Raw genomic sequence first — 230,686 nt, 5'->3', positions numbered from 1 at the left:
CAATGAATATTTTTTCTCGAACTAGTTTTTTTTCAGCTTCGGTTAGTTTTGTCTTACTCAGAAAATGCTCTTTTATGTTTCTTTCTATTCTAGCAGATAAATATCTTGTCCTAGGCTGAATTTCGTTCCCTAACGTGAAAATAATTAAGCGTACATCTTGTTTTAGACGATCTCCAATCTGTTGCCACCATTTTTTATCTGTTTCTCCTATAGAGGAACCAAAAATACAGATAAGATGGGCAGATTTTATTTTCGTTACAAATTGACGGTCTATATTATTTCGATTAGCCTCGTTACATTGACTCTTTACTAACGACTCTAATATATCTACATTTTCGCAAAAAGATTTATTTCCAATCTGTGATATGTCATTAACGCCCATTACCATGTCCTTGTCCAAGAATCCGTGTATATGTTTGATTTGGGTTAGTTTGATTGCTACCTTATTTCCGTGGTAGCCAAGAACTACATTCCTTTGAGTGTCGCCAAGTATTTTTTCTATGACAGTAGTGTAGTTAAATGTAAATATATTTGTTTCCCATTGATGATTGGGCCATTTGTTTTTATACGATATAATTTTCTCTTTGTCAGAGGGGAGAAAAAGTTTTTCAGGGAAACATAGGTAATCAAAGAATTTTTCTTTGTTTACTTTTTCGATGTCTAATTTATTTTCGGCGGCAGCCAAGAATTTTGCTAACCTTTCTCCTATATCGTTCATGATATCGTCAAATTCATCGATAGAAGTTAATTCATTCGTATATTGACCTAGTTCAATTTCTAAATCAGACCAGTTTTCTAGTCGATTTGAAATGTCTTTTTTTAATTTATTTATGTTTTTGTTATTAGATTTTACAGATTCATAATATTTGTAAAAACTAGCATAACTGGTATCTAGATTTAGATTTAAATCGAATCCATTTCCTAAAATAAATAAAATCTGCATAATATTATTTTTACCTGTTCAGATTAAACTGGTAGAGGGGAGAGTCATCAGTGTCGTTTACTTCTTAAGAAAAGTATAAAGTTGATGTAGCTATCAGTTTCAGATGACTAAGTAACTAAATAACACTATTAAGAGTCAAGTGTTATGCGAATGGTCTTTATAAGTAATCGTTTAAAAGCTAATTTGTTCGTCGTAAGGGTGTTAATAACTAATTTTAAGCGTTTTTTAAAGACAATTATTTAACATATTTAGTTTAAAGCCAAAAATCCCACAACTTTATGACTTGATCCCTGAAAACTATTTGTTTTAAAGTCAAAAACAAATTTCAAAAACCAAAAAACCCTCGAAAATCCGAAGATTAACAAGGGTTTAAAGTACTCGAGACGGGACTTGAACCCGTACGGACTAATGTCCATTGGATTTTAAGTCCAACGTGTCTACCAATTCCACCACTCGAGCCGCTATTGGTAAAGTCTTTAACAAAAAAACGCTGTCATGCAGCGTTCAATTCGTTGAGCGGTATTTTGCTCTTAGAGCGAAAAACGGGATTCGAACCCGCGACCTCCACCTTGGCAAGGTGGCGCTCTACCAGCTGAGCTATTTTCGCGTTTTGTATTAAGGTAAAGAACGTGACATCTTTCACAGATGCGGATGCAAATTTAATACAATTCTCTAAAACGCAAAGAAATTTTTTATGAAATCTGAAAAATAAAAAAACAACGGTTTTTTGGACTAAAAAATCAAGAGGTGGCCTTCTTGTTTTTGGTGAGCAACCGCTTAATTTCATTCAATTTCATAAGGGCTTCAACGGGTGTTAAGGTGTTGATATCTAGATAGGTGATTTCTTCCTTTATTTGTTCCAGTAGGGGGTCGTCCAAATTAAAGAAACTCAATTGCATTTCATCTTGGGCACTTTGTAATTTGTCCGTTAGCTCTTCACTGGAGTGCGATTTCTCCAATTTTTTGAGAATTTTGTTCGCTTTGTGAATGACTTGGGAGGGCATTCCCGCCATTTTTGCCACGTGAATACCAAAACTATGCTCGCTTCCACCTTCGGTTAATTTACGCAAGAAAAGAACATTGTCTTTTAGCTCTTTTACGGATACGTTAAAGTTTTTGATGCGTTCAAAAGTGTTACACATTTCATTAAGCTCATGATAATGTGTGGCAAAAAGTGTTTTTGCCCTTGCCGGGTGTTCGTGCAGATACTCGCTAATAGCCCATGCAATGGAAATACCGTCATAAGTACTGGTTCCACGGCCTATCTCATCTAAAAGAACCAAGCTGCGTTCTGAGAGGTTGTTTAGGATGGAGGCTGTTTCGTTCATTTCTACCATAAAAGTAGATTCACCCATAGAAATATTATCGCTCGCACCAACTCGTGTAAAAATTTTATCTACATAACCAATTTCGGCAGCTTCCGCAGGTACAAAGGAGCCCATTTGTGCAAGAAGTACGATTAGCGCCGTTTGTCTTAAAATGGCGGATTTACCACTCATGTTAGGACCGGTAATCATGATAATTTGCTGCTCGTCCCGGTTTAAAATTACATCATTGGCAATATACGTCTCGCCCAAGGGCAATTGCTTTTCTATGACCGGGTGTCTTCCGTTTTTAATATTGATTTCGGTAGAGTCGTTAATTACCGGTTTGGCGTAGTTGTTCTCTTTGGCCAGTTGTGCAAAGCCGCAAAGACAATCCAATTGCGCAATTTGCTGTGCATTGTTCTGTACAGGTGCAATATATTCCTGTGCCCAAACTACCAATTGGGAAAACAGTTGTTGTTCCAAGTTGAGAATACGTTCTTCCGCACCCAGGATTTTTGCTTCGTATTCTTTGAGCTCTTCCGTAATGTAGCGTTCGGCATTTACCAAGGTCTGTTTGCGTATCCATTCTTCCGGTACCTTGTCTTTATGCGTATTTCGGACTTCAATGTAATAACCAAAAACGTTATTGGAAGCTATTTTAAGAGATGTAATGCCAGTGCGCTCGGTTTCCCTAGCCAACATTTTGTCCAAATAATCCTTGCCCGAAAAAGCCAGTCCGCGCAATTCGTCCAGCTCGTCCGAGTATCCATCGGCAATGGTTTTACCTTTTGGAATATGAACAGGAGCTTCTTCATTGATCATTTCTTTGATCTTGCTACGAAGCATATCGCAAGCATGTAGCTGGTCTGATATAAGCTGAAGCGACTCGTCTTTACTCTGTGCCGTAAGCTGTTTTATGGGAATAATGGCTTCAAGTGAATTCTTGAGCTGTACGATTTCCTTTGGATTTACCTTTCCCGTAGCTACTTTGGAAATAAGGCGTTCCAAATCGCCCATTTGCTTAATGCGCTGCTGTATTTTTAATAAAGTATCATCGTTGCCGTGCAAATGGGAAACCACTTGATGCCTTCGGCTAATTTTCTCCGTATTTTTTAAAGGTAAGGCCAACCACCGCTTCAACATTCGCCCTCCCATAGGTGATAAGGTCTTGTCTATAATACTTAGAAGGGTTACCGCATTTTGATTATAGGAATGGTAAAGTTCCAAGTTTTTGATTGTAAAGCGGTCCATCCAAATATGTTCCTCTTCCGCAATACGTTTTAAACTGTTTATGTGTTGCAGTTGGCGGTGTTGCGTTTCGGATAAATAATGCAATACCACCCCGGAAGCAATAATACCGTGTGCCAGATGGTCTACGCCAAACCCTTTAAGGGTGCTGGTCTTAAAATGATTGGTTAGGGTTTCTTGCGCATAATCGTTCTGAAAGACCCAATCTTCCATATAGAAGGTGTGAAACTGCTTCCCAAAAACATCTAGAAATTCTTTTTTGTGCTTTTTGGAAACCAAAACCTCATTAGGAGCAAAGTTTTGCAGGAGTTTGTCTATTTGTTCTTCGGTGCCCTCCGAAGTTAAAAATTCGCCTGTAGAAATATCAACAAAGGATACACCCAATAATTTTCTACCAAAATGAACGGCACAAAGAAAGTTGTTGGTCTTTGCGCTTAAAATATCGTCGTTCATGGCAACGCCGGGAGTAACCAATTCCGTAACGCCCCGTTTTACAATGGTCTTGGTCATTTTGGGATCTTCCAACTGATCACAAATGGCCACCCGTTCACCGGCCTTTACCAATTTGGGTAAATAGGTGTTGAGGGAGTGGTGCGGAAAACCGGCCAATTCGGTGCGGTCACCACCATTATTACGGTGGGTGAGTATAATGCCCAGAATTTTGGATGCTTTTACGGCGTCCTCACCAAAAGTTTCGTAGAAATCGCCTACACGGAACAATAACAGGGCATCAGGATACTTGGTCTTGATGGTGTTGTATTGCTTCATTAAAGGCGTTACCTTTTTTGTTTTTTGCGATTTTCCCAAAGCGATAAGAATAGTTTAATTTTACGGCGAAAGTCAGTAAAACGAAAGTACTATTTTTTATAGGGATGATAAACCATTGTTGATATTTCAGGATAAGTTTATCTTCAGCGTTTTACCTTATATGTAACCATAAAAATAACCCGTTTAGGGAAATCTTAGCATGCGCAAACTTAAGAATGAAGAATTGAACCGATTGGATGTAGAAGCTTTTAAAAAGGCCGAAAAATCGCCTATTGTTATTGTTTTGGATAACATACGAAGTTTGAATAACGTAGGTTCGGTCTTTAGGACGGCGGATGCATTTCTAATAGAAAAAATATACCTCTGTGGCATTACAGCGCAGCCTCCGCACAAAGACATAAGAAAAACGGCTTTGGGCGCTACCGAGAGTGTGGACTGGGAATATCGTGAAAACACGGTTGATTTGGTAAACTCCTTGACATCTGACGGTTACACGGTTTTGGCCATTGAGCAGGCGGAAAATGCGGTCATGCTTAATGAACTTACCATAGATGCGGATAAAAAGTATGCGCTAGTATTCGGTAATGAGGTAAAAGGGGTTTCGCAGGAAGTGGTGAACGCCAGCCAAAGGGTAGTGGAAATTCCGCAATACGGCACCAAACATTCATTGAATATTTCGGTGAGTGCAGGTGTGGTTGTTTGGGACCTCTGGTCTAAATGGAATGCCTTAAAATCTTAGTTGGGCAACCGAACGGCAAATTTGGTGATCTTATCAATAATGGTATTGTAGTCGTCTTTGTTTTCTACAAAATCCATATCTCCCAATTCAATGATCAAGTTGTTCTGTTCCGGATATCCTTTTATGAACTCAAAATATCCCTTGTTAATCTTTTTAAGATAGTCAGGGGCTATTTTTTGTTCGTAATCCCTGCCTCTTTGCTTAATGTTGTCCAACAAACGTTCCGTAGTTTGGTAGAGGTAGACATATACTTTAGGTTTTTTTACCTCTTTGTACATCAAATGAAAAAGCTTTCGGTACAGTTCAAATTCTTCCGTCTGCAACGTAATTCGGGCAAAAATAAGGGACTTGTAAATGTCGTAATCGCTCACCATGAACTTTTTGAAAAGGTCATATTGCGAGGTGTCATCTGTAAACTGTTGGTATCTATCCGCTAGGAATGACATCTCCAAAGGAAAGGCATAACGGCTTTGGTCCTCATAAAATTTGGGTAGGAAGGCGTTATCCGCAAAACGCTCCAATACCAGTTTTCCGTTAAAATCTTCCGATATTTTGTTGGCCAAGGTAGTTTTACCTGCTCCAATGTTACCTTCAATAGCAATGAAGTTTAAATGGGCAAATAGGTCGGCTCTGTTGCGATGCAGCTTAAAGGCCGTACGTTCTAATTTACCTTTGTCCCTACATTCTTGAATAAGGTTTCGTGTATCCTTGTTCACGATTGGGTGATAAAATTGCGGTGCAATATCGGACAAGGGTTTGAGCACGAATTTCCTATACGTCAGTTCCGGATGGGGGATAACCAAGTTTTCGGAAATTAGAACCTCCCTTTCGTAATAAAGAATGTCAATATCAATAGGCCTGGGTTGGTAGCCTTCTTCCGTAAATCGTCTTCTTCCTAATTGCGTTTCTATTTTTAAAAGGGTACGCAATAGCTCTTGCGGAGCCATGGTGGTTTTTAACGACAGGCAAATATTCATGAAGTCGCTAGATTCAAAACCCCAAGAGCTTGTCTGATACACATGAGATATCTTCTGGACTTCTCCGGCGGTGCTGTTTATAGCGAATACTGCGTCTTGCAGGTTATTTAAAGTGTCACCAAGATTACTTCCTAGTGATAGGTAAACTGTTTTGGGGTTGCTCATAATATATAGCAAAGTAACAAAAAGTAGAGGTGAGTTCATTATCTTTGGGTAAAAATACTAACCCAATTTTCATGAAATTTTTAAGAAATCTTCTGGCGGCCATAATTGGCTGCTTGATTGCTTTTGGAGTTATTTTCATAATGACCATTATTTTTATTGGCATTGCAGGTAGTTCCGAAGAAACCGTCTCCATAAAAAAGAACTCCATTTTGGAGCTACAATTAAAGTTGCCTATTAGTGATTATGTAGGTAACAATGATATGGATCCCTTTACCGGGGCATTTATGGAACAATCCCAAGGTTTGGATGAAATTCTACATGCCATTACCGTAGCAAAAGATGATGATGATATTAAGGGTATAAGCATCAACAATAACTTTATGATGGCCGGTCTGGCGCAGACACAGGCGGTAAGAAAGGCATTGGAAGATTTTAAGGCTTCGGGTAAATTTATTTATACTTATGGCGATTTTTACATGCAAAAAGATTACTACTTGGCCAGTGTAGCGGATTCTATTTTTTTGAATCCGGTAGGTGGATTGGATTTTCGTGGATTGTCTACCGAAGTTCTATTTTTTAAGGATTTACAAGAGAAGACCGGTGTAAAGATGGAGGTTATTCGCCATGGAAAATATAAGAGTGCCGTAGAGCCTTTTATCTCTAATGAAATGAGTGAGGCCAATAGAACCCAGATTGAAGAATTAATGGGTTCGCTTTGGAATTCAATAATTGAGGACATCTCTAAAGGAAGAGGTATTTCGCATGCCGATCTTAACATTATTGCAGATACTTTAGGAGGAAGAACCCCGGAATATGCTAAAGCAAACGGCCTCTTAGATGATGTTATTTTCTTTGACCAATATGAAGAAAAACTAAGAAATGCCATTAATCTAAAAAAAGAGGACGATTTAAATATTGTAGCCTTAGAGGACTATGTAATTCGTTCCAACAAGAAAGTGCTTAAGAAAGGTAAGGATAAGATTGCCGTTGTTTTTGCGCAAGGCGAAATACTTTATGGCGAAGGTGGCCCTGATGTAATTGGTCAAGGTATTATAAACGAAGCCATTATTAAAGCGAAGGAAGACGAAGACGTAAAAGCAATAGTTCTTAGGGTGAATTCTCCCGGTGGAAGTGCGCTGACTTCAGATATCATTTGGCGAGAAATAGAATTGGCCAAAGAGGTGAAGCCTGTTATAGTCTCTATGGGTAACGTTGCCGCATCCGGTGGGTATTATATTGCAGTTGGTGCGAACAAGATTTTTGCGGAACCTACAACGGTTACCGGGTCTATAGGAGTTTTTGGAACCGTGCCCAATATGACCGAGTTGGCCGCGGATATAGGTGTAAATGCAGAACAGGTGGGGACAAACAAAAATTCTCTGGAATATTCATTTTTTGAGCCTATGACCAGTGAGTTTAGAGGATATGTTCAGGAAAGTATTGAGCATACATATGATACCTTCTTGCAAAGGGTCTCTCAGGGGAGGAATATTAGTATGGCAGAAGCGGATAGCTTGGCACAGGGTAGAGTATGGAGTGGGGTAGATGCAAAGCGTATAGGCCTCATAGATGAACTTGGTAATTTAGAGGATGCTATTGCCGAAGCCGCCCGTATGGCAGAATTGAGTGATTACGGAATAAAAAAGTTTCCGAAATATAAAACCGGTCTGGAACGTATCTTAGAAGATTTAGGAGGTGCCAGCGCAAAGGTGAAACAAGAGTTTATAGAAGAGGAAATAGGTATGGAAGCATATTCTATACTAAAGCAAGTAAAGTCCGCTATGAATCAAGAAGGCGTTCAGGCGCGCATGCCTTTTGTGTTGGACATAAAATAACAAAGATCAGTTGTTTAAAATAGAAAGAGCCAGCTATACGCTGGCTCTTTTGGTATATAATTGATTTTGATGTTCTATTTTACAAGGTTGATTTCTACTCTTCTGTTTTGAGCACGACCATCTTTGTACATGTTAGAGGCAATAGGTTTGCTTTCGCCATAACCAACAGCGGTTAATCGGGAGCTGTCTATACCTTTTTCTACCAAGAAATCTTTTACGGACGTAGCTCTGGACTCTGATAACCTTTGGTTGGTGGCTTCGCTTCCTACACTATCCGTATGACCTTCTACGGTAAATTTGGCATCCGGGTATTCTTTTAGAATAGTAATGATGTCTACCATAACACTCGTAGACTCTGCTTTAATACTCGCTTTTCCAGAATTAAAAAGAATAGTTTTGGCGTAATCGTTCAATTGCTTCTGTACTTCTTCGGTAACTTCCGGTGCTTCTGGGCAACCGTTGTTGGAAACCGTTCCCGCTTCATTAGGGCAGTCATCATTTTTATCCAGTACACCGTCGCCATCAGTGTCAGGCCATGGGCATCCTTCATTTTCGGCAGCACCCGCTTCATTTGGGCACTTATCATCTTCGTCCATAACATCATCACCGTCCGAATCTACCAAGGGGCAGCCATCGTTTAAAACTTCACCTGCTTCTTCAGGGCACTTATCGTCTTTGTCAACTACGGTATCACCATCAGTATCAGGCCATGGGCAACCATTGTTTTCCGCTGGTCCAAATTCATCGGGGCAATCGTCTTTTCTGTTTACTATTCCATCACCATCTCGATCTTTAGGTTTTCCTTGGTATACCGGTATTTTTAATCCTGCATATACATCTGCAGCTTTGGAATTGTCACTTAACAATAAGGTCATAACAGACCCGGAACCAATATACAAAGGTCCTGCTCTAAAACCGGCACCCCATTGCGCTCCGGAACCTTGGGTAAGGCTTACGGGCATATAAAAACTGAACCATTTACTTTCAAAACGAGGTGTTAAGGAAACCATAGTAGGTATTCTGTTCGCGTTTACCTTGCTGTTGGAGCGTAATGAGAAATCCGTGTTTAAGTTCAGGTAAAACCTTTGGTTCAAACTATAGTCCACATTAAAATGAAGAGCTGTAGGTAAAGCGAATTTTTCAGAAGACCCTGTTCCTGTCTGGGTGTATAAATTATCTAGGATATCCTCTAGATTGTCTTCGTTTTCAAAATCGTCTTCATTTACCGTTCCCGTAATATCATAATTGTTCTGTGTACCATTTTTATAGTTAATGGAACCTATATCACTAATGGCAAGGGCAAATTTCAGTTTATATTTATTCTGATGTTTAAAAGTGTTAGAACCGTCTTTTGAAGAATAGGAAGCGTAATCCGGTCTCCATTCGTATACGGCTCCTAAGTCTACGCCAAAACCTGTGGCGCCATCAACGATTTCAACATCAAAATCTTCAAAGTTGTCATCAATATTATCACTATGTCCATAGTTTACTTCACCAACGGACTCAATACTTCCTGTAGTTCGTCCTCCGGGAAGGGGAGTGCCATCGGCATCATAATCTATGGTAATGTTTTTACCGCTGGCGTAGGCATTGCCCATACCTTGTAGGTATTTTAATGAGATACCTCCTTTTAAGAAATGCTGGTCTTTGTTCATGAGAACCTGCGCATAGGTAACCCCAACTTCTGCCCATGCATTTGCAGTTAGGTACACATCGTCTTCATCAATCAAAAGATCATCGTTCTCATCAAAATCGTTGGAGATGCTTTCAAAGGTATTTCCGTTTATTTTATTTACGTTGTAACCTACTCTTCCCCGGGTAAAAATGGCCAATGAGCTTTTTGGGGTAAGGTTGAACATAAAGGAGGGGCCTAGCACATCTGCGTTTCCAAAAAAGTTGTTGCTGTCTTTTGGATATTTTGTGCCGTCCGTATCAAAGTCAAAATCGGATGTAACTACATCTCCCAATTTCAATCCGTAGTAATCATTACTGAAGAAAGTACTTGCGCCTACAATGTTTATATCGGTTTTAAATCTGGAATCAGTAATGTTTGCAGGGTTGGCAATTAGGCTGTGTACACCGCTGTAGTTGTCTGTCAAGAAACCGACATACGATTGTGCTTTGGCACTTAATCCGCCTAAAACAAGTAATGATGTAAGTATCGTTTTTTTCATGCTTGGTATTTTTTAAGCTATTTTTGGTTTTTAGGTAGTGATGCAATAACGAACGACCATCGGCGAAATTGTACCGTTCACCGATGTTTTTAATAAGAAATTACATATGAATGTGAGAGATAGCCGTTTGGCATATCAGATATACCTGTATTTGGGAGCCCTTTTTATTACCTCATTGGTGGTTTCCAATCTTATTTTTCAGAAGTTTTTCTATTGGAACCCGTTTGGTGATTTTACTATTTTTGGCGTATCCTTGTTTGAGGTATCCGTTGGAATCCTACCTTACCCTATTACTTTTTTGATCACGGACTTGATTTCTGAAATCTACGGAAGAAAAAAGGCTAACCAGATAGTTACGGCCGGCATTTTTGCAAGTTTGTTCTCTATGGGGATAATTCTTGTGGCAGAGGTGGCCCCTGCCATACCATCTTCTCCGGTAGATGATAGTACGTTTACCAATGTTTTTGCACTTTCTCCCATAGCGGTTTTAGCATCCATGATCGCTTATCTTTTCGCTCAATACATAGATATTGCTATTTACCACTTTTGGAAAAAGCTTACTAAAGGCAAATATCTTTGGGTGCGTAATAATTTTTCTACTTTTCTTTCTCAGTTTGTAGATACCTTCACCGTGGTAGGGCTACTTTGTGTTTTTGGAATTCTGCCATGGCACCTATTTTTTGGCTTAGTGGTAAGTGGATTCATTTTTAAGATTTTTATAGCATTTCTAGACACTCCTTTTTTGTATTTGCTCGTATATATCATGAGAAAACGGTTCAAATTGGCCGTAGGCGAAGAAATAGCCTTAGAGGTATAATATTCAATGCTTTTTTGAGTTGTATCCGATAGGGTTAAGAATCTTGATTTAAGAGCTAAAAAGACCGCTTCACTTTTGTTAGGTTGAGGTTTGTTTAATGGCGATTTTAAGGTTTGGATGAACGCATGCCTATTTTGTTCCGTTAAATTTTATTTGAATCAGTATTTGAATTAGAAATATGAAAAAGAAAATAATCAGAATTATAGGGGTAATAGTACTACTTATAGTGGGTGTATTGATTGCCGCTCCTTTCTTTCTAGAATCCAAAATTGGAGATATTATTAAGAATAACGTAAACAATAATGTGAACGCTACGCTTGATTTTTCGGAAGCCGATTTAAGCCTTTTTAGTAGTTTTCCCAATGCAGAAGTAAGTCTGGAAGATGTAGTTCTGTTGAACAAAGCGCCATTTGAAGGCGATACGCTTTTTGCTTCTAAAAAAGTAGCGCTTTCCATGGGTATTGGAGAGTTGTTTAAAGGGCAGGATGAGCCTATAGGGGTTAAAAGTCTAACCGTAGATGGTGCCCTCGTTAACGTTACTATTGATAAGGAAGAAAATGCCAGTTTTGACATAGCCATACCTTCTGATGAGCCCAATGCACCTGCCGAAACAGAAAGCACGGATGGTTTTAACCTTGACCTGCAATCGTATGCCATTACGGACACCAAAATTGTATATGATGACCGATCTACCGGAATGCGTTTGGAGATTTCGGAGATGCAACACAATGGTAAAGGCGACCTTTCTTTGGAGAAATCAGAGTTGGACACGTTTACGGAAGCTTTGGTTTCTTTTGAAATGGACAGTACCAATTACTTGAACAAGAATAAAATTCAGTTAGATGCCCTTATTGGTGTTGACTTAAAGGAAAGTAAATACACTTTCTTGAAAAATGAGGCCCTAATCAATCAGTTGGCCTTAGTGTTTGATGGTTTTATTAAAGTGAATGAAGATAACCAAGAGATTGATATTTCGTTCAAGACCCCGTCTTCCGACTTTAAAAACTTTTTGGCGGTTATTCCAGAGGAGTATTCAAAAAATATAGAGAACGTTAAAACTACCGGAAACTTTATGTTAGAAGGTAAGTTTAACGGTATTGTAGATGAGGAGCATATTCCTAAGTTCAATATTAAGATCAATTCAGAAAATGCATCTTTTAAATATCCCGATTTACCAAAATCCGTTAGAAACGTCTTTATAGATACGGAGATTAACAATACCACTGGTATTGCCGAGGATACGTATGTAGATATAGATAAGCTTTCCTTTATGATCGATGAGGATAAGTTTAATATGACCGCTAATATTAAGGAGTTAATGGGTAATACCAAGGTAAAGGCCCATATAGATGGTAAAATGAATTTGGCCAATCTTAAGAAGGCATATCCTGTTCCTGCTGATTTAGATTTAAAGGGACTTCTAGTGGCAGATGTTAGTACGGCATTTGATATGGCTTCCATAGAGAAGGAACAATATGAGAAGACCACTACAAACGGAAAAGTTAGTATTAGCGATTTTGAATACAAGTCCGCTGAAATACCAAACCCCGTAAAACTAAAGACTACAAGTTTAACCTTTAACCCTTCTACGGTTACCCTTAATGAATTGAGCGGTACTACCGGAAAGACTGATTTTAGTGCCAAAGGAACTATTAAGAACCTTTTGGGCTTTATGTTCAATGACGAAAAGGTAGAGGGAGATTTTGACCTTTCTTCAAACACTTTTGCATTAAGCGATTTTATGGTTGAGGAGACGGAACCCGAAGCATCCGGAAAAAAAACTGAAGAAAGCAAAACAGCAGGTACTACCGAGGAGAAAATTAAGATTCCATCTTTCTTGGATGCTAATATAAATGCATCGGCAAATACGGTTCTGTATGACAATCTTACGTTAAAAGATGTAAAAGGTAATTTGAAGATTAAGGATGAAAAGGCTACGCTTTCTAATATGACCTCTTCTATTTTTAATGGTAAAATGGCCTTTAATGGCGAGGTTTCAACAAAAGAGGAGACCCCAAGATTTGCCATGAATTTAGATATGAAGCAGTTGGGGATAAGTGAAACTTTTAAGTCTCTTGAGCTTTTTAAGGCAGTTGCGCCAATTGCTCAGATTTTAAAGGGAACGCTAGATTCGGATATTAAACTTTCCGGTAGTCTAACAGATGATTTGGTGCCCGACCTGTTGACTTTGACCGGTGATATCTTTGCGGATATCATGACAAAGGAAATTGATTCGGAAAGTGCTCCGTTGCTTACTGCTCTAGATAGTAAGTTAAATTTTATTGACCTAAAGCAGCTTAATCTAGACGACCTGAAAACTAAACTTACTTTTGAAAATGGTCTGGTAAACGTGAAGCCTTTTACCGTAAAATATAAGGATATAGCCATCAATGTTGGGGGTAGCCACACTTTTGATAAAAAAATGGATTACAAGGCTACTATGGAGGTGCCTGCTAAATATTTAGGTAGTGATATAGGTAAGTTGATCGCTCAGATAGGTGAGGATGACCTTAAAGATTTGAAGATTCCCGTGGTTGCCAATATTGGGGGTAATTATGAAAACCCAAGTGTAAGTACGGATTTGACCTCTGGAGTAAAGACCTTAACCAATCAATTGGTTGAGATTCAAAAACAAAAATTGGTCAATAAAGGTAAGGATAAGGCAAAAGATTTAATCGGTAATGTTTTAGGTGGAAATTCATCTAAAACCGATTCTACCAAAACATCTACTAAAGATGATGTAAAAGAAGTTTTAGGTGGCCTTTTAGGAGGTAGTAAAAAAGATACGACCACGGTTAAAACGGACACTGCAACACCAAAGAAGAAGGAAGAAGATGTGGTTAAAGAGAAAGCCAAAAATATTTTAGGAGGTCTGTTGGGCAAGAAAAAGGAGAAGTAGAGCCAATTCAGGCATTTTGCTTGTGTTTTTTATCGTACCAAACGTAGCCTAAAAATATAGCTAGGCTAATTAGAGAACCCCACAGTAGACCGGTTTTCATGCTATTGGTGCTTTTACCAAGAATGGCAATAAAAAGAGTAAGTGGGGCAATTCCGATAAGGGTTGCCCCTATAAATTTCCAGTAGCCCATTCGTAGAATGCCGCCAACAAAGCTTATGGCGTCATTGGATAAAAATGGATTTAAGCGGGTTACTATTACTGCCCAAAACCCATAATCCTCTAAAAACCCGGATACCTTTTCCTCTGTTTTCTTGCCTATGATACGTTCTACTTGGTCTTTGCCTAAAAGTTTGCCAATGGCGTAGCCCACGGAGGAAGCCAAGAACACTGCTCCAAAGATGATAATACTGCCCCAAATTGGTCCGTAAGCAAGAACCGAGGCTACCATAAGTACTATAGATGGTACTACTATCATGAACATTTGTGCTACCATTGCTGCAATTAAAACAATGGGTCCCCATGCTCCAAACTGTGACACCCAGTTTTCAACCTCTTTTCTATTGCCGCTAGTTAATACTTGCCAAGCCTCGTTAAAAAAAGATTCAAGAGAGGGTACTGTAAAATAACCGGCAACAAGAATACCTGCCAAGGTGAGGGATAAGTATACGGGCCATTTGCTTTTGCTTTTTGAATCTTCTAGCGTCATAAAGGTCTATTTTCTTCTGGCTACAAGATACCTGTGCTGGAGGAGGAGGAATAGTCCTAAACGTACAATTTTTGGTTCAAAAGTATTAGCTAGAGGTTTATGGGGTTTATGTGATTAGCTAATTTGAAGCGATACATAGTAGCCTTCGTTGCTACGAACGTTAAAAACGGTATTGTCCTCAAAAATAAAATATTGGCCTTTAATCCCTTTTAAAATCCCTTTGTAATTTGGGGTTTTGGTCAAATTGAGGCTTTTTACTTTTTCCGGGTATTCAAGGACGGGAAACTCAAGATTGGTTTCGGCATTATCGGCAATATAGTATTCTTGGGCTTCATCCGGAATGTATTGTTTTAGCTTATTTCGCCATTCAACCAGATTTTCGTCCTCAACGTTATTGGTCAGCATTTTTCGCCAGTTGGTTTTGTCGCCTACGTGGTCTTTTAGGGCAACTTCGGTTATTCCCGCTAAATATCTATTGGGAACTTCTACGATTTCAATAGCTTCGTGCGCCCCTTGGTCTATCCATCGTGTAGGTACTTGGGCTTTACGTGTAACCCCTACTTTAATATTGCTTGAATTGGCCAAATAAACAATATGAGGTTGTAATTGTGCTTTTTTCTCATATTCAAGATCACGGTCTTCTTTGTCCAAGTGGGCAGTGCTCAATTCGGGTCGCATAATCCAATCACCTGCAGAAGGGGTTTCGTAAAAGCAGGTCTTACAGAAACCTTGACGAAAAATGGGACGGTCCCTACCACAATTTAAACATTGGAATTTTATAAAATTGATTTCAAGCGCTTTGTCCAAGATTTGATTTACATTTAAAAAATCATTTTCAAAAACCATGTAGTATTGAATGGGATTTCCTATTTCGGTCTGCATTTTTCTTAGAACGCCTTCGTACTGCATAAAAAAGTATGATTTAAAATGTATTTGAAAATGATAAGTATTAAAGCTAAATTTAGCGAATTCAAAGATACCCAAAAATGCCGATTACCTTATTCAATTCTATTGCTTCTTGGTTGCTGAAAAAGCGATATCACCAGATAGAACTTTTTTTGAAATACCCGGAAGAGGTTCAGGAAGAAGTGCTTCATCAACTTATTGAAATTGCCGAAGACACAGAAATTGGTAGAAAGTATGACTTTGAGTCCATCAATAGCTATGAAACTTTTAGGGAGCGGGTTCCTGTTTCTTCTTATGAAGAGATTGAACCGATTATAGAACGTACACGCCGCGGTGAACAGAATATATTTTGGCCAACATCTATTAAATGGTTCGCCAAGAGTAGTGGTACCACTAATGCCAAGAGCAAGTTTATTCCTGTAAGTGAGGAAGCGCTTGAAGATTGTCATTATAAATCGGGGAAAGATTTACTTTGTCTCTATTTGAACAATAATGAAAACTCTCAATTATTTACAGGAAAGAGTCTCAGGTTAGGGGGGAGTAAGGAGTTGTACGAGGACAACGGTTCCTATTTTGGGGATTTGTCCGCAATACTTATTGATAATATGCCGTTGTGGGCAGAATTCAGCAGTACGCCAAGTAGTAAGGTGTCTTTAATGAGCGAGTGGGAGAGCAAGTTAAAGGCCATTATAAAAGAAAGTACCCAAGAAAATGTAACCAGTTTGGCAGGAGTGCCTTCTTGGATGTTGGTGCTTCTTAATAAGGTGTTGCAAGAAACGGGTAAGGACAATTTGTTCCAGGTGTGGGAAAACCTTGAGGTCTATTTTCATGGTGGAGTAAGTTTTAACCCTTATGAGGAACAGTATAAGAAACTGCTGCCGCGAAAAAGCTTTAAGTACTATGAAATTTATAATGCCTCCGAAGGTTTTTTTGCCATTCAGGACCGTAATAATGCAGATGATTTATTGCTAATGCTGGATTATGGAATATTTTATGAGTTTATTCCAATGAGTGAGTATGGCACGGAAGGGCAAATGGCCATTCCGTTGTGGGAGGTGAAAAAGAATACCAATTATGCGATTATAATTACCACGAATTCCGGTTTGTGGCGCTATAAGATTGGCGACACTATTAAATTTACATCTACCAGTCCCTATAGAATCAAAGTTACCGGCCGCACAAAACACCATATCAATGTCTTTGGAGAGGAGTTGATTATTGAAAATGCCGAAGAAGCGCTTAAGAATATTTGCCTTAAGACCGGTGCTGAAATTAAGGATTATACCGCTGGCCCAATTTTTATGGTAGAGAAAGAAAAAGGGGCGCATGAGTGGGTTATTGAGTTTAGGAACCCGCCAGATGATATAAACGTATTTACGGAATATCTGGACAATGCTTTAAAGGCTTTAAACTCAGATTATGAGGCCAAACGCTATAATAATATTACGTTGAATATGCCTACCATTCATATTGCCCGAGAAAACCTTTTTTATGATTGGTTAAAGCTAAAAGGGAAGTTGGGCGGACAGCATAAGATACCTAGGTTATCCAATAAAAGGGACTATATCGAAGAATTGCTTCAAATGAACAATTAAAAGTGGTATTTGCCCGTTTAATATTGAAATTGATTCCCAAAACTAACCTAAAGGCAAATTAAATTTAATATTATGGCAGAAAGACTTGTAATCATATCCGACATGTGGGGAGCTAAAAAGGGGCTCTGGATTACTTCATACCTAGGATATCTTCAGCAGCATTTTAATATTACTTTTTATGATTGCCAGCAATTGGGAAATATAGATGTTAAAGTAAACTCAGAGGAGAATATTCATCAAGCTTTCGTTAATGGAGGTATAGAAACGGCAGTAGCACATCTTCTAAAAAAAGAAAAAGAACCGGCACACTACCTTTGTTTTAGTATTGGAGGAGCTATAGCTTGGAAAGCTGCGCTTTCCGGTTTGGCTATGAAATCATTATACGCGGTCTCTTCTACCAGGGTACGCTCGGAAGTAGAAAAACCAGAAGTACCAATGAGACTTTTATTTGGCGATGCCGATGTGTATAGGCCCAAAGCTTCTTGGTACAAAGAAGTTGGAGTAGAAGGAGAGCTTGTAAAAGGGTTTAGCCATAATATGTACACTGATGAAAAGATAATCAAAAAGGTTTGTCTTGACTTGCTGAATACGGCTACGCAGGTTTCAGGAAAAACGAATAAGCAAAAAGTGATATAAAGAGTAAAGAGGTTTTAAACTAACACTCAAGAAAATAAAAAAAAGCGGAATCAAAAATATTTTGATTCCGCTTTTTGTTGCTTTATAACCAGAGGTTTAAGAAACTGCTTTCAGTTTTTTAATGGTCTCGTAAGATAATTTATTTTCGGCGTAAGGCTTAGTAACTTTAAATTCCGTTTCATCGTTACTAGGCATTTCAAACATAGCATCGGTAAAAATAGCCTCGCACAACGATCTAAGACCCCTCGCGCCCAATTTGTACTCAATAGCTTTTTGAACAATGTAATCCAAGGCTTGGTCCGTAATGGAAAAAGTAATATCATCCATAGCGAACAGCTTTTCATACTGTTTGATTATCGCATTTTTAGGTTCTGTAAGAATAGCTCTTAAGGTCTTCTCATCCAACGGATTCATATGTGTAAGTACCGGAAGTCTTCCTATAATCTCAGGAATTAGGCCAAACTCTTTTAAATCTTTTGGAATTATATATTGAAGAATGTTCTCCAAATCCAAGGCGTCATCACTTTTAGCTGCGCTATATCCTATGGCCTGCATGTTCAGCCTTTTGGTAATGGCGCGTTCAATTCCGTCAAAAGCACCACCTGCTATAAAGAGAATGTTTTCGGTATTTACCTCAATAAACTTTTGGTCCGGATGTTTTCTTCCTCCTTTTGGCGGAACATTTACAACCGTACCTTCAAGTAATTTAAGTAAGCCTTGCTGAACCCCTTCTCCGGATACATCTCGGGTAATGGACGGGTTATCACTTTTACGCGCTATTTTATCAATTTCATCAATAAAAACAATACCGCGCTCCGCTTTTTCCAAATTGTAATCTGCGGCCTGTAATAATCGGGTAAGGATACTTTCTACATCTTCTCCAACATAACCAGCCTCCGTCAAAACGGTAGCATCTACAATGGCCAAAGGAACATTTAGCATCTTTGCAATGGTCTTTGCGATAAGGGTTTTTCCCGTACCTGTTTGACCCACCATTATAATGTTACTTTTCTGAATCTCTATGTCGTCTTCCTTTGACTTGGGCTGCAAAAGCCTTTTGTAGTGATTGTAAACGGCAACGGACATTACTTTTTTGGTACGCTCTTGACCAATAACGTAAGTGTCTAAAAATGATTTAATATCAATAGGTTTCTTCAGGGTAAGTTCTGAAGAAAGGTCATTAGTTTTGGTCTGTCTTGATTCTTCGGTAACAATACCATGGGCTTGCTCTATACATCGATCGCATATGTGTGCATCAAGACCTGCAATCAAAAGATTGGTCTCAGGCTTTTTTCTGCCACAAAAGGAACATTCTAAATTTTCTTTAGCCATATTAAAGTGTACTTTCTTTGAAAAATAAACGCAAATAAATGCGTTTTGGTTCATCGTTTTACTCGAAAAACCAATTAGTTATGAGCATTTGGTCGAAATTATTCTTTCCCCCTTACCAAAATTTCATCAATCATACCATAGGACTTAGCTTCCTCGGCTTTCATCCAATAATCACGGTCACTATCTTCGTTGACCTTGTCTATGGTCTGGCCTGAATGCTTGGCTATGATTTCGTATAATTCTGATTTTAGCTTCAAGATTTCACGTGCGGTAATTTCAATATCGCTTGCTTGGCCCTGAGCACCGCCCATAGGTTGGTGAATCATTACTCTAGAGTGGGTTAAACCACTTCGTTTGCCTTTTTCACCTGCACAAAGAAGCACCGCGCCCATTGAGGCGGCCATTCCGGTACAAATGGTGGCAACGTCCGGAGCAATGAACTGCATAGTGTCATAGATTCCTAGGCCGGCATACACGCTTCCACCTGGTGAGTTAATGTAAATCTGAATATCTTTTTGTGCATCCGTACTGGCCAAAAACAATAATTGTGCCTGTACAATGTTTGCTACCTGATCATTAATACCGGTTCCCAAGAAGATGATACGGTCCATCATTAATCTTGAAAATACGTCCATGGCAACGGCGTTCATTTGACGTTCTTCAATAATGTTGGGGGTAAGACCAACGGGATACATGCTCGTTAAGATCGAATCGTAATAGGTACTGCTAATACCTTGGTGATTTATAGCGTAGTTCTTGAATTCTTTTCCGTAATCCATATTTTTCTGTTCGATGTTTAAGTACCCTGGGGCATGAAATAAAAAAAGGTGCCGAAAATCACATTTTCGGCACCGTAAAGATACTTATAATTTTTTGGAAATATTACCCGTATACTTCCTTCACAAAGTTTTCGTAAGTAACCTCTTTGGTCTTAAGGTTTACTTTCTCTTTGTAAAGGGTAAGTAATTTTTGGCTCATTAGTTGTTCGGACAGACGCTTAACTTCGTCTTGGTTGCCCAATACACGAGCAGCTATATTATCCAATTCTTCTTCTTGAGGGTTTAATTGGCCAAATTGTGCCATTTGAGATTTAATGAAACCTTTGGCAAATTCTTTCAACTCGTCAAACTGAAGTTCAATATTGTTATCTTTAATGACCTTACCTTCAATTAGCTGGTAACGAAGTCCTTTTTCGGATTTTTCATATTCCTCATTGGCTTCTTCTTCCGTTAACGGGTTTTCACCGGTCATCTGAATCCACTTGGTCAAGAACTCTGTTGGAAGTTCAAATTTGGTGTTTTCTATAAAATATTCAGTAATGTCATTCAGTAACTTCTGATCGGACTGTTGCTCAAATTGTTTTTCTGAATCGTCCTTGATACGTTGTTTCAAGTCTTTTTCAGATTTAACTTCGCCTTCACCAAAAAGTTTATCAAAAAGCTCCTGGTCCAAAGCAGCAGGCTCTCTTTCATTAATTTCCTCAATGGTAAAAGTAGCTTCAACATCTAAGTCTGCAGCTTTATCTTGAGAAACACCAAAAACACTGGAAAGCAAGTAGTCTTCTTTAAAAAGACCTTTAGATTTTAGTGTAACCACATCGCCTACTTTTTTGCCTTTTAAAGCGTCCAAAGCTTTTTTGCTCTTGATTTTGTCAAGTTCTAAAGTGGCTTTATTGTCAATTTCCGCTTCCTCGTTTTTGAAAGTACCGGTTACTTCGTTGTTTTTTTCAACGGCATCTTTGCTGATAAGTTTTCCGTATTGTTTTTGAATACGTTCTACTTGCTCGTTTACCATTTTATCATCGGCAACGATTTTATAGTGGGTGATAGGTTTCTTTGTTTTTAAAGGAACCTCAAACTCAGGAGCTAGACCTAACTCAAATTCAAAAGCCAATTCTTCATTGTCCCAGTCAAAATTATCTTGTTGCTTAGGAAGTGGGTTGCCAAGAACATCTAATTTTTCTTCGGTAAGATATTTGTTAAGGTTATCTTGAAGAAGTTTGTTTACTTCGTCTACCAAAACGGCCTTTCCGTATTGCTTTTTTATTAGCCCCATTGGTACGTGGCCTTTTCTAAAACCAGGTACATTGGCCTGCTTTCTATAGTCACTTAGAATACTGTCTACCTTTTCTTGGTAATCTTCTTTGGTGATGGCCACTTTAACGACGGCATTTAGATCGTCGATCTGCTCTTTTGTAATATTCATCTAAATCTTCTTTTTTGTTTCCATAAAATGGGATGCAAAAGTACTACAATTAATGTACCCTAGCAAGTTTTTAAATCGTTGAGATTCAAACAATCGTTACGATTTTTTATCCTCTTTCAAAAGAGAAAACAATATAGATTGAAGAAAGGATAATAATAGGCTGAAAATTATGGCCCATAAAATACCGTCTACGTTAAAGCCATCTATGAGATTGTCTGCTAGAAAAATAATTATTGCATTGATTATGAGTAGGAACAGACCTAGCGTTAGTACAGTAACCGGCAGTGTAAGTATCACTAAAATAGGTTTTACTATAAAATTTAAAAGGCTGAGTACGATGGCTACTATAACCGCTGTCATATAACTGTCTACGGAGACGTGTGGTAATATTTTTGAAAGTATAACTACAGCAAGAGCACTTAGGAGAACACGTAAAATGAGTTTCATAATTGAAAGGTGTTTTTTAGTTAGGGGCAAATAATTATGCCACCCTTAAAGATAAAGAAAAGATTTTGTTGTTTTTAGTATTGCGTACGGTCCTCTCTAGACGTCTTTGTTAAGAAAAATAGTTTTAAGGCGTGGTTATGACTTTAAGAACCGAATAGATTTTTCAAAAAACTGTTTTGGGTTTTCCGCATGTAGCCAATGGCCCGCGTTATCTATGGTTTGTAATTCAGAATTTGAAAAATGTGTTTCAATAACTTCAAGATCGCTTTGCATTATATATTCCGACCGGTCTCCGCGAAGAAAAAGGGTTGGGCCGTCATAAGAGTCGGTAGTGCCTATGTTCTCACCAATTTCGTTCATTTTCTCACTTAGGACCTTCAGGTTGAATCTAAAACCTAATTGTCCTTTTTCCACCCAGTAAAGGTTCTTGAGCAAGAATTGTCTTGTTCCAAAATCCGTAATGTATTTCCCGAGTTCGGAATCGGCCTCGTTTCTTGATGAAATGGTGCTTAGGTCTATAGCGTTCAATCCATCAATAATGGGTTGATGGTGCGGCGGGTAGAATTTAGGCCCAATATCTGCAACAATCATTTTGCTTACGAGATTAGGGTAGTTGCAAGCAAATTGCATAGCGGTCTTACCACCCATGGAATGGCCAATGATCATGGCATTTTCCAATTGATTGGTTTCCATATAGGTTTTGAGGTCTTCGCTAAGAAGGTCGTAGTCAAAATCATTGGACCAAAAACTTTTGCCATGGTTCCGCTGATCAATGAGGTGTACCTCAAAACCTTCTTTAGCATACTGGTTGCCTAGTGTTTTCCAGTTATCGGACATTCCTAGGAACCCATGCAGAATCAATAGGGGAGTGCCGGTTCCTAATATTTTGGAGTGTAGGGTTTCGGTCATTTTAATTTGTTCAGGTACATATTTACAACGTTCTCCAAGCCAAGGTAAAGCGACTCGCAGATTAGGGCATGCCCTATAGAGACTTCCAATAAATGCGGTACATTTTCCTTAAAGTACTTTATATTGTCCAAGCTTAGGTCGTGTCCGGCATTGATGCCTAAGTTACATTGCTGTGCAACTTTGGCAGCTTCGGTAAACGGACTCACCCCTTGGCTATGATTTCCTTTGGCGTACTGTTCCGCGTAACTTTCTGTATACAGCTCAATACGGTCCGTACCGGTTTTGGCAGCTGCTTCAACCATTTTGGCATCGGCATCAACAAAAATAGAGGTTCTGATTCCTGCATCCTTAAAAGTTTGGATAACGTCTATTAAAAAAGCTTGGTGTTTAACAGTGTCCCATCCTGCATTAGAGGTAATGGCGTCTACGGCGTCCGGTACAAGTGTAACTTGTGTAGGGCGTACTTCCAAAACTAGGTCTACGAATTGTCCAATAGGATTTCCTTCTATGTTATATTCCGTGGTGACCAAGTTTTTTAGGTCTCGGGCATCTTGGTAACGAATGTGTCTTTCGTCAGGCCTAGGGTGTATGGTAATACCCTCGGCGCCAAAAGACTCTATATCCGCTGCGGTTTTTAATAAATCCGGCATATTGCCACCCCTGGCGTTTCTTAGAGTTGCAATCTTGTTTATGTTTACGCTTAGTTTTGTCATTTGCCGATAGAATTAACCATTTGGTACAAAAATACAAATTAGGCATACCTTTTGATATTTTTAATTAGTATTTTGCGTTTAGTAGAAAGAGTTATGCATATTCAAGACCACATAGTAACGAACATTCCGTCCTATAAAATAGGGGATTCACTATTAGAGATAATCACCTTTTTTAAGGATACCACGTACTCGCACGTTGCAGTTACCGAGAACGGGGCTTATCTTGGTGTGTTAAGTGAAAATGACCTAGAAAATTTTGATACCAACAAAAAGGTAGAGCAATATCGTTATGATTTGGAGACCTTTTTTGTTCGGAAAGAAACCAGTTGGTTAGATGTTTTGGAGGTTTTTGCTAGAAATGAGGCCAATCTTGTACCTATAATTGATGAAAAAGGTAGAATTGATGGTTATTATGACCTTACGGATATAGTAAGCGTTTTTATAGACACCCCGTTTTTTACGGAACCAGGTGGTATTATAGTTGTGGCCAAGGGTATTAAGGATTACTCGTTTAGTGAAATTGCACAAATTGTTGAAAGTAATAACACCAAGTTGATAGGCGGCTTTATTACCGATTCTAAGAATGATGTTGTGCAGATAACTATTAAAATTGCCTCTTCAAATTTAAACGACATTCTGCAGACATTCCGCCGTTATAACTACAATGTGTTGTTCGGGAATACAGATGACCAGTTCTTGGAAGATTTAAAGGAACGGTCCGATTATCTGGATAAATATCTCAACGTATAGAATTTCTTGCGATTATCTTTGAAAAGGGTAATTAGTCAAGGGTACAATCCTTATTTTTGTCGCATAAGGTCAAAAAGGCCTTGGTAATAAAGATAAAAATTAAGGGATGAAAGTTGCTATTTACAGTCAAATGTATCAAGAGGACACCTTGCAATATGTAATGGAGTTGCTTGATGAGTTTGAAAAAGCGCGTGCCGTAATAGCCATTGAAAAGGAATTTCACGATTTTCTCTCCGAAAAACATGCATCAGATGGGTATCAGGTATTCACGGATACTGAAGGGTTAGACGGTTCTTTTGATATGTTCGTTAGTTTTGGTGGTGACGGTACTATTTTAAGGGCAACTACATTTGTAAGGGATTTGGGAATACCCATTGTTGGGGTAAACACGGGCCGTCTCGGTTTTCTTTCTACGTTTAGCAAGGAGGAAGTGCGTAAAGTAGTGCAAGAATTTAACAAGGGTGCTTATACTGTTGTAGAACGTAGTTTGGTTGAAGTTGATAATGGGGATGAGATTTCGGAATTGAACGAACTGTATTTTGCTTTGAACGAGATTACGGTAAGTAGAAAGGATACTACTTCTATGATTACGGTTGAAACCTATTTGAACAATGAATACCTTACGTCTTATTGGGCAGATGGGCTTATTATTTCTACGCCCACGGGTTCTACAGGGTATTCTTTAAGTTGTGGCGGGCCGGTCATTGAACCTACAGCAAAATCTTTGGTACTTACCCCAATTGCACCGCATAACCTAAATGCTAGGCCGTTGGTTATTTCAGATGATACACAAATAAGGTTAAAGGTTTCGGGAAGGGAAGATAACCATCTTATTTCGCTGGATTCTAGAATAGCATCTGTGGAGAATGGAAAGGAAATTCGTATAAAAAAAGCCGGCTTCACAATTAAAATGATAGAATATACATCGGAGAGCTTTTTAAAAACACTTCGGAATAAACTATTGTGGGGGGAAGATCGGCGTAATTGAATCTTGAGCGGGCAATAAAAAACCGCAAATCCTGTTTATCATGTGAGAACATTAATATAATAGTTGGGTGCAATTGTTATATTCGCAAACTAATACTATTTATGAAGCAATTCATTATCATAGTCTTGCTGTGCACTTTTGGAAGTGTAGGGGCTCAAACCTATGAAGCCGGTATTTTTGCCGGAGGCGCCAATGCCATTGGAGATGTAGGCCGGACTAATTATATTTTACCTTCGGATATTGCCCTTGGGGGTATTTTTAAATGGAATATAGCTAAGCGGTATGCATGGCGTGCCAGTGTAATCTACGGTAAATTTACGGCAGATGATACTAAGTCTAACGATCCTTCTAGACAGCAGAGAGGATACGTTATGGATAATTCTTTATTAGAAGCTTCTGCCGGTCTGGAATTTAACTTTGTAGAGTATAACTTGCATAGGTTAGGGCCTGCATTTACACCATATTTATATACCGGCCTTACCTATTTTAGATATGACTATAACTATTTTGATGCCGGTCAGTTTTTAGATGTCTCTCAAAGAGATGGTTCCTTTGCTATTCCAATGACCGTTGGGGCAAAGATTCGTTTAAACCAGTTCCTTATTTTAGGTGCGGAAATAGGTGCCCGTTATACTTTTACGGATAATCTAGATGGTAGTAATCCAGAAAAACTTAATGTTAGCCGTCAATTGAACGACCTTAGGTTCGGGAACGTTTTTAGTGATGACTGGTACGTGTTCTCTGGTTTTACCTTAACCTATACCTTTGGTAGAAAGCCATGTATGGAGTGTTTTGAATAGTTTAAACTCAGGTAACACGGCATTTTTCCTTTCTTCATTAGGTCTTTACTATGTATAATTCAAATTTATAGGCTATTTTTGCCGTGCGCTCAAAAAAAACATCATTTTGTGAACTGGAAAATGAAATTTACTCCGGATAAATGAATGTGTATTAGAGTGGTATGATCAATTCCTTATGGTTAATCTAGAAGAATTAGACGAAAATAAAATGCCCAGCCACCTCGCCATAATTATGGACGGAAATGGTAGGTGGGCTAAAAAGCAGGGTAAACTTCGTGTGTTTGGGCATGAAAATGGAGTTAAGACGGTGCGAGCCACAGTTGAGAACTGCGTTAAGCTCAAGCTTAAGTATCTAACCTTGTATACCTTTTCTACTGAGAATTGGAAAAGACCCAAGATTGAAATTGATACTTTAATGAAGCTTTTAGTGTCTTCGCTAAAGAGAGAGCTAAAGACTTTTTCTGAGAACAACATTAGATTAAATGCTATTGGGGATATTGAGTCTTTACCTAAAAAAGCCAATAAGGAGCTAAAAGAGGTCATGGAAAAAACGAGGGAAAATACAGGAATGACCCTTACTTTGGCTTTAAGTTATGGTGCACGGGAAGAGCTGAAAAGTGCAGTAAAACAAATAAGTGCCAAAGTTAAAAATAATATAATTTCAATTGAAAACATTGACGAAACCATTATTAATAACCATCTTTACACGCATGATTTGCCAGATGTAGATTTGCTTATCCGTACTAGTGGTGAGCATCGTATCAGCAATTTTTTGTTGTGGCAAATCGCCTATGCGGAATTATATTTCGTAGATGTATTTTGGCCCGATTTTAGTAGTCAACATTTGGCAGAAGCCATAAAAAGTTATCAGAACAGAGAACGAAGATTTGGAAAAACCAGCGAACAACTCAATTAGCGATATGAAAAGGTTCATATCCTTCGAACCTTTTATTACACTCCTATTAATTTTTGCAACCACATTTTGCGCCGCACAAGAGCTTTCTTTTGAGGACGGTAAAAAATACATTTTAGGTGGGTTAGAGGTTACTGGGCTGCAAAGTTATAACGAGCAGACCGTAAAAACGTACACCGGCTTACGTGTGGGGCAACCTATTACGCTCCCAGGAGAGGAAATTAGCGGAATTATCAATAAACTCTGGGGCCTTGAGCTTTTTAAAAATATCGATTTCTATATAACTAATATAGAAGGGGATAAGGTTTTTCTTGAATTGAATATTATTGAGAGACCAACTCTTTCAGGGGTTACTATAAATGGAGTTAAACCTAGAAAGGTTGATGATCTTCTTAAGGATACCGATCTAAAAAAGGGTAAGAAAATTACCGAGAGTTTAATTGCCAATACCAAGAATTACCTTGACAATAAGTATAAAAAACAAGGTTTTCTGAATGCCAAAACTTCCATTATTGTTGCAAAGGATACTTCTGAGACCAATGCCCAGAAAATGGTCATTAATATCAATAAGGGAGATAAGGTAAAAATCAAAAAGATGATTTTTGAGGGTAACGAGCAGTTGTCCGATAAAAAACTTAAAGGTGCTTTTAAGAAAACAAAAGAAAAACGTTTCTGGCGTTTCTGGAAGAAATCCAAGTTTATAGAAGAGGATTATGAGAATGATTTGGAACTGTTGTCCGATAAGTACGCAGAGAACGGTTATCGTGATGCCCGTATCATTTCCGACTCTTTAATCAAGGTAGATGAAAACAATATCATCTTAAAGTATCAAATAGAAGAGGGTAATAAATATTACTTTGGAGATATTGATTTTGTGGGTAACAGTGTGTATACAGACCGTCAATTGGCCGCGGTTTTAGGTATCAAAAAAGGAGATACCTACAATGGGGTTTTATTAAGGGAACGTATTGCAGATGATTCTAAACCGGAGCCTAATGATGTTACCAGTTTGTACCAGAATAACGGGTATTTATTTTCAAGTATTAATCCGGTGGAGGTTTCTGCAGAGAATGATACCATTAATTTTGAAATACGTGTTATAGAAGGTAAAGAGACCTTTCTTAACCATATAGATGTGGTTGGTAACGATCGTACAAACGATCACGTAATCTATCGTGAATTAAGAACGCGTCCAGGCCAGAAATACAATAAAAGTGATATTATCCGTACCATTCGCGAACTTCAGCAGCTAGGATATTTTGATGCGGAACAAATTAAGCCGGACATTCTTAACCCTAATCCAAACGAGGGTACGGTAGATATTAAGTACAACTTGGTAGAATCCGGTTCCAGTCAGATAGAATTACAAGGTGGTTACGGCGGCGGTGGCTTTATAGGTACATTGGGGCTTTCCTTTAATAACTTTTCTATAAAAAATATATTTAAGGGGGAGGAGTATAAACCGGTTCCTATGGGAGACGGACAGACTTTTGCCATGCGGGTACAGGCCAGTAGAACCTTTAGGGTGTACAGTCTAAACTTTGCGGAGCCTTGGTTAGGAGGTAGAAAACCCGTTCAATTTAGTTTAAACCTTTCTAGAACGCAGCAATTTGGGGTAGATTACAATAATTCCTCCAGAAGTAGAATAGAGGTTGATAAAAATCGTGGTTTTGCTATAACGGGTATATCTGCAGGTTTGGCTAAGCGTGTGCAATGGCCTGATGATTATTTTACTATATCTCACTCGTTAAGTTACCAATTGTATGAATTCAATAACTATGATATAGGATTGTTCAATTTTGGAAACGGAAAATCTAATTCTTTTGCCTATACTTTGGGAATTTCAAGAAATGCCACCGCTGGTGGGCGTATTTTCCCGAGAGGAGGTTCTAATTTTGAAGTTACGGCCAAATTTACGCCTCCTTACTCCCTCTTTAGCAATAAAGACTTTGAGTCCTTACGTGATCGTAGTGAAGAGTTGTCCCAATTAGAAGCTGATCGTAGACTTCTGGGCCAAACCTTAACAGCTTCGGAAAATGCAGAGTTAGAGGATATCGATCAACAACGCTTTAGATGGTTGGAGTACTATAAAGTAAAGTTTAAAGGAGACTGGTATACTACTTTGGTAGGTGATTTGGTTATGCGTACCAATGCAGAGTTCGGTTTCTTGGGCAACTATAACAATGATGTAGGAGATGTTCCTTTTGAGCGTTTCTTTGTAGGTGGTGATGGCCTTGGTAACTTTACTTTAGATGGAAGAGATGTAGTACAGTTAAGAGGGTATGAGAACCAATCCTTAACGCCTATTGACCCTCTTACAGGCCAGCAAGAAGGTGGTTTGGTTTACAATAAATTCTCTCTAGAACTACGTTATCCGTTAACTTTAAAACCTTCAGCTTCCATTTATATGCTTGCATTTATGGAAGGAGGTAACGCCTTCAACAATTTTCAGGAATTTAATCCGTTTCAAATAAAACGATCGGCCGGAGTGGGGCTGCGCATTTTCATGCCGGCATTCGGGTTGTTAGGTATTGATTTTGGTTACGGGTTTGATGAAGACCTTAGACCACAGTCTATCGGAAACGGACCTAGTGGACTTCAAACACACTTCATTATCGGCCAGCAGTTTTAATTTAAAGAATCGGTCACTATGCTAAATCACTCATTTTAAAAGTTTTAGTAATTTTGGCACGATATTTTCTATTGGATAAAACGATAAAGAAATGAAAACAAAATCAAACGTTCTTTTTGTATTGGTACTTACCTTGTGTTCTGCCTATACTTTTGCTCAGCGTGGTGTACGTATTGCTTACGTAGATATGGAATATATCTTGGAGAACGTAGAGGAGTACAGAGATGCCAATAAGCAATTAGCGGATAAGGTCCAGAAATGGAAGATAGATATAGAGCAAAAGCAAAGTCAGCTAGAGGCGGTAAAAAAAGACCTAATGGCGGAAAGGGTGCTCTTAACAGATGAGTTAATTGCAGAACGTGAAGAAGATATCCAGATTCTTGAAAAAGAGATGGTAGAGTATCAGCAAGACCGTTTTGGCCCTCAGGGCGACTTGGTTTTGCAAAAAAAACGCTTAATCCAGCCTATACAAGATCAGGTTTTTAATGAAGTACAGAAAATAGGTGCCAACAAGAAGTATGATTTTATTTTTGATAAATCTGCCGATGTGGTTATGTTGTACTCAGAAAATAGGCATGATATTAGTGATTTGGTGCTAAGAGGCATTTCTAGAACACGTAAGATAAGTAAGCCTAAAAAGGATAGTAGAAGTAAGTTTGATGACGAAGAGGCCGAAGAAGAGATGAGCGATGCGCTTAAAGAACGAAAAGAAAATGCCGAAAAGGCGCAACAAGAAAGAGAGAAAACAGCAGAAGAGAAACGTGCAGAGCAGTTAAAGCTAAGAGAAGAGCGTAAAAAAGCGTATGAAGCACGCAGAAAAAAGTTGTTGGAAGAACGGGAAGCAAAGAGAAAAGAAAAGTTAGAAGAACGCCAAGGAAGCGGGCAAGATGACGAAGAAACTGAAGAGTAAGACGGTTTACTGAACAAAGTCTCGCAATCATCTGCTAAATAGACATAATTTTAATACATTGCGGCGATTTGCTTAGCAAATGTGAAACGAGAAATATACATTAACCAGAAATTAACACTCAATTATTTTAACTAGAATTATCATGAAACACTTAAAGAAAATAGCAGTAGCCTTAGTATTGTTTGTAGCCACTACAAGTTTTGTTAACGCACAGAGCAAAGTAGCACATATTGATGTTACCCAATTATTAAGTGCAATGCCGGAGATGAAAAGTGCAGAAGCAGAGCTTAAAAAATTGTCTGAGACTTATAATGCGGATATAGAAAGTTCAATGACCGAGTTTCAGAACAAAGCTACTTTGTACCAAAATGAGGCGCCTTCTAAATCAAAAGAAGAGAACGAAAAAAGAGCAATAGAGCTTCAAGGAGTTCAAAAGAATATTGGTGAAGCGCAACAAGCTGCACAGAGAGAACTTCAAAAGAAGCAAGGAGAACTTTTTGCTCCTATCTCCGATAAGGCTAAAGCTGCAATTGAAAAAGTAGCTGCAGCTCAAGGTTTTGATTACGTAATTGATGCACAAGCCGGTGGAGGTTTGATCGTAGCTAAGGGTAAAGACCTTTTGGCAGACGTAAAGAAAGAGTTGGGTATATAATATATTCAAACGCTCAAACAAAAAATGCCCGCTGTTACAGCGGGCATTTTTTGTTTAATACTTGTTCTTTTTGTGTTAGAAGAGTTTTCTTTTGATATTTCGCCAGCGTAACCTTCTAATGAATTCGCCCTCGGTTTTAGAGACAAGAAACTGTTTCTTTTCTTTTTGAGCTTCAAAAAATCCATACATGTTGTCTGCAAAGGCTTTTGGCTTTCTTTGCTTTACAGCCATTTTTAATGAGGCGATTATGGTAATGACCAAACCATATCTCATGGTGTACATGGCTTTTCCTTGTAGAAGTTTGGCCTTGGGGTTATAGGCATTCCCGGTAGGTCTTAGATGTTTTACCTTTAAGCCGTCATCCGTGTAGATTTCATGTCCATGATATTGGGCAAGCAATTCATCAATAGTATCCCATCCCATAGCGTTCCTTAAACCCCCAATGGCTTTAAAGCATTTTTTAGTATAGGCTTTAAATGCTCCCCTTACGTGGTTTTTATCCATGGGGTGGTTTAGCTTCCATTGCCCATTTTCAGCCTGTTCGTAAATGAAACCTCCGGCAATGCCCACTTTAGGTTGCCCTCTAAAGATATAGACTATTTTTTCAAAATAGTTATCGGGTAGGATGATATCGGCATCTAGTTTTGCGATAAAGTCATAATCGTTATCAAGTATTTCTAAACCTTTATTGAACGCATTTACAACTTTGCTGCCTGGCATATGTTCCGTAGAGGATACGGTGTTTAATTTTGTAAAAATAGGACTCAGGCTCAAGAACTGGTCAATAATGGCCTCTGTATTGTCTGTAGAATTATCGTTCACTACAACGACTCTTTTGGGCTGCAGCGACTGTCTTAGGATGGAATTCAAGGTGTCCGCTAAGAAGCTTTCTTCATTATGTGCGGGAACAATTACATAGTAGTGCATGGCCATAAAACATTAATGGGTCAGAAGCTATGAATTTGAATTGAGATTAGAAGCCTAATTTATCTGTTTTTTTTCCGCGTAAACGATATAATAGCGCGGTGTAAAACTACGTAGTAAGGGGCGTAGACCTATTTTTTTAACAGGGTTGGTCCATTTTGCCCTATCTTTTATTTCCCAGCCGGCCTTTTCTAAAAGCCAGTCAAATTGCCAATCTTCAAATTCATGATAATGTCTGTCCCAAGGGTCTGTTTTACTGCGGTAAGCAGGAGAAAACCATAGTTTTAGGGGAATACTGGCCACCAATTTGTTTGCCTTAATTTCCCTAAGCGGATTAAAAGGTGCTAATAAATGCTCAAAAATTTCAAAGGCCGTAACCACGTCTGCATTTGAACTGACCAAGGAGGAGTAGTCAATATCCAAGTCTTCACCTTTGGTATTTTCAACAGAGTAGCCTTCCTCTATCATGATTTTTGAAAACGGATTGGCCACGCCAAGATCCAAAACAGTTTCGTCTGGAGTTACATGTTTCTTTAGGAAATCTAGGGTATGCTGAAAACGTTTACTCGGATAGGTCTTCTCGTACATTTGAACAGGTTGCAAGTTTCATGGTTTGCGTTTCTACCGGTTCAATCATATCCGGTAGACTACGGCATTGATATTCATGCCTGCGCCAACACTGGCAAAGATAACAACATCTCCCTTTTGAACCTCTTGATTTTGTATTTTTCCGTTGCGTACCAAATCATACAGGGTAGGCACTGTTGCTACGGAACTGTTGCCTAGTTTTCCTATACTCATAGGCATAATATTTTCGGGCACCTCGCGGTTGTAAAGTCCGTAGAACCGCTTTATAATAGCTTCGTCCATTTTTTCATTGGCCTGATGTATGAATATTTTATTAAGGTCGTCTATGGCAACACCACTTTCGTCCAAACAGTCTTTCATGGCTTGGGGTACATGGGTTACGGCAAATTCGTAAATTTTACGGCCAAACATTTTTATGTACTTGGTATCGTCCTTTAATTTGTTGTACGACTCTCCAAAGAATAAAAAATAAGCTTCCTCTTGGGTGTATGATGCACTGGCATGTGCCAGTATTCCTCCGGATTCCTCTGTTTTTTCTATAATAGTAGCTCCCGCTCCATCGGAATAAATCATAGAGTCCCTGTCATGTGGGTCTATTATACGAGATAGGGTTTCAGCACCAATAACCAAACATTTTTTGGCAATACCACTTTTAATGAAGGCATTGGCCTGAATAACACCCTGTATCCATCCTGGGCAACCAAAAATAAGATCATAAGCAACACAAGAAGGGTTTTTAATACGTAAATGTTGTTTTACCCGTGTTGCTAAACTGGGCAACATATCACTTTGTACGTTGTTGGGTGAGACGTCTCCAAAATTATGGGCAAAGATGATATAGTCTAATGTTTCTTTGTCTATGCCTGAATTTGTAATTGCCTTTTCAGCAGCAAGAAAACCAATGTCTGAGGCATTTAGATTGTTTTCGGCATAGCGTCTTTCCTTTATTCCGGTTATGCCTTTAAATTTTTGAATAATAACGGCATTGTCATGCGCAAAAGGGGAGCCGTCCGAGTTTAAAAAATTATGACCTTCAAAGTTATCGTTAGGTACTACCAACGAGGGTATATAACTTCCTGTTCCTGTAATCTCAATCGCCATAATGCAAATTATTTTATCACCTAACAAGGTACGTAAGAACGGCTTCATTATTATGCATGCATAATAATTATTACGATGTTCAAGACGTTTTTAAGAATGTACGTAGAAAAGGAAAAGCCTTTTCAATCATTTGAAAAGGCTTGTATTCGTTGGGTTTATGCCATTTTATTCTGCTTCTGCATATGCTTCTATGGGTGCGCAGGTGCATATTAAATTACGGTCTCCATAGGCATCGTCCACACGTCTAACCGAAGGCCAAAATTTGTTTTCTTGAATATAGGAAAGTGGAAATGCCGCTTTTTGTCTGCTGTACGGAAAGTTCCATTCGTCTCCGGTCAACATTTCAAGTGTATGCGGCGCATTTTTAAGAACGTTGTTATGGTCATCTGCCGATGCCTCTCTAATTTCATTTCGAATAGACAGCATGGCTTCACAAAAACGGTCTAGTTCGGCCAAGCTTTCGCTTTCTGTGGGCTCGATCATTATGGTTCCCGCAACAGGGAATGAGACGGTTGGTGCGTGAAAACCATAGTCCATTAGTCTTTTAGCAATGTCAGTAACCTCAATGCCATTCTTTTTAAACGGTCTACAATCTATAATCATTTCATGGGCTGCGCGTCCTTTTTCCCCGGTATAGAGAACATCGTATGCTCCACTTAATTTGTGTTTGATGTAATTGGCGTTCAATATGGCAATTTCGGTAGAATGCCTTAATCCTTGTTCACCAAGCATTTTAATATAACCATAGGAAATTAAGCACACCAAAGAACTACCCCAAGGCGCCGCGGATATTGCAGTTATGGCATTATCTCCACCAGTTTCTATCACGGGGTTACCGGGAAGAAAAGGAACCAATTGTTCCGCAACACAAATTGGGCCAACACCCGGACCTCCGCCTCCATGAGGTATGGCAAAGGTTTTGTGAAGGTTTAAATGGCAAACATCCGCACCAATAATTGCGGGATTAGTAAGGCCGACTTGAGCGTTCATATTGGCGCCATCCATATATACTTGCCCGCCATTATCATGTATTAGTTGGGTAATGTGCTTAATAGAAGACTCAAAAACACCGTGCGTAGAAGGGTAGGTAACCATTAAGGCTGCAAGGTTTTCCGAATGTTTAGAAACTTTGTCCTCTAGGTCGGATACGTCTATGTTTCCTTTTTCATCTGTTTTTGTAACCACTACTTTCATGCCTGCCATTACCGCGGAAGCAGGATTAGTGCCGTGTGCCGAGGCAGGTATGATACAAACATCCCTATGTCCTTCGTTTCTGGACTCATGGTATGCTCTAATGACCATAAGGCCTGCGTATTCGCCTTGAGCCCCGGAATTGGGTTGAAGCGATGTAGCGGCAAAACCGGTTATAGTGGATAAATCTTTTGCCAGTTCCTTTAATATAAACTGATAACCTTTGGCTTGTTCAATTGGTACGAACGGATGAACATTTGCCCAACGGGCCATGCTCAACGGTAACATTTCTGAAGCTGCGTTTAACTTCATGGTGCAGGAACCAAGAGAAATCATAGAATGGTTTAGAGAAAGGTCTTTGCGCTCTAGCTTTTTGATATAGCGCATGAGTTCTGTTTCGGAATGGTACCTATTGAAAACTTCGTTCTGTAAAAAAGCAGACTGGCGCTGTACGGTTGAACTGATAGCGGATTTGTCTAAAAGAGTATTCGTTTCCTGCCCATTTTTTCCAAGGGCTTGGGCGAAAATTGAAATAATTTGGTTAAGATCTTGTAATGATGTAGCCTCGTTTACCGCTATGGAAATAGTTTCATCATCAATATAAAGGAAGTTAACCGCATTTTCTTCAGCTACTTTTCTCACCTTCTTGGCATCGGCCTTAATGGTAATTGTGTCAAAATAGGACGAATTGGTTTGGTATAATCCTAATTTTTCTAGGGCATCCGCTAAGGTTACTGCCGTGCGATGTACCTTGTTCGCAATATATTTTAAGCCTTCCGGACCATGGTATACAGCATACATTCCTGCCATAACAGCCAATAAAACTTGAGCGGTACATATATTTGAAGTAGCCTTGTCTCTTTTAATGTGTTGTTCTCTGGTCTGTAGAGCCATTCTAAGGGCCGTTTTACCGTCAGTATCTTTAGTAACTCCAATAATCCGTCCGGGAATATTTCTTTTATAAGCCTCTTTTGTGGCAAAGAATGCGGCATGTGGCCCACCGTAGCCTAACGGAATACCAAATCTTTGCGTGGTTCCTACAACAACGTCTACCCCAAATTCACCAGGAGGGGTAAGAAGGGTTAAACTAAGGATATCTGCGGCAACAGCCACTTTCATATCATTTTCCTTGGCTTTGGTTACAAAATCGGAATAGTCATTTACCTGTCCGTATTTGCCTGGGTATTGTAATAGAGCACCGTAAAAATCCTGGTCAAAAGTAAATTCCTCGTGATTGCCAATAACTAGTTCAATACCCAAAGGGGTAGAGCGGGTTTTTAAAAGCGATAAGGTTTGTGGTAGTATTTCTTCTGAAACGAAAAATTTTAACACGCCGTTTTTCTTTTGGTCACGGCTACGAACATCGAATAACATGGTCATTGCCTCTGCAGCTGCAGTACTTTCGTCCAATAGGGATGCATTTGCCAGTTCCATTCCCGTGAGGTCCGTTACCACCGTTTGGAAATTTAACAGGGCTTCCAATCTGCCTTGGGCGATTTCAGCCTGATAAGGAGTATAGGCCGTGTACCAACCTGGGTTTTCAAGAATATTTCTCTTGATTACCGAAGGGGTTAAACTTTCGTGATATCCTAAGCCAATGTATGTGCGAAAAACTTCATTTTGCTCCGATAATTCTTGAATATGGGCCAGAAATTTATGCTCGCTCATGGCGGCACTAAGTTCTAACGGTTTTTTTAATCGGATATCATCAGGAATGGTCTCATATATGAGCTGATCTAAGGTTTCTGTACCTACAGTTTTGAGCATGTGCTCTTGATTTTCTTCCTTAATGCCTATATGGCGTAAAGCAAATACATCTGTTTTCATAGCTTAAAATAAAAGTGGCGTAAAATTAGGCATTTAATCCCTTAAAAAAATCACATAATAGTTTATCAAGGTGAAAGTTTTTAACTAAAAAGGAGGGTTATGAACAGTTTGGTTAGTTTTGTAATATGAAGGTCTTGAACCGTATATTCGACTTTTACCTAGACGCTAGTATTCATGTGGCGCTTGGTGTTTTTGCGTTGGTACATGTCACGGATATTACATTAGGTTATGGAGTAGACCAGCATCTGGCGTGGTTTCTATTTTTTGGTTCCGTTGCTTGCTACAATTTTGTGAAATATGGGGTAGAAGCCAAAAAATATATTTTGGTGGCCAGTAGGTATCATAAGAACATCCAATTTGCCAGTTTTATAGCGTTGGCCATTGCCTTATATCATGGTTGGTTCCTTAAATTGGAAGTTTGGATTGGAGTAGTGGGGCTAGTGGCACTTACGGGACTATATGCCTTACCTCTATTGCCGCATACTAGGAATTTAAGGAGTTGGGGCGGACTTAAAATTTTTATTGTGGCATTGGTTTGGGCGGGAGCAACGGTTGTTCTTCCTGTACTATCGGAAGGGGGGACTTTTGAAAAGGATGTGTGGATAGAGGTTGTACAGCGCTTTTTATTCGTTCTTATTTTGTTGATTCCCTTTGAAATCCGTGATTTAGCGTATGACAGTCCGGAATTAAAAACATTGCCACAACGTTATGGAGTGGCCAACACCAAGATTTTTGGGGCATTTGGTACGCTACCTTTTTTCTTTTTGATTCTTTTAAAAAATAACGCAAGCCTTGAGGAGGCAATAGCTGGTGGTGTCCTATTTATAATGTTAGGAAGTTTGATGTTCATTACAAAACGAAATCAACATAAATATTTTTCCTCTTTTTGGGTAGAAGGAATATCTATTTTGTGGTGGGGACTGTTAGTGGCAATTTCAGCTATTTTTTAGTCTCCCTTCTCTAAAATTTGCTTCATTTTTAGCTTTTCCTGCTCGGTTAAGCTATGAAGATCGGCCTTTTGGCATAAGGTTGTTAATTGCGTATTCTGCTTGGTTGCTTTAGAACAGGCTTTACACATTAACAGGTGGTAACGCAATTTTAATTTTTCCATAAAAGTTGCTTCCCTGTATTGGGTTTTATTGCAAATTATGGCGGCTTTTTCGCAAGAAATCATAAGTTAAAACCAATTTTGATTAAGGCAACCCATAAGAGCTGTTCTAGCTCTATGGATCATTACCCACAGGTTAGACGGATTAATGTCAAGCTCATTACAAATATCTTCTGTACTAATTCCTTGAATGGTCTTCATGGTAAATACCAAAGCTTGTTTTTTTGGTAATTTTGAAATGCATGACTGTATAGCAAGTCCTAATTCCTCGTTCTCTATGTCACTGTTTTCAAAGGAACTAAACGGGTCTGCAACTTGTTCTTCTAGCCAATCGCCCTCGGCATCGGTTTGAGAACTGTAGTTCATTCTTACTTCCGCTTTTCCCTTTTTTGAATTGATTTTTCTGTAATGATCAATTACTTTTCGTTTTAAAATAGCAATGAGCCAAGTGCGTTCGGCGGCATCTCCCTTGTAATTTTTAGCGGATTTTAAACCCGCCATAAAGGTTTCTTGAACAAGGTCTTTTGCTACCTCGGCATCGCTAATACGGCCTATTGCGTAGTTAAAAAGATAATCAGCATATAAGTCTACCCATGTCTCTGGGTTTAGTTGATGTTCTGCCATACGTATCGTGTCATTATCAAAAGTAATAGAATTAGATGTAATGACCTTCAATTTTTTTTCATTCCTTCCAATATAATTTAATGCCGCCATAATTCGTATTTTTGATTAAACTTAAAAAACATGAAATTCCACTATTTGCTTCTAATGTTGAGCGTTATCTGTGTGGGTTGTGCTCAAAGTAAAGGAAAACGTATCACAGAATTTTCACAGAATGATATAGATTCCGGTATTTTAGTAGATGTACGTACTCCTGAGGAATATTCAAGCGGCCATTTGGATAATGCGGTGAACATTAATTGGTTTGATACCGACTTTGTAAAAAAAGTAGATACTATACAGAGGAACAAACCTATATATGTATACTGTAAAAAAGGAGGTCGTAGTGCAAAAGCGGCCCATGTTCTGGATTCACTGGGCTTTAAGAAAGTTATTGACCTAGAAGGGGGCTATGATGCCTATATGGCCAATAAGAAAGATTAAAGCAGTTTTTCCGCCACTTCTAGCCAGTTGTTTACACGTTCAAAACCAGTAGTATTTACGTTATGCGGTGATGTAAATAAAAGTGATCTACCTTCAAAAGTTTCTAGGTTGTAACTGCGGTCGTCAATGAGAACGTCACCACGTAAAATGTGTTTGTGCCCGCAAAGTATACGGTTCTGCCATGGTATGAACGAGAAATGCTCATCTAACCACTCTGATTTTTCTTCAAGCGAATTTGGAAACTGCATTGCAGCAGATGCAATGTACACTTCGTGCTTCTCGTTTAATTTTTTTAGAACGCTCTGGCCATTGGCTATAGGCTTCAGATTACGAAAAAAGCCGCGGTTTCTGGCATGGTCACGTACGCTTTGTTGTCTGTCTACAGGAACTTTATGCCAAGCTTCACTGCCATGAAACAAGTCTAATGTTAGATTTTCATTAAAATCTTTATTGTAAACTTCTATGTGCGCTCCGTAGGTGTCTGCTATCACCTCGTCCATATCAACAAATATAACCATGTGTATTTTTTTTGCGAAGTTCTAAAAACCGTTGGAAATGATGGACCGAATTGAAAAAAAATAGTAATTATTTAACCTAAAAGATGTTTTGGTTTTTGGGCATAAAAAAAGAGGGCGTCCCCACACCCTCTTTTAAAACCGTTAAAAAAATTACTTTAGATATAACCTTTTCAACCTACTTATGTTTAGTAAATATATAAGAAAAAACTTACAAAACATAATCTCGGTATATTTTTTTACTTTTTTTTTAGTTCAGTAGCCCGGCTCTTTCCAATAGGGCCTCTACTTTGGGTTCTGCTCCCCTGAAGCGTTTGTACAGCGTCATTGGGTTTTCCGTACCTCCTTTGGATAGTACATTATCCTTGAATTTAGTAGCAACTTCTTTGTTAAAGATACCCTTTTCTTTAAAATAAGCAAAAGCATCGGCATCTAAAACTTCCGCCCATTTGTAGCTGTAATACCCAGAAGAGTATCCTCCTTGAAAAATATGGGAAAAGGCTGTACTCATACAAGTTTCATCAGTTTCTGGATATAGGTTTGTACCTTTAAAAGCTTCGCTTTCGTGCTGTTTTACACTGGTGATGCCCGTTGGGTCCACTCCATGCCATGACATATCCAACAGTCCAAAACTAAGTTGGCGTAAGGTCTGCATACCTTCCTGAAAAGTAGCGGATTCTTTAATTTTCTGGACCAGTTCCATAGGGATTACTTCACCTGTTTCGTAGTGCGTGGCAAAAAGTTCAAGAGCCTCTTGTTCATAACACCAGTTCTCCATGACTTGGCTGGGAAGCTCTACAAAATCCCAAAAAACGGATGTTCCCGAAAGGCTAGGGTAGGTAGTGTTAGCCAACATACCATGCAATCCGTGGCCAAACTCATGAAATAGGGTAGTTACCTCATTAAACGTTAAAAGAGATGGCTTGCTTGGTGTGGAACGTGTAAAATTACAAACATTGGATACGTGTGGACGCACATTGTCTCCGTTACGTCTGTATTGTGGTTTGTAGGAAGTCATCCAAGCACCACCACGCTTTCCTTTTCTAGGGTGAAAATCTGCGTAGAATACGGAGATGAAGTTATTGGAAGTATCGTAAACCTTATAGGTCTTTACTTCTTCGTGATATTTATCAATATCCGTTACTTCTTCAAACTTAAGGTCAAATAACTTTTCGGCCACCTTAAAAACTCCGGAGATTACATTCTCGAGTTTAAAATATGGTTTTAGTTTCTCGTCATCTAAATTGAACAACTTTTGTTTTAGCTTTTCAGAATAGTAACTACCGTCCCATTTTTCCAATTGGTCTATGCTATCAAGTTCTTTTGCAAAATCTTCCAGTTGGTCAAATTCTTTTTGGGCAGCTGGTTTTGCCTTTACCAGTAATTCATTTAGAAACTCATATACTTTTTCCGGAGTTTCTGCCATTCGCTCTTCTAAAACAAAATGAGCATGGGTTTTATAGCCTAAAAGATTTGCCCTTTCGTAACGCAAATTGGCTATGGAAAGTACGTTTTCCTGATTGTCAAGCTCATCACCATGAAAAGCCTTACTACCAAATGCGAGCGCCAACTTTTTTCTAAGTTCGCGGTTTTTGGCATATTTCATAAAAGGAATATAGCTTGGGTAGTCTAAAGTCACTAACCAACCTTCCTTGTCCTTGGCTTTTGCCATTTGGGCGGCAGCTTCTTTTTCGCCTTCGGGCAGACCGTCCAAATCGTTTTCATTGGTAAGGTGCATTTCGTACTTGTTGGTTTCGGCCAGTACGTTTTCACCAAACTTTAATTTTAGTTTTGATAGTTGGGCATCAATTTCACGAAGACGCTTCTTTTTATCTTCGTCCAGATTAGCGCCATTTCTACTGAAACTTTTATATTTTTTATCAAGTAATGTTTGCTGTTCTACCGATAGATTTAGGGAATCTTTTTGGTCATAAACATTTTTTATACGCTTGAACAAGGCCTCGTTTAATGTAATATCATTACTGAATTCCGACAATAACGGAGAAACTTCCTGGGCTATTTTTTGAATTTCCTCATTGGTTTCGGCGGAGTTTAAATTGAAAAACACACTGGAAATACGGTCTAATTGCTGCCCGGAAAACTCCAAAGCCTCTATGGTGTTTTCAAAAGAAGGAACTTCTTCATTAGCTGTAATTTGGTCTATTTCGGCTCTAGCCTCTTCCATGGCCTGTAGAAAAGCAGGTTTAAAGTGCGAATTTTCAATTTTTGAAAAGGGCGCAGTGTCAAATGGGGTCAATAAAGGGTTCATATAGCGCAAGATTTTTGTTAGTTTAAGATTTTATGGGGTTGTTCTTTAGTTGCATCCAGGTATTTACAAAATCCAATATCAGTGCAAGACCTGCCAATAAAAAGGATAGTGCGGCTCCAGTTACAAATGCAAAATTACGGTCTGCTCCGGTCATTACCTTGTCCCTAACAAATCTATAATGATCTGTATATTCCGTAAGACTTATACTGCCATCTCCATTAAGGTCAAAAGAGTCCAGTTGCATTTCATAATATTTCCACCTTATGAAAACAAGTGTCAAAATTAAAATATACATAGAAAAGAAGAACAAAGAGCATCTCCAAAGGCTTTTGATATAGGGGTTTTTAACTTTTTTCTCTACGAAAGCCAGAACAATAATAGCCAGTACACCAAGAATAAAACCAACAAGTGATGGGTAATTCATGAATTGTATTTTTTTTGATGTTTTAGGGGTTGTTACTTGGTGCTAACGGATTTTGCACCATCTATAACCTTTTGCTTTAAGCCTTCTTTGTAAACGATGATTTTGTCCAGAACGCATTTGTCCGAACTTCCTATAATCTGAGCTGCTAAAATTCCAGCATTTTTTGCTCCGTTCAAAGCAACGGTTGCCACGGGAACACCACCCGGCATTTGAAGAATGGAAAGTACGGAATCCCAACCATCTATAGAATTACTGCTCTTTACGGGAACGCCAATTACGGGTAGAGGAGACATAGATGCCACCATTCCTGGTAAATGAGCTGCACCACCGGCACCCGCAATTATTACGTTGTAGCCATTGGTGTGCGCATTTTTACTAAAATCAAAAAGTTTTTCTGGGGTTCTGTGGGCAGAAACGATATCTACATCTACCTCAATGTCAAATCCCTTTAAAATATCTATGGCGTCTTGCATTACGGGCAGGTCACTAGTGCTGCCCATTACTACGGCTACTTTACTCATATGGCTATTTGCTTATAACTTTAATGGTTTCCTTTACTTGCTGCGCAATTTTACGCGCCTCGGAAATTGATTCGTTTACTATGGTTACATGTCCCATTTTTCTAAAGGGGCGGGTTTGTTTCTTGCCGTAAATATGAGGAGTTACTCCCTCCATTCCTAGAATTTCGGACATATTTTTGTACACCACCTCACCAGTGTAGCCTTCGGCGCCCACTAAATTCACCATTATACCGGCCACTTTACTTTTGGTATCACCTAAGGGCAAATCCAAAATGGCCCGTATATGCTGCTCAAACTGGTTAGTGTAGCTGGCTTCAATGCTGTAATGACCACTATTGTGGGGTCTGGGAGCAACTTCATTGACTATGACTTCATCATCTTTGGTCTGAAATAGTTCAACGGCCAAAAGACCTACATGCTGTATTTTTTCAGAAACCTTTAATGCGATTTCTTGCGCTTTGTTAGCTACCGTTTCACTTATTCGGGCGGGACAGATAACATATTCTACCTGGTTGGCTTCCGGATGAAATTCCATTTCTACCACTGGGTAGGTTTTTACTTCGCCACTTGCGCTTCGGCTTACAATAACGGCAAGTTCGTTTTTAAAGTTGATCATCTTTTCGGCAATACATTCGCCGGTCGGTAACCCCTTTAAATCTTCAATCTTGCGAACTACCTTTACACCTTGCCCATCATACCCAAATTGGGCCGCTTTCCAGATAAAAGGAAAGTTTAGACCGCCATTGATGACACTATCTTCAATCTCACTTTTATAGGCGAATCTTTGAAAATCAGCTGTGGGTATGTTGTTATCCACATAAAAAAGCTTCTGTTTCGCTTTATTTTGAATAATCCTAAGGGCTTTGGTTGGAGGAAAAACCTTTAACCCTTCTTTCTCCAATTTTTCAAGTGCAGAAACATTTACGTTTTCAATTTCAATGGTGAGTACATCTACCTGTTTCCCAAGATTGTAGACGGCATCAAAATCCATAAGGTCTCCCAGAATAAATTCGTTGCACGCTATTTTTGAGGGTGCTTCCTCCGAAGCGTCCATAACTACGGTATGGATGTCAAATTTTCGGGTTTCGTAAAGTAGCATTTTTCCAAGTTGGCCACCGCCTAGGATTCCCAGTTTAAAAGGTGATGAAAAGTACTCCGATGAATTTTCTGTAGACATGCAATTGATTTATAACTGATGCAAAAATACATCGAATTCTTAAAACGCAAGGTGTGTACTTAAAAAAGCAAAATCAAAGTGTTATATTAGCCGTTCTTTAAAAATGCGATGTGATAAAGCTACACGATAAACATTTTAAACCGTTCTTGAGCGAAGTGCAAATAAAGGCTGCCGTTAAAAAAGTGGCCGATGAAGTTGCAGCCGATTATAAGGACGAGACGCCCATTTTTGTGGGGGTACTTAATGGGGCATTCATGTTTATTTCGGATTTTTTAAAGGAATACCAACATCCTTGCGAAGTTTCTTTTGTAAAACTTAGCTCTTATCAGGGCTTGACCTCTACAGGTATTGTGGAAACACTTTTGGATGTCTCCGAAAATATTGAGGGACGCAGCGTTATTATTCTGGAAGATATTATAGATACTGGGCGCACCCTTAAAAAATTAGTACATCTTTTTTCAAAGGCAAACGTAAAGGAATTTAGGATTGTCAGTCTTTTTTATAAATCTGAAGTATACAATGGTGAATACACCATTGATTATGTGGGTATAGATATACCCGATAAATTTATTGTGGGTTACGGTCTGGATTACAATGAACTTGGACGTAACCTTAGGGAAGTTTACCAATTAAACCAAAAACATATGATCAATCTCGTGCTGTTCGGGAAACCGGGTGCCGGAAAAGGAACCCAAGCGGAATTTTTAAAAGAAAAGTACAACCTGAAACATATTTCTACAGGAGACCTTTTCCGTTATAACATGAAAAATGATACCGAGTTGGGCAAACTGGCAAAATCATACATTGATCGTGGTGATTTAGTACCGGATGAGGTAACTATAAAAATGTTACAGGATGCAGTAGAGAAAAACCCAGAAGCAAGCGGTTTCATTTTTGATGGTTTTCCGCGAACAACTGCCCAAGCCGAAGCTTTGGATACCTTTTTGGCAACAAAAGACATGAAAATAGATGCAACCATTGCTCTAGAAGCTAATGACGAAGTATTGATTCAACGTTTGTTGGAACGCGGTAAGGTAAGTGGCCGTAGTGATGACCAAGACGAGTCCAAAATACGTAACCGTTTTGATGAGTATAATGAGAAAACCGCACCTCTTAAAGATTTTTATGAGGAGCAGAATAAATTCCATAGTGTAAACGGTATTGGTGCTATAGACGAGATAACCCATCGTTTGGGTAAGGTTATAGAAGAGCTTTAACAGCTCAATAACCAGCATTAAATTAGGAGAGTTGAAAAGGAGATAAACTTCGGTTTTTGTCCGTTTCAACTCTCTTTTAGTTTTATGAGGCTAACTTCTAAATGCATAGCATAGCAATGCTTCATGCGAAATGCGTATTTTTGCAGAAATATTGGCTATCGTCCAATATGTAAATCAGAATATTTTTATGACCGAGGGCAATTTTGTAGACTACGTTAAGATTTATGCGGAATCTGGTAAAGGAGGAAAAGGCTCCGTGCATTTGCACAGGGAGAAATACATTACCAAAGGGGGTCCTGATGGAGGTGATGGTGGCCGTGGAGGGCATGTAATCTTACGTGGCAATCAAAATCTATGGACGCTTGTTACCTTCAAGTTCAAAAAACATTTTAAATCCGGTCATGGGGCGCACGGTAGTAAGTCCCGTAGTACCGGTGCTGATGGAGAAGACGTGTATTTAGATGTACCTCTTGGAACAGTGGTGAAAGACCCTGAAACGGCTGAAGTATTGTTTGAGATAACCGAGCATGGAGAGGAAAGAATATTAGCGGAAGGCGGAATGGGCGGTAGAGGTAATTGGCATTTTAAGACCAGTACCAATCAGACTCCTAGATATGCCCAACCTGGTGTTCCCGGACAAGAAGTAGAAGTAATTCTTGAATTAAAGGTATTGGCAGATGTTGGTCTTGTAGGCTTTCCTAACGCCGGTAAATCTACACTGCTATCCGTAATTACATCAGCGAAGCCTAAGATTGCCGATTATGAATTTACGACCCTTAAACCCAATTTAGGTATTGTTGAATATCGCGATTTTCAGAGTTTTGTTATGGCGGATATTCCCGGGATTATAGAAGGGGCTGCCGAAGGAAAAGGTTTAGGGCACTATTTTTTAAGACATATTGAGCGTAACGCTACACTATTATTTTTGATTCCTGCCGATAGTAAAGATATTGGAAAGGAATACAGAATTCTTCTTGATGAACTAAGAAGGTATAATCCGGAATTGTTAGATAAGGAGCGTTTGGTGGCCATTTCTAAAAGCGATATGCTAGATCAAGAGCTTATGGCAGAAATGAGTGTGGAATTGGACAAAGATTTGGAGCAGGTGCCGTATATGTTCATTTCTTCCGTTGCACAGCAGGGTATTACGGAATTGAAAGATAAACTTTGGACTATGTTGAATAGTTAAACAGTAGCGTAAGAGCAGCAGGTTTTTATCCGATTTATATTCTTTATATTTACTAGAGTACAGATTTGATTACGCTAAAGGTCGTTTCCTTTAATATGAGACTATGAGAAGTATCCTTACTATACTAGTTATTTTGTTTCTAGCCTCGTGCAATACCATTCGTGTGAACTACGATTATGACAAAAACACGGACTTTACCAATTACAGCACGTACAACTATTATCCTGATATGGATACGGGGCTAAGTGCGCTTGATGCTAAACGCTTGTTGGATGCCGTAAATGAAGAAATGCAGTTAAAAGGAATCCGCTTTTCAGAAGACCCTGATTTTTTTATCAACATAGAAAGTAACTCTTTTCAAGCACCTAGAAACAACACGGTTGGTGTTGGTTTGGGGGGTACAGGGCGCAGCGTTGGCGGTGGTGTTTCCGTGGGTATTCCTGTAGGGCAACCCAAAATGGAACGAGAAATTCGTTTTGACTTTGTTGATGCCAAGAAGGACGAACTCTTTTGGCAAGGCCAAGGCTTGAGCAACTTTAAGGAAAATGTGTCTCCGGAGGTACGTGAAGAAAAATTACATGCTTTAGCGGCAAAGGTTTTCTCTAAGTATCCGCCCAAATAGTTCAATATAGGACTATTTATCTTCATCTCTTATGAAAAGAGGCGCCTAAATGGTTGCGTTTGTAGTGTTAAAAACTTTCCTGTGTAGGTAATTTATTATTCCATATTTTCGAATAACCTTTTGCATTTAATCATTCCAAATTGTCTAAATAAGGTGATGAAAAATGCTTAAGGCAATTTATCTCTTCAATAAACTTAATAGTCTTTTCTAATGCCCAAGAGTGCACTGTATTATATTGATAATCATAAAATAGAAGTGGTCAATACATTCTTTGGAAAAGAAAAAGTGCTTTTGAACGATAGAACTGTTTCCAAAAAAATAACCAAACTACGTGCGGAACACACCTTTAATATCGGGGAAAACAGATATTGGATTGCACGTCGTGATTCCTCTCATGGTGAAAAAATTAACAAGTTTGAGGTTCGTAAAAACGGTTCGCCCATTTCTTTGGTAAATATATTATCTCAAAAATCTTCCAATCAGATGTTCGCTGTTGTTATTCTCTGTGGTTTGGGCTCTGGTTTTATTTTGGGAGTTATTATCTATAAACTTCTTTGGCCTACCGTAAGCTTCTAGGTTGTTATTCTACGCGGTTTTAATCCCCAACCTCCACACGAACACCTTCTGAATGACTGGAAAACTCCGGGGCATACATGCTTTGGATAGTGGTTATACCATTACTGAAGTCACCGGCATTATTCACACGAACGTCATATTCAAAAACATATACCCCTTTTGGCAAATGGTCAAAAAAGAAATTAGTGCTGGCATCTTTTGTGCTTTCGTAATAGCCTAGACCATCTTGCCATTTGTAGCTGGAAATTACGTTTACTGGCTCAAAACCGGCAGCTCGCATATCTTTCATGTGAATGAATTCCATATCGCGATCAGAACGCAGTTCTATTCGTACACGGACTAAATCGCCCACTTTTAAGTTTGTGGTTTCAGTAATTTCGGAAATTTTTTCACCGGTGTCCGTATTCTTTTTTAAGAACAGTTTTTTCTTAAGTTGCAAGGGTGTTTTTGCAGATGTAATTTTATCCAAATCCTCAAAATACTGCCAATACAAAGCACCCCACGCGATACCATTTCCTTTTTTCTCTAGACGTACCTCTGCCATTTTGGGTTGTATTTCATTAGTGTTCCATGAGGTTTTGAAATAACCTGTTCCAGCTTCAACTTGGGTATTTTCTAATTTTTCCGAAGCAATGGATTGGCCTCCTAGGGTAACGTTAACAGCATCGGAAACGGAAAGCCAATCGCTACCTTGCAATAATAGGGCATAAACTGCTTCGGCAGTAGACTTGGTAGTGGACCATTGGTTGGTTTGTTTGTGCTTTAGGAGCCAAACTTTTAGGTTGTCTATAGTCTCTGTATCATTCTCTATTTCACCAAAAGCTTCAATTAAAAGCGCCTGTGTTTCGATTGGGGCTTGATACCAATACCATGATGCGGTATTTTCTTTCCAGTACATGCCCAACTCTTCTGAAACAATGCTATTCTCTCGTAAGGACTTTAAAATCTTTTTAGAAGTGGCTACTTCGTTAGTTCTATTTAAGATTAAGGCCAACATGCCTTTTGCGTACAAACCTTTATTGGTCCAGTATTTTTTTGCTTGGCCTAAGTAGTATTCGGTAATTTCATCAATTTTGTTTGAAGTTTTCAAATCCTTAAAGAAGCTTCTCATATACAGGTAATGAATTTGCATTTGGCTCAGGTGGTCATTGTTCAAGTTAGAACTGAACTTTTTCATTTGTTCGTATTCTTCAATAAACTCGGCATCTAAATAAGCAATTGCCTTTTCTGTTACGGCTTTTAAGGAAGATTGATTTTCAGACGAAGCTGGTAACGCGTTCAACTGTTTTAAATGACCTATGCCCGTTACAATATGTTGGGTAATGTATCGGTTGTCCGGTCCACCATTGAACCAAGCCCAGGCTCCAGAGTATTTCTGATTATTCTTTAACTTATCAAGAGCACGGATTTCCCCGTTCTTCATTTTATTAAGGTCGAACAACAACGCAATTCGCTTTTTCTGTTCCGTTTCGGATTGAGCATCGCGTAACCAAGGGGTTTCTTGAATTAAAAGTGATTTTAGTTCTTGGTTCTTTTCAAGGTTGCTCAGCAAAGCATCGGAACTCGCCCATTGGTCAAACACCGCTCGTATTCTTTCGTTGGAATTGGCTATATGGCTCGCCAAACGGTTCGCGTAATAACGGGAAAAGGTTTGTTCGTTACAATCGTAAGGGTACTCCATAAGATAGGGTAGTGCTTGTACGGCATACCACGCAGGATTAGAAGTAATCTCTAAAGTAAGTTTGTGATTTTTTAATGTAGTTGAGGTGTTGTCCTTCAATTTATCTAAGACAAAAGTTTTGTTCTGGTTGCTCCGTACCCATAACGGTAGGGTTTCGGTAACCAACTTGCGGTTGGTCAATACGGGCAGTACACTTTGTTCGCCATCACTGAAACCTTCTGCTTTGGCCAATACGGTGTATTGAACGGCCTGTAAATTTTCGGGTATTTGTAATCGCCAAGAAACTTGGGTGTTCCCTAGAGCATCTACGGTGAACGTATTTTGCCCCTTGCCAATAAATAACTGTTCGGAAATATCCTTTCCGGATAGGGCATCCACAAGAACTAGTTTAGCTTCGCCCGATAATTTTTTATCGGTTAGATTGGCAATTTTGGTGCTAATATTGATTTCATCGCCCTCTCTTAAAAATCGTGGTGCATTGGGTATGACCATCAATTCTTTTTGGGTAACGGTTTGAAGGGTTTTTACGGCACTCTGTAAAGATTTGGTATGTGCCAACAGCTGTAGTTTCCATTTGGTGAGGGCTTCAGGTGTAGTAAAGCTAAAAGAAACCGTGCCGTCTTTATCTGTCTTCAATTCAGGAAAGAAAAAAGCAGTTTCTTGCAGGTTTTTCCGGATTTGTACCGTTTCTGAATCCTTCTCGCTGGGGTTTGCTTGTTCGGGACTTGGGTTGCTCATACCCATTTCACTTTCCTCAGGAGCTTCGGAGGAGGTAATAACGACTTCTTCCAGTGCAGCTCCGTCATCGGCCATCATCCCTAAAGGTGCGGCCTCGCTACGTGACATTTTTCGCGTTAAACTACTGCGGTAGTGGTTTGCATAGCCAAAGTGCAACCCAAACCAATTAAAAGAGTCATAGCCTTGTGGTGTATAGTTGTAGTCCTTGTTCTCCAAATATGTTCTAAAGGAATTTGTTCCATAACTGGTATGTGCGTTAGCGTAAATTGTAGAATAATAAGAGCCTTTTGCAAAGGGGTTAAAACTCCAGTTATGCGGCCTAAAGGTGTCCAATGAGGCATCATACATACTTGCCAATAGTTCTGCCGATGTTTTTTCACCTTCGGGTCCTTTTATTTTGAAGGACCAAGTTTCGTCCGTGCCCGGTTGCAGCTTGTCCCTAAATGTAGAAGTTTCAATTTCAAGATTCGTATTAGGGTAGGGCACAGAAATGGACATGGTGCCGGATTGAAATGAGTTGTAGGCTGAAAACGTGTAATTGATGGCAAAACCACCTAAATCTTCTTCTGTTATTGGAACGGAAAAGGATTTTGAGTTTCTACTCAGGTGAACTTTACGGATGTCAATTATTTTTTGCTCTTTTTCAACAAATACGGTCACCACAAGGTCTTCTGAATTGGAGTAAACGGTAACTTCCACTTTATCTCCAATGCTATATTCTGCTTTGTCCGTTTTAATATCGAACAAACGGTTGTCCGGTAATTGCTTGTCGTTTTCACTCGTAAGTTCGGTTATAGCTTTTTCTTTGACGAGTTGACCAAATTTATCCTTGGTTTCCAGTTCAACTATATATTTGCCCGATGCCCATTTTTTAAGGTTTTTAATGCTGAATTCTTTCGATTTTTCGGTGTCGAAATTTACCTGCCAAACCAGTTTGCCTTTTTTCCAGTTTATTGTCTTGTCCTCTTTGTCATAAGCTTCATGCGGAAACAGATTGTTGTATTCTTCTTGGCTCCAGTATTTATAATCCGGCGCAGGCCATGCACGGGTTCTGAGTACGTGTTTAGGCGCCTGTAATTTGTACATTTTTAATGTTCCCTTAGCTGGTATGGGCTGTCCGTTAAGGTTAGAGGTAGAAATATGTATTTTATCCTCATTTTTATCTTTATCCCATTGCTCAGGTACGGATACATTTGCGATAACGGAATGATAGCCTACGGATACAAAAGTAGTAGTGCTATGGGTTTCTCCGTTAATGTCCGTTACGTCTGCCGTAATTTCATAACTGAAAGTGGGCAGATTTTCTTTTGACACACCGCTGTCCGGAATGGCTTTAAAAGTAATGTTGTAATTGCCCGAAGCATCCGTTGTGGTTTCTCCGTGTGCTATTTCTTGTGGCGAATTGTTGTAATAAGGCATGCGCCAGTAGTACCAACGGGGAAAATAAACCGCCCTTTTTACACGGTAACTTACCTTGGCATCAGTAATATTACTTCCGGCGTAAGCCGTAGCAACACCTGTTACCTTAATACTATCATTTACTTTATACGTTTCGGTTACAGGTTTAAAGGAGGTTTCAAATTTTGGGCGTTTATACTCCTCTACGGAAAAATATTGAGTGGTATTTGCGTTTACCGATAGCGCATCTGCTTCAATAGAAAACTCACCTGTTAAACCGGAATTAGGCAATATAAATTCTCCGTTAAAAGAACCGTATTCATTGGTCGTGAATTCAAGTTCGGTTATTTCTTGGCCGTTTACGTCATACAGGGTTACGGATACACTTTCCTCTGGCTGTACTTCAGATTTTCCATCTATAGTCTCCATAAGAATACCTTTAAAGTAAACCGGTTGCCCCGGCCTGTAGATGCTTCGGTCCGTAAATAGAAAAACACGGTTAGAAACAGTGTTGCGGTCTGTTTGATTTCGCTTTTCGTTTACATAGTAGTTTCCAAAAAAGGCTTTCTCACCTTTATGGTCAACTTCAATAGTTACATCGTTCCAATTTTCATCGGTTAGGGGAATAGTAACGAACCCTGTTCTATCCGTTGTTTCGGTTCGTTTTAGGTATGACTCGTTGTAATTCTTGGTATAGGAAAAAGTTAAATGGGCACTGGTTATAGGCTCTCCGGAGTTTCTGTCTATTATTTGATAACGCTGTTCCAGATTACCCTTGGTTTCTACCAAGGCCATGTTCGTTACCTGAATTTCACTAAAAGCAAAATCGCTTTTGTTTTTGGTTTCTGGGGAAGCTAGAATAATGTACTGCCCGTTTTCCAAAGGAGGAAGGAATACCTCCATACCATGTTGCTGGTAGTCTTTTTCATTTTTAACAGGGGCATTCCAACTTTTTACTTCCTTTAATTTTTTTATAAAAGCAAGTTGTTTTTTCTGCGGATAAAGACGGTTCAGTTCCTTTGCTTGCCCCTCGTTGACCCTGTAGGCAGTTAGTTGCAAAGAGGTCAAGTTCTTATAATTTACCAGTAATTTTGAAGGTTTGTTTACTGGAATTTGTCGTTCGGTAATAATAGATATGCTTGGGGCAACTATCTGCGAACGTAATGACTTGCATTTTTCCGCTCCCATACTGTCCGGGAACCGAGCAATAACCGCATCACATAGGGACAAAGCTTCTTTGAGTTTCCAACGGGTTTCTCCGGCAGCTTCAGGACTGAATGTTTGTCCCAAGTTTTGATAGAGCTTGGCAAGCTCGTAATTGTAAAGTGAGGAAAGCTCGCTATGCTTTAGGCTTTCTGCTGAATTCTTTAAAGTTTCTTCGTAATAGGTTTCTTTATTTGTAAAAGTGGCGTTCTGGTATACAAAGTTTAAACGCTCAATATCTGCCATGACCAAGGGTTCTAGCTCTGGTTCATCAAAATGAAACGTAATCAATTTTTGATATACATTTAGCGCTTTGGCCTGCAACGAAGTATCATCGTCCGTAGTTAGGTCATGATGAATAAATTGATACGCCTCACATAGGGTTTCCGGGTCGTTTATCTCATATTTATCCGCAGGGCGCGTAATGGAGTTTTCATTGGTTTTATAGAATTGAAGCGCCGTATGTGCGAGCAGGTCGTATAGAGTAGGGCGAAATTTCTCCGAGTCTTTTTGTTGGTTTAATAATTCGTCAACTGTCTTTACGTTGGTTTTTTGAAGCTCTTTTTCATTTTCTAAAGATGCTTTAAAATGAATATCTATTTCGTGAAACAAAGTGGTAAGGTCCCATGTCCTGAAATCTAGACTGTCTACCTTGGTTTCGGTTTCAGTCCTGTTATAAAATTGATAGCGGTTTTGCTGAAAATACTGCCAGTAAAGGTTGGCCAAATAGCTTTCCAGAACGTTTTTTGTTGGGGTCTCCGCTTTGTCTATTTCTTCTTTAAATCGATTAATAATATGCAATTGCGCATCTTCTTCCAAGGTCATTGCATATTTGGATACGAATAACAATGATTTTACAATCTGCGCTGAATTTTTTTCTTTCTCAGCTTTTACCGATATGGTTTCAACCAACTTTAAAGCAGATTTGGTCAATGCTTCGCGCTCTAGTTTTTGGACTTGTTCCCAAAGTGATGTATAGGAGTCTCCGTTATTTTGAGCTGTTAGCATTTGCGAAAAAAGGATTACGGTGAATATGAGGGAGAATCTTTTCATAGTATAAAATTACGAACAAAACTGTGCAAAATCGGTGCCAATAAAAACTATAAATGAGTGAACGCTACCATCCGGTTAGGGAATAGGTTTTTAAGTTTGTGGGAAATAGCCTGCAAGAGGAGCTTTTAAGGTGCGTATGAGATAAATAATATGTTTTTAGGGCTCACCCTGCCTATGTCATCAAGCTATTTTTGAATGAACTAAAACCTATATGATGGATAATAATTTTATTGATAGTTGGGCTTCATCCCTCAAATCTACATTTGTACTATTCCTTGTTCTAATTGTTTTATTGATAATAGCCTCATAAATCATCCGGTTACAGACTCTTTAAAAGTCCCCCGTCTATTGGTATTTGAGTGCCTGTAATGTAAGCCGCGTGGTCAGACGCCAAAAAGGTTGCCAGATACCCATATTCTTTTGGGTCTCCAATGCGTTTTACGGGAACTCTTGATTCCATGTCGGCAAGTACTTCACCTTCAGAAATACCTAATTGTTCTGCTTTCTTGGCGTTTAATTGTTCTATACGCTCCGTGTCAAAATAGCCCGTAAGAATGCTGTTTACGGTAATATGATATTGCCCAACGTCATTGGCCAGAGATTTGGCCCAAGTTACAACAGCTGCCCTGATTGTATTTGACAGTGCCAAATAGGACAAAGGTTCTTTTACGGAAACCGAAGCTACATTGATAATTCTTCCCCACTTATTGGTTTTCATGTGTTCCAGGGCCAATTCTGTGGTGTACGAAACGGTCTTAAACAACAAATCAAAAGCTTCTTGATAATCGGAAGTCTGTTTTTCTAGGGCACTACCGGCCGAAGGACCTTGCGTATTGTTGACTAGAATATCTACACTGTTCGTTTGAAAGTAATTGTAAATCGTTTCACGATAGCTATGAAAATCTGAAAAGTCCACAATCAGATAATTATGAGCTTGGTCTTGATCTGTAGGTAGGTTACTCACGATTTTCTGCAACTTTTCTTCACTACGGGACATGAGAGTTACACTTGCCCCACTTTCGGCCAATTGCAGAGCAATTGCTTTTCCTATTCCGCCTGAGCTGCCGCCAACCAATGCTTTTTTACCTTTTAAAGTGATGTTCATAAGATACGATTTATGGGTGTTTGTACTTTGATTCTCTATTTGTATTCTTCTCTTGCCGGACTAAATACATCAATAAGTTTGCACGGTGTAAGTGCCTTGCCACTATGCGGACTATGGGGAGGTATGATTACAATGTCATTGGCTTCATAGATTTTTGTATTGCCATTAAGCGTAAACTCAAAACGGCCTTCTTGAACATGCATAATTTGCTCGTTCATGTGGGAATGTTCGGGTACTACGGCACCTTCTTCAACGGTCCAAAAAGCAATGGACATATTCTCGGAATGTACCAGTTTACCGTGGTAACCCGGCATAATTTCTTTTGATGGGATAGTAGATAGATTCATAAATCTAAAATTTCTTTAACGAAGATAAAAAGAATAGCAACAGAAATGAAAAGCCCCGAACCCTATTTAGGCATTCGGGGCAAAGTTTAGGATGGGTAATTATCGTTTAAGTGAATTCTATTTTTTTGTCTGTTCAGTGTATGACAGCTATTCCCATTTTACAACTACCAATTCGCATCTCCTGTTCCACTCATGGTCCTCTTCGGAGCAGCTTTCTTCGGTCTCACACTTTACGATGGGTTGAGATTCTCCGTAGCCTTTAGCGATAATGCGGTTTTCTTCAATACCGTTTTTCACCATGAACTCTTTGGCGGAGTCGGCGCGTTTTTGTGATAGGTCTCGGTTATATTCGGAGTTACCTCTAATATCCGTATGGGTGCCAATTTCAATCACCATTCCAGGGTTGTTTTTCATTATGGCAACTACTTTTGCCAAACGTTCCCTGGCTTCACGTCTTACGTACCAAAGACTATAATCAAAGTGAATTTCTTCGGTTTTGATAATGATGCGCTCATTTTCTTTAACAATGGCATCCTCTTTAGCTATCGCAGTTTCAATTTTCTTTAAACGCTCTCTTTCTTCTTTCTCTTGTGTAGCCTTTTCTTGCAGGGCCACTTCTTTTTCTTTTTGAATGCGCTCAATTTCGGCAGCCTTTTCCCGCTCTTTTCTTTTGGTTTCCTGGGCTAAGGCCAATTTTTCAGCTTCTTCTTTTTTAGCTAAAAGTTCTTTTGCCTTTTGGGCTTCTCTTTCCGCTACCGAGAACAAGGTTAGGGAACCGTCTTTTATGGCATTTCTTTCCGTATCTGAAATAATGGATTTGGAATTATCCTCATAGCCTTCTTTTCTAGCTTTTATAAGATATTCTTGGCTACATTCAATTTGAAATTTAAAGGAAGCATCGGTTGAGGTGGTTATCATTTCAAGGCGGTTGCCGTTAGCGTCCAAAAGTTCTATTGTTGCGTTAGGCAATGGAATTCGGGTGGTTTTGTCCGTTAGGATTCCGGCAAGAAACTGCTTGCAATCTTCTATAAGTAGGGGCTTGGTTTCAGCAAAGGAATAGATGTCATCACTACCTTTTCCGCCAGGACGATTAGATGAAAAATATCCCGTATTGCCGTTAGAGTCCAGTGATAATGAAAAATCATCATAACCGCTGTTTATCGGCAGACCAAGGTTGTCCGGTTTTTCAAATTCTCCGTTGTTTCCATTTGAAATAAAAACATCTAAGAGTCCAAAACCGGGATGGCCGTTTGAGGCAAAATAAAGATTGCCTTGGTTGTCCAGAAAAGGAAATTGTTCTTTTTTATCCGTGTTGATGGTCTTTCCCAAGTTTACCGGAGTACCAAAGAATCCGTCTTTTTGAATGGTTACCGAATAGAGGTCAAAAGACCCGAAACCGCCTTCACGGTCAGATGAAAAATAAAGCTTGGTTTCATCCGGACTTAATGCGGGGTGTTCCGTTGAAAAATCATCACTGTTAAAAGGAAGTGTGATGATGTTTTTCCATTCGCCATTTACAAATTCCGCACGATAGATTTTTAGGTTACTGATTTTATCTTCTTCCGTTTTCTTTTTACTGTTTCGGGTAAAATAAATGGTTTTTCGGTCTTTGGTAATGGCAAAAGTACCCTCGTGCATCTTGGAGTTGATAACAGTGCTTAGTGGAGTACTTAAGCTATCTCCCGCGATAATCTCTGTAATCGGGTGGGTGTAAAGGTCCAGATAATTTTCATTGTTCCATCGGTACAATTTGGGTAATCCGGAAGACCGCTTTCTGGAAGCGCTGTACACTAAATTAGAATCTATGCGGGCCGCGCCAAATTCTGATGTGGTGGTGTTAATATTGAGGTTTTCAATATTAAAACGTTCCCCTATGGCAGCTACGTTTTCAATATAGGTGTAGTTGTTTTCAATTTGGATGGTCTTATCTTTTTGTGCTTGCTCGGTATAAAAATCAACGAGGACATTTTTAGCTTTTCCGTATTCACCAATCGCCTTTAAAGACTGATTTAATTTAAAATGATAGCTCTCGTCTACATTGCTACCGTAGTTGGAAATAAGGTATCCGTACCAACGGGCGGCAGCTTTCATGTCAAAAGTGTGGTAATAACTGTCGGCTAGGTTTTTTATAAGTTTTGAGCTTTTGTTTCTGGGTAATAACTGCTCGTATAACGGAATAGCATCACTGTAATATGCTCGCTCAAAGTAAGTATCTGCGCGCTTTAGTTCCTGTTGGCCATAGGTCGGTAATGTTAGACCTACAATAAACCATATGAAGAGTATCTTTTTCATGTTTAGTAGAATCTAGGGGATTTGTCGTATCCTTTGCCGAGGCCCAGTAAATCGAGATTAAAGAGAACAAAAATTTCATGTGAACCGGAACTGTAGGTACTTAGGTTGGATAATGTATAATCATAAGCATAACCTATGCGCAACGCCGGTGTTGCCGCTATATTGAACATGGCGCTAACTGAATCTTCTAGACGATAGGATAGTCCGCCTTCAAACCGATTTAAGAAAAGGGCATTTAGCGAGACATCCAAGGTTAAAGGTGCACCCTGTACCATTTTGGCAAGTGCCGAAGGTTTCAATTTTATATCTGGACTCAATTCATACACATAACCAGATGTCAGAAAAAGGTGGATTTTCTCCGAACCAATACGGTTAATGCCATCTTTATTTTCTAGGTGTTTTGTGGTTAAAAGGTTTGGTGCGGAAACACCTGCATAAAAATTTTGCCTATGGTAAAAGGCACCCACACCAATATTGGGAAAAGTACTGTTCAGGTTTTCGTTAAAAGCAGGGTCGTCTTGAAATTCAGGAAGTCTAAAACCGTTAAAGTTGGTCTCAAAAGTGGTAAAGCCTCCTTTAAGGCCTAATGAAATATTGCTCTTGTCATCTAACTTCAGAATATAGGCAAAGTCCGCATAGATATTGTTTTCCTTTAAAGCACCATCACCAATATTATCGGTAATAAAAGAGATTCCCATTTCAATTTTATCGCTCATAGGGGCATGTGCAAAAAAAGTGAGTGTTGTAGGGCTTCCAACCACATTTTTCCATTGGGAACGATATAATGCCCCAAAATCGAGCATACCTGGCTCATTGGTCGTGTAGGCCGGATTAACGACGCTCATATTGTACATGTACTGTGTGTACTGAGGGTCTTGTTGTCCATGGGCCGCAGCACATACCAACATCAGGAAAATAAAATAGCGTTTTATTTCTTTCATGGTCTAGCGGTTGAGGTACAATCTGCCTTGTACTGGGTTATGACCTTCTTTATTAAAGTCTATAATATAGAAGTACACACCGTTGGGCGCGGTACTGCTTCCATTATTTCCGTACCAAGCGGGATTATCACGGTCACCTTTGAACAGGCTGGTTCCATATCTATTTAGGATTTCCAAGGTGAAATCTGGAAAGATAACCTCTATATTGGGAACAAAGAAGGAATCGTTTCTACCATCTCCGTTGGGTGAGAATCCGTCAGGAATGAAAAAATCATAGGCTTCGGGTTCGCAATGCGTAAGGTCAATAGTAATGGCCATCCGGTTCGGATTCATACAGCCCGTGTCCGGGTTGAAGCTTTCTGCGTAATACGTGGTTCCGGAAACCAATAAAACATCTTCCTCTAATGGAATTCCGTTTTCTGGAGTATCGTACCAAAGTACAACGTAGGAGGAACTGCTCTCGGCATCTCGTAGATTTTCGATTGTGGGATTGTCCAATCCACAAAGGGCCAATGTAGAAAATGCCAATGTGACGGGCTCAAGTTCGTAAATTGTAGGTATTACTTCTGTACGGACAGAGCTTTGGCATTTACCGTTCACTTCGGTAGCGGCGTAATAGCTTTTCCCGTTTATAAGGGCGGTAGTGTTGTCCAGAACCGTTCCTCCAGTTTCGGTTTCATACCAAACAATGGAATTGCTACTGGCAACGCTCATATTCAAATTATCCACTGTTGGGTTTTCTGACCCGCAAAAAGTAGGGTTTCCAACAAACAGCATCGGCATTTCGGGGTCGGAAAGAATAACCGTTACCTGAACCCTGTCCGAACCTTCGCAATTGTTGTTGGGGTCTATATTGGAGATAAAATAATCTTCGCCATCTACAAGTTCGGTTTCTAACGGGAGAATATCCATATCGGTAGCGGTATCGTAAAACATAATCTGGCCGTTCGCAGTTACCTCAATATCCTGTAATGTAGGGGAGGAGGATGGGAAAGCGGCAAGACAAATTGTTTGTACGGCTTCAGCTTCTGGTAAAGCAGGTACTCCTTCAACAGCAAAATTTTCATTCACCTCAAAATCGAATATGGTTCTACAAGGTGTAGTGTCGTTTTGAGTGCTTTTTACGGTAATCGTATAATTTCCTTGTGAAAGTGTAGCCACATCAATTTGATAATCTGCCGTACCTCCCGTAAAATTGATGGTATTATCAATTAAAACGGCGTTAGTTTCCTGAGAAACCACTTCATAAGTAACCACGTAGGTGCCATCATCCAGTATTGGCGCACTGACCATGACATCTATACTGGTAGCGTTACAAGAATTGTCTACCACAAGGTCCAAGTCAATAGCTTCTGGAATGGCCGTAACTGTTGCTGTGTCCGTTATTTCACAATCTAAAGGAAAACCATTGTCTACTTCAAAACTAAAACTATGTTCGCCGGTTTCTATAATTTGTGCGGCAGGTATCACCAAGTTGGCATTGCCTGAACTAAAAGTTACGTCACTTGCGGTATGTATGGTTTCGGCTCCACTGGGTGCGGTAATCGTATAACTAACATCGTAAGTTCCGTTGGCAGGGGAGAACGAAGGGTCAAAAATCGTACTTAAGGAAACCGATAGGTCTTCATCTTCACAGCTATCCGTTACAGATACATTGGGGTCGCTGATTACAAGGGAAATAGGGGCGACCTCAATAGTAGGGCAAACACTTTCTCCTAATGAGGTGATACTTAAAGTCGTATTCTCATTTAAAGTGATGAGGTCTGCATCAATCTCAAAAAAACCGGTTCTATCGGGGTTAAGTACCAGTTGGTCCCCACCTGTTTCTGTTCCGCTGGCAGAAGTCAGCAAATAGGAAATGTTATAAGTGCCATCGGCGATTAAAATATCATTATAATCTGTGATGTCTATTCTATATTTTAGAGCGCCCGAGCAGTAATTTGGCGATTCCATAGTGCCTTGTAAAACGGGAAGGATTATTATCTCTACATCTGTAGTATGGATGTCACAAACGGCATGAGAAGGATAAACCGTATAGCGAAATGTAAATGAGCCATACATATGCCGATCACGGATGGCCTGTATGTCTATAAACCGATCGGTAAGATCCTCTAGTTGATTGGTATTGGCACCTTCGGACCAGGTTCCGTTTATGTCTTCGTCTTCCAATAGACTGTTAAGATCAAAATTGGTATAAGTAGATAAGTCATCTGTAGTACATACTACTAAATTGGAACCTATTCCGGAATTGGCAGGTCTCTGTACTTCAAGCAGTAAGGTTACTTCTCTACTGGGGCAAGAACCTACAGCAGGCACGGTGTGTGTAAATTCATAAATTCCCGTTCCAGCGGATTCCGCATCAAAAAAGTTTGTTGATAAATGTGGTGCGGCAGCCGGTGTAACCGCATCCCAAGTACCATTAAAATCTTGAAATTTGCCTTCTGTTTCGTCTCCTATAAAACTATGGAGGTTAACTCTTGGGTCATCACCACAGGCATCTGCGGAACCATCTATATTGTCTTCGCCGGGATATCCTCCCAGAATTATGGTTATTATTGCGGTCTCGGTAGTGCCGCTACAGTCATTGGTGTAGGTAAATTCATGAAACCCTGAGTTTTTTACTTCCCAAAGATTAACAACGCCCGTGTTCCGATCAAGGGCGTAATAGTTGGCCGGGTCATTGGTAGACCACGCGCCTCCAAGAGTTGGGGCTCCACCTAGTTCTGCAAATAGGTCAAACGTCTTATTGGCCTCATCGGCATCTTTTGTACATACGGTTACGGTATTGTCTGTACCTGCACATTGTGCCGTTGCATTTACGGAAAAGAGAAACAAGCAAAAGGACAGAGCCAATTGCAGAATGGTTCTCATGTAAGTCTGGTTGGTCATTTTGTATTGTTAGGGGGCAGAATACATATTGCTCCAAAACAAATGTAGTTTGACGATGAGCCCTTTGGGAATAAATGTTGTCAAAGCTCTTATTTGAAGGGTGAATCTTACTAAATACGTAGAAAGGATTAGTGAAAAGTGTGCATTTTGTCGGTGTTTTTGAATCTTCATCGGATTTTTTAATCTATTAATTGTAGCAGGTTTAGATGTTTTTTTTCGGCAAATCAATGCCTATATTTGCCATAAATACAGCGTTTATGCAGATTCATTTTATTGCAATTGGTGGTAGTGCCATGCACAATTTAGCTTTGGCCTTAGCACACAAAGGAGATGTCGTAACAGGAAGTGACGATGTAATTTTTGAACCTTCCAAATCTCGATTGGAGGCACAAGGACTCCTTCCTGAAAGTTTTGGCTGGTATCCTGAAAAAATAATTGAAAACTTAGATGCTGTAATTCTTGGAATGCACGCAAAGGAAGATAATCCTGAATTGTTAAAGGCTCAAGAGTTGGGTTTGAAAATATATTCGTACCCAGAGTTTCTGTATGAACATGCCAAAGATAAAACGCGAGTAGTAATTGGTGGAAGCCACGGAAAAACTACGATAACTTCCATGATTCTTCACGTGCTGAACTATCACGATAGGGAGGTGGATTTTATGGTGGGTGCACAGTTGGAAGGTTTTGAGCGCATGGTGCATTTAACGGATGATAACGATTTCATGATTTTGGAAGGAGACGAATATCTTTCTTCGCCTATAGATAGAAGACCAAAATTTCACCTGTATAAACCTAATATTGCCTTATTGAGTGGGATAGCTTGGGATCATATTAATGTTTTTCCAACGTTTGATAATTATGTGGAGCAGTTCCAGATTTTTGTGGACAGCATAGTTAAAGGAGGTAGTATTACTTATAATGAAGAGGATATAGAAGTTAAAAAGGTGGTTGAAGCATCGGAAAATGCCATTAGAAAATTACCGTACACCACCCCGGAGTATAGCATTGAAGATGGTACCACTCTTTTGGAAACCCCAGAAGGACCCATGCCTATTGAAGTTTTTGGGAAGCATAATCTGAGCAATTTGGCCGGTGCTAAGTGGATATGCCAAAACATGGGAGTAGATGAAGACGATTTCTATGAAGCTATTGCAACGTTCTCCGGAGCATCCAAACGTTTGGAAAAAATTGCAGAAGGAAAAACTTCCGTAGCCTATAAAGATTTTGCGCATTCGCCCAGTAAAGTGGCTGCAACTACCAAAGCCGTAAAAGAACAGTACGCTAACCGCAAATTAATTGCTTGTTTGGAATTGCATACGTACAGCAGTTTTAATCCTGAATTTTTGAAAGAGTACAAAGGAGCATTGGATGCCGCAGATGAAGCGGTCATTTTCTACTTGCCGGAGTCCGTGGCAATCAAAAAATTAAAAGAGGTTACGCCCGAACAAATTTCAGAAGCATTTGAACGTAAGGATCTTAATATTTTTACCAATGCGGAAAGTTTTAAGGACTTTGTTTTCAACCAGAATTATGACAACTCTGTTTTACTATTAATGAGCTCGGGAAATTACGGAGGACTAGATCTTGTTAAATTAAAAGAAAAGTTCCCCGCATAGTATTTGGGGTCAATGGGTAAGGTTTGGAAGCAAAGTGCTCTTGGCGAGTGGTTTGTTTATTTCATCGGTGATTGAACTCTTTAAAATTAAGAGTTTGCTATATTTATATCATGCATGAAAAACCAGCCTCGTTTTCGATTAAAAATTGGTCGGACGATGATAAACCACGAGAGAAATTAGTCCATAAAGGAAGGTCGGTATTATCCGATGCCGAATTAATCGCAATTCTCATTGGCTCGGGAAGCAGAAACGAAAGTGCAGTTGAACTAGCAAAAAGGATTCTTGCTTCCGTAAACAATAACCTTAACGAATTAGGTAAACTTTCCATCAAACAACTCATGGCCTTTAAGGGCATTGGAGAGGCTAAGGCAGTAAGCATAGCGGCTGCTTTGGAAGTAGGGAGGAGAAGACGTGGTGAGGAAGCGCAGAAAATCAGTAAGATTAATAGCAGCAAGGATGTTTTTGATTTGTTGCAACCACAGATTGGAGAGCTACAACATGAAGAATTTTGGATTCTTTACCTAAGTAATGCCAATAAGGTATTGCACCGTGCCCAATTGAGTAAAGGTGGGTTAACGGGAACTTTAGTTGACGTGCGGATTGTAATGCGTCAGGCACTGGAGCAAGGAGCTGTTGGCTTAATCTTGTCGCACAATCATCCTTCTGGAACGCTAAAGCCAAGTGAGGAGGACCGTAAGGTAACGCAGAAACTAAAAAGGGCCGCTGCGGCATTGGATATAAAAGTTTTGGATCATTTGATAATTACCCAAAAGGATTATTATAGTTTTGCTGATGAAGGTATTCTGTAAATTTGTAGTCTAATGTATAGCAGACACCCAAAAGTACATGCCACATTAGCGAACAAAAATTGAATCATTAGCAGGTTATGTTACTTATTTATACCCATAAGATTACGTCGCGTTTCAGGTACACCATGAAACAGGTCTTTACGCGCATATTGGGTATTGAGGTTTCATTTACCACTAAAGTAGAGGATTTTATAAAACACTCTGGAGCAAAGATCACGTATACCAAGCAGCCTCTGCAGAACGAGTTTTTCGTTAGGAGTAATGACCTTCTTTTTGAGCAAGGTATAAACAATCTTCAGATATCCGTTAGCGATTGGGATGGAGTTCCGTGTTTTTTTAAAGCAGGGGAACGTAGTAATCTGCCTTTTGATATATTTTCTGCCAGTTTTTATTTGTTGAGTAGGTATGAAGAGTATTTACCTCATGTAAAGGATATACACGAGAGGTTTCCCGTTAAGGATAGCTTGGCCTACAAACACAAATTTTTAAGGTCTCCCGTAGTTGATATTTGGGCGTACCGATTGCTAGAAGAACTGAAGCTTAAGTTTCCCGATTTAGAATACAAGCCCAAGAAATATCGTTACGTTTCGGCCATAGATGTTACAACGTCACATTGCTTTGCTTATAGGGGTGTGGTGCGGAGTATTGCCGGTTTTTTCTATGATTTAGGTTCTTTAAAATTCAAAAGAGTAGCGCAGCGTGTAAGAGTGTGGTTCAATGCCCATGAGGACCCCTATGATAATTTTTCGTTTTTGGTAGGCCTTCATAAAAAATATGGGGTAAAGGATATATTCTTTTTTCAGTTTGCAGATTATTCTACTTTTGATAAAAACGTTTCCCCGGATAATAATAAATTTCGATTTCTTATAAAATCCATCGCAGATTATAGTAAGGTAGCTCTGGCCGCGTCTTACAGCTCGTTCAATGAGATAGACCTTTTAAAAAAGGAAAAGAAAAAATTAACGGGTGTAATCAACAAGCCTATAAATGCTTCACGTTTGCGGTACAATAGGGTAGACCTTCCACATACCTATAGGAATTTGGTAGAAGCAGAGTTCGTAGATGATTACACCATGGGCTACACACATGAAATTGGTTTTCGAGCCAGTACGTGTACCCCTTTTTACTTTTATGATATTAACCTAGAGGTGCAACAGCCTATTAGAATTCATTCGTTCGCCTTTCATGATTATGCCTTTTCTAATTATACAAGTGATGACGGTATTCTGAATCAAGTACGTATTATTTGTGATGAAGTAAGGGCCGTTAACGGAGAGTTTGTCTCGGTTTTTTCCAATGAACTTTTAGGTGGTGAAGAAAAAATGGATTGGAAGAAATTTTACGAAACCGTATTACAACAGTGCCATGTTTAAGGATATAATTACAGATGTTTTTTTTGATTTAGACCACACCCTCTGGGATTTTGAAAAAAACTCCGCTCTTACCTTTGATAAAATTTTTAAGGAAAATCATATAGAAGTTGCTCTGCCCGATTTTTTAGAAGTATACATTCCGGCTAATTTTGCTTTTTGGAAACTGTATAGGGAAGGGAGAATAACTAAGGAAGCGCTAAGGTATCAACGTTTAAAATCGGTTTTTGATGATTTAAAGTATGGGGTTTCCGATGAAACCATCAATAGATTATCGGAAGAGTATATTGCCCATTTATCGTCCTTTAATCACTTGTTTCCCAATACCATTTCCATTCTGGATTATTTAAAACCCAAATATAAACTTCATATCATCACCAATGGGTTTCAGGAAGTTCAAGGAAGAAAACTAAGAAACTCTAACATTCATGCATATTTTGACCAGATTATTGATTCTGAAATGGCAGGTGTTAAGAAACCGGACCCGATTATTTTTAATCTGGCTCTAGAAAGAGCAAAAACAAGGCCCGAGACTTCCCTAATGATCGGAGATAATCTAGAAGCAGATATTTTGGGAGCACAGGCAGCAGGCTACCATGCCCTGCACTTTAATGCACATCAAGAACCAAAACACGATTTTTGTGAAATCATTGAGGATTTACACGAAATAAAAATCTATTTATAGAGTTATATAGGTAACGCCATAATTGCGCCAACTAAGGCCTGTATTAGGTATTACCATGATAAAATTACTTAAATCCATTTTACTTTGTACGGTTTGTTCCCTCACACTGTTTTCGTGTATAGAGGAGCAAGATTTTAACCAGTATGATGAGGTTGGGGTTACACCTACCTTAGAGGCGAGCATTCTTTATGTAGAAGCCCCTGAAGATTTGGTTAATGCAGTAAGTGGAGGGAATGTTTTTTCTCGGAATTTTAATTTTGATGCCTTTAGTTCGGACGTTTTTTCAAAACGGGTACTGGATGGAACCATAACCTATATTGTTGAAAATACGACGAGTAAGGAGCTAGAGGTTACTATAGAATTGCTTGATGCGGATGGGAACGTTCTGGATACTGAAATAATTCCTGTAGACCCAACGCCATCTTCTTTGCAGCGCGATGTAGCTTACGGAACCGCAGGACGTAGTATAGATATTATAAAGAACACCTCAAGCATTCGCGTAACGGCCAATAATTTGGGCGATACTACCAGTACTTCAAGTGAACCCGATCCCAAGGTTATTCTTAAATCTAGTGGAAAATTCAGAGTAGAAATAGAATGAGAGCCCCTAAACTACTTTTTATAGTCCTTTTTTGGGCATGCTTTACTATGTTCGGGCAGAACAAACAGCTGTTGTACGATTTTGTAGAGATTCCGCAATCTGCTATGGTCAATCCAGGTGTGGACACGGATTTTCAGTGGTATGCTGGAGTACCGTTGTTGTCAGGATTATCTCTCCAGGCGGGTTCTAGCGGTATTTCGGTAAACGATATTTTTGCCGATGACGGACGAAGAATAAATGACAAAATAAGGGAGCGTGCCATTTTTGGAATGAATGCCCGAGATGAGCTAAGTGGTACTTTTCAAATTGAATTTTTAAACTTTGGTTTTAGAGGTAAAAATCCTGATAATTTCTATACAGCAGGAATGTATATTGAAGGTGATGCCATAGGGTATTGGTTTCAAGATTATGCCATACTGGCTTTTGAAGGAAATGCGGACAGACTCAACCAACCTTTTGATCTTGGGCATCTGAAGACAAGAGGAGAGCTAATGAATGTGTTTCATATTGGCTTGAACAAAAAAATAGATAATGAACTTACCATTGGGGTCAGGGGTAAACTTTACTCAAGTATTTTCGATTTCAATTCTACTAAAAACAAAGGTACTTTTATAACCAAAGAGGGCGTAAACAATATCTACAGTAGTACTGTAGAGGCGGATATGCAATTACGTACTTCAGGGCTTAACGGGTTAAAAGATGCTGTAGATGATGGAACTGTTGGAAGTACCATTACAAAACGGGCATTTCTGGGAGGTAATCTTGGGGTTGGTGTAGATTTGGGCTTCACTTACCAACTTAATGACCAAACTGTCCTTACGGGAAGTCTTTTGGATCTAGGTTTTATATATCATTCCAAAGATATCCGAAGTTATACGTTAAACGGAAGAGCAACTATAGAGGGCATTGAGATAATTTTGCCGGAAGCAGCGGCAGACCCAAATGCCGATTTTTGGCAAAACCTTGTTGATGATGTAGAGGATTTTGTCCCTTTTGAAGACAATACAGACAGTTACATAGCTTTTAGGCCAACAAAGCTATACGGTTCTTTGCGCTATAACTTTGGAGAGCATGTAGACAACCGGGCAAATTGTGCCTGTGGTGTAAATGCCTCTAGTAACCGTGCACGGGCCAAAAATGTTAATAGTGTTGGTGGACAATTGTATGTCATAAGTAGGCCAAGAGGCCCACAGATGGCGCTAACCGGATTTTACCAAAGAAGGTTTGGTAACTTTATGAGTGTAAAGACCACTTATACCGTAGATAAATTTTCATATTCCAACATAGGTCTAGGCCTTTCCGTACAAGCGGGGCCGGTAAATATTTATGCCATGGCAGATAATTTGTTATCGTATCGCAATTTGGCAGATAGTAATTATGCTTCTTTTCAGTTAGGATTAAATATTATATCTTGGGGCAAGAAATGATATTGTAGTGCCAATTATGATCAACTTCAAGGTTTGGCACGCTTTTTTCATCTTCCTATTTACAAATATTAAATATAAAGATTGTGAAGCATATATTCCTGACCTGTTTTTTCATGGTAAGTCTCATAGGTATGGCCCAAGAACAACTTAATGACTATAAGTACATAATTGTTCCAAAGAAGTTTGATGGTTTTAAAAAAGTAAATCAGTATCAAACCAGTACTTTGGTGAAATTTTTATTTACCGAAGAAGGGTTCCAAACTGTCTATGAAGACGAGCTGCCCAATGAACTGAACAACAATAGGTGCCTAGGGCTAACCGCAAACCTTATTGATGATTCATCTATGTTTACAACCAAGGCCGGTGTGGTCTTGGAAAATTGCAACGGACAAGAAGTTTTTGCGACTCCTGTAGGTAAAAGTAAGGAGAAGGACTATAAATTGGCTTATGGGGAGGCCTTAAGGAATGCTTTTAAGGCGTTCAACACTATTAGCTACAAGTATAACGGTAAAGCGGATAAGACCGAACCTGTAACCGTGAGCATGAAAAATGATGTAAAGCAAATAGAGGAAAAAACGAGCTATGAGCCAAAAAATAAGCAACCAATGGTTCAGCAGGTGGCAACTCGTGAAAACCAAAGTTATAAAGATAATAGGCCGCAGCAATCCCATGTAAAAAAATCGGTTCAAGTGCCTAGTGTTGCTATAAAGGCTGAAGCGTCCGCAATGGGTACGTTATATGCCCAAGAAATTGCTAACGGATTCCAGTTGGTGGACAGTACTCCTAAAATTCAATTGAAAATTTTTAAAAGTTCATTGCCCGATTATTTCTTAGCTGAAGGCGAAGGAAAAAATGGAGTTGTTTTTCAACAAAACGGAAAATGGTATTTTGAGCAATATGTAGATGGAGCGCTTAAAACGGAAGAATTGACCATTAAATTTTAATGTTCATACTTACCCTTCCACCTGTTTTTTAAAAAATCTTTAATTGCATTTTCTCGGGAATTGTCTCCAGGCTGATAGAATGAGGTTCCTGATAACTCCTCTGGAAGGAACTCTACATTTACAAAGTTATTTTCATAATCATGCGCGTATTGGTATTCGGCACCGTATCCTAAATCTTTCATTAACTTGGTAGGAGCGTTGCGTAAGGGTAGGGGAACGGACAGATCTCCGGTTTCCCTGACTTTTTGCTGAGCTTTTTTAATCGCCATGTAGCTAGCATTGCTTTTTGGGGAAGTAGCCAAGTATACTGCGCATTGGCTAAGGATAATACTAGCTTCCGGATATCCTATTGTATTAACGGCCTGAAAAGCATTGTTTGCTATGACCAATGCGGTAGGATTGGCAAGACCAATATCTTCTGAAGCGGAAATAAGAAGTCTCCTGGCAATGAATTTTATATCCTCACCACCCTCAATCATTCTTGCGAGCCAATAGACCGCACCGTTGGGATCGCTTCCGCGGATGGATTTTATAAATGCCGAAACAATATCATAGTGTTGCTCCCCAGTTTTGTCATATAATACCGTATTTTTTTGAACTTTGCTCATAACGAGCGTATCCGTAACTTCTATAGTATCCCCAGGCTCGGAGTTTACAACTAGTTCAAAAATATTCAGTAATTTTCTTCCGTCACCACCGGACAATCGTATGAGGGCTTCGGTCTCCTTTAAATTTATTTTTTTTGACTTCAGGTATTTGTCCTCTTTAATGGCTCTTTTAAGAAGATTGTTTAGGTCTTCTTTTCCAAAAGCATTCAATATATAAACCTGACAACGAGATAGTAATGCGGGAATTACTTCAAAACTAGGGTTTTCTGTAGTGGCGCCAATTAGGGTGACCCAACCTTTTTCAACCGCTGCCAAGAGCGAATCTTGTTGCGATTTACTGAAACGATGAATCTCGTCTATAAATAAAATAGGATTTTTTGCAGTGAACAGCCCTCCACTTTTTTTTGCCTTTTCTATGACCTCGCGTATATCCTTAACCCCACTGTTAATGGCACTAAGGACGTAGAAAGGACGCTCGCTTTCCGTTGCTATGATATTGGCCAGGGTTGTTTTTCCTGTACCGGGAGGTCCCCACAGGATAAGGGAAGGTATAATGCCTCTCTTGATTTGGTTGGTTAAGGAGCCTTCTTTACCTACCAAATGGTTCTGGCTAATATAATCTTCTAAGCTTTTGGGGCGAATGCGTTCCGCTAAAGGTTCGTTCATAATACAAAAGTATAATAAAGATGTTAGAAGATGGTTTCTATAAAAAGGCAAACGAACTTTTTTAAGCACAGAAAGATTGTCATTCGTAAATGACGATTTAGCAGTCCATAAGCAGTTGGCCAACTTATTGCTAAATTTATACTATATGTCCGATAACACTTATTTTAAATTCACTAACAGTGTAATAATTGCCCCATTATTGGCGGTGATTTCTATTTGGACGGTGTTTTGGGTGGAATTACGCTTTAAAATCAACCTAAATGATTATGGTATATACCCGCAACGAGTTTCGGGCTTAAAAGGCATCTTATTTAGCCCTTTTATTCATGGCTCGTTGGAGCACCTTTATAATAATACTATTCCCTTAGTGGTCTTAAGCGCTTCACTATTTTATTTTTATAGACGTATAGCATTACGGGTACTGTTTTTCGGAATCTTAATTTCGGGACTATTCACGTGGGGGATAGGAAGACCGTCATATCATATTGGGGCCAGTGGTGTTATATACCTTTTGGCAAGTTTTATTTTTTTTAAAGGGATATTTACCAAACATTATCGTCTAGTTGCCTTATCCCTAATTGTGGTTTTTATATACGGGAGTATGCTTTGGTATATTTTTCCTGTGGAAGACGGAATATCTTGGGAAGGACATTTGGGTGGATTTCTTGGGGGATTACTACTGGCATTTGTACTAAAGACAGAAACCCCACCGGTAAAAAAATATGCTTGGGAAGAGGATGATTATGATGAAGAAGCCGATGCATTTTTACGGCAATTTGATGAAAACGGTAATTTTATAGAGAGTCCACCTGAAGAAATCAAACCGGAAGAAACCGTACAAATTACCTATCACTATAAAGAAAACAAAGAAACCGACTTTTTGGAATAAATTTGTAAAAATTGAACCTAGGTCTTACTTGGCTCCTATGATTTGGAGGAAGTTCTTTGTCTAACCGTTTCGTATAAAAATACGGCACAAGCAACGGATACATTTAGAGACTCAATTTCTCCTAACAAAGGTAGTTTGGCCAAATGATTAGCAGCTTTTAAAGTGGACGGAGAAATACCTCTGTCTTCAGACCCCATAATTATAGCCGATGGTCCGGTAAAGTTAATATCGTAAATGGAGGTATCTGTTTTTTCGGTAGCACCTACCACACTAATGCCACTTGCTTGAAGATAATAAACAGCATCCTTAATATGGTCTACTTTAGCTATAGGCACGTTAAAAGCGGCACCGGCAGAAGTCTTTATCGTATCTGCAGTTACAGGAGCGGCTCCTTTTTTCTGAATAATGATGCCATCTACACCGGTACATTCCGCAGTTCTGATTATTGCTCCAAAATTACGTACATCAGAAAGTTGGTCAAGTAGCAGAAATAAAGGGGCTTTTTTATCCGCAATGACAGACTCAACAAGTTCCTCTAGCTCATAGAAGGTAATTGGGGAGATATTGGCGACAACACCTTGGTGGTTGTTTTGTGTTAACCGGTTGAGCTTTTCAATAGGAACATAAGAAGTGTTGATACCATTTTTTCGAATCAAACCCTCCAATTCACGGGACAGATCACCTTTGAGGCCTTTTTGTACAAATACTTTGTCTATAGGTTCGTTAGCATTTATAGCTTCAATGACCGCGCGTATACCGTAAATTTGAGTTGTTTTATCCATGGGTGCAAATATAGGGTGTTAGAATACCAAATTATTAGATTCTGTTGTAAGAATAGTTAGTTAGGTTGAAAAAATAACGTTCGTGATAGTCTTATTCCCAGATTGAGGTCGTGACCCATAAAACAGCATCATCAAAGTATGGGGAATATTGACAAAGTTCGTTATGTGTTAGTCCGTTTGCTACCACAAATTCAATTTCGCTTCCCACTTCAACTGACTGTTCTACCCATGTCTGGGTTTGGGATAAAGGAAAGAGTTCATCATCTTCACCATGAATTACATATAAAGGCGAGTCAATTTTTCGGGCTTCACCATTTGAATTGGTTGTATTGTAGGAGCTAGCTAGTGGTATGCCTGCGCTAAACACTTCTGGTTGGGTTTCTGCAAAGAACCAGCTTCCTATGCCTCCGTTACTGTAGCCTGTTACAACGACTTTGTTTGAATCAATATTCCAATATTTTAATGCAAGGGTTACTATGCCCATAACTTGTGATTGATTAATAGGTTCAAACCACTGATATGTGCCGCCATTTGGACTGACAACAAAAGCATTGATTGATGATGTTGCACTTTCTAAATAACAGGAAGTGTTTTTGTGAGCATCAGGGCTGCCACCTGCGGCACCATGAAGGTTGATGAAAAGAGGTTTCTTTTCTTCGGAAGGCTTAGGAGCCGTTACTCGAAAATTCCAAAAAAGCCCATTTGGGACTTCTAATCTGAAGTCATTATTGCCTTCTTTGATTTTTAACTCGGAAAAGCTCTTATCAACGTCTTCGAAAGTAATTTCTTTAGGTTGAGGGGTGTCATCACTCGAATCTGAGCTACAAGACAAGAAAAGACCTGAGGCTAGTGTAATGATTAGAAGTTTGAATATTTTTGATAATTTCATAAGTTTTTTTAACGTTTAAGTGTAAAATGTCCTCTCACAACACGGCCATCTGCAAGGGTTAAACTGAACCAATAATCAGAAGATTCTAAGGTGCGTCCGTTATAGCTGCCGTCCCAACCCTGTGAGGTCGGCTCAATTTGAGCAAGGAGGCTTCCGTACCGATCAAAAATGGAGATGGGCTCTTTTGGTAATTGGGAGGAATCGAAACCTTGTATTTGCCAATAATCATTGTTTGAGTCGCCGTTTGGGGTGAAAAATTTTGGATAAGCCAAAACGGAAACTTTTTGCGAGCTAAGTCCGCATCCATTTATATTTCTCACGTATATTGTATGGGTTCCTGTCGGGACGTTTTGGAAAATATTGCTCGCTTGATAGTTGTTTTCATCGTCTAAACTGTATTCAAACGACCTGTTTCCATCAATTATAATTTCGACAGTATCATTTGACACTTTAACATTTTGTATGTTGGGTAGTTCTGTTTTTGTGACGGTAATAGAACTAGTTGCAGAACACCCCGTGTCATTGGTTACTCTTACTGAATAGATGCCATCTTCGGTAACGTTAATGGTTTCTGTAGTCTCGCCTGTCGACCATTCGAACGTGTAGTTGGCGTTTGGGTTATTTGTAATTCCGGAATATAGGATTGTTTCTTTACCAGATGTGCCACAGAGTAGTATGTCTTGGGTAGGTGCTATGTCGAATTCTTCAATTCGGATGTCAAATTTTCCAGACCCATAACAAATATTTTCGTTTTCTACTCGAGCATAAATAGTATTATTCCTTGAAACAAAGTTATCGGGTAGATAGTCGTTAGAACCAAGGAGGGCTTTGTTTTCGGTAAGGTAAAACTGAATGTTACTATCTTTCGAAAGGTTTAGTTGAGTCCGTATGGATTCCCTTTTTAAATCAAGATGAAACTCAGCAGTCGCATCTCCTAAGGCACATCCACTAAGGTCGGTAATGTCTAAAGTTAGGGCTTGTTTCACCTTTAATTTGACCTTGGCATAACTGTAGCATAAGCTGATTGGGTTTATTACCTTGGCTATCAATATCTCGTCAGGAACCGTATTTCTATATTCAAAAGGAAGTGCGTTGAGATTACTTGTGTCCATTTCTGCACTTTGTAAATCCTTGTAATAAAATACGTTTATAATTTGATTGGTATCTAGACTTACGGAAGAATTAATATTAGCAAGATTAAACTTCTCAATGCCGTTATTGTTTGGTGTATTGGTACATTGGTAATATTCAATTGTATTTGATGGCGTTTTTGGAGCGTCATAGATAGTGACGGTTTTTGTAATTGGATCGGATATGGTGCCACCTATTGTTTTGGTTAGCGTAACTGTATATTCCCCGGGTTGGGTGTAAACATGTTTTGGAGATTCTACATTTGATGTACGACCGTCACCAAAATCCCATGATACTGAATCGAATGGGGCATCACCTTGAATGGTAAATTGGGTTTCGTCGCGAAGGCAAACATTTTGAAATTCAAACTTCAGAAGAAACAAAGATTGAACATAGGGAGGGAGGCCTAACGCGGAAAATCTGCCGCCAAGAGAAATAGTGTTTGTTATATAATTGCAAGCAGTTCCTAGGGCTTCGGGGTTATTGATAACTGATAGGCTAGTGCCAGATGCACCTATCGCATATCCTGCACGATATATTTTTCCGTCAATAGCCAGTTGAAGGGCTCCAGCTACATTAGAAGAAGTGTTTACGTCTATGATAGATTGCCTGATGTTACTTGAAGATAGGTCAAATTGGTACAAAGAACTTCCTAAGGGACTGCCATCATCCTTGTAGTTGTTAACTGTGGTATATAACTTGGAAGATTTTGGAGAAAACTCAATTCCGTAGGGTATCTTGTTGCTTAATAAAACTTGCTCATTGCTTACCTTTCCAGTATTGGTGTCAAAATCGTATAAGAGGATTTTTCCTGTTTGTTTCTGTCTGTCAGGTGTTTTTGGCCCCGTTATGGTGCTGAAATTGGTCTGGCTATGGGCGATACCAACTTTTTTCCCGTCTGGGGATATTTTTAGGTAACCAATTCCATTTTGTTTGTATCCACTAGGGAAGGCCTCTACTTCGGTCATACTCTTAACCGGGCTTTCATGAACACCATCTTTATCGATTTTAAATGAATAAAAATAGCTGCCGAAGTGGGTTAAAACCCACGTGGACGTACCGTTTTCGTGCTGGACTGCGGTCAGTTTTTCCGAACATTTAAGATGTGATTCTGTTGGGTCGTTTGGATTGTAAGTGATAAGATGTATGTTTTTTTTAGATATTACAACGTCACCATATCCGTTGTTGAGGCTTAAATCCACAAGGGTGTAATTTAATCCGTAATTGATATCATCTTTTGGTTCAGGTTCGTTTACCGTGAATACATAATATTCCGTATGAGATCCGGTTTTTGGGACAATCAAAGCCGATTGTGTGCTCGATTCATGACCTAAGAGGCCTTGCCCATTTGGCATAATCTGATGAGTTTTGTCCCAAACTGTTATACCATCGGTGTAAAATAGGAGATTGCCGTTACTGTCCGAAATGGAGGCACACCCTTCATGTGTCATTAGTTTGCCGTCCAATAAGGGGGAGGGGTTACCTTCATTAAAATTTAAGCCGGCATTCTCTCCAAAATACCACCTGCTGGCTTCTCTTTGTGCAAAGACGCTATGAGAGCTGTATAGTGAAAAAAAGAATACCAATAGTCTTAAATACCACATTAGTACAATGTTGATTAATAAAAATAGCAAAAATTAATGAGCTAAGGTATAGTTAAGCACAGGAAAATCATGGGGAAAAGTTGGTCTTAATAGGTGTGCATTGGTAAAAAAAAACCTGCTTATATATAAGCAGGTTTCTTTAATAAATTTTAGAATATGATTATTCTACATCCCAAAAAATTCGGGAAGCTTTAGTATCTCCACCCATTGCTTCTGAAGCAGCAGCATAACTTCCGCCATTTACAGAAGGCTCATCAATTGGATAGGTATATCTTCTAGGTACGTCTTCTCCAGAAATTTCTGGAACGTTCATGGTAGGATAACCGTATAGTCTGTAAGTAGTCCATGCTTCAAATCCTCTATTGAATAAATGAATCCATTTTTGCACGGCAATTTTTTCTTGCCAAGTCGTGGCTGCGGTAGCGTAAGCTACTTCTGGCTTAGTCAAATAAGCAGTTGCAACGGCAGTAGGGGACAACTCTTGAACTTCGTCACCGGCGTTCCAGAAAACAAATGAACCTATGATGGCATTATTGTAGTGCACTTCAGCATCTGCAGGAGTTCCAACTAAACTAAGTTCTGCTGCTTCTGCTAATAAAAACTCAACTTCGGGATAATCCAATAGGATGCCTGGAGTTTCAGGTTGGTGAAATATAGACCCTAAATGGGTGTAATTTCTATACGGGGAATTTGATCCGTAAATACCTCCAATATAATCTCCATCCAAGTTGTCATCATAATATATCTTTCTTCTAGGATCTTCTAGGGAATTCATTATGTCAACATTTGTGTTTGCAGGTATAAAATCCTGGCGTCCACTTTGAACCAAATCAACCCAAACAGGATTCGTATTGGGGTCTGCGGACAAGTACTGGAAACTTGCGTTATCTGAGTTTGATTCAAAAACTCCTCCAGCAACGGCTTCTGTTGCCATAGTTGCAGCCTTACTTGGATTTACTTTTGCAATTCTAACAGCTAACCTTAACTTTAAAGAATTTGCAAATTTTACCCAGGCAGATACATCACCTCCATAAATTAAATCAGATGAGCCAAAAGATTCTTCGCCTACAGTTAACATGGCCAAGGCAACGTCTAAGTCTTCAATGATGGCGTTATAAATTTCTTCATCATCATCATATGTAGGAAGAACATTGTCAATATTAATAGCATCAGTAAATGGAACATTTCCAAAGGTGTCTACTAAAACATGATATGTGAAAACTTCTAGTATTGAAATTATAGCTAGTTGATTATCAACGACTGCAGGCGGTGTTAGTCCGGTGTCGTCTAAGTTAATCAGACGGCGAGATTCGTCAAAATCTCTTAATACATCCCTATACAGTTCATTCCAATGCGTCCCTGGTTGATCTCGAGTAATTAAATTGTAATTGGTTTCATCTGTATATGTGGTCTCCGTCCAATGTTGGGCAAAAAGCCGGAATATATTTCGGTTAACACTTGTGCTTGTCATTTGGTCGCTAAGTTGCTTGGTTGCTACAGCAAACAAAGTCTCAGGTGGAGCTTCGCCGATTTTAGCTTCTTTAGGATCTTGGTTCAAATCTCCAAAATCAGAACAAGAAGTCAGAAGTCCAACCGCTGTGATTAAAAACAAATATTTTTTCATAGTTTATTTTTTAAAATTGAAATTTCAAGTTAAATCCGTATTCCTTTTGAGCTGGATGAGCACCAGATTGATAACCTTGAATGTTACCGCTACTTAAACCAGCTTCTGGATCAGAATAAGGCATGTTCTTGTCAATAATCCAAAGATTTCTTCCAACAACAGACATTGAAATACCATTAAATGGTAATTTGTCTATAAGCTTTTTAGGAAGATTATATGATAAGGTAACCTCTCTAAGCTTAACATAACTGGCATCGTATACGTGCAATGCATTTGGCGCACGAACATATCCAAGGGCATTAGCATACGTGTCCATACTAGTTCTAGTTGTATTTGTATTTCCATCGGGATTCACACCTTCAAGTATAATACCGCCACCATCAGCAACCGGATCGCGTTTTGGGTTGCCCAATTCGTTTGTTCCGGCAGTTATATCATATATCCCTGTAGCATAACCGTACCAAGTATCTAAGGAGAATACATCTCCGCCTTTTTGAATGTCTATTAAAAAGCTAAAAGAAAAATCTTTGTATGTCAATCTATTTGTGATACCACCTTTCCAATCAGGGTTGATGTCACCTATCGGTTGCGGTGCGCTATCCACAACATAACGTCCATTATCCGGATCGATAACTTTTTCGCCATTAAGATAAGTAAAGTTAGACCCCCATATACTTCCATAAGGTTGTCCTACTGTTGCGTTAATGGAAACACCACCTTGTAAAGAAGCCATTTGAAGATTGGTCACTTCTTCACCCGTGGCTGGATTTTCGAAGAGAGATACTACTTCACTTTCATTTTTTGCCCAAGTACCGGAAATGGCCCATTCAAAATCCTCTGTTCTTACAGGAGAAACGAAAGCAGATAACTCAATACCGCTATTGTCTATTTGACCTGAGTTAACAACTACAGATTGATATCCTGTTGCCCTACTGACAGCTACTGGATATATCTGGTTTGTGGATTGAGTATTATAATAAGCTACGTCAAATCCTAACCGTTTATTGAAAAAACTTGTTTCCAATCCTACTTCGTAACTCTTCGTAAGCTCATTAACAAAATCTGGATTGGATTTTTGGTTACTAACAGAAAAGAAAGGAACTGTAAAGTTTGTTGGATTTGCGTAACTATCGTATACCCTATAAGGATTTGTGCTGTTACCTACTTCAGCATAGTTAGCTCTTAATTTGGCAAAAGTCAACCAATCTGCATCAATTAGTTGTGAAAATACAAAGGAGGTTGAAACTGCTGGATAGAAGAAACCATTGTTTTCTTCAGGTAGAGTAGACGATATGTCATAACGACCCGAAACATCTAGATAAAGTAGATTGTTGTAACCGAAAGAAGCATTTGCATAGAAACCATAATCTTTTAATTTACCTAGGTATTCCGTAGGTGGATTTAAGAGATTGACTGAGTTTCCTAAAGCATATAATCTAGGAACAGCCAGACCACCGCTGGTCTTAGCCCTTATGGATTCTATTCTTTGCTGCCTTGCTGTGGCACCTACAACTCCATCCAAACTCAGCTTCTCACTTAAATCAAAGTTGTAGTTGAATAAAAGGTCGTAATTTATTTCAGTAAAAGTTCTGTTGAATCTGCTGTATTCGGAGACATCTACACTTCCAACTGCAATACGTTCTTCCTGTAATTCTGAATAAGTGTCAAGTGAAGTTCTTCCTGTAATACTTAACCAATCCTTAGCTTTGTATGTTAGGTTAACGTTTCCAAATAATCTATTTCTAGTATCGGTTTCGTAGCTTTCATATAGAACGAAGTAGGGATTGTTGAAGAAAATAGGTTTTCTGCCACCCTCGGTTAAGGGGTCTCCACCATAGTTCCAGCTTACATTTCTACCTGTCGTTAGATATGCTTGCTCTTGTGCGGCGATATCAACGTTGGTTTGGTACCATTGCCTGTAGCTTTGTGCTATGTTTTTTCCGTCATAGCCGGTACCGCTACGTCCTTTACCATCAGTTTTTGTAAATGTAGCTTTAACGCCAACGGTAAATTTATCTGATAAATCTTGCGAACCGTTAAAATCAATCGAATTTCGCTGCAATTGACTATTTGGGTAGATACCTGTCTGATCTAAATTCGTATATCCCAATCTAAAAGACCCCGTGTCACTGCCAGCAGAAACAGAAATGCTATTATTTAGTGTAACACCTGTATTGAAGATTTGGGAAAAGTCATTCTTCCCGGCTACATAAGGAGTTGCTTGAAGATAATTAGGTGATTCAGGGTAAAAAGCGTCCCATTGATATACTAACAGACTTGGGTCAAAGGCAGCACCAAATGAAGCGTCTTCAGTAAAAACAGTAGTTAGGTCATCCAATCCATCTCCATCTATATCTTGTTCAAAGAAATATCCCCCAGGACCATCGTAATAAGGACCGTAACCTGCACCATATTCGGTCTGGTATTTAGGAAAAGTATCTTTGTCATAATTGCTAAAAGTTATTCCAGAATTTACCGTAAAGCCTAGACCTTTCTTCCTTTTCCCCGTTTTAGTGGTAATAATGATAACTCCATTGGCTGCTCGGTAACCGTAAAGGTTGGATGCTGCGGCCCCTTTCAGAACGTTGATTGTTTCAATATCTTCAGGATTGATGTCCATTGCGGCATTACCGAAATCATAACCGCCCCTTCCAGAGGTTTGGTCATTAGTTGCAGTGTCGAAACTAGACGAACTAGAATTGCTCAAATTGCTCACAGGGGTTCCGTCAATTACAAACAACGGTTGGTTGTTTCCGGTAATAGATGTGTAGCCTCTAAGGACAATATTGGATGACCCCCCTAAAGTGTTACTTTTCTTAATATCCAGACCTGCAACCTTACCCGAAAGCGAATTTACGAAGTTCGTTTCTTTTGCGGTGTTAACCTCATCGCCCCCAACGTTGGTTGTCGCGTAACCAAGAGCTTTTTTCTCCCTTTTGATACCCAAAGCGGTTACCACAACCTCGTCAAGTGCCTGGGCATCCTCGGACATTTGAAGGTTGATAGTGTTTGAGGTTCCAACAGCACGGGTCTCATTTTTGTATCCAATATACGAGAATACTAATGATTGGCCTTCACTAGCCGAAATGGCGTAGTTACCGTCAAAATCTGTTTGGGTACCATTTGTTGTACCTTGAACAACAATGTTAACTCCCGGCAGTGGTAGACCATCTTGGTCGGATACCGTACCGGTAATCGATTTGTTTTGTGCAAATGAAATCTGCACAATTAACGCCAAAAACAGCGTTAACAATCCTTTTTGTTTTGCTCTCATTTTATAATTATTTGAATTAGCTAGCGCCAAAAATCATAATTTCACGTTAATAATCCAATTTTTTTTAACTCTAAATTATGCATGCATAGGTTTTTGGGTGTGATATTATGAGGTTTTAGTGTATATATTTAGTAAAATCACACAGTTTGTTAAGTTAAAGTTATAGAAAAAACGATTTTTAAGTTCCTTTGATGAAAAGGGTTGTTGGTTTGTGTTAAAAAAATTAGAATTATTCAATTATGTCGATTTTTAGTGATTTTTGGCAAAATATGATTGATTTAAGACTAATTTAATAGGAATAATCCTAATAAAATATGAAATCCATTGGTTATTTGCCATTTCTAGCTTGTTTTTAAATCCATGGTGACACTTTTTTATTGGTGTGGCTGTCTTTGATATTGATGGATGGTTATCTTGTTTTGTATGATGATGATTATAGTTGAATTGTCAAAATTTGGTAATTGTGTACTATTTATTTTATGGTGCTTTTTGTGGGATGAATATGGTTTCGGTTACTGTCTTAAAACTTTATGAAAAATTGGAGGAAATAAAAATCTTGAAAATTAATCCCAAACTATTTGAATTTCTGCGAAATAGTCTTACATTTGCCGACCCTTAAACAAGGGGTTATTTATACATATATAATTAGTATGCCAACAATTTCACAATTAGTACGAAAAGGAAGGTCCACGATTACTAAGAAGAGTAAATCGGCGGCTTTGGATTCGTGTCCTCAAAGAAGAGGTGTTTGTACTCGTGTTTATACGACTACACCTAAGAAGCCAAACTCAGCTATGAGAAAAGTAGCAAGGGTTAGGTTGACCAATGGTAAGGAAGTAAACGCTTACATACCTGGAGAAGGACATAACCTCCAAGAGCACTCGATAGTATTAGTAAGGGGCGGAAGGGTAAAGGATTTGCCAGGTGTTAGATATCACATCGTTAGAGGTGCTTTGGATACTGCAGGTGTTGCAGGAAGAACTCAACGTAGATCTAAGTATGGTGCAAAACGCCCTAAGAAGTAAATGAACAAAGAGTTATGGGTGAATGTTGAGATGTAAGTTTCAATTATAGATTCCAAGCTCTAAATTATTAAGTAATGAGAAAAAGACAGGCAAAGAAAAGACCACTTTTACCAGATCCAAGATTTAACGATCAATTGGTGACACGTTTTGTTAATATGATGATGTGGGACGGTAAAAAGTCAATCGCTTTTAGTGTTTTCTATGATGCGATGGATATTGTAGAAGAAAAAAAGACCGATGACGAAAAAACTGCTTTAGAGCTTTGGAAGGATGCCCTTTCAAATGTTATGCCTCATGTTGAGGTTAGAAGTAGAAGAGTAGGTGGTGCTACATTTCAAATTCCAATGCAAATTAGACCTGATCGTAAGATTTCCACTGCGATGAAATGGTTGATTAGTTTCGCTAGAAAGCGTAATGAAAAAGGAATGGCACAAAAATTAGCAGCTGAAGTTCTTGCCGCTTCGAAAGAAGAAGGTGCAGCGGTTAAAAAGAGAGTAGATACACATAAAATGGCAGAGGCTAATAAAGCTTTTTCACACTTTAGATTCTAATCAGAAATGGCAAGAGATTTAAAATTTACAAGAAACATAGGTATTGCTGCTCATATTGATGCTGGTAAGACAACAACAACAGAGCGTATACTTTTTTATACAGGTGTTAGTCATAAAATAGGTGAGGTGCATGATGGTGCGGCTACTATGGACTGGATGGAGCAGGAGCAAGAGCGTGGTATTACCATTACTTCTGCTGCAACAACATGTACATGGAAATTTCCAATGGAAAACGCAAAACCATTGCCTGATACCAAGGATTATCACTTTAATATAATAGATACTCCGGGACACGTTGATTTTACGGTTGAAGTTAACCGTTCTCTACGTGTTTTGGATGGTTTGGTTTTTCTTTTTAGTGCAGTTGATGGTGTAGAGCCTCAGTCTGAGACTAACTGGAGGTTGGCCGATAACTATAAAGTGCCTCGTATTGGTTTTGTTAACAAAATGGATCGTCAAGGTTCTAACTTTTTGAACGTGTGTAAGCAGGTTAAGGAGATGTTAGGGTCAAATGCTGTTCCAATTGTATTGCCTATTGGTGATGAAGCTGACTTTAGAGGTATTGTTGATTTGGCTAAAAACAGAGCAATAGTTTGGCACGAAGAAGGTTTCGGGTCAACTTTTGATGTTGTTGATATTCCAGAGGAAATGAAAGCTGAGGTTAAGGAGTATAGAGCTGCCTTGATCGAAGCGGTTGCGGAGTATGATGAGGAGTTGATGGAAAAATTCTTTGAAGATGAGGATTCTATCACGGAAGAGGAAGTTCATGCTGCATTAAGAGCTGCTGTAATGGATAGGGCTATTATCCCTATGGTCTGTGGTTCTTCATTTAAAAATAAAGGTGTTCAATTCTTGTTGGATGCTGTTTGTAGATATTTGCCTTCTCCTGTAGATAAGGATGCCATTGTTGGTGTAAATCCTGAAACTGGACAAGAAGAGTCTAGAAAACCTAGTGTAAAGGAGCCTTTCGCGGCTTTAGCTTTTAAAATTGCTACGGATCCATTTGTTGGTAGATTGGCGTTCTTTAGAACGTATTCTGGTCGTTTGGATGCTGGTTCTTATATATTGAACAATCGTTCAGGTAAAAAAGAACGTATTTCACGTATTTATCAAATGCATTCCAATAAACAAAACGCTATCGATTTTATCGAAGCTGGGGATATTGGGGCTGCGGTAGGTTTTAAGGATATTAAAACAGGTGATACAATGTCTGCTGAAAAGCATCCTATTGTATTGGAGAGTATGGACTTTCCTGATCCTGTAATTGGTATTGCTGTTGAGCCAAAAACTAAGGTTGATGTAGATAAGTTGGGTATGGCTTTGGCTAAATTAGCTGAAGAAGATCCTACATTCCAAGTGAAAACAGATGAGGCTTCAGGTCAGACAATTATTTCTGGTATGGGTGAGCTTCACTTGGATATTATTGTTGACCGTTTGAAACGTGAGTTCAAAGTAGAGGTAAACCAAGGTGAGCCACAGGTTGAGTACAAAGAGGCGCTTACTAAAATGGCTGCGCACAGAGAAACTTATAAGAAGCAATCTGGTGGTCGTGGTAAGTTTGGTGATATTGTATTTGAAATGAGTCCTGCAGATGAGGATTTCGAAGGAGAAGGGTTGCAGTTTGTTGATGAGATAAAAGGTGGTCGTATTCCTAAGGAATTTATTCCTTCTGTAGAAAAAGGATTTGCGGCTGCAATGCTTAATGGTCCATTGGCCGGATTTGAAATGGATTCAATGAAGGTTGTTTTAAAGGATGGTTCTTTCCACCCTGTGGATTCTGATGCACTTTCTTTTGAGCTTGCAGCAAAAATGGGATATAAAGCTGCTGGTAAAGCTGCTGGTGCCGTAATTATGGAGCCAATCATGAAAATCGAGGTGTTAACACCGGAAGAGAACATGGGTGATATAGTTGGTGATTTGAATCGTAGAAGAGGAACTATCTCTAGTATGAGTGATAGAGCTGGAGCTAAAGTTATTAAAGGTGAGGTGCCATTATCGGAAATGTTCGGTTATGTTACTTCTCTAAGAACACTTTCTTCGGGTAGAGCAACCTCTACAATGGAATTCTCTCACTATGCTGAGACTCCGTCAAATATTTCAGAACAGGTTATTAAGGCAGCAAAAGGTGTTACAACCGCTTAATTTTTTAGAAAGATGAGCCAGAAAATAAGGATAAAATTAAAATCTTACGATCACAATTTGGTGGATAAGTCTGCTGAAAAAATCGTAAAAACGGTAAAAACTACCGGAGCTGTGGTAACTGGACCTATTCCTTTGCCAACGCATAAGAAAATATTTACAGTATTGCGTTCGCCGCACGTAAATAAGAAGTCTAGAGAGCAATTCCAACTTAGTTCTTACAAGAGATTGTTGGATATCTATAGTTCTTCATCAAAAACTATTGATGCCCTTATGAAGTTAGAGCTTCCTAGTGGTGTTGAGGTTGAGATAAAAGTATAGTTATAACCCGTCCGGTTAGGATGGGGGACATGTCCCGAGCTGCGTGCGAGGGAAAAACGGAGAAAAACAATCAGGGTTGAATTGTTTTGACCCTGTTTTTTTGTCCCATAGTTAATGAGTATTTAATAAGTATATATAAACGGAAGGCGGGTTTGTGAAAATCTGAATTCCATAATCTAAAATCAGTATGTCTGGGTTAATTGGAAAAAAAGTAGGCATGACCAGCATCTTTGACGAGAACGGGAAGAACATTCCTTGTACTGTTATAGAAGCAGGACCATGTGTAGTTACCCAAGTCAGAACCGAAGAGGTTGATGGGTATAGTGCTCTTCAACTTGGTTTCGATGACAAGGCAGATAAGCGTGCTAATAAGGCCGAAGCAGGTCATTTTAAAAAGGCAGGTACATCTCCTAAGAAGAAAGTCGTTGAATTTCAAGGTTTTGATGAAGGTTACAAATTGGGTGACACAGTAGGTGTTGACGTATTTGTAGAAGGAGAATTTGTAGATGTTATTGGTACGTCTAAGGGTAAAGGTTTTCAAGGTGTTGTAAAGCGCCACGGATTTGGTGGTGTAGGTCAAGCGACCCATGGTCAGCATAACCGTTTGAGAGCTCCTGGTTCCATTGGTGCCGCATCTTATCCTGCTAGAGTTTTTAAAGGAATGAAAATGGCCGGAAGAATGGGTGGTGATAGAGTTACCGTTCAGAACCTTAGAGTGTTAAAGGTAGTGCCGGAGAAGAATCTTTTAGTTGTAAAAGGTGCGGTTCCAGGTCATAAGAATGCTTACGTAACTATCGAGAAGTAATGAAGGTAGCAGTTTTAGATATCAAAGGAAAAGAAACAGGTAGAAAGGCAGACCTTTCTGATGCTGTTTTTGCAATAGAGCCAAATGATCACGCCGTGTACCTGGATGTTAAGCAGTACTTAGCACACCAGAGACAAGGTACGCACAAATCTAAGGAGCGTGCGGAAATTGCGGGTAGTACTCGTAAGATCAAAAAGCAAAAAGGAACTGGTACAGCGCGTGCCGGTAGTATTAAATCTCCTATTTTTAGAGGTGGTGGTAGAATTTTTGGACCAAGACCAAAGGATTACGGACAAAAGTTGAACAAAAACGTTAAGCGTTTGGCTCGTAAATCTGCTTTGAGTATTAAGTCTAAGGAGCAAGCAATTTTAGTTGTTGAAGACTTTAATTTTGATACGCCAAAGACTAAGGATTTTAAAGGTGTTTTGAAGTCTTTAGGGCTTGAAAACAAAAAATCGTTGTTTGTCTTGGGTGATTCAAATAATAGCGTATATTTGTCTTCGCGAAATTTGAAAGGTTCCGAAGTTGTAACTTCCTCAGAAATAAGCACTTACAAAATTCTTAATGCAAACAGTATCGTATTGCTTGAGGGTGCTTTAGAAGGATTGGAGTCAAACTTAACAAAATAGAAAGCCATGAGTGTGTTGATAAAACCAATAATAACGGAAAAAATGACCGCCGAAAGCGAGTTGTACAATCGTTATGGTTTCATAGTTGATCCAAGGGCCAACAAGATTCAGATTAAAGACGCGGTAGAGGCAACTTACGGTGTTTCGGTAAAGAGTGTACGTACCATGAATTATGGTCCGTCTAGAAAAACGCGTTTCACCAAGACTGGAGTACAGCATGGTAAGACTAATGCAATTAAAAAAGCAATAGTTGATGTGGTTGAAGGTGATGCTATTGATTTTTACAGTAATCTATAAAGACAAGAAATGTCAGTTAGAAAATTAAAACCCATAACCCCCGGACAGCGTTTTAGAGTAGTAAATGGTTTTGACGCCATTACTGCTGATAAGCCGGAGAAGAGCTTGCTCGCTCCGTTAAAAAAATCGGGAGGAAGAAACAGTCAAGGAAAAATGACCATTCGCCATAGAGGTGGTGGGCATAAGAGAAGGTATCGTGTAATAGATTTCAAGAGGGATAAGCAAGATGTTGCTGCTACTGTTGAGTCAATTCAGTACGATCCAAACAGAACGGCTTTTATTGCATTGTTGAAGTATGCTGATGGTGAGAAAAGATACATCATTGCTCAAAACGGATTGCAAGTAGGTCAAGAGGTTGCTTCTGGTAGTAATGTTGCTCCTGAAATTGGAAATGCATTGCCAATAAGCGAGATACCGTTAGGTACTATTATTTCTTGTATAGAATTACGACCTGGTCAAGGAGCTGTTATGGCTAGAAGTGCAGGTACTTTTGCTCAGTTAATGGCAAAAGACGGTAAGTTCGTTACGGTTAAAATGCCTTCAGGTGAAACTAGGTTGATTTTGTCTACGTGTATGGCTACGATTGGAGCTATTTCAAACTCCGATCATCAGTTATTGGTGTCTGGTAAAGCAGGTAGAAGTAGATGGTTGGGTAGAAGACCTAGAACTAGACCTGTAGCTATGAACCCTGTTGATCACCCAATGGGTGGTGGTGAAGGTAGGGCTTCTGGTGGTCATCCAAGATCAAGAAACGGAATTCCGGCTAAAGGTTATAGAACGCGTACTAGAACCAAGAAGACGAATAAGTATATTCTAGAACGTAGAAAGAAATAAAAAGTAAGAAACAATGGCACGATCGTTAAAAAAAGGACCTTACGTTCATTATAGTTTGGATAAAAAAATCCAGCAAAGCGTTTCTTCTGGAAAGAAGAGCGTTATAAAAACGTGGTCAAGAGCATCGATGATAACACCTGATTTTGTAGGTCAGACAATAGCTGTGCACAACGGAAGGCAGTTTGTTCCTGTTTTCGTTACAGAGAATATGGTAGGTCATAAATTAGGCGAATTTTCTCCAACAAGATCTTTTAGAGGTCATGCAGGAGCCAAGAACAAAGGAAAAAAGTAAGCTATGGGAGTTCGAAAAAAACAGATGGCCGAAAGAATTAAGGCTGAGAAAAAGCAGATAGCGTTCGCTAAATTGAACAACTGTCCTACGTCTCCTAGAAAAATGCGCTTGGTTGCGGATTTGGTTAGAGGTGTAAAAGTAGAGCAAGCATTGGCAATACTGCGTTTTAATCCAAAGGAAGCTTCTCGTAAACTAGAGAAATTGTTGCTTTCTGCCTTGGCAAACTGGCAATCTAAAAATGAGGATGCTAGTGTAGAGGATGCGGATCTTTTTGTAAAGGAAATTCGTGTTGATGGTGGTAGTATGTTGAAAAGATTGCGTCCGGCCCCACAGGGTAGAGCGCATAGAATTAGAAAACGTTCCAACCATGTTACATTGGTGTTGGGGTCTAATAATAATATAGAAAGCTAGAATGGGACAGAAAACAAATCCGATAGGGAATCGTCTAGGAATTATCAGAGGATGGGAATCTAACTGGTACGGTGGAAACGATTATGGAGATAAACTAGCTGAGGACGATAAAATACGTAAATATATTCATGCGCGTTTGGCCAAGGCTAGCGTTTCTAGAGTAATTATAGAGCGTACTTTAAAGTTGATTACAATAACTGTGACTACTGCAAGACCTGGTATTATTATCGGTAAAGGTGGTCAAGAGGTGGATAAGCTTAAAGAAGAGCTTAAGAAAATCACCAATAAAGAGGTTCAGATCAATATTTATGAGATCAAGAGGCCTGAGTTGGATGCAAATTTGGTGGCGGCTAGTGTTGCTCGTCAAATTGAAAGCAGAATTTCTTTTAGAAGAGCTATTAAAATGGCTATTGCTGCGGCAATGAGAATGAATGCTGAAGGAATCAAAATTCAGATTTCTGGTCGTTTGAACGGTGCTGAGATGGCGCGTTCAGAGTCTTATAAAGATGGTCGTATTCCATTATCTACTTTCCGTGCAGATATCGATTATGCTTTGCATGAAGCACAAACGACTTACGGTAAACTGGGTATCAAGGTTTGGATCATGAAAGGTGAAGTGTACGGCAAGCGTGAATTGTCTCCGTTGGTGGGTATGACTAAAGGTCAGTCTTCAAAAGGTGGTGATAAACGTGAAGGCGGAAGAAAGCAACGTCGTAGAAAGTAATTTTTTAAAGAAGTAAACAATGTTACAACCTAAAAGAACCAAGTTTCGTAAGATGCAAAAGGGCCGCATGAAAGGCAATGCGGGTAGAGGTTTCCAATTGTCTAATGGAATGTTCGGCATCAAAACTTTGGATTCAAAATTTATAACGTCACGTCAGATCGAGGCAGCTCGTATCGCGGCTACTAGATATATGAAAAGGCAAGGCCAGTTATGGATAAAAATATTTCCAGACAAGCCTATTACCAAAAAACCTCTCGAGGTTCGTATGGGTAAAGGTAAAGGTGCTCCTGAGTATTTTGTAGCGGTCGTTAAGCCTGGAAGAGTTTTATTTGAAGTTGCTGGTGTACCTATGGATGTTGCTAAGGAAGCATTGAGGTTGGCGGCACAAAAGTTACCTGTTAAGACAAAATTTATTGTGGCACGTGACTACGTTGATCAAGATTTAATCTAAGTTGTACCATGAAAAACAAAGAAATTAAAGAATTGTCTGTAGAAGAGCTTAAGCAAAAGCTGGCTGAGTTTAAAAAGGAGACTGCGAATCTTAAAATTGCGCACTATGTGACGCCTCTTGAGAATCCGCTTCAAATCAGAAAGGCAAGAAGAACGGTAGCTAGATTAGCAACGGAATTAACTAATAGGGAAAACCAATAACTGGTTCGGCTTTATGGAAGAAAAAAGAAACTTAAGAAAAGAGAGGATAGGGGTTGTAACCAGTAACAAAATGGAGAAATCTATTGTTGTGGCCGAGGTAAAGCGAGTAAAGCACCCTATGTACGGTAAGTTCGTTTTGAAGACGAAAAAATACGTTGCTCATGATGAAAAGAATGATTGTAACGAAGGTGATACCGTTAAGATAATGGAGACACGCCCGTTAAGCAAGACTAAAACTTGGCGTTTAGTAGAAATCTTAGAAAGAGCTAAATAATATGTTACAGCAAGAATCAAGATTAAAGGTAGCGGACAACACAGGGGCAAAAGAAGTTTTGACCATTCGTGTACTTGGTGGTACCAAGAGAAGATACGCTAGCATCGGAGATAAAATCGTTGTTACGGTTAAGGAAGCTACGCCAAACGGAGGTATCAAAAAAGGTGCTGTTTCTACGGCGGTAGTTGTTAGAACAAAGAAAGAAGTTAGAAGACCTGATGGTTCATATATTCGTTTCGATGACAATGCTTGTGTATTGTTGAATCCAACGGGAGAAATGAGAGGAACCCGTGTTTTTGGTCCGGTTGCCCGCGAGTTACGCGATAAGCAATTCATGAAAATTGTTTCATTGGCCCCAGAGGTACTATAATATTATAGCAAGCATGAAAAAGTTAAAAATTAAAACAGGAGATACAGTTCGTATCGTTGCTGGGGACCATAAAGGAACCGAAGGCAAGGTAATGAGCGTAGATCTTGAAAAGAACAAAGCCATCATAGAAGGTGCTAATATGGTTTCTAAGCATCAGAAGCCTAGTGCGCAAAACCCTCAGGGTGGTATCGTTAAAAAAGAAGCTCCTATCCATATTTCCAATCTTGCCCTTATTGATGCAAAATCAGGTGAGACAACAAGAGTAGGGTACGAGGTTAGAGACGGAAAGAAAGTCCGGTTTTCTAAGAAATCCAATGAAGTAATATAAGTTATGGCTTACGTTTCGAGGTTAAAAAAAGAATATGGTGAGCGTATAGTAGATGCGCTTAAAGAAGAGTTTGGTTACAAGAATGTAATGCAGGTGCCAAAACTTGAGAAGATAGTTGTTAGTAGAGGTGTAGGAGCCGCTGTTGCAGATAAGAAACTTATCGATCATGCAGTAGATGAGTTGACCAATATTACAGGTCAAAGAGCTGTAGCTACTCTATCTAAGAAGGATGTTGCTGCGTTTAAGTTGCGTAAGGGTATGCCTATTGGCGCCAAAGTAACTTTACGTGGTGAGCGTATGTACGAATTTTTGGATCGTTTAATTACAAGTGCATTGCCACGTGTTCGTGATTTTCAAGGTATTAAAGCTACAGGTTTTGATGGTCGTGGAAATTATAGCCTAGGTGTAACGGAGCAAATAATCTTTCCTGAAATCAATATTGATAAAATCAATAGAATTGACGGAATGGATATTACCTTTGTTACTTCTGCTGAAACGGACAAAGAAGCAAAATCATTATTAACAGAATTAGGATTACCTTTTAAAAAGAACTAGTATGGCTAAAGAATCAATGAAAGCCCGTGAGCGCAAAAGGGCAAAGACTGTTGCTAAATATGCCGAGAAAAGAAAGGCTTTGAAAGAAGCTGGAGATTACGAAGCATTGCAAAAGTTGCCAAAGAATGCATCACCTGTTCGTATGCACAATCGTTGCAAGTTAACAGGTAGACCAAAAGGTTACATGAGAACTTTTGGTATCTCTAGGGTTACCTTCAGAGAAATGGCCAACCAAGGTCTTATACCAGGTGTTAAAAAGGCAAGCTGGTAGAATTATTGAATAACTGGTTTCAGGTTCGTTAATGAAAACGAAAACCGTTACCGAATTATATACAGATGGTTACAGATACTATAGCAGATTACCTAACGAGAGTTAGAAACGCCAGCAGAGCTGGTCACAGAGTGGTAGAGATACCTTCTTCCAAGGTGAAGAAAGAGATGACTAAAATATTGTTCGATCAGGGCTATATTTTAAGTTACAAGTTTGAGGAAGATAAAGTTCAGGGTACCATTAAGATTGCCTTGAAATATGACAAGGCAACAAAGGAGCCTGTTATTAAGAAAATACAAAGAGTTAGTAAGCCAGGTTTACGTAAGTATGCAGGAGCTGAAAACTTACCAAGAGTCTTGAACGGCTTAGGGATAGCGATAGTATCGACCTCTCATGGGGTTATGACTAGCAAGCAGGCAAAAAATGAGAATGTAGGTGGCGAGGTGCTTTGCTACGTATATTAATAGGATAAATAGTAAGAAATGTCAAGAATTGGTAATAATCCGGTAGCTATTCCTGAAGGGGTTACTGTTGAGGTAAAGGAAAACGAGGTTGTCGTAAAGGGCAAGTTGGGTGAGCTTACTCAAGAGTTTTCTGCCGTCGAGATAAAAATTGAAGAGAACCAGGTTTGGGTAACTAGACCGTCAGATTCTAAAGAGCATAAGGCAAAGCATGGTCTTTACCGTTCGCTAGTTAGAAATATGATCGAAGGTGTTTCTAAAGGTTGGACAAAAGAATTAGAACTTGTAGGTGTGGGTTACCGTGCCAGTAATCAAGGTCAGAAATTAGATATCGCCTTAGGATTTTCACACAATATAGTAATAGACATAGCTCCAGAGGTTAAGGTTGAAACTGTATCTGAGAAAGGAAAGAATCCAATTGTAAAATTGACATCTTTCGACAAACAATTGGTGGGTCAGATTGCCGCTAAAATACGAGGCTTCCGTAAGCCTGAGCCTTACAAAGGAAAAGGTGTTAAGTTTGTTGGCGAGCAATTAAGAAGAAAAGCAGGTAAATCAGCTTAATAGTATATCATGGGATTATCAACAAGCGAAAGAAAGCAGAGAATACGGAGAAGAATCAGAAAGGTTTCCAATGGAACAGCGGAAAGACCTAGATTATCCGTTTTTAGAAGTAATAAAGAAATTTATGCTCAAGTTATAGATGATACAAAAGGGGCTACATTAGCTTTCGTATCTTCTAGAGATAAAGATTTGGCAAAAGAAAAAGGTACTAAAATTGAAATTGCAAACCTTGTTGGCAAGGCTATAGCTGCTAAGTGTAAAGAAGCAGGTATTGAAAAAGTTGCTTTTGATAGAGGTGGTAACCTTTACCACGGAAGAGTGAAATCTTTAGCTGAAGGCGCAAGGGAAGCAGGACTTAATTTTTAAATAGTAGTATGTACCAGAAATATAAAAACGTAGAGACCGTAAAACCCGGTGGGTTGGAACTTAAAGATAGATTGGTAGGCATACAACGTGTTACCAAAGTTACTAAAGGTGGTAGAGCTTTTGGTTTTTCAGCTATAGTTGTTGTAGGTGATGAAAACGGAGTTGTTGGTCACGGTTTAGGAAAATCTAAAGAAGTAGCAACTGCTATTGCCAAGGCTATTGAAGATGCAAAAAAGAACTTGATCCGTATCCCTTTGAACAAGGCAACATTGCCTCATGAACAAAAAGGGAAATTTGGTGGAGCTCGTGTATATATCCAACCGGCATCTCATGGTACCGGTGTTATTGCAGGTGGTGCCGTAAGAGCGGTATTGGAAGCAGTTGGCGTACAAGATGTATTGTCTAAGTCTCAAGGTTCTTCTAACCCTCATAATGTGGTTAAAGCTACTTTTGATGCACTTTTACAACTAAGGGATGCTAGAACTGTAGCTGGTCAAAGAGGAGTTTCTCTTGAAAAAGTTTTTAAAGGATAAGTAGAAATATTATGGCAAAGAAAATTCTGGTAAAACAGTTAAAGAGCAGCATCAAAAGGCCACAGAACCAAAAGCGTACATTGTCCGCTTTAGGTCTTAAGAAAATTGGTCAAGTAGTAGAGCATGATGCCACGCCGAATATACTCGGTATGATAGCAAAAGTTGAACATTTGGTTTCCACTGAGGAAGCTTAAATAGCATATTATAATGAATTTAAGTAATCTAAAGCCGGCAGATGGTTCTACCAATAGAGCTGGCAAGAGAATAGGTAGAGGTCAGGGATCTGGTAAAGGTGGGACTGCTGCAAGAGGACACAAAGGTGCTAAGTCTAGATCTGGTTACTCTAAGAAAATAGGTTTTGAAGGTGGTCAGATGCCATTACAAAGACGTGTGCCTAAATTTGGTTTTACTAATATAAACCGAGTGGAGTACCAAGGAATCAATATTGAGAAATTACAAGAGTTGGTCGATAACAAAAAGGTTAAAGACGCTGTAACTTTTGAAATGTTGGTGGAAAACGGTTTGGCCAAAAGTAAGGACCTTGTAAAAATATTAGGTGGTGGAGAGTTAAAAGCTTCACTTAAGGTTTCAGCGCATAAATTTACGGCAAGTGCCAAAGCGGCCATTGAAGCGGCTGGTGGAGAAGCAATAAATTTATAAGCATAACTGACCATGAAGAAATTTTTCGAGACCATATCCAATATTTGGAAGATAGACGAGCTAAGGAATAGGATTATGCTAACCCTTGGTTTGTTGTTGGTATACCGTTTTGGTTGTCAAATTGTTCTTCCGGGTATTGATTCTACACAATTAGCGGAATTAGCCTCAGGTACCGATTCTGGTATATTTGGGCTTTTGAATGCTTTTACTGGTGGTGCTTTTGCAAATGCATCAATTTTTGCCTTAGGTATTATGCCTTATATATCGGCATCTATTGTTGTTCAGCTTATGAGTATTGCTATACCTTATTTACAGAAGTTGGATAAAGAAGGTGAAAGTGGTAGAAAAACGAAGAATCAAATTACTCGTTGGTTAACTATTGGTATCTGTGTAGTTCAGGCTCCAGCTTATTTATACGGTCTGGAAGCTTTTGGAGTTCAAGATAGTGCCTTTGTTTTAGGTAAAGGATTGGATTTCATGGTTCCTGCAGTTATTATCTTGGTAACCGGTTGTGTTTTTGCAATGTGGTTGGGAGAGAAGATTACTGATAAGGGTATTGGTAATGGTATATCGCTTTTGATTATGATCGGTATTATTGCTACTATGCCTCAATCTTTTGTTCAAGAATTCATTTCTAGAACTGTAGATAACAATGGTGGTCTTATGTTTATCCTTATTGAAATTATACTTTGGTTCTTGGTTATCTTGGCCAGTATACTTTTGGTAATGGCTACGCGTCAGATACCGGTGCAATATGCAAGAAGGACTGCTTCTGGTGGTTATGAGAAGAATATAATGGGGTCTAGGCAGTATATTCCTTTGAAGTTGAATGCTTCTGGGGTTATGCCTATTATCTTTGCTCAGGCTATAATGTTCGCTCCTAGTTTAATAGGAAAAACGTTCAATAACACCGCTGTGGGTCAGTGGATGGAAGTTCAGTTTCAGGATATATTTGGTCTAGCTTACAACGTGTTGTTCGGTTTATTGATAATTATTTTTACGTATTTCTATACAGCTATTACAGTTCCGACCAATAAAATGGCAGATGATTTGAAGAGAAGTGGTGGTTTTATACCTGGAATTAGACCAGGAAAAGAGACAGGAGACTTCTTAGATAAAATAATGTCTTTGATTACATTGCCAGGTTCCGTATTTTTGGCGCTTTTAGCAGTATTACCTGCTATAGTGGTTAAATTAATGGATATTCAAGCGGGTTGGGCTTTGTTCTATGGTGGTACATCACTTTTAATTATGGTAGGTGTTGCAATAGATACGGTACAGCAAGTAAATGCGTATTTGTTGAATAGACATTATGACGGGTTGATGAAAACTGGGAAAAATAGAAAAGTCGCATAAGTATGGCTAAACAAGCAGCAATAGAACAAGACGGGTCTATAATTGAAGCATTGTCAAACGCAATGTTTAGAGTAGAGTTAGAGAACGGTCATGTAGTAACGGCTCACATTTCAGGAAAGATGCGTATGCATTATATTAAGTTACTTCCTGGAGATAAAGTTAAATTGGAGATGAGTCCTTATGATTTATCCAAGGCCAGAATTACATATAGATATTAGTAATACGATAGAAGAATAAGAACGATGAAAGTAAGAGCATCAGTTAAAAAAAGAAGTGCCGACTGCAAGATTGTACGCAGAAAGGGCAGGTTGTACGTAATCAACAAAAAGAATCCTAGATTTAAACAAAGACAAGGATAGTTATGGCAAGAATTGCAGGTGTAGACATACCAAAACAGAAGAGGGGCGTAATTGCATTGACCTATATTTTTGGTGTCGGTAGAAGTAGGGCTAAAGAGATTTTGGAAATAGCCCAAGTAAGTGAGGATACGAAAGTGTCTGATTGGAACGATGATGAGATTGGTCGTATCAGGGATGCGGTTTCTTCTTTTACTATAGAAGGTGAGTTACGTTCTGAAACACAGCTTAATATTAAGCGTTTGATGGATATAGGTTGTTACCGTGGTATTCGTCACAGATCAGGTCTTCCCCTTAGAGGACAACGTACAAAGAATAACTCTAGGACGAGAAAAGGAAAAAGAAAAACGGTAGCCAACAAGAAGAAGGCAACTAAATAATAAGTAGGTTATTATGGCAAAGGCAACTACAAAATCAGGTGCAAAAGCGGCAAAGAAGCGTAAAGTAATCGTTGACTCGGTTGGAGAAGCTCACGTAACTGCATCTTTTAATAATATTATAATTTCCCTTACCAATAAAAAAGGAGATGTCATTTCTTGGTCATCTGCTGGAAAAATGGGTTTTAGAGGGTCTAAGAAAAACACTCCTTATGCTGCACAGGTAGCTGCGGAAGAGTGTTCTAAAACTGCTCATGAAGCTGGTTTGAGAAAAGTAAAGGTCTATGTTAAAGGACCTGGTAACGGAAGAGAATCTGCAATTCGTGCCGTTCATAATTCTGGTATAGAAGTTACCGAAATTATTGATGTAACACCGATGCCGCATAACGGTTGTCGTCCTCCAAAAAGAAGAAGAGTTTAATTAATTACTAATATTTCACAGAAGTGTTTTTTACGATTATCGAAGGATAAGCCTTAATTCATAATCACACTTCTTAATTTAAGAAAATGGCAAGATATACAGGACCTAAGAGTAAAATCGCCCGTAAGTTTGGCGAAGCAATTTTCGGAGATGACAAATCTTTCGAAAAAAAGAATTATCCTCCAGGACAACATGGTAACGCAAGACGTAGAGGTAAGAAGTCTGAGTACGCGGTACAGTTAATGGAGAAGCAAAAAGCTAAGTATACCTACGGTATCTTAGAAAAGCAGTTTAGAAACATTTTTGCTACTGCTAAAAGAAAAGAAGGTGTTACCGGTGAGGTATTACTTCAATTATGTGAGTCACGTTTGGACAATGTAGTTTTCCGTATGGGAATCTCTCCATCAAGAAGAGGAGCAAGACAATTGGTTTCGCACAGACATATTACGGTAAATGGTGAGTTGGTAAACATACCATCTTATTCTTTAAAGCCAGGTGATGTTGTTGGTGTACGTGAAAAATCTAAATCTTTACAGGCCATACAAGATTCACTTGCTGCTAACAGTAAAGTGTACGAATGGATAACTTGGAATTCAGAAAAGAAAGAAGGTGCTTTTGTAACCGTTCCTGAAAGACTTCAAATTCCAGAGAATATCAAAGAACAATTAATAGTTGAGCTTTACTCTAAATAATAAAGAACACTAAGTCATATGGCATTATTTAATTTTCAGAAACCCGATAAAGTAATAATGATCGATTCTTCGGATTTCGAAGGGAAGTTCGAATTTCGTCCTTTGGAGCCCGGTTATGGGTTAACTGTAGGGAACGCACTAAGAAGAGTGTTGCTTTCATCATTAGAAGGCCATGCGATTACCTCTGTGAGAATGGATGGTGTGGAACATGAATTTTCGGTTGTTTCTGGTATAGTAGAAGATGTTACAGAAATAATATTGAATCTTAAACAAGTTCGTTTTAAGAAGCAGATAGAAGATTCTGAAGCAGAAGTAGTTTCAATTTCCGTAAGTGGAAAAGAGCAATTGACTGCTGGTGATTTCCAGAAATTCATTTCGGGTTACCAAGTGTTGAATCCGGATTTGGTTATCTGTAATATGGATTCTAAAGTGAACATCAACATGGAAATAGTTATAGACAAAGGTCGTGGCTATGTTCCTGCAGATGAGAATAAGAAATCCAATGCTGCTTTAGGTACGATTGCTATTGACTCTATATTTACTCCTATAAAAAATGTAAAATATAGTATTGAGAACTTTCGTGTAGAGCAAAAAACAGATTACGAAAAATTGGTTTTCGAAATTGTTACAGATGGTTCTATTCATCCTAAAGATGCTTTAACAGAAGGAGCTAAGGTTTTGATACATCACTTTATGTTGTTTTCTGATGAGCGTATCACTTTGGAAGCAGATGAGATTGCCCAAACAGAGACTTATGATGAGGAATCACTTCACATGCGTCAGTTGTTGAAAACTAAATTGGTAGATATGGATCTTTCAGTACGTGCCTTGAATTGTTTGAAGGCCGCTGAAGTAGATACTTTAGGAGATTTAGTTTCTTTCAACAAGAATGACTTGATGAAATTTAGAAATTTCGGTAAGAAGTCATTAACAGAATTAGAAGAATTGGTTATCAATAAGGGGCTTAGCTTCGGGATGGACCTTTCAAAATATAAATTAGATAAAGATTAATCGATATTTCTTACACGAAGGGAAATTCCCTGGGATTGGAGAAATACATTAGAACAAAATAATGAGACACGGTAAAAAAGTCAATCATTTAGGACGTAAGACAGCGCACAGAAAAGCGATGTTGGCCAACATGGCATGTTCCTTGATCGAGCACAAAAGAATTAATACAACCGTAGCTAAGGCTAAGGCGTTAAAGCAATTTGTTGAGCCTTTGATTACAAAATCAAAAGCAGAAAACAACCTAACTGCAGAAAAGGGAACTCATAACAGACGTATCGTTTTCAAAAACCTTAGAGATAAGTATGCAGTTACTGAATTGTTCAGCACTGTTGCAGAAAAGGTTGCTGATAGACCAGGTGGTTACACAAGAATTATTAAACTTGGTAATCGTTTAGGAGATAACGCTGATATGGCTATGATAGAGTTGGTTGATTTTAACGAACTTTACAATGCTGGTAAAGCCAAGAAGAAAACTACTAGAAGAAGTAGAAGAAGTGGTGGTAAAGGCGAAGAAGAAGCCGCTAAGGTAGAGGCTAAGGAAACTAAAACTCCACCAGTAGTTGCTGAAGATTCTGAAAAGGGGTCTCAGAAAGATATTGAAGCTAAAGCAGACGATTCAGAAGAATAAGATGTTGATATTTAATAATATTTGGAAAAGGATAAACTTAATAGTTTATCCTTTTTTTATGTTTATTTGTGAAATTAAAAAAAATACAGACGTATGAAGTATCAATCCCGAAAGAAAGCATTGTTATTGTTGGCCGATGGAACCATTTTTTATGGAAAATCAGTAGGCGATAAAGAGGGGACTGCATTTGGAGAGGTTTGTTTTAATACTGGAATGACGGGGTATCAAGAGATATTTACCGATCCATCATATTTCGGTCAAATAATGGTAACTACAAATGCCCACATTGGTAATTATGGTACCGTTGCCGAAGAAGTAGAGTCAGATTCAGTTAAGATATCTGGTTTGGTTTGTAGAAATTTCAGTTACAACTATTCAAGACCAAGAGCGGACAAGAGTTTAGAGAGTTTCTTAGATGAAAATGAACTTTTTGCTATATCAGATGTAGACACCCGTGCATTGGTGAGCTATATTAGAGATAATGGCGCTATGAACGCAGTAATATCTACAGATGTAGATAATATTGTAGAATTAAAGGAGAAATTGGCCAAAGTGCCAAGTATGGAGGGACTGGAACTAGCATCTAGTGTGTCAACCTCTGAGCCTTATTTTTATGGAGATGAAAATGCACCTCTTAAAATTGCTGCATTGGATATAGGAATTAAAAAGAATATTCTAAGAAACCTGGCCAAAAGAGGAGGTTACATAAAGGTTTTTCCCTATAACACTTCTTTTAAGGAAATGGAAGCATGGGGAGCAGATGGATATTTTATTTCAAACGGTCCTGGCGATCCGGAACCTTTATCTGATGCTATTGAGACAGCAAAAGGTATGATTTCTAGCGGTAAACCCGTTTTTGGAATATGTCTAGGACACCAAGTCATTGCTTTGGCAAACGGGGTGTCTACTTATAAAATGCATAATGGCCACAGGGGAATTAATCATCCTATCTTGAACCTGCTCAGTGGAAAAGGGGAAATTACCTCGCAGAACCATGGTTTTGCCGTAAATAGAGAAGAAACCGAGTCTAATACCAATTTAGAGATTACACATGTACATCTAAATGACCAAACTGTTGCCGGTATTCGCATGAAGGACAAAGACGTATTTTCGGTGCAATATCACCCGGAAGCTAGTGCCGGTCCACATGATGCAGAATATTTATTTGATCAATTCTTTGAAATGATTGAGAAAAATTCAGTAGCTCTGGCATAAGGTTAAGTAATTGTTATAATATCGGTAATATAGTTGCGCCGTACAATACATTACTTACGCGGTTTTGTATATTTGCAGCTAGCTAAATTTAATAGAATTCGAAACATAAAATTATATTTATGAGTATCATATTAAGTGTACATGCACGTCAGATTTTAGATTCAAGAGGAAACCCGACCGTAGAGGTAGATGTAATTACCGAGAACGGTGTAATGGGTAGGGCTGCAGTACCATCTGGAGCATCAACAGGAGAACATGAGGCTGTAGAGCTTCGTGATGGAGGAAAAACCTTTATGGGTAAAGGTGTTCTTAAGGCGGTAGAGAATGTAAATACAGTTATTGCCGAAGAAATTTTGGGAATGTCCGTTTTTGAGCAAAATCTTCTTGATCAAGTAATGATCGACTTAGATGGTACTCCAAATAAATCAAAATTAGGGGCCAACGCTATTTTAGGTGTTTCTTTAGCGGCAGCTAAGGCAGCGGCCAATGAGTTGGGTATGTCTTTGTTCCGTTATGTGGGTGGTGTAAGTGCAAACACATTACCAGTGCCAATGATGAATATCATCAATGGCGGTTCGCATTCAGATGCACCTATCGCTTTTCAGGAATTTATGGTTATGCCGGTAAAGGCAAAGAGCTTTTCTCATGCCATGCAAATGGGTACTGAAATCTTCCACAACCTTAAAAAGGTACTTCATGATAGAGGTCTAAGTACGGCTGTAGGTGATGAAGGTGGTTTTGCTCCTAACTTGGCAGGAGGTACTGAAGATGCATTGGATACCATTGCAAAAGCGGTTGAGAATGCAGGTTATAAATTAGGTGATGAAATCATGATCGCTTTGGATTGTGCTTCTGCTGAATTCTATGTAGACGGTAAATATGACTACACTAAATTTGAGGGCGATAAAGGAGTGGTAAGAACTTCTGAAGAGCAAGCTCAGTACTTGGCAGATTTAAGTGCTAAATATCCTATCATTTCAATTGAAGATGGTATGGATGAAAATGATTGGGACGGTTGGAAATCTTTGACCGAAAAAATAGGTGATAAAGTACAGTTGGTAGGAGATGACCTTTTCGTAACCAATGTTGAGCGTTTATCTAAAGGTATCGAAAATGGAATTGCTAACTCAATTTTGATTAAAGTAAACCAGATAGGTACATTAACAGAAACTATTGCAGCGGTTAATATGGCTAAAAATGCTGGATATACTTCTGTTATGAGCCACAGATCTGGTGAAACAGAGGATAATACCATAGCAGATTTGGCTGTAGCGCTAAATACGGGTCAGATTAAAACTGGTTCAGCTTCTAGATCAGATCGTATGGCCAAGTATAACCAATTGCTTCGTATTGAGGAAGAATTAGGAGATACGGCCTATTATCCTCAGGATAAAGCGTTTAAGATCAAGTAGTGATTTAAGACAGCTAAATGTAATTTAAAAAAAGCCTTTCTTTTCGATATATTTCGAACTAGAAAGGCTTTTTTTTTGGACTAATGACAAAGTTTACCTACCTTTTTAACAAACTTCTAACCAGAACTTCGCATGAATAACTTTCTCTTTGTTGCTGCTGAAAACGATGCTATACCTAATTGTAAAGCAGGGGGCATGGGCGATGTTGTGCGAGATGTACCAAGGCACATTTCCAAACGTGGAGATAAGGTACAGGTTGTTGTACCATCGTACTCCAGGCTTCACCTAAACGGAACATTTAGAACAAACCTTAATTTTCAGTTAAGGGGAACTACATACAGTGCCGAGCTCTATGAGGTAGTTGGGAAAAAAGAATGCCCCAATATAGTTCATTATGTCATTCACCACCCGGAGATTCAAGAAGGTGGTATAGCCCATATTTACCACGATGATCCCACAGAACCTTTCTTTACTGACTTTATAAAATACATTATTTTCTGCACCGCCGTCGCGGAAGCAATAAAAATGGGAGCTTTTGGAGAGCTGGATGTTGTTCATATGCATGATTGGCACGCAAGCGCATTATTATTTCTAAAAACTTATCACCCTAGGTACAAGGAGTTGAGGAAAATGAGATATGTTTATAGCATTCACAACTTGGCTATACAGGGTATACGACCATTTTATGATAATTATGCATCCGTACATAACTGGTTTCCGGAACTGCAGTTGGATCATGAGGCCCTAAAGGATCCAAGATATGAAGATTGTATTAATCTTATGGCGGTGGGTATTCGCCTTGCGGATTCGGTGCATACCGTGTCACCATCGTATAAGGAAGATGTAATGTTGCCTAGTGCCAGGCCCGAATTTGTAGGTGGAGAGAGCTTGGAGAAAGATTTGCAGCAAGCAAATAATGAAGGACGCTTAATAGGAATTCTAAACGCTTCAAACTATAATAACATTAGAAAGGCTGAGAAAGGGTTGCTATACCGTAATACGATTAAAGCACTTTTTGGGTGGTTACAGGATGAATCAAAAAAATACAAAGCGGATTTCTTGGCCCATACCGGCGAAAAAATCATGCAACATGTAGATGAAAAGCCCAAGTTCATTGTCTCTAGTGTAGCTAGGTTAACGGAGCAAAAGTTTTATTTTTTTAAACGATCGCCGGAAGCCTTTGAGCAAATGCTGGAAAGACTACAAAAAGTAAACGGAATCTTTATGCTTTTAGGGACTGGAGATCCAGATTATGAAGAGTTTTTCCGTAGCATGAGTTACAAACACCATAATTTTGTTTTTACCAATGGTCAATCAGAAGATTTAATAGATTCCATCTACTTGGAATCGGATTTGTATTGTATGCCTAGTCTTTTTGAACCTTGTGGTATTAGCCAAATGTTGGCTATGCGTAATGGTAACCCTTGTTTTGTTCATCATACAGGAGGGTTAAAAGATACGGTTGAACATCATGTTACGGGTTTTGCCTTTGACGGAAAGACCTATGATGAAAAAATAAAAAATATGGTCAAGAACTTTAGCGAGGCCATAGATGTCTGGGAGAACGATAAGGCCAAGTGGAAAAAAATTAAGGGTAATGCAGAAAAGGTTCGATTTACCTGGGAAAAATCTTTGGATGAATACTATGAGAAATTGTATGTTCTCTAGTAAAAATCTATTATTCTACAACAACCAATTAAATCATTGTTAATAATTAACTAAAGGAAAAAACATCATTGTTAAGATGTTACATTTTCCGTAAATTTACATCCACTTCAATTTTAAGTAAAATTCAAAAATGTCAGATAAAGCTACTTTAGAGTATAACGGTAAGAAATACGATTTTCCAGTAATAAAGGGCACCGAAGATGAGCTCGCCATAGATATCAAGAGTTTACGAGCGTCCACAAACGGTATAATAACTATAGATCCAGGCTATAAGAATACAGGTTCTTGTGAAAGTGCCATAACTTTCTTAGATGGTGAGAAGGGAATTTTAAGATACAGAGGGTATTCTATAGAAGAGCTTGCCGAAAAAGCGGATTTTTTAGAGGTTGCCTACCTTTTGATTTTTGGAGAATTACCGAATAAAGTAGAATTAGAAAAATTTCATGCAGATATAAGAGATGAATCTCATGTAGATGAAGAAATGAAAAAGATTTTGGACGGATTTCCAAAATCTGCACATCCCATGGGCGTACTATCGTCTTTGACCAGTGCGCTTATAGCATTTAATCCATCTACCGTAGATGTTTCTTCGGATAAGGACATGTACCATGCCATTGTACGTATTTTAGCTAAGTTCCCGGTTCTTGTGGCTTGGACACTTAGAAAGAAAAAAGGTTTGCCTTTGGATTATGGCGATGATACTTTAGGTTACGTAGAGAACATTCATAAAATGATGTTCAAAAAACCAAACCAAGTGTACCAAAAGAACGATTTGGTTATAGATGCTTTGGATAAATTATTGATTTTGCACGCAGATCATGAGCAGAACTGTTCTACATCAACCGTGAGAATAGTAGGTTCTTCGCATGCAGGTTTGTTCGCTTCACTTTCGGCAGGAATTTCTGCTCTTTGGGGACCGTTGCACGGTGGTGCCAATCAAGCAGTTTTAGAAATGCTTGAGGCCATTGAGAAAGATGGGGGAGATACAAAGAAATATATGGCCAAGGCCAAGGATAAGTCGGATCCGTTTAGATTAATGGGCTTTGGACATAGGGTTTATAAAAACTTTGATCCACGCGCAAAAATCATTAAAAAAGCAGCGGATGATGTGTTAAGTAATTTAGGTATTGAAGATCCTATTTTAGAAATCGCCAAAGGTCTTGAAAAAGAAGCTTTGGAGGACCAGTATTTCGTAGATAGAAAATTATATCCTAACGTAGATTTTTATTCAGGTATAATCTATCGTGCTTTAGGCATACCTACTGAAATGTTTACCGTTATGTTCGCTTTAGGCCGTTTGCCAGGGTGGATTGCTCAATGGAGAGAAATGCGCTTAAGAGGAGAGCCGATAGGAAGACCAAGACAGGTTTATATTGGAGCTACTTTACGTCCTTTTGTAGATGTAGATTTAAGATAGATTATAATAACTATTTATAGAAGTGTCCATTTTTGAGAATCTCAAGAATGGACACTTTTTTTATTTCGGGAATGTGTATTGCCCGTCATTTCGTTCTCTTATCTTTGGCAAAAAAAAATAGTATATGCTAAAGCTTCATGTTAACGACGAGATTTCTAGGTTAAGGGCCGTAGTTTTGGGTACTGCCAAGAATAATGGTCCCGTTCCAAAGCCAGAAGAGGCGTATGACCCTAAATCATTGGAACATATTTTGGCGGGAACCTATCCAAAGGAAGAAGATATGGTTTTGGAGATGGAAGCCTTTGCCAAGGTATTCCAAAAATATGACGTACAGGTTTTTAGACCTGAGGTCCTACAGGACTGTAATCAGATTTTTTCAAGGGATATAGCATTTGTTATAGAGGATAAACTTATCATAGCCAATATTTTACCGGATAGGGAAAAAGAGGTAGAAGCCATTCTTCACGTTTTGGATAAAATTGAAGATCAGAATATTTTACATCCACCGGTTGAAGTCCATGTAGAAGGTGGTGATGTCATGCCTTGGCAAGATTATATTTTTATTGGCACTTATACCGCAGATGATTATCCCAATTATATTACGGCCAGAACAAATCAAGCGGCCGTAGATTATATTACGGAACAATTTCCGAATAAAAAGGTAAAATCGTTTCAGTTGCGTAAGTCCAATACTGATGCAAAGCAAAATGCACTTCATTTAGATTGCTGTTTTCAGCCCTTGGGAAAAGGAAAGGCCATATTGCATAAAAATGGATTTTTGATAGAAGAGGAGTACCAATGGTTGGTAGACTTCTTTGGAAAAGAAAACATATTTGAAATTTCTGCAGATGAAATGTACCAAATGTTTAGCAACGTATTCTCTATTTCACCGGAAGTAATAGTTTCGGAAAAGAATTTTACGCGACTCAACACTTGGTTGCGCGAGCAAGGTTTTACGGTGGAGGAAATCCCGTATGCCCAAATTGCAAAACAGGAAGGCCTTTTACGTTGCAGTACCCTACCGTTAATTAGGGACTAATGCCACTTTCAGGATATTTTAGGGGTATTGTTAGGTGTTTTGTTTTAACAATATTGTCCTCTTATTTTTCTATTCTACACTAGGCTACACAGATTTAAAAGCACTAATTTTGCTTCAACTTAATTGAATTTATTATGCAGATTACGAACACTATACTTATGATTCGTCCGGTTAATTTTAGGATGAACGAGCAGACTGCGGTCAACAATTACTTTCAAGAAGATATTGATATTCAAAATACTACTATTAACGAAAAAGCCCAACAGGAATTTGATGCTTTTGTAACTATTTTACGAAGTAAGGGTGTAAACGTAGTTGTAGTTGAGGACACGAAAGAACCCGATACTCCGGATTCTATTTTCCCAAATAATTGGATATCCTTTCATGCGAATGGTACCGTAGGTCTGTACCCTATGTTTGCGGAAAATAGACGTAATGAAAGACGAGAGGATATTCTGGAAACTCTTGAGGAAAACGGGTTTCAGATAGAAAATATTGTAGATTATACATCTGCGGAAGCCGAAGGTGTTTTTCTTGAGGCCACAGGAAGTATGGCTTTGGACCGTGTAAATAAAAAGGCGTACTGCGCTCTATCCAGTAGGGCAGATGAGGATTTGTTTATCGAGTTCTGTGAAGATTTTGAATATTCACCGGTCATCTTTACGGCAAACCAATCTGTAGATGGTAAGAGAATGCCTATATATCATACCAATGTAATGATGTGTTTGGCCGAAGATTTTTCGGTTATCTGTTTGGATACTATAGATGATAAGAAGGAACGTAAAAATGTTATTGGTCATCTAAAAGAAGATGGTAAGGAAGTTATTGCCATTACGGAGCAGCAAATGCACCATTTTGCAGGAAATATGCTTCAAGTTTCAGGTAGTGATGACAAGAGATATTTGGTAATGAGTTCCTCGGCATACCATAGTTTAACTCCAGCACAAGTTGAAGCTATTGAAAAGCATTGCGAGATTATCCATAGTTCTTTGGAAACCATAGAGACCTGTGGTGGAGGGAGTGCACGCTGTATGATGGCCGAAGTTTTTCTGCCCCGTTCAAAATAAGGATTTTTTTAGTTGATTTTTCGTTTTTGGAACCAGAGGTCTTCCAAACTTAAGTTTAAGGTAAGTAGGTGAAAGTTTTCTTTTATTAGGATGTTCTGGATCTGACCTTTAGAACCATAGCTATAAGAAAGATTCATCATAGATCTTTGTCCTTGGCCAATGGGTATTCCTATTCCGGCAGTTATGTTATAGCCCTCTACCTTTTTGCCATTAATTGAGAGGTACCCGTTGTCATAGTTAAATCCGGTCCGGTAACGAATACGGTCTGTGTATTTGTAACCTGTGGGGTTTTTTACATACTCAAGGCCAATGCCGTAAATGTCCTGATCGGAATAGCTGCCCAAGCTTTCTGTCTGTCCTGTGGCATTCCAGTAATTTTTCTTGTAGTCGGCACTTAGGGTAAAGGAATCCATGATGTTTGTGCTTAACCCTATGCCGAGTTCTAAAGGCATATTAAAATCAGAAGAAGAATCACTTTCTCCATCTTCAACGGTAATTTCCGTACCATCCAGACTCTTGGTTACGGAGCGTTTAATAGCGCCTTTTAGACTGGTGGGAAATTGTATCGTACTACCCAATGTGAAATTCTCGGTAACGTCAAACTGCATTCCTAAACCAAATCGAATACCGGAATAGTTAGTGGTTTCCGTAGCGCTAAATGTACTTTGGTTGATGATGAAATTTTCATTCTCCTCTATGTTTCCAAAGAGAATGGATGCATTGGCTCCAAACCTAAGATTGGGCAGAACCGTATATCCTAAATTAAATTTAAGTTCACTTAAGCCTCCAATTCCGTTTACATTACTGATAAAAGTTTCATCGGTTCCTTCAATATTGGTATTTATACCTATCAATGAATATCCCATTTCGCTATATGGTACAAGAGAAATTCCTGCGCCTAGTCCCTCTGCTATTCTAAAGGCAAGTGCAAGGTTGGAAAAGTTAATAGTAGTCTTTGTTTCACTATCCGCTTTATTACTGTACTGGTTATATTCACCTTTTATTCCTATATCATAAAAAAATGAGCCTTGGGGAATTAAAGCAAAATTTGCTGGGTTCAGGTTGTTTATTTGATTGGAGGTCTTAAGACCTATTCCAGTATATCCCATGCCGTTGGTTCGTCCAATACTGCTCTGGTTTATTGCGCCCAAACCGTATAGGGAGTAGGGAGAACTGGTTAAACCTTCGGATTGTGCCTGTGCCGCATAAAGGGCAAACAAAAATAGGGTGGTAAAAAAGTGTGATTGTTTATTCATCTTCATCATAAATCGCATAAGTAAGTTCAAGTGTGGTACCTGTGGTGTTTATATCTGTGTTGAGTACAAATCGGTCTACTGTAGAATTGTAGTTGCTGGGGAGTAGAATAAGGGCGTCCGATGATTCTAGGTCTACTGAGAGTAAACCTTCCAAATATCCACTTAAAGGCAATTCATAATAGATATCGTTAAACTCTTGATTATTTCGGTTTAAAATGGCTAGCGCGGCCGAACCATCCGTAGCGTATAATTGGCCGGAGAGTTCATTGTTTTGATCTACGATAAATACGGATAGGGTATCTCTCAGCATCAATAGGTCATTATAAGAACCAACTGTTGGAGCAATTTTAAGGGAAGCATCCAACAATGTGCCCTGTCCTTGTATATTAAAGACTGATTTTATATGTGGAAATTCTATACGGGTAGCTATGCCTATACCAGATTGTATAAAACTTTGGTATTCAGTTTCAGAACTGTACAGGTTGGTTTCTTGATCCGTTAGTGCGGTTAGATATGTATTGGGTTCTTCTGCGGAAATTTGGTTAAAAAATGGAATAGGGGAGCTGGCAATGTTAAGGCTAAAGTCAGTGTAATATTGGATACGTTCATTTTCTCCAGCTATACTATAGTAAAGCCGCATGTTGGAGGCCAATGAAAAACCTTGGATGGAAGCATTGTTGTTCTCATCCGGTTGAACGGTAATACCATGAAAGTAATTTTTAAATTCATCATAAGTACTAATGTTTTGTTGCTGTAGATTGTCAAAAAGTGCTTGGCCAAAAGTGTTATTGATTTTTATTTCCAGAGAATCGGTAGATAAGGGTCTGGGGGTATACGTCAGGCTGCCCAAGTTTTCTTGGTCATAGTTTATGACACTCGTATTGTAAAAATTGATGCCGTCTGCTGGTTCAAGACTTTCGTTTGCTTGTTTTATAAGAAGGGTGCTAGTTTGTAGCGTGTCATTATAGAAATAACCATCTGGTCTTAGTAAAAACGTAATACTGTCATATTCCGCATCGGTATCAATAGAATAACTGCTAGGAACTAATTCCATAAAGCTGGCCGTTTTGACAGTTCCAAAAACAGGGTCGTTATATTTCCCGACTAGCATGCGTGCTGATTGTGACGTATCTATACTATCAAATTTCATGGTTGAAAAGTCTACCGTCATGGTGTCTAGTTGAATCACCCGTATATCGCTATCGGTAAAAGTGTCTCCCGCCTCAAAATCGGAACCGTTAAGGGTGTCCGAACTACAGGAGGTTAAAAGGATAAGGAAAACAAAAACGACCAAGGCATTTTTCATACACATCTATTTTAGGGTAAATGTATCGTGCCCTTTAGCGCTTAAAAACAGCAATAGACCAACCCCAATAGTTATAAGACCAATGCCTGTATTTCTACTATTAAAAAGAAAATCGATTTGGTAGATTAAAATCACCTGTTCATGTGTTAAATAAAGGGCTTCATCTATTTGGGTTTCATGGATGGGGACCGTGCTCTAGTTTTGACGAAAATTAACTGGCTAACAAAACAGAAAGCAAATGAAAGGATTCAAGCACTATATAGGTACCGTAACAATTTTTAGCATCATAACCTGTACACTGGCGAGTTGTTCTAATGATGACGATGATGAATATCTGGGGAATTGGGTAGATAGGTCGGTTTTTGATGGAAGCCCACGTAGTGGAACTGCTAGTTTTACCATAGGTAATATAGGGTATACGGGAGTAGGATATGATGGCGATGATTACCTAACTTCTTTCTGGTCATATGATATGGAGGGAGATTTTTGGTCTCAAAAAGCGGATTTTATTGGTACGGCAAGAAATGCCGCCGTAGGCTTTGAAGTTAACGGAACGGGATACATAGGCTCTGGGTATGACGGTCTAGATGAATTGGCTGACTTTTATGCGTACGATCCAAATTCTAACTCATGGCAGGCTATTGCAACTTTGCCTACATCAGGAAGGCGTAGTGCCGTTGCTTTTGGTGTGAACGGGTTTGGTTATTTTGGAACGGGCTATGACGGAGAAAACGATCGTAAGGATTTTTGGAAATACGACCCTAGTACAGATTCATGGTCCGAATTAGTTGGGTTTGGAGGCGATAAAAGAAGAGCGGCTACCACTTTTACTATTGGCGATAAAGTATACTTGGGTACTGGGGTTTCCAACGGTATTTATCTTGATGATTTTTGGGTATTTGATGCCACTACGGAAACTTGGGACAAAAAACTGGATTTGGATGAAGAAGATGACTATGCTATTACAAGAAGCAATGCCGTAGGCTTTACCCTTAATGGATATGGATATATTGCATGTGGTATATCTAGCGGCACTTTAGGTTCCGTTTGGGAATATGACCCAAGTACGGATGACTGGGAAGTAAAAACCAGTTTTGAAGGAACCACTAGGCAAGATGGCGTTGTTTTCTCCAACGGAACTAAAGCGGTCGTAGGGCTGGGTAGAACGGGAAGCCTTTATCTAGACGATTTGTATGAGTTTTTTCCTTTTGATGAGTATGAAGAGGAAGATTAGTTGAATTATTTGAGTGAGCTATGGGGCGGCACCACTTTTGGCGCTGTCCCTTTTTCTAATTACCTACCTATGAAAATAACAAAAATTCACTTTTTATTGGCAATCTTGACTGTTGCCGTTGTGTATATTACGCTCAATTATAGAGCAGTAGAAACAAAGGGAGCGAGGCCACGCTTAGAAACAATAGTGGTTGGTAAAGGTTATGGCTATCAAATTTTATACAAAGATAAGGTTTTGGTCAAACAAGAATTTATTCCCGCTGTTCAAGGAGATAGGACCTTTGTTTCAAAAAAAGAAGCTAAAAGGGTAGGAGATGAGGTTTTAAGGAGAATCATAAAAGGGGAAGCTCCGTTCGTAACTATTTCCCAGCTCAGAGATTTGAACATATCCAATATAGATTGACCAAATGAAGGCAACTAAAAGAAAATACTTCCCACAATGGTTGGTGCATGTCTTCTTATGGTGTGCCCTTTATGGGTTAATAGTCTATCCTTTTTTATTGGAAACAAGGTCCGTGCCTCCTCATATCCTGATAAAATTGGTAATGGCCGCAGCCTTATTTTACTTCAATTATTATTATTTGGTTCCCAGGTTTCTTTTAAAGAATCAGAAGAAGGCATATATAATTATTTCCACCCTGTTATTGTTGGTAATCGCTTACGGGGTTCATTTATTATTTCCGCCTGAAATACCAAAGAATTTTGGCCCCTTAACGGAATATATGAAAGAAAACAGAGGGAATAGAATCCCGTTTCGGGGAGCCTTTATACCCTTGGTTACCTTTGCGGTGCCGTATTGCTTCGCTATAATGCTTAGGGTTTATAATGAGTTGCAAAAAAACGAGAATCTTCGCAAAACGGTAGAAAAGGAAAAGGTTCAATCTGAACTTCAATTTTTAAAGACACAATTAAATCCACATTTTCTATTTAACTCCCTCAATACCATCTATTCACTGTCGGTTAAAAAATCACCCGACACCTCTGAAGCTATTATAAACTTATCGGAATTAATGCGCTACATGATATATGAAGCGGATAAAGATCTTGTGCCTTTAAACAAGGAGATTGAATACATTAAGAGTTATGTGGCATTACAAAGGTTAAGATTGGCCAATAGCGAAAATGTATTCTTAAAAATTTCGGGTGACGATTCAGGAAAGATAATACCGTCTTTATTGTTCATCTCCTTTATTGAAAACGCCTTTAAATACGGCACCGATTACCAAGGTAAAACCATGGTTAAAATAAACCTTTTGATAAAAGAGAGGTCTATACAGTTGTACGTGCTGAACAAAATTGGCAAGCATAGGGTGAAAACTGAAAACAGTGGAGTTGGCCTGCAAAACGTAAAAAACAGGTTGAATTTTCTATATCCAAATTCCCATTTCCTGGAAATAGAAGATGACGGTGTTAATTATGAAGTTAATTTAATTTTAAATCTATAGATTATGAACTGTATATTAATTGACGATGAACCGTTGGCCATAGAGATATTGGTAGACTATTGTATGAAAGTAGGTTTTGTTGAGGTGGTGGGTACATTCACGAACCCCCTTGAAGCTATTCCGGCCATAAATGAAAAGAAAGTAGATGTTATTTTCTGTGATATTGAAATGCCACAGATAAACGGTCTTGATTTTATTAGTGCACTGGAAAATCGTCCACTTTTTATATTTACCACAGCATATTCTCAGTACGCAGTAGAGGGGTTTGAACTTAATGCGGTAGATTATCTGGTAAAACCCATTCCGTATCAAAGGTTTATTAAAGCGGTTTTAAGGGCTAAAGAGCTGTTGTCAAGAAAAGAAGCACCTGCTGCTTTAGTCTCTGCCAATGTGTTCCCGTCTAATGGAGATGGAAATGAAAGCCAAAAGTTCATTTTTGTAAAATCTGAACATGAAAGTGTCAAGATTAATTTAGATGATATACAGTACGTACAAGGCCTAAAAGATTATCTGAAAATTCATGTAGTGGGAAGTAATAGAGCTATTTTAACCTTGCTCAGTTTTAAGGATATTTTAGAGAAATTACCTCAAAACCAGTTTATAAGAGTACATAAATCCTTTGTGGTAAATGTGAACTTTATCAAGACCATACAACGCAATAGAATTGTTATAGATGATATTCGTATACCTATAGGGGAGAGTCATAAATCCCAGTTTTTCTCAATGTTAGGATTGTAATAAATACGACGAGTTTCGGGCAAAATGAGGTTTTTGGGCTCTTTGGGTCTATGAAAATTCTTTTCGGGACGGAAGCCATGTAACCTAGAGGGTATACCCCAATTCTTCTTTTAATTTAATGGACATTACCTGGGTTCTGTTCCTAAGTTTTTTGGCACTTGTAAGTAAGTTCTGGGTTTGTAAAAGACGGTCTACTAAACTATTTTGGTATTCTTTACTACGTAACAATGTCTGGTAGTCAGAAGTCTCGCCAAAAGATTTTATACGTGTGTATTTTGGGTTGTCCTTAGAAAGCATATCCTTTAGGGCCAAGTGTTTCTCAAGGGTAGGTTGTAATCTGCCCAGAATAATGTCCCTGATTTTTAAATCTATCGATTTTAATTTCTGGATTTCACCGGGATAATTGGTAATCAAACTCTTTAAGGAATCACTTTCAATAAACTCAAATTTAGTAGTGCTTATAACCGAGTTTACGGCACCGTCCAGTAGGTTTATCTGCGAGTAGTCTATATGTACAATGGTGTCCTTTGCGCCCTGGCTAATTTCATCGGAAGAAAGACCTATATAGTTCATTGTGTCTTCCAGTGTTTTTGTGGTGTTGGAATAGCGGTCAATAGAACTGTTCAGGTTTTTTAGGTTGGTGTTTAGCTCGTCATACAGGCTTTCGTAGATTTTGAGCTCTACAATTCTGTTTTTTCGGATCTCATTTAGATCGTTAATTTTCCAAGCAATTAAAATACCTATGACAATAAGAAAAATTTCCCCAAAGGCATAGACCAAATAGCTTTTGAGTTTGCCCGAACTCAAGAGCTTTTTTCGTATTTTTCTAAAGACTGTCATAGGTGACTATTCTTTTTTTAAGGCTTTGATATCTGTAATCAATTGTGCGATTGAGGCTCGGTTCAACCCATTATAAATGCCTCTAATGTGTTTGTTTTTATCAATGAGCAAGAAGTTCTCTGTGTGTAAAAAGTCATTTATGTCTTTAGGAATACCTAAGTCGTTTTCAACAAAATATTGATTTCTTCCCAAATCATATATTTCCATTTTATCACCGGTAACCAAATACCACTTGTTGTTAAGGATGCCATTTTTTTGCGCATATGATTTAAGCTGAGGAATAGAATCTATTGTGGGGGTCACCGAATGTGATAACAATAGTACCTCTGGGTCATTTTTAAAAGCAGCCTGTACTTTTTGCATATTTCCTGTCATTTTTAAACAAATACCAGGGCATGTCGTAAAGAAAAAGTCCGTTACATAAATTTTATCTTCAAATGTGCGAGGGGTAATGGTATCCCCCATTTGGTCCACAAGAGCGTAGCTGCCAATTTTGTGAAATGCCTTTTCTTCTGGCGAACCAGGTTCTAGCCAATGGGGCGTAAAAGATTCGTCTTCATAGTATGGAAGATATTCTATTCTACTGGTTTCCGCTTGGTTCTTTTCCTCTTTGCAACCTGTAAAAAGTGTAAGAGCCAAAAGGAGTGTAAGGGTGATATTTTTAGTTTCTAACAACAACTTCATCTTCTAATTGATAACAAGAGTTAGCTCTTCGCATGCCAAAAATCCGTCCATTTTTAGCTTCATAATTAACGTATAGCTTTCCATTTTGCAGCCAAGCTTTTTGTAACCCTTTTTCCTTGCCATTTGAGAGTTTTCTTTCTTTGGCGAGAACGCCATTGGCGTACCACATTTTTTGGGTTCCTTCCAATGCTCCGTCTACATAGGTAGATTCTTCGGCCAGTTCGCCATTTGGCCACCAAACTTTATAATTGCCTACAAGCCGGTTCTGTTTATAGTAAGATTGTATGCGCAACGCACCATTGGCTTCCCATCTTTTGGCAATGCCTTCTCTTTTGCCGTTTAGATACCCCAGTTTCTCACTTAGGTTACCATTTGGGTGATATGCTATGGAATACCCATTAAAGGGTTCGTCTTTATAGTACCACTTGCCTTCATTTGGGTTGAGCGTTAAATGCTTTTTTTGTAGTTCAAAATTATTGATGACAATGGTTTTTTCGGCAACGGGTTCTACTGCCGAGACCTCCTTACAACTAGAAATAAAGAGCATTGACAATAGCATACAACAAAAAAGTGATTTCGCCATAATGTCTAGTATCCTTGGTAAGGTCCTGCAAAGGCTAAATAAGAACCTGTTGTAGAATATACCTCATTAATAATATGGTAGTGGTACTCTTCTTCACCATCGGTATACTGCGTAGTTGACACATGCCCTCCCGAAGCGTCAAGGTCTGTAGGGTATGTTCCCGTGGCATTACACTTTCTTCCGTATAGAAAGACACCGTCTAAAAGTATGCCCACTAACTTATCATCATCATCTGAAAATGCTTTAGGTTCTAGGTGATAGTGGTACACTCCCGGCCCGATGTGGGCGCCGGTCCAATCCAAACTGGCAGCAGCCTGGTCCAATGGTCCGCCACCTTCTTGATCATTAAATATAGAGGAGCCGCTCACGGCAATGCCAATGGTGTTAAAATCAGTCTCTACGGTATTACCGGTCAGGTTTGGCGTAGCGTCTACGCGTATAGTGGTTGCATTGTTGTTGCTTGTCATGATGCTGGGCGTCAATGCCACATCCGGTTCTTCTTTATAGAGGGAGCTACCTTCGCCCCAGTATACGGTTTCGTGATTAGGTAGGCCGGTAGTTTCAATAACCACTTGGGAACCATCTAAATATATAGTGGTAGCATCGGTATTGAAAGCAGCAAAGGCAGCATGCAGTTCTGTTACGATTTCTTCTTCGGAATCTTCGTTTAGGTCAGAATCCGTTACGCGATCGGAGCTACAGGCAATAAATCCAATACATATTAATACAGCGGCAAAACCAAATGGAATGATTTTTTTTAGGGCTTCCTTTTTCATAATGTTTGTTTAATTAAATCGATTTTTAGGCTTTTCTATTGCTTTTTTCCTCTTTTGGGTTTTGGCGCTTTTTTGAGTTCATCCAGAGAAAGGTATCCGTCTTCGTTCGTATCTATTTTTGCAAAGTCGTTTTTTAGAGGGCCTTTTACCTCTTTTTCGGAAAGTTTACCGTCCTCATCTGCATCCATCTGTTTTATCAATTCGGTGGCCGATGGTGGCTCTTGACCTCGTTTTTCTTGGGCAGATGAAGTTTGAACTGCGATAAGGGTAAAAGCTGCGGTAGCAACTACTGTGTAAAATGATTTTTTGTTCATTGTATTTATTTTTTAATTATTTCTATTTGTGATGACAAAGGTGGGCAAAGGTTAGATGCGGAATGACGGCAATCTGTAAGTGATAGAAGGTTTTCAGTGAATGTCGGTTTACACTCTGTAAACTGTATGGTTTTAGCCGTTTAGAATGGTATTTTAAGGGCTCTGACGAGAAATAATTACTTTAATTTGTAGCATGAAACAAACACATCGTTTTCTTTTTCATGTATTTTTATGGATGGCCATTTGGTTTATGGCTTGGTTGTTACTTAATGAAAATGCGCGGTTTTTAAACAAAAACGTATCTTCCTTTATCATGCAGATCGTGGTTATAGCCGCACTAATTTATCTAACTGCCCCAGCCTTACTTTTCAAGAAAAAGTATGTTCTTTTTGGAGTAGTGTCCTTTGTTTTATTGATTATTTGTTCATTTCTGATTTCTGAAAATTTAATGTCTCCTGAGAATAGTATGAGGCCCCCGCCGGGAGCGCGTAGAGGTGGCCCGCCAATGGCTCCTCCCCAAATTTTAATTCAGTTCTTAATACTTTCCATTGCCTACGTGTTGGCCACATTTGTGGAAACTTTTTTGTTCGCCCAAAAGAAAGAAGAGGAGACCATTAGAAACAAAAATGAAAACCTTCAGATGGAATTGAAGTTTTTAAAGTCTCAGATTAACCCCCATTTTTTGTTCAATTCGCTTAATAATATTTATGCCCTTTCGGTAATTGATTCCGGCCGTACACAAGAGAGTATAGGAACTTTGTCCAATATGCTTAGGTATGTACTGTACGAGTGTGAACAGCCTATGGTTTCCGTTAAAAAGGAGATTGCTTATATTAGTAATTATCTGGATTTATTCCGTTTAAAGAGCAGTAAACCCTTTCCGATAAAAACCGATTTTCAATTGTCCAATTCCAACGCGATTATAGCGCCAATGCTATTTATACCCTTTGTTGAAAATGCCCTAAAGCACGGAAATGTAGACCATGCAGCAGATGGATATTTGGAAATAAAAGTTCGTTCGGATAACCAAAAGATAGATTTTTATGTGTCCAATAGTATTTCGGAAACGCCCGCTCAAAAAGACGCCGTTGGTGGTATAGGATTGGAGAATGTTAAAAAACGATTGGAAATTCTTTATCCGCATAAACACAAATTAAATATTGAACAGACTCCTAAAAGTTATACCGTAAATCTTAGCATCAATTTAGATGGAACCCATTAAATGTATTGTAGTAGACGATGAAGAACTGGCGCGAGGCCTATTAAAAGCCTATATAGAACGGTTGGATTTTTTAAAGCTCGTGGCCGAAGTTGCCAACCCTTTGGAAGCCCTGAACATTATGAAAAGTGAGCGGGTAGACTTACTTTTTCTAGATATTCAGATGCCAGAAATAAAAGGTACGGATTTGGCTAAGCTGGTCCCGGAACATACACAGGTCATATTTACCACGGCCTATTCCGAATACGCTTTGGAGGGGTTTGAGCTTAGTGCACTGGATTACTTGTTGAAACCCATTAGTTTTGAACGTTTTTTATCGGCAGTAAATAAAGCAAAACCTAATAAAGAAGTACCTACTAAAGACAAGGACTCTGCGGATAGTATTACCATTAAGTCGGGTTATGACCTTCACAAGCTTAAGTATGAAGACATTCTCTATATTGAAAGTGATAGTGAATACGTTAATTTTTATTTGGGCGATAAAAAGTTCATGAGCTTGCAGTCGCTAAAGAAACTGATAGAACTATTGCCTACAGACCAATTTATGCGGGTACACCGTTCTTTTATTGTAAACCGTAAAAAAGTAACGTCTTTAAAAGGGCGTGATATTTATATAGGGAATAAAGAGATTCCCGTGAGTGCCCAATATTTTGATGCAGTAAAGGAGGAATTGTTTTAAGCAGCTTTAATTGGTCTGCTGTACGAGTAAAAAAAAAGGACCTAGATATTTCTAGGTCCTTTTTGCATTTTAAGTAGGTATGTTCTAGGTGAAAACAGATAGGCTTTTGGGAAACCTAAATAGTTTTCAAAATATTTTTAGTTCAATCCCTCTTGGGTTGAAATTTGTTCTATTGTTACTTCTGCAACAGCATTATCCGCCTCATGGTTCTTATTGTCATTGTTATAAATGATAATTGCAGTTACAAAGCTTGCAAAATAAAGTAGGCTTTTTAATTTCTTGTTCATAACGGTGGGGGTTTTGATTTCTGAAGCTAATTTACGGCGACTATGAACTCAAAAAACCCGATTGTTGCCAAATGAGCTTTTTCTGATGTCAAACTAAAGTATAATGTTGAATACCATTTTTGCTTAACGATGTTTTCTATCACTTCATCGGAAGTGCTGTTTTTACTGCTGTTTTTGGAAGCTTATTAAATTTGGTTTTTGAGGTTTAATCAGGTCTTATAAGACAGGTACAATGATAAAGAGTAGTATGTTAGTCGTGTTTTAGCTTCTTAAACCCAATTTCCCAAACAAAAGCTCCGGCCATATAGACCATGAAAAGGGCAAAGGGTAACGAGGTTACGATCAATAACTTTTGAACTGCCGTAAGTACATCTATATCCGGTTTGGCGTTTCCTAAAAGAAGTAGGGACATGGTGGCCAGTAAAATAAAAACGGCCCAGATAAGTCTGTGTTTTTTGCTGGGGTTCTTTTTCCCGTGATCCGTAAACATGCTCAGAACGAAAACGGCAGAATCTACAGAGGTCACCAAAAAACTAATAAGTAAAAAAATGGTAGTAAAATTTAGGAGCGTTGCCATGGGATAGTTTTCAAAGAATACAAAAATGGAGGAAAAGACATCTCCAAATTCATTGTTGTACGTACCCCAAGACGTTATAAGTTCAAAAGCCGAAGTGCCAAAAACCGAAAACCAAAAAAATGTACCCAAAGACGGAATGATCAAAACGCCCAAAAGCAATTGACGTAGGGTGCGCCCTTTTGATATACGCGCAATGAAGATTCCTGTAAACGGAGCCCAAGCCAACCAAAAGGCCCAATAATAGAAAGTCCAATCGGTTAGAAAGGTCATTCCGGGGTTATAGTTCCCGTATGCTAGACTCATAGGTGCAAAATCAATAAGGTAGTGAAAGGTAGCCATGGCAAAGAACATTACTATTCCTGGGACATCACTCATCAAAAAAATGAACAGAAGTAGAAGGGTTGTAATCAGAATATTCACTTTTGAAATAATCTTTATGCCCTTATTGACTCCTTGCCAAGCGGAATAAAATGCGATTGCCGAGATGAGAACGGCCAAAAGTAACGTAGTGGTTACACCAAAATTGGTGGTGAAAACATGATTAAGACCGCCGTTTATTTGTGTTGTACCCAAACCTATTGCAGCTATGAGTCCAAAAACAGTGGTAATGATGGTCATGATATCAATTCCACTTTTGGCCAAAGGATTGGAAATAGTATCCGCTATGGTAGAGCTTACCCTTACTTTCTTTTTCTTTACGAAGAGTGCATAGCCTACAACCATGGCAAACAGTCCGTAAAAGGCCCAAGCTGTAAACCCCCATTGATAGAAAGTGAATTCCAATGCTAAAATTTCGGGTTGCAAATCAGAAGTGTAGGGCGGGTGCTGTTGCATAAAAACAGGTTCCTGTACGGCACGGAGCAAAATTCCTGAGCCCATTCCTGCACTGTAAAGCATAGCCGTCCAAGCCCAAAGGGAGTGTTCGGGTTTTGAATTTTTCTTGCCCAATTTAATTTTTCCGAAAGGCGAAAAGGCGATTGCCAATAGAAAAAGCACGCATCCCAACCCTAGATAAAGGTAGAAGAACCCAAAATAATTCCTGACCCAGACCGAAGCCGTTTCAATAGCTTCATAGCTGGTTTCCGTGGCAAAGAAAACGACAAGGGTAGACAGGAAAATTATACCGATGGAAACGGAAAGTAAAGGGTTTTTAAGGTGCCGCATGCTCGGTAATTAGGGTTCAGGTTTTTGGTAAACAAGCGTAAAATAAGAACTTTGACCCAAATCCGACTCCAATACTGCCATAAACTCTTCTTTTTTAGTCTGTATAAGAATGGCCGCGGTGTTCGGAGCTACTTCACCTAAATTTTCGGCATGTAGGGTAATCGTATTTTTTCCGGGCTGTAATGTGAGATTGAAAAATTGCTTTTTACGCTTCAATTTTACATGTTGAATCGCAACTGCGCCATTCAAGTAAATGTTAACGATATCATCATCTATTCTGCGGTGGTCGTAAAGTGCCAAGCGCACTCTTTTTTCAAAAACTGTATAAGTTTTTTTACTGTCTATTAAGATGCGGTCCGCAATTTTATCAGGTGGATTCGTATGGGTTACACCTTCTTTTTTTAGAAGTCCGGTTTTGTCCTTTGGTCGGGAAGGGAGGGCTTTTACAGCAATGCCCGTAACGGTAATGTCTTTGTTAAAATCGATTAATGAAGATTTTTTGCTCTCAATTTTAAGGGCTATAGTTACATGGTCATAAGCTTTGTCAGGACGAATAATAAAAGTGAAATAGCCCCGGGAAGTATAGGATGGAGGCGGATGAACAGTTAATTCAGGTTCGGATTGAACAGCATCTACACTATCCAAAACATTCGCATTGATTGCACCATGGTCCGATGGAAATACGGCTATAGGATACGAATAACTTTGGTCTGGCAATTGTCTTCCAAAAATCCAAAACCCAATTTCATATGCTTTACCTAACTGCAAAGGTTCTTTGAGCTTTACGGTTACAATAGATTCATAGCCCAAGGGAGCCCATTGTGGCATCTCCAATTCATTTGAAGCGGAAGCCTGCCCGCGAACAAAGTTCAGCGTTGCAAGGCCCAATAGTAAAATGAATATGTGCAGTTGGTTCATTTTGCTCTGGCAATATTGCGGATCATACCACCAAAGATAAAATAATGAAAAGGTACAATACTGTACCAGTATAATCGTCCTTTGAGACCCCTAGGTCTGAACGTTGCCGTTTGGTGCAGTACATTGTTTTCGTCAATTTTAAATTCTAGCCAAGCTTCTCCGGGTAGTTTCATTTCGGCAAAAAGTAATAGGCGTTTTGCTTTTTTATCGGCTAGAAGAACCCGCCAAAAATCCAGTGAGTCGCCGGCATAAATTTTATCGGGGTGTGTTCGTCCACGTCTTAATCCCACCCCGCCTGAAAATTTATCGATTATTCCCCTTATTTTCCAAAGCCAGTTTCCATAGTACCAACCGGTTTCTCCACCAATTCTCCAAATGTTGCGCAAGACCTGTTCCGGATTATCTACTTTTATTTTTTTCTCGTCTTTCAGAACGCCATACTTAGGAACTTGAATATACTTTTCTAAGTTCTTTTTAAAGCGGCCGCTTACCATACTATCCTTCCAGCTGCTGACCACCAGGTTTTGTTCTATTTTCTTAAAGGCTAAATCAATCGCTTCTTTATAGGAATGAGGTTTTAAACCTAAAAGCTTTTGTAACCTTTGATCTTTGGCAATAACTTCAATTTTCATACTATCTACAAGGTTCAATGCCAATTTGTACGATGTTGAGGTAACAAAATAGAGCCAGTAGCTAGATAGCTTTGGCGTCATTACGGGCACGGTAAAAATATAATTCTTAAAACCGCGTACTTCCGCATACTGCTCTAGCATTTGTTTATAGGTGAGTACGTCCGGACCGGCAATATCAAAAGAATCGTTATAGGTTTTTTCATTACCCATAACACCGGTCAAAAAAGCCAGAATATCCCGGATGGCTATAGGTTGTGTTTTGGTCAATACCCATTTTGGAGTAATCATTACGGGTAATTTTTCGCATAAATCACGAATAATTTCAAACGAAGAACTTCCTGAGCCTACAATAATTCCAGCTCTTAAAACGGTAAGTTCAAAAGAACCTTCATAGAGAATGCGCTCCACATTTTTCCGGGACCAGAGGTGCTTGGAAAGATTCTCTTCGTTCACGATACCACTCAAATAAATGACTTGCTTTACTTGGGTTTCACTTAGATAAGCATTAAAATTTTCTGCGGTCTTGGCCTCTAGGGTGTCAAAATCCTGTGTAGACGAACTCATGGAATGAATCAAAAAATAGGCTACATCTATGTCTTTTGGGACCACTCCTTTTTGCATGTCCTTTAAAAAATCTATTTCTAGGACCTGTATCTGAGCCCGCATTTCTTTTTCAATAGAAAATCGGGTTTCATCTCGTACTGTGCATACCACTTCATGGTCCAATTCCAATAATTGGGGTAGCAATCGCATTCCTATATAACCGTTAGCGCCCGTTAAGAGAATTTTCATAAGCTTTTTGGATGTTTATAAGTCTTCGATGGAAGTAGGGGCATTATCGGCTTTATAATTCTGAATTTTGATAAAAAACTTCTGAATCGCTTTGGTATCGGCTTTTACCTTAATAAAATAATGGTCTCGATATATGGAGTAAATACCAATGTCACCTTTGTATAAAGTAAGTTTGTAAAACGGAATAACTAAAGCAAAGGTCTCTAATAAAGACCTGAAACGAACAATAATACCTTTGGGCCTTAGCTCAATGTTACATTGATCGCGATTGTTATCCAAAATGAGCAAGTTTCTGATTTCAATGCTCGTTTCAGTAATGAACAATCTAGGCGAGCCAATACCGCCCATGTTCCAACGTTCCCTTAATGGAAAGGGCTTGCCTACTGCTTCATCTATTTTTTTTGTAACCTGTTTATCGGTATATGATACGTTCAAAAGCATATATGGTCCTATTTACAAATTGGATTGTTGCGCTCAGGGGCTGCATTTCTATAAAGTTAAAGAAAAGCGAGGCCAATACCGCCTGTCTTAGGGTAAAAGCGCAAAAAATGATTAGTTTTGCAGCCTGAAACGAAACATGATATGGGTATTCAAGCAATTTTAGAAACCAAGGTTAAGGAAGCGGTCGCAGCTATTTTTGAAAAAGAACTGCCGTCGGTAGAATTTCAGCCAACACGCAAGGATTTTGAAGGTGATGTTACGGTGGTTGTATTCCCCATGCTTCGTGTAGTTAAAGGAAATCCAGTTCAGATAGGTGAGCAAATTGGAGCTTACTTGGAAAAAGAGGTTGCTGAAGTTACCGGTTTTAACGTCATAAAAGGTTTTTTGAACCTGGTGATCGGAGATGGTTTTTATCTTGATTTCTTTAATGGAGTAAAAAATGATGCCACATACGGTCATGTACCCCAAGAGGACAATAATGCCATAATGGTAGAGTATTCTTCGCCAAATACCAATAAGCCGTTGCACTTGGGGCATATTAGAAATAACCTCTTAGGATATTCTGTAGCCGAGATTTTAAAGGCCTCGGGGAAAAAAGTGTATAAAACCCAAATTATCAATGACCGTGGAATACATATTTGTAAAAGTATGTTGGCATGGAGGCGTTTTGGAAATGGCGAAACCCCGGAAAGTACAGGGTTAAAGGGTGATAAGCTTGTAGGTAACTATTACGTAGCTTTTGATAAGGCCTATAAGGCCGAAATTGCCGAAATGGTTGCTAATGGAACAGACAAGAAAGTTGCGGAAAAGGAAGCTCCAATTCTATTAGAAGCCCAAGAAATGCTTCAAAAATGGGAGGCTGGTGATGAAGAAGTTGTAGCGCTTTGGAAAGAAATGAACGGCTGGGTCTACAAAGGTTTTGATGTTACTTACAAAAATCTTGGGGTAGATTTTGATACGCTGTACTATGAAAGCAATACATATTTGCTAGGTAAGGACGTTGTGGCCGGCGGATTGGAAAAGGGTATTTTCTATAAAAAGGAAGATGGTAGTGTTTGGATAGATTTAACTGATGAAGGTCTTGATGAAAAAATAGTGCTCCGTTCCGATGGTACTGCGGTTTATATGACCCAAGATATAGGTACTGCTATACAAAGGGTTAAGGATTATCCAGATGTGGGTGGTATGGTATACACGGTTGGTAATGAACAGGATTACCATTTTAAAGTGTTGTTTCTGATTTTGAAAAAGCTAGGCTTTTCATGGTCTGAAAACCTACACCATTTAAGTTACGGAATGGTAGATTTACCTAGCGGTAAAATGAAGAGTAGGGAAGGTACCGTTGTGGATGCAGATGATCTAATGAACGATATGACCAGTACGGCAGCTCAAATATCCGAAGAGCTTGGAAAGCTGGAGGGGTATTCTGAAGAAGAAAAAAACTCCCTCTATAAATTGATAGGCTTAGGCGCCTTAAAATATTACATTCTAAAAGTAGATCCTAAAAAGACAATTCTGTTTAATCCGGAAGAGTCAGTAGATTTTCAAGGAAATACGGGGCCGTTCATCCAATATACCTACGCACGTATCCAATCTATTTTAAGAAAGGCCAATTTTGATACCGCTACGGATATAGAAATTACAGCTCTTGGTGGTTTACACCCCAAAGAAAAAGAACTTATTAAACAGTTACAGTTATATCCTGAGACCGTACAATTGGCAGCGGAGAACTATAGCCCGGCACTTATTGCCAATTACACGTACGATTTGGTGAAGGAATTTAACTCCTTCTATCAGCAGGTTTCAATTCTTGGGGAAACGGACGAAAACAAAAAAGTACTTCGTGTGCAGCTATCCCAAAAAGTGAGTGAGGTAATTGCATCCGCCTTTAAACTTTTGGGGATTAATGTTCCCGATCGTATGTAAGCCCAAGCGGCTTTACGCAATTTAAATCCGTTTTTGGAGTTGTAGAGGATATGCTAACAGAGTACAATTTCAAGATTTTGGCAGTAGCATTTCTTTGCATTCAGGCGCTTTATATAGTGTACTATACGTTGGGGCTTTATGCGTTGAATCCGTTTGTAAGGACCAAACCTCTTACGGAAAAAGAAAAAAGGTTTCTTACGGATAATTTTGCGGTGTATTCTAAGCTTAGCCCTTCCCTAAAGGCAAAATGTGATAAACGGATTATATGGTTCAGGAGTAGAAAAAAGTTCATTTTCTATGGAAAAGTGAATCAAAAGAAAGAGTTAACGTTACTTTTAAGTGCATCCGTGGTTCTAATGGCATTGGGTCTTAAGAGCTATAAAATGCGTAAATCACTGTTGCGTATTGTTATTTATCCCTCAAAATATTATTCCCGCATTAACAGAAGGCACCATCTAGGGGAGTACAACCCTCGTTTTAAAACGGTAATTTTTTCTGCGGATACCATTTGGGAAGGATTCCGTATTGCCGATGATAATGTAAACTTGGCCTTACATGAATTTGCACATGCGCTAAGTTTTGAAATGATTAAACAGAGCTCATGGGAAGCTCGGAAGTTTAGAGTGGGACTTAAGAAAATAAAAGAACTTTTTCTTAGGGAGGGCTATGCCCAGAAGTTAGTGGATTCCAATTATTTTAGGGATTACGGTATGACCAACCTACAGGAATTCTTCTCTGTTGCCGTTGAAAATTATGCCGAGACACCGCACCTATTTTTAGCTGATTTTCCGGAGTTGTACGGTATTATTCAAAAAATGTTAGGTTTTGATTTTCAAGTACTTCCTAATGAACCGTTAGGTGGGGTAGCCATGGAAACGTAATAATGTCTTACATAGCCAAGCTAGGTCTAGTGTCCAAATGGTTGGTGTGCCATATTTTAAGCTGATTGGTATGGTCTATGTTCCCTCCGGATAAAATTACCATCACCCTTTTTTTATTACAGCTGTTTTTTAGCCATTGCACTACGCCTTGCATTGCCATGGCACTTGTAGGCTCAACGTGCAATTTTAATAAATGGGTCAGCCATTGGGTCCAGTAAATTAACTTGGCTTCTGCAACCTCGTACATGCCATTTAAACGTTTTAGGTACTCAAATGTAATGTCTCCTACTGCCATGGTCATTGCACCATCTGCGAGTGTGTCCGGTGTGGCCTGTAATCTCTGAATTTGGTTGGTTCGCAATGATTCTGCTGCATCATTGGCATTTAAAGGTTCAACGCCAAAAACTTTGGTCTTTGGAGATAAGGCATTGGTTGCGATTACGGTACCGGATAAAAGTCCGCCTCCCCCACAAGGGGCAAAAACGGCATCTATACCTGAAACCTGCTCAAGTGCCTCACATACGGCCGTTCCTTGCCCGGCTATGACTTGGTTATGGTTATATGGCGGTATCCAATACGTTCCTTCTTCTTTGGAAGCGGAGAGTACACTTTCATCGGCAAGGTTTCTATTTTCACAAAGCGCTACCTTGGCACCGTAGGATTGGGTAGCCTGTATCTTAATTTTTGATGCGTATACGGGCATATAAATAGTAGCGGGAATGTTGAATTGGCGTGCGGCCCAAGCAACCGCTTGCGAATGGTTACCGGAACTATTGGCAATGATGTGTTTTGGTTTTTTGTTGTTTTCTACCAGCCAGGCAATTGTATTGCAGGCCCCTCTGGCTTTGAATGCACCTATTTTTTGAAGACATTCCGCTTTAAAATAAATTTCATGCCCGAGCCAATCATTTAATAAAGAGGAGGTGAAAATTGGGGTTTGGAGCACATAATTGTCAATGCGTTTTCTGGCATTTTTAATATCTTCTATTGTAGGCATAAATGGAAGGTTTCTAAGAAGTGAAAGAAATAATTAATCCTTTAAAATTAATTATAATTAATGGGGGAGAGCTCTTGAATTCTTATTAAAATCGGACTCTAAAACTAACATTGGGCGTAAGACCTAAAGAAACGTTTTCTACTTTTTCTATCTCATTGTCTTCATTCAAACGATAATAACTGTTTAAAATATTCTTTCTGCTAGTAAAATTCAAAACGGAAATACCTGCGGATGCTTTCAATTTTTCTGTAATGTTGAAATTGTAAATGGCGGAAGCATCGGCGCGTAAATATTCGGGTAACCGGCTACTATTAGGATCTTGGTAATTAATTCTATTAGGAAAAAAAGAAGTGTCCAATGGTTCATCCGGATCTGGCTCCGTATAGGGTTTTCCCGTACGATAGTTTAGCCCAATACCCAATTTAAAGTTCTCCAACGTATAGGTCCCGGCAAAGGTAGCGGCATGTCTTATATCTAGGTTGTTCGGGAAATTGGGGGGTAGAACTTCGGAGAAATTGTAATTGTTGAAATTGTAGGTGTAGCTGGCCCAAACACTATAGTTATCGGTCTTTTTGTTGATTAGAAATTCAACGCCTTTTACATCGTACTTTCCTATTTCCCCATTAAACTGATTCTGGTTCTGAAAGCCTTGCGTTGAGGTGCTAATGCCATCCACTTCTTTATAAAAGGCCTCAAGTCCTACGTAAAAATTTTCATGGTCGTAGTTGATACCTATAGAGCCTTGTTTACTCTTGGTAATAGGTAGGCTTTCTCCGTCCGATACTATCCAACGACGTTTTTCTATACCTAGAAAATTTTGCTCCAAATCAATAATCTGGTTGATAGCTTGACTCTTGAATTCGCCCAGCGCCTGAACTTTTAAATGCCTTGTAAGAGCATAGTTAAAACTTAATCTTGGTTCTAAAATATACTCCTTAAAAGTGTCCGGATTTTCTAAATAGTTCAATCTAAGTCCGCCTCTTGCATAGATTTTTTTATCGGTTGATGTAAAGGTGAGTTCAGAAAAAAGAGCGTGACTCTTAATAACGTTTCGGGCGTTACTCTCAAAAGGTGGTTGTGTTACCGATGTTTCATTGGCAATACCCGTATCTGTAAATTGATAGCCATTAAGCCAGTTGAAATTATCATTGGGCATAAAATTGGTACTGAGCTTTAAGGCCGTTTCTTCAACTTCATTATTCTGAAAAAGTATCTGCTCCGCATTAGCGGAAATATTCCGGGCGTCTAATTGGTACTGTGTACTGTAGAGGTTGATATACGTAGCGAATTTTTCGGTCCAGTCACTACTTAGGCTTGCTCCGAGAGATAAGTTGGTTTGGTTTAAGGCGCTGTGTATCTCATTGGTATCGGACATGTCACGTTCTGTGTAATCCAATAGATTATTAATGTTTATAAAGCTGAAACGAAACTTGTGCCGGTCATTAATATCATACAAAACCTTACCCGTAAAATCATAGAAATAGAAATTCCCCTCTTGAGTTACTTGACTGTCATCAAAAACACGAGTAAAGAATTTATCATAGGTAGGGGTGTCAATAAGATCTGTAAGGGAGCGTCTGGCCGAAAATTGAACAGCAACCTTATCGGTAATGGGTAGGTGTCCGTAAACGTCACCGCCAATAAGATTGAAACCTGCACCTGCAAAAAAAGTGTCTGCAATGGCATCTTTGGTACGCATATCTATAATACCACTTACGCCATCGCCATATTGACTTCCTGTGCCATTTTTTATTAAGGTTACTTTCTCTGTCAAATAAGGGTTAAAAGCTGATATCAACCCAAAAAAGTGTCCGGATTGGTACATTTTTATACCATCCCAGAGAATAAGGTTTTGGTCATTGCTTCCCCCGCGTATGTTAATGTTGGACACGGTTTCGTCCGTACTCTCTATGCCGGGCAATGCTTGAACAGTCTGTAAAACATCAGGTTCTATAAGTCCCGGTAGGATGCCAAATTCCTCACTGTTCATTTGAAAGCTTCCATCGGTTTGTTTTACAAGGCCTTTGGTAAGGAATTCATAAACAACCACTTCTTCTAGTTGTTGGTAAAACTGGGCGAGCAAAAGGGTTTTACAAGGTTCTTTTTTAATTAGCTCATCAGCGTTAACAAAAAGGGTTTTATAGCCTAAGTGCTTAATTTGGACAGAGGCACTTCGGGGAACGTTGTGCAATACAAATGTGCCGGTCTCATCAATAAAAGTGGTAATGTTGGTTCCCAAGACCTTTACACTGGCACCATAGAGGGTGTTCATCTTAAAATTATCCAGAACCGTGGCGCAGATAGAAATAAAATTGCTTTTGGTAAGGGTGTAATACCGCTCGTTAATTTTTTCTAGGTCAACTTGGGTCTGGGTCTCAATATCATCTAAGATATTGGGCAATGAAGTTTGTTGCGGAACATAAATTTCAAGGCCAAGTACTTCACTATCCGCATAAGAGAATTTAATATCAAATTCTTGCTCTAGCTGTTGCAAAAAAGTAGACAGCGCTATTTTTTCGCCAGTTTGTGCTATAGTATCGTGTGAGGTTATAAAACACGTAAGACCTAAAATAAAAAGAAGAAGTTTACGGATTTTTATCGCCATAGAAGAGCACTTTGCTGCCCTCAAATTTAAACTTTATTTGCGAGGGTGCGCTTATGCTCTTTAACGCAACATCCACATCCGCATTGTTAAAAGTTCCGGTGAACAATTGTTCTGTGTCTATATCCTTGGTTTCAACCGTAACATTATGCTGTCTTTCAAATTCACTAAGGACATATTTAAGCGGAACACTTTTGAAAGTACTTTCATTATTGATCCAAGACGGATGTTCCGTTTTAGATACCGGTACCTGGGTAATTTTACCATCTATGACCAAAAAGGAATTTCCGGCGGGCAACTTGGTTTCTTTATCGTTAAAAGTAACACTTACCAATCCTTCAAAACAGGTAACTTCAAAAAAGCCCGGTCTGTTTTCTACATTAAATTGAGTTCCTAAAACAGCAACTACGCCATCTTTTGTTTCAACGGTAAAACGCTCGCCCTTGGCCACTTTAAAAAACGCCTCACCTTTAAGTTCAACATTTCGTTCTTTGCTCCATTTCCGTTCACTAAAAGAGAGTTCGGAATCTGCATTTAGTTGTACTTTGGAATTATCGGGAAGGGTAATTTCTTTGTTTTCGGCATATTTGGTAACAATGTTTTCATCTAAAGAGTTGAGATAAAAATACGAACCGAACATAATAACGGCCGCCGCTGCCGCAATACGTAAAAATTTCTTGAAAGGATGCAGCTGTACAACCTTGGTGTCCTTTAAAGTACGTTGGTTCTTTAAGGCCATAAGGGCTTCGTTAGCGTCAAAGGCTGGAGCTTCTAGCTGGCCCGAAGCGGCAATAATGCGCTCATAGGAAGCATATTCCGCAGACTTTTTAAACTCTGCGATCTCGGCCTCTGTGAGGTCATTGTTCAACCATTTTGCTAAGTGATTTTCTTGCATCAATTCTAGCTTTATGCCTTAGTAACAATTCATTACGTAAATACCCTACTTTTTAATTTTAGTATATGATAGCTATATATTAAAAACTATTTTAACCACTAACCACTAACCACTAACCACTAACCACTAACCACTAACCACTAACCACTAACCACTAACCACTATAAACTATATCCCATCAATCTTTTCCCGAAGTGATTTCAATGCCAAATGCATTCTTTTTTCAATAGCCTTTACGCTTACTCCTTCCATTTCGGCTATCTCTGCATATTTCTTTCCATCAATTCGATTTAATAGAAAAGTGGTCCGTTGGTTTTCCGGAAGGCTATCCAGGGCACGGTTCAATCTCTGTTTGAATTCGTCTTCCTCCATCAAGAATTCGGGCGATTCATGGGTGACCTTTAAGGTCTTGTCGGCATACTTTAAACGTACCTTTTCGGCTTTTATCACATTAAGGTACAAATTGTTGGCAACGGTGTAAACAAACGATTTGGCCTTTTCCGGAGAAACCTTGGCACAGTTCTCCCAAAGTTTTACAAATGCCTCTTGAACGGCATCATGGGCTTTCTCCTCATTGCCAAACTTATAATATATATAGTTGAAAACCGTTTTAGAATTAGCTTTGAAAATTGTATCAAAGACTTGCTCTTCGCAAACATTGCCTGTATTTTTGGTTTCCAATTAGGGTATTTTTTTTCAAAGGTATTTGAAAAAAATGAATTTGCTCAGGTAGGGTATTTTAAAAATGGGTTGTTTCAATTTCAAAGTACCCCTAAATTCCAAATCAGTATGAAGAAGTGTTTTAAATTTTCATTAGTAGCTTTCCTACTGGCTCTGCTAATGGCCTTGACCGCATGTCAAGATGAAGAGCCCTTTGAGGAGTCTATAGATGCTGAAAAAACTTTAACTGTTGATTCCGCCACTTTAGAACTTCTAAAAGAAGCGGTTTCCAATGATGGTTCGTATGACAATATTGTAGATGGTGCCAGTTGTTTTGATATTCAATTTCCCTATACGGTTGTAGTGAACAATGAAAGGCTAACAATTGATTCTATGGAGGGCCTACAGGTTCTGGAAGAATTTTTGGATGCTTTAGAAGGTTTCAATAGTACTATGGTTATTGTTTTTCCAGTAACCGTTACTATGGCAGATTACACGGAAGTTACCGTAGGTTCTAGAGCCGATTTGGAAAAACTTGTGACTCAATGTGTTGAAGGAGGTGCGGATGCGGATATTGAGTGCGTAGACTTGGTCTATCCTGCCACCGTATTTACCTATAATCCTGATTTTCAACAAACGGCTTCTGTAACCGTTGCCCATGATGCAGAGTTAAGAAGATTTTTTGCTGGTCTTGAAGATACGGATTTGGTGAGTTTTGATTATCCGGTCACCTTGATATATTTAAATGGCACCGAGGTTGTGGTTAACTCAAATACAGAGATATCCAGTATTTTGGAACAGGCCAAAAAGGCATGTGATGAAGATGATGATAACGATTACAATGATGATGATTTTACAAAGCCCCAATTAGACAATGTGTTAATTGATTGCCCTTGGAATCTAATTCAAGTACAAACAAAAGCTGAAAACCAATCTGAACAATACAATAGTTATGCGTTGTCCTTTATGGAAGACGGAAAGGTCACGGCCTATGATAAGTATGGCTACGGAATAGACGGTGATTGGAGTACGTTCGTTGAGGAGTATAGAGTTGTTGTGAAAATTAATTTTGAAGCAAACGATTATTTTACCAATACTTGGAAAGTATACGAAATTAAAGAAGGTAAGATAAAAATGTTCGTAGAGGATGACTCTATGGTGTTAGAAAAGAATTGCGACTATCAACCGGAAATATGTAATAAGGAAACCATTGTTGAACGATTGGGAGTATGTAACTGGAGACTGGCGGATGAAAAAGGTGAGTTTTTTGAGGAACAGAACGTAAAATTCGCAGAACAAGGTCTTCTGGTTTATGACCCCAATGGTGAAGTGGTAGATGAAGGAAGTTGGGACGTTACGGAAAATGTATTGATTTTAAAAGGTCTTACCGGGAATTTAGAAAGTTACATTGGCGAATGGCAGGTGCTTCAATGCGGCCAGGAGTACATGAAAATAAAGAGAAAAGAAGAAATTGTTGCATTGAGCAAAGTTTGCAACTAACTTTTAATAGTTAAGGATTAGAGTAACCGAATACCTATTTTTGCCCCACAGATTTTTAAAGAGCACCCTTCGTGAGAGGGGTGCTTTTTTTTTGATATCATATTTTTTTCTTTACGCCCCGTTCTTTAGCGTAGTTATTATTAAATTTGCCTTTCTTCAAAAGCAAGTAAGACGATGTTTGACAATTTAAGTGATAAGCTAGATAAAGCCCTCCACACCCTACGGGGCCATGGGCAGATTACAGAAATTAACGTTGCCGAGACCACTAAAGAAGTACGTAGGGCTTTATTGGATGCGGATGTTAACTTCAGGATAGCCAAAGAATTTACCAATAAGGTCAAAGAAAAAGCTTTGGGTCAAGATGTATTGACCACTTTACAACCTGGCCAATTAATGGTAAAGATTGTTAAGGATGAGCTTACGGAGCTTATGGGCGGGGAAACAGAAGGGATTAACCTTTCCGGAACTCCTTCCATAATTTTAATGTCCGGTTTACAAGGTTCGGGTAAAACTACCTTTTCAGGTAAATTGGCCAACTTCCTTAAAACCAAAAAAACAAAGAAGCCTTTATTGGTGGCGTGTGATGTGTACCGTCCTGCGGCAATAGATCAGTTGCACGTAGTTGGGGAGCAAATTGGGGTTGAGGTATATTCCAATCGTGATGAGAAGAACCCGGTAAAGATTGCACAGGCCGGTATTGCCAAAGCAAAATCAGAAGGCTACAACGTAGTTATTATAGATACCGCGGGTCGTTTGGCGGTAGATGAGGAGATGATGAACGAAATCTCTGAAATCCATAAAACCATACAACCTCAAGAAACGCTTTTTGTAGTAGATTCTATGACGGGTCAAGATGCTGTAAACACAGCAAAGGCCTTTAATGATATTTTAAATTTTGACGGGGTAGTACTTACCAAGTTAGATGGTGATACCCGTGGTGGAGCTGCCATTTCAATTAAATCGGTAGTAGATAAGCCTATAAAATTCATCGGTACAGGTGAAAAAATGGAAGCTATTGATGTTTTCCATCCTTCACGTATGGCCGAGCGTATTTTGGGCATGGGTGATGTTATTTCTTTGGTGGAACGTGCCCAAGAGCAGTTTGATGAAGAAGAGGCCCGTAAAATCCAGAAGAAAATTGCCAAAAACAAGTTTGGCTTTGATGATTTCCTTTCCCAGATACAGCAAATCAAAAAGATGGGTAACATCAAGGATTTAATGGGGATGATTCCTGGTGCCGGAAAAGCACTTAAAGGATTGGATATAGATGATGATGCCTTTAAGCACATTGAAGCCATTATACATAGTATGACGCCAGATGAGCGTTCAAACCCTTCCAAATTGAACATGAGCCGTAAAAAGCGTATCGCCAAAGGAAGTGGAAGACAAGTGCAAGAAGTAAACCAACTTTTGAAGCAGTTTGACCAGATGAGCAAAATGATGAAAATGATGCAAGGCGGTGGCGGTAAAAAGATGATGCAGATGATGGGAAACATGCGTGGCATGAAATAAAACCAAGTTTTTAAAAAAATACAGGACCAGTTAAGACCTAACCGAATATTATGACATTACTAGACGGAAAAAAAGTTTCCAACGAGATAAAGGACGAGATTACCTTAGAGGTAGCGAAGATGAAAGAACGCGGTGAGAAAGTACCTCATTTGGCAGCTGTTCTGGTAGGTAATGACGGAGCAAGTCTAACGTATGTAGGTAGCAAAGTACGCTCGTGCAAGAAAATTGGTTTTGAATCTACTTTAATTCACTTGCCTAGTGAAACTACAGAAGAAGAGCTGTTAAATAAAGTTCATGAGCTTAACGCCAACGCGGATATTGACGGGTATATTGTACAACTACCTTTGCCAAAGCATATAGACGAGGAAAAGGTTTTAATGGCTGTTGATCCGGATAAAGATGTAGACGGATTCCACCCTGCAAACTTCGGAAAAATGGCATTGGATATGGAAACTTTCATATCTGCCACTCCTTTTGGTATTATGGAACTTCTTAAGCGTTATAAGGTAGATACTCAAGGTAAACATGCCGTTGTTATTGGCCGTAGTCATATTGTAGGTAGACCCATTAGTATTTTAATGAGCCAGAAAGGAGAAGCTGCAAACTGTACGGTTACCTTAGCTCATAGTAGAACTCAGAATATTAAGGAATTGACCTTGCAGGCAGATATAATTGTATCTGCGTTGGGTGTTCCACACTTTTTAAAAGGCGATATGGTCAAAGAGGGTGCGGTTATCATAGATGTTGGTATTACCAGGGTTTCCGATGAAACCAAGGAAAAAGGATATTATATTACCGGTGATGTTGATTTTGAAGAGGTTAGTCCTAAAGCTTCATTTATAACTCCTGTTCCTGGTGGTGTTGGGCCAATGACCATTGCTATGCTTCTCAAAAATACCCTTTTAGCCAGAGAAAGACATAGAAATAACTAGAGGCGCGTTAGACTTTTTATTGATTTTTTGAGTCGATAAAATTGAGTCTTCTGGTTTTAGGTTTTTTATACCTTTAATTCTTATCTGTTTTCTCGTTTAAGTGCAACAATTATTTAGGTTTGAGCGTTAACGCTCTATAAACCAACCATCTTATGTTAGAAGCACTTGCCTCTGCCGATATTCAATTGGATCCTTTCTTTGATTTATCCATGGATTATCTTTGTGTTGCTGGATACGATGGATATTTTAGAAAAATAAATCCTGCGTTTATTGAATTGTTGGGGTATTCTAAAGAGGAGCTGTTTTCTTCCCTTATTTGTGAATTTATTTATGAAGAAGACCGTGAACTGACCGCCTCCCACAGAAAAAGTCTGATAAATAATAAGCCTTTAGTCAATTTTGAGAATCGGTATATCTGTAAATCCGGAGAATTGGTATGGCTGCATTGGACATCTATCCCCATGCCGGACAAGCAATTGGTCTATGCCATAGCCAAAAACATAACCCACAAAAAGAACTTGGAGTCGGAACGTATCTCTCATGTGGCTCATTTATCAAAAATAAACCAACAACTTAAACAGCTAAATTACACTACTTCACATGATTTAAGGTCTCCGGTCAACAACTTACTTTATCTGGCGGATATTCTAGGGTCTAACGATAATAGTGATGAGGATAATGAAAAAATACTTGAATATATAAAGCAATCTGCACAAGGCCTTAAAACTTCATTGAACTCTTATGTAGATGCGTTAAAGGAAAATGAAGAATCTAATGTTAGGGTAGAGGAAGTGTATTTTGAAACTATTTTTCAAAAAGTACAGAACTCTATCAGTTCTTTAATCAAGGACTCAAAAGCAAAATTTTATGCGGACTTTTCCGGAATGGAAAGTGTAGAGTTCAATACGTCTTACATGGAGAGTATTTTTCTTAATCTTATTACCAATTCAATCAAATACGCTAGGCCGGACAGCTTCCCTGAAATTAAGATTACCACAACCGAAAATAACGGCGAAAAGACATTTACTTTTTCTGATAACGGACTTGGTTTTGACATGGAAAAAGTGGGGCACCTAATCTTTAACCTAAATCAAAGATTTCACAATACTAAAGACAGTAAAGGAGTGGGATTATATTTAGTGCATAATCATATAACCAGTCTAGGAGGTAGTATAAGTGTAGAAAGTAAAGTAAACGAGGGTAGTACTTTTACCATTAAATTTAAATCTTGATCGGTGCCAATTTTTAACGGGATTCTAATTTTAATCCTTCCGTGTATTGATTATCCACTTCTCGTATCGCTCGTATTTTAAGACATCCGGTTAGTAGTTTATAATTTGTTTAGGGTTTTTTATAAAAATCCAAACAAACGTTTTGCTCGAAGAAAAATTGTTCATTCAATGAAAATAATTGGAGATTAAGCAACAATTGTCTTATACTTAGCGTTTTAAATTCGTTATACCTTACCAAAACCAATGAGACAGTTAATAGAATCCGAAAACTTTAAGCTAGATCCGTTCTTTAACTTATCAACAGATAATCTTTGTATCACAGATTTTGAAGGTTACTTTAAGAAAGTAAATCCTGCCTTTACAAAACTTTTGGGGTATACGGATAAGGAACTGTATTCAAAGCCTATAACGGAGTTTATTTATGAGGAAGACCGCGAGTTAACGGCCCGGCATGGTCAGAACTTGATCAATAACATTCCCTTGTGCAATTTTGAAAATAGATACGTTTCTAAAACTGGGGAGTTGGTATGGCTGTATTGGACGGCTACCCCGTCCGTAGATGAAGGCTTGGTTTATGCCATAGCCAAGGATATAACACATAAAAAAGAATTGGAGAATGAGCGCATTTCTCTTGTAAGTGACTTAGTGGAAACAAATGAAAAGCTCAAACAGTTAAACCATATTACTTCCCATGATTTAAGGTCGCCCGTAAATAATTTGGTCTATCTCGTAGAAATGCTGGATACCAACAAAATCAATGATGACACCACCTTACAGATTTTAGAGCACGTAAAACGCTCTGCAGATGGATTGAAGGAATCATTAAACGCTTATGTTGACGCCGTAACGGAAAGCGAAAGCGTTGCAGAGGCACTGGATGACGTTTATTTCAATGAGGTATTTCAAGAGGTTACACAATCCATTGGTACGTTGCTGAGCGGTTCCAATGTAGAGTTTATTACGGATTTTTCCGAGGCGCAATTCGTTCCGTTCAATAGAGAATATATGAAGAGTATTTTTCTAAACCTGATTTCCAATTCAACCAAATATGCAAGGCCTGGCGTCGCACCTATTATTTCTATCAAGACTCAAATGGATAGGGGCCGGAAAAAGTTGATTTATAGTGATAACGGCTTGGGGTTTGATATGGAAAAATATGGACACCTTATTTTTGAACTCAGTCAAAAGTTTCATGATGCCAACGGTAGCAAGGGACTTGGCCTATACTTGGTAAAAAAGCATATAACCAGTTTAGGCGGAAGTATACAGGTGGATAGCAAAATAAATCAGGGAACCACCTTTACCTTTGTATTTGAAGAATGGTCGTAAGAAGTAATAACGGGTTCCAAACGCCTAGTTTAGAAATTTCTTTTCCTTTAAAACCTTTCCTGTAATTACGGTATCTCCGGGTTTTATAACTTCAATATCATTGCTGTCATCAATACTGCAACTACTTATTACGATGATTACCGTAAGAAGGAACAATACAAACGCGAACTTTTTCATAGGTCAAGTAAAAATAGATTTGAACGTACATAACGTTTAAAACAGCGTTTTATGTATAAATTTTGCATAATCTTTACACGTTGAAATGCAGGTGCTAAGGCAAAACCTTTACTTTTGCGGCTTTTGCATATTCCATGGCCAATACAAACCGTTTTTCTTTCGTAGACCCTGCCAAAAGTCCAATTTTTTACGGTTATGTTATTTTGGTAATCGGTACCATTGGTATTTACTGTAGTATTCCTGGCCAAACCATTGGTGTATCTGTATTTACGGATCCCGTAAAGGATGCTTTAGGTTTGAGCAGGAACCAGTTTAGTAATGCGTATATGATCGGTACTATATGTAGTTCTTTGGTTATTGGTCGTGCCGGGGTTTGGTTTGATAAGTATGGGGCTCGCTACGTGGCATTTTTTGCCGCGATTACATTGGCAGTGGCTCTTATGCTCTGTTCTTGGTCCGTACAAATGAGTACGTTCGTAAAAAGCTTGTTAAACGTTGATACGTGGCTTGTTCCCTTTGTTATAATGGCTTCCCTCTTTTTTGTTCTAAGGTTTTCTGGCCAAGGAGTACTTACTATGGCTTCCCGTAATGTTATCATGATTTGGTTCGATAAGAATAGGGGTAAGGTCAATGCAATTAGCAGTGTGGCCATATCGTTTGGTTTTTCATCTTCACCGCTCTGGGTAAATGCACTCATTGAAAGTTATAGTTGGCAGGTTACATGGCAAATATTGGCTGCGGCACTAGTGGTTTTCTCAATTTGTATCTTACAGTTTTATAAGAATAAACCAGAGGAGCACGGTCTATTGCCGGATGGCGAGGTTTTGGTGAACGAAGAAGAGTCCAAGAACATACCCTTGGCAAAACAGTATACGGCAAAAGAAGCCCAGCAGACCCGAGCATTTTGGATGTATGCGTTGATCTTATCTTTTAATAGTTTTTTTATTACCGGGTTAACTTTTCACGTAGTATCCGTTTTTGCCAGTGAAGGATTTCCGAAAGATGATGCCATATCCATATTTTTGCCGGCATCCGTCGTAGCAGTAACCATTTCTCTAATTTTTAATTTTTTAAGCGATTACCTGCATCTTAAACTTTATTTGTATTTGATGATTTTAGGAGGGGTTATGGCTTCCGTGGGTTTTTTGTTCCTGTCCTCTTCTTTTGGTATTCCCATGCTAATTGGTGGCTTCGGAGTTTTAGGCGGCTTTTTTGCCGTACTCAACGCTATTGTATGGCCTCGTTTCTTTGGCCGTACACATTTAGGGGCCATAACGGGTAAGGTGATGTCGTTTTTAATTTTGGGAAGCGCTCTTGCACCACCCATTTTCAGTCTTTGTTTCAGTACGTTTGGGTCGTATAGGTTACTTGGGTATCTAGGACTTGTTTTTCTACTTTTTTTGGCTATAGGTTCGGTTAAGGCAAATAATCCGCAGTAATCATAATTTGATTTATTATTACAATTAGATAGCTTTCTATTTTGGTTTTTTCAGACTTCTCTGGGTTCTAAATCCCTTTCTAAACCCTAGAAGAGGCATAGTTTGTTCTTTGATAGGCAGCTGGTAAAGTTGCATTTTGATTCTTGCGCTATTGTTCCTAGATTTAGATGTTTTAGCAATGTACCTCAATTTTGCTATGATGATGGAATTAACGAAAACCTAAACAACCTATTAAAATGAAAAAAACGGCCCTGGCGCTATCTCTTGTGGTAGCCCTTGTCTCATGTAAAACCGAGACAAAAAAAGACGAAGTGACAAAAGCGGCTTCCACGGCCGAAACCACCCCGGAAGCAGATGAATGGATTTACCTTTTTGACGGGACTACTACAGAAGGCTGGCGTGCCTATAACGGAGATGATTTGCCGCCGCAATGGGTAGTTAAGGACGGAGCCCTAACTTTTGATACCGAAAAACGAACCGAAGCAAATAGAAAAGGCGGTAAGGATATTATCTATGCGGCCCAAGAGTTCGATAATTTTGAACTGTATTGGGAATGGAAAATACCGGAAGGAGGTAATAGCGGATTGTTGTATCATATTCAAGAAGGGGATTGGAGCATACCCGAGGTCTCTCCCGAATATCAGATGCTGGATGACCTTAAATGGGAAGAAATTAATAATGCCAAGTTAGAGGAATGGCAAAAAACAGGTGCGGATTACGCCATGCACTTACCGGATGTAAGTCAAAAAATAGTCAAGCCTGCGGGAGAGTGGAATACGTCACGCATCATTTTTACCCCAGAAAATGTAGAGCATTGGCTTAACGGAAAAAAACTATTGTCTTTCGTGCCCTGGTCAGAAGACTGGAAAGAACGTAAGGCCAAAGGAAAATGGAAAGATGCTCCTAAATACGGATCTTTTAAAAAGGGTTATATCGGTTTTCAGGACCATGATAGTCCACTTTGGCTTAAAAATGTAAAAATCAAACAACTTTAGAATACTAAACTACATACTCAAACAATCCAAATTACTTGAAAATGAATAAAAGAGAATTTTTAAAAAGCGCGGCGGCCGTATCTTCGTTCGCTTTGTTGCCCAATGCGGCGTGGGCTTTCCAAAATGGAAAAAGACTTAGAACGGCCCATATTGGTGTGGGTAATATGGGAGCTGAAGATTTGAACGCAATTGCTTCTCATGGTTCTGTAGATGTTGTTGCGTTATGCGATGTAGATTCCGTCAACTTGGCAAAAGCACATAAACTGCACCCAGGGGCACGTGTGTTTTTTGATTATAGGGCTATGCTAAATGAAATGGGAGATGAGATTGATGCCGTAGTCGTTTCTACACCGGACCATACCCATGCGCCTGCTTCCTTAATGGCTATGGAAATGAACAAGCCCGTGTACTGTCAGAAGCCATTGACTCATTATGTAGATGAATCAAGAAAAATGATGCAGTTGGCCAAAGAAAAGAATTTGGTGACCCAAATGGGCATTCAGGTGCATTCGTTTTATGATTACCGCTTGGCTACCCTTTTAATTCAAAGTGGTATCATAGGCAAGGTACATACTGTACATGCCTGGTCTCCCAAATCATGGGGTTACAACGGAGATGAGCCTCAAGGGGAAGACCCGGTGCCGGACCAATTGGATTGGAACCTTTGGTTAGGTACGTCCAAAGAACGCCCTTATAAAGAGGGGTACTACCATCCCGGCAAATGGAGAAGGCTGTTAGATTATGGTTGCGGTACATTGGGTGATATGGGGGTACATATTTTTGATACACCTTATAATGCCCTTAATTTAGATGTGCCTTTAACTATTAAAAATGAATGTCGTGAGCCTAACGGGTATGGTTTTCCTGAGAACAATACCGTAACCTATGAATTCCCTGGAACGGAATACACTACAAAAAACCTTAAATGGATTTGGTATGACGGCCCTGGAATGCCACCGGAGCATGAAGATTTAATATTGCCGGACAGTAAAGGTGCGGGCAAACAGCAAAAAAATGGCGCAGGTCAAAAAAATGACATATCGTTAGATGCAGGTGTAGCCGGAGCAGGTCAATTACCTGATCAAGGTGCTATGTTCATTGGTAAAAAGGGACGTTTGTTACTACCTCATTTTATGCAATTGCCAAAGAAAATTGTAAAAGGTAAATATGTGGATATCTCCAAAGAAATTGCTGAGGTTTCCAAAGCCAATAATTTAGGAGAGCCTATTCGCAATTATGATACGGAAGGTCCAAAGCATTATCATCAGTTTGTTGATGCCTGCTTGGGTAAAGGGCAGACTACGGCTCCTTTTTCGTATGCAGGACGTTTAACAGAGACTATTTTGCTTGGTGTAATTGCCGGTCGTTTTCCTAATCAGACCTTGCATTGGGATGCGCAGAGTACTAAATTTTCCGAGGATGAAGCCAATCAATTCTTAGGTGGTGATTACCGAGAGTTTTAATAAGACGGATTATGAATAGATTAATTACTACAATTTTCATCGGTCTTTTTCTAAATGTTTCCCTTTTCGGTCAAACAGGAAAGGTATTTGACGAATTGACCCTAAAAAGCGAAATCTTAAAAGGGGAACGCAAGTATGCGGTATACCTGCCTCCGGATTACGAAACCTCACAACGTTCCTATCCCGTTCTTTATTTGTTGCACGGCGCGGGTGATGACCAAACAGGTTGGGTACAGTTTGGAGAGGTTCTACGCATTACTGACAACGCGATAAAAGCGGGTACGGCCACACCAATGATAATTGTTATGCCCGATGCCAATACGGGTAAACGTGGTTATTTTAATCAAGGAAAGGATTGGCGTTATGAAGATTTCTTTTTTGAGGAATTTATGCCCCATATAGAGAAGAAGTACCGCATTAAGGCCGAAAAACGTTACAGGGCTATTTCTGGACTTTCCATGGGGGGAGGAGGAACCTTTATGTATGCAATGCACCGGCCTGAACTCTTTTCTTCGGCTTGTCCATTAAGTGCTTATGTTGGACCGTTAACTATTGCCGATTTTAAAGAACGGTTAAAGAAAAGCGATGTAAAGTATAGTGAAGCTGAAATAAAGGAATATTTCAAAAAGCATAATGCGTTGGAATTGTTAAAGACCGTACCGGAAGAAGATGTTAAATCCGTTAGGTGGTATATAGATTGTGGTGATGATGATTTCTTGTTCGAGGGCAATAGTTTAGTGCATATTGCCATGACAAAAAAGAAAATTCCACATGAATACCGAGTGCGCGATGGCGGCCATACTTGGACGTATTGGCGGGAATCACTACCGGAGGTTCTTGGTTTTGTGTCCGATGCTTTTCATCAGCATTAATGGTAGGTATCCGTTTTGAGGGAATAAAATAAAATTAAAAATATAGAATGATTTACAGAAGATTCGGGAGAACCGGTTGGCAAGTTAGTGAAGTAGGGTACGGTATGTGGGGAATGGCCGGTTGGACACAATCAGATGATGAACAGTCTGCTAAATCGTTGGATTTAGCGGTTGAAAACGGGGTTAATTTTTTTGATACCGCATGGGGTTATGGTGAGGGGCATAGTGAGGAGTTGCTAGGGGAACTTATCCGTAGGCATCCCAAAACCAAATTGTATTCCGCAAGTAAGATTCCGCCTAAAAATTTTAACTGGCCGGCAAGACCGGAATATGCATTTGAGGATTCCTATCCTACAAATCACATTATTGAGTATACAGAGAAAACCTTGACCAATCTGGGCATGGAACGTATAGATTTAATGCAGTTTCATACTTGGGACGATGGGTGGTCTCACCGTGAGGAATGGCAACGGGCTATTGAAGACTTAAAGAAGTCCGGCAAGATTGGCGCCATGGGCATCAGTGTAAACAGGTGGGAGCCCGAAAACGGAATCAAGGCCTTAAAAACAGGTTTGATAGATGCCGTACAGGTCATTTATAATATTTTTGACCAAAATCCCGAAGACGTACTTTTTCCTTTGTGTGAGGAGATGGATATTGCCGTAATTGCACGTGTTCCTTTTGATGAAGGCACTTTGACCGGTAACCTTACCAAGGAAACCACCTTTCCAGAGGGAGATTGGCGAGGTACCTATTTTGTTCCGGAAAACTTAAATTCTAGTGTAGAACATGCAGAAGCGTTAAGACCATTAATTCCAGAAGGAATGACCATGGCCGAAATGGCACTGCGATTTATATTGGAGAACAAGACTATTGGTACGACCATACCTGGTATGCGAAAAGAGCGTAATGTTTTGGCCAATACCGCAACCAGTGATGGAAACGGATTACCAAAGGAACTCATAGAAGAATTGAAAAAACACCGTTGGGTAAGAAAGCCCACCGAGTGGTCACAATAGAATACTACTGTGCCACTCTGAGCACAGTCAAAGAGTGGTACGGTTTTTACTTGGCGAATAACTGTTCCATATCCTTAAATGCTTTAAATTCTAAAGCGTTTCCCGCAGGGTCTAAAAAGAACATGGTGGCCTGTTCACCGGTCTGGCCCTTAAAACGTACGTAAGGTTCAATTACGAAAGTGACTCCTTTTTCTTTAAGTTCTTGCGAGAAGGACTCAAAAACGTCCCAAGGTAAAACAACACCATAATGAGGTACGGGTACATTTTTACCATCTACTGGGTTGCTATGGGTACCTTCGGTCTCTATTTTTGGCTTGTAGTGAATTACTAATTGATGTCCAAATAGGTTGAAATCTACCCAATGGTCACTACTACGGCCTTCTTCACAGTTTAACGTTTCTCTATAGAATGTTCGGCATTCATCTAGATTATGAACAGGTATAGCAATATGAAAAGGGGTTACGGTTTGCATATTTTTTGGGAATTAATGATTTAAAAAATCTACGATTTGGTCATTTATATGTTCTTGGTGCATAGAGTGTCCAAGGCCCTTTGTACGAACAAAAGTACTATTTTTCCAGTGGGCATGAACAGCTTCGGAAGCATGAAAAGGAGCTAGTTTATCTTCTTCATCATGAAACAAAAGTCCTTTTTTGGTATTCTTTTCGGCAAAGCGTGAAGATGAAAATTCAGCTACGGTAAAACCAAAACGTTTTAGGATAAGCGCTTCTAACGCTTTGCGGACCATATTGTTAAAGTTTAGCAGCCGCTGATAGTGGTCCATGATTTCATAGAACTCCGAAGGTGAGCCAATTGTAACCATTTTTTCAACATTTGTGTTTTGATGATAAAATTCATTGTACATCAAGGTCATACCACCAACCGAATGTCCTATTAGGTATTTTGGATCGTGCTTTTGAATCATGGCCTGCACTCCATCCGAATATAGGGGTACGTTTAAATATTTCCCGGAAGAATACCCGTGTGCAGGAGCATCAAACGCCACAATATTGTAATTTGCCTCACGAAGCTTGGCTATGAGATTACGCCATCTAAACGTGTTGCTTTCCCACCCATGAACCAAAAGAACGGTCTCTTTATTTCCTGGCCAGTGATAAGTCTGTAACGTATGCTTTTTAACTTCAATAGTGTCACCTTTTGCTTGGTCTAGATATTCCTTTTGATTAGGGAGTACCCTGCCTTTTCGTACGGTACAGAAAACATAAAAAGCTTTCTTAGCGGCTTTTTTCTTGGACACTCTTGCGAGCATATTAAAATAGCGCCCATAGACTTTGGGGAGCATTTTGTTCAGGGTTTTTTGCATAGGTTTTGAGAACTATTTTAGGGGCTTCTTTTTAATCATCCCTCCTTTAATATCTTTTACTACCCCCATTACTATAAAGGCGTTTTTGTCTATTTTATCTATTTCTGTACTTAATCGGGCCAGTTCCAAACGGGTCATTACCGTATAGATAATTTCTGTTGAAACCCGGGAATTGCCATCTTTGGTATATCCTCCTTTTCCATTATAAACCGTACATGCCCTGCCCATTTTTTCGGTGAGCATTATCCGTATCTCTTCATTTTTAGGGGAAATTACCGTAACGCCAATATATTCTTCTACACCGTCAACCACGTAGTTTACGGTCTTTGCGGCTACCAAGTAGGTGAGAATAGCATATAGCGCCGTTTCAATACTTAAAAGATAAGCACCTGCGGAAAAAATGACAATATTAATAAGAAGAAGCACATCACCAATGGTCAAGTGCCATTTTCTACTAAGATAGATGGCCAGTACCTCGGTACCATCAATAACGCTGCCACCTCGCATGGCCATACCAATACCTAGACCTAAGAAAAATCCCCCAAAAACGGCAATCAATAGCTTATCACTAGTGATAATAGGGTAGGGGACAAAATGAACCACAATGGCGAGTGCTATAATGGCAAAAATGCTTCGTATGGCAAATTTTCTATTGATGGTCTTGGCGCCAAGAAGAATAAACGGCATATTCACCAATACCAATAAAATGCCCAATGAGATATTGGATTTTACCTGGATCAATAGAGAAACCCCAGTGGCCCCACCATCAATAAAATGATTGGGCAGTAAAAAACCTTTAAGGCCAAAACCTGCAGCGCCTACACCAATTGCAATAAAGAGTATTTCTTTTATGGCATGGACAAACTCTACTTGGCCCAACCTGATTTCTTTAACAAGTTGTCTTTTGGCAATTGCCTTTTCGCCCTTTAATTTGGCTTTGGCGCGTTGTACCAAGAGATATTGCAAAATTGAATTCATGGTACGGTTTTAAATTATAATATGTAACTACGAGGAAAACCTAGTCCCAAGCAACCATCATATATTTGATTTTGGCATCATCCGGAATTTGGACAGCTTCTATATTTACACTTGAGGCATACCGCAAACTAGAAGGTAGCTCCTCTTTACTTATGGTAAAATAGACATCGCTATCTTTTAGAAGAATAACCACGTTGTTCATAGATGTAATGACCTTGCGAATAGTATAGTTGTCTTTAATATCCTTAAAAGTACTACCTAGGCCAACACCTTTATCCGTAGTAAAACGTGGGTCTTCAATGCGAATATTCTCAATAGTGGGTATGCTATCCGAGTTTGGAGTAAGGGTCAATAAGGGTTTACCCCCTTTTTCGAACACCTTAACTTTTTTACTGTTGTTAGCGCTATTAATACTGGTGCTATCCTTTACGATAGAATCGTTTTCGTATATAATTTTTAAGTCGCGTACCAGACTAATACGGTCCAATTTGCCTACACGGTCTTTTATAATAGAGAAGGACGTGTCCTTTTCTTCATTACAACTTGTGAGACATAGGATTAGGCAGATGCTAATTAGTATACTTTTCATGTATTTGTGTAGATTGTTCGTTGCTATCTGAAAAATTGCGTTTTACTTTATCGAATTACTTTTTTCAAGACCCCTAAAACACCACGAATAAAAGTGGCACTGGTCAGTACTTTTATAACTGGATTCTGGCGTGTGCTTGTGCTTCGTCTTCTAGAGGTGGTTTTTGGTTTAGCCTTTTCCTTTGCTGCTTCTGTTTCTGCCTTTTCTATCTTTTCGTTCAAGATCTCATAAGCGCTTTCACGGTCTATAACTTCACCATATTTTGTGACCAACTTAGAATTTTTTATCACAGTTTTCAGCTCGCTTTCCGTTAATACATCCATACGGCTCATGGGGGCGCGAAGCAATGTGGCGGCAAGTGGAGTAGGTCTTCCTTTTTCATCCAAAGCGGAAATCAAGGCTTCTCCAATACCCAGAGAGGTTAAGACTTCTTTAGTGTCGTAATATTCGGAAATAGGGTAGTTTTCCGCCGTAAGTTTAATCGCTTTTCGGTCTCTGGCGGTAAAGGCACGCAGCGCATGCTGAACTTTTAGCCCCAGCTGCGAAAGAACCTCATTGGGAACATCGGCAGGGTTTTGGGTAACAAAGTAAAGCCCTATTCCTTTTGAGCGTATCAACTTTACAATACTTTCAATTTGGTCCAATAGTGCTTTTGAAGCTTCGTTGAAAATTAGGTGGGCTTCGTCTATAAACAGGATTAATTCTGGTCTGTCACTATCGCCTTGCTCAGGAAATGTACTGTAGATTTCCGCCAGTAGGCTCAACATAAAAGTAGAGAACAGTTTTGGGCGGTCTTGAATATCCGTCAAGCGTAAAACGTTAATGTAGCCCCTTCCATTTTCATCAACTCGGGTTAAATCATCTACATCAAATGATTTTTCGCCAAAAAACAAATCGGCACCCTGCTGCTCTAGCTCTATAATTTTTCTAAGAATGGCGCCAGTTGAACTAGAGGAAATTCTACCGTAATCTTTGGTGAATTCCGCTTTGCCCGATCCGGTTGCGTATTGTAGTACTTTCTTAAAATCTTTCAAGTCCAACAGTGGTAGTTTGTTGTCATCACAGTATTTAAAGACCACGGCCACAATACCTTCTTGTGTTTCGGTAAGGTCTAGGATACGTGATAGGAGCACTGGTCCAAATTCTGAAACTGTGGCCCTAAGTTTTACCCCGTCTTGCTCGGAAAGGGATAGAACCTCTACCGGAAACGACTTTGCTTCAAACGGAAGATTGCCTATCATGGCATGACGCTCGTCTATTTTTGGATGACCGGGACTTGGCTGTGCAAGTCCACTTAAATCACCTTTAAGGTCCATTAACAGAACCGGAATGCCTTTGTCCGACAAATTTTCGGCCAGTACCTGAAGTGTTTTTGTTTTACCTGTACCCGTTGCTCCTGCAATAAGTCCGTGACGGTTCAACGTCTTTAGGGGCACTTTTACATGGGCATTGGTAACCGCTTCACCATTAAGCATGGCGGCACCCATAACTATATAATCACCTTTGGTGGTATAACCGGTTTCTATATGTTCTACAAATTTGTCTTTAGTTGGCATACGGCGTATTTTGAAGTAAAAATAAGGGAATTTTTACTGTTTAGCCGAGACTTTTAGAGAAGTTTGGGTTTGAACAAAGCTGAATAGGGGCCGTAGGCAATGAAAATTACAGACTTAGCGGATTATTATGCACGCACATAATTTAAGTTTGAGAATTTGGGTTTTGGTATTTTCAACGCGTATCTTTGCACGATGGTTAAAAAGGAAGTTTTACAGGAAGTTGATAAAGGGAACATGTTGCCCTTAATGGAAGAATTTTATACCATACAGGGAGAAGGCTTCCATAAAGGTACAGCAGCATATTTTATTCGTGTAGGTGGTTGCGATGTAGGATGCCATTGGTGCGATGTTAAGGAAAGCTGGAATGCAAAAACCCATCCGCCAACGGCTATTGAGCAGATAACCGAGAACGCCGCTAAGTATTCCGATACTATTGTTATTACAGGTGGGGAACCCCTAACTTGGAATATGCAACCTTTAACCGATGCTCTAAAGGCCAAGAACTTAAAAACCCATATTGAAACTTCCGGTGCTTATCCTTTGACCGGTACGTGGGACTGGATTTGTCTGTCGCCAAAAAAGAACAAATTGCCCATGGGTAAGGTATATGACGAAGCCCATGAGCTAAAGGTTATAGTATACAATAAGCACGACTTAATTTTTGCAGAACAGGAAGCGGCAAAAACCAATAAAGATTGCATTTTGTACCTACAACCAGAATGGAGCGTTCGGGACAAAGTGGTTCCTATGATCGTAGACTATGTTATGCAAAACCCAAAATGGAAGGTAAGCTTACAGACGCATAAGTATTTGAATATTCCGTAATTCTTCTTTAGCGCCCTCCTATAGAGCGTAGGTCTAGAAGGCACTCTGCGTCTAAACTAGGAGGTTCCGGTAGAATACCTTTGGAAGTTTTTGCTTCCAGCATTCTAAGCACATCTTTTCCGCTAAGGCGGCACGCAGCCGTAATGGTACCGTTATCCGTTGCACTTTTGGCAGATTTTCCGCTAAAACCACCAAATTGAAGTTCGGCTCGCATCAAGCAACCTTCAACTGAACAGTGATTGTTGCCCTTTGTATTGCCTTCTTCGTCCAAAACGGGTTTTCCGTCTTCATCACGTTCAATATCCTCATGGTCGTTAACGGGTTTTGTCCCTAGGTTTACAAGCCCGAACAGATGGCCAAATTCATGGTTCAATGTAGAATTTTCAACATCGGCATCCGTAATGAAAAAACTTCGGTCCGCCAGTTTACGAATGGTTACTTCGTGTAAGATCATAGAAGTATTACGGTATACCGCACCTAGGGTAACCAATCCTTCTTCGTCATCATCGCCTTCGGCAGGAGCATCTGCAAAGTAAATGTATAGGCCAAGGGTAGAACCTTCATTGTAAACCGTTCTGTTTTCGGATTCTAGTTTGGCTATTTCTTCCAAAGTCAGATTTTCTTCGTCCGGAGATTCCAGTTTGGTGTATTTTAATTCAATATCTTTTTTGAATGTTCTTTGTTTTAAATAGGATACAAAACCTTCCATGGCCTCTTCGGTTGGCTTAAACCCGTCTACGTAGGCAATCTCTATTAAAAGCTTGGTAAAGTTGTCGTTAGATAAAAGGTCTGTTGCCGAAGCCCCGGCACTTTTAAGGCTAGCTTCTTTGGCCTGGGTAGTTTCTCTTTCCTGAGTTTGTACGGAATCATCTTTGGAACATCCTATAAAAAAGATAAGAGTTAAAACTGCTGGAAGTATTCGTAATTTGTTCATCCTTGTATTTTAGGGGCCTTCATTAAGAACAAAAATGGCGAAAAATACTGTTATTTAAGCCATAATTTAGCCAAATAGTCGTAATGTTCGCCGTTTCTTACAAGTTTGCAGTTAAAACCGTTGGCCTCAGCGGCTTTTTCTAAGGTGTTGTAATCCAGGTATAACCAGAAAAAAGAATCGCTTTTTTGGTCTTTGTATTTCATTTGGAATTCAATTTCACCATAGTAAGAACCGGTATCCGGTACCCAAACACCACCATCTTCGTCCTCTTCAAACATGTAAATGATATCGCTGGAATCCAATAAAATTTGTGCCCCTGGGTTCATTAGGGTTTTTAAGTGTTTCAAGAATTTGGACATATGGTTTAATTTGCCCACAATACCAATACCGTTCATTAACAATAACAACGTATCGAACTTTTGGTCTTTAAAACTGTAGATATCCGAATACACTACGTTTTGTAACCCGCGTAATTTACATGTTTTGGTGGCTCCTTCGGAATAATCAAGGGCAGTCACGTCCAAACCTTTTTCCTGTAAATATAGACTGTGGCTTCCGGCGCCGCAGCCAACATCCAAAACCAATCCCTTACAAAGCTGTAGCGCCTCTTGCTCCAGCTTTGGCATTTCTTTGAAGTTTCTGAACAAATAGGGCACAGGAATGACATCTTCTTCATCCAAAGAGGAGAAGGTAATAATGTCTTCCGTGTAGTTGTCTTTTTGAAAATCTAATATGGCACGGCCAAATACGTCTATCATAGGAGAAGTGGTTTGTTTGGCAAAATTGGACTTTTTAAGTATTTCTTGTTTAGTTTTGGTCAGATTTTTAAGAGGATGGAGCAAATTTTAAAGGAACTTCCCAAGAAAGCGAAGGATAAGCACAATGAAAACCGCAAGTTTTTTGCCAAGCTTAAAAAGCGGCCACCCAAGAATTTGGATTATGTAATGCAAGAATTACATGATGATGAATTTGAGCGAACCGATTGTTTGGAATGTGCCAATTGCTGTAAAACAACAGGCCCATTATTTACAAAAGCCGATGTAGAGCGTATTGCCAAATATTTTAGGCTAAAGCCCCAAAAATTCATAGAGCAATATTTACGTGTTGATGAGGAGAACGATTATGTGTTACAGCAAGTTCCCTGCACTTTTTTAGGGGCGGATAACTATTGCTCAATTTATGACGTACGGCCAAAGGCCTGCCGGGAGTTTCCGCATACGGACCGTAAAAAGTTTCAGCAGATCTCTAACCTGACTTTAAAAAACGTGGCCATTTGCCCTGCGGCATTCAATATCGTAGAGAAAATGAAGAAAGCCATTGGTAACTGATTTTTTTTTTAGAACCTTAATTGAACACGCTGTATGGAGCCCAGAATAGTTGAGCTTGAAGAAAAGAAACTGGTAGGGCATGCTTTAAAAATGAGTCTGTCCAATAATCGTACGTTTGAGCTATGGAGCGGTTTTATGCCGCTTAAAAAGCATATTACAAATAGTATAGGTTCAGATTTATATTCTTTACAAGTGTATGATACCTTCCCGGACGAGGTGGGGTTTAATCCAACTACGGAGTTTACAAAGTGGGCGGTCACAGAAGTGAGTGGATATGGTGCGTATGCCAAAGATTTCAAAACCTTGGATTTACATGGGGGATTATACGCAGTGTTCATTCACAAGGGGCCCTCTAGTGAATTTGCTAAAACCATGAATTTTATTTTTAAGGAATGGATACCAAGTTCCAAGTATGAATTGGACCGCAGGCCCCATTTTGAAATTTTGGGTGAGAAATATAAGAATAACCAACCTGATTCCGAAGAAGAGGTTTGGATACCGATAAAATTAAAATAGCAGTTATAGCGCCCTTTTTTTGTAATACTTTAAATTTTCTATATTTAAAGTATGGAATTCATAATTGATTATTTTGAAACTATCCCTTCTTTACACCGTTCGCTTATCTTGGTGGGAGGGATTACTTTTTTTTGGGTGTTAGAAGGCATTGTGCCCCTTTTTGGTTTTACCTATAAGAAATGGGAACATGCTTTGCCCAATCTCTTTTTCACGTTTACAACGGTAATCGTAAATTTTGTACTGGCCTTTCTGTTGCTAAAAACCGCAGATTTTACCGTGACCGAGAATTTTGGCATCATCAACTGGTTGCCGGAAATGCCCTTATGGTTGTATGTAATTGTGGGACTTTTACTTTTGGATTTGATCGGGGCGTACCTGGCACATCTTGTTGAGCATAAAGTAAAGCTTTTGTGGCGAGTTCATTTGGTGCACCATACCGATCACAATGTAGATACCACTACGGCCAACCGCCATCACCCATTAGAAAGCATGATACGTTTTGTCTTTACATTGTTCGGGGTGTTAATTGTGGGTACTCCTATTGGTATTGTTATGTTGTACCAATCACTTTCTCTAGTGGCTACCCAGTTTAATCATGCCAATATTAAAATGCCCAGAAAGCTAGATGAGGTTTTAAGCTGGGTCATTGTTTCACCGGATATGCATAAAGTGCATCATCATTATAAATTACCTTATACGGATAGTAATTATGGAAACATATTTTCTATCTGGGACCGTCTTTTTGGAACTTTTAAGAAGTTTGATAGAGAAAGTATCATTTACGGGGTAGATACGTTTCCTGATGAGGTTGAAAACGCAAGCATAAAAGGATTGCTAAAACAGCCCTTTCACAAATCTAGAAAGCCCACCACTTGGTCCGAAACGGAAAGTAGTTTGTAATCATTCTGGGGCTATGGATAAAGTAAATATTTCTTTCTTACTTTTTTGAATTTAATCAAATCAGGTTGCCAGCTCTCTTTTATGGTTTCCTCGGTTTCTCCGCTTTCTATTTGTTTTTGTAGTTTTTGTGTGCCTGCATGTTTTGTGAATCCACTTGTGATGAACACTTTGGTTTTGTCCTTGGAGTTGGTGTAGGCATCTATAAGCCATTGAACGGATACCCCGCTCATTTTAGGAAACTCGGATAAATCCTTTCCAAAGCAAATTTTTCCTTTCTCTTTTGGGCTTTTGGAACCAAAATTAGGCATTGGCGTATACCTGAAGCTATATTGGGTGCTGTCTAAAAATGAAGCTCCATAACATTGGAACTGTAGTTCCGTTCCTCTTCCGGCATTAACATTGGTGCCTTCAAAAAGACCTAAACTTGGGTAGAGATTAATGGCAATATCGTTGGGTAAATTGGGAGAAGGTCTAACGGCCAAGCTATACTCCGTTTCGTGTGTCCAATTTTCTAAGGGTATTACGGTAAGGTTTGCTTTTTTCTCACCTTCTATCCATTGTTCTTCATTGATCATTTGAGCATATTCACCAATGGTCATTCCATAGACCAATGGTATTTCCGTCATTCCCAAGAAGCCGGTGTGGGCTTTTTCCATAGTAGGCCCATCAATATAATGCGCATTGGGGTTAGGACGATCAAGAACGATCAGAGGTATGTTTTCTGCCGCGCAAGCTTCCATTACCAATTGCAACGTGGCAATATAGGTATAGAACCTAACGCCCACATCTTGAATGTCAAAAAGCACAACATCAATATCCTTTAACTGTGCGGCAGAAGGTTTTCTGTTTTTTCCGTAGAGCGAAATGAGCGGAAGTCCGGTTTTACTGTCAACTCCGTCTTTCACCTTTTCGCCGGCATCAACACTGCCTCTAAACCCGTGTTCGGGAGCAAAAACTTTTTTGATATCAACATTCAGGGCCAGTAAAGAATCCACTAGGTGAACGTAGGGGGCGGAAGACTCCGTGTCCGCTTTGGTCGTTTTAAAAATAATGGTAGTCTGGTTTCCTACAACGGCCACTTTCTTTCCTTTTAATAAGGGTAAATAGGCATCGGTCCTATTTGCTGCAACTATAACGGGCTTTTCAACAATAGTATCGTTGGGCACCAAAATTGGTTCTGTAGCAGGTTTCTCGGCTTTAGGCGTGTTTCCGCAGGCTATAATAAGCAAAAACCAAATGAAAAATGTACTTTTGAAACAGTTTAAAAACGCCATAGATTGAATTTTGAATATTTTTTGGCCAAGCGGCTCATCAAAGGTGAGGCGCATAAAATTAGTATTTCCGCTCCAATAATAAAAATAGCAATTGCAGCTATTGCCTTGGGGGTTGTAATGATGCTCATTGCTATCGCTACCGGAGTGGGGCTTAAGCATAAAATTCGCGAGAAAGTGGCCGCTTTTAATGGTCATATCCAAATCTCTAGTTACGATAATAATGCTTCGGACGTTTCCGTAATGCCGGTATCGTTAGAACAGGATTTTTATCCGGAATTTAAGGGAGTTGATGGTATTGCCCATGTACAGGCAGTAGCTAGCAAAGCGGGTATCATTAGAACCGAAACTACTTTTGAAGGCATTATTGCCAAGGGGGTAGGTAGTGATTATAATTGGTCTGCTTTTCAAGAGTATTTGGTAGACGGTAAATTGCCCGATTATACGAGCGAGCTAAATGAGGAAGTTCTTATGTCTACGCTCATGGCCAACCGGTTGAACTTAAAAACCGGAGATACATTTTATGCTTTTTTCTTAAAGGATGGCGATGTTTCAAAATTGCCCAACCAGCGGAAATTTAAGATTACCGGACTATACGATAGCGGTTTTGAGGAGTTTGACGGACTTTATCTCTTTACGGACATACGCCATATTCAGCGTATGAACAAATGGGGCGATGATCAAGTGGGGAACTTTGAAATTTTCTTGAATAGTTTTGATGATATAGATGAGAAGAGCAGGGAGATTTATGGTAAAACCCTGTCCACGTTAGATACGCAGACTATTATAGATAAGTATTATAAGATTTTTGAATGGATAAGCCTGTTCGATTTTAATATTATTTTGATCATAGGCATCGTAATTATCGTAAGCGGGTTTAATATGATTACCGCTTTATTGGTGTTAATTTTAGAGCGAACCCAGATGATCGGAATATTAAAGGCTTTAGGGTCCGCCAACTGGAGCATACGTAAAGTGTTTTTGTACAACGCCAGCTACCTCATTGGTATAGGCCTTGTTTGGGGTAATGTCATTGGCTTGGGAGCCATCTTTATTCAGGATAAATTTCAGGTATTGAAATTCCCAAACCCCAAAGAGTATTACATAGATTATGTGCCGGTACATATAGATTTTATTACCGTAGTGGCCTTAAATATTGGCGTGCTGGTGCTTTGTGTTTTTATGCTTTTGGTGCCGTCCTATATCATCACTAAAATTACTCCCGTTAAGGCAATTAAGTTCGAATAGGGGCACATAGATATGGTCTCTTTTTATATGTGGGACGTTCTTCGTATTTTCCCTATATATAAACTGAACAGTTAGCTCATGAAATACGCGGAAAATATTCTGGACACCATTGGTAATACGCCCTTAGTGAAATTAAACCGACTAACTTCTGAGTTGCCCTGCATGGTTTTGGCCAAGTACGAAACTTTTAACCCCGGAAATTCCGTTAAGGACCGCATGGCCTTGCAGATGATTAAGGACGCCGAGACCTCAGGTGTATTGAAACCTGGAGGGACTATTATTGAGGCTACTTCAGGAAATACAGGTATGGGTCTGGCATTGGCGGCAACGGTAAAAGGGTATAAGCTTATTTGTGTTATAAGTGATAAACAGTCCAAGGAAAAAATAGATATTCTAAGGGCTATGGGGAGCGAGGTACACGTTTGCCCTACAGATGTAAAACCTAGTGATCCGCGTAGTTATTACTCCACCGCAAAAAGATTGGCAAAAGAGGTACCTAATTCATGGTACGTTAACCAGTATGATAACCCTAGTAACTCCAAAGCCCACTTTTTGACTACCGGGCCTGAAATATGGGAGCAGACCAATGGCAAGGTTACCCATTTTGTAGTGGGCGTGGGTACGGGCGGAACTATCTCCGGAGTGGGCAAGTTTTTAAAATCGAAGAACCCTAATATTAAAATTTGGGGTGTAGATACCTATGGTTCGGTGTTTAAAAAATATCATGAAACCGGAGTATTCGACCCCGAAGAAATTTATCCATATACCACCGAAGGTATAGGGGAGGACATTCTACCGGAAAATGTAGATTTTGATGTCATTGACGGATTTACAAAAGTTACGGATAAGGATGCAGCGGTTTACACCCAACGTTTGGCTAAAGAAGAGGCTATGTTTTTGGGCAATTCTGCCGGAGCGGCTATAAAAGGGGTATTACAATTAAAGGAACATTTTAAAAAAGATGACCTGATTGTAGTACTTTTTCATGACCATGGGAGCCGGTATGTTGGAAAAATGTTCAATGATGATTGGATGCGTGAAAAAGGGTTTTTAGATTAGCTTTGTAAGACAGGATAAGAAAAACGACTTCTTGTTAAACAGCTATAAAATTTAGTGAGATGATAGAATTAAAGCTTGAAAATCAAAAAGTAAATATAGATGCCGGAGAATTGGTGGGGTATACGGTAGATGGGTATGAATATATTCACCAAAAAGGGATTCCGGGGTGGCGTAGTTCGGATACCGAAATGTTTCCTATTATTGGGCCTACGGCCGATGCCAAGTTTCAAGTGCAGACCCCAAGGGATATAGCTATCCAAGATCAGCATGGTCTTCTTCGCGAGATGACGTACGAGATAGTTTCCACTACGGACACAGAAGCTGTTTTAGAAAAAAAGTATACGGCGGGTACGCGAATAAAAAACTCAAAATTCCCGAATAAATCCAATAAGGAGTGGTTGTTTTGGACGTATGATTTCAGCTTTAAAAAAACCTTCCGTTTAACCCAGACGGGACTTGAAGTTGTTTTTACGGTTTCGGGGGAACGGGATATGCCGTTTATGTTGGGGTATCATCCAGCTTTTAAACTCTATGCGGACAGTCCAATAGTGTTGGCAGGTGAAAAAGAAATCACCCTTAAGGAAATTATGGATGTGGGCAGTAGGGCGCTACAAGTGCCTAATTGTTCTGAAATCATCTTAAAAGACCAGAAAGAACTTCGTATTCGTACGGAAGGCTTTGGTAATTTTATGTTGTGGACAGAAGTTCCAAATATGGTTTGCATAGAGCCTATTACATTTTATCCGTATGCAGTAGAGCAAACAAAACTTCACGAAGGGTTTGAATACCTTCAGAATACCGATTGCGAATATAAGGTTTCCATTAGCGCCATATAATCTCCAGATATATGAAACAAGGTCTTTTACAAAACTATGGCTATCTCTTTGAGGATGCCCTCCTAGAAGAAATGCAAACCGTAGGTATGTTGAAAAAATTTAAGCAGGGTACCGTAATTATGGATATTGGCGAAACCATATCCCATATGCCCTTGTTACTGAGTGGCGCCATTAAAATCCTGCGCGAAGATGAGAACGGAGACGAGCTTTTATTGTATTTTTTGGAAAGGGGAGATACGTGTGCCATGACCTTTTCATGTTGTGTGGGTACCCATAAAAGTGAGATACGTGCGGTAGCCGAAAGTGACACGGAACTCATTATGATTCCCGTAGAAAAGATGGAAGTTTGGATGGCGAAATACGCTACATGGCGGAAATTTATCTTGGACAGCTACCATACCCGAATGACCGAACTATTGGAAACGGTAGACACCTTAGCTTTTCTACGGATGGATGAAAGATTACTAAAGCACCTTCAAGACAAGGCTATGGTAAACCATGATGAATTTGTGCAGACCACACATCAAGACATAGCTTACGATTTAAATACTTCTCGTGTAGTGATTTCAAGGTTGTTGAAAAAACTGGAAAAAGAGGGAAGGATTGAGATGCAACGTAACCGGATTAAGGTGGTAGATTTATAGATTTTCTTCAACTTTCTTAGAAGCGTAAAAGCCTCAAATTTAAAGTTTAGTTAAAAAATTGGAATGTTTATTCCAAAAAGAATACATTTGCCCTGTGAATAAGAAAGAAAACATCTTACGGTCCGCTTTGGAACTTTTGGTAACAAAGGGTGTGCACAATACGCCCATGTCGGCTATTGCAAAAAATGCCGGAACGGGTATGGGAACGATATACAATTATTTCCCTACTAAGGATGAATTGATTAATGAACTCTACGTAAGCATTAAGGAGCAGGAGAATACGGCTTTTCCTGATTTTGATGAAACCCAACCCATTAAATCCCAGTTTGAAGGATATTTTAAAGACATAATCCTGTTTTTTATTGATAATGCCCAGTATTTTATGTTCATGGAGCAGATTAGGGCTTCACCCATTATTACCGAGGAAAGTAAGAAAAAAGGGTTAGCAACGGTACTCCCGGTCTATGATTTGCTCAACAAGGGAAAAGAATTGCTGATTATAAAGAATATAGAAACAGATGAGCTTATCCAGTTTATGGGTGGGGCAGTGGTTTCTTATTTAAGATGGTACCATTCACAGGAAAATGTACCGTCAAATTCTATTCAAAATCAAGTGAACATGGTTTGGGATGGAATAAAGGGCTAAAAAAATTTAATCATAAATTGGAGTGAATGTTCATTCCAAAATACATATTTTAAAACTAAGATAAAATGAAGAGAAACGTATTAATAACAGGAACATCATCAGGAGTAGGGCTAGAGGCTTCATTACTTTTCGCACAAAAAGGGTATAAAGTGTACGCTTCAATGCGAAACTTGGCAAAGGCGACTGCTTTAAAGGAAAAAATTGATGAAGCCCATTTGGATATTGAAATTTTGGAACTGGACGTTACCAAAGTTGATTCCATTAAAAAGGCTGTGGAAACTATTATAGAGAAAGACGGGCAGATAGATGTTTTGGTCAATAATGCCGGAGCGGGTTTTGCCAAAACTACGGAACAGGCCAGCGAAGAGGAAATCAGATGGGTTACGGATGTAAATTACCACGGGGTGGTATTCTGTACACAGGCTGTTTTACCGTATATGCGTAAGCAAAGGTCAGGGCAGATAATTAGTATTACCTCTGTTGGTGGCTTGGTGGGCCAACCTTTTAACGAGCTGTATTGTGGGGCAAAATTTGGGGTAGAAGGGTATATGGAAGGTTTGGCCAGTTATCTTGGCGATGCTTTTAATATTAAATTTAGCTGTGTTGAGCCTGGCGGCATCTCTACGGAATTCATGACTTCTGCTGTTGAGAAAACTGCGGTTGATGGTCAATTGGCTACGGAAGAATATTTGCCAATTTTTCAGCAATATTTAAAAAAGAACCAAGAGAGAGCGAGCGAGGGTGCCGCGCAAATTTACCAAACCGGTCAGGAAGTGGCTGCTGTAATCATGAATATTGCTGAAAACGAGCACCCACCAATGCGCATTCGTACGTCTAAATGGGCAGAAGAGTTATGTGAGTTGAAGACAAAAGCTGACCCGGACGGAACTAAATTGGTGAATGAGATTAAGACTAGGTTCCTATAAGAAAAAACGGGGCTGTCAGCTAAGCTGGTTTTCAATGGGCTAGCTGACAAAAATCATATTTCTTTTGTCTTTTATTGCTTATTTTTACTGTTCTATTGCGTAGTTATTTTTATGTCTGGAATAGGAAAAAAGCTGTTGTTTATTGCGTTGCCAATGTTTTTCATTGGTTGTGGTGATAATGGTAAAAAGCAAGAAAAGACCCAGAATACAACACGGGTCGTAACTACGTATACGGCGTTGCCCAAAACGGTAAAATCTCCAGCAGACAATCCCTCTACACCGGAAAAGGAAGCGCTGGGCAAATTACTTTTTTACGACCCTATTCTTTCCGGAAATAAAGATGTGGCTTGCGCCACCTGCCATCATCCGGATAATGGGTATGCAGAATTTTTGGATATCAGTATCGGTCCTAACGCCAGTGGTTTGGGCAGTAAGCGTAAGTTTAATGCGTCCAATGATATTCCCTTTGTAAAAAGAAATGCACCTACTATTATTAATTCGGCATATAATGGAATGGATGCTTTTGGTAATTATGAACCTTCTGAGGCAACCATGTTTTGGGACGACCGTGTAAAAAGTCTTGAAAAACAGGCTTTGGAACCTATAAAGGCTTTTGAGGAAATGCGGGGGCACGGTATTGCCGAAGACAGTATTCTCCAGACCGTAGTAGACCGTGTGAAAAATATTCCTGAGTACCAAAAGTTGTTTGCGGATGCTTTTGGGGAACCTAATGCGGTATCCGTAGAAAATCTAGCTAAGGCTATAGCAGCTTTTGAAAGGTCGCTAGTAACTAATAACTCCCGGTTTGATCAATATATGCGGGGCGATCAGGATGCTATCTTGATTTCGGAAAAGGAGGGTTTTGAGCTTTTTAAATCGGTTGGCTGTGTCAACTGTCATAACGGCCCTATGTTTTCGGATTACAAAATGCATGTCCTGGGCACGCCGGAGAACGAAAAATTAGCACAACCGGATGCAGGTTTTAAAGACACCTTTGCTTTTCGGACGCCCACCCTACGAAACTTACGTTTTACGCCTCCTTACATGCACAACGGCAGTTTAACTACCCTTAAAAAGGTGCTGGAATTTTATGAGGATATTGCCAATGGTAAGGAACGGAACAAACATGTGCCGGTTAAAAAGTACGATCCGTTCGTTAGGGAACTGAAATTGTCCGTTAAGGAAATGTCCCAGATTATTTCGTTTTTAAATACGCTTAACGATACCAATTTTGATACGAGTTTACCGGAAAGTGTGCCCAGTGGTCTACCAGTAGGCGGTAATATTCAATAAGATTTTATTTTGGTTTCTTTACGTTGGTGTAACACAGGTAACACAGCCATTTTAGATTTAATGGTACATTTGTCCCATGCGAAGAATTCTTCCTTTTTTGGAGTGGATTACGAACTATAATAAGAGTTGGTTTTCCAAAGATCTCATAGCCGGACTTACCGTTGGCATTATTCTTATTCCCCAAGGTATGGCTTATGCCATGATTGCCGGTTTACCACCGGTTTATGGGCTTTACGCTTCTTTGGCGCCCATGATTGCCTATACGTTTTTTGGTACTTCTAGACAGTTGGCCGTAGGGCCTGTGGCAATGGATTCCCTTTTGGTGGCGGCAGGTTTAGGAACCTTGGCCATTACCTCTACGGACAATTATATTGCCATGGCATTGCTCTTGGCTTTTTCCGTTGGTACAGTGCAATTGATATTAGGGGTTCTGCGGATGGGTTTTTTGGTGAATTTCTTGTCCAAGCCGGTTATAAGCGGTTTTACTTCGGCGGCGGCACTTATAATCATGTTCAGTCAGTTAAAGCACCTTTTAGGAGTGGATATTGCGCGTAGTAACCGGTTTGACCTATTGCTAATGAACGCCTTTGAAAAATTATCCGAAACCAATCTGTATGATTTTGCCATCGGGTTTATAGGAATCCTAATAATCGTAGGTTTAAAGAAATGGGATAAGCGTATACCGGGTGTACTCTTTGTGGTTATCATTGGTATTCTGGTCGTTTATTTTTTACAACTTCCGGCTGTGGGTGTCAATATTGTTGGGGAGATTCCCACGGGGCTCCCTTCTTTTACCATGCCACAATTAAAGGTAGATACTATACTGGAATTGGCGCCCATTGCGGTAACAATGGCCCTTATTGGATATCTAGAAGCTATTTCCATTGGTAAATCTATGGAGGAACAAACAGGGGAGGAGACCATAGATGCCAATAAGGAACTTATAGCTTTGGGCAGTTCTAATATGTTGGGGTCTCTGTTCCAATCATACGTGGTAACAGGAAGTTTTTCTCGCTCGGCCATAAATAGTCAGGCAGGTGCAAAAACGCCTATGGCCTTATTGTTCAGTGCAATTGTAGTGGCTGTAACCCTTTTGTTCCTGACACCACTTTTCTATTATTTGCCCAAGGCGGTATTGGCAAGTATTATTATGGTTTCCGTCTACGGACTTATTGATATTGCCTATCCTAAAAGCCTTTGGGAATACCGTAAGGATGAACTTTTTGTGCTGTTAACCACCTTTTTGATTACCCTATTTGTCGGTATTTCGGAGGGGATTTTAATAGGTGTATTGTTGTCCTTGCTGTTAATGGTTTACAAGAGCTCAAAACCACATTTTGCCGTGTTGGGTAGAATAGACGGTTCTGATTATTATAAGAATATAGACCGGTTTGGACAGAATGTTCTGGTACGGGAAGACTTGCTTATCGTTCGGTTTGATTCCCAATTGTATTTTGGCAATAAGAATTTCTTTAAAAAGGAACTGTTCAAGAATGTAGATGCCAAAGGCGATAGTCTAAAAGGGGTCATTCTTAATGCGGAGGCCATTAGTTATATAGATTCCAGTGCAGCTCAAATGCTTATTCGTGTTATAGACGAACTACATGACAGAGGGCTTCAGTTTTATATTTCGGGAGCTACGGGACCCACTAGGGACACCATTTTTAGTAGTGGAATTATAGAAGCCTTGCACAAGCAATATTTATTCGTGCAGACTAAAGAAGCGGTAGATTATTTTGATAATATGACGCCCTTATCGGTATTGAGCGAAAAAGTTGCCTACCAGAATCGTCGTAACCGTAACTAATGTTACTTTCTAATTTAGGCGATAGCCGTATTTTTGTAGAGAGGAAGTAAAGGTAAACCTTTTTAGGAGGGCCATTTAAAAATGTATAATTTTTCCAGTTTAGGAAATTTAAAAATAAGTCATCATGAAAATAGAGCAAATTTATACCGGATGCCTGGCACAGGGTGCCTACTATATTGAAAGTAAAGGAGAGGTGGCTATAATAGACCCATTGCGAGAGGTTCATCCTTATATGGAAAGAGCGGAAAAAGCAGGGGCAAAAATCAAGTATATTTTTGAGACCCATTTTCATGCGGATTTCGTTAGTGGTCATGTTACCCTTGCCAAAGAAACGGGCGCCACAATTGTGTACGGCCCTAATGCCAATCCTTCTTTTGAAGCATTGATCGCAACGGACGGTCAAGAATTTAAGCTGGGCGATATTACCATAAAAACATTGCATACCCCTGGGCATACCATGGAAAGTACTACCTATTTGTTAAAAGACGAAAACGGTAAGGACCATGCTATTTTCTCCGGCGACACTTTGTTTTTGGGCGATGTAGGCCGACCTGACCTTGCTCAAAAAGCGGCAAATATGACCCAAGAAGATTTAGCGGGTGTCTTGTTCGATAGTTTAAGGAACAAAATCATGCCTTTGTCCGATGATATTATTGTGTACCCCGCACACGGTGCAGGTTCTGCATGTGGCAAGAACATGATGAAGGAAACGGTAGACACCTTGGGCAACCAGAAAAAGGTAAACTATGCCTTGCGAGCAGATATGACCAAGGACGAGTTTATTAAGGAAGTTACGGACGGTCTGATGCCGCCACCCAAATATTTTCCTTTGAACGTACAGATGAACAAAGAAGGATATGAAGATATTGCAGATGTTCTTGACCGTGGTACCACGGCTCTAGATCCAGATGCTTTTGAACTGATTGCTAACGAATCCGGAGCGGTGGTTCTGGATGTAAGGCATCAAAAAGATTATATAGAAGGTCACATTCCACGGTCTATATTTATTGGCCTTAATGGGGATTTTGCCCCGTGGGTAGGTGCCCTTATCGCAGACACCAAACAACCCCTTTTGTTGGTAACGCCGGAAGATATGGAAGAGGAAGCGGTAACCCGTTTGTCCCGTGTAGGGTTTGATGCTACCATAGGATTCTTGAAAGGCGGATTCAACGCTTGGAAAGCATCGGGTAAGGATTACGATACCATCACCTCTATTCCTGCAGAAGAGGCAAAACCAAAAATCGAGGGTAAAGAAGCTGAAGTGTTTGATGTGCGCAAGGAAAGTGAATTCCTTTCCGAGCATGTAATAGATGCGGAGAACACACCTTTGGATAGCCTGAACGATTACCTGAACGAATTTCCTAAGGACAGGACCTTTTTGGTACACTGTGCCGGTGGCTACCGTTCCGTAATAGCGGAATCTATTTTAAAGAGCCGCGGGATACACAACTTTATTGATATAGCAGGTGGCTTTGGAGCTCTTAAAAAGGCCGAAGTTCCTGCAACGGACTATGTTTGTCCTACTACCTTGTAATTACGTACAAACAGATAAAACCCCCATTGTTTTAGAGGAGCAATTGGGGTTTTTATTTTCTGGATTTTAGATAATCTTGGGGTGCTATTTGGCATTGGCACTATGTATTTGCATTCGGTTTTCAATTTCGGTCCAATGGTTTTTTCGCATGGAGAACAAAAAGTAATCGTAAAATTGGTTCTTATACTTAAACCAGCGCTTCTCTCTTTTTAAATAACGCTTGGTGCATTCTTCGTTCAACCATTGCTCGTCAAAACCTCTCCATTCGCCAAAGATGTTCAATAGGTTAGCTTTGAGTACGGGAAAAACCTCGTGGCGGTCAATTGCTTTTAATTCCTCTAGAGAAAAGCCGGAGTTAATAAAAGTGCGGGTTATGGTGTCGTAATTATAATCTTGTAGTTCCGTATCCAGATACAGTTCCGAAATGGAATTCCATACCGGAAATCTTTGCTCCAATTCCATCTGCATGGTTGTTGGCACCGATTCATTAGACTTCTTTTGGTCTGGCTTCATGAGTGAAATAGGTGTTTGGACTTAAGGCCATACGGTTTCAAACCACTCGCAAACAATAAGCATATTTTCGGTTGGTTTTTCTCCACTTTCTTTCATTGCGCTAGAAAAGAAATCCCAATGCGCTTTTTTCCATTTATTGAGAGGGTCATCCGTTGTTCCCATATCCAGAGCAGCATAGGTTTCTGATATTTCATTAAAGGGAATGGTATCTACTTTTGTTACTTTAATTATAGCTTGCGCTTTTCCATCAAAATTGGTGATGATGTGTTTTGTACCTACGGAGGGCAAATCTGCGTTGGCTTCTTCGTACCAAGCATACAGCCCGGAACCTGCTTGTTTTTTGCCTGTTGAGACCAATTTTGCGAGCCGATCGGCATCTGCTTTATTGTTATGGAAAAACCAAGATTCTGGCTGTTCCTCACCCTTGAACTCCGGATGGGATGTTATAAAAACCTCCCACATTTCCGGAACGGATGAGTCTATGGCAACCTCTTGCTCCGTTTTGGTTTTGCCTTTACAGCTGGCCAGGATCAGAAAGGCGATTAGGATGAGGTTTTTCATTTTATTTTTTGTAGATTTTTTAATTTTTAGTGTGACAATTTGAGTATGTTTTTTCTAGTTAGGTAGCTTTAGGGATTATTCTTTTAATTGTTCCTAAAAATCGAGTTAAAATAATTTCATCAATTATTTCTTTGTGTTTGTCAATTAAACCAAATAATATCGAATTTATATCCTCGTCTTGGGAAATCCAAAGTATTTGTGAATTGTCAATCACTGCATGGTAAATACGATTTAATTGCTCCGAGGTGAAATCTTCAAAATTCGAAAGATAATATAGGTTTATTCTAGCCTGTTTATACGATTGTGAGTTTTCCAATCTCTCAATATAAAGATCCTTAGTTAGTTCAGAAGCCAATTTTATATCCGGATAGTATTTTCTGAAAAATTCAGAAATGGATTTGAAAAATATAATTTTCGATGATTTCTTAGTTTTCCACTCATTAAGAAGGAACCTGTTGAATTTTGTGTTGTCGACTTCAGAAAGATAATCTTTATCACCTGAAATAAACACAAGGTCTTTTGAAACATCAACCATGTTTAGAAGAGTTTCCCAGTTCAAAGCATCCCCATAAGAATTGTTTTTTCCTGGGGGATTTCCCAAGTCAAATCTAATTTTAGCATCAGAAATTAATTTTTCATTGGGGCTAATTAAAGTTGTTTTTTGAAATATTTCTGTAGTTATTTCATCGGCTTTTAATGAGTAATTTTCAATGGCAAGTTGGATTTTTTTCAATAGAATTTGCTTATTGTTATTGTATTCTTTAATAGCAGTTTTCATTGATTCAAATTCAGGATACTCTTTCATGAAAATAGGAAATGCCTCATTTAATCTCTCTTGTTTAAATCTTTTTAGTGCATCTGAAATTTTTGTTTCTCGATTTCTCATGAACTCGTCAAAAACTTGCCGGGGTATTAACAAATTGATTTGTTTTTGCTCAATTAAAACTATTAATTTTTTCAACTCTTCTAGTTCGTCACTAGAGTAATGATAAAAATTCAGATAAATATTGGTATCTATGAAAACGTTCATTTTTCTTTTGTCAAATGGTATTGTGAAATTATTGCCGACTTTTTTATTAAATAGATTGTAAACCAAAATTAAGTTCCTAATCGAAAAATACTAGAAATTTCTGACAACTTCGCTACAGCAATAAATTTATCTACGAACAGACAAAAGTCAACGATGTTTTAAGTTCCATTTTCTTCCCTACAACGGGACTACTTTAAGGTTTCCGGCTTATAGTCAACCTGTATTTTTTGCGGTTTTTATTTATGATTTTGAATGGAATAAATAATTAAATTTACTCAATTTTTAACCTAAAATCTTACATGAAGAAACTAGCTCTCTTTGTTATTGTTTGTGCCTTTTATTCTTGTGGTAGTGCCAAATACGATTATTTTTTTGATACCGGAAAGGAGTTGGATTTCAGTACAGGAAAATGGATTATGAATAGAACCGTATCCAACTCAAAAAAGTTTGATAACAAACTGTATTACAACTCGGTTGAGGATTTCAAAAAAATACTGGGCGATTCATTAATTGAGATAAATACGTTAAGTGCGTCAAAATTAATAGCTCCTGACATTAAGTTCAACTTATCGGACGTAGAGCTAGAAGACCTAAAAACAGCTACCGATTGTGACTATATTATTAACGTAGGGGGTAATGTAATTAGTGATGGTGCTGGCTCCATCAGTTTTGAAGGGGAGACCTCAAGCAACAGGGCTTCGGTTTCCATATCAATTTATGATTTGAATTCGGGAGAACTTATTTCGTCTTCTCAAGTGTACGGAAAAACACTCCCCAACCAAGAGCCCATTTTCCCAGATGATAAAAGCATACCTTCAATAAATCCAAGTTCACATATGATTATGCTGAAAGGAGCAAGGAAACTCATTCATAAATACCAAAAAAATAGGCTCAATTAAATACGTTGATTAGGGATTGTATCTTTAAAACAACCCGAACAGTTTTTTCTTTTTGACAGTATTAGGTCTATCAATATGAAGAATATCCGTTACTTGAAACTTGTCAAACCCATCAAAAAGTGCTTCAACCCCTTTTTTCATTTTTAGATTTACTTCATCAGTATATATGGGAATCAACGAATAAAAATTAATTGATTTATTCTGAAGCTTTAGCATATGGAAATTTTCTCCCAATACAATGGTCGGCAACAACATCATTGTATTTAAGCCCGTGTTCTCTGCAAAAGGTTCTGCGGGATTTCCGTTGGGTATAGTGTGCCCATAACTTAACCAGGTGTTATATTCATGAGGAAATCTGGCAAGATATTTTAACCATCGGATAGGCCAGTAATTTTTTTCATCCTTAAAGTCCTCATCGGATATTTTCCATTCTTCGGGGAGACAGATACTTAGTTCTGCATAATCACAGCCTTCAACTCCATCAGGAGTGTTCATGGGTTTATCACTCATCCCCGATGTGACCAAAGTATGAAAAGGTCTTTCCTTTGTTGGCTTCACCCAGTGTACATCAATATGTACCTGATCAGAAACTAGTTCATGGAACACCATGTGAATTTCACCAATGTTTTTTTCTATATGATTTGATATCTCCTCTATTGATGGTTCCCCGGACGCACCTTCAAACTTTTTTTTATCGGTTTCTTTATAACGGTATATGGGGGAACCTGATTCTGATTTTTCCATCTTTGAATACTTAATACAACTAAATTTATACGACTGCAGATCAGGTTAATAGATACATTACGTGATTTGCTAAACGAAAAATACGAGAAATTTCTGACAAATTCAATTAAGGAATTGTGTTCTATTTTCTAAAAACCGGCTACCCTGATAATTATCATAGTTTGGGTAGTAGGTCTACTATAGATTTGTGGAGTTATAAATAATTGACCTATGATTTCACAAAATTTACCTCTCGTTAACTATAGCAACGGTATTGTTATGATCGCCATTTTTGCTTTGGTATGTATTGCTCTGGTGGTTATGATTATTCTTTTTATAAATAGTGGCGGAAAAAAGTAACCGTATCTTCTTGATTTTGTGCATTTAAGTTACTTTTTGTTGCGAATAAGACAGGCTTAGCACTTTTTTCTTGCAATTTTTGTAAATGTTAAGACAATCATAAAGCTAATGAGGTGTGTTTACATCTTATTACGTACCTTTAGTAAGAATTGGATTACAAATTAATCGACTATTTATTGGTCAATTTTTTTTAGTTCAGCTAAAGCCGCCAAACTGTTGTACCAACTGAAACCGAACTTATGGATGCTATATGGATATATACCACTGTTGTAATCGTCATATTTAGTGTATGGTTGTTGTTCGTAATTCTTATGTACAGGAAACTGAATAAATAGCCTAAGCGCTAACTGCCCTGATGTTCACTTTTTAACACCATAATCTTACCCGGATTTTTACTGATATAGGATTTGATTATACTCTCCGTTTCTAGGGTGTTGTTCTGTTGTACTAGAAAATTTTCCAGTTCATGGTCCGCAGTAATTGTTTCTTCCCCGCCTATAAAACCGTACCCCATGTACGTACTGTTCTTTACCAGAACAAAGGCCTGTTCTTCCGGATTTCGCCCTTTTTCCTTAATGACAAAATCTTCTTTCTGCGCTTTAATATGGTTCAAGGCCAATTGTACTTTTTCGTTGTATAGGGCAATATCTTCTTCCTCTCTACAAATGCCATCACAGCTTTCTAACCGGTAATGGTTGCAGCTTTTAACGTTCTCTTGTAAGTGGCAGTATTTAGGACATAACCTAAAACTTTTACAGATTTCCTCTATGAACAAACGGCAGTCCGTTGGGCCGTAGAGCGTCAACACAGAATTGGGTGCCATTTTCAGTTTATTGAACGCTAGGTGCATAATGCCGTTCCGGTCTTCATAACTGAATATACCATACGGCTGAATCTTCCTTTTCTGGGCACGGTTAAATTCCGGATAATGGTGTTTTATGGCTTCCGATTCCATTAAGAGTGCTAAAAGCTCACTTCCGGAAAGTTCAAAATCAATATCCGCAGTTGCTTGGCAAAGGGCTATTTCTTTGGAGGACTTATCGTAAAAATGGCTGAGTACACGTTTTTTGATGTTAATGGCCTTGCCTACGTAAATGATTTTTCCTTTTCCGTTCTTAAAGTAGTACACACCAGGTGCCGTAGGCAACTTTTCAAAAGCTTCCTTGGGTAATGCCGAAGGTAAAGTGGCTTCTTGGGAGCGGGCGTTTAGAAAGGTCTTAAAAACTTGTGCGGCACCATCTGCACGCAAGAGTTTTTTAAAAAGTAGGGTAGTGGCATGGGCATCTCCACGGGCACGGTGCCTATCCGTTAAAGGTATATTTAACGAAGAACATAATTTGCCCAGGCTATAGGAATGGTAGCCGGGCAAGAGCTTACGGGATAGACGAACCGTACAGAGTTTTTTTCGTATAAAATCCAACCCTAAGAGTTTCAGCTCGTTTTTAATTACATTGTAATCAAAATTAACGCTGTGGGCCACAAAAATGGTATTCTCTGTAATTTTTAGAATGTCTTCCGCAATTTCGTCAAGCGTAGGGGCATCACGGACCATGTCATTATCAATTCCCGTTAATCGTGTTATGAAATAGGGAATTTCAGATTGCGGATTTACCAAGGAAGTAAACTCATCTACAATCTCATGACCGTCAAATATAAATATGGAAATTTCGGTAATCTTGTTACCCTTAATACCGTTGCCGGTAGTCTCTATGTCTACTATGCTGTACAAATGTATGTGTGGTGGAATTGGACGATAAAATTACGCAAACTTCTTTCGGCTTTAAAAAGTTTAACGTTATGGCCAAAAGGGGACAGTAATTCAACAAAAAAATAGGTGTAAAAAGCGGTCGTTTGGGTTAATCAAACATTGCATAAAGAACAGTCTCCAATCTGTTTAGGATTATTTTTACACAAAACGATTCACATGCCGATCATTGGACACATTATAAAAGGATTTATTGATGCAAGGGATAAGCTCACAGGAACTAAAAATCCGATTGAGGAACAGGAAGCCGTACTTGAAGCGCTCTTAAAAAAGGCTGAAAACACTGCTTTTGGAAAGCACTACAATTTTAAGGCTATCCGCGAATCCAGTAGTCCTGCGGATGCTTTTGCTGCATCTGTTCCCTATTTTGATTATAACCGAATCAATAAGGAGTGGTGGCAGAAACTGCACGAAGGAGAAGAGAATGTAACTTGGCCGGGAACACCGGATTACTTCGCCTTAAGTTCCGGTACTACAGGAAAAACGAGTAAAAGAATTCCGGTTACTAATGATATGATAGATGCAATCCGGAGCACGGGAGTAGAGCAGGTGTTTGCCTTGAGCAATTTTGATTTACCTCCTGATTTTTTTGAGCTCGGAATTCTAATGTTGGGCAGTTCTACGGATTTGAATAAGGTAGAAGGTCACGAAGAAGGGGAGATCAGTGGCATAAGTGCCAGTAACATACCAACTTGGTTCAGGGGTTATTATAAGCCGGGCGAAGAAATTGCGGAGATCGATGATTGGGACGAGCGGGTGCAAAAAATAGCGGAAGAAGCTCCCAATTGGGATATTGGCGCATTAAGTGGTATTCCCTCTTGGATAGAGTTAATGTTACAGAAAGTTATAGACTACCATGGTTTGCAACATATTCACGAGATTTGGCCCAATCTGCAGGTCTATACCTCGGGCGGGGTGGCTTTTGGGCCGTATAAAAAAAGTTTTAATGCGTTGCTGGGCAAACCCGTAACCGTAATAGACACCTATTTGGCTTCGGAAGGATTTATAGCATTTCAAGCCCGACCCGAAACTGATGCCATGCAACTCTCTACGGATTCCGGTATCTATTTTGAATTTGTTCCTTTTGAGCCGGAATACATTCAACCAGATGGTTCGCTAAGTGATGATGCGCCCTCCTTAAAACTTTCCGAAGTTAAAGAAGGTCAGGATTATGTATTGATTATAAGTACCGTATCCGGAGCGTGGCGCTACCTAATAGGGGATACCATTGAATTTACGAATGTAGAACGCGCAGAAATAAAAATAACGGGTAGAACCAAGTTCTTCCTGAATACGGTGGGTTCTCAATTATCAGTAAATAAAATGGATGCCGGAGTGCAGGAGTTGGAAGAAAAATTCAGTATCCGAATTCCGGAATATACCTTATGCGCCAAACGAATAGACGGTGAGTTTTACCACTGCTGGTATCTGGGCACGGAAGACAAAACAGATGCTATTGAATTGGCCAATGCGTTGGACGAATCTCTTAAAAATGCCAATAAGAACTATAAAGTGGCACGTTCCAAAGCATTAAAGGGTGTAAAGGTCGTAACCGTGCCGCCATCCGTTTTTCATGACTGGAACGGAAAGAATAAAAAGAAAGGCGGACAAGTAAAAATGGAGCGTGTTATGGGCGAGGAGAAATTTAAGGAATGGGAAGCTTTTGTGAATCCATAGGGGTGAGTTTTAGCTGTAAGGAGATTAGGGTTTCTTTTCAGTAGTCTCCCTTTCTTTTACAATGGCCATAATCTCTTCGGGAGACAAGTAATAACGTCTTATACGTTCTTTGTACTTTTCTTCAATTTCGGCATGATCCAGAATAAAATGTTTCGTTTTTAGAATATAATCGTGCATTCCGTGGGCAACGGCAAAAGTATCCGCTGCGCGTTCCGCTTCTTTAATATATGAGCCGGAAAATGAATATTTAAGGCCAAACCAAATAAGATTTAGGGTACTGCGGTTCCTGTAATCCATTACATGCCCTAGTTCATGCCCCAACCAACCGATCATAATGTCACTTGGTACATCTTTGGTAAAAAAGACGGTATCGGAAATCTTTATTTTTTCACTTATTAGAATAACATAGGCACGCTTCTTTCGTCCTTTAAAAAGACTGTTGAATTTGGGCTGCGCCTGCATGGTAGATTGCTTGATCTTCTTTACAATTTTAAAGGTTATGGGTGTTTGTTCCAATTCCGGGTAGTGCGATAGCGCAATCCGGGCCTCATTTTTTATGACATCGGGAACTGTATGTTGTGCATTTAATTGGACAAAAGCCATGAAGAATATGAATAGTTTAAAGTAATACAAAACCTAAATTATACGTGTTTACATTAATGAGACATAATATATAAAACCCTGCTGTAGATTAAAACCCTTTTACCTAACCGGTTAATTATAAATTGGAAAGCACACTCATTTTAAGGTTTAAAGAGGGAATTTTAAAATTGGGGAGGATGCCTAAGGGTTTCGTTGCCAAATTAAACTTGAACAATGCATAAGAAGCGAACCATAAAAATTATTTCCCGTATCATTTTGGTATTACTGGTACTCGTGGCCCTAACCTTACTTGGGGCCCAACTTCTGGCAAAGGATGCCATCGCGAATTTTTTAAAGACCAAATTGCCACCACATATTCAATTGGCATATGAAGACATAGATGTAAACGTTTTGACAGGAACGACAAAACTGAATACTATTGATTTGAACATTGGAATTTCGGATTCTATCAGGCCTAGGGCATCCGCAAAAATAGAAGCATTGGAGGTTGTGGGGTTGGGCTATTGGCAGTTTCTTTTCAACAAGAAAATAACGCTCACTAATATCAATGTAGATAAGCCGGTTTTAAAATACTATTTAAAAGGAAAAGAAGACAAGGCCACAAAATCAAAAAATGATAGTATAGGGCTTAAAAAGTCCATTCATATAGACCGCATCAACATCAAGAATGGTTCTGTAACCCTGTTTAAGAACCCAGAAGATAGTGTGGCTATGAAATTGGACTCGGTTTTTTTTGAAATGGATGAGGTTGTTACAGATAGGAATCGTATTAATTCCAAAATTCCCGTTGCCTATTCCGATGTAAAATTTAATGGGAATTCGCTTTACGCGGATTTAGGTCCCTACGAAGCGCTAAACGTAAATGAAATTCATTTGGACCAAGGCCATCTCCGGGTAACGGACTTAAAACTAAAATCAAAATATAGTAAGACCAAGCTGTCTGCGCACTTGCGAAAAGAACATGACTATATAGATTTAAAAATTCCCCAAGTAGATTTTGATGAGATTGCTTTTGGTTATGCCGATGCTAAATATTGGGTGCGTACCGGAAAGGGGACTTTGCAGGGACCCAATTTAGAAATGTACAGAGATAAGCTAGTGGCCGATGATTTGGAGAGAAAGAAAATGTACAGCGAAGCCATTCGTAAACTGCCTATACAGCTAGATGTTCCCGAAATACAGATACAGGATGGCGCAATTACTTATAGTGAGCGAGTGAATAGGGAAACGACTCCCGGTAAAATTGTTTTTGGTGATGTAAATGCTAAAATCCTTCACATTCAAAATGTACCGGAAAGAAAGGAGAAAACCAGTGTTGCCGCCAGAGCTTTGCTCATGGGCGAAGCCCCAATAACCTTAAACTGGTCTTTTGATTCTAAAAATACCAGAGATGCATTTTTGGCTTCCGGTACCGTAAAAAGTTTTAATTCAAAGAACATCAATCCTTTTTTAGAATCCAATTTACGGGTACGTGCCAAAGGCGAAATTCAAGAACTCTATTTTACCATAAGCGGAGATGCGGTTTCGTCCGCAGGCGATATGAAAATGAAGTATGAAGATTTTGAATTTTCAGTCTTAAAAAAAGACCGTCTGCGCATAAATAAAGTATTGACGGCAATAGGAAGAATATTTGTGAACGACGGCTCCAATACCGATGAAAACGGATACAGATATGGCGGTATTGAAGCAGAAAGAGACCCCACAAAGTCCTTTTTTAATTATCTGTGGCTAAATGTTAATGACGGTTTAACTTCTACTATTATAGGTAACGGAAAAAATAAAAGGAGAAAAAATTAATTTTTTAGAGGTAATCTACAAGGCAGGGAAAAAGTACTTTGAAGGAGGTAATTTAGAAACTAAAATTCAAGGATATGGGAGTCATTTCAAAAGATAAAAAGAAGATAACGCTATATTATAATTCAGAAAATTCAATCGGTAAACAAACGTATGCTTACGTAGAATCTGCAGATGAAGATATTCTGGCTATAGATATTTCAAAAACAAATGTAACGGGTACCCAATGGGCGGAAATTGCTCATAATATGAACGTACCTGTGGGAAAATTGGTAAATCAGGATCATCCTGATTTTAAAGAAAAATATGGGAACGAGAAGGTAGATTTAGATGAGCATGATTGGTTGCGTATTCTGGTGAAATCCCCATCAACTTTAGCTTTTCCGGTAGTTATAAAAGGAGAACGATTTATTCCTATTCACAATCCTTCGGATTTTGTAAAGTTTATGGATGATGACAGTGCTGCGCTAGACAAGCCTTATAATTAATAAGATTAAGAATCTATTCTTTTGTATTACTTGTTGGCAATTTTCATTGCTAATTTTAAGTATAGTTAAGTTGAAGTTTAATCACATAAAATAATAAAGATGAATCAAGAACAATTAGAAGGAAAGTGGAACCAAGTAAAGGGAAAACTAAAACAGAAATACGGAAACCTTACCGATGACGACGTAACCTATTCCGAAGGCAAATTTGATGAAATGCTCGGAAGGGTACAGGAAAAAGTTGGAAAAGGAAAAGAAGAGCTGAAAGCAGAAATTGCAAGCTGGTAATACAGTTGTAGTTTAAAAAGTAAGAAGGCCCGGGCATTTACGCTCGGGCCTTTTTGTATGTTATTTTTGGATATATTTAAAATTGAAGAGCAGGAAATTGTTCAGCGTTCTTGCAAAAAAAAGGATGGCCAAAAGCCATCCTTTAATCCTTAGTGTATGAGTTATTGGTCTCTAAATCTTTTTACGTCCCATAATCAAGCTGATTATAAAAAGTACGATAAAGATGAAAAATAAAATCTTGGCAATACTAGCGGCACCTGCAGCGATTCCTCCAAATCCGAATACTCCTGCAATAATGGCTAATATGATAAATATAACTGTCCAACGTAACATATCTTGTGGTTTTTATGATTAGTAATAAATTGTTTTTGATACAATTTGTAATTCGTATCATTAAGGTAAAGGTCTTGAAATGACGCGGAAGACCTTGACTGTATGCAATTTAAAACTAACTGTATTTTCGTAGGGACTCAGCAACATTGATAAGAAAATGGGACGCTGGAACAGCATTCAATACCATTTTAGAAATAGTCCAAAAGGGCTATAGCTCCGTTATAAGAGATTACAATAGAGAAGAATAGCGCGGCGAAAAGCCCAATGTTAAGAAGAAGTCCGGCTTTATGTGTGTGCATCAATTTGGAGTTGTTACACAGCAGTATGATTCCCAAGATTACCAGAGGTAGCACAAAAACATTAAAAACCTGAGAAACAATCTGCATTTCAATAGGGTTGGCTCCAAATACGGGCACTATTAGAGCAAATAGACAAGCAATGGCGGTAATGGTCTTAAATTGCTTAGAGGTTGTGTCCAATTCGCCGGATTGATAATCCGCAAGGAGAATGGGAGCGATAAGTAAACAGGGGAAAATAGAGGAAAGACCGGCGCTTAACGTACCAAAAAAGAAAAGGGTAAGTGCAAACTTTCCGGCAACGGGTTCCAAGGTGTTTACCATATCCAAAACTTTGGTAACGGGCTGGCCTTGGTGAAATAGTGCTCCACAGGCTACGGCCATTACAGCCGCACTGATTACGAATACAAGTGAGGCCGCTATTATGGCATCCTTTTTTTGTTGCTTAAGGTGCGCAATGGTCCATTTTTTTCCCTTAACGAATAAAGGACGGGACAAGAAAGTTGCTGCTGCCATAGTGGTGCCCACAAAAGCGGCAACCATCATTCCTCCTCCTTCTACTTTTGGAACAGTGGGGATAAGCCCTTTGGCAACCTCTATAGGTAAGGGATAGACCATAAAAAGGGAAACAAAGAATGAGAGTCCCATAATCGTAACGAAAATCACCAATATTTTCTCGAAGAAAACATACTTTCCTATTAACAGAAAACGATACATAATTGCAATAACCAAAATAGCAATGGTCAGAACCAACTCATATTGATGATCGGCCAATGAGGGGAAGTAAATCAAAAATATCTCAAAGATGATATTTGCCGAAATACCAAGTATTCCCATGAGTGAGTTCCACTGCCCGAACGAAACGCCCAGAATGATTAAAATGGCAATGGGTTTTCCCCATTTTAGATGTTTTTTAAACGCGTATAGGGCCGTTTCTCCGGTTACCAATGCATAATTTCCATAGGCGTACATTAGCATTCCAGAGAAGATACAGCTTAATACCAAAACCCATAACAACTGCATACCATAGGTGCTGCCCGCTACGATCATAGAGGTTACACTTCCTGTTCCAATAGTATACCCAATGGCAAAAATACCCGGACCAAAAGCAAGTGCCAAGGCGATTATTTTTTTCCAAAAACTAGTCTTTTGTTCTGCCATGTTGGGATACTTTTTGGTGATATAATACTTTTTGGGGAAGAGGTAAAATGTAAGTTGTATTCAACTTAATGACTACGCCAATTAAGCTAGGATTTTATTGAAATCATAGCGTTCAGGGTCTGGTAAATAGGCTTTTGCAGCTTCATAATCGGCTTCCTCAATAAAGTGCATGTTCTGAAAACAAAGTCGAGCAAATTCCGAATCTATGTCTACTAGACGAGGAGCAATTTTACCATCTTCGCCTTGTAAATCTTCTAAAAATAACGGCGTTACTTCACCTTTGGAATTTGCGGTAACAATACAACCACTAACGCCTTGGTCAAATAGTTTTTTTACGCCAAGCCCCAGGAGTGTACAAAGAGTTAGGTCAAACCCTATAGGTCTGCAACATCTAAGCTCATAGCCAAGTTCTACAGGTCTACTTTTTATGTTTACGCCCAGTTCTTTCAATTTTGATTGGACCAGCATGTTAAAGATGTGAGACTTGCTTACATTGCCCAATTCCGGATGGCCGTGATCATCATAGGTAAAGTTAATGCCGCAATGGTCCAGTTCGCTATCCGGCATAATGTGAAAAACACCTTCGCTAACCAGTGCTACACCATAATTAATGTTCAGTATTTTTCGCTTTATGATGGATGAAATAATCAAGCGAACCACCTTGTCAAAAGTGATGGAAGTCTTGTTGAACATTTCGGGAATGACCATCATGGGAAAATGACAGCTGGTGGCTATACCAAATGCCAAATGCCCGGCAGAACGACCCATGGTAGACATAACGAACCAGTTTTGACTGGTACGGGCGTCCTCATAGGTGGTATTACCAATACGAACACCTTCGTCCTTGGCCGAATGAAATCCAAAAGTTGGATTCCGGTCGGGTAGGGGCAAATCATTATCAATTGTTTTGGGTACGTGAATGTTTGAAATGAAGATGTTTTCCTTGGACAGGTACCCCGTAATTCTATTGGCCGTAGAGGCGGTGTCATCACCGCCAATACTAACCAATAGTTTTACATTATTATCGGAAAAAAGCTTCGTGTTTATTTTTTCATCGCTGGGTTTAAATCTACTCATAATAAGAGTAGAACCACCTCGACTAAAAATACGGTCTGCATGGGGAAAATCGAATTCCTTTATTTGGGGTTCCTCGGAAAAAATTCCCTTAAAACCTTCGTGAAGTCCCAGTACGCGATAGCCATCTTTCAGAAAAATTTTGGCTACTGTGCTTATTACAGCGTTAATGCCCGGAGCAGGGCCTCCACCACAAATAATCAATATCGATTTTTTAGAAGCCATGTTTCAAGTTTTAAATATTAGCGGGCAACTCTTCCTGAAGCGTCACCGCCCATTAGCTTTTCTACTTCACTTACGGTAACCAAGTTGGCATCACCTTTTATAGTATGCTTTAAACAGGATGCCGCTACGGCAAAGTCTAGAGCATTCTGGTCATCTTCCGGGTATTTCAACAATCCGTAAATCAAACCGCCCATAAAAGAATCACCACCACCAACACGATCCACAATATCCGTAATTTGATACTGACGTGTTTCGTACATTTTGGAACCATCCCATAATACACCGGCCCACGTATTGTGAGAAGCAGAAATAGAGCCCCTTAACGTTGTAATTACCTTTTTTGCCTTTGGGAATTTTTTCATCATTTGCTTACAGACTGATAAGAATGCTTCCGCTTTAACATCGGCACCATCCTTATGAACATCAAGACCTTCAGGGTGAATACCAAAGTGTTTCTCTGCATCTTCTTCGTTCCCTAAAATAATATCACAGTAAGAAGTAAGTTCGGTCATGATAGCTTCTCTATCACCTCCATAGTTCCAAAGCTTGGCCCTGTAATTCAAATCGGTTGAAATAGTTATGCCTTTTGCACTGGCCGCTTTCACGGCTTCCAAACAAACATCTGCAGCACCTTGTGAGATAGCTGGTGTAATACCTGTCCAGTGAAACCACTCCACACCCTCAAAAACAGAATTCCAGTCTATCATACCGGATTCTATCTCAGAAATAGCGGAATGAGCGCGGTCATAAACCACTTTAGACCCACGGGAAACGGCACCCGTTTCTAGAAAATAAATTCCTAGACGGTCGCCACCATAGACAATCTTATCCGTTCCTACGCCTCTTTTTCGCATTTCCATAAGTGCACATTCCCCAATATCGTTCTTTGGTAAACGCGTCACAAAATCTACGGGAACGCCATAATTGGCGAGCGATACGGCTACGTTAGACTCGCCTCCGCCATAAACAACATCAAAAGTATTGGCTTGTGAAAATCTTAAAAATCCCGGAGGAGCTAAACGCAACATTATTTCTCCAAAGGTTACTACTTTTTTCATTTCAAATTGTGTTACTGTATTACTGTTCTTAAGTGCTAGTTTTAGATATATACCGTTAGATTCCTAAAGCTTGCCCACCACCAATTTGGATGGTTTCTGCGGTAATGAATTTGGCATCGCTGCTCGCTAGGAAAGATACCACACCGGCAACATCTTCAGGCTGACCTAATCTACCCAACATAATGCTGTTGGCCCATGAAGCAAAAACTTCTGGTTTTGTAGCTTTGATCTGTGCATGAAAAGGGGTGTCTATAGTACCTGGAGATACCGCGTTTACCCTAATACCGTATTCGGCCAAATCTTTTGCCAAAGCTTTGGTAATGGTATGAACACCTGCTTTAGAAGTTCCGTAGATCCCAGCTCCTGGTCCGCCAGCGGTCCAAGCTGCGTTTGAGGTATAGTTGATGATGGATGCATCTTCTCCTTTTTTAAGGAAAGGTATAGCTGCTCTTGATGCGAAAAATGTAGAATCTAGATTTAGCGCCATAACAGATCTATAAAATTCCGTGGTCATTTCTTCAAATCTAGATCGGCCACCTAGACCACCTGCGTTGTTTACAAGGGTATCTATTTTTCCGTACTTTTCGCCAATTGCCTTTATGTTTTTGGTTACGGCTTCTTCATTGGTGACATCAAAACCATAATATTCCGCATCAATGCCCTCTGTAGATAGTTCTTTTACTCTCTGCGCACCGGCTTCATTGTCTATGCCGTTAAGGATAACGGTATAGCCATCTTGCCCTAATCTTTTTGCCACGGCGAAACCTATTCCACCTGTTGCTCCTGTTATTACTGCTACTTTTCCTTTCATTTCTATGTTAGTTACTGTTAGTGAATTTTTATATGTATTAAACCGACTCCAATTCTACGGGTCGTATTCTCTTTATTAATCCAAATATTGATAGTACTGCAAGAGGAGCTAGTACCGCGATGACAATAAATGCGGGGGTATATGATACGGATGCAATCATAGGAATCAATGAGTTCATTATGATAACCGATACTGCCGCAACGGTACCTGCCAAACCTGCCAAAGTACCCACAGATGGTCCGCGGAAAAGATCACTTGAAATAGTTTGAATATTACCGATGGCAAATTGAAAGCCAAAGAGTACCACTGCCACGATATAAATAAACGTCATAGGGTTCTTTTCCGTTACTAAGAAAATTATTCCGAGTAGACCCATGAAAATCAATGCCCCGCCAATGGTTATCGTAATCTTTCTTGCCGCATCTACAGTTTTGGTCTCCATGAGTTTACCGCAGTACCAGCCTCCTATGATGCTGCCCGCCATACCGCCTAGATAGGAAATCCAAATAGTAGACCCTATTTCCTCAATGCTAAAACCAAATTTAGAGTTGAGGTAAAGTGGCATCCAACCAACGAACAACCACCAAATAGGCTCTATAAAAAAGCGGGACAAAAGTACTCCCCATGATTCTTTGTAGCTTAGGATTTTTGCCACGGAAAGGCCTTTTTCCTTTTCCTCCGTTGAAGGGCCTAAAGCAATTTTATCGGCAAGAATCAGTTTTTGTTCTTCTTCTGTTATCCATGGGTGTTTCTCCGGTTTGGCCTTGTTGATGAACAACCACGGAATGACCCACAACAACCCAATGGCTCCAATGATGATAAAGGTTGAACGCCATCCGAAATGACCATATAAATAAGCGATCAGTACGGGTGCTATTACACTTCCCAACGATGCACCTGCATTAAAAATACCTTGTGCAATGGCCCTTTGCTTAACGGGAAACCATTCGCCATTGCTTTTAACCGCGCCTGGCCAGTTACCTGCTTCGCCTAAACCTAGCATAGCCCTAAAAAGTGTTAGAGAAATTAGGCCTCTGGCAAAAGCGTGTAATATTGACGCTACGGACCACACTACTATGGAAACGACAAACCCCATACGGGTACCTATCATATCATAAAGCTTACCGGATAGAAACTTTCCGGCAGCATAGGTAATCATGAAAACATTGAGCATTATGGCATAATCCGACTCATCCATTCCCAAATCTTTGCCCATCTCTGGCCACATAACACCAAAAGCGGTACGGTCTATATAATTTATGACCGTTGCCAAACAAATTAGGGCTATAACCCACCATCTTAAACCTTTGACTTTCATCTTCGTTTTTTTAAATTATTCTTTATAATTGGATACACGAATGGCTGTCCTAGTTCTATGGGATAGGAGAATTATTAGTTCTAAAAGCCTGTATTTAAGATGTTTAAATACGTGTTGTGTAATAGGATTGGTATGTTCGACTTTAGCCGTTTACCTTCATTGGATAAGTTTTTTTTAGTATTAGTTTCCCTTCAGTGTACGAATAGTAAAAAGATAAATCGTGCACTTTTATCCTTCTAGTATTTTTACTTTTCTGTCTTCGCCATAAATGTAATCGTACAATTTGGCAAAGTGTAATTTCATTGTTTCTTTGGCCCTTTGCGGGTTTTGTTCCAATATGGACAAATAGATGTCTTCGTGCTTTTTTACTTCTGCCAATGCAACATCCCCATCACAGACACGGTCTTTATCATATGCAACGATAATCTCTGGGGTTATCAATAGCATAAGGGTATTCATTGTACTATTCTTACTTGCCGAAGCTATGGCAAGGTGAAAGAGCAAATCCTCTTCCAAACAATCTTCGCCAGCTATCATCTTGGTCTTATAAGCATCAAAAGCAGATTTTAGGCGTTCTAGGTCTTCGTCGGTTCTTCTTAAAGCAGCCAATTTAACCGTTTTTAGTTCCAGTAAAATCCTAGTTTCAACCAATGATTTGAAATCTTGATCTTCCAAACTCAAAATATCATCTATCATACCGTTCATGGCAATTTGACCAATCTCGGCAATGAACGTTCCGCTCTGCGGTTTTGAGTTTAAAATACCGTAGAACTCAAGCTTTTGAATGGCCTCGCGAACGTTACTTCTACTTACACCAAACTTTTCGGAAAGTACACGTTCTGCAGGCAGCTTATCACCTGGTTCTAGATTTTTGTAATTGATTAAATCACGAATATTAGAAATGATTGCATTTTGAACTTCTTTGTTCTCATGTTTTGTAAGTATTTCTAACTTCATATTTGATGTATATTGTAAATTGGTTAACCAGATTGGTTTGTTAAAATTATAAAATTCTAAACTACAAAAAAAGTATTTCTTGAATTAAAAAAGTTACGATTTTATGGGTGTTCTAAGCGTTTTTTGAATTTTACCGACCCGTGGTGAGCGAGTCGGCAAAATTACTCTCAATCTAACTCAAAACAACAATTCTACTATTCTTTATTTGTATTTATTACGAATGTTTTTAGACGTTCGTTATCAGTTCATTAACCTTTGGTACTGTAATTAGTAACCAGGGTTTTGGGTAATAACACCACCACTTGCCAATACTTCTGAGATTGGAATTGGGAATAAATGGTAATTGCTATTAATTGTTTCTCCCATTTCGGCATCTACAGAACCTGTTCTTACCAAATCAAACCATCTTTGTCCTTCAAAGGCCAACTCTAATCTTCTTTCATCAAGAATGGCTTGCCTCACATCTGCTTGTGTGGTTATGGTTCCGGTTAAGCTGGTTAAACCGGCTCGTGATCTTATATCGTCCAATAGGGGTAATACGGTTGTAGCGGGAGCACCATTTTCGTTTAATGTTTCAGCATATAATAAAATAACATCAGCTAACCTTAGTTCAATCCAGTCATGATCACCACCTAAACCTCCTTCTTTTGGGAATTTTATGGCAGTAGTACCCAAGGAGTCAAGCGTTACTGCTTTTCTTAAGTCTGTACCACCACCGTTAGCACCACTTTCATCAAATGCGGCAACTAGGTCCGGGTCAACTGGAAAATCAGCTTTTGAATCGTCTCCCACAAACCAGTTCCAGAAGCGAGAAGCAAATGAATATTCGTCTGTAATAGAACTTTCTATTTGCGAAGAAAATATTATTTCAGAATTCTCTACCTCATTGGCGGCACCAAAAACCTCGCTGAAATTATCCTTAAGGCTTATTCCGGCAGCTGCGGCTCCGTTTACAACGGCGGCCAAATGAGGTTCGGCACTAGAATAATCGCCCATAGTGGCATATACTTTTCCCAACAATCCTTGAGCGGCATATTTAGAGGCCCTTCCGTTTACAATTTCAATGTCCAAAGCGGCAATTGCATCCTTTAAATCAGGAATGATTACGTTATTATAAACATTAGTAGCGGGTTGTCTTTCTAAAATAGATGAATCTGTTAGGCTAGGTGCTGCTGACAAGTTTACAGGAACATCGCCAAAAACTTGAACCAACTTAAAGTAAGATAAGGCTCTAAGAAATTTTGCTTCGGCTATATCTGTAACATTCGTTGAGTTTTCTATTACATTGTTTGCACTTAATATGGATTTGTACAAAGCGGTGTAGAAAGGGCCAAAGAATTGGTCTTCCATAGCGGTTATACCTCCGTTATAGGTATCGAACTCTGTATAAGGAGCTTCATCCATAAAAGCGTTGTCCGCTCTAAATTCACCCATTACTGCCATTGGCGTAGTGGTACCAAGTTGATAATAATATGCCGCATTTAAAACACCATCAAAATCTGTTAAAGAGTCTGAACTGGCAATATTTGGCGGAACTTGATCTAGATCACTATCACATGCGGTTATGATTAGCAACAATCCCAATAATTTATATATGTTTTTCATTTCTTTTATTTAAAAGTTAACATTTAAACCGATAGTAAAGCTTCTTACAATTGGACTTGCACCTACTTGAGCACCGTAAGTTGTTGGTCCTAAGTAATCACTACCTGCAGTCTGTACACCTTCTGGGTTATATGAAGTATAATTATCTGCCCATAAGTACAATAAGTTAGTTGCGGCGGCATATAATCTAACGGAGTTTATACCTATTTGACTCGTTACATCAGAATCTAATGTGTAACCAATAGTTAAGTTTCTCAAGGCTACATAAGAAGCATCTTGTATTACGGCATCTGTTTGGTTTCTGTTAGCTGTATAGAACTCACCGTTGTGATCGGCAATACCATCACCTTTTGGTGTTACGCCATCATCTTCAAAAGCTCCAACGGCATCAAAAGTGCTTACTAATCTTCCGCCCCATTGCGATTCGTAGTATAAAGGGTCTATATTGTAAACTTCCGCTCCATGAGATCCTTGAAGTTGAAAGGACATATCAAAAGATTTGTAATTAAGATTATGAGACATACCCCAGTAAAAATCAGGTGTATTCTGTCCTATTTTCACTAAATCTCCACCATCTTCAACACTCTTTGTGTTGTCTATAACGCCATCACCGTTTTGATCTACAATATAGGATTCCCCGGATTGATTGTTTGGGTGTCTTGTTCCATCTGCTAAATATCTCATTTCAACATCTCCAATGGTTTCTAATCCCCACATTTCACCAATTTCTCCACCTACATAGTTTCTAAATACAGGGCCTCTACCACTTTGTCCGTAGATGGCTTGAGGTAGTTCGTCCAAACCTCCCAAATCTGTAATTTCGGTTTCAACTGTAGATAGGTTGGCTCCAAAACTCCAAGAGAAATTATCTGATTGTATAACGCTCGCATTCAATTCAAATTCTAAACCGGAACTTCTAACATCTCCGGAATTGAGAACAATTGAAGTGGTTCCCAATACTTCGGAAACACTTTGGTTAATTAAGATATCCTCAATATCGGAAGTGTAATAATCCACACCCAATCTAATTCTGTTGTTAAACAAACCTAAATCAACACCATAGTTGGTCTCCGTGTTGGTCTGCCACGTTAAATCTGCATTTGCTACGTTGTCAGGAATTAGAAAACCAGTTCCATAAACTGTTGCTTGAGGGTCTAAAAGGCTTAAGGCATCATAAGAACCTAAGAAAGAAGTTGTACCTAGGGAACCTGTGCTGAACCTTAGTTTGAACTGACTTAAAGTTTCACTGTTTTCTAAGAAGGCTTCATTATGAATGTTCCATCCTAAAGATAGGGCTGGGAAAGTTTCATATCTCTTATTGGCTCCAAAACGAGAATCACCATCTCTTCTAACTGAAGCAGATATTAGGAAACGATCGTCATAGGCATAGTTAACTCTTCCGAAAACACTTTCTCTTACTCTAGTTTCGTCTCTTTCGGTCACGGTTATGTCCGCAGGGGTAAATAGGTTGTAATTTAGAATATCGCCTTCTGGTACATTTGCACCGTCTAAAGCAGTTCCTTTAAAAGTTGTGGTTTGAAATTCAAGACCAGCAACTCCAGAAATATCGTGTTTGCCTATTACCTTGGCATAGTTAAGCGTAGTTTCACTTAGTACAGAAGATACTTTTAAATCTGTTTGATCTCTGTAAGTTTGAGAATCTCTTGCCCTGGAGTCAAATCCAAGTAATCTGTGTTGATAAGCTTGGGTATCTCTAAGGTCTCCACCTAGTACGGTTTTAATGTTTAATCCGTCTATAATACTGTACTGTAAGTAACCACTAACATTTCCGAAAAATGTTTTTTCCCAACTATCTGTATTGTCAAGCTTAGCGGCAGGACCTGCATCACCGGAACCACCAATACCATTGTTAGCTCTACCATAATGCCAATCTTGTGCGGCCATTCCTGGTTCTAGAGTGTAGATACTATTCGCTTCGTAACCAGAACCTCTATAACCATTGTCAAATGGTGCCAGTCCTAAGGCTTGAGCTTGAGCGTCTAATTGTTGAACAAAAGCAATGGATTCATTAGTATGATAAACTGGATGTACACCATAGGATCTTAATAAATCTCTCATATCGTGACCTAAAATGTCTCTATGAGAAGTAAAACCATTGAAATTTAATCCGGTTTTAAATTTCTCTCCTAATTTGGCGTCAATATTTAAACGTGCGTTGAGTCTTTCATAGCCTTGTGTTCTAACAACACCTTCGGCATTTTGATAGCCTATAGAAGCAAAATAATTTACATCATCTGTTCCTCCGCTCATGCTAAAATCATGGCTAACGGTGCTTCCATTTTGAAAAAGCCAATCTTCTGGGCTTATTGCTCCTGGAGAATTTTCATAAGCATTTAATCTATATTCCAAGAAAGTAGGATCATTAGTCTCTACCGTACCGGCCCAGTTACCCGCAGCAATTTCGGCTCGTGAATGCTCCGCCCATTCAGGTCCTGAAGCAAGTATGTTGTCTCTGTATTTGCTGGAAAAACTGGTGTAGGCGTTATAGCTAAAAGTAGCTTTGCCCGACCTACCTTTTTTAGTGGTAATCAGGATTACACCGTTAGCTCCCCTAGAGCCATAAATTGCGGCAGAAGCAGCATCTTTTAAAACCTCTAAGCTTTGAATATCGTTAGGGTTAACTGTGGCTAGACTTCCTGAAATTGGGTAGCCGTCTACAACGATCAATGGGCTGGAATCTCCTGAGATAGATGAAGCAGCCCTTACCTGAATCTTTGGATCTGCACCTGGCGCACCATCTTGATTTTGGATTAATACACCTGGTAATTTACCGGCCAATGCATCATCTACACGGGCCGCTTGAATAGCGGCTACTTCGTCACCGCCTACTTTTGAAACAGCTCCGGTTAGGTGCGATTTTTTTCGCGTACCATAACCCACTACTACAACTTCTTCCAATAGAGCGGCATCTTCAACCATGGTTATGTTTATGGTTGACTGACTGCCTACGGTTACGTTTTGAGTTACATAACCAATGTAGGAAAATTGAAGAATATCTCCGCTGGAAGCGTTAATAGAATAAAGTCCATCAAAGTCTGTGGAAGTACCTGTTGTAGTTCCCGTTATAATTACGTTTACACCGGGAATAGGTACGTTGGCCTCGTCTACGATCGTACCGGTTATGGCAGATCCATCTTGGGCAAATAGCGATATGTTGAGACACAATAAAGCTATAAGTGTTAGTTGAGTTTTTAAATTCATTTGAATAATGTTAAGTTAGTAATGTTCATCGGTTTAAGGCTAGAGCCCCAAATGAGGATGATCAGCATCATCTCATTCAATCTTCAACTTACTAATGCACGAAACTCATTAAGATCCCTGAATTTTTGTATTTTTGTAATGAGCGTGTATAGTAAAATGTACATGTTCTTAGTATTACTTCCCTTCAGAATGAAGTAATTTCAGTTTAAAAGGATGGGCGTGCACCCATCCTTTTTTTATTGGGTACCTTATACTTTCATGAATTGTTTCTTTAATTAATATTAGCCTAAATTCTATATTTTAATTGGTTTTCCATTTTGGTTAACCAATTTGGTTTACCAAATATAACTTAATAGTTTGTTAAATAAAAATTAATATTAAGAAAAGTTGGTGTTAAAATTGGCTATCTACTATTTTAAAGAACTACATTTTGTTAAAATGATAATTGAATATCATCTAAACCGTCTTTGTGGAAAGGGAGTACGGGCCGTAGTTGTGGTGCTATCACTTGCACTGGTGACTCCCTTGTTTAATCTCTGGCTTATTTTTTAGCCATAAAATCTTCTCTTATTGGACTGAAGACGTCTATTAATACCCCTGCTTCTTGGCATGTTGTCCCGTGCATAACATGAGGTGGAATATAGAAAGAGTCGCCTCCTTTAAGGATTTTTGTTTCTTCGCCTATGGTCATTTTAAACTCTCCGCTAACTACATAGGTTACTTGTGAATGATAGTGTTCATGCATTGGCCCAATTCCGCCTTTGTCAAATTTTACGTTTACAAGCATGATTTTATCATCATACCCCATAATCTGACGCTGAACACCTTCGCCTACAGTCTCCCACGGGATATCTTCTCCTATTAAAAATTCTTTACTTGCTCCAAAAGTTTCCATAATCTATAATTTATTTGATTTTGATAAATATATAAGGACCCGTCCAGCGGTACTCCTTGTTCTTAATTTTTATAGTATGTTCTTTGTCCGGATCTTTATCATTGTTGGCCATTACGAGCATTAGTTTTTCTCCATTAGCCTTGATTTGTATTATTACGGACGTGTATTCTTTTGTATCTGACACAAGTTCTATTTTAGATATTGCACTATTTGAGTTAACCGAAAACTCAGAAACCGGACTATAGTTTCCGTGCGATTCTATTACCGAAACAAATGTGGTATTCTGTGTATTTTTTCTTCTAATGATAAGGCCTGCATCCCTCCTTAAATTAAATTCAGGATCGTTGGCTCCAATACGAACAAATTGTAGTTCATCTTCTTTTTGGCTGGTAGTGGTCAATGTATAGAACTTTCCATTTTCAAGCCAACTTAGTTTGCTATTGTCTGCATTGGGATGGCCCAAACCTTCCGACCAAATATGTTGATAGCCATTTTCACTTCCTAAAGGTTCTGCTATCTTAGGGAAACTAAAGTTAAAATTGGTCTGTATAACTTGTCCCATGAAATAGAAGGGGAGGTCATATTGATTTTTTGTTTGCGACGCAACTTTTAAAATGTCCAGAACAAAAGGCCTTTCAAAATCATCAATTTTAATAAGTGCCATGGTTCTTTGCATTTCCGTTCCGGGATAGGCGTTACTTTCTTTCGCACTAACGATTTTTAGATTGATGTCCGAAGCATCAAAAAAGTAAAGTTCTGAGTGGTGCTTGCTACCAATTTCATATGTTCCATTAAAGTGCGAGGTCTGGTTTTGTACCAAGGTATTGTGGGCAATGGTTTGTTTGGCCCAAGTTTTATTTTCTTTTAAATAATTGCCACCTCCTTTTTGTTCTATATTTACAAAACGTGCCAAACCGTAATCCTGAACTATTTCTGTTCCTTTTTCATAGAGCGAAAAGGATAGTTTGTCATAGTGGCCATGACTTAATCCTTGTGCGGCATATTTATATACTAGTGCCATGTCTTCATTACCATATCTAAGGATAGCTACGCCACCTTCGTTTCCATTGGCACCATCTGTAAGATTGATGGACTTTTTTTGGAATTTTGTGGATTTACCATTTCTAATACCCAGTGCCACGGCTAGTCCGGAGTCATCCAATAAAACTTGGCCTTGTTCATTGGCAATACTCAGTAATTGTGGATTGTGCCCTCCGTATTGGTAGGCTATATCTACAGCGGTAACCACTTCACGTGATTTATAGGACATTCCTTTTTGCGCATCGTTCAACGGAAAAAACTCTCCATCCGCATCAGAAAGGTTGAGAAGCACATTTACTGATTTTAGAAGTACGCTGTCTTTATGTTCAAAAATCTTTACTTCGGGCCTTACGTTGTGCAGTGCTTGAGCAAAAATTAAAAATGGGTACATGGCGTATCTCTGGTAATAGGGGCCTTCAGTATAATAACCGTCCGGAGAAAAAGGTTCGTTTACATTGGCAAGAAAGCCTACTTCTTGGCCTTCCGTTTTTATAAATCCTCCGTCATTATCTTTTGCATCTATAGGTAATCCGTCATCTTCAATACCATATAAGGCACGGTGTACCAATTCATCATCACCCATTACTAAACCGATCATGCCTACGGCGGCGTTTCCCCAGGTACTGTGATTATGAACACGGTTATAGAATTGGGGATTATCTATGGATATAAAATTGGCAAAAGGTCTAAAAAGGTTTTTCTCCAACTGCTTGCGCTCTTTTTGAGTAAGGTAATTGTAAACGCAATCGTACGCTTGGCTAACATACACTAACCAGTTGGAGTCGTTCAGGCATTGCCAGAATAGTTTGCCACGGGCATAGGAGCGCGTTTGCGGATGTACGGGCAAATTTTTATACATGGCCTCGTACTGAAACAACATTGCTTTTACGTATTCAGCGTACTTTTCATCGTCTAAAATTTGGTAAAGTACACCAGCTTTTTGGAGGGTTAGAAAATTGCGTTTGTGACGTTCATGCGTGTACCCCCCGGAGTAATCTTTTGGAATTGGCGTATCTATACCCAAGGCGATTTCCCCATCTACTTCAGCTTTTACGTGTTCTAAAGAAGCATCAAAAAGAGGCACATTACCTAATTCTTTTCTTATTTTCTGAACTCCGTCTTTTGTTAATATAAGACTAGGGTGCTCTTGGGTGTATCCATTAAAGGATACGAACCATAATATGGTTAGAATTTGTAAAGTAATTTTAAATTGGCTCTTTATCATGTTTGTGTAATAGACCAAAATCAGATAATAAATTGGTTAACCAGTTTGGTTTACCAAAAATAGAAATATTTTTTTGTTGAGCAAATTATTGGGGTATTATATATTGAATTTTAACGGTTTACTGTTTTAAACGGCTTTTCAACCGTATTTGCGAGCTAGATATTTTAGGATGGTATCTACAATTTCCTGTTCCGAAAAAGAAATATCTACGGTCAAAGCCCGCTTAGGAATCTCTAGAAGTTGAAAGTCGGACTCTAGTGAAGATTTAGTTTGTCGTTGAGTACCACTTGTTTCTAGATGTTGGTTTATAGCTTCGTAGGTACCGCTCATAAAAATCCAATCAATTTCATGGCCTAGATTCTCAGAAAGTTGTAGTCGTTGTTCTTTCTTTAATATGGAGCAAGAAACTACACAGCCCTTTTTTGAGAACTCTTCTTCAATAAGGTTTGTAATGGCAGATAACCATTTGGAGTTAGTATTATTATTTTTCTTATCTTCCTGTAATTCAGGGTGAAGAACAACATCGGCATCAAAAAAGGGGATTTCTAGTTTTTGTGCAACCTTCTGACCGGCAATGCTCTTTCCGGTACCACAAAGGCCTACTAGAATAACAATAAAATTTTCTTTTTTCTTCATCTGTTAAAAAATTGGTTAACCAATTTGGTTTACCAAATATAACTATATTTGGCTATTAACAAAATGTTAAGTAAAAAAATATACCTTAAATAGTTAATTATGAGTAATTCTGAGCGTATGCAGGACCGTAGAAACTTCTTAAAAAAGTCTGGTTCTGGACTCTTGGCAATACCTGTTTTGCCGCTGGTAAGTTCGTTTTCATCAGGACCCTATAAATCCGATAATGACCTTCAGGTTTATTTATTTTCAAAACACTTGCAATTTCTGGGGTATGAAGAAATGTCCGAGGTAGCTTCTAAAATAGGGTTTAATGGATTGGATTTAACCGTGAGGCCTAAGGGACATATTCTTCCGGAAAATGTGGAGCGCGACTTGCCTAAGGCTATTGAGGCCATGAAAAAGTATGAGCTTAGCCCAAAAATGATGACAACCAATGTTCTCGAATTTAAAACAGATGTTGACAAAAAAGTACTGAAAACAGCTAGTAAGTTGGGTATAACACATTATAGGACCGGGTGGCTCAGTTATCCTGATGACCAAAGTATAGAGGATTGTCAACGAACTTACCGAAAACTTTTTAAGGAACTAGAGATGGTAAACGGTAATCTAGATTTGATAGGGTGTTATCAGAATCACGCAGGAAACCATGTTGGCGCTCCTATTTGGGACATGCCTGCTTTATTGCCATCTCCCGAAAGTAGGTATTTGGGTTGCCAGTATGATATACGTCATGCAGTTGTAGAGGGAGGTATGAGTTGGGAATTGGATTTGCGGCGTATTGCTCCGTATATAAGGTCAATAGTTATAAAAGATTTTAAATGGGGAAAGGTCAATGGTCAATGGAAGCCGGTAAATACACCGTTAGGGGAAGGCATGGTAGATTTTAATCGCTATTTTTCTTTATTAAAAAAATATAAGATAAACGTACCTGTATCGCTACACCTAGAATATGATCTTGGAGGTGCTGAACACGGTGCAAAACAAATTACTATGGATAAGGACCAAGTATATGCAAAAATGAAAAAGGACCTTATCTTTCTAAAAGAGACATGGGCAAAAGCAGAATAATAAAACCTAAACAACCTGAACATGGCAGAAAAAAGTGAAACCACAACGGACAAACTTAGAAAGGTAAGCACAGCTACTATTGCTACCTGTTTGTTTAAAAAGGGGTTAAAGAACCAATTTATACAGGATGTAAAGCCGGTAAAGAGCGGGAAACCTACCATGGTGGGTAAGGCCTATACACTCCGTTATATTCCTGCTAGGGAAGACTTAAATCCTATTACGGTATTTCAAAATCCCAGACACTTGCAGCGTGTTGCCGTGGAAGAATGCCCTAAAGGATATGTTCTGGTCATTGATAGTAGAAAGGATGCCCGAGCGGCATCTGCAGGTTCTATATTGGCTACACGCTTAATGGTACGTGGGGTTGAGGGTATGGTTACGGATGGTGGGTTCAGAGACGCGGCCGAAATTGCCGACCTAAATTTTGCATCTTACCACAACAGACCTACCGCTCCGACCAATTTAACTTTGCACCAAGCTATTGCCGTTAATGAGCCCATTGGTTGTGGTGATGTTGCTGTTTTTCCAGGTGATTTTATCGTAGGAGATGATGATGGCGTTATGGTCATTCCCTCGGAAATTGCAGATATAGTAGCCGATGAATGTTTACAAATGACACAGTTTGAAAGTTATGTAATGAGTGAAGTTCAAAAAGGGAGGTCTATTGTAGGTCTATACCCGCTAACGGATAAAGCATATAGCGCACAATTCAAGCAATGGATGTTTTTGAAGAATAAGTTATGAATGAGGTATAAGGTGGTACGCCTATAGTTGGATTGTATCCTTTAACGGATAAAACACATAACAACGGGTACCAGAAATGGTAAAAAAAACAGTAGTTGACCTCGGCAATATTTTAAGTAAAATTTGATGTGCAGATTATCGATAATTGCATAACTGGTACTGCCTTCGGTTCTATATACCCTAGGGTATATTTGTGGCTGAATACCTACTTTTTAAATCACTGTTTTTTAAGTTTTTATCATTTTATTAAATAATATAACCTTGTTAAAAGTCATGCACACAACAAATTGTTAATTATTCACAACAATTTTGGCATTTACAAATATTAGGATGCGGAATTTGCGTTATGTATAACTACATATGCTCAAGATTGAATAAAATCTAGGGCATGTCTTGAAGTTTTACATAAATTATGCGAAACCTACCAAAAGTGTTCTTTGCTATCTTGCTTCTGGCAAGCTTATCAAGTTTTTCTACGAATATTGAATTTGTAGAGAAAATTCCCGTTCCCGATACCGAAGCTTTTTTTCCTAATGAAGTTTCAGTCGATGCACCTCCAACGTTTTCTAATTGTCCGCCTTCTGATGTTGTAGTAACCTATACAACCGATGAGTGTAGCGCTGTAGTAACATGGACACCCCCCACAGCTTCTGCAGATGCAGTGAGCGTTACCAGCAATTATAGTCCGGGAGATTCTTTTCTGCCGGGAACTACTGCTGTTATTTATAGGGCCGAAGATGCGGGAGGGAATGTTTCTACTTGTTCTTTTAATGTAATGGTAGATGATAACCAAGATCCCGTTTTTGATACTTTCCCTACTGATGTAACTTTAACCGCAGACCCTAACACATGTACTGCCCCACATACTTGGGTAGAACCAACGGCTTCGGATAACTGTCCTCCTGGAGAAGGAGAAGCTCCCGTACTTCAGGATTTTGAAGCGGCTATTAACCAATGTTATACGTTTGTGCGTTCATCCATTACTAATGGCGGCCAAATAAATGGTTCCCGTAATCTAGTTTCCACTGGAATATCTAGTAATGCCTTTTTTGCAAGTTCAATGACAACGCCGGTTTTTTACTTCAATGGCTTTGGAGAAATTACTTTTTCTCATAGTATATCTGCAGTCACGAACTCTCCTTCTATTCATTTGGATATATTGGATGAGGATGGAAATACGGTTACTACTAATTTTTTTAGTAAGACTTACACGACAACAGGGGTTCAACAAGAAATTATTCCTTTTAACTTAATTGGAAATTATCAAATAAGGATTAGATATTCATCTTCCTCATTGTTCAACTCTAGTATGGAAGCTTATTTAGATGATTTGTTGATTCCAGGAACCGTTGTTACGAATATTAATGATACGAGTTGTGAATTAGCAGATTATGTAATTTTCAGAACGGATGGAACCGGACTTAATAGCGGTGATCAATTTGATATTGGTACTACTACTATTAGATATACTGTAAGAGATGCTTCTGGTAATTTTTCAGAAAGGTCTTTTAATATCACTGTAGAGAATGATGTAGACCCACCATCAGGTTCAACGGAATACATATATTGCGAAGGAGATACCCCTCCTGAGATGTCCGTAACTGTAGATGTTGCGGGTGGTGAAACAGCTAATTGGTATGACGGGAACGGAAATTTGGTAGCGAGTGGTGTTACGACCTACACAGCACCAGCTTCTGCTGATTTTTTTAGAAACTATACGGTGTATTCCCAAAACTCTAATGGGTGTACCAGTGAAAATTTCTTATCAATAGATCTTTACCAAATACCAAGACCCGCTCCACCAGCAGCTGATAGCCCCATAGAATATTGTGTTGGAGAAACGGCTACACCATTGGTGGCAACAGCACTTTCAAATCATACTTTACAGTGGTACACCGTAGCAACAGGAGGAACGGCTAGTGCAACAGCGCCAACACCTAATACGGCCGTTGCAGGAACTACTTCTTATTATGTAAGTCAAATAGATGATTCTACCACATGTGAAAGTGAACGAACGCAAATAGACGTGATAGTTTACGCTATACCAACGGCACCCACTGTGAATTCACCAGTTGATTATTGTATCGGTGATGCTTCCGCACAATTAGATTCGCATGCAACCGGAACGAATTTAAGATGGTACGATGCGGCAACGGGTGGAAATGAAATTCCGGGAACGACTACTCCTGATACGTCAACAGCAGGGCAACAATCTTTTTGGGTAACGCAATCAAGTGTAAACGGAAGTGCTACTTGTGAAGGAGGAAGAACAAGATTAAATGTCAATGTGTATGATGCACCTACCATAACCACGCAGCCTACAAATGAAGCTGTTTGTGAAGGCGGTACAGTTACTTTTAACGTAGCGGCTTCTGGGTCAGGTGTTATTCAATGGCAGCTTTTTGATGGCACTAATTGGAATGATTTAACCAATACAGCACCACATAGTGGAGTAACTACAAACACACTTACTGTAACGAATGTAACCCTCGCCATGAGCGGTAATAGATATCGTGCAATAGCCACAAGTCCAGCAGCAAGCTGTTCGGATGCTACTTCAGACGAGGCGGTTTCAACGGTAAATACAGCTCCGCCAGTTCCGACAAGTGGAGGCGACCAAACGGAATGTGAAGAAGACCCGATACAAACTTTGACCGCTACGGCAATACCTCCATCAGGGGCAAGCATCATATGGTACGATGCGGCTACTGGCGGAAATGTTGTGGCAAGCCCGACTTTAAATACAGTTGGAACGATAACCTATTATGCGGAAAGTAATGATACTGTAAACGGATGCCCAAGTGTGGGTAGAACTGCAGTAACCTTAACTATTCAACCTGCACCCGTAGCACCAACAAGTGGTGGTGACCAAACGGAATGTGAAGAAAACCCGATTCAAACGTTAACGGCTACTGCAACTGCACCGGCTGGTTCAACTTTAGTGTGGTACGATGCGGCTTCCGGTGGTAACGTAGTCGCCAATCCGGATTGGAGTTCTGTCGGGACTGAAATTTTTTATGCTGAAAGTCAAGATAATAGTACAGGTTGCCCTAGTTTAACACGAACAGCTGTTTCTCTTACTATTCAACCTGCGCCAGCTCCACCAACAAGTGGAGGTGACCAAACGGAATGTGAGCAAAATCCTATTCAAACTTTAACCGCAACGGCAACGGTACCTTCAGGTTTTACATTGACTTGGTATGATGCTCCTACGGCGGGTAATGTTGTGGCTAGTCCAGAATGGAGTTCGGTCGGTTCGGTTACCTATTATGCCGAAAGTCAAAACAATACTACAAATTGTATTTCACTTTCAAGAACAGCGGTAACGTTGACAATTGATGCTATTCCGGCTGCTCCAACAAGTGGTGGTGACCAGGTAGAATGTGAAGCGAATCCTACGCAAACCATGACAGCTACAGCAACTGCACCCGCAGGTGCCACGGTCATGTGGTATACAGCCGCTACAGGTGGTAGTGCGGTAAGCCCAACTTTAAATGCTGTTGGAACTGTAACTTATTACGCGGAAAGTAGAACTACAAGTAGTGGTTGTGTGAGCGAAACAAGAACAGCGGTAACGTTAACAATGCATCCCAATCCAACCATTTCGGTTACGCCTAGTTCGCAAACCTGTTCTGCAGACCTATCTACGTATTCGGTTTCTGTAGATGTGGATAGAGGTACGGTAACTTCAAGTGAAGGAACGGTAACCGATAACGGAGGAAATAACTGGACGATTTCAGCAATACCTTCCGGAAATAATATAACAGTGACCGTAACGGATGCAAATTCGTGTACGGATGTTATCAACATCAATGCACCTAATTGTGCTTGCCCAACAGTAAATGCTCCAACAAGTGGGGGAGACCAAACGGAATGTGAACAAAATCCAATTCAGACATTAACGGCTACGGCAACAGCTCCTACAGGTGCAAGTGTAGTGTGGTATGATGCTGCTTCTAACGGAAACGTAGTAGCAAGCCCCACATGGAGTACGGTTGGTTCAACTACCTATTATGCTGAAAGTGTTGATGATGTAAATGGATGTACAAGTACAACAAGAACGGCTGTAAACCTAACGATTCAAGCGGCTCCTGCGGCACCAACAAGTGGAGGTGATCAAACGGAATGTGAGGTAACACCAACTCAAACACTTACTGCAACTGCTTCAAGTGCACCAGGAACTTCTATTACTTGGTACGATGCTGCAACTGGTGGAAACATAGTTGCAAGCCCAACTTTAAATGCTGTGGGTACGGTAACGTATTATGCGGAAAATGAAAATAATAGCACCAATTGTGTTAGCCATGCGCGAACAGCGGTCAGCTTAACAATTGAACCGAATCCGGTTGCACCAACAAGTGGAGGCAACCAAACGGAATGTGAAGCAACACCTATTCAAACTTTAACGGCAACAGCCACGGCACCAGCTGGGTCTAGTGTAGTTTGGTATACTGCTGCTACGGGTGGAACTGTAGTTGCTAGTCCAACTCTAAATTCCGTAGGAACAGTAACGTATTATGCGGAGAGTGAAAATAACACAACATCATGTGTAAGTGACAACAGAACAGCTGTGGTACTTACTATTCAAGATACGCCTACCATTACAGAAAGCACTGGAGGTGCTACTTGTTCCGCTGACCTTTCAACTTATTCGGTATCGGTAGATGTGAGTAACGGAACCGTAACAGCCACAGAAGGAACGGTAACGGATAATGGCGGTAACAATTGGACAATCTCCAATATCCCTGCTGGAAACAATATCACGGTAACCACAACAGCGGCAAATTCTTGTTCGGAATCTATAACCATTACAGCTCCAAATTGTAGCTGCCCGATAGTAGATGCCCCAACAAGTGGAGGAGACCAAACGGAATGTGAGCAAAATCCGATTCAAACATTAACGGCTACCGCAACACCACCTGCTAATGCAACTGTAGTTTGGTACGATGCGCCAACGGGTGGAAACGTGGTAGGAAGCCCAACAAGAAATACAGTAGGTTCAATAACCTATTATGCGGAAAGCGTACAAAACATAACCAATTGTGTGAGTGCTACACGTACCGCTGTGGTTTTGACAATAAATGAAACACCAAATGCACCAACAAGTGGGGGTGACCAAACGGAATGTGAGGCTACACCTATTCAAACTTTGACCGCTACGGCATCTGCACCTGCAGGTTCAAGTGTGGTTTGGTATGACGCTGCAACTGGTGGAAACGTAGTTGCTAGTCCAACTTTAAATGCGGTTGGTACGGTAACCTATTTTGCGGAAAGTAGCAACAACTCAAGTTCTTGTGCAAGTTTCACCAGAACACCAGTGAGTTTGACCATTCAAGATACACCGGATATTTCGGTTTCAACTGCGGCAACCTGTGCTGCCGATTTATTGACCTATTCGGTTTCTGTTGATGTGAGCGAGGGCACAGTGACTTCTACCGAAGGTACGGTAGTAGATAACGGAGGGAATAACTGGACCATTTCGGGTATCACTTCCGGAACTGATATTACGTTGACGGTTACGGCACCAAATGCATGTACACGAACTTTAGATATTACGGCTCCGGACTGTAGCTGTCCAGTGGTGGCAGCTCCAACAAGTGGAGGTGACCAAACGGAATGTGAGCAAAATCCTATTCAAACGTTGACTGCTACCGCAACACCACCTGCAGATGCTACTGTAGTTTGGTATGATGCGCCAACTGGTGGCAGTGTAATAGCGGACCCTTCTTTAAATACAACAGGGTCGGTAACGTATTATGCGGAGAGTCGTGATAACGTGACCAACTGTGTGAGTAGCACAAGAACGGCAATTGTTTTAACTATTGATGCGGCACCAACTGCACCAACAAGCGGAGGTGACCAAACGGAATGTGAGCAAAACCCAATTCAAACTTTGACCGCTACGGCAACTGCGCCATCAGGTTCAACGGTAGTTTGGTACGATGCCCCTTCAGGTGGAAATATCGTTGCTAGCCCAACCCGTAACACTGTAGGAACTTCAACGTACTATGCACAAAGCGAAAATAGTACGACTTCATGTACGAGTTTAGCGAGAACTGCGGTTTCCCTAACTATTGAGGCTGCACCAAGTGTACCCGTTAGCGGAGGAGACCAAACTGAATGTGAGGCAAGCCCAATTCAAACATTGACAGCTACGGCAACTGCACCAGCAGGTTCAAACGTAGTTTGGTATGATGCGGCGACTGGCGGAAACGTTGTGGCCAGCCCAACATTAAATACGGTTGGTTCTGTTACGTACTTTGCGGAGAGTGAAAACAATTCAACTTCTTGTACCAGTTTTACCAGAACTCCGGTAAACTTAACGATTCAAGATACACCAGATATTTCTATTGCAACGGCGGCGGCTTGTGCGCCGGACTTATTGACCTATTCGGTTTCTGTTGATGTGAGCGAAGGAACGGTAACTTCTACAGAGGGTACAGTAGTAGATAATGGTGGAAATAACTGGACGATTTCAGGAGTTCCTGCCGGAAACAATATTACGTTAACGGTTACGGCACCAAATGCCTGTACACAGACTTTGGCTATTACGGCTCCGGATTGTAGTTGTCCGGTTGTAGATGCGCCAACAAGTGGAGGTGACCAAACGGAATGTGAGCAAAACCCTATTCAAACGTTGACTGCTACGGCTACGCCACCTGCAGATGCAACCATAGTTTGGTATGATGCGCCAACAGGCGGTAGTGTGGTTGCCGACCCATCTTTATCTACTGTGGGAACAGCTATTTTCTATGCGGAAAGTGTAGAGAATGTGACGAACTGTATCAGTAGCACCAGAACGGCTGTTACACTTACGATAGATGCAACTCCGGCCGACCCGATTAGCGGTGGTGATCAGGTAGAATGTGATGCCAACCCAACACAAACGTTGACCGCTGCGGCAACGGCGCCTGCGGGAGCAAGTATAGTTTGGTATGATGCCGCAACTGGTGGAAATGTAGTTGCCAACCCAATTCTTGATACCGTGGGTAACGTAACCTATTATGCAGAAAGCAGTGATGATACTTCGTCTTGTACAAGTTTCAATAGAACAGCGGTTACTTTAACGATCTATCCGTTGCCAAATGTGGTTGCGAATGCCACTACCACAACCATAAATGCAGGAGAACCGGTAACTCTAACAGGCTCTGGAGCTACTTCATATGTGTGGGATAATGGCGTAACTGATGGAGATACGGTCTATCCGCTAGTAACAACAACATATACCGTAATCGGTACGGATGGTAATACTTGTGAAAATACAGATAGCGTTACGATTACTGTGAATGCAACTTCTGATATTCGAATTGAAAAAATTGTAGATGATGCAGCGCCTAATGTGGGCGATACGGTAACCTTTACTTTAACGGCCTATAACGACGGTCCTAGTGATGATATTGGAGGAACAGTTATAAATGATCTACTTCCTACGGGATATACCATCACAGGTGATACTAGTGGCGCTGGTAATGGAACCTATAATGCGGTTTCGGGAGATTGGACTTTGCCTGCATTGACCAATGGGAATTCAGTTGCAATCGATATTTCTGCAACGGTAAATGCTCCAACGGCTACACCTAACGAATTTTTGAATATTGCGCAAGTAACTTCGGCGACGAACTTTGATTCTGACTCTACTCCGAATAACGATGATGGCGACCAAAGTGAAGATGATGAAGCTTCTGCTGAGGTAATTCCACAAGTGGCGGATCTAGAAGTAACGAATACCATTTCTCAGCCTAGCGGAAATCCTGGTGATATAGTGGTGTTGACGGTAACCGTTCAAAATAACGGTCCGGATGATGCTACAAACGTATCCCTAGAAAATATCGTTCCTGACGGGTTTACAGTTACTACGGTAAACGATGCGGGTACACAAAGCGGAAATACCATCACTTGGTCAGGGTTGACCATTCCGAATGGTACGACGACTACATTGACTTATGATGCGACCGTAAATGATCCTACGAACGTAGCAGATGAATATTTAAACACGGTTCAGGTAACCACCGTTGATCAGTATGATCCAGATTCTGTGCCTAATAATGAGGATGGTGATCAGAGTGAAGATGATGAGGATGCCGTTTCTATGCGACTGCAGTCTTCGGATTTGGAAATCGTAAATACGGTGAACCCGGATTCGGGTAACCCAGGTGATACATTAACGTTCTCCATTGAGATTATTAATAACAGTACGGATGATGCCACGGGTATTGCACTTGAAAATTATGTGCCTACCGGATTTACGGTAACGACTATTAACGATGGCGGAATCCAAACCGGAAATACTATCAGCTGGAACGGACTTACGGTACCTGGCGGTACGAGCCAAACAATAACTTTTGAGGTAACTATCAACGTGCCTACAAATACTGATGGTGAGTATTTCAACACGGTTCAAGTTACGGCAGTTGACCAATTGGACCCGGATTCTAGTCCGAATAATGACGATGGCGATCAAAGCGAAGATGACGAGGACAATGCTGAAATTGTATTGATTCCAGCGGACTTAAGTCTATCCAAAAATTTGAGCGCGGCATCCAATCCAACACCAAATGCAGGTGATACGGTAACTTTTGAAGTGACGGTTACCAATGACGGTCCGGGTATCGCAACCAACGTATCGGTAGAAGATGTGCTGCCAATCGGTTATACCTTGGGTACGGTAAATAATGGTGGCGTTGTTTCCGGAAATACCATCACTTGGTCTATGACCACAGTAGGTGTCGGAAGCCAAACCGTGAGTTATGAAGTAACCTTGAATGCACCAACAAATGCAATTGGTGAATATGACAATACTGCTCAGATTACGGCAATGGACCAGTTTGATCCTGATTCTAGTCCGAATAATGATGATGGCGACCAAAGCGAAGACGATGAGGTTTTACACATCATAAATGCACCTAGTGTAGATTTGGAAATCAGTAAAATGGTAGACAAGTCACAGACATTCTTTGGTGATACGGTAGTGTTTAGAGTGATTGTAGGCAATAATGATGCATACGAAGCTACGAACATTGGTATTGAAGATGTCTTGCCTTCTGGATATGTTTTAGTGAGCCATACGGCGGATTACGGTGCGTATAATGAAACCACGTCCACTTGGGAAATTCCTTCCTTGCCTGTGGATACCGAAGCGAATTTAGAAATGACGGTAACGGTTACGGATGTTGATGATTATACCAATGTGGCCGAATTGATTTACGTAGATCAAATCGATTTAAACATGGATAACGATAGGGCAGAGGCTACGCCGGATGTGACTCAATCCAGCTGTTTAACGGTGTACAATGAATTTTCGCCTAACGGTGATGGTGCCAACGATATTTTCTTTATCGAATGCATAGAAGAATATCCGGATAACGTGCTAACGGTCTATAACCGATGGGGAACCATGGTCTTCACCACAATAGGTTATGACAATACCTGGGACGGAAGGTCATTGGACAGAGCAAAATTAGGAGATTCGGATCAGCTTCCTGTAGGAACGTATTATTACACCTTAGAACTGGGTGACGGCACAACATCAACAAAATCAGGTTGGTTATATATCAGTAGATAAAAAGACAAAATGAAAGTAAATCATTTATTTAAAATATGCATTTGCCTGTGGTTCGTTACGGGTTGCGTTTGGGGTCAGCAAGATCCGCAGTATACGCAATACCAATACAATCCGCTGAGTGTAAATGCGGGCTATGCAGGTTCAAGGGGGCATTTGACCTTGTTGACTTTGTACAGAACGCAATGGGCAGGTATTGAAGGTGCGCCTAAAACCATAACCTTTGGTATGGATACCCCTGTGGGAAAGTTTGACGGATTGGGCCTTTCTTTGATTCAAGATGAATTGGGGCCGGCTACGGAAACGTATGTAGATGGTAACTATGCCCACCAATTGGTAATCAACCAAAGGGGTGACCGACTCGGATTAGGACTGAAAGCGGGAGTTCGGGTATTTAATTTAGACTTTTCCCGTGGTATACGAAGAGATGCAGATGATGTTCAATTTAATGAAAATATAAAAGGTAAATTGTTTCCGTCTATTGGTGTCGGTGCATTCTATTATAGCGAAAAGGCCTATTTTGGTTTTTCGGTACCGAATCTATTTCCTTCGGAGCATTATGATAATGAAATTGAGCAGACCACTGATGAAGAGGTTCATTTTAACTTCATTGGAGGCTATGTGATGGATTTGAACGATCAAATAAAATTCAAACCTTCCTTCTTTATAAAGCAGGTAATAGGAGCGCCAGTTTCGGTAGATGTATCTGCGAATTTTATGTTCAACGAAAAATTTACTTTAGGGGTCAACTATAGATGGGACGACTCTCTGGCCGGTGTTTTCGGTTTACAGATTTCTCCACAGTTCAACATTGGTTACGCGTACGATTACACCACTAGTGGTCTGGGGAATTACAATACGGGTACACACGAGATATTCCTGCGTTACCAATGGATTTCTCGATTGAACCGATTAAAGTCACCTCGTTTCTTCTAAGGCTATATGTAGATGTTAGCTACCTTGTTTTGTGGTTCTAACTTTTAAAAACAATAAAGTCGATACAAAGCACATAATTTTAGATGATGTAAATAGGGTATAAACCTTAACCCGTTAGACGCTCCGTTTATCGATTTTCTGTCTGTTAATCGCCATTTAAACGGAATTTTGTAGAAAATTATGTGGTATGAAAGGTCTGTATAATAAACTTATACGTCAGGTAGAGAATGAGGATGTTTTAGCAGGAATAGTTTGTTTGGTCATTTCTTTGACCGTCTTTTTCATTACCCGGGTATTGAATCACGAGATACCATTTTAAATGTCTTTTCATAACCTTATTAAGCATCTGAAGTTTTAGCGACCGTATCAGATGTTTTTTTTGCATGCCTTGCAAAATCTATCGGTTCAAGCTCAAGTAAGAGGCAAGATTTTTTTCAACGGTGAATTGTCATTTTTTCAGCTTCTTCATTTTTTCTAGCTCTGAGACACTTTAATGCGCCATATTTCTTCTATTTACGAAAATTACCCTCGTTTATCACATTTTAGTTAAACCTTTTGGGCGCAGGACCTTGTTTGTCCCTTCTTTTGTTACCAAACTTTTATTCTCACTGATTTTTCTAACGTTGCTCTGTTGGTTTTGGGGGGAGGTGATACCTATGTTAATATTCTGTATTTAGCTAGGACCACAATTTATAAAAGAAATATGAAGGCCTCGTCTTGAACTACTCAATCCATAGAAAAATTTCAACCGCCTTAAGCTTCAAAAAAAACAGCCATTTAGTGTTTGTAAGATATTTCCTCGTAATAAGTTGATTAAAGACTATGCTGTTTGTTTGCTTTTTGATGCCTTACAAAAAAGGTAACAATCTGCTAACATTAGGCCAAAACGTTAGAGGGTAGTTAATATATTCCTAAAGGTGTCTTAACAATGCCAGTCTTCAAATAAAATAGTTTTGCGCCAAGAAAGAACCTATTAAACTAGGCTCTGAAATGTAGAGCAATCTAAATAATTCAACACTTTAATTTATGTATTCAAAAATTCGATTTTCAAAAATCGTCTGTGTTTCGGTATGGTTCGTAACGTGGGCGGGGTTCAGTACCAGTCCATCCGATTCGTTAGCTATTAATAGTAAAGAAACTACGGTAGTGTCAACTAACAGTAGCTTAGAGCCTCTACAACAAGCTATTTCCGGTGTTATTACAGATGAAACTGGCACGCCGTTACCGGGTGCGACCGTACTTGAAAAAGGAACCACCAACGGAACTACCACAGATTTTGATGGTAACTATACTATCAACGCTTCTCAAAATGCTGTGCTTGTTGTTTCTTATTTAGGGTACTCAACTAGAGAAGTATCCGTAAACGGCCAATCCAATTTAAACGTACAACTTGATCCAGATGCTACACAATTAGAAGATGTGGTGGTGGTAGGTTACGGTACGCAAAAGCGTTCTGATATCACAGGTGCTATCGCTTCTGTAAAAAGTGAAGATTTTAACCAAGGTGTGGTTGCCAATCCTGGCGAACTTTTACAAGGTAAAATGGCTGGGGTAAATATTGCTGCCACAAGTGGTGAGCCTGGAGCATCTCAAAATGTCATTATTAGAGGTATTGGGAGTTTACGATCAGGTACGCAGCCATTGTATGTTGTAGATGGGTTTTTATTGGATAATTCCTCTACAGGTGTTGCCACCAACCCATTGAATTTTTTGAATCCCAATGATATTGAAAGTATCGATGTTTTAAAGGATGCCAGTGCCACTGCGGTCTATGGTTCTAGAGCTTCAAACGGGGTTGTGGTTATTACGACCAAAAGAGGAAAATCAGGGAAAACCGAAATGAACTTTTCTGTGTCTTCGGCAATGTCTTCTATGGCAAAGACGATAGATGTTTTTGGTGCCGATGATTTTAGGAGAGAGGTGGTTGCCGCTGGCGGAACGCTTGAAGATTTTGGAGCGAACACCGATTGGCAAGATGAATTGACCCAAACCGGACTTTCGCAAAACGTGAACTTTTCAATGAGCGGAGCTACAAGTGAGAAGTTTTCATATTTCGCATCCGCAGGGTATCAAGATCAAGAAGGTATTTTGAAAAACAGTGATTTAAAAAGATACTCGGGAAAACTGAACATGAACCAAAAAGCGTTTGATGGTCGGTTAAACGTTGATTATAATATTACGACATCCCACACCGAAAATTTGAGGCCGGACATCAATTCTACCATTAGCGATATGTTGAGCTTAAACCCAACAATTGCCCCATACACCAACGGTGAACCAACCTTGTTGAACACCAACGCTTTGAATCCAGTTGCGCGTTATGAACTTTATAGCGATACTTCTGTGAACAACCGTATTTTGGCAAGTATTTCTCCATCTGTAACTCTAGTAGATGGCTTTGTGTACAAACTAAACCTTGGTGTTGATTACTCCGCTACTAACAGAGATAGACAATATAGGCCATTTCCATCTGTTGTGAACGAGTCTAATGTTTCGGACGGGTCGCTGGAAAGTGAAATCAGTACCAATACCAATCAACTGGTTGAAAATACACTTACTTACACTTGGGAAAATGATGTGCACAACCTAATTGTTTTAGCGGGCCATTCATATCAGAAGTTCGAAGATGAGACTAGAACATTTTCATATAGAGGTTTTGCGAATAACAATATAGAACCTAAATACCAAGATCAGACAAGTACGGATGAATACCCTACCTCAGTAAGTTCTGCAGCTGAAAAAAATGAATTGCAGTCATATTTTGGAAGGTTGAACTACACCTATGATGATAGGTATTTAGCTACGGCTACCTTTCGTGCGGATGGTTCTTCAAAATTTGGAGAGAACAACAAGTACGGATATTTTCCATCATTTGCTCTGGGTTGGAATATTAGCAATGAAGCTTTTATGGCTAACTCAATGTTCGATAATTTAAAAATTCGTGCCAGCTGGGGTAAAACGGGTAACCAAGAAATTCCTTCAAAAATCACAAAAGCTAGTTTTGCAGAAGATAGATTGGTAACAGGTGGCGAGAGTTTAAGCACTTATCCAATTGATACCGATGCCACTTCTATAGATGGGTATCCATACGGAATTGTATTTACACGTTTGGCTAATCCAGATTTACAATGGGAGGTTTCTACTCAAATAGATTTGGGTATAGATTTTGCACTTTTCAATTACAGATTGACCGGTACCTTGGATTACTTCAATAAAAAGTCTACCAATATTTTGTTGGAAGTTGTTCCTGCAGACCCGGTAGAACCTACATCTACCTATTGGAGCAATATTAAGGATATGGAAATCCACAACTCAGGTATAGAATTTGGCTTGGATTACAATAGTGATGCTACACGAGATTTCTCGTATAACATTGGAGGTAACATTACCTACATTCAAAATGAGGTAAAAGATTCGCCATATTCGGTATTGACAACAGGCGCCGCCCAAGGTTCGGGTCAAACGGATGCTACCATTAACGGCTACATCAATAATGAGTCTATTGGTGCTTTCTACATGCTGACTTTTGATGGCATTGGGGAAGATGGTCTAAACAAGTTTAAAGATATCAATGGAGATGGAGAAGTTTTAGATGATGACCGTAGTGTTGTAGGTAGTGCTATTCCTGATTTAATCTATGCTTTTTACATGAACTTTAAGTACAAAGAGCTAGACCTTGGTTTGAATTTTAACGGGGTTTCCGGTAACGAGATTTACAATCATACCACTATGACCCTTTTTAGCAAGGCACAATTGTCTAGATCCAATAACAGTACTGATTTTGCTACGGAGTTTCCAAGTGAGTCTCCTAATAACTCTAATACTGTATCTACACGTTACTTGGAGGATGGTTCCTTCTTAAGGTTGAACAATGCCACTTTGGGCTACAATCTTAATCCGGATAAAATCGGATTTGGAGATGCCGTACAGAATATCCGTTTTTCGGTTACCGGTCAAAATCTTTTTGTAATCACAAATTATTCAGGGTTTGATCCAGAAGTAAATACAGGTACAACAGATGGCGGAATTCAAACTTTCGGAATTGATCGTTTTACATATCCAAGGGCAAGAACGTTCATGGTAGGTCTTAACGTAACGTTCTAAAAGGAATACAATAGATAACTTTTATACCACTTAGAAAAACAAAATAAAATGAAGAATAGAATAGTTTATAGAATATGGGCGATAGCTATAATGATGCTCCCATTTCTGGGCTGTACGGATTTGGAAGAAGAGATTCTTGACGAGTCGTTGACCGGAACCGGTGAGGCCGAAGTCGTTAGTGGGTCTATTGCTCCAGTATATGGTATGCTTAGAAATGTATGGTTGCACACCGTTAATTTTGGACTGCAGGAAGTAGCTTCGGATGAAGGTATACTTCCGTATCGTGGTGGAACGGATTGGTTTGACGGTGGTAAATTTATTGCGGTTCACCAACACCTTATGACGCCCGGTAACGGCTTGGTATCCGATGCTTGGACAAATATTACTTTGACCATTTCCAGAGCGGTTTTAGCAGAAGAAAGGTTGCGTCCAGAAGCGGAAGCTGGTGATGCCGAAGCACAAGCGGCATTGTACGAAATGATTGCCATGAAAGCGTATTTAAATATGCTTACTTTGGATAATTGGGGTCTTGTTTTTAAGAAAACCAGTTCAGAGGAAATCTCTGAAATTTTAAGAGGGCAAGATGCTATAGATTATATAGAAGGTGAACTTTTATCCGTTGTTGATGTCATTAGTACGGAAAAAGGCCCGGGTCGTTTAAATAAAGATGCGGTTAGTGCTTTATTGGCCCGTTTGTATTTGAATGCAGCCGTATATCGTGATCCCTATGGAACACCAAATTTTACTACTGAGGATATGGATAAGGTTATTGAGTATACGAGCGATATCATTTCCGGACCTTATGCGTTATCCGCTGAATATTTTGAATTGTTCAATGACGATAACAACACCAATCCTGAGCTTATTTTTGCGCTGGATCAAAGAGGGGTTTTACAAACGGAGCATAGCCGTTGGGCCTACTGGTCAATGTCCGGGGATCAGATTCCGAGACCTGAATTCCCAAGTACACGTGGTACAGATGCGGTAGCGGCTACTAGTGATTTTTATCAAACATGGGTAGATGCCTACGGCGATGTTGATCCAGCGGATGCCGATGCCCGTTTCTCACAAACGAATACTATCATTCCTGAGGAACTTCAAGATTTAACGGGAGTGAACCCTACTAACGATTCTGAGCACTATTACTGTGTGGAAGCCCAAGATTTTGAAGTAGACCGTGGTATCATCCGTGGTATTATTTGGGGACCTAGAAAAGATGAAGGTGGCAATGTTTTAACTTGTGATGACGGTACGGTAAGAATTTACCCTGTTATCAACAAAAGAAGTAGTGGTGCGGACATTCGTTATGTAGATCATAATCTAGAAGTTGATTTTTCTGATGAAGGTAGTTTGCACAACACAGGTTACCGTTTCTCAAAATACCAGTTCAGTCATACCGCACCAAACTGTTGTACGAACAGTAGCGTAGACTTGGTTTTGATTCGTTTAGGTGAGATTTATTTGATGCGTGCCGAAGCAAAATTGAGAAATGGCGATAATGCAGGTGCATTGGCGGATATCAATACTTTAAGAACATCAAGAACTGCGCGCCCAGAGCAGATTCCACAGCCTTTGGATGCCATTGATTTGGATATCTTGTTCCGTGAAACCGGATTTGAATTGTATTGGGAAGGTTTCAGAAGAAATTACCAAATACGTTTCGGTAAATATGAAGATAGTTGGACAGGTAAGACCGATACCGATGTAAACAAGAGATTGTTTCCTATTCCTCAAAAAGCTATGGATGGAGCTTCAAGTGAGCAGGGCTTTTTGGTGCAGAATCCTGGCTATTAATCCCATTGATAAGAATAAAGGAGATGCGGCAAGAAATAACCTTTCTTGCCGCTTTTTTTCACACTAAATTCAAGATTTAAAAAATAATTTAAAGAGAACACACCTTAATCCAGTCTATATGAAAACTATTTACCTTCTAATCTCATTGGTATTGACGGCATTTTTCGTGAAAAAAACATTGCCGGAACAAAAAGGGAACCTTAAGATGACAGATATTCAGGTCATTGGTAGCCACAACAGCTATAAGATGGCCATTGAAAAACCGTTGTTTGAGTATTTGTTGCAAAAGAATCCTGCTATGTCCGGATTGGAGTATGAGCATATTACTCTTTCGGAACAATTAGAATTAGGTTTGCGCAGTTTGGAACTAGATGTTTTTCATGATCCGGAAGGTGGGTATTATTCCAACCCAAAGGGATTGGAAATCGTAAAAGCTGCCGGTGCCGAACCAAAGCCTTTTGATGAGGAGAAAAAGCTACAAACACCTGGTCTCAAAGTTTTTCATGTGCAGGAAATTGACTTTAGAAGCCATCAATTGGTGTTTAAGGAAGCTTTAGAGGAGCTAAAATCCTGGTCCGATGCCAATGAAGGGCACAACCCTATTATCATAACTATCAATACAAAAGATGGTGAAATACCAAACACCAGAAAACCATTACCGTTTGATGTGGAAGCTTTAAAAAATTTGAATGCGGAAATCTTAGCGGTTTTTTCCTCAGAACGGTTGGTGACCCCAGATTTGGTACGGGGTGATTTTGATACCTTAGAAGAAGCTGTTTTAGAACAAGGTTGGCCGTTATTGAGCAAAGTACGTAATCGATTTTTATTTGTCTTGGATGAAGGTGGGGAAAAAATGGAAACCTATTTGTCCAGTTACCCCAATTTAAAGGGAGCTGCTTTGTTCGTCAATCAAGAAGAAGGAAACCCAACTGCTGCTTTTCGGATTCTAAACGACCCAATTGAGAGTTTTGAGCAAATTAAAAAATTGGTGAGTTTGGGGTACATGGTGCACACGCGTGCAGATGCCAATACTCAAGAAGCTAGGGATAATGATTACAATCGGTTTGAAAAAGCAAAAGCATCGGGTGCACAAATAATCACTACTGATTATTACTTGCCCAGCACGTTTTTTAAGTCCGATTTTAAAGTTAGTTTTGAAAACGACAGTTACGAAAGAATCCGAGAGTAAAAAAAGAATGTTTAGAAAAGTAATGCCCTACCTGTTGGTTGTCGCTTTTTACGGATGTAAAACAGAGCCATCTCAAAAGGAGAATTCACAGAAAGAAATTAAGGTCGCTTTTATGGCGGATATACATTTTGCCGATGTCTATCCGAATTTAGACGAGAGCGACTTTAAAGGCATTTACGATAGTTTGCAAAACCGAAGTTCGTTACTAAGAACTATGAATGCGCAACTGTATTCTACCCGACTTTTTAACGAGAACTATTTTGCCTTTTTTGCCGCTTTGGATGATGCGGTGGCCAAAGGGATTAAAACCATTGCTTTGCCAGGTGATTTTAGTGATGATGGTCAGCCATTACACATAAAAGGTCTTAGAAAAATATTGGATCGCTACGCTGTCGAATATGATATAGAATTCTTTCTTATTAATGGAAATCACGACCCGACCACTCCTTTTGGTGATGAAGGAGGGAAGTCCGATTTTTTAGGTGCGAACGGGAAAGCCCAGCCACTTACGAGTGAGATGGGAAAATACATGGCCAATATGGCCAATAAGGAATATCAAAACCCAACCCAAGTGGTGGCCGATTTACAAGAGTGGGGATATGCAGATATGGTGCAAGAGCTGCGTAACCATGGCTTTTTTCCAAAAGAGAACTATCTTTTTTGGTCCACTCCGTTTTCTGAATATTCGGTTGAAGAGTATACTTTTGAAAAAGCTAAAACGGCTTCTGATTTGGCGAGTAGGAATTACCGTTTAGAGACGTCTGAGGTGCTTCTGCCAGATGTAAGTTATGTGGTGGAGCCTGTAGACGGACTTTGGTTATTGGCTTTAGATGCCAATGTATACCTTCCAAAAGAAAATGGTGGTTTTAGTAATGCCGGAATTGGTTACAACGAAGTTTTAACACACAAAAAACATCTTATCCGCTGGACGGAAAAAGTAGTCAAAGAAGCAAACCGACTGGGAAAAACCCTTATCGCATATAGTCATTACCCCATGGTGGATTTTAATGATGGTGCTTCCAAAGGCATCGCTGCCTTATTTGGTGAAAAGGCCTTTCAAGCACACCGCATTCCGTCGGATTTGGTAGGGGAGACCTTTGCCGATATTGGCCTAAAAGTGCATGTGGGCGGTCATATGCATTTGAACGATACAGGGGTGTTCACTACAAAAAGAGGAAATACGTTGGTGAACATTCAGAGCCCGTCTTTGGCGGCCTACGTACCCGCGTATAAAATTATTACGATCAAGAACCCAAAACATATGAAGGTTGAAACCGTGGTTCTGGATGAGGTAAAAGGGTACGATATCTTCTTTGATGCGTATGAAAGGGAACATGATTTTCTAGCCTCTCATTTTGCCGATGAGGTATGGGAAAAGGATATCCTTTCCACGGCTTCGTATTTAGACTATACCAAAACGCACTTGCAAGAATTGGTACGCTTACGATTCTTACCTAGCGATTGGCCGGAAGAACTCGTTCAGCAGTTGCTCAACCGAAATGGTTGGGAGCTTTTGACCGCTTCAAATTCCGAAGAGAAAATTAAAGCCGAGCTTCAAAAAGAAGAATTGACCATAGAAGATTTCTCATCTTGGCAAGGAATGGACCTTATTGTTGACTTTTACAAGTTTAGGAACGGAGACGAACTTGCTAAAAGAGACATTGATGCTACACATTTAAAAGCGTATGAGTTTTTATTGGACCAATGGTCCCAAGAAAACAAAAATGATGAGCAACTTTTACTAAAGCAATTCGCATCAATATTTAAAAAGCAAATGGTAGGAGAGCCCTCAGAAAATTTTAGTGTAAACATAAGAACCGGAGAGTTGATTCCGTATTAACTCATAATTATATATTCTATTTTTTTTTGAATAAGGCCTTCTAATATCACTAAAATTAGCACGAGCTCGTTAAGAGAAATTCGCCATTTGTACGTAAATTCATACCATTCATACATTTTGAAATTCCGTGTAAACATTTGATTATTAAATTTATGTAAGTAACGTGGCTTGCTTGAAGCGAGGTTACTATTTGCAATTTATTACATATATGATTATGTGTGGTTATTGGCCTGTCTAATGGGAAAATGAAATCATATTCTTCCTCTTAAAAAGTTCAAATCACACATATTTATATCAGTTAGAGTATCCATTTGTTCCTAGTCTCTAATTGGTATCTAGGATAGTTCCCCCTGTAAAAACTATAGAATGTTTTTGATGTTCTCATCTCTGAGCATATCATAATCAACTTTTATCAATAATTTTTATAAACATGGGAGATGTAATCACCACCGAATTAGAAAAGGAGCTTGTTTTTCATAAACTGGTTGACGAAAATCAGCAAATAAACGAGAAAGAAATCACCCTACAATCATGGATAGAGCGTGACGAAGATTTATCGAACGAATCCGTCTGTGGAATAGACCAACGTCAAAAAGTTTTGGCAACCTTGCAAATGCCGTATATGGCTATTTGCAAATTGTACATGAAAGCCAAAAACGGACTGAATTATGTAGGTTCTGGTTGGTTAGTAGCAGGAGACCGTTTGTACACTGCTGGGCATTGCGTTTACAATAAAGGCACAGGTGGGTGGAAAACATCAATTATTGTTATACCCGGTAAATGTGGATATTCAGAACCCTACGGCAGATACGAAGCAACGGAACTTATGGCTACTCAAGGATGGATAGATGGTGCCTCGCCAAGATATGATATGGGAGCTATTAAGATTGACAGACCAGTAAGCCATAACAGTTTTATTACTCCAGCCATGGAAGACCCCAATATTGCTGAAATCTGTGGGTACCCTGCGGATCGGGACAATGGTATTTTTCAATATAAAATGTCGGACAACTTGGTAAAAGAGCACGGCCGGTTTTTATACCAAGCGGATACTTTCGGTGGGCAAAGTGGGAGTCCGCTTTTGAGGAACAGATGTATTGGCGTAGGTATTCACAATTATGGAGGTTGCCCTAACAAGTCCTCAGATTTATATCAAGAATTTATTGACGGGGTTGCCAATTGGTAAAATCGTAGGTATAGCATATTTCTAACCTCAAAAACAAAAAGTAATGAAAACATTGCGTAAAGGCAGTTTTGATTTCTCCGTTTCATTCTTAAAAAAACTATTGGGACGGTCAGGGTATCCACTGGAAATTTCTTCGGATTTTGATGCACTTACACATGAAAAAGTGGTACAGTTTCAACGTGCCAATTTTCTTGATGTAGATGGAATTGTTGGCAAAAATACCTGGCAGAAATTAATGCTTACTGGCTATGATTTTGGATGGGGCACTACAGATTATATTCTTGAAGATGATGAGTGGATGCATGATTACACGGAGAAGGACACCATCTATTTACACCATACGGCAGGACTGCACAGACCCGATTATACTATTGGTTGGTGGGAAAACGATAATAAACCGGGAACTTTAAATAGAGTAGGCACCTCTTTTGTTATTGGTAGAAAGTCATTGGAAGGTGATGACATGTTTGATGGGGTAACTTACAGGGCTTTTAATGAAATGTTCTGGGCACATCATTTAGGTACAAAATTAAAAAACAATACACTGCTCAACCAAAAATCTATAGGTATTGAAATATGCTCGTTGGGGCATTTGAAAAAAAGTAGTGATGGTCAGTTTTATTTTCAGAGTAACTCCAAGAAAATAGCCGTGCCAGAATCAGAGGTTTGTCAGTTGAACACGCCGTGGAGAGGGTACCAATATTTTCAAAAATATACCGATAAACAAATCAAGGAATGTGAGCGATTGATACTCACACTGGCTACAATTTTTGACATTCCCGTAAAAAACCTCAAATACGATAGTTCTTGGTTTGATTTAAGCGAAGAAGCCCAAAACGGAGAACCGGGAATATGGACACACTGCAATGTGAGAACCGATAAAACGGATTGCTTTCCGCAACCGGAGTTTATAGAAATGTTGAACGGACTCCATACCGCATACCAAAATTTTGAATTGGATTACGCCGAGCTGGAATCTACGACTATGGGAGCTCCCAATGAGTTGAATAAAGCCGTATTGGAAAATTATGCAGAGGATTTAGAATTGATTGACAATTAATAACCACTTGTAACGCTGTAGATTATGGATGATAAACTAAGGGAGTTAGCTGAAGAATCCTATTCAAATTATGCGAGTGTCTTAAATGACATAGATCGCATAAAAACGGATATAACCCATGTACGCCAGGGGAAAGTAGAACTGTCTGAAATTCAAACCGATACTGAGCGATTATCCAATCGTATTTCGCGAGAAGGAACAGCGGAACTTCAGGCATTAGAACGCATTAACGGGGAGGCCAATTTTCAGGATATCCGTATCATTCAGCGTATTGTAGAATTGTCTCGGGCCGTGGGTAGGATCACCACCAATTCCAGGTTGGGCAACACAGGTTACGGTACCGGTTTTTTGATTGCTCCAAACCTCATTCTTACCAATAACCATGTGTTAGGCACGGCGGAGACGGCAAGAAATTCTACCATTCAATTCAACTACGAGTTAGATCAATTTGGCAACCCTAACAAATCTGAAAGTTTCAATTTATTGCCGGATGAATTCTTTATGACTTCGCATTATAAAAAAGATGCCGGTGACCCCTATAGCGGCCTGGATTTTACCATTGTTGCTGTAGAGAAAGTGTCTAATGAAGGCACGCCAATCAGTAATTTTCCTGTCGCCCGATTGGATAAAAAATTGGGTAAGATAATTGATGGCGAAAACTGTGCAATCGTACAGCATCCGAAAGGGGATTACAAGAAAATAGTCATGAAAGACATTCGCATGCTGGTACTTAAGGGTGATTTTCTCATTTATGAATCGGACACGCTTCCCGGTTCGTCCGGTAGCATGGTCCTTGGTTTGGGAACTGGCGAAGTAGTGGCCCTTCACCACAGTGCCGTACCCAGAAAAAACAGACATGGGCAATGGCTAAGAAAAGATGGCTCTGTAGTACAGCCCGGAGACCCGGATAATATGATTGACTGGATGGGGAATGAAGGTATTCGTATCAGCAGTATTCTGAATATGATAGCGAAAATGCCTGTTAGCAAAGCGATGGAAAAATACAAATCGTCTTTGGTGGGTATTGTAGATACAAATATAAATGCAAACCCTGTTCATACCGAAAATAAAACTACACTATCAAAACCGTATGTTATGAATCGTTCAGAAAGTGCATCTAAGCAAACGCAATATTTTGAGATTCAACTTTCTGAGGTAAAAGAAATGCAAAATGACTGGAAGGAGAATGCCAGCAGTTTGGTTCCAGGGCTTGTTTTGAGCGAACCTCTATACCCAATGTCCACGGAAAAGGCACATCGGAACTTTTTTTACATCCATGTAGAATCAGATAAAAGTCCGTGGGAAGTTGCGGCCGATCTAGAGGGGCTTCCACAGATTGAAACCTGTACTCCCGATCTAGAAATGTCAACGGATATTAAACCGGGGCATTACGGGCGATGGTCGGGAAATGAGAGTTTGGAATCTTTGGATGACGGTACCGCAGACTGGGATAAAAGTGAAGGAGATTTTAAAATAAAATGGGCCAATGCCCATTTGGTAAAAGACTTGATTCAAAATGGCAAAAGTCAAGAATACAGAGAGTGGAACAGGACAGCCATAAAATTACCTAAGGTAAACTTGGACGGAATAGCTGTAAATGGTCCAAAGGTAAAATTAGTACAGTTAGATACGGGCTATACGGACCATTCCAAGGTTATGGGCGGTTATAATTTACTGCAGGACGAAGATTTTATTGATGGCGAAGATGCTCGTGATGAAATGAGTGTTGGTGTATTGCGGCAACCGGGCCATGGCACACGAACTGCAAGCATTGTTGTTGGTAAACGTTCTAACGGAGCTATTAAAAATGATGGGAACCAAGGGGTGGTGGTCAGTGAAGAGGACAAGGCTTTGGTAAAGGTAATCCCATACCGGATTTCTAAGTCGGTAATCTTGATCGGTAGGGGGCGGAATTTGTTCAATGCAGTTTCTCAGGCCATAAACTCCGAAGCTGATATTATTTTTATGTGCATGGGCAGTTATCCGAGGCCTATGATCTATAGTATTGCGAAGACGGCCTATGAACGGGGAATTATTTGGGTCTGTGCCGCGGGCAATATGGTAGAATCCGTAATTGCTCCTGCGGTGTATCCGGGTACTATTGCAGTGGCCGCAACAAATCCTAACAATGAGCCTTGGCGGTATACTTCGTATGGTCCGGCAGTAGATATTGCGGCACCAGGCGAAGATGTGTATGTTCCTTTCAAGAACAAACGCCAAGAAGATATTATGGTCTTTGGGTCCGGAACCAGTTATGCAACGCCACATGTTGCCTCTGCAGCTGCTTTATGGAAGGCCCAACATTCCGATTTTCTTAAAAAGCATGTAAAAGAACCTTGGCAAATTGTTGAACTGTTTAGAAAACATTTAAAGGCTACCGCAGAAAAAGACCCTAACCATAACGGCGGTAAGTGGGATGAAGAGCGATTTGGTGCCGGAATTTTAGACGTAGAAAAATTGCTGAAACAAAAAATGCCCGTTAAGGCTAATGACATTGAAAAAATGTTTACAAGTCTAGAGCATGCCTACCGTGGTAAGGAAAAGTCTGCTCAGTGGGATTTGGGCGTTCGGGAAACGGTGCACTTTTTATGGAATACGGCAAGGAAAAAACTGACTCCTGGTTTTGAGAGTACAACGGCTCAGGAAGCGCTGACCGAAAGAGCACGGATAAGTGTAGCAGCCATGACTGGTAGACCTGTAAATAAAGTTTTTGAGAGCTATGATCAGTTTGATGAAGATCAAACGGAAAGATTACTGAAAGTATATTTTGAAAGTTTCAACTAAAAATCCAATTTCATGAACAATTACTTTGACCTACATATTCATCCACTGGCGAAAAATCACCTGGCTCTTAAACCTAAGGAAACCTCTGAAAAAAACAGGATTGAAGACTTGGTTGGTCCAGTCTCAATGTCAAAAGACTTTAAAGATTACACCAATGAAACGGTACTTAGAAAGTTAGAGAGCCAAAGTTGTATTGATTATCTAAACGAGGGCATGGTTCGTTTTGGGGTAGCATCCGTAAGCGCTTTACAATTTGGTATGGCTTCAAGTAAAGGTTTTTTTACCGATATTTTAAAAAGCGGCTTGAAAAAGCCCATTGCCGAACCATATTTTGAGATGGTCAAAGAAGGCAAGGTATCTTATCTTAATCTACTGCTGAAGGAAATACAGCAATATATAGACCTCAAAGAAAAATGTGATATTAAATATCTAAACCGGGGTAATGCCCATGAGCTCAACGAATCTGTACTTAACTTGGTTTTTGCTATCGGAGGAGGACATAACCTTTGTATGAAAAAAATAGGGAATGCATTAGAGTATGATAAGTTTGAAAATTTTACGAAGGGTGATTTTTATGACCCCGGCACGATCCCATCTAAGAGCCCTGCCGACGTTCTGGAGTGGCTGGTTGACAAAATGAGAGAGAAAAAATTAGAAGTTCTCTATCTCACTTTAGCACAACTTACCCATATCCCCGAACAACATTTGGCAACACACGCTTTTGGAACAAAGTCTATGAAGCATCCTTCATTTTACCCATTTGGCAATGGGTTGACTGAGCTTGGTAAAGAAGTGGTCAAACGTGCCTCTACGTTGCAAATTGAAGCCGAGGACACTGATAATAAAACTCTCGCTAAAAAGAAAGGAAAGAGTGAAGTAATCATGCAATCTGCTCCAGTGTTCATAGATATTACCTATTTGAGTTTAAAATCTCGTGAAGATCTATATGAGTTCCGAAGAAAAGAAGGTTTTGAAAAAATACCGTTAATAGCTTCTCATATTGGGGTAACCGGCTATTCTATTAATGGCTGGAAACATAATCTTGAGGTTGAAAAATGTAAAAACCATGTGGATCAAGGTATAAAAACCATCAAAACGTATACCCGGCCCAAAGAAGCGGGTTATTGGGGGGCAAATGATAAAAAGGGATTTAATTTCAATCCGAATACGATTAATTTAATGGATGAGGATATCATAGAAATAGCCAATAGCGGAGGACTTATAGGTGTGGGTTTAGATGTAGATATTTTGGGCTATGATTCCAATTTAATGAACGAAAAGGATAATTGTGAGTTTCTGACCACTCCTGATTTTATCCACTTTTTCCCCTATAAAAGTATACGACTTCTTGAGTATGCTACCGCCGAAGAAATACGGGCCCAAGAGTCTTGGCTAGAACCGAACCGACGAGAGCTGCATCCATTGAGCCTTTGTTTTAATATCGTTCATATTTTGGCGGTTATCGGTCTAAAGACTGCACATAAAGATTCAGCCGAAGAATACATTTGCATTGGCAGTGATTTTGATGGTTTTATTGAGCCCCTAAGAGTTTGTAGCGACAGTAGAAATTTGAAAAATTTAGAAGCTTGTCTAATGAAATGGTTGCCCGTAGCTGCCAAGGAATATCAGAAAGTAAACGGAGGTACAAACGACCTCTTTGAATTTACCAAGAAGAAAAAGGATTTGGAGAAGGTGGTGAGAAAGATACTGTATATAAACGGCTCAAAATTTTTAGGAGATAACTTTTCCAGAATAATTTCTAGCAATGATGCGCCTAATGTAGAGCTGGTTGATTAATGTGATGAAAAAAGAAAGTTTCTCTAAGAATAATGAAAAAGGATGAACAATAATAACGTGACTTCAATAGCTGTTTTGCAGTTTGTGATTGCTATAGCTTTGCTCATTGCCTACGGCTTCTTTATCTATTTTTTAATAGGAAAGGTAGATAGTGGCGACCCAAGCTGGAGCCGGTTAATTTATTTGTTTTCTGGGGTAGAGGCCACTGTTTTTGCTGCGGTGGGGTTTCTATTCGGAAAAGAAGTGAACAGACAGCGAGCTGAAAAAGCGGAAACCGAAAAGAAACAGGTAGAGGAACAAAAGGAAAAAATCAAAGACGAGAAAGTAGCGGAACACAATAAGGGACTCGTTCTTGGTGCAATGATTATGCAAGCGCAAGGCAGTCAAAATAAGTCAATGGAAAATAGGGGTCTGGAAATGGAAATATCTTCGAATGAATTGCAGAGCATTGCGGAAAAAGCAAAACAACTGTATCCGGAGCTAAACAGATAATTCTTAGTTTTTTCGCTCTCGGGTAAGATTATAGGTAAGTCCAACATAGATGCCCCATTTGGATTTTTTATAAGTGGGGACTGCGGTGGATTCTGCGGGAACGTACAAATTTCCATTCTCGCCTTCCACACTATTTGAGAGTACATCTAATCGCGCTAACGAAGCTCCCGCATTTATGCCTATGAGCTGCTCTCTGCCGATTAATACACCGGCTCCAAAAAGATATCGGGTAATGCCATCCAAAGGAGATACCGCAGCGCCAGCATTCAATCCACCTCGTAGGCCCGTTTTAAATTGATAACTGAAATGCGCAAGGGCACCAATGGAAACATCAAAATTACTTCCATTTTCTTCTAGTATTCGGTTTCGCCCATCATCCTGACTTTCTAAATAATATGATTTTTCGTTGAGGTTGTTATAAAAGAACCCTGTTGAAAAATCGAACTTAAAACCACCTTTCTTTGTAAAAAATTCGATTTTTTTAGTAAAAATCGTGTCGTTCGTAAATGTATTGATAAGCGTTATTTTTGCTTCCATAACATCTTTGGATGCCTTTAGCAGTTCTGGAAATTGCTTGTAGTTTTTCATCTCTGTAGAACCCACAAGAAAATCAAAATATCTTAAGCTCGTTTCTAAATCTATAGCTTCACTCAACACCTCCAAATAGGAAGAATACAGAATTAATTCATTAACTACACCAGAATCTATACGCAGGTCAGAATTCTCAATAAGCGTCTTATAATAGTGTTTAGCACTTTGGATGTAATGGTAGGATTGAGCCACACTGTTTCTCAATACATCATAATCTACTTCTTTTGGTTTTAGGATATCCGGAGTGCTATTAAAAACCTGGTTGAGTTCACGTAAATGAAACTTTGCTTTCTTTTGAATGCCTTTGACCATATCCAGCGTTCTAAACTCAGCATTATCATTGGAGGCCTCGTAAAGTGCATAGGCACGCTCCGTAAGTGAATCGAGTTTTTTAACATGTTCTAGCGCCTGCTTGTAAACAAGGTTATACTTAGGGCCTGCGCTTTCTTGAGACATGAAACCCAGAATACCGGAATCAGGAATTTTAAGTAAAAGCGATTTTAGCAAATCCGGTGTGCTGGAGGTTAGACTGTAATCGGTCGTTACAACTACGATATCAACAAAAGCGGTGTTGATTCCTGTTATTTTTAAATCGTAAAACTGATTCGCTTTAAGGTCGTCCGTATTTACATGTTCTAATTCTTTTTTTGCTAAATCGGCTTTGAACGTAATGGTTTCCTGTGCCTCTATTGAACAACAAAAGAGGCAGGAAAACCATACTAATGGAACTATTTTTTTCATAAGGGGTTCTTTTAATATAGAGTTTAAGTTGTTATACAACAGCAGCGCTATTTATGGTATGAAAAGGCATTACTAAATGTATGGGTGTACCATTAATATCCACAATACATTTGTTCCAAGCCATTTCATAGAGCTTTTTTAAATCCCTGATATCTGCATCGGTCATGACACTTTTTGCACCATAATTCATAATAGAAAAAGGTTTGTGCTCCCCAAATATTTCCGATGGCCAGGCCTGCTCGCTGATTTTCGCAAAAAAATGGCGAAGCCCAAAAATGTGTCCCAATTCGTGCATCATAGTCTCTAACTGTTCTTGTTTCGTTTGCTCGAACATCTTCGGGTAAATCACCAATTGATGCCGTCCACTATCGGGAAAAAAGGCACTTGCCAGAACGCATCCGTGAGCGTTACAATTATCGGACGGCGATACATGTATCTGAAAATCGGAATTGTCCGCATTCTCATTAAAACGAACTGGAACTGCATCGCCCCACCCTAATAGGGCTTCGCCCAACAATTCCCGAACGTAGGTTTTTATACCTTCAGGGTTCTGATAGTAATACAGGGCAGTTTCGTCAAATGTCCAACGTAAAACCTGATGTTGTGCCCAAAGGGGAATGAACCCTTCACTGGCATCCACCAAAATTTCAAGTGGAGACCGGTCTCCAGGCGTGGAATGTCCTGAGCGGTCCGTGGCACAAATAAAGTTATCCCCGTACTTGTGTACGCCAGATTGCCCGTTTTCCATTAATTCTTCTTTGCTTTTTTGAGCGAATAGCTCTTTTGAATTTGTTTTCTTTCCCATAATATGTGTATTTAGTTATTATAATTTTTGACCTCCAGAGGCCAATAATTTGCTAATTAGGGGGATTAAAACGCCTAGTCCGCCCAGTGTACCTACTAGGGTTTCAAAATCTTTTAGTAGTTCCGGTTTTCCTAAACCAATGAATACGATGACGGTTATAATGACGAGATAAATTAGAATACGGGTGTTGGCCCAAGTACCTTTGCCACGGTTTTTGTTTTCTAGACGTAAAGCTTCATTTAGTGATACCGAAGTCATTATGAAATTCTTAAAACTATAATTAAAGATCTTGGGGCGATCGTGCCATACCACAAGGCCTTTTTTCATCAGTGAGAAAAGAGAGTTCCTGTTTTTAATGTTCATAAAGCCGTCTTTCGCCAAATCGTACAGAAGATAGCGCTCCCTTGTGGGTAGGGTGTTCCAAATATCGTTATAGTACCCATGGGCAAGGTTTTGGGTATGCATGACCATGCGCTGCCGGTCCAAACGATGAGGTTGATTTATGATGTGTGGAGTGTTGTAAAGTGATTTTACTAAAACAACGGGAGCTAGAGTGGGCAGAAATTTACTGTACCCTAATTCATCCGTGAGCATAGAAATATCTTCTGCAGATGGGTTTTGATTAAGCTTGAGCCCGAAATCTAATTTTTTAGATATTTTTTCTATGTTTTTAGTGATTCCTATCAAAACTTGGGGAAATGCACTTAGAATGTTTCGCCATGAATTAAAATCGTCCTGAAGTCTTCCTAATGAATGTTCGGCCTCTCCTTGGGCGGATTCATACATGGAAAAAATCTGACTAGGATATACTTCGGAAACCAAGATAATACGTTTACGCTGAGAAATTAAAAAGAGTATAACCTGGAGTTTGGTATGGTTGGCGTCGAAAGATTTTATGTTGTGTTCCAAATGTTCTATCACATATGCTTCATAATCCTCATATTGAAAATCGTTTTGTCCTTTTTGAAAGGTACTGGAAAGAACGCCAAGGTTCTCCCCAATATCAGAGCCCACCGGCATGTGTTCGAGCTGTAACATAGAAAGTGTTGCTATTCTCAGGTAACCGGCATCGGTTAGTATTTCTTTGGCAAAAGTTTGCTTTCCACAAAAAGGTGGTCCAATAAGAAGCAAGCCTGAATTGGATTTTTCATCGTGAAGAATTTGTCCAAACTTCTCGATATACCCTTCTTTTTGATTCGTGTCAAAATCATTTGGTTCTAGATGACGAAAGCGGAAAGCAAAGAAACGATCGGAAAAAAATAGGATCAAAGAGAAAAGGACTGCCATTATAATGACTACTCCAATAGTGACTAGCATTATGAATTGAAAGGGTAGGGGATGTTCCTGTTTTGCAGCGGGTTTTTCAGAAATTAGAACCGCTTTATTGCTATCTAAGTAATTTATATGAAAAGTTTTCTTTTCATTATCGGTTGTCCAGGATAAGTCATGTGCGTAATTATAGACCATACCTTGAAACTCGTTGATGCGTACATCGTACGTAGGCCGGATGTTCCATAGAAAATCCTCTAGAAATAATTTATTTTTATTGGGCGGTGTGCTGTGGCTCGGGGTTTCCTCTAGGGTAAATGTTTCATGATATTGTCCAAGGTTTAAATGTTCTTTGTGAAGTTTAGCGAATTGTTCGTTTTGATTATTAAAGGCGGGAAAACTGGTCTCCAGAGATTTTTCCTTATCCATAAACCTCCTAGCCATATCTATTTTATCTGTTTTGGACCATATCTTATCGTTTAAAAACTTGGCATTTTTAAAAATTATGTATGCAGGGAAGATTGTGGATAGTAATAACCAACAGAATAGGAATATAGCGTACCAATACCTGTAACCAATGCGTACGCCTCCGTTCTTTTTTTGAATGGAGTTTCCAGTTTTGTGAAGGATGGTATGGGCTTTGTCTTTGAGATTGGTAACTAATTTTATGTTTTTGGATGATTTGTTAATGTAGATAAAAGCTAAGAACAAGATTTGTACAAGAAGGGAAGGAAGTACGTAATTTACTGCATTTTCATTTGCCTTGCAGGTTAGGACATTGAGGAAAATTATGGCCAATACTAGAATGAGGTCCCGTACCTTGAACTTAAAATGACTATTGTCTTTAAAGGGATGCAAAGTGTAGAATATGATGAGGTAAGCATAAATGGCCAGCAGAAGGCATAATATATAGGCAGTGGTGGGATCTATGAGAAAACTAATTGCAAAAGCCCCCGAAACAAGAATGATAAGTATTGCCGAAAGTAGAACGTAGGTAGTCTTTAACGACTTTTTGGGAGTTAAAAACTCAAACAAAAAACGGTCATATTTATAAAGTCCCAATTTGGGATTTCGGATGATGAGCGAAAGGATGGTGATTATCAATATTAAAATAAGCGCCAATACAATTCCAATGCACGAGAGTGTTAGAACCTCTGAAATTTTGGTGCGGAGAAGTCCTATATCATAGAGGGTAATTACGCTTAAATTGGTGTTTGATATGGGGCTTATGCAGTATAGTTGCCCTTCATCTCTATAATTTACCATACCATTGGACTTTGTTCTAGACCGCATGGCCGCCTTTATTTTGCTGTTATACCTGCTAACATTTAGAAAATTTTCTAAGGTGGCCCTGCCTTTTTTTGAATGAAACCAGACTTCCCCGTCTTCATCTACCACAGCAAATTGGAAACCAAAGGGTAAAATAGCTTCATGTAACGATTTTAGTTGAGCGGCTCCTACCCTGAAACCGGAGATTGAATCCTTTTTGTTTTTTAATAGATAAATGGCTTCCTCGCTTTGGTCTTCAATGGACACCACAGGCCGCATGATATATTTAATTTTGTTGGCGGATGTATTTTGAAACCAGATATTTTTAGAATCAACATAATCCGTATAGTAAGGTCGGCTTCCGAGGTTTGTAGTGTTCTTAATGTTGTTTTTGTTAATGAGCCTAATGTGATACTTTACTTCCCCAGTTGTGGTATCAATTTTAGAAATGAACTTGTGGTTTTCTCGGTAGATTCCATTCACCTCTGAAATTGGAATAGATATACTATCGCTATTTTTTACGCTAGCTAGAGTATCTCTAGTTTGTTCTTCATTTGATAAGGACATCTCATAAAGAGAAGTTACATTACTTGTGTTTTCAGCCTCAAAACGAGTTTTTATTTCTTTGCTGAAATAGTCAAGCCTGTCTGGAAACTTGTAGTAGTAATCGTAATAATGGTTCATAAGGGAGAAGAACACAATTATTAAGATTGGGGCACCAATAATTACGGATATGCCGGACAGTATAACGTCATTGCTGGATAGCCGCTCATCTTCGGCAATAAAGAGCATTTTAAAATAGGGCATTCCAAAAAGGCCAAGCAATAAGAAGGTGGTTAACAACGCAATTATCCATGGGTCTAGTTTTCTTACGGCCTCGTTGTACCGTTCCGTTTCAACTAATCCATATATTTCAATATCAATATGTACGTTGGGATCTAAGGGGGTCTCATACACATATTTTCGTCCAAAGAGCTGATAAACTTCATTGCCTTTAGGAATGCCTATGGACATGCCAATGTTAAAAGGATTAAGTTTATTCAGGCTATCGGGAACTATAATTTGCCCCTTTAGGGAACTCAGTTCAATGATAGTGTCCCTTTGTTTATTTTGGTTAGGTTCTGGAGCTTTTTCAAAGATGACTATATACTCATCAAACCCCTGGTCAAATGGTGTGCTCTCCCTTATTTTGTGCTTAAGAGCTTTCCACACTTTAGGCCTTATTTTGTTTTTGGTAATAGAATCTCCTTGTTGTATCAAATCTTGGTTTTCTTTTTTTTCTGATACACTTTTTTTTGTGGCTCTATTTAATGGAGTTATCTTATTGGCAGTTTTCAATAGGTCATTCCACTTTAGGTCCGTTAACTCGTTGTTCTTTAATTTAAGTTCAGCAATTACCTCTTTGCTTTTGGAAATAGTATTGTATTCCGTAGCATAATATTTCTGAAAATCATTATCGAGTTGCTTTGTAATAATATCAAAATTGGCGTCTAAACTGCGCAATTTGGACTCGCGGTAATGATGTTCGTTGTTTTTAACGTGAGAGTAGTAAATAGCAAAAAATAACCCAATTATTATAAAGGCCACGGTAAGTAAAGTAAAGAGCCTTTTGTTCGCTGTAAAAGGCTTGCGAACTGTATTTCCTAATGTTGTAGTGGTAGGCATAGGTTCATGAACAAAAATTAGAAAATGGGTTTTAGTAGTGAAGGCCACTACCTGATCTGAGATAGACCAATTCTTTTTTTTTAGGGAACCTTTAAGCTAATTGTATGCTTATTGTATAGTAATGAATACTTTAAATTAAATATTTTGACACATAGCCCGTGGCACATTGTATGGATTGTATTGAATTTTGTGTAAATGACGATTTTTTTAAGGTAAGTATTTGTACTGTAGTGTTTAACGCACGGTGTGTTTTATTTCTACGGGCAGCGCGCGTAGCCTTTTAGGTTGTGCCATGAGTTTTCCAAAAAACAAAAACCCGCACAGTTTATACCGTACGGGCCTAGAATTCTAAATTGTAAATTAGTCCAGTTCGGGACTGGTTCCACCATCGTCCATATCTTCATTGGTAGCGGCGGTTACATCGTCTACTTCGGACGTCTCGGATATGGCTTGAAGGAGCCATTCTGGTGGCCCTCCAATATCTACGTGCCCGTCTTCTGTTGAAGCAGTGATATTCGTAAAATCTGTGTCATGTCCATCTGCGGAATCAACAGCAATATCAGAGGGTGGAAGCCCTGCATCTGCTACGGAATTTGAAGTTTCCATGGTATCTACGGTTTTGTCATCTGTAGCATCAGATGAATCGTTTATATTGATATTTATGTTCATAGTTCATATATTTTTAGTGTTACCAAATAAATTTATCGGTTCATAATAGCATACCGTGCTTCAAATTGTAATGTTGAGCCGGTAAGATTTTTAGCCTCAATGAAATACTTGATTTTGGTACTACTTTGCCTACATACCTTAATTTTCCATTCTAATTGTGCGCCTCCATCCCTAATCGGGCTTTTTGCAACACAATTCCATACCACATGCCAAGCCTCAGGCCAGCTATGGGTAAACCATCGTCTTGTACTATTTGCAGGTAAACTGCCAGTAAATTGAACACCTACTCTCATAATTTTTTAGTTTTTTGGGAGGGACTTTTTTTTGGTCCTTCCAGATTAATGATTTTCGTTTAAGATGCAATTACACAGTACCGCGCTTGTACGTTTACCGTATAATTTTTGAGATTTTTTATCTCTATGTAATATTTGATCAGACCAAAAGCCTGTCTCGTAGTTTTTACTTTAAATTCTATTTGTGCAGAACCGTCAATTGCCGGCGCTGTTGGAACTACCGTCCAAATCACATGGTAATGGTCCGGCCAGCTATGGGTGAACCATCTGCGGGTGGCATTACGCGGTACACTACCGTTAAATTGAACCCCGCACCAAGGTCTACGCGAAGCGGTAGCTCTAACCAGTGCCCTTAGGTCCGGACGTCTGCCAATACGCTGAGATACCGGGTTAGCTCCTGCTTGTTGTGCGGAACCTGTGCTTCTCAATAATTGACGGGCTCTACGAGGCGTAAGCATAGCCCTTCCTGCTGCTTTTTGAATTCCCTGTAAACAGGCTACGGCACCTGTAACGATAGGCGAAGCACTACTGGTGCCATTAAACCGTGTGGTATACCATTCATTTTTGTTATTTGGGTTTGTTCCGGTTATTCTACCATATCCGCAAGTAGTTACCCCTTGGCCCCAACCTTGGGTATCAACACAAGAGCCGTAATTACTAAAGCCTAAACGGCTACGGTCAGCACCCCAATTTCCTCCATTAGTACCAGGAGGTGGTGCACCTGCACCCACAATAACACAGCCGCTATCGTGACCTGCGGTTCTACGGAAAGGATTTCGCCAACTAGATGGGAACCCATTTGGTCTAGTATTATAGATTGCAGCATCAAGATTTTGAGACCCGTTTCCAGCTGCTTCTATTACTATGATGCCTTTGTTGGTAGCATATTGTAACGCCGCTAAATCATCTGGCCACCATTCAATGGCTATAAAGCCCATTTGTGTATTACCACCTGGGTAGTTAGGTCCACCTCTATGCAATTCAATTAGCATAAGATCTCCCGTTCTAAGGTTATCAGCAGCTCTTCTAATAGCATTGGCGGTACCAACACCAAATATGGAATAGGCCCTAACATTGGCGCTAGGGCAGATTCCGGTTACCCCAAAGCTATTTCGGTCTCCGGTCATTTCTCCAAAAACCGCCGTACCGTGATTGTGCCAACGTAGGTCGCTCGTATTGTTGTTTCCACCAAGGAGGCCGCCCACATTAACCCGTAGATCTTCATGGTTAAAGTTCCACCCGCCTTCAATGTCTATTATACGAACACCGTTACCACGGCCGCCGGGTAGAGTCCAGGCGTAGCGTGCATCTACACCTTGTGGTGCCGCATTTAAATACCCTTGGGTGCTCGTGAGATTTTGGGCAATGGGCGGAGCATCATCACTTGGAGCGTCTTCCATACCATCTTCACCAAAATAAACGGGAGGTAAACAACCTGGTTTTACATACGCACCATCCACTTCGTCCAGTTCGTTCAATGAGGCTGCAATACTTTCCAGGTCTTCTCCTTCCGGTGCTGCTAGTTTATAAAACTGCCGCATTTTTGAAAGGTCCTCGGCACCTTCTTCTTGATTTGATTTTGAAACCAGTTCTGCCACTTCTGCATCTGTGTCTGCGAATAACGGAACAAGTTGCAGTTTTTTTTCCACTACAAAACCCGCTAGGGTATTTGTAGATGGTTTGGATTTCGATTTTGCAGCGGTGAGGGCTTCCTCTGCATGAGGGGCCTCAACGCTTTTTGAGACGACAATGAGTTCTGGTGGTGAACCCGATGGCGAATCGATAACTACTTTACTTTTTTTTGTTGCCATAAAATTGAATTTATAGGTCGACCTTTTTATTGGTATCGACCAAGGTTAATAATGAGTTCCTAATAAGATCGGGGGTATTTAAAATCGGATAACAGTTTCATCTAATGATTGAAGCTGCTACATTGGAGGGAAGTCTAGGGGTTTTTGGTAGGAAGCTGTAATTCCCTTGATTTGCATCAATTGATCAATAAGTTCCTGAAACGGAGCATGGTCATCTATCCTAACATAATGATAGCATTTGTCATTCAAACAAAGTGCTTCTCCGGAAATTACCGGATGGTAGGGGTGGAGTACGGTTTTTACCTTTGGAATTTTCCATAGGTCCTTCTCTTGTCTCCCGGTTTGAATTACCAATTCCATACCAATTCTGTATCTAAATACGGATTACAATTTCAATTTTGAAACTGGAATCAAGTTTAGTTTTAAAGGGAGAATGTGTCTTTTTATTACATGACAAACGTACCGAATTAGGCCACTTTAAAAAACCTAATTTGTATAGTTTGATGGAAATTCATTATAATCTGCGGTGTTTATTATTTATATTTCAAATAACTGTATTTCAATATGTTAAATTGATATTGGGTTAGGTTTAATTTGAAGGTGCTCAACATTTTGAACTAATTTTTATTAGTCGATTATCACCGTTTTGCCAGTGTTAAAAATCGATAAAAGTACAGAAAAGAAGAAGCCTCATCAAAATTGGAATGAACCAAATGATGAGGCGTTATCGGTATGATCAGAAAGTATGGTTTTGTAGTTTTGGCTTATGCAATTAAATGCAATGGCTGCCCGCTTTTATCCAAAGATTCAATAAAATCATTAGGTACATTTTGATATACCTCCAATCCTAATGTGGTAATAAATTCGTTGGAAAATATGTTCGCCATTTTTTCGGAAAGTAGCCAGCTTCTACATTTCATCCATTTTTCAACATTATTGCCGTACATGTGGTTGGCCAAATTAGGAAACGCATAATCCATACTTTTGCCCCAGTGTACCGTAAACGGAATGTTCTCCGCTTGCATCGCTTCAATCATAAAAGTGCCATATTCTTTCAAGCTGGGGATTTTATCGGATTTGTTCCATTGAATACCATCAATTTCAATAACACAGGTTTTATGGAATTTAGTAAAAGCCAATGTGCCCTCGGATTTATTTACATAACGCATCGCAAAAATCCCTGGAATAGGGTGGGCTTTGGTCATTTTTACTAGGGCGTTCAGGGCTCTTTCAGAATCTTCAATGGCCACTCCCATAGAGCAAGCAAAAGCGGGGCCTTTATAGCCGGCATCCCAAAAAGTTTCGTACAGTGTAGCCCTAATTTTTTCTTCGTCCTTGGTAATTTCCGGAAGAATACTTTTCTGCAAACTTTTTATAAACCACGGAATACTTTTTGGGAATTTTTCACTGAATTTAATGAGTAAATAAATAAGGTCTTTATAGAGCGATTTTTCAATTTTAGTAAACGGGTCTGGATAGGCTAGGGTATATTTTTTCTTGTACATGGCCTCAACTACGTACTTGTCTTCATCTACATACGGGTTAATGAAAATTTTATAATGGTAGGGTCTGCTAGGTTTTCCGTTTTCATCTACCTCGTTATCAATTTTAAACTCTGAATTCTTAAAATCTAAAGTTTTGGATAAGGACAAGGCCAGGTCCTTATCAATTCGTCTCACATATCTATCCAGCAAAAAAAGGTCTTCTGCCTCTAAGGTTACGCCATGAATGAACCCAAAACTTCCCAAACTGACCAAAGCAGCATTGAAAAGCTCATCATTTCTAATGACCCTGGCATTTATGCTATGTGCAAAAGCATCATTTAGACTGGGTTTTGTATGCCGTTCCAAATACACGTTATCAGTGGCGTTTGGTCCGGTAATTATATTAAGGCCAACCACATAATCTTGCACGGCGCCCGTATCAAAAGCGGACCCATGTACGCCTGTGGAAATGCACCCGGCAATGGTTTGCCCGTTACTGGCACCTGTGGTTTTTAAAGATTTACCGTATTCGTTCAATTTTTGCGAAATGCGTTTTATGGTATTTCCGCATTCAAAAAAGAAAATATTTTCATGCGCGTATTCAGAATCCGGGTGCATATCACTTTCCTCTATTTCAAGGTCTAGATACATCAAATTGTTTTGATGCATATTATCTTTCTGATGCGCAATTTTGGACATAGACCAACGCGAGCCGTACGCCCGGAAACCCTCGTTTTCCGTTTCACATTTTTTAATTAAGCGCTGAATTTCTTCTGCTGCATCGTTATAGCGCAGCACCCTGCTGGGCATAGTGGCTTTGTGTTCGTGACGGGTAATATATTGACGCTTCAGGTCAAAAGCCCCGTTCTCGTGCAGCGTATCCCATTTTCCAACTAATAATTCACTTGTCTTGGCCATAATTTTAAAGATCAGGTAGCATACATACATATTTTATCTTCACTTTTCTACGGCTTCCAAAAGTTACTAAGTACAAAAGGTTGCCTCCAAAAGTGTCCGTGAATTCAACCGAAAATAGTTTTCCGGATTCACATTTGTCTTTGGGTACTTTGATCATCATACCATCTGTAAGTACAGAAGTTTTTACTACTGCCGTATATTCTCCGTACATTTTATCGCGGTACCAATCTTGGCCTTCCATAGTTTCAGGAGGCATGGGCACGCCGTGTGTGCTTACCAACCGAGTGGTGTAACAAGATTGTAGGGATAGTGCGGCAAGAAGTAAAATTGCGCTAATGATATAGACTCTACGTAGCTTAATATCCATTTTTAGAAGTAATTAAATTGTGAAGTAAAATTTCACAAAACGTTACATGATGATATTCGGTAGAGGGAATAGATGCTCTAATTTACATAGAATGGACAGGTGTCTACAGGTAATTTGTATGGACTAACCTATATTTTGTATAAGTGGTATTTTTTGAAGAATTGAAATGGCCTTAAACTTTAAAAACTGACTAAAACCTAGAAGAATCAAAATCGGTTAACTTGTTTTAACCAAAGATTTTAACTTTAATGTTGAGGTTGTTTTTAATTTCATTGAGATACCCTGGGTTTAATAAATTACCCTTCAATCATCTGTATTTTTTCATTCTTATAGGTAATTCGGTAGGTTTTACCTTTCTCGGTTAGTTTAATTTCAAAATCGGAAGAAAAGGCCTTGTTATTAGTCGGGAACCAATCTTTTATTGTTTTGTTGATGCATATAAAAAGTCCGTTTTCGTCACCAATGGCGCAGAATCGGTCAAAATCACCATCGTAGATTTCAATGCCAGTAATATTATTTAGCTGAATGAATTCTTTTTCAATGTTTTTGGTTGGCAAACCTATCTCTGAAATTTCAATTAACTGATTAGTGTCAAATTTTTGTTCTGAAGAATTGTTCAAATTTTTTCGGGCAATAAGCTCAACTATATTTTGATCGCTATCATAAAAGTAAATGGCCTTGGCATTCCAAAATTCAAAATCCTGTATTTCTTGGCTGCCATTCATCAATATATCCACTTTAGATTTTACCCATTGTAACGCTTCAATTTCCTTGTTTGAAGGAATATTTATAGCAAAATGGTAGGGTGTTGTTTTTGGTTTGTATTCTATGTTGAGCATTGATTTGCCCATTTGAAAGACAACATTCTTTTCAGTATGCTTTACTACGGTTAACCCTAAAACATTGGTGTAAAAGTGGGTTTGTTCTTTAAGATGCGAACTGTATATTTTTAATTCTTTGATCTGCATAGTTAATTATAGTCGGCTATGGGGTTTCCAAGCTTGTTTGAGCATATTTCTCAATAAATCTATATAACTCCAACCTATTTTTCGTGCGGCAAGTAAAGTCAAACTATCCTGATTTTGTCTGCTGGGTCTTGAAGGTCCGGTCATATTGGGTTTCATATTCAAATCGAATAAAAAATAATTCCCCTTTATATCCGCACGGCAATCTATTCGTATGGGTGCTTTAATATTTAATAGTTCGCCTGCTTTTACGCATTGCTCGTATGCCCTTTGAATTTCTTCTGAATTCAACTCATCCTCTTCCAGAACGCTACTGTTTGTCATTACTGCAACCGTCCCGTTATAGGGGGCAATACCGTCTTTATGGTTAAATCTTTTAACGGCCGGAAGACACCATGGATTCTTGTAATTTACTTCCTGGTCATTGATCATATAAGTGCCCTGAGGCATTACCGTTACCGTAATTTCCTGACCATTTAAAAATTCCTCTACATACACAAGCTTGCCATATTCTTCGTCTGAGAAAATCTCGTTAAGTTTTAGGTCCAATTCTTTAGGGTCTTTTACTAGAGATACACCTTGACTGCCCCTGCCACG

At 39.4% G+C, this 230,686-nt stretch carries 203 protein-coding genes and 2 tRNA genes (2 of these 205 only partly in view); 115 read left to right on the top strand and 90 right to left on the bottom strand.

Annotation, left to right across the window (positions count from 1 at the left end; all coding sequences use genetic code 11):
- The 4 genes from KO513_RS07815 to mutS form a co-directional block, all read right to left on the bottom strand.
- A protein-coding gene (locus tag KO513_RS07815) for an AbiH family protein (RefSeq protein ID WP_215912935.1) crosses the window boundary here: on the bottom strand, window positions 1-943 show its 5' portion. The gene continues 53 nt to the left of window position 1, outside the view; 943 of the gene's 996 nt are visible here — the first part of the coding sequence; the start codon lies at window positions 941-943; the stop codon falls past the left edge of the window.
- A gap of 375 nt (window positions 944-1,318) precedes the next feature.
- Window positions 1,319-1,402, bottom strand: a tRNA-Leu gene (locus tag KO513_RS07810).
- Between the two features lie 75 nt (window positions 1,403-1,477).
- Window positions 1,478-1,550, bottom strand: a tRNA-Gly gene (locus tag KO513_RS07805).
- 133 nt (window positions 1,551-1,683) lie between these two features.
- Window positions 1,684-4,266 (bottom strand): DNA mismatch repair protein MutS, encoded by a 2,583-nt coding sequence (mutS, locus tag KO513_RS07800; RefSeq protein ID WP_215438467.1) that lies wholly within the window; start codon window positions 4,264-4,266, stop codon window positions 1,684-1,686.
- A 199-nt stretch (window positions 4,267-4,465) separates the two neighbouring features.
- On the opposite strand from mutS, the gene KO513_RS07795 reads away from it, so the two are divergent.
- Window positions 4,466-5,005 (top strand): RNA methyltransferase, encoded by a 540-nt coding sequence (locus KO513_RS07795; RefSeq protein WP_215912934.1) that lies wholly within the window; start codon window positions 4,466-4,468, stop codon window positions 5,003-5,005.
- Here the strand turns inward: KO513_RS07795 and folK are convergent.
- Entirely contained in the window at window positions 5,002-6,147 is a 1,146-nt protein-coding gene (gene folK / locus KO513_RS07790; protein ID WP_215913989.1) for a 2-amino-4-hydroxy-6-hydroxymethyldihydropteridine diphosphokinase, read from the bottom strand. The genes KO513_RS07795 and folK overlap by 4 nt on opposite strands.
- A 71-nt stretch (window positions 6,148-6,218) precedes the next feature.
- Between folK and sppA the strand changes: the two genes are divergently transcribed.
- On the top strand, window positions 6,219-7,982 hold the full coding sequence (gene sppA, locus KO513_RS07785; protein ID WP_215912933.1) for a signal peptide peptidase SppA: 1,764 nt from the start codon (window positions 6,219-6,221) through the stop codon (window positions 7,980-7,982).
- 74 nt (window positions 7,983-8,056) lie between these two features.
- Here the strand turns inward: sppA and KO513_RS07780 are convergent, their stop codons facing one another.
- Window positions 8,057-10,156 (bottom strand): OmpA family protein, encoded by a 2,100-nt coding sequence (locus tag KO513_RS07780; protein ID WP_215912932.1) that lies wholly within the window; start codon window positions 10,154-10,156, stop codon window positions 8,057-8,059.
- Between the two features lie 106 nt (window positions 10,157-10,262).
- Here KO513_RS07780 and KO513_RS07775 point away from each other — a divergent pair, with 106 nt between their 5' ends.
- Together KO513_RS07775 and KO513_RS07770 are read left to right on the top strand one after the other, a co-directional pair.
- A complete protein-coding gene (locus KO513_RS07775; RefSeq protein ID WP_215438463.1) occupies window positions 10,263-10,973 on the top strand; it encodes a queuosine precursor transporter in 711 nt (236 codons plus the stop codon).
- Window positions 10,974-11,151: 178 nt separating this feature from the next.
- The gene (locus KO513_RS07770; RefSeq protein ID WP_215912931.1) at window positions 11,152-13,872 is read left to right on the top strand and encodes an AsmA family protein; all 2,721 of its coding nucleotides are present in this window, start codon (window positions 11,152-11,154) and stop codon (window positions 13,870-13,872) included.
- 7 nt (window positions 13,873-13,879) lie between these two features.
- On the opposite strand, the gene KO513_RS07765 is transcribed toward KO513_RS07770, so the two are convergent.
- Both KO513_RS07765 and KO513_RS07760 read right to left on the bottom strand, forming a co-directional pair.
- Complete coding sequence (locus KO513_RS07765) at window positions 13,880-14,578, bottom strand: TVP38/TMEM64 family protein (RefSeq protein WP_215912930.1); 699 nt, start codon at window positions 14,576-14,578, stop codon at window positions 13,880-13,882.
- 114 nt (window positions 14,579-14,692) lie between these two features.
- Window positions 14,693-15,487 carry a DUF2797 domain-containing protein gene (locus KO513_RS07760; protein ID WP_215912929.1) on the bottom strand — a complete coding sequence of 265 codons (795 nt, stop codon included), beginning with the start codon at window positions 15,485-15,487 and terminating at the stop codon, window positions 14,693-14,695.
- Between the two features lie 77 nt (window positions 15,488-15,564).
- Here KO513_RS07760 and KO513_RS07755 point away from each other — a divergent pair, with 77 nt between their 5' ends.
- Both KO513_RS07755 and KO513_RS07750 read left to right on the top strand, forming a co-directional pair.
- Window positions 15,565-17,079 (top strand): GH3 auxin-responsive promoter family protein, encoded by a 1,515-nt coding sequence (locus tag KO513_RS07755; RefSeq protein ID WP_215912928.1) that lies wholly within the window; start codon window positions 15,565-15,567, stop codon window positions 17,077-17,079.
- A gap of 72 nt (window positions 17,080-17,151) precedes the next feature.
- Window positions 17,152-17,715 carry a hypothetical protein gene (locus tag KO513_RS07750; RefSeq protein WP_215912927.1) on the top strand — a complete coding sequence of 188 codons (564 nt, stop codon included), beginning with the start codon at window positions 17,152-17,154 and terminating at the stop codon, window positions 17,713-17,715.
- A 96-nt stretch (window positions 17,716-17,811) separates the two neighbouring features.
- On the opposite strand, the gene clpX is transcribed toward KO513_RS07750, so the two are convergent.
- From clpX to KO513_RS07720, 6 genes are all read right to left on the bottom strand, one after another.
- A complete protein-coding gene (gene clpX / locus KO513_RS07745; RefSeq protein WP_215438457.1) occupies window positions 17,812-19,047 on the bottom strand; it encodes an ATP-dependent Clp protease ATP-binding subunit ClpX in 1,236 nt (411 codons plus the stop codon).
- A gap of 98 nt (window positions 19,048-19,145) precedes the next feature.
- Window positions 19,146-19,826 (bottom strand): ATP-dependent Clp endopeptidase proteolytic subunit ClpP, encoded by a 681-nt coding sequence (gene clpP / locus KO513_RS07740; protein ID WP_215438456.1) that lies wholly within the window; start codon window positions 19,824-19,826, stop codon window positions 19,146-19,148.
- A 103-nt stretch (window positions 19,827-19,929) separates the two neighbouring features.
- Window positions 19,930-21,252 carry a trigger factor gene (gene tig, locus KO513_RS07735; RefSeq protein WP_215438455.1) on the bottom strand — a complete coding sequence of 441 codons (1,323 nt, stop codon included), beginning with the start codon at window positions 21,250-21,252 and terminating at the stop codon, window positions 19,930-19,932.
- Between the two features lie 96 nt (window positions 21,253-21,348).
- On the bottom strand, window positions 21,349-21,699 hold the full coding sequence (locus tag KO513_RS07730; RefSeq protein WP_215438454.1) for a phage holin family protein: 351 nt from the start codon (window positions 21,697-21,699) through the stop codon (window positions 21,349-21,351).
- Window positions 21,700-21,834: 135 nt separating this feature from the next.
- Entirely contained in the window at window positions 21,835-22,608 is a 774-nt protein-coding gene (locus tag KO513_RS07725; protein WP_215912926.1) for an alpha/beta fold hydrolase, read from the bottom strand.
- Window positions 22,605-23,321: a pyridoxine 5'-phosphate synthase gene (locus KO513_RS07720; RefSeq protein WP_215912925.1), complete on the bottom strand. Its 717-nt coding sequence runs from the start codon at window positions 23,319-23,321 to the stop codon at window positions 22,605-22,607. The genes KO513_RS07725 and KO513_RS07720 overlap by 4 nt, the downstream gene beginning before the upstream one ends.
- A 72-nt stretch (window positions 23,322-23,393) precedes the next feature.
- Here KO513_RS07720 and KO513_RS07715 point away from each other — a divergent pair, with 72 nt between their 5' ends.
- The 7 genes from KO513_RS07715 to KO513_RS07685 all read left to right on the top strand — a co-directional run bounded on the left by KO513_RS07715 (window position 23,394) and on the right by KO513_RS07685 (window position 30,966).
- Entirely contained in the window at window positions 23,394-24,071 is a 678-nt protein-coding gene (locus KO513_RS07715; RefSeq protein ID WP_317195431.1) for a CBS domain-containing protein, read from the top strand.
- Between the two features lie 106 nt (window positions 24,072-24,177).
- A complete protein-coding gene (locus KO513_RS07710) occupies window positions 24,178-25,059 on the top strand; it encodes an NAD kinase (RefSeq protein ID WP_215912924.1) in 882 nt (293 codons plus the stop codon).
- 101 nt (window positions 25,060-25,160) lie between these two features.
- Entirely contained in the window at window positions 25,161-25,859 is a 699-nt protein-coding gene (locus tag KO513_RS07705; protein ID WP_215438450.1) for a DUF6089 family protein, read from the top strand.
- A gap of 175 nt (window positions 25,860-26,034) precedes the next feature.
- Complete coding sequence (locus tag KO513_RS07700; protein WP_215912923.1) at window positions 26,035-26,775, top strand: isoprenyl transferase; 741 nt, start codon at window positions 26,035-26,037, stop codon at window positions 26,773-26,775.
- Between the two features lie 4 nt (window positions 26,776-26,779).
- Entirely contained in the window at window positions 26,780-29,404 is a 2,625-nt protein-coding gene (locus KO513_RS07695; protein WP_215912922.1) for a BamA/OMP85 family outer membrane protein, read from the top strand.
- Between the two features lie 91 nt (window positions 29,405-29,495).
- Window positions 29,496-30,314 (top strand): OmpH family outer membrane protein, encoded by an 819-nt coding sequence (locus tag KO513_RS07690; RefSeq protein WP_215912921.1) that lies wholly within the window; start codon window positions 29,496-29,498, stop codon window positions 30,312-30,314.
- Between the two features lie 142 nt (window positions 30,315-30,456).
- Window positions 30,457-30,966 (top strand): OmpH family outer membrane protein, encoded by a 510-nt coding sequence (locus tag KO513_RS07685; protein ID WP_215438446.1) that lies wholly within the window; start codon window positions 30,457-30,459, stop codon window positions 30,964-30,966.
- Window positions 30,967-31,041: 75 nt separating this feature from the next.
- Here KO513_RS07685 and KO513_RS07680 read toward each other — a convergent pair whose 3' ends face one another.
- The 4 genes from KO513_RS07680 to gcvP form a co-directional block, all read right to left on the bottom strand.
- A complete protein-coding gene (locus KO513_RS07680; protein WP_215913988.1) occupies window positions 31,042-31,893 on the bottom strand; it encodes a glycosyltransferase family 2 protein in 852 nt (283 codons plus the stop codon).
- 54 nt (window positions 31,894-31,947) lie between these two features.
- Complete coding sequence (locus KO513_RS07675; RefSeq protein ID WP_215912920.1) at window positions 31,948-32,478, bottom strand: methyltransferase; 531 nt, start codon at window positions 32,476-32,478, stop codon at window positions 31,948-31,950.
- Window positions 32,479-32,523: 45 nt separating this feature from the next.
- Entirely contained in the window at window positions 32,524-33,579 is a 1,056-nt protein-coding gene (locus tag KO513_RS07670; RefSeq protein WP_215912919.1) for a 3-oxoacyl-ACP synthase III family protein, read from the bottom strand.
- Window positions 33,580-33,744: 165 nt separating this feature from the next.
- Entirely contained in the window at window positions 33,745-36,597 is a 2,853-nt protein-coding gene (gene gcvP, locus KO513_RS07665) for an aminomethyl-transferring glycine dehydrogenase (protein WP_215912918.1), read from the bottom strand.
- Between the two features lie 125 nt (window positions 36,598-36,722).
- Between gcvP and KO513_RS07660 the strand changes: the two genes are divergently transcribed.
- Window positions 36,723-37,547: a hypothetical protein gene (locus tag KO513_RS07660; RefSeq protein WP_215912917.1), complete on the top strand. Its 825-nt coding sequence runs from the start codon at window positions 36,723-36,725 to the stop codon at window positions 37,545-37,547.
- Between the two features lie 227 nt (window positions 37,548-37,774).
- Here the strand turns inward: KO513_RS07660 and KO513_RS07655 are convergent, their stop codons facing one another.
- Complete coding sequence (locus KO513_RS07655; RefSeq protein ID WP_215438731.1) at window positions 37,775-38,329, bottom strand: sigma-70 family RNA polymerase sigma factor; 555 nt, start codon at window positions 38,327-38,329, stop codon at window positions 37,775-37,777.
- A gap of 120 nt (window positions 38,330-38,449) precedes the next feature.
- Here KO513_RS07655 and KO513_RS07650 point away from each other — a divergent pair, with 120 nt between their 5' ends.
- Window positions 38,450-38,809: a rhodanese-like domain-containing protein gene (locus KO513_RS07650; RefSeq protein WP_215438441.1), complete on the top strand. Its 360-nt coding sequence runs from the start codon at window positions 38,450-38,452 to the stop codon at window positions 38,807-38,809.
- Here KO513_RS07650 and KO513_RS07645 read toward each other — a convergent pair.
- From KO513_RS07645 to KO513_RS07625, 5 genes are all read right to left on the bottom strand, one after another.
- Window positions 38,806-39,327 carry a 5' nucleotidase, NT5C type gene (locus KO513_RS07645; RefSeq protein ID WP_215438440.1) on the bottom strand — a complete coding sequence of 174 codons (522 nt, stop codon included), beginning with the start codon at window positions 39,325-39,327 and terminating at the stop codon, window positions 38,806-38,808. The two genes, KO513_RS07650 and KO513_RS07645, sit on opposite strands and share 4 nt — an antisense overlap.
- A 247-nt stretch (window positions 39,328-39,574) precedes the next feature.
- A complete protein-coding gene (locus KO513_RS07640) occupies window positions 39,575-41,593 on the bottom strand; it encodes a M3 family metallopeptidase (RefSeq protein ID WP_215912916.1) in 2,019 nt (672 codons plus the stop codon).
- A 22-nt stretch (window positions 41,594-41,615) separates the two neighbouring features.
- Window positions 41,616-42,017: a hypothetical protein gene (locus KO513_RS07635; protein ID WP_215912915.1), complete on the bottom strand. Its 402-nt coding sequence runs from the start codon at window positions 42,015-42,017 to the stop codon at window positions 41,616-41,618.
- Between the two features lie 32 nt (window positions 42,018-42,049).
- A complete protein-coding gene (gene purE / locus KO513_RS07630; protein WP_215438437.1) occupies window positions 42,050-42,538 on the bottom strand; it encodes a 5-(carboxyamino)imidazole ribonucleotide mutase in 489 nt (162 codons plus the stop codon).
- Between the two features lie 4 nt (window positions 42,539-42,542).
- Window positions 42,543-43,715 carry a 5-(carboxyamino)imidazole ribonucleotide synthase gene (locus KO513_RS07625; RefSeq protein WP_215912914.1) on the bottom strand — a complete coding sequence of 391 codons (1,173 nt, stop codon included), beginning with the start codon at window positions 43,713-43,715 and terminating at the stop codon, window positions 42,543-42,545.
- 110 nt (window positions 43,716-43,825) lie between these two features.
- On the opposite strand from KO513_RS07625, the gene KO513_RS07620 reads away from it, so the two are divergent.
- The 4 genes from KO513_RS07620 (at window position 43,826) to KO513_RS07605 (ending at window position 47,319) form a co-directional block, all read left to right on the top strand.
- The gene (locus KO513_RS07620) at window positions 43,826-44,932 is read left to right on the top strand and encodes an adenylate kinase (protein ID WP_215912913.1); all 1,107 of its coding nucleotides are present in this window, start codon (window positions 43,826-43,828) and stop codon (window positions 44,930-44,932) included.
- A 187-nt stretch (window positions 44,933-45,119) separates the two neighbouring features.
- Window positions 45,120-46,121 carry a GTPase ObgE gene (gene obgE / locus KO513_RS07615; protein WP_215913987.1) on the top strand — a complete coding sequence of 334 codons (1,002 nt, stop codon included), beginning with the start codon at window positions 45,120-45,122 and terminating at the stop codon, window positions 46,119-46,121.
- A 103-nt stretch (window positions 46,122-46,224) separates the two neighbouring features.
- Window positions 46,225-46,743, top strand: coding sequence for a DUF4136 domain-containing protein (locus KO513_RS07610; protein WP_215912912.1), 519 nt, complete (start codon window positions 46,225-46,227; stop codon window positions 46,741-46,743).
- A 210-nt stretch (window positions 46,744-46,953) separates the two neighbouring features.
- Window positions 46,954-47,319, top strand: coding sequence for a hypothetical protein (locus KO513_RS07605; RefSeq protein WP_215912911.1), 366 nt, complete (start codon window positions 46,954-46,956; stop codon window positions 47,317-47,319).
- A gap of 19 nt (window positions 47,320-47,338) precedes the next feature.
- Here the strand turns inward: KO513_RS07605 and KO513_RS07600 are convergent, their stop codons facing one another.
- The 6 genes from KO513_RS07600 to KO513_RS07575 all read right to left on the bottom strand — a co-directional run bounded on the left by KO513_RS07600 (window position 47,339) and on the right by KO513_RS07575 (window position 60,948).
- Window positions 47,339-53,392, bottom strand: coding sequence for an alpha-2-macroglobulin family protein (locus tag KO513_RS07600; protein WP_215912910.1), 6,054 nt, complete (start codon window positions 53,390-53,392; stop codon window positions 47,339-47,341).
- Window positions 53,393-53,711: 319 nt separating this feature from the next.
- Window positions 53,712-54,497: an SDR family oxidoreductase gene (locus KO513_RS07595; protein WP_215912909.1), complete on the bottom strand. Its 786-nt coding sequence runs from the start codon at window positions 54,495-54,497 to the stop codon at window positions 53,712-53,714.
- Window positions 54,498-54,532: 35 nt separating this feature from the next.
- On the bottom strand, window positions 54,533-54,844 hold the full coding sequence (locus KO513_RS07590; protein ID WP_215912908.1) for a cupin domain-containing protein: 312 nt from the start codon (window positions 54,842-54,844) through the stop codon (window positions 54,533-54,535).
- A 147-nt stretch (window positions 54,845-54,991) separates the two neighbouring features.
- Window positions 54,992-57,136 carry an OmpA family protein gene (locus KO513_RS07585; protein WP_215912907.1) on the bottom strand — a complete coding sequence of 715 codons (2,145 nt, stop codon included), beginning with the start codon at window positions 57,134-57,136 and terminating at the stop codon, window positions 54,992-54,994.
- 2 nt (window positions 57,137-57,138) lie between these two features.
- Window positions 57,139-58,077: a PorP/SprF family type IX secretion system membrane protein gene (locus KO513_RS07580; protein ID WP_215912906.1), complete on the bottom strand. Its 939-nt coding sequence runs from the start codon at window positions 58,075-58,077 to the stop codon at window positions 57,139-57,141.
- A gap of 3 nt (window positions 58,078-58,080) precedes the next feature.
- Window positions 58,081-60,948: a gliding motility-associated C-terminal domain-containing protein gene (locus tag KO513_RS07575; protein WP_215912905.1), complete on the bottom strand. Its 2,868-nt coding sequence runs from the start codon at window positions 60,946-60,948 to the stop codon at window positions 58,081-58,083.
- A gap of 275 nt (window positions 60,949-61,223) precedes the next feature.
- On the opposite strand from KO513_RS07575, the gene KO513_RS07570 reads away from it, so the two are divergent.
- The 7 genes from KO513_RS07570 (at window position 61,224) to KO513_RS07540 (ending at window position 68,418) form a co-directional block, all read left to right on the top strand.
- On the top strand, window positions 61,224-62,582 hold the full coding sequence (locus tag KO513_RS07570; protein ID WP_215438426.1) for a UDP-N-acetylmuramate--L-alanine ligase: 1,359 nt from the start codon (window positions 61,224-61,226) through the stop codon (window positions 62,580-62,582).
- 110 nt (window positions 62,583-62,692) lie between these two features.
- Window positions 62,693-63,391, top strand: coding sequence for a RadC family protein (radC, locus tag KO513_RS07565; protein ID WP_215912904.1), 699 nt, complete (start codon window positions 62,693-62,695; stop codon window positions 63,389-63,391).
- A 125-nt stretch (window positions 63,392-63,516) separates the two neighbouring features.
- Window positions 63,517-64,764, top strand: coding sequence for a polysaccharide deacetylase family protein (locus tag KO513_RS07560; protein ID WP_252735708.1), 1,248 nt, complete (start codon window positions 63,517-63,519; stop codon window positions 64,762-64,764).
- A complete protein-coding gene (locus tag KO513_RS07555) occupies window positions 64,757-65,446 on the top strand; it encodes a YjjG family noncanonical pyrimidine nucleotidase (protein ID WP_215912902.1) in 690 nt (229 codons plus the stop codon). Before KO513_RS07560 ends, KO513_RS07555 begins: the two co-directional genes overlap by 8 nt.
- A gap of 55 nt (window positions 65,447-65,501) precedes the next feature.
- Window positions 65,502-66,047 carry a hypothetical protein gene (locus tag KO513_RS07550; RefSeq protein WP_215912901.1) on the top strand — a complete coding sequence of 182 codons (546 nt, stop codon included), beginning with the start codon at window positions 65,502-65,504 and terminating at the stop codon, window positions 66,045-66,047.
- Window positions 66,044-67,474 carry a DUF5723 family protein gene (locus tag KO513_RS07545; protein WP_215912900.1) on the top strand — a complete coding sequence of 477 codons (1,431 nt, stop codon included), beginning with the start codon at window positions 66,044-66,046 and terminating at the stop codon, window positions 67,472-67,474. The genes KO513_RS07550 and KO513_RS07545 overlap by 4 nt, the downstream gene beginning before the upstream one ends.
- An 83-nt stretch (window positions 67,475-67,557) precedes the next feature.
- On the top strand, window positions 67,558-68,418 hold the full coding sequence (locus tag KO513_RS07540; RefSeq protein WP_215912899.1) for a hypothetical protein: 861 nt from the start codon (window positions 67,558-67,560) through the stop codon (window positions 68,416-68,418).
- Here the strand turns inward: KO513_RS07540 and KO513_RS07535 are convergent.
- Window positions 68,415-69,692: a replication-associated recombination protein A gene (locus KO513_RS07535; RefSeq protein WP_215912898.1), complete on the bottom strand. Its 1,278-nt coding sequence runs from the start codon at window positions 69,690-69,692 to the stop codon at window positions 68,415-68,417. The genes KO513_RS07540 and KO513_RS07535 overlap by 4 nt on opposite strands.
- A 145-nt stretch (window positions 69,693-69,837) precedes the next feature.
- Between KO513_RS07535 and KO513_RS07530 the strand changes: the two genes are divergently transcribed.
- Window positions 69,838-70,581 carry a rhomboid family intramembrane serine protease gene (locus tag KO513_RS07530; protein ID WP_215912897.1) on the top strand — a complete coding sequence of 248 codons (744 nt, stop codon included), beginning with the start codon at window positions 69,838-69,840 and terminating at the stop codon, window positions 70,579-70,581.
- A gap of 35 nt (window positions 70,582-70,616) precedes the next feature.
- Here KO513_RS07530 and rlmB read toward each other — a convergent pair whose 3' ends face one another.
- The 5 genes from rlmB to KO513_RS07505 all read right to left on the bottom strand — a co-directional run bounded on the left by rlmB (window position 70,617) and on the right by KO513_RS07505 (window position 79,885).
- Window positions 70,617-71,363: a 23S rRNA (guanosine(2251)-2'-O)-methyltransferase RlmB gene (gene rlmB, locus KO513_RS07525; protein WP_215912896.1), complete on the bottom strand. Its 747-nt coding sequence runs from the start codon at window positions 71,361-71,363 to the stop codon at window positions 70,617-70,619.
- 91 nt (window positions 71,364-71,454) lie between these two features.
- Window positions 71,455-72,252, bottom strand: a complete 798-nt coding sequence (locus KO513_RS07520) for a prolyl oligopeptidase family serine peptidase (RefSeq protein ID WP_215912895.1) — start codon at window positions 72,250-72,252, stop codon at window positions 71,455-71,457.
- A gap of 8 nt (window positions 72,253-72,260) precedes the next feature.
- A complete protein-coding gene (locus KO513_RS07515; RefSeq protein WP_215912894.1) occupies window positions 72,261-74,987 on the bottom strand; it encodes a T9SS type B sorting domain-containing protein in 2,727 nt (908 codons plus the stop codon).
- Between the two features lie 160 nt (window positions 74,988-75,147).
- The gene (locus tag KO513_RS07510) at window positions 75,148-76,599 is read right to left on the bottom strand and encodes a SusD/RagB family nutrient-binding outer membrane lipoprotein (RefSeq protein WP_252735707.1); all 1,452 of its coding nucleotides are present in this window, start codon (window positions 76,597-76,599) and stop codon (window positions 75,148-75,150) included.
- Between the two features lie 22 nt (window positions 76,600-76,621).
- The gene (locus KO513_RS07505; RefSeq protein WP_215912892.1) at window positions 76,622-79,885 is read right to left on the bottom strand and encodes a SusC/RagA family TonB-linked outer membrane protein; all 3,264 of its coding nucleotides are present in this window, start codon (window positions 79,883-79,885) and stop codon (window positions 76,622-76,624) included.
- Between the two features lie 650 nt (window positions 79,886-80,535).
- Between KO513_RS07505 and rpsL the strand changes: the two genes are divergently transcribed.
- The 38 genes from rpsL (at window position 80,536) to ctlX (ending at window position 105,605) form a co-directional block, all read left to right on the top strand.
- Window positions 80,536-80,910, top strand: a complete 375-nt coding sequence (rpsL, locus tag KO513_RS07500) for a 30S ribosomal protein S12 (RefSeq protein WP_010519393.1) — start codon at window positions 80,536-80,538, stop codon at window positions 80,908-80,910.
- A 74-nt stretch (window positions 80,911-80,984) separates the two neighbouring features.
- Window positions 80,985-81,461 (top strand): 30S ribosomal protein S7, encoded by a 477-nt coding sequence (gene rpsG / locus KO513_RS07495; RefSeq protein WP_013993855.1) that lies wholly within the window; start codon window positions 80,985-80,987, stop codon window positions 81,459-81,461.
- A 6-nt stretch (window positions 81,462-81,467) separates the two neighbouring features.
- Window positions 81,468-83,603, top strand: a complete 2,136-nt coding sequence (fusA, locus tag KO513_RS07490) for an elongation factor G (protein ID WP_215438413.1) — start codon at window positions 81,468-81,470, stop codon at window positions 83,601-83,603.
- A 12-nt stretch (window positions 83,604-83,615) separates the two neighbouring features.
- Window positions 83,616-83,921 carry a 30S ribosomal protein S10 gene (gene rpsJ, locus KO513_RS07485; protein WP_007094989.1) on the top strand — a complete coding sequence of 102 codons (306 nt, stop codon included), beginning with the start codon at window positions 83,616-83,618 and terminating at the stop codon, window positions 83,919-83,921.
- A gap of 187 nt (window positions 83,922-84,108) precedes the next feature.
- Window positions 84,109-84,726 (top strand): 50S ribosomal protein L3, encoded by a 618-nt coding sequence (gene rplC / locus KO513_RS07480; protein WP_215912891.1) that lies wholly within the window; start codon window positions 84,109-84,111, stop codon window positions 84,724-84,726.
- A complete protein-coding gene (rplD, locus tag KO513_RS07475; RefSeq protein WP_215438411.1) occupies window positions 84,726-85,355 on the top strand; it encodes a 50S ribosomal protein L4 in 630 nt (209 codons plus the stop codon). Before rplC ends, rplD begins: the two co-directional genes overlap by 1 nt.
- 6 nt (window positions 85,356-85,361) lie before the next feature.
- Window positions 85,362-85,652 carry a 50S ribosomal protein L23 gene (rplW, locus tag KO513_RS07470; RefSeq protein WP_215438410.1) on the top strand — a complete coding sequence of 97 codons (291 nt, stop codon included), beginning with the start codon at window positions 85,362-85,364 and terminating at the stop codon, window positions 85,650-85,652.
- A gap of 9 nt (window positions 85,653-85,661) precedes the next feature.
- On the top strand, window positions 85,662-86,486 hold the full coding sequence (gene rplB / locus KO513_RS07465) for a 50S ribosomal protein L2 (RefSeq protein WP_215438409.1): 825 nt from the start codon (window positions 85,662-85,664) through the stop codon (window positions 86,484-86,486).
- Between the two features lie 13 nt (window positions 86,487-86,499).
- Complete coding sequence (gene rpsS / locus KO513_RS07460; RefSeq protein ID WP_215438408.1) at window positions 86,500-86,778, top strand: 30S ribosomal protein S19; 279 nt, start codon at window positions 86,500-86,502, stop codon at window positions 86,776-86,778.
- Between the two features lie 3 nt (window positions 86,779-86,781).
- Entirely contained in the window at window positions 86,782-87,189 is a 408-nt protein-coding gene (gene rplV, locus KO513_RS07455; RefSeq protein ID WP_215438407.1) for a 50S ribosomal protein L22, read from the top strand.
- A 1-nt stretch (window position 87,190) separates the two neighbouring features.
- The gene (gene rpsC, locus KO513_RS07450; protein WP_038238165.1) at window positions 87,191-87,913 is read left to right on the top strand and encodes a 30S ribosomal protein S3; all 723 of its coding nucleotides are present in this window, start codon (window positions 87,191-87,193) and stop codon (window positions 87,911-87,913) included.
- Between the two features lie 19 nt (window positions 87,914-87,932).
- On the top strand, window positions 87,933-88,364 hold the full coding sequence (gene rplP, locus KO513_RS07445; protein WP_215438406.1) for a 50S ribosomal protein L16: 432 nt from the start codon (window positions 87,933-87,935) through the stop codon (window positions 88,362-88,364).
- 8 nt (window positions 88,365-88,372) lie between these two features.
- Complete coding sequence (gene rpmC / locus KO513_RS07440) at window positions 88,373-88,564, top strand: 50S ribosomal protein L29 (RefSeq protein ID WP_215438405.1); 192 nt, start codon at window positions 88,373-88,375, stop codon at window positions 88,562-88,564.
- A 13-nt stretch (window positions 88,565-88,577) separates the two neighbouring features.
- Window positions 88,578-88,838 carry a 30S ribosomal protein S17 gene (gene rpsQ / locus KO513_RS07435; protein ID WP_013993866.1) on the top strand — a complete coding sequence of 87 codons (261 nt, stop codon included), beginning with the start codon at window positions 88,578-88,580 and terminating at the stop codon, window positions 88,836-88,838.
- A gap of 1 nt (window position 88,839) precedes the next feature.
- Window positions 88,840-89,208, top strand: a complete 369-nt coding sequence (gene rplN, locus KO513_RS07430; protein WP_013993867.1) for a 50S ribosomal protein L14 — start codon at window positions 88,840-88,842, stop codon at window positions 89,206-89,208.
- A 13-nt stretch (window positions 89,209-89,221) separates the two neighbouring features.
- The gene (gene rplX / locus KO513_RS07425; protein WP_215912890.1) at window positions 89,222-89,536 is read left to right on the top strand and encodes a 50S ribosomal protein L24; all 315 of its coding nucleotides are present in this window, start codon (window positions 89,222-89,224) and stop codon (window positions 89,534-89,536) included.
- Window positions 89,537-89,539: 3 nt separating this feature from the next.
- Complete coding sequence (gene rplE, locus KO513_RS07420; protein ID WP_215912889.1) at window positions 89,540-90,091, top strand: 50S ribosomal protein L5; 552 nt, start codon at window positions 89,540-89,542, stop codon at window positions 90,089-90,091.
- A 1-nt stretch (window position 90,092) separates the two neighbouring features.
- Complete coding sequence (gene rpsN / locus KO513_RS07415; RefSeq protein WP_013305180.1) at window positions 90,093-90,362, top strand: 30S ribosomal protein S14; 270 nt, start codon at window positions 90,093-90,095, stop codon at window positions 90,360-90,362.
- Window positions 90,363-90,427: 65 nt separating this feature from the next.
- Window positions 90,428-90,826, top strand: a complete 399-nt coding sequence (gene rpsH, locus KO513_RS07410; protein WP_215438402.1) for a 30S ribosomal protein S8 — start codon at window positions 90,428-90,430, stop codon at window positions 90,824-90,826.
- Window positions 90,827-90,844: 18 nt separating this feature from the next.
- Window positions 90,845-91,387: a 50S ribosomal protein L6 gene (gene rplF, locus KO513_RS07405; protein WP_215438401.1), complete on the top strand. Its 543-nt coding sequence runs from the start codon at window positions 90,845-90,847 to the stop codon at window positions 91,385-91,387.
- 9 nt (window positions 91,388-91,396) lie between these two features.
- Window positions 91,397-91,753, top strand: a complete 357-nt coding sequence (gene rplR / locus KO513_RS07400) for a 50S ribosomal protein L18 (RefSeq protein ID WP_215438400.1) — start codon at window positions 91,397-91,399, stop codon at window positions 91,751-91,753.
- A gap of 8 nt (window positions 91,754-91,761) precedes the next feature.
- Window positions 91,762-92,286, top strand: a complete 525-nt coding sequence (rpsE, locus tag KO513_RS07395; RefSeq protein WP_215438399.1) for a 30S ribosomal protein S5 — start codon at window positions 91,762-91,764, stop codon at window positions 92,284-92,286.
- Between the two features lie 11 nt (window positions 92,287-92,297).
- Complete coding sequence (gene rpmD, locus KO513_RS07390) at window positions 92,298-92,480, top strand: 50S ribosomal protein L30 (RefSeq protein WP_215438398.1); 183 nt, start codon at window positions 92,298-92,300, stop codon at window positions 92,478-92,480.
- 13 nt (window positions 92,481-92,493) lie between these two features.
- The gene (rplO, locus tag KO513_RS07385; RefSeq protein WP_215438397.1) at window positions 92,494-92,946 is read left to right on the top strand and encodes a 50S ribosomal protein L15; all 453 of its coding nucleotides are present in this window, start codon (window positions 92,494-92,496) and stop codon (window positions 92,944-92,946) included.
- Window positions 92,947-92,958: 12 nt separating this feature from the next.
- Window positions 92,959-94,302, top strand: coding sequence for a preprotein translocase subunit SecY (gene secY / locus KO513_RS07380; protein WP_215438396.1), 1,344 nt, complete (start codon window positions 92,959-92,961; stop codon window positions 94,300-94,302).
- Between the two features lie 2 nt (window positions 94,303-94,304).
- A complete protein-coding gene (gene infA / locus KO513_RS07375; RefSeq protein WP_013751343.1) occupies window positions 94,305-94,520 on the top strand; it encodes a translation initiation factor IF-1 in 216 nt (71 codons plus the stop codon).
- 24 nt (window positions 94,521-94,544) lie between these two features.
- Window positions 94,545-94,661, top strand: a complete 117-nt coding sequence (gene ykgO, locus KO513_RS07370) for a type B 50S ribosomal protein L36 (RefSeq protein WP_013305171.1) — start codon at window positions 94,545-94,547, stop codon at window positions 94,659-94,661.
- Between the two features lie 2 nt (window positions 94,662-94,663).
- A complete protein-coding gene (rpsM, locus tag KO513_RS07365) occupies window positions 94,664-95,038 on the top strand; it encodes a 30S ribosomal protein S13 (RefSeq protein ID WP_194524636.1) in 375 nt (124 codons plus the stop codon).
- 13 nt (window positions 95,039-95,051) lie between these two features.
- On the top strand, window positions 95,052-95,456 hold the full coding sequence (rpsK, locus tag KO513_RS07360; RefSeq protein WP_038238201.1) for a 30S ribosomal protein S11: 405 nt from the start codon (window positions 95,052-95,054) through the stop codon (window positions 95,454-95,456).
- 86 nt (window positions 95,457-95,542) lie between these two features.
- Entirely contained in the window at window positions 95,543-96,148 is a 606-nt protein-coding gene (gene rpsD / locus KO513_RS07355; protein WP_215438395.1) for a 30S ribosomal protein S4, read from the top strand.
- An 18-nt stretch (window positions 96,149-96,166) separates the two neighbouring features.
- Window positions 96,167-97,159, top strand: coding sequence for a DNA-directed RNA polymerase subunit alpha (locus KO513_RS07350; RefSeq protein WP_215438394.1), 993 nt, complete (start codon window positions 96,167-96,169; stop codon window positions 97,157-97,159).
- Between the two features lie 61 nt (window positions 97,160-97,220).
- Complete coding sequence (gene rplQ, locus KO513_RS07345) at window positions 97,221-97,787, top strand: 50S ribosomal protein L17 (RefSeq protein ID WP_215912888.1); 567 nt, start codon at window positions 97,221-97,223, stop codon at window positions 97,785-97,787.
- Window positions 97,788-97,880: 93 nt separating this feature from the next.
- Entirely contained in the window at window positions 97,881-99,002 is a 1,122-nt protein-coding gene (gene carA, locus KO513_RS07340) for a glutamine-hydrolyzing carbamoyl-phosphate synthase small subunit (RefSeq protein WP_215912887.1), read from the top strand.
- Window positions 99,003-99,121: 119 nt separating this feature from the next.
- The gene (gene eno / locus KO513_RS07335; RefSeq protein WP_215912886.1) at window positions 99,122-100,414 is read left to right on the top strand and encodes a phosphopyruvate hydratase; all 1,293 of its coding nucleotides are present in this window, start codon (window positions 99,122-99,124) and stop codon (window positions 100,412-100,414) included.
- A gap of 132 nt (window positions 100,415-100,546) precedes the next feature.
- On the top strand, window positions 100,547-102,082 hold the full coding sequence (locus KO513_RS07330; RefSeq protein WP_215912885.1) for a glycogen synthase: 1,536 nt from the start codon (window positions 100,547-100,549) through the stop codon (window positions 102,080-102,082).
- A gap of 130 nt (window positions 102,083-102,212) precedes the next feature.
- Window positions 102,213-103,499, top strand: a complete 1,287-nt coding sequence (locus tag KO513_RS07325; RefSeq protein ID WP_215912884.1) for a citrate synthase — start codon at window positions 102,213-102,215, stop codon at window positions 103,497-103,499.
- A gap of 124 nt (window positions 103,500-103,623) precedes the next feature.
- Complete coding sequence (locus KO513_RS07320; protein WP_215912883.1) at window positions 103,624-104,538, top strand: dimethylarginine dimethylaminohydrolase family protein; 915 nt, start codon at window positions 103,624-103,626, stop codon at window positions 104,536-104,538.
- A 134-nt stretch (window positions 104,539-104,672) separates the two neighbouring features.
- Window positions 104,673-105,605 carry a citrulline utilization hydrolase CtlX gene (gene ctlX / locus KO513_RS07315; protein WP_215912882.1) on the top strand — a complete coding sequence of 311 codons (933 nt, stop codon included), beginning with the start codon at window positions 104,673-104,675 and terminating at the stop codon, window positions 105,603-105,605.
- 8 nt (window positions 105,606-105,613) lie between these two features.
- Here the strand turns inward: ctlX and KO513_RS07310 are convergent, their stop codons facing one another.
- On the bottom strand, window positions 105,614-106,870 hold the full coding sequence (locus KO513_RS07310; protein WP_252735706.1) for an OmpP1/FadL family transporter: 1,257 nt from the start codon (window positions 106,868-106,870) through the stop codon (window positions 105,614-105,616).
- Window positions 106,854-108,167, bottom strand: coding sequence for a DUF4270 family protein (locus KO513_RS07305; protein ID WP_215912881.1), 1,314 nt, complete (start codon window positions 108,165-108,167; stop codon window positions 106,854-106,856). The genes KO513_RS07310 and KO513_RS07305 overlap by 17 nt, the downstream gene beginning before the upstream one ends.
- Window positions 108,168-108,405: 238 nt before the next feature.
- On the opposite strand from KO513_RS07305, the gene KO513_RS07300 reads away from it, so the two are divergent.
- From KO513_RS07300 to KO513_RS07285, 4 genes are all read left to right on the top strand, one after another.
- Window positions 108,406-109,401 (top strand): Kelch repeat-containing protein, encoded by a 996-nt coding sequence (locus tag KO513_RS07300; RefSeq protein WP_215912880.1) that lies wholly within the window; start codon window positions 108,406-108,408, stop codon window positions 109,399-109,401.
- A 69-nt stretch (window positions 109,402-109,470) separates the two neighbouring features.
- Window positions 109,471-109,803, top strand: coding sequence for a DUF4907 domain-containing protein (locus tag KO513_RS07295; protein WP_215912879.1), 333 nt, complete (start codon window positions 109,471-109,473; stop codon window positions 109,801-109,803).
- 4 nt (window positions 109,804-109,807) lie between these two features.
- Window positions 109,808-110,845, top strand: coding sequence for a sensor histidine kinase (locus KO513_RS07290; protein ID WP_215912878.1), 1,038 nt, complete (start codon window positions 109,808-109,810; stop codon window positions 110,843-110,845).
- A 3-nt stretch (window positions 110,846-110,848) separates the two neighbouring features.
- Window positions 110,849-111,583 carry a LytR/AlgR family response regulator transcription factor gene (locus tag KO513_RS07285; RefSeq protein ID WP_215438382.1) on the top strand — a complete coding sequence of 245 codons (735 nt, stop codon included), beginning with the start codon at window positions 110,849-110,851 and terminating at the stop codon, window positions 111,581-111,583.
- Between the two features lie 84 nt (window positions 111,584-111,667).
- Here KO513_RS07285 and KO513_RS07280 read toward each other — a convergent pair whose 3' ends face one another.
- The 5 genes from KO513_RS07280 to KO513_RS07260 are packed head-to-tail and all read right to left on the bottom strand — an operon-like array spanning window position 111,668 to window position 114,780.
- Window positions 111,668-112,423, bottom strand: coding sequence for a hypothetical protein (locus KO513_RS07280; protein ID WP_215438381.1), 756 nt, complete (start codon window positions 112,421-112,423; stop codon window positions 111,668-111,670).
- 6 nt (window positions 112,424-112,429) lie between these two features.
- The gene (locus tag KO513_RS07275) at window positions 112,430-113,107 is read right to left on the bottom strand and encodes an SCO family protein (protein ID WP_215912877.1); all 678 of its coding nucleotides are present in this window, start codon (window positions 113,105-113,107) and stop codon (window positions 112,430-112,432) included.
- On the bottom strand, window positions 113,085-113,690 hold the full coding sequence (locus KO513_RS07270; RefSeq protein ID WP_215912876.1) for a toxin-antitoxin system YwqK family antitoxin: 606 nt from the start codon (window positions 113,688-113,690) through the stop codon (window positions 113,085-113,087). Before KO513_RS07270 ends, KO513_RS07275 begins: the two co-directional genes overlap by 23 nt.
- Before the next feature lie 5 nt (window positions 113,691-113,695).
- On the bottom strand, window positions 113,696-114,466 hold the full coding sequence (locus KO513_RS07265; RefSeq protein ID WP_215912875.1) for a YHYH protein: 771 nt from the start codon (window positions 114,464-114,466) through the stop codon (window positions 113,696-113,698).
- Between the two features lie 35 nt (window positions 114,467-114,501).
- Window positions 114,502-114,780 carry an EF-hand domain-containing protein gene (locus tag KO513_RS07260; RefSeq protein WP_215912874.1) on the bottom strand — a complete coding sequence of 93 codons (279 nt, stop codon included), beginning with the start codon at window positions 114,778-114,780 and terminating at the stop codon, window positions 114,502-114,504.
- Window positions 114,781-114,973: 193 nt separating this feature from the next.
- On the opposite strand from KO513_RS07260, the gene KO513_RS07255 reads away from it, so the two are divergent.
- Together KO513_RS07255 and KO513_RS07250 are read left to right on the top strand one after the other, a co-directional pair.
- On the top strand, window positions 114,974-116,002 hold the full coding sequence (locus KO513_RS07255) for a sensor histidine kinase (RefSeq protein WP_215912873.1): 1,029 nt from the start codon (window positions 114,974-114,976) through the stop codon (window positions 116,000-116,002).
- Complete coding sequence (locus tag KO513_RS07250) at window positions 115,989-116,678, top strand: LytR/AlgR family response regulator transcription factor (RefSeq protein WP_215912872.1); 690 nt, start codon at window positions 115,989-115,991, stop codon at window positions 116,676-116,678. The genes KO513_RS07255 and KO513_RS07250 overlap by 14 nt, the downstream gene beginning before the upstream one ends.
- Window positions 116,679-116,815: 137 nt before the next feature.
- Here KO513_RS07250 and KO513_RS07245 read toward each other — a convergent pair whose 3' ends face one another.
- From KO513_RS07245 to KO513_RS07225, 5 genes are all read right to left on the bottom strand, one after another.
- Window positions 116,816-116,965 (bottom strand): hypothetical protein, encoded by a 150-nt coding sequence (locus tag KO513_RS07245; protein ID WP_215912871.1) that lies wholly within the window; start codon window positions 116,963-116,965, stop codon window positions 116,816-116,818.
- Between the two features lie 250 nt (window positions 116,966-117,215).
- On the bottom strand, window positions 117,216-118,706 hold the full coding sequence (locus KO513_RS07240; RefSeq protein ID WP_215912870.1) for a BCCT family transporter: 1,491 nt from the start codon (window positions 118,704-118,706) through the stop codon (window positions 117,216-117,218).
- A gap of 9 nt (window positions 118,707-118,715) precedes the next feature.
- Window positions 118,716-119,624, bottom strand: coding sequence for a hypothetical protein (locus KO513_RS07235; protein WP_215912869.1), 909 nt, complete (start codon window positions 119,622-119,624; stop codon window positions 118,716-118,718).
- A complete protein-coding gene (locus KO513_RS07230; protein WP_215438371.1) occupies window positions 119,621-121,048 on the bottom strand; it encodes an SDR family oxidoreductase in 1,428 nt (475 codons plus the stop codon). Before KO513_RS07230 ends, KO513_RS07235 begins: the two co-directional genes overlap by 4 nt.
- Window positions 121,049-121,063: 15 nt before the next feature.
- On the bottom strand, window positions 121,064-121,489 hold the full coding sequence (locus KO513_RS07225; RefSeq protein ID WP_215912868.1) for a hypothetical protein: 426 nt from the start codon (window positions 121,487-121,489) through the stop codon (window positions 121,064-121,066).
- A 141-nt stretch (window positions 121,490-121,630) separates the two neighbouring features.
- Between KO513_RS07225 and argS the strand changes: the two genes are divergently transcribed.
- Together argS and KO513_RS07215 are read left to right on the top strand one after the other, a co-directional pair.
- Window positions 121,631-123,415, top strand: coding sequence for an arginine--tRNA ligase (gene argS / locus KO513_RS07220; protein WP_215912867.1), 1,785 nt, complete (start codon window positions 121,631-121,633; stop codon window positions 123,413-123,415).
- A 77-nt stretch (window positions 123,416-123,492) separates the two neighbouring features.
- The gene (locus tag KO513_RS07215; protein ID WP_215912866.1) at window positions 123,493-124,296 is read left to right on the top strand and encodes a zinc-dependent peptidase; all 804 of its coding nucleotides are present in this window, start codon (window positions 123,493-123,495) and stop codon (window positions 124,294-124,296) included.
- 7 nt (window positions 124,297-124,303) lie between these two features.
- On the opposite strand, the gene KO513_RS07210 is transcribed toward KO513_RS07215, so the two are convergent.
- The 4 genes from KO513_RS07210 to KO513_RS07195 form a co-directional block, all read right to left on the bottom strand.
- Window positions 124,304-125,293 carry a serine/threonine dehydratase gene (locus KO513_RS07210; RefSeq protein ID WP_252735703.1) on the bottom strand — a complete coding sequence of 330 codons (990 nt, stop codon included), beginning with the start codon at window positions 125,291-125,293 and terminating at the stop codon, window positions 124,304-124,306.
- A gap of 85 nt (window positions 125,294-125,378) precedes the next feature.
- Window positions 125,379-127,898 (bottom strand): TonB-dependent receptor, encoded by a 2,520-nt coding sequence (locus KO513_RS07205; protein ID WP_215912865.1) that lies wholly within the window; start codon window positions 127,896-127,898, stop codon window positions 125,379-125,381.
- Complete coding sequence (locus KO513_RS07200) at window positions 127,879-128,790, bottom strand: FecR family protein (RefSeq protein WP_215912864.1); 912 nt, start codon at window positions 128,788-128,790, stop codon at window positions 127,879-127,881. The genes KO513_RS07205 and KO513_RS07200 overlap by 20 nt, the downstream gene beginning before the upstream one ends.
- Window positions 128,791-128,958: 168 nt before the next feature.
- Window positions 128,959-129,471, bottom strand: coding sequence for an RNA polymerase sigma factor (locus KO513_RS07195; RefSeq protein WP_215438365.1), 513 nt, complete (start codon window positions 129,469-129,471; stop codon window positions 128,959-128,961).
- Window positions 129,472-129,579: 108 nt separating this feature from the next.
- Between KO513_RS07195 and KO513_RS07190 the strand changes: the two genes are divergently transcribed.
- The 5 genes from KO513_RS07190 to KO513_RS07170 all read left to right on the top strand — a co-directional run bounded on the left by KO513_RS07190 (window position 129,580) and on the right by KO513_RS07170 (window position 135,955).
- Complete coding sequence (locus KO513_RS07190) at window positions 129,580-130,950, top strand: hypothetical protein (protein WP_215912863.1); 1,371 nt, start codon at window positions 129,580-129,582, stop codon at window positions 130,948-130,950.
- A 174-nt stretch (window positions 130,951-131,124) separates the two neighbouring features.
- The gene (ffh, locus tag KO513_RS07185; RefSeq protein WP_215912862.1) at window positions 131,125-132,462 is read left to right on the top strand and encodes a signal recognition particle protein; all 1,338 of its coding nucleotides are present in this window, start codon (window positions 131,125-131,127) and stop codon (window positions 132,460-132,462) included.
- A gap of 50 nt (window positions 132,463-132,512) precedes the next feature.
- The gene (gene folD / locus KO513_RS07180; protein ID WP_215912861.1) at window positions 132,513-133,394 is read left to right on the top strand and encodes a bifunctional methylenetetrahydrofolate dehydrogenase/methenyltetrahydrofolate cyclohydrolase FolD; all 882 of its coding nucleotides are present in this window, start codon (window positions 132,513-132,515) and stop codon (window positions 133,392-133,394) included.
- A 152-nt stretch (window positions 133,395-133,546) separates the two neighbouring features.
- Window positions 133,547-134,626, top strand: a complete 1,080-nt coding sequence (locus KO513_RS07175) for a PAS domain-containing sensor histidine kinase (RefSeq protein WP_215438361.1) — start codon at window positions 133,547-133,549, stop codon at window positions 134,624-134,626.
- A gap of 243 nt (window positions 134,627-134,869) precedes the next feature.
- Window positions 134,870-135,955, top strand: coding sequence for a PAS domain-containing sensor histidine kinase (locus tag KO513_RS07170; RefSeq protein ID WP_215912860.1), 1,086 nt, complete (start codon window positions 134,870-134,872; stop codon window positions 135,953-135,955).
- Between the two features lie 24 nt (window positions 135,956-135,979).
- Here the strand turns inward: KO513_RS07170 and KO513_RS07165 are convergent, their stop codons facing one another.
- Window positions 135,980-136,132 carry a hypothetical protein gene (locus KO513_RS07165; protein WP_215438359.1) on the bottom strand — a complete coding sequence of 51 codons (153 nt, stop codon included), beginning with the start codon at window positions 136,130-136,132 and terminating at the stop codon, window positions 135,980-135,982.
- Between the two features lie 134 nt (window positions 136,133-136,266).
- Between KO513_RS07165 and KO513_RS07160 the strand changes: the two genes are divergently transcribed.
- The 5 genes from KO513_RS07160 (at window position 136,267) to KO513_RS07140 (ending at window position 141,920) form a co-directional block, all read left to right on the top strand.
- Window positions 136,267-137,571: an MFS transporter gene (locus tag KO513_RS07160; protein WP_215912859.1), complete on the top strand. Its 1,305-nt coding sequence runs from the start codon at window positions 136,267-136,269 to the stop codon at window positions 137,569-137,571.
- Between the two features lie 236 nt (window positions 137,572-137,807).
- Entirely contained in the window at window positions 137,808-138,566 is a 759-nt protein-coding gene (locus KO513_RS07155; RefSeq protein WP_215912858.1) for a 3-keto-disaccharide hydrolase, read from the top strand.
- Window positions 138,567-138,607: 41 nt separating this feature from the next.
- Complete coding sequence (locus KO513_RS07150; RefSeq protein ID WP_215912857.1) at window positions 138,608-140,029, top strand: Gfo/Idh/MocA family protein; 1,422 nt, start codon at window positions 138,608-138,610, stop codon at window positions 140,027-140,029.
- A gap of 11 nt (window positions 140,030-140,040) precedes the next feature.
- A complete protein-coding gene (locus KO513_RS07145) occupies window positions 140,041-140,901 on the top strand; it encodes an alpha/beta hydrolase (protein ID WP_215912856.1) in 861 nt (286 codons plus the stop codon).
- Window positions 140,902-140,948: 47 nt separating this feature from the next.
- Window positions 140,949-141,920, top strand: a complete 972-nt coding sequence (locus KO513_RS07140; RefSeq protein ID WP_215438354.1) for an aldo/keto reductase — start codon at window positions 140,949-140,951, stop codon at window positions 141,918-141,920.
- Window positions 141,921-141,966: 46 nt separating this feature from the next.
- On the opposite strand, the gene KO513_RS07135 is transcribed toward KO513_RS07140, so the two are convergent.
- Genes KO513_RS07135 through KO513_RS07115 form a run of 5 tightly spaced genes read right to left on the bottom strand, consistent with a single transcriptional unit; the run spans window position 141,967 to window position 146,367 of the window.
- Window positions 141,967-142,392, bottom strand: coding sequence for a VOC family protein (locus tag KO513_RS07135; protein WP_215912855.1), 426 nt, complete (start codon window positions 142,390-142,392; stop codon window positions 141,967-141,969).
- Window positions 142,393-142,404: 12 nt separating this feature from the next.
- Complete coding sequence (locus tag KO513_RS07130) at window positions 142,405-143,244, bottom strand: alpha/beta fold hydrolase (protein ID WP_215912854.1); 840 nt, start codon at window positions 143,242-143,244, stop codon at window positions 142,405-142,407.
- Between the two features lie 12 nt (window positions 143,245-143,256).
- On the bottom strand, window positions 143,257-144,222 hold the full coding sequence (locus KO513_RS07125) for a YitT family protein (RefSeq protein WP_215912853.1): 966 nt from the start codon (window positions 144,220-144,222) through the stop codon (window positions 143,257-143,259).
- Window positions 144,223-144,262: 40 nt separating this feature from the next.
- A complete protein-coding gene (locus tag KO513_RS07120; RefSeq protein WP_215912852.1) occupies window positions 144,263-144,811 on the bottom strand; it encodes a hypothetical protein in 549 nt (182 codons plus the stop codon).
- Between the two features lie 47 nt (window positions 144,812-144,858).
- The gene (locus KO513_RS07115) at window positions 144,859-146,367 is read right to left on the bottom strand and encodes a helicase HerA-like domain-containing protein (RefSeq protein ID WP_215912851.1); all 1,509 of its coding nucleotides are present in this window, start codon (window positions 146,365-146,367) and stop codon (window positions 144,859-144,861) included.
- Between the two features lie 192 nt (window positions 146,368-146,559).
- Between KO513_RS07115 and KO513_RS07110 the strand changes: the two genes are divergently transcribed.
- Window positions 146,560-147,192, top strand: coding sequence for a 7-carboxy-7-deazaguanine synthase QueE (locus KO513_RS07110; protein ID WP_215912850.1), 633 nt, complete (start codon window positions 146,560-146,562; stop codon window positions 147,190-147,192).
- 7 nt (window positions 147,193-147,199) lie between these two features.
- Here the strand turns inward: KO513_RS07110 and KO513_RS07105 are convergent, their stop codons facing one another.
- Complete coding sequence (locus KO513_RS07105; protein WP_215912849.1) at window positions 147,200-148,126, bottom strand: hypothetical protein; 927 nt, start codon at window positions 148,124-148,126, stop codon at window positions 147,200-147,202.
- 50 nt (window positions 148,127-148,176) lie between these two features.
- On the bottom strand, window positions 148,177-148,884 hold the full coding sequence (locus KO513_RS07100; RefSeq protein ID WP_215912848.1) for a class I SAM-dependent methyltransferase: 708 nt from the start codon (window positions 148,882-148,884) through the stop codon (window positions 148,177-148,179).
- Window positions 148,885-148,959: 75 nt separating this feature from the next.
- Here KO513_RS07100 and KO513_RS07095 point away from each other — a divergent pair, with 75 nt between their 5' ends.
- The 3 genes from KO513_RS07095 to KO513_RS07085 are packed head-to-tail and all read left to right on the top strand — an operon-like array spanning window position 148,960 to window position 150,870.
- On the top strand, window positions 148,960-149,454 hold the full coding sequence (locus KO513_RS07095) for a YkgJ family cysteine cluster protein (protein WP_215438345.1): 495 nt from the start codon (window positions 148,960-148,962) through the stop codon (window positions 149,452-149,454).
- A gap of 33 nt (window positions 149,455-149,487) precedes the next feature.
- Window positions 149,488-149,970, top strand: coding sequence for a GyrI-like domain-containing protein (locus KO513_RS07090; protein WP_215912847.1), 483 nt, complete (start codon window positions 149,488-149,490; stop codon window positions 149,968-149,970).
- 51 nt (window positions 149,971-150,021) lie between these two features.
- Window positions 150,022-150,870, top strand: a complete 849-nt coding sequence (locus KO513_RS07085; RefSeq protein WP_215912846.1) for a sterol desaturase family protein — start codon at window positions 150,022-150,024, stop codon at window positions 150,868-150,870.
- Between the two features lie 11 nt (window positions 150,871-150,881).
- Here KO513_RS07085 and KO513_RS07080 read toward each other — a convergent pair whose 3' ends face one another.
- The gene (locus KO513_RS07080) at window positions 150,882-152,144 is read right to left on the bottom strand and encodes an exo-beta-N-acetylmuramidase NamZ family protein (protein WP_215912845.1); all 1,263 of its coding nucleotides are present in this window, start codon (window positions 152,142-152,144) and stop codon (window positions 150,882-150,884) included.
- 3 nt (window positions 152,145-152,147) lie between these two features.
- Between KO513_RS07080 and KO513_RS07075 the strand changes: the two genes are divergently transcribed.
- From KO513_RS07075 to KO513_RS07035, 9 genes are all read left to right on the top strand, one after another.
- Window positions 152,148-153,389 (top strand): ABC transporter permease, encoded by a 1,242-nt coding sequence (locus tag KO513_RS07075; RefSeq protein ID WP_215912844.1) that lies wholly within the window; start codon window positions 152,148-152,150, stop codon window positions 153,387-153,389.
- A gap of 78 nt (window positions 153,390-153,467) precedes the next feature.
- Window positions 153,468-154,448 carry a PLP-dependent cysteine synthase family protein gene (locus KO513_RS07070; protein WP_215912843.1) on the top strand — a complete coding sequence of 327 codons (981 nt, stop codon included), beginning with the start codon at window positions 153,468-153,470 and terminating at the stop codon, window positions 154,446-154,448.
- Window positions 154,449-154,507: 59 nt separating this feature from the next.
- Complete coding sequence (locus KO513_RS07065) at window positions 154,508-155,284, top strand: aldose 1-epimerase (protein ID WP_215912842.1); 777 nt, start codon at window positions 154,508-154,510, stop codon at window positions 155,282-155,284.
- A gap of 11 nt (window positions 155,285-155,295) precedes the next feature.
- A complete protein-coding gene (locus tag KO513_RS07060) occupies window positions 155,296-155,928 on the top strand; it encodes a Crp/Fnr family transcriptional regulator (protein WP_215912841.1) in 633 nt (210 codons plus the stop codon).
- A gap of 94 nt (window positions 155,929-156,022) precedes the next feature.
- Complete coding sequence (locus KO513_RS07055) at window positions 156,023-156,574, top strand: TetR/AcrR family transcriptional regulator (RefSeq protein ID WP_215912840.1); 552 nt, start codon at window positions 156,023-156,025, stop codon at window positions 156,572-156,574.
- A gap of 65 nt (window positions 156,575-156,639) precedes the next feature.
- A complete protein-coding gene (locus KO513_RS07050) occupies window positions 156,640-157,500 on the top strand; it encodes an SDR family oxidoreductase (protein WP_215912839.1) in 861 nt (286 codons plus the stop codon).
- A gap of 111 nt (window positions 157,501-157,611) precedes the next feature.
- Window positions 157,612-158,793: a cytochrome-c peroxidase gene (locus KO513_RS07045; protein WP_215912838.1), complete on the top strand. Its 1,182-nt coding sequence runs from the start codon at window positions 157,612-157,614 to the stop codon at window positions 158,791-158,793.
- Between the two features lie 76 nt (window positions 158,794-158,869).
- Window positions 158,870-160,600 carry a SulP family inorganic anion transporter gene (locus KO513_RS07040; RefSeq protein WP_215912837.1) on the top strand — a complete coding sequence of 577 codons (1,731 nt, stop codon included), beginning with the start codon at window positions 158,870-158,872 and terminating at the stop codon, window positions 160,598-160,600.
- A gap of 124 nt (window positions 160,601-160,724) precedes the next feature.
- The gene (locus KO513_RS07035) at window positions 160,725-162,134 is read left to right on the top strand and encodes an MBL fold metallo-hydrolase (RefSeq protein WP_215912836.1); all 1,410 of its coding nucleotides are present in this window, start codon (window positions 160,725-160,727) and stop codon (window positions 162,132-162,134) included.
- An 84-nt stretch (window positions 162,135-162,218) separates the two neighbouring features.
- Here the strand turns inward: KO513_RS07035 and KO513_RS07030 are convergent, their stop codons facing one another.
- From KO513_RS07030 to KO513_RS07020, 3 genes are read right to left on the bottom strand one after another with little or no spacing between them, the layout of a single operon-like run.
- Entirely contained in the window at window positions 162,219-162,647 is a 429-nt protein-coding gene (locus KO513_RS07030) for a DUF7079 family protein (protein ID WP_215912835.1), read from the bottom strand.
- A 21-nt stretch (window positions 162,648-162,668) separates the two neighbouring features.
- Entirely contained in the window at window positions 162,669-163,208 is a 540-nt protein-coding gene (locus KO513_RS07025; protein WP_215912834.1) for an ASCH domain-containing protein, read from the bottom strand.
- Window positions 163,209-163,266: 58 nt separating this feature from the next.
- A complete protein-coding gene (locus KO513_RS07020) occupies window positions 163,267-164,238 on the bottom strand; it encodes a PIN domain-containing protein (RefSeq protein WP_215912833.1) in 972 nt (323 codons plus the stop codon).
- A gap of 299 nt (window positions 164,239-164,537) precedes the next feature.
- Between KO513_RS07020 and KO513_RS07015 the strand changes: the two genes are divergently transcribed.
- Window positions 164,538-165,137 (top strand): hypothetical protein, encoded by a 600-nt coding sequence (locus tag KO513_RS07015; RefSeq protein WP_215912832.1) that lies wholly within the window; start codon window positions 164,538-164,540, stop codon window positions 165,135-165,137.
- Window positions 165,138-165,161: 24 nt separating this feature from the next.
- Here the strand turns inward: KO513_RS07015 and KO513_RS07010 are convergent, their stop codons facing one another.
- Window positions 165,162-165,881, bottom strand: coding sequence for a suppressor of fused domain protein (locus KO513_RS07010; protein WP_215912831.1), 720 nt, complete (start codon window positions 165,879-165,881; stop codon window positions 165,162-165,164).
- A 210-nt stretch (window positions 165,882-166,091) separates the two neighbouring features.
- Here KO513_RS07010 and KO513_RS19715 point away from each other — a divergent pair, with 210 nt between their 5' ends.
- Window positions 166,092-166,220, top strand: a complete 129-nt coding sequence (locus tag KO513_RS19715) for a hypothetical protein (RefSeq protein ID WP_256439071.1) — start codon at window positions 166,092-166,094, stop codon at window positions 166,218-166,220.
- A gap of 343 nt (window positions 166,221-166,563) precedes the next feature.
- Here KO513_RS19715 and KO513_RS07005 read toward each other — a convergent pair whose 3' ends face one another.
- Complete coding sequence (locus KO513_RS07005) at window positions 166,564-167,949, bottom strand: exonuclease domain-containing protein (protein WP_215912830.1); 1,386 nt, start codon at window positions 167,947-167,949, stop codon at window positions 166,564-166,566.
- Window positions 167,950-168,144: 195 nt separating this feature from the next.
- On the opposite strand from KO513_RS07005, the gene KO513_RS07000 reads away from it, so the two are divergent.
- On the top strand, window positions 168,145-169,662 hold the full coding sequence (locus KO513_RS07000) for a GH3 family domain-containing protein (protein WP_215912829.1): 1,518 nt from the start codon (window positions 168,145-168,147) through the stop codon (window positions 169,660-169,662).
- A gap of 24 nt (window positions 169,663-169,686) precedes the next feature.
- On the opposite strand, the gene KO513_RS06995 is transcribed toward KO513_RS07000, so the two are convergent.
- Entirely contained in the window at window positions 169,687-170,265 is a 579-nt protein-coding gene (locus KO513_RS06995; RefSeq protein WP_215438327.1) for a hypothetical protein, read from the bottom strand.
- A 213-nt stretch (window positions 170,266-170,478) separates the two neighbouring features.
- Between KO513_RS06995 and KO513_RS06990 the strand changes: the two genes are divergently transcribed.
- The 3 genes from KO513_RS06990 (at window position 170,479) to KO513_RS06980 (ending at window position 172,832) form a co-directional block, all read left to right on the top strand.
- Entirely contained in the window at window positions 170,479-172,062 is a 1,584-nt protein-coding gene (locus KO513_RS06990) for a hypothetical protein (protein ID WP_215912828.1), read from the top strand.
- 74 nt (window positions 172,063-172,136) lie between these two features.
- Window positions 172,137-172,547, top strand: coding sequence for an arsenate reductase family protein (locus KO513_RS06985; protein WP_215912827.1), 411 nt, complete (start codon window positions 172,137-172,139; stop codon window positions 172,545-172,547).
- Between the two features lie 99 nt (window positions 172,548-172,646).
- A complete protein-coding gene (locus KO513_RS06980; RefSeq protein WP_215438324.1) occupies window positions 172,647-172,832 on the top strand; it encodes a CsbD family protein in 186 nt (61 codons plus the stop codon).
- Window positions 172,833-173,003: 171 nt separating this feature from the next.
- Here KO513_RS06980 and KO513_RS06975 read toward each other — a convergent pair whose 3' ends face one another.
- The 12 genes from KO513_RS06975 to KO513_RS06920 all read right to left on the bottom strand — a co-directional run bounded on the left by KO513_RS06975 (window position 173,004) and on the right by KO513_RS06920 (window position 188,689).
- Window positions 173,004-173,165, bottom strand: coding sequence for a DUF1328 family protein (locus KO513_RS06975; RefSeq protein ID WP_194524557.1), 162 nt, complete (start codon window positions 173,163-173,165; stop codon window positions 173,004-173,006).
- 188 nt (window positions 173,166-173,353) lie between these two features.
- Window positions 173,354-174,622: an NRAMP family divalent metal transporter gene (locus tag KO513_RS06970; RefSeq protein WP_215912826.1), complete on the bottom strand. Its 1,269-nt coding sequence runs from the start codon at window positions 174,620-174,622 to the stop codon at window positions 173,354-173,356.
- Window positions 174,623-174,703: 81 nt separating this feature from the next.
- Window positions 174,704-175,921 carry a 6-phosphofructokinase gene (locus KO513_RS06965; RefSeq protein WP_215912825.1) on the bottom strand — a complete coding sequence of 406 codons (1,218 nt, stop codon included), beginning with the start codon at window positions 175,919-175,921 and terminating at the stop codon, window positions 174,704-174,706.
- Window positions 175,922-175,938: 17 nt separating this feature from the next.
- The gene (locus KO513_RS06960; protein ID WP_215912824.1) at window positions 175,939-176,979 is read right to left on the bottom strand and encodes a sugar kinase; all 1,041 of its coding nucleotides are present in this window, start codon (window positions 176,977-176,979) and stop codon (window positions 175,939-175,941) included.
- A 55-nt stretch (window positions 176,980-177,034) separates the two neighbouring features.
- Window positions 177,035-177,790, bottom strand: coding sequence for an SDR family NAD(P)-dependent oxidoreductase (locus tag KO513_RS06955; RefSeq protein WP_215912823.1), 756 nt, complete (start codon window positions 177,788-177,790; stop codon window positions 177,035-177,037).
- Window positions 177,791-177,827: 37 nt separating this feature from the next.
- Complete coding sequence (locus KO513_RS06950; RefSeq protein WP_215438319.1) at window positions 177,828-179,108, bottom strand: MFS transporter; 1,281 nt, start codon at window positions 179,106-179,108, stop codon at window positions 177,828-177,830.
- A gap of 228 nt (window positions 179,109-179,336) precedes the next feature.
- Entirely contained in the window at window positions 179,337-180,065 is a 729-nt protein-coding gene (locus KO513_RS06945; protein ID WP_215438318.1) for a FadR/GntR family transcriptional regulator, read from the bottom strand.
- A 267-nt stretch (window positions 180,066-180,332) separates the two neighbouring features.
- Window positions 180,333-181,670, bottom strand: coding sequence for a RagB/SusD family nutrient uptake outer membrane protein (locus KO513_RS06940; RefSeq protein WP_215912822.1), 1,338 nt, complete (start codon window positions 181,668-181,670; stop codon window positions 180,333-180,335).
- Window positions 181,671-181,679: 9 nt separating this feature from the next.
- The gene (locus tag KO513_RS06935; protein WP_215912821.1) at window positions 181,680-184,892 is read right to left on the bottom strand and encodes a SusC/RagA family TonB-linked outer membrane protein; all 3,213 of its coding nucleotides are present in this window, start codon (window positions 184,890-184,892) and stop codon (window positions 181,680-181,682) included.
- 541 nt (window positions 184,893-185,433) lie between these two features.
- Window positions 185,434-185,787 carry a cupin domain-containing protein gene (locus KO513_RS06930; protein ID WP_215438313.1) on the bottom strand — a complete coding sequence of 118 codons (354 nt, stop codon included), beginning with the start codon at window positions 185,785-185,787 and terminating at the stop codon, window positions 185,434-185,436.
- Window positions 185,788-185,797: 10 nt separating this feature from the next.
- Window positions 185,798-188,053 carry an alginate lyase family protein gene (locus tag KO513_RS06925; protein WP_215912820.1) on the bottom strand — a complete coding sequence of 752 codons (2,256 nt, stop codon included), beginning with the start codon at window positions 188,051-188,053 and terminating at the stop codon, window positions 185,798-185,800.
- Window positions 188,054-188,191: 138 nt separating this feature from the next.
- The gene (locus tag KO513_RS06920) at window positions 188,192-188,689 is read right to left on the bottom strand and encodes a shikimate kinase (RefSeq protein WP_215912819.1); all 498 of its coding nucleotides are present in this window, start codon (window positions 188,687-188,689) and stop codon (window positions 188,192-188,194) included.
- 99 nt (window positions 188,690-188,788) lie between these two features.
- On the opposite strand from KO513_RS06920, the gene KO513_RS06915 reads away from it, so the two are divergent.
- From KO513_RS06915 to KO513_RS06855, 13 genes are all read left to right on the top strand, one after another.
- Window positions 188,789-189,757, top strand: coding sequence for a sugar phosphate isomerase/epimerase family protein (locus KO513_RS06915; protein ID WP_252735699.1), 969 nt, complete (start codon window positions 188,789-188,791; stop codon window positions 189,755-189,757).
- A gap of 21 nt (window positions 189,758-189,778) precedes the next feature.
- Window positions 189,779-190,501, top strand: coding sequence for a ribonuclease activity regulator RraA (locus KO513_RS06910; RefSeq protein WP_215912818.1), 723 nt, complete (start codon window positions 189,779-189,781; stop codon window positions 190,499-190,501).
- A gap of 412 nt (window positions 190,502-190,913) precedes the next feature.
- Complete coding sequence (locus KO513_RS06905; RefSeq protein ID WP_215912817.1) at window positions 190,914-200,063, top strand: gliding motility-associated C-terminal domain-containing protein; 9,150 nt, start codon at window positions 190,914-190,916, stop codon at window positions 200,061-200,063.
- 9 nt (window positions 200,064-200,072) lie between these two features.
- Window positions 200,073-200,996, top strand: coding sequence for a PorP/SprF family type IX secretion system membrane protein (locus KO513_RS06900; RefSeq protein WP_215912816.1), 924 nt, complete (start codon window positions 200,073-200,075; stop codon window positions 200,994-200,996).
- Between the two features lie 1,026 nt (window positions 200,997-202,022).
- Window positions 202,023-205,100 (top strand): SusC/RagA family TonB-linked outer membrane protein, encoded by a 3,078-nt coding sequence (locus tag KO513_RS06895; RefSeq protein WP_215912815.1) that lies wholly within the window; start codon window positions 202,023-202,025, stop codon window positions 205,098-205,100.
- Between the two features lie 48 nt (window positions 205,101-205,148).
- A complete protein-coding gene (locus KO513_RS06890; RefSeq protein ID WP_215912814.1) occupies window positions 205,149-206,894 on the top strand; it encodes a RagB/SusD family nutrient uptake outer membrane protein in 1,746 nt (581 codons plus the stop codon).
- A gap of 118 nt (window positions 206,895-207,012) precedes the next feature.
- The gene (locus KO513_RS06885; RefSeq protein ID WP_215912813.1) at window positions 207,013-208,083 is read left to right on the top strand and encodes a phosphatidylinositol-specific phospholipase C1-like protein; all 1,071 of its coding nucleotides are present in this window, start codon (window positions 207,013-207,015) and stop codon (window positions 208,081-208,083) included.
- Between the two features lie 7 nt (window positions 208,084-208,090).
- Window positions 208,091-209,923: a metallophosphoesterase family protein gene (locus KO513_RS06880; RefSeq protein ID WP_215912812.1), complete on the top strand. Its 1,833-nt coding sequence runs from the start codon at window positions 208,091-208,093 to the stop codon at window positions 209,921-209,923.
- Window positions 209,924-210,353: 430 nt separating this feature from the next.
- Entirely contained in the window at window positions 210,354-211,109 is a 756-nt protein-coding gene (locus KO513_RS06875; protein ID WP_215438302.1) for a trypsin-like serine peptidase, read from the top strand.
- A gap of 43 nt (window positions 211,110-211,152) precedes the next feature.
- Complete coding sequence (locus KO513_RS06870; protein ID WP_215912811.1) at window positions 211,153-212,169, top strand: peptidoglycan recognition protein family protein; 1,017 nt, start codon at window positions 211,153-211,155, stop codon at window positions 212,167-212,169.
- Between the two features lie 24 nt (window positions 212,170-212,193).
- Window positions 212,194-214,953, top strand: a complete 2,760-nt coding sequence (locus tag KO513_RS06865; protein ID WP_215912810.1) for a S8 family serine peptidase — start codon at window positions 212,194-212,196, stop codon at window positions 214,951-214,953.
- 12 nt (window positions 214,954-214,965) lie between these two features.
- The gene (locus KO513_RS06860) at window positions 214,966-216,750 is read left to right on the top strand and encodes a hypothetical protein (RefSeq protein ID WP_215912809.1); all 1,785 of its coding nucleotides are present in this window, start codon (window positions 214,966-214,968) and stop codon (window positions 216,748-216,750) included.
- Window positions 216,751-216,792: 42 nt separating this feature from the next.
- Window positions 216,793-217,242, top strand: coding sequence for a hypothetical protein (locus KO513_RS06855; RefSeq protein ID WP_215912808.1), 450 nt, complete (start codon window positions 216,793-216,795; stop codon window positions 217,240-217,242).
- A gap of 3 nt (window positions 217,243-217,245) precedes the next feature.
- Here KO513_RS06855 and KO513_RS06850 read toward each other — a convergent pair whose 3' ends face one another.
- From KO513_RS06850 to KO513_RS06800, 11 genes are all read right to left on the bottom strand, one after another.
- The gene (locus tag KO513_RS06850) at window positions 217,246-218,574 is read right to left on the bottom strand and encodes a hypothetical protein (RefSeq protein ID WP_215912807.1); all 1,329 of its coding nucleotides are present in this window, start codon (window positions 218,572-218,574) and stop codon (window positions 217,246-217,248) included.
- Window positions 218,575-218,605: 31 nt separating this feature from the next.
- Window positions 218,606-219,379 (bottom strand): matrixin family metalloprotease, encoded by a 774-nt coding sequence (locus KO513_RS06845; protein WP_215912806.1) that lies wholly within the window; start codon window positions 219,377-219,379, stop codon window positions 218,606-218,608.
- Window positions 219,380-219,397: 18 nt separating this feature from the next.
- A complete protein-coding gene (locus KO513_RS06840; protein ID WP_215912805.1) occupies window positions 219,398-223,582 on the bottom strand; it encodes a hypothetical protein in 4,185 nt (1,394 codons plus the stop codon).
- Window positions 223,583-223,942: 360 nt separating this feature from the next.
- Window positions 223,943-224,251: a hypothetical protein gene (locus KO513_RS06835; RefSeq protein WP_215912804.1), complete on the bottom strand. Its 309-nt coding sequence runs from the start codon at window positions 224,249-224,251 to the stop codon at window positions 223,943-223,945.
- A gap of 32 nt (window positions 224,252-224,283) precedes the next feature.
- Complete coding sequence (locus tag KO513_RS06830) at window positions 224,284-224,544, bottom strand: hypothetical protein (protein ID WP_215438293.1); 261 nt, start codon at window positions 224,542-224,544, stop codon at window positions 224,284-224,286.
- A gap of 59 nt (window positions 224,545-224,603) precedes the next feature.
- Window positions 224,604-226,355: a S8 family peptidase gene (locus tag KO513_RS06825; protein WP_215912803.1), complete on the bottom strand. Its 1,752-nt coding sequence runs from the start codon at window positions 226,353-226,355 to the stop codon at window positions 224,604-224,606.
- 117 nt (window positions 226,356-226,472) lie between these two features.
- A complete protein-coding gene (locus KO513_RS06820; protein WP_215438291.1) occupies window positions 226,473-226,715 on the bottom strand; it encodes a hypothetical protein in 243 nt (80 codons plus the stop codon).
- A 404-nt stretch (window positions 226,716-227,119) separates the two neighbouring features.
- Window positions 227,120-228,757: an FAD-binding protein gene (locus tag KO513_RS06815; RefSeq protein WP_215912802.1), complete on the bottom strand. Its 1,638-nt coding sequence runs from the start codon at window positions 228,755-228,757 to the stop codon at window positions 227,120-227,122.
- Window positions 228,758-228,761: 4 nt separating this feature from the next.
- Entirely contained in the window at window positions 228,762-229,124 is a 363-nt protein-coding gene (locus KO513_RS06810) for a hypothetical protein (RefSeq protein ID WP_215912801.1), read from the bottom strand.
- Between the two features lie 296 nt (window positions 229,125-229,420).
- Window positions 229,421-230,092: a VOC family protein gene (locus tag KO513_RS06805; protein WP_215912800.1), complete on the bottom strand. Its 672-nt coding sequence runs from the start codon at window positions 230,090-230,092 to the stop codon at window positions 229,421-229,423.
- 6 nt (window positions 230,093-230,098) lie between these two features.
- Window positions 230,099-230,686, bottom strand: the 3' portion of a protein-coding gene (locus KO513_RS06800; RefSeq protein WP_371735450.1) for an ATP-grasp domain-containing protein. The gene runs 474 nt beyond the window's last position; only the last 588 of its 1,062 coding nucleotides appear in the window; the start codon falls outside the window, past its right edge; its stop codon occupies window positions 230,099-230,101.

The organism is Zobellia sp. B3R18 (assembly GCF_018860715.1).
Classification (GTDB): domain Bacteria; phylum Bacteroidota; class Bacteroidia; order Flavobacteriales; family Flavobacteriaceae; genus Zobellia; species Zobellia russellii.
The sequence above is the reverse complement of the archived record's forward strand: the minus strand, read 5'-3'. Positions and strand labels throughout refer to the sequence as shown.

Bases quoted from the DNA above. Each gene is read 5' to 3' on its own strand.
- secY (WP_215438396.1), top strand. From the start codon at position 92,959: ATGAAGAAATTTTTCGAGACCATATCCAATATTTGGAAGATAGACGAG.
- rplN (WP_013993867.1), top strand. From the start codon at position 88,840: ATGTTACAGCAAGAATCAAGATTAAAGGTAGCGGACAACACAGGGGCA.
- rplC (WP_215912891.1), top strand. From the start codon at position 84,109: ATGTCTGGGTTAATTGGAAAAAAAGTAGGCATGACCAGCATCTTTGAC.
- KO513_RS07535 (WP_215912898.1), bottom strand. From the start codon at position 69,692: ATGAACGAACCTTTAGCGGAACGCATTCGCCCCAAAAGCTTAGAAGAT.
- rpsH (WP_215438402.1), top strand. From the start codon at position 90,428: ATGGTTACAGATACTATAGCAGATTACCTAACGAGAGTTAGAAACGCC.
- KO513_RS07145 (WP_215912856.1), top strand. From the start codon at position 140,041: ATGAATAGATTAATTACTACAATTTTCATCGGTCTTTTTCTAAATGTT.
- ykgO (WP_013305171.1), top strand. From the start codon at position 94,545: ATGAAAGTAAGAGCATCAGTTAAAAAAAGAAGTGCCGACTGCAAGATT.
- KO513_RS06865 (WP_215912810.1), top strand. From the start codon at position 212,194: ATGGATGATAAACTAAGGGAGTTAGCTGAAGAATCCTATTCAAATTAT.
- KO513_RS07015 (WP_215912832.1), top strand. From the start codon at position 164,538: ATGAAGAAACTAGCTCTCTTTGTTATTGTTTGTGCCTTTTATTCTTGT.
- KO513_RS06855 (WP_215912808.1), top strand. From the start codon at position 216,793: ATGAACAATAATAACGTGACTTCAATAGCTGTTTTGCAGTTTGTGATT.
- KO513_RS07120 (WP_215912852.1), bottom strand. From the start codon at position 144,811: ATGAAAAGTATACTAATTAGCATCTGCCTAATCCTATGTCTCACAAGT.
- KO513_RS07235 (WP_215912869.1), bottom strand. From the start codon at position 119,624: ATGAACCAACTGCACATATTCATTTTACTATTGGGCCTTGCAACGCTG.
- rpmC (WP_215438405.1), top strand. From the start codon at position 88,373: ATGAAAAACAAAGAAATTAAAGAATTGTCTGTAGAAGAGCTTAAGCAA.
- KO513_RS07170 (WP_215912860.1), top strand. From the start codon at position 134,870: ATGAGACAGTTAATAGAATCCGAAAACTTTAAGCTAGATCCGTTCTTT.
- KO513_RS06815 (WP_215912802.1), bottom strand. From the start codon at position 228,757: ATGGCCAAGACAAGTGAATTATTAGTTGGAAAATGGGATACGCTGCAC.
- rplP (WP_215438406.1), top strand. From the start codon at position 87,933: ATGTTACAACCTAAAAGAACCAAGTTTCGTAAGATGCAAAAGGGCCGC.
- KO513_RS07575 (WP_215912905.1), bottom strand. From the start codon at position 60,948: ATGAGAACCATTCTGCAATTGGCTCTGTCCTTTTGCTTGTTTCTCTTT.
- KO513_RS07660 (WP_215912917.1), top strand. From the start codon at position 36,723: ATGAAGGTCTTGAACCGTATATTCGACTTTTACCTAGACGCTAGTATT.
- KO513_RS06895 (WP_215912815.1), top strand. From the start codon at position 202,023: ATGTATTCAAAAATTCGATTTTCAAAAATCGTCTGTGTTTCGGTATGG.
- KO513_RS07305 (WP_215912881.1), bottom strand. From the start codon at position 108,167: ATGAAAAATGCCTTGGTCGTTTTTGTTTTCCTTATCCTTTTAACCTCC.
- KO513_RS07585 (WP_215912907.1), bottom strand. From the start codon at position 57,136: ATGAAAAAGATACTCTTCATATGGTTTATTGTAGGTCTAACATTACCG.
- KO513_RS06935 (WP_215912821.1), bottom strand. From the start codon at position 184,892: ATGAATTTAAAAACTCAACTAACACTTATAGCTTTATTGTGTCTCAAC.
- KO513_RS07275 (WP_215912877.1), bottom strand. From the start codon at position 113,107: ATGAAGTTGTTGTTAGAAACTAAAAATATCACCCTTACACTCCTTTTG.
- KO513_RS07570 (WP_215438426.1), top strand. From the start codon at position 61,224: ATGCAGATTCATTTTATTGCAATTGGTGGTAGTGCCATGCACAATTTA.
- KO513_RS07690 (WP_215912921.1), top strand. From the start codon at position 29,496: ATGAAAACAAAATCAAACGTTCTTTTTGTATTGGTACTTACCTTGTGT.
- rpsQ (WP_013993866.1), top strand. From the start codon at position 88,578: ATGGAAGAAAAAAGAAACTTAAGAAAAGAGAGGATAGGGGTTGTAACC.
- rplB (WP_215438409.1), top strand. From the start codon at position 85,662: ATGTCAGTTAGAAAATTAAAACCCATAACCCCCGGACAGCGTTTTAGA.
- KO513_RS07125 (WP_215912853.1), bottom strand. From the start codon at position 144,222: ATGAATTCAATTTTGCAATATCTCTTGGTACAACGCGCCAAAGCCAAA.
- KO513_RS07720 (WP_215912925.1), bottom strand. From the start codon at position 23,321: ATGACAAAACTAAGCGTAAACATAAACAAGATTGCAACTCTAAGAAAC.
- KO513_RS06890 (WP_215912814.1), top strand. From the start codon at position 205,149: ATGAAGAATAGAATAGTTTATAGAATATGGGCGATAGCTATAATGATG.
- KO513_RS07135 (WP_215912855.1), bottom strand. From the start codon at position 142,392: ATGCAAACCGTAACCCCTTTTCATATTGCTATACCTGTTCATAATCTA.
- KO513_RS07705 (WP_215438450.1), top strand. From the start codon at position 25,161: ATGAAGCAATTCATTATCATAGTCTTGCTGTGCACTTTTGGAAGTGTA.
- KO513_RS07290 (WP_215912878.1), top strand. From the start codon at position 109,808: ATGAAGGCAACTAAAAGAAAATACTTCCCACAATGGTTGGTGCATGTC.
- KO513_RS07245 (WP_215912871.1), bottom strand. From the start codon at position 116,965: ATGAACAAGAAATTAAAAAGCCTACTTTATTTTGCAAGCTTTGTAACT.
- rpsL (WP_010519393.1), top strand. From the start codon at position 80,536: ATGCCAACAATTTCACAATTAGTACGAAAAGGAAGGTCCACGATTACT.
- KO513_RS07160 (WP_215912859.1), top strand. From the start codon at position 136,267: ATGGCCAATACAAACCGTTTTTCTTTCGTAGACCCTGCCAAAAGTCCA.
- KO513_RS06825 (WP_215912803.1), bottom strand. From the start codon at position 226,355: ATGGCAACAAAAAAAAGTAAAGTAGTTATCGATTCGCCATCGGGTTCA.
- KO513_RS07065 (WP_215912842.1), top strand. From the start codon at position 154,508: ATGATAGAATTAAAGCTTGAAAATCAAAAAGTAAATATAGATGCCGGA.
- KO513_RS06845 (WP_215912806.1), bottom strand. From the start codon at position 219,379: ATGGGAAAGAAAACAAATTCAAAAGAGCTATTCGCTCAAAAAAGCAAA.
- KO513_RS06910 (WP_215912818.1), top strand. From the start codon at position 189,779: ATGGCAGAAAAAAGTGAAACCACAACGGACAAACTTAGAAAGGTAAGC.
- KO513_RS06820 (WP_215438291.1), bottom strand. From the start codon at position 226,715: ATGGAATTGGTAATTCAAACCGGGAGACAAGAGAAGGACCTATGGAAA.
- KO513_RS06985 (WP_215912827.1), top strand. From the start codon at position 172,137: ATGGGAGTCATTTCAAAAGATAAAAAGAAGATAACGCTATATTATAAT.
- KO513_RS07780 (WP_215912932.1), bottom strand. From the start codon at position 10,156: ATGAAAAAAACGATACTTACATCATTACTTGTTTTAGGCGGATTAAGT.
- folK (WP_215913989.1), bottom strand. From the start codon at position 6,147: ATGAGCAACCCCAAAACAGTTTACCTATCACTAGGAAGTAATCTTGGT.
- KO513_RS07295 (WP_215912879.1), top strand. From the start codon at position 109,471: ATGAAAATAACAAAAATTCACTTTTTATTGGCAATCTTGACTGTTGCC.
- KO513_RS07020 (WP_215912833.1), bottom strand. From the start codon at position 164,238: ATGAACGTTTTCATAGATACCAATATTTATCTGAATTTTTATCATTAC.
- KO513_RS07165 (WP_215438359.1), bottom strand. From the start codon at position 136,132: ATGAAAAAGTTCGCGTTTGTATTGTTCCTTCTTACGGTAATCATCGTA.
- KO513_RS07755 (WP_215912928.1), top strand. From the start codon at position 15,565: ATGCCGATTACCTTATTCAATTCTATTGCTTCTTGGTTGCTGAAAAAG.
- KO513_RS07100 (WP_215912848.1), bottom strand. From the start codon at position 148,884: ATGATAGACGTATTTGGCCGTGCCATATTAGATTTTCAAAAAGACAAC.
- KO513_RS06880 (WP_215912812.1), top strand. From the start codon at position 208,091: ATGTTTAGAAAAGTAATGCCCTACCTGTTGGTTGTCGCTTTTTACGGA.
- rpsJ (WP_007094989.1), top strand. From the start codon at position 83,616: ATGAGCCAGAAAATAAGGATAAAATTAAAATCTTACGATCACAATTTG.
- KO513_RS06875 (WP_215438302.1), top strand. From the start codon at position 210,354: ATGGGAGATGTAATCACCACCGAATTAGAAAAGGAGCTTGTTTTTCAT.
- KO513_RS07320 (WP_215912883.1), top strand. From the start codon at position 103,624: ATGCTAAAGCTTCATGTTAACGACGAGATTTCTAGGTTAAGGGCCGTA.
- eno (WP_215912886.1), top strand. From the start codon at position 99,122: ATGAGTATCATATTAAGTGTACATGCACGTCAGATTTTAGATTCAAGA.
- KO513_RS06955 (WP_215912823.1), bottom strand. From the start codon at position 177,790: ATGAAAGGAAAAGTAGCAGTAATAACAGGAGCAACAGGTGGAATAGGT.
- rplE (WP_215912889.1), top strand. From the start codon at position 89,540: ATGGCTTACGTTTCGAGGTTAAAAAAAGAATATGGTGAGCGTATAGTA.
- KO513_RS07590 (WP_215912908.1), bottom strand. From the start codon at position 54,844: ATGAATCTATCTACTATCCCATCAAAAGAAATTATGCCGGGTTACCAC.
- rpsC (WP_038238165.1), top strand. From the start codon at position 87,191: ATGGGACAGAAAACAAATCCGATAGGGAATCGTCTAGGAATTATCAGA.
- KO513_RS07505 (WP_215912892.1), bottom strand. From the start codon at position 79,885: ATGAGAGCAAAACAAAAAGGATTGTTAACGCTGTTTTTGGCGTTAATT.
- KO513_RS06840 (WP_215912805.1), bottom strand. From the start codon at position 223,582: ATGCCTACCACTACAACATTAGGAAATACAGTTCGCAAGCCTTTTACA.
- purE (WP_215438437.1), bottom strand. From the start codon at position 42,538: ATGAGTAAAGTAGCCGTAGTAATGGGCAGCACTAGTGACCTGCCCGTA.
- folD (WP_215912861.1), top strand. From the start codon at position 132,513: ATGACATTACTAGACGGAAAAAAAGTTTCCAACGAGATAAAGGACGAG.
- KO513_RS07310 (WP_252735706.1), bottom strand. From the start codon at position 106,870: ATGATGAAGATGAATAAACAATCACACTTTTTTACCACCCTATTTTTG.
- KO513_RS07300 (WP_215912880.1), top strand. From the start codon at position 108,406: ATGAAAGGATTCAAGCACTATATAGGTACCGTAACAATTTTTAGCATC.
- KO513_RS07050 (WP_215912839.1), top strand. From the start codon at position 156,640: ATGAAGAGAAACGTATTAATAACAGGAACATCATCAGGAGTAGGGCTA.
- KO513_RS06970 (WP_215912826.1), bottom strand. From the start codon at position 174,622: ATGGCAGAACAAAAGACTAGTTTTTGGAAAAAAATAATCGCCTTGGCA.
- KO513_RS07670 (WP_215912919.1), bottom strand. From the start codon at position 33,579: ATGGCGATTGAGATTACAGGAACAGGAAGTTATATACCCTCGTTGGTA.
- KO513_RS07150 (WP_215912857.1), top strand. From the start codon at position 138,608: ATGAATAAAAGAGAATTTTTAAAAAGCGCGGCGGCCGTATCTTCGTTC.
- KO513_RS07225 (WP_215912868.1), bottom strand. From the start codon at position 121,489: ATGCTTTTGAACGTATCATATACCGATAAACAGGTTACAAAAAAAATA.
- KO513_RS07035 (WP_215912836.1), top strand. From the start codon at position 160,725: ATGAAAATAGAGCAAATTTATACCGGATGCCTGGCACAGGGTGCCTAC.
- KO513_RS07580 (WP_215912906.1), bottom strand. From the start codon at position 58,077: ATGAAAGAAATAAAACGCTATTTTATTTTCCTGATGTTGGTATGTGCT.
- KO513_RS06925 (WP_215912820.1), bottom strand. From the start codon at position 188,053: ATGATAAAGAGCCAATTTAAAATTACTTTACAAATTCTAACCATATTA.
- KO513_RS06810 (WP_215912801.1), bottom strand. From the start codon at position 229,124: ATGGATATTAAGCTACGTAGAGTCTATATCATTAGCGCAATTTTACTT.
- clpX (WP_215438457.1), bottom strand. From the start codon at position 19,047: ATGGCTAAAGAAAATTTAGAATGTTCCTTTTGTGGCAGAAAAAAGCCT.
- KO513_RS07680 (WP_215913988.1), bottom strand. From the start codon at position 31,893: ATGCACTACTATGTAATTGTTCCCGCACATAATGAAGAAAGCTTCTTA.
- KO513_RS07285 (WP_215438382.1), top strand. From the start codon at position 110,849: ATGAACTGTATATTAATTGACGATGAACCGTTGGCCATAGAGATATTG.
- rpsG (WP_013993855.1), top strand. From the start codon at position 80,985: ATGAGAAAAAGACAGGCAAAGAAAAGACCACTTTTACCAGATCCAAGA.
- carA (WP_215912887.1), top strand. From the start codon at position 97,881: ATGAAGTATCAATCCCGAAAGAAAGCATTGTTATTGTTGGCCGATGGA.
- KO513_RS06830 (WP_215438293.1), bottom strand. From the start codon at position 224,544: ATGAGAGTAGGTGTTCAATTTACTGGCAGTTTACCTGCAAATAGTACA.
- KO513_RS07645 (WP_215438440.1), bottom strand. From the start codon at position 39,327: ATGGTTATATTTGTTGATATGGACGAGGTGATAGCAGACACCTACGGA.
- KO513_RS07775 (WP_215438463.1), top strand. From the start codon at position 10,263: ATGAATGTGAGAGATAGCCGTTTGGCATATCAGATATACCTGTATTTG.
- KO513_RS07030 (WP_215912835.1), bottom strand. From the start codon at position 162,647: ATGAAGCCAGACCAAAAGAAGTCTAATGAATCGGTGCCAACAACCATG.
- KO513_RS07530 (WP_215912897.1), top strand. From the start codon at position 69,838: ATGTCCGATAACACTTATTTTAAATTCACTAACAGTGTAATAATTGCC.
- KO513_RS06905 (WP_215912817.1), top strand. From the start codon at position 190,914: ATGCGAAACCTACCAAAAGTGTTCTTTGCTATCTTGCTTCTGGCAAGC.
- KO513_RS07685 (WP_215438446.1), top strand. From the start codon at position 30,457: ATGAAACACTTAAAGAAAATAGCAGTAGCCTTAGTATTGTTTGTAGCC.
- KO513_RS07040 (WP_215912837.1), top strand. From the start codon at position 158,870: ATGCGAAGAATTCTTCCTTTTTTGGAGTGGATTACGAACTATAATAAG.
- rpsN (WP_013305180.1), top strand. From the start codon at position 90,093: ATGGCTAAAGAATCAATGAAAGCCCGTGAGCGCAAAAGGGCAAAGACT.
- mutS (WP_215438467.1), bottom strand. From the start codon at position 4,266: ATGAAGCAATACAACACCATCAAGACCAAGTATCCTGATGCCCTGTTA.
- KO513_RS07555 (WP_215912902.1), top strand. From the start codon at position 64,757: ATGTTTAAGGATATAATTACAGATGTTTTTTTTGATTTAGACCACACC.
- KO513_RS07655 (WP_215438731.1), bottom strand. From the start codon at position 38,329: ATGGCAGAACATCAACTAAACCCAGAGACATGGGTAGACTTATATGCT.
- KO513_RS07520 (WP_215912895.1), bottom strand. From the start codon at position 72,252: ATGAAATTATCAAAAATATTCAAACTTCTAATCATTACACTAGCCTCA.
- KO513_RS07765 (WP_215912930.1), bottom strand. From the start codon at position 14,578: ATGACGCTAGAAGATTCAAAAAGCAAAAGCAAATGGCCCGTATACTTA.
- KO513_RS07710 (WP_215912924.1), top strand. From the start codon at position 24,178: ATGAAAGTTGCTATTTACAGTCAAATGTATCAAGAGGACACCTTGCAA.
- ctlX (WP_215912882.1), top strand. From the start codon at position 104,673: ATGCAGATTACGAACACTATACTTATGATTCGTCCGGTTAATTTTAGG.
- KO513_RS07250 (WP_215912872.1), top strand. From the start codon at position 115,989: ATGGAACCCATTAAATGTATTGTAGTAGACGATGAAGAACTGGCGCGA.
- rplV (WP_215438407.1), top strand. From the start codon at position 86,782: ATGGGAGTTCGAAAAAAACAGATGGCCGAAAGAATTAAGGCTGAGAAA.
- clpP (WP_215438456.1), bottom strand. From the start codon at position 19,826: ATGGATTACGGAAAAGAATTCAAGAACTACGCTATAAATCACCAAGGT.
- KO513_RS06980 (WP_215438324.1), top strand. From the start codon at position 172,647: ATGAATCAAGAACAATTAGAAGGAAAGTGGAACCAAGTAAAGGGAAAA.
- KO513_RS07095 (WP_215438345.1), top strand. From the start codon at position 148,960: ATGGAGCAAATTTTAAAGGAACTTCCCAAGAAAGCGAAGGATAAGCAC.
- KO513_RS07260 (WP_215912874.1), bottom strand. From the start codon at position 114,780: ATGAACAAAAAATCATTTTACACAGTAGTTGCTACCGCAGCTTTTACC.
- KO513_RS06960 (WP_215912824.1), bottom strand. From the start codon at position 176,979: ATGAAAAAAGTAGTAACCTTTGGAGAAATAATGTTGCGTTTAGCTCCT.
- KO513_RS07190 (WP_215912863.1), top strand. From the start codon at position 129,580: ATGAAGAAGTGTTTTAAATTTTCATTAGTAGCTTTCCTACTGGCTCTG.
- KO513_RS06945 (WP_215438318.1), bottom strand. From the start codon at position 180,065: ATGAAGTTAGAAATACTTACAAAACATGAGAACAAAGAAGTTCAAAAT.
- rplQ (WP_215912888.1), top strand. From the start codon at position 97,221: ATGAGACACGGTAAAAAAGTCAATCATTTAGGACGTAAGACAGCGCAC.
- sppA (WP_215912933.1), top strand. From the start codon at position 6,219: ATGAAATTTTTAAGAAATCTTCTGGCGGCCATAATTGGCTGCTTGATT.
- KO513_RS07515 (WP_215912894.1), bottom strand. From the start codon at position 74,987: ATGTGGTATTTAAGACTATTGGTATTCTTTTTTTCACTATACAGCTCT.
- KO513_RS06850 (WP_215912807.1), bottom strand. From the start codon at position 218,574: ATGAAAAAAATAGTTCCATTAGTATGGTTTTCCTGCCTCTTTTGTTGT.
- KO513_RS07270 (WP_215912876.1), bottom strand. From the start codon at position 113,690: ATGGCGAAATCACTTTTTTGTTGTATGCTATTGTCAATGCTCTTTATT.
- gcvP (WP_215912918.1), bottom strand. From the start codon at position 36,597: ATGAAAACAGATGTATTTGCTTTACGCCATATAGGCATTAAGGAAGAA.
- KO513_RS07130 (WP_215912854.1), bottom strand. From the start codon at position 143,244: ATGCAAAAAACCCTGAACAAAATGCTCCCCAAAGTCTATGGGCGCTAT.
- rpsK (WP_038238201.1), top strand. From the start codon at position 95,052: ATGGCAAAGGCAACTACAAAATCAGGTGCAAAAGCGGCAAAGAAGCGT.
- KO513_RS07140 (WP_215438354.1), top strand. From the start codon at position 140,949: ATGATTTACAGAAGATTCGGGAGAACCGGTTGGCAAGTTAGTGAAGTA.
- KO513_RS19715 (WP_256439071.1), top strand. From the start codon at position 166,092: ATGATTTCACAAAATTTACCTCTCGTTAACTATAGCAACGGTATTGTT.
- KO513_RS07205 (WP_215912865.1), bottom strand. From the start codon at position 127,898: ATGGCGATAAAAATCCGTAAACTTCTTCTTTTTATTTTAGGTCTTACG.
- KO513_RS07695 (WP_215912922.1), top strand. From the start codon at position 26,780: ATGAAAAGGTTCATATCCTTCGAACCTTTTATTACACTCCTATTAATT.
- KO513_RS06860 (WP_215912809.1), top strand. From the start codon at position 214,966: ATGAACAATTACTTTGACCTACATATTCATCCACTGGCGAAAAATCAC.
- KO513_RS07700 (WP_215912923.1), top strand. From the start codon at position 26,035: ATGGTTAATCTAGAAGAATTAGACGAAAATAAAATGCCCAGCCACCTC.
- KO513_RS07675 (WP_215912920.1), bottom strand. From the start codon at position 32,478: ATGTACGAGAAGACCTATCCGAGTAAACGTTTTCAGCATACCCTAGAT.
- argS (WP_215912867.1), top strand. From the start codon at position 121,631: ATGGGTATTCAAGCAATTTTAGAAACCAAGGTTAAGGAAGCGGTCGCA.
- fusA (WP_215438413.1), top strand. From the start codon at position 81,468: ATGGCAAGAGATTTAAAATTTACAAGAAACATAGGTATTGCTGCTCAT.
- KO513_RS07560 (WP_252735708.1), top strand. From the start codon at position 63,517: ATGAAACAGGTCTTTACGCGCATATTGGGTATTGAGGTTTCATTTACC.
- KO513_RS06940 (WP_215912822.1), bottom strand. From the start codon at position 181,670: ATGAAAAACATATATAAATTATTGGGATTGTTGCTAATCATAACCGCA.
- KO513_RS07265 (WP_215912875.1), bottom strand. From the start codon at position 114,466: ATGAAAAAGGAAGCCCTAAAAAAAATCATTCCATTTGGTTTTGCCGCT.
- rplD (WP_215438411.1), top strand. From the start codon at position 84,726: ATGAAGGTAGCAGTTTTAGATATCAAAGGAAAAGAAACAGGTAGAAAG.
- KO513_RS07550 (WP_215912901.1), top strand. From the start codon at position 65,502: ATGATAAAATTACTTAAATCCATTTTACTTTGTACGGTTTGTTCCCTC.
- rpsM (WP_194524636.1), top strand. From the start codon at position 94,664: ATGGCAAGAATTGCAGGTGTAGACATACCAAAACAGAAGAGGGGCGTA.
- rpsE (WP_215438399.1), top strand. From the start codon at position 91,762: ATGTACCAGAAATATAAAAACGTAGAGACCGTAAAACCCGGTGGGTTG.
- KO513_RS07110 (WP_215912850.1), top strand. From the start codon at position 146,560: ATGGTTAAAAAGGAAGTTTTACAGGAAGTTGATAAAGGGAACATGTTG.
- KO513_RS07600 (WP_215912910.1), bottom strand. From the start codon at position 53,392: ATGAAAAGATTCTCCCTCATATTCACCGTAATCCTTTTTTCGCAAATG.
- rplR (WP_215438400.1), top strand. From the start codon at position 91,397: ATGGGATTATCAACAAGCGAAAGAAAGCAGAGAATACGGAGAAGAATC.
- rplF (WP_215438401.1), top strand. From the start codon at position 90,845: ATGTCAAGAATTGGTAATAATCCGGTAGCTATTCCTGAAGGGGTTACT.
- KO513_RS07280 (WP_215438381.1), bottom strand. From the start codon at position 112,423: ATGACAGTCTTTAGAAAAATACGAAAAAAGCTCTTGAGTTCGGGCAAA.
- KO513_RS06900 (WP_215912816.1), top strand. From the start codon at position 200,073: ATGAAAGTAAATCATTTATTTAAAATATGCATTTGCCTGTGGTTCGTT.
- rplX (WP_215912890.1), top strand. From the start codon at position 89,222: ATGAAAAAGTTAAAAATTAAAACAGGAGATACAGTTCGTATCGTTGCT.
- KO513_RS06930 (WP_215438313.1), bottom strand. From the start codon at position 185,787: ATGGAAACTTTTGGAGCAAGTAAAGAATTTTTAATAGGAGAAGATATC.
- rpsS (WP_215438408.1), top strand. From the start codon at position 86,500: ATGGCACGATCGTTAAAAAAAGGACCTTACGTTCATTATAGTTTGGAT.
- KO513_RS06870 (WP_215912811.1), top strand. From the start codon at position 211,153: ATGAAAACATTGCGTAAAGGCAGTTTTGATTTCTCCGTTTCATTCTTA.
- KO513_RS07025 (WP_215912834.1), bottom strand. From the start codon at position 163,208: ATGAAAAACCTCATCCTAATCGCCTTTCTGATCCTGGCCAGCTGTAAA.
- KO513_RS07230 (WP_215438371.1), bottom strand. From the start codon at position 121,048: ATGAAAATTCTCTTAACGGGCGCTAACGGTTATATAGGAATGCGATTG.
- KO513_RS07085 (WP_215912846.1), top strand. From the start codon at position 150,022: ATGGAATTCATAATTGATTATTTTGAAACTATCCCTTCTTTACACCGT.
- KO513_RS07070 (WP_215912843.1), top strand. From the start codon at position 153,468: ATGAAATACGCGGAAAATATTCTGGACACCATTGGTAATACGCCCTTA.
- KO513_RS07090 (WP_215912847.1), top strand. From the start codon at position 149,488: ATGGAGCCCAGAATAGTTGAGCTTGAAGAAAAGAAACTGGTAGGGCAT.
- KO513_RS07010 (WP_215912831.1), bottom strand. From the start codon at position 165,881: ATGGAAAAATCAGAATCAGGTTCCCCCATATACCGTTATAAAGAAACC.
- KO513_RS07080 (WP_215912845.1), bottom strand. From the start codon at position 152,144: ATGGCGTTTTTAAACTGTTTCAAAAGTACATTTTTCATTTGGTTTTTG.
- KO513_RS07635 (WP_215912915.1), bottom strand. From the start codon at position 42,017: ATGAATTACCCATCACTTGTTGGTTTTATTCTTGGTGTACTGGCTATT.
- rpsD (WP_215438395.1), top strand. From the start codon at position 95,543: ATGGCAAGATATACAGGACCTAAGAGTAAAATCGCCCGTAAGTTTGGC.
- ffh (WP_215912862.1), top strand. From the start codon at position 131,125: ATGTTTGACAATTTAAGTGATAAGCTAGATAAAGCCCTCCACACCCTA.
- KO513_RS06975 (WP_194524557.1), bottom strand. From the start codon at position 173,165: ATGTTACGTTGGACAGTTATATTTATCATATTAGCCATTATTGCAGGA.
- rpmD (WP_215438398.1), top strand. From the start codon at position 92,298: ATGGCAAAGAAAATTCTGGTAAAACAGTTAAAGAGCAGCATCAAAAGG.
- rplO (WP_215438397.1), top strand. From the start codon at position 92,494: ATGAATTTAAGTAATCTAAAGCCGGCAGATGGTTCTACCAATAGAGCT.
- KO513_RS07000 (WP_215912829.1), top strand. From the start codon at position 168,145: ATGCCGATCATTGGACACATTATAAAAGGATTTATTGATGCAAGGGAT.
- KO513_RS07650 (WP_215438441.1), top strand. From the start codon at position 38,450: ATGAAATTCCACTATTTGCTTCTAATGTTGAGCGTTATCTGTGTGGGT.
- KO513_RS07105 (WP_215912849.1), bottom strand. From the start codon at position 148,126: ATGAACAAATTACGAATACTTCCAGCAGTTTTAACTCTTATCTTTTTT.
- KO513_RS06920 (WP_215912819.1), bottom strand. From the start codon at position 188,689: ATGAAGAAAAAAGAAAATTTTATTGTTATTCTAGTAGGCCTTTGTGGT.
- KO513_RS07760 (WP_215912929.1), bottom strand. From the start codon at position 15,487: ATGCAGTACGAAGGCGTTCTAAGAAAAATGCAGACCGAAATAGGAAAT.
- KO513_RS07640 (WP_215912916.1), bottom strand. From the start codon at position 41,593: ATGAACCCTTTATTGACCCCATTTGACACTGCGCCCTTTTCAAAAATT.
- KO513_RS07210 (WP_252735703.1), bottom strand. From the start codon at position 125,293: ATGCCTACAATAGAAGATATTAAAAATGCCAGAAAACGCATTGACAAT.
- KO513_RS07625 (WP_215912914.1), bottom strand. From the start codon at position 43,715: ATGTCTACAGAAAATTCATCGGAGTACTTTTCATCACCTTTTAAACTG.
- KO513_RS06950 (WP_215438319.1), bottom strand. From the start codon at position 179,108: ATGAAAGTCAAAGGTTTAAGATGGTGGGTTATAGCCCTAATTTGTTTG.
- KO513_RS06835 (WP_215912804.1), bottom strand. From the start codon at position 224,251: ATGAACATAAATATCAATATAAACGATTCATCTGATGCTACAGATGAC.
- KO513_RS07730 (WP_215438454.1), bottom strand. From the start codon at position 21,699: ATGAAACTCATTTTACGTGTTCTCCTAAGTGCTCTTGCTGTAGTTATA.
- KO513_RS07240 (WP_215912870.1), bottom strand. From the start codon at position 118,706: ATGCGGCACCTTAAAAACCCTTTACTTTCCGTTTCCATCGGTATAATT.
- KO513_RS07255 (WP_215912873.1), top strand. From the start codon at position 114,974: ATGAAACAAACACATCGTTTTCTTTTTCATGTATTTTTATGGATGGCC.
- obgE (WP_215913987.1), top strand. From the start codon at position 45,120: ATGACCGAGGGCAATTTTGTAGACTACGTTAAGATTTATGCGGAATCT.
- KO513_RS07200 (WP_215912864.1), bottom strand. From the start codon at position 128,790: ATGCAAGAAAATCACTTAGCAAAATGGTTGAACAATGACCTCACAGAG.
- KO513_RS06995 (WP_215438327.1), bottom strand. From the start codon at position 170,265: ATGGCTTTTGTCCAATTAAATGCACAACATACAGTTCCCGATGTCATA.
- KO513_RS06805 (WP_215912800.1), bottom strand. From the start codon at position 230,092: ATGCAGATCAAAGAATTAAAAATATACAGTTCGCATCTTAAAGAACAA.
- KO513_RS07750 (WP_215912927.1), top strand. From the start codon at position 17,152: ATGGCAGAAAGACTTGTAATCATATCCGACATGTGGGGAGCTAAAAAG.
- KO513_RS07795 (WP_215912934.1), top strand. From the start codon at position 4,466: ATGCGCAAACTTAAGAATGAAGAATTGAACCGATTGGATGTAGAAGCT.
- rplW (WP_215438410.1), top strand. From the start codon at position 85,362: ATGAGTGTGTTGATAAAACCAATAATAACGGAAAAAATGACCGCCGAA.
- KO513_RS07060 (WP_215912841.1), top strand. From the start codon at position 155,296: ATGAAACAAGGTCTTTTACAAAACTATGGCTATCTCTTTGAGGATGCC.
- KO513_RS07610 (WP_215912912.1), top strand. From the start codon at position 46,225: ATGAGAAGTATCCTTACTATACTAGTTATTTTGTTTCTAGCCTCGTGC.
- KO513_RS07330 (WP_215912885.1), top strand. From the start codon at position 100,547: ATGAATAACTTTCTCTTTGTTGCTGCTGAAAACGATGCTATACCTAAT.
- KO513_RS07770 (WP_215912931.1), top strand. From the start codon at position 11,152: ATGAAAAAGAAAATAATCAGAATTATAGGGGTAATAGTACTACTTATA.
- KO513_RS07725 (WP_215912926.1), bottom strand. From the start codon at position 22,608: ATGACCGAAACCCTACACTCCAAAATATTAGGAACCGGCACTCCCCTA.
- KO513_RS06885 (WP_215912813.1), top strand. From the start codon at position 207,013: ATGAAAACTATTTACCTTCTAATCTCATTGGTATTGACGGCATTTTTC.
- KO513_RS07045 (WP_215912838.1), top strand. From the start codon at position 157,612: ATGTCTGGAATAGGAAAAAAGCTGTTGTTTATTGCGTTGCCAATGTTT.
- KO513_RS06965 (WP_215912825.1), bottom strand. From the start codon at position 175,921: ATGGCTTCTAAAAAATCGATATTGATTATTTGTGGTGGAGGCCCTGCT.
- radC (WP_215912904.1), top strand. From the start codon at position 62,693: ATGCATGAAAAACCAGCCTCGTTTTCGATTAAAAATTGGTCGGACGAT.
- KO513_RS07155 (WP_215912858.1), top strand. From the start codon at position 137,808: ATGAAAAAAACGGCCCTGGCGCTATCTCTTGTGGTAGCCCTTGTCTCA.
- KO513_RS06915 (WP_252735699.1), top strand. From the start codon at position 188,789: ATGAGTAATTCTGAGCGTATGCAGGACCGTAGAAACTTCTTAAAAAAG.
- KO513_RS06990 (WP_215912828.1), top strand. From the start codon at position 170,479: ATGCATAAGAAGCGAACCATAAAAATTATTTCCCGTATCATTTTGGTA.
- KO513_RS07595 (WP_215912909.1), bottom strand. From the start codon at position 54,497: ATGAACATCACTTTAAAAGGTAAAAAAGCATTGGTTGGCGGCAGCTCA.
- KO513_RS07605 (WP_215912911.1), top strand. From the start codon at position 46,954: ATGCCCAAGAGTGCACTGTATTATATTGATAATCATAAAATAGAAGTG.
- KO513_RS07115 (WP_215912851.1), bottom strand. From the start codon at position 146,367: ATGCCAACTAAAGACAAATTTGTAGAACATATAGAAACCGGTTATACC.
- KO513_RS07175 (WP_215438361.1), top strand. From the start codon at position 133,547: ATGTTAGAAGCACTTGCCTCTGCCGATATTCAATTGGATCCTTTCTTT.
- tig (WP_215438455.1), bottom strand. From the start codon at position 21,252: ATGAATATTACAAAAGAGCAGATCGACGATCTAAATGCCGTCGTTAAA.
- KO513_RS07350 (WP_215438394.1), top strand. From the start codon at position 96,167: ATGGCATTATTTAATTTTCAGAAACCCGATAAAGTAATAATGATCGAT.
- rlmB (WP_215912896.1), bottom strand. From the start codon at position 71,363: ATGGATAAAACAACTCAAATTTACGGTATACGCGCGGTCATTGAAGCT.
- KO513_RS07545 (WP_215912900.1), top strand. From the start codon at position 66,044: ATGAGAGCCCCTAAACTACTTTTTATAGTCCTTTTTTGGGCATGCTTT.
- infA (WP_013751343.1), top strand. From the start codon at position 94,305: ATGGCTAAACAAGCAGCAATAGAACAAGACGGGTCTATAATTGAAGCA.
- KO513_RS07325 (WP_215912884.1), top strand. From the start codon at position 102,213: ATGTCAGATAAAGCTACTTTAGAGTATAACGGTAAGAAATACGATTTT.